Source organism: Mesorhizobium sp. BAC0120, assembly GCF_033542235.1.
In the GTDB taxonomy this organism is placed as follows: domain Bacteria; phylum Pseudomonadota; class Alphaproteobacteria; order Rhizobiales; family Rhizobiaceae; genus JAWRCU01.
Genome location: NZ_JAWRCU010000003.1, coordinates 337,090 through 563,718, shown reverse-complemented (window position 1 = coordinate 563,718; position 226,629 = coordinate 337,090). Strand labels below are relative to the sequence as shown.

Here is a 226,629-nt window from a genome sequence, read left to right as displayed (position 1 = left end):
CTCCTGCGCTTCCGTGGTCGCGGCACCGAGATGCGGGGTGCACACCACGTTTTCCATGCCGAACAGCGGATTGTCGGTCGCCGGTTCCACCTCGAACACGTCGATGCCGGCACCCGCCACCTTGCCGCTCTTCAGCGCCGCGATCAGATCGGCCTCGACGACCAGTCCGCCGCGCGCGCAATTGATGATGCGCACACCGTTCTTCATCTTGGCGATGGCGCCGGCGTCGATGATGTTCCTGGTCTTGTCCGTGAGCGGCGTGTGCAGCGTAATGAAGTCGGCGCGAGCGAACAGTTCGTCGAGGTCGAGCTTCTCGACGCCAAGCTCGGATGCGCGCTCTTCGGAGAGGAACGGGTCGTAGGCAACGACGTGCATCCTGAGCCCCACGGCGCGGGCGGCCACGATCGAGCCGATATTGCCGCAGCCGATCACGCCGAGCGTCTTGCCGGTGATCTCAACGCCCAGGAAGCGGTTCTTCTCCCACTTGCCCGCCTGGGTCGAGGTATTGGCCTCCGGTATCTGTCGGGCCAGCGCGAACATCAGCGCGATGGCATGTTCGGCTGTGGTGATCGAATTGCCGAACGGGGTGTTCATGACGATGATACCGCGCCGTGAAGCGGCCGGAATGTCGACATTGTCGACGCCGATGCCAGCGCGACCGATCACCTTCAGCCTGGTCGCTGCGTTGATCAGCTTCTCGGTGACCTTGGTCGCCGAGCGGATGGCGAGACCATCATATTCGCCGATCACTTCGAGGAGCTTGTCCTTGTTGGTGCCGAGGTCGGGCTGGTAATCGACCTCGACGCCATGATCGCGGAAGATCTGGACAGCAGTCGGGGAGAGCTTGTCGGAAACGAGAACGCGGGGCGCCATGGCGGCCTCCTCAGGGAAGAATGCGATTTGATGGGAGCGGCGGCCTCACGGCCGCCTGTGCGAAATTTCAGGCAGCCGCCTTGAGCGCAGCCTTCTGCGAGGCGAACGCCCAGTCGAGCCACGGCATCAGCGCTTCGAGGTCGGAGCGCTCGACCGTCGCGCCGGTCCAGATACGCAACCCCGGCGGCGCATCGCGATAGGCGCCGATGTCATAGGCGACGCCTTCCTTCTCCAGCGTCGCGACCAAGCCTTTGGCAAAGGCGGCCTGCGCGTCATTGTCGAGCGCGGTCACGGCCGGGTCGACGATCGAGAGGCAGACGGAAGTGTTGGAGCGGGTCGCCGGCTCGACGGCGAGGTGGCCGAGCCAATCGGATTGCTGCACGAAGCCGTCGATGACGGCGAAGTTGGCGTCGGCGCGCTTGATCAGCGCGTCGAGCCCGCCAATTGATTTGGCCCAGGTCAGCGCGTCGAGATAGTCCTCTACACAGAGCATGGAGGGCGTGTTGATGGTCTCGCCCTTGAAGATGCCTTCCGAGAGCTTGCCGCCCGAGGTGAGCCGGAAGATCTTCGGCAACGGCCAGGCGGGCTTGTAGGTCTCGAGCCGCTCGACTGCGCGCGGCGAAAGAATGAGCATGCCATGGCCGCCTTCGCCGCCCAGAACCTTCTGCCAGGAGAAGGTGACGACATCGAGCTTTGCGAAATCGAGACGCTGCGCGAAAGCCGCGGAGGTAGCGTCGCAGATTGTCAGGCCCTTCCGGTCGGCCGGGATGAAATCGGCATTGGGGACGCGCACACCCGACGTGGTGCCGTTCCAGGTAAAGACCACGTCCCGGTCGAAATCGATCTGGGCGAGATCGGGCAGGTGGCCGTAATCGGCCCTGATCACGCGCGCGTCGGCAAGCTTGAGCTGCTTGACCACATCGGTCACCCAGCCTTCGCCGAAGCTTTCCCAGGCTACCATGTCGACGCCGCGAGCGCCGAGCAGCGACCACATTGCGATCTCGACCGCGCCGGTGTCGGAAGCCGGAACGATGCCGATGCGATAGTCGGCGGGACCCTCGAGCACTTCGCGGGTGAGCTCGATGGCCTTGGCCAGCTTGTCCTTGCCGATCTTGGCGCGGTGCGAACGGCCGAGCGCGGACGTGTCTAGCGCCGCCGCCGACCATCCGGGGCGCTTGGTGCAGGGACCTGAAGAAAAATTGGGGATTGCCGGGCGCAATGCCGGCTTCGAAATAGCTGTCATCGTGGTTCTATCCTTCCAGATAGCGCGCTCCTCGGTGGGGAGGAGTGGCCCACGGACGGCGTTACGGGTTGGAAGCCGCGGCGTCAAGAAGAATGTTTTTGTCGCAGCCGAGACATTTTGTCCGGCCGCGACCACACGTAAGCCAGACAGCTACCAGAGATCGTAGCGCAAGCCGAGCCGGACCTCGTGCGAGCTGAAGCCGGGGTCGTCACCCTGTATTCCCGCCGTGGTCGGCGTCGCGGCCACGCTGAACATCGCACCGCTGTCAATGCGGCGGTAGCGGTAGCCGAGGTCGAGCTTAAGATCCTTCGAAACGTCGTAGGCGAGGCCTGCCATCACGGCCCAGGCGAAGCGCCAGCTCTTCTCGCCCTCCACCTCGGTCGATCCGGCCGGCACGACCGGGCAACCGGCTCCGGTGCAGAAGAGATTGCTGCCGAGCGAGCTCCATTCGACATAGCTGTAGCCGATGCCCGCGCCGACATAGGGCGTGAGGCCTACATAGGTGCCGAGGTCGACATAGCCGTTCAGCATGAAGTTCAGTACAGAAGCTTCCGAACTGTCTTCGGAGCGGCAACCCGTTCCGGCAAAGGCTGGGTTCACGGCCGGATTGATGCAAGGCGTGGCGCTGGATGTCGTTCCGTCGAAACCTGTGCGGTACCCGTCGAAAGTGAAGTCGGCGCGCAGCATGTCCGTGAAATGGTAGCCGAAGCCGATGCCGTAGGTGAAACCCTCGTCCAGCGAGGCTGTATCGAACGAGCTTGGGGTGGTAACGCCCGTAGCCGGATCGAAGGTCCGGAAATCGAAGCTGCCGCCTTCCTGGACCGCCACGTTGTAGCCGACGTCGCCGCGCAGGTACCAGCCGGAACCGACCTCGACGGGAACTTCCTCGATCGGCTGATCAACCACGATCGGCGGCTCGTAATCGGCCGCAAGGGCCGGCAGGGCAAGGGCGGAAAAGCTGAGTGCCGTGGCCGACATCAGGACGCGAAGGCTGGCATTCATGGATGAACTCCCGAGCGCCCGCCCAGAGCAAGGGTTAATCCTTCCAGGCGGTTTCGGCGGGATTGTTAACTATACTGGTTAAATGCCGGTTAAGCATAACGCCGGTTACGATGCGAACCTCGGCGCCAGTCCCTCGATGCGATGGATCATCGCCTGCAGATCTTCGAGGATGCGCTCGTGCAGCATCGCTGCGAGCTCCGGATATTCCTCGAGGATGCGGCGGAACAGCTTGCGCGAAAGCCTCAACAGATCGGTCTCGACCTCGGCGCGCGCCGACGTGAGCCGATTGGTCTCGGCGATCAGCGCCAGCTCGCCCAGCATGACACCGGGCTTGGCATAGCCCACAATGGCACGCTCGCCGTCGCGCTCGCGGTAGAGCACGATCCCGCCGCGCACCACTACATAGGCCGAATCGGCCTCTGCTCCTTCCTCGAAAAGCCCCTTGCCAGCCGACAGCCTGAGGCTCTCGGCGCCGAATGCCAGCAAACGGAGCTGTTCCCGCGTGAACCCCTCGAAAAGGCTCACGCCGGAGAGGATGCGGATATCGTCATCCAGCGCCATGGCGTCCCCGGTCCGCGAGCGCACCACCCAGGCAGCCGACAAACCGGCCTGGTCCGCACGCAAATCGACAATTCGAGCCCCTCGGCAATTGAAATTGAAATTGAACTTACCGACTGGCCTGGCACCCCTGGGCTATGCGGACCCACCCGCCCGCAAATCAGTCAGGGCACCAGCTTGTATCCGCCGCTTTCTGTCACAAGAATTTCGGCATTGGAAGGATCGCGCTCGATCTTCTGGCGCAACCGATAAACATGTGTCTCGAGCGTGTGTGTGGTGACCCCCGAATTGTAACCCCAGACCTCCTCCAGGAGGATGTCGCGCGTCACCACCTTCTGGTCGGCGCGATAAAGATATTTGATGATGGAAGCCTCCTTTTCGGTCAGCCTCACCTTGCCGCCCTTCGGGTCGATGAGGAGCTTTTGGCTCGGCTTGAAAGTGTAGGGGCCGACCGAGAAGGTGGCATCCTCACTCTGCTCGTGCTGGCGCAACTGGGCGCGGATGCGGGCGAGCAGCACCGCAAAGCGAAATGGCTTCGTCACGTAGTCGTTGGCACCTGCCTCCAGCCCCAGGATCGTATCCGAATCGGTGTCATGGCCGGTCAGCATGATGACCGGCGCCTTGTAGTTGCTCTTCCTCAGGATCTTGACCGCTTCGCGCCCATCCATATCGGGCAGGCCGACATCCATGATCAGGAGATCGACCAGCCCGGCGCGGGCGGCCGCGATCCCTTTCGCCGCCGTCGTCTCCTGAAGCACTTCGAACTCCTCGATGAGGGACAGCTGCTCGACCAGCGTCGAACGCAGATCATCATCGTCATCGACAATCAGAATGGTTCGCGACGTCATGGCTCAATCCGTTATTTCGAAAACAATAAGGGCTGTTGACGGCCTGTCATCTATCGGGAACGTGCCTCGCCTGATATCTAGTCACGCCGAGTTGTGTTGCCATGCGATCATACTCCAAAAAACGTTACCGTAAGCCCTCGCCGGCAAAATTCTGCAACAGCCTCAAGACGATCACCGTGCGAGCCCGGCCGGGCCTCCCGACGCAGGGGCTGATCAATGCCGGCGCCGGCGTGGTTTTTCCTTGTGCACTGGGGCGTGGCGGGATTTCGGCAATGAAGCGCGAAGGCGACGGGACGACGCCCCTTGCGCGAATGCGACTGCTGTCCGGTTACCTGCGTGAACGCAGCTTCGGCCGCCGCTCGAGCCTGCCGCTGGCGCGAATCACTGCCAGGCTCGGATGGTGCGACCTGCCGGAGGACCGCAACTACAACCGGCCGGTCACAATTCCATATGGCGCCAGCCACGAAGCCATGTTGCGACCCGACGGCCTCTATGATGCCGTGATCGTCCTCGATTGGAACATCCGGCCGCGCTGCCGCGAGCGCGGCAGTGCGATCTTCTTCCATCTTGCCCGGCCAGAATTTGCTCCGACGGCAGGATGCGTGGCCGTCAGCCGGGCCGTCATGGCGCGGCTGCTGCCGCTTCTGTCGCGGCGGACTCTGCTGGTCGTGCGTCGGTAACTGTCAGCGGCGGACTACCAACGCCGGCGGGGCCAGCCGGTGCCCAGCAGGGCGTCCCGCGCCATCTCGCGCTTCACCAACTCGGCAATGTCAGGCCGATCGACGCCGATATCCCGCAGAAAATGATCGGAAAGAGCGTTGAGCTCGGTTTCTATGCGGCTGCTCTGCAGCACCGCACGGGTGAAGCGGGGGATTTCTGCAAGCAGCGCAGGAAACCGCCAAGCGCCGCACGGAGCGGCTCCCGTCCCGACAGCCATCTCGATCTCCTAAGGAATTTTGATGCGAATGAATTGCTGAGGAGAGTATTCGTTTGATTGAAAGGCGGGAAACGAGTTATTTTCTGCCGATCAGTTAGTTTTCTTTTATGATGTTATGGCTCTCCACATTCCGGGCACGCGCGCGCTGAAGGCACTGGATGCTGCCGCTCGCCATCGCAATTTCACCCGCGCGGCGGACGAGCTCGGCCTGACGCCCGCCGCGGTCAGCCATCAGATCAAGGAAATCGAAGAGCAGCTCGGGGTAACGTTGTTCGTCCGGACCAGCCGCACGGTGCAGCTCACGGAAGCAGGCGCAATTCTCCACGAGGCCGCCGTCGAAGCGCTCGGCACCCTTGGCCGCGCAGTCGCGCGGGCACGCAAGAAGGAGCGCGGAGCCGGCGAGCTCAAGGTGAGCGCGGACGCGACGTTTGCCTCGAAATGGCTGCTGCCGAAGATCGACCTGTTCCGCAAGCTCAGCCCGGACATCGAGCTGCGCTTCGACGTGACGAGCCTTGTTCGCGACTTCGACCATGACGACATCGACGTCGCGGTCCGCTTCGGCACCGGCAAGTATCCCGGGCTTGTTGCAGAGCGCCTTTTCGACAATGTCGTCATTCCGGTCTGCAGCCCTCGTCTGCTGAAGTCGGGCGCGCCGCTCAATGAACCGCGCGACCTGCTCAATCACACGCTCGTCCATATCGAATGGTCGCGGCAGGGGGTGACCTGGCCGAACTGGCGGATGTGGATGACAGCGGCCGGCGTGGAGGATTTCGACGACAGCCGCTGCGTCGTTTTCGAGGATTCCTCCCATGCCGTTCAGGCAGCGATCGACGGCAGCGCGGTTGCGCTTGCCGATTTCGCCATGATAGCCAGGGACCTTTCCGCCGGCCGGCTCATTCGTCCCTTCGAGTTGGGCATCAAGCTGCCCGCGGATTTTGCGTATTACCTGGTCTATCCGCCCGAGGCCGGAGCCGATCCGCGTGTCTCGGCGTTTCGCGATTGGATCTTCGACCAGGCGGCGGAGACGCATGCCGAGCCGTGACATAAGGCGAATGTGCTGGCAAAAGCCAGCTGACATTGTTATTTGTTCATAGTTTGTTCCGCGAGGTCGCGATGGCCCGACGCGCCGGCAGCGCCGATCTGCCTCTGCATCATGGACGAGTGCCTGCATGGCTCGGCAAGCGCATGACAAAGCTCGGCGCCGTGATTGCCGAGGCCATCGTCCATCACTATGGGCGGGACGAATTCCTGCGCCGCCTTGCGCATCCCTTCTGGTTCCAGTCCTTCGGCGCCGTGATGGGCATGGACTGGCACTCTTCCGGGATCACGACCAGCGTCATCGGTGCGCTGAAGCGCGGGCTCGGCCCCCAGTCCGGGGAGCTCGGCCTGCATGTCTGCGGCGGGCGGGGCAGCCATTCGCGGGAGACGCCTCGGGAACTCATCGCCATCGGCGGACGTACCGGTCTCGACGGCGAGGCACTCGCCAGGGCAAGCCGGCTGGTCGCCAAGGTCGACAGCGCGGCGGTGCAGGACGGCTTCGACCTTTATCTGCACGGCTTCATCCTGGCTGACGACGGCAAATGGGTCGTCGTGCAGCAAGGCATGAATGGCGACACCAGATACGCCCGGCGCTATCATTGGCTTTCGGAGGAGCTGAAGAGCTTCGTCGATCAGCCGCACGCCGCGATCGAGGGACGGAACCAGGGAAACATCGTCAACCTGACCGACCGCCGCGCTGCCGGCTCGCGGAAGGGCCAGCTCGACCTGCTGCGCGACCTCGGCCCCGACCGAATTGTGCGCGAGGTAGCCACGCTGGAGGGCAGCGCTTCAGCAGCTGCGCCGCCGGATGCGCCTTTCCTGCCGCATCTGGTGATGCCCGCACATCACGATGTCCGCGCCAAGGACGTGATGATGCGCCGCTTGCATGGCGCGCTTTCAGCGGCGGCGGACCGGGCGCCAGAGGACTTCGCTGAGCTGCTGCTGGTGCCCGGCGTCGGTGCGCGCACGGTCGAGTCGCTTGCCATGGTTGCGGAAGTCATCCACGGCGCGCCTTGCCGCTTCGCCGATCCGGCCCGCTTCTCGCTGTCTCATGGCGGCAAGGACCGGCATCCCTATCCCGTGCCGACGCTGGTTTATGACCAGACGATATCGGTGCTGAAATCGGCAATCCAAAAGGCCAAGCTCGGCAATGACGAGCGGCTCGATGCCATCCGTCGGCTCGACGATCAGACGCGCAGGCTGGAGCGCACGGCGAGGGGCCCGTCATTCGACGAATTCGTCGCGAAGGAGCGCCAGAACTCGCACGCCTATGGCGGCCGCAGCGTCTTTGGGTGGGAGCCGGCGCCCGCCGAAGCGGGCGCGCCCGACCGAACGGCCAAACGATCTGGGATGGCGCCGGGCGAGGGCAGGTAGGGCGTTCTTGTTTGAACACAGCCTGGGAACAGAAGGCTCGAGCAGCCAACCAAGCAATCAGAACAAGAACGCCGCCGTCGCCGGGTCCGGGCCCGTGCGGCCATCGCGCGAATCCATGCCGTCGACAGCCTTGAGGTCTTCCGCATCCAGCTCGAAATCGAACACGTCGAAATTGGAGGCGATACGATCCTCATGGATTGATTTGGGAATGACGATCAGACCTTCCTGAAGGTGCCATCTGATGATCGTCTGCGCCACGGATTTTCCGTGCTTCCTGGCGATCTTCTCCAGGGTCGGGTCCTGCAGCAGCCGGCCGCTGCCGAGCGGGCTCCAGCTTTCGATCCTGATGTCGTGGCGGGCATGGAACTCGCGCTTGTCGCGCTGCTGGAACCGCGGGTGCAGCTCGATCTGGTTTCACCGCGGGAACAACTCCGGTTTCGCCGATGATCCGTTCCAGATGGTCCTGGTTGAAATTGGAGACGCCGATGGACCTGATCCGGCCGGCATCCCTGAGCTCGACCAATGTCTTCCACGCTTCGACATAATTGTTCCGGCTGGGAACGGGCCAGTGGATCAGGAACAGGTCGAGCTGCTCGATCCCGAGCTTCTTCATCGTCTCGTCGAAGGCCTTTAGCGCAAGGTCGCGCTGGTGGGCGCCGTTGCGCAGCTTGGAGGTGATGAACAGCTCGTTCCTCGGCACGCCGCCCTCCCGGATCGCCTGCCCGACGCCCTCCTCGTTGGCATAGCCTTCGGCGGTGTCGATCGACCGGTAGCCGGCCTCGATTCCCCAGCTTACCACCTTAGCGGTGATCGCAGGATCGACCTGCCACACCCCGAGGCCGAGCTGGGGGATGGTCAAGCCGTCGTTGAGCTTGATCTGTTCGGGCATCGTGCGGGTCCTTTCGTGTATCGGGAACTTCGTTCCGGCGCCTAGTATCTAGTCGCGACCTCGCGCTCGGGCTACCGGATGGCAGGCATAACGGCCGACGCTTCTGTCTTGACATCAAGAAGGTGGCGGCGGCTCGCTGCGTCAAAGCGATCGCAATCCGCGCGAAGCCGTCCTGCATTCGCAAGCAGGTCTGCACGATTTCAAACGGGTAACTTTAAGTGAACTACACGCGCTGGCGGAAGCGCGGCGTCAACCTATAAATGTCTGCGGTGGGAAGGGCGTGTCCGGCTGGGAGACATAGCCTTGCAGCATTCAAAGCGCATCCTGGTAACGGGTGGAGCTGGCTTTCTCGGATCGTTCCTATGCGAACGCCTCCTGGCTCAAGGGCATGAGGTGATCTGCGTCGACAATTTCTTCACCGGCAGCCGGTGGAATGTCGCGCATCTCCTTTCGAATGCCGGTTTCGAGGTCATCCGTCATGACGTGACCTTCCCGTTTTACGTGGAAGTCGACGAGATCTATAACCTCGCCTGCCCGGCGAGCCCGATCCATTATCAGTACGATCCCGTGCAGACGACAAAGACCAGCGTGCATGGCGCAATCAACATGCTGGGCCTGGCCAAGCGCGTCAAAGCCAAGATCCTGCAGGCCTCCACATCCGAGGTGTACGGCAATCCCAACGTTCACCCGCAGCCGGAAACCTATTGGGGCAGCGTCAATCCGATCGGACCTCGCTCCTGCTATGACGAAGGCAAGCGCTGCGCCGAGACGCTGTTCTTCGATTACTGGCGACAGCATTCGCTGCGGATCAAGGTCGCGCGGATCTTCAATACCTACGGTCCACGAATGCGACCCGACGACGGACGCGTCGTGTCCAATTTCATCGTCCAGGCGTTGCAGAACCAGCCCATCACCGTCTACGGCAGCGGGGAACAGACACGGTCGTTCTGCTACGTCGACGACCTCATAACCGGCCTCATCCGGCTCATGGGGACGTCCGACGACGTTACCGGCCCGATCAATCTCGGCAACCCGGCAGAGTTCACGATGCTGGAGCTCGCCAGGCTGGTGCTCGAGCTGACAGGCAGTCGTTCCGAGATCAAATTCCTGGCACTGCCGGTCGATGATCCCCAGCATCGGCGCCCTGACATCAGCTTGGCCAAGACGGCGCTTGACTGGACTCCACAAACGCCGCTGCGCGAGGGCCTCGGCAGTACGATCGCCTATTTCGACAGGCTGCTGGCCTCGGGCCAGAGCAGCGGGCATCTCGCCGCCGAATGAAAACAGTGCTGGTCACCGGCGGCGCCGGTTATGTAGGATCGCATTGCTGCAAGGCCTTTGCACAGGCCGGCTGGTCGGTCGTCGTCTACGACAATCTATCGCGCGGCTGGCGCGACGCCGTCAAATGGGGGCCGCTGGTCGAAGGCGACATAGCGGACGCCGCTACGCTTGGCGCTGCGCTCGACCGTTACCGTCCGGATGTCGTCGCTCATTTCGCCGCCTACGCCTATGTCGGGGAATCGGTCGAGAGGCCGGAAATCTATTACCGCAACAACAGCCTCGGCACGTTCATCCTGCTCGAGGAGATGTTGAAGGCCGGCGTCGGCCGGCTGATCTTCTCCAGCACCTGCGCAACCTACGGCATCCCCGAGCGCACGCCGATCGACGAGGAGCATCCGCAGAAACCGATCAATCCCTACGGATGGTCGAAATTCATGATCGAGCGCATGATCGAGGATTTCGCGCGCGCCCACGGTTTCGGCGCCGTCATTCTCCGGTATTTCAATGCTGCCGGCTGCGATCCCGAGGGCGAGATTGGCGAGCGTCACGAGCCGGAAACGCATGTCATCCCGCTGGCGATCGAGGCAGCGCTCAGGCAGGACAGGACGTTCGTTTTCAACGGTTCCGATTTCGACACCCGGGACGGAACCGCCGTCCGCGACTACGTCCATGTCAGCGATCTCGCGCGTGCCCATGTGCTGGCCGCGGAGAAGCTCTGCGGCGAGCACGGCGTCCATGTCTACAACCTCGGTACCGGAATTGGGACGACCGTCGCCGAACTGGTCGAAGCCGTCGGCCGGATTTCCGGGTCGAAGCTGCGGATCGCCTACGGCCCTCCCAGGCCGGGTGATCCGCCAGTGCTGGTGGCTGCCCGCACGAAGGCAGAGCGAGAGCTGCGATGGGTTCCGCAGCAGTCCGGCATCGATCGTATCGTCGAGACGGCGCTCGCCTGGCACCGGGATCGGCTGTAGCGCTATTCGAAAGCGCGGCGCTGACGATCCCTGCCCACAAGGGGGAGGGGGGCACCAGCGCCGCGCCACATGCCTTCAAGTTGCTCCAAGAAACGCATCGAGCGCCGCCCCGACGGCGCTGAGCGAGAACTTCTCCTCGACGCGGCGCCGTGCGGCGAGCCCCAGCCTATGGCGCAGTTCGGCATCGCCGCGGAGCCGCCTCAGGCGATCGGCGATTTCGTCAGGCGCCTCACGGCGCACCAGCAAGCCGCCCGACGCTTCGCCATTTGCCAGGATGTCCGGCAACCCCTGGGCCTCGCTCGCGACCACAGGCAGGCCGCAGGCCATCGCTTCCAGGGGCGCGACGGGCATGCCCTCGATGCGTGATGCGGTGACATAGGCATCGGCCGCCGAGAGCCAGCGCCGTAGCAAACTGCGGTCCGTCGTGTAATCGGAAAGCCACCGCACGTTCGGGGCCCCGCCTTTCCGAAGGAGGCCGGCAAAGGCTTCGCGGTCCTGGCCCGAGCCGATGATCACAAGCTCGGCCGCCCTGTCTTCGGCAAAGGGGGCCCATGCCTCGATGAGCACGTCGAGGCCCTTGCGGCGGATATCGATGCGGCCATGATTGATAATGAGAAACCGGTCGGCGGGGAGGCCAAGCTCTGCCCGTGCCTGCTGACGGTCCGTCGCCCGCCATTCCTCGGCATCGATCGGATTGGGGATATCGGCAATGTTCAAATCGATGCGCGGATAGGCGCGGGACAGGCGCGTGCGTTCCCCGGCGGAGGCGACGATCAGGCCGCGGCAGGCTCGCAGGGACGCCTGGCGGGCAATGGCCTCGATCCAGGACAGCGTGCGGTCGCCGCCCTGAAAGGTCGCGTAGAGGGGAATTCCCATGCGTCGCGCGAGGAAAGCCAGCGCATCGAATCGAGTGTACTCGTATTCCTGCGCAAGGATCACGTCGCATGCCGCACTCTTCAGCACGTCCCGAAAGGCGGCAAGCGGCGTCTCTCGCCACCGGCGGACGCTATAGGCCGCATCCGAACCTTCTTTTCGAGCCCGCCTGCCGGGCACGATCCATACGGCAGCGCCGGTAGCCGCATGCCGCCGGCGCTCGATCCGATCTACGCGCTCGGATGCGCAGACGATCATGGGCGTGTGCCCGAGAAGCTGCAGCGCGGCGGTATAGCCGAACAGCCAGCCGCCGGTCATGTGTTCCACGAAATCCCCTAGCCGCAACCCGATCGGGTCGAGGAATTCTTCTACGACGTCTCCCCAGGGAAAGAGCGCGACCACCTTGGAAGCGCGGCCCTCGCTCATTTGCGCCAGGCAAAGGCCGTTTCGGTGCCGCGCGTAGAGGGCCTGTGCAAGAGGTAGCCGAACGCCGTCAGCGGTGCGGCCAGCGCGTAGAGCAGCTTGCGGCGACGCCGCCCCAGCCGCGAGAACGCCACGTCATGGAAGAACGCGGTGACGGGGTTGATGAACGTCGCGCGCCGCTCAGCCTGCCGGCCGAACAGTGCGGCGAGCTCAGGGTCTCGATAGCCTCGCCGTACGTGACCCCATTCCTGCATCAGCTCGCTTTCGTGGGGGCAATAAGGCCGCATCGATTTGAAATAGGGGTAGTGCCAGCCGGCCTCGGGCGTGGAGACGAGGACGCAACCACCAGGCCGGACCACGCGCAGCGCCTCCTGTGCGGCACGATCGTCCTCTTCGATATGCTCGAGCACGTCGAACATCGTCACGACGTCGAAACTGTCATCCGCAAAGGGCAATGAACGCGCATCGCCGCAGACGAAGAAGGATCGTTCCCAGCTCGGTTGGTTCTTCGACAGGTCGAAGTCGATATCGAGCGTGACGATATCAGCTTCCGGGTAGAGCAGGCTCGCCATGCCGCTGCGGCCACCCCCGACCTCCAGCACGCGTCCGCGCCCTTCGAGCTTGGCAGGCGCGACGCGATGGATTGCGCGCATCTTCTCGCGATAGAACAGCCCGTCGGTCCAGCCATTGGGGAAGGGGTTGCTGGCGAGAAACGAGCCCAGCGGTGCCTTGCGACTCACTGCATACCTCCGTCGGAAATCAGGCGCGGCGCGCGCTGCCTGCGCCAGCCGGAGCGGACAAGGAACTGTAGCCCGGCGGCCCACCCGGCGAATTCGGCGGCCAGCGTTTCCTGCCGGCCGCGTGGGCCCTCAAGAAACCCCTTCAGGAACCTCTTGAGGAAATGGACCGGCAGCTGCCCGAATATGCGGGCAACATTGCCGCGATCGCCGAACTCGTCATATTGCGCGACGAGCGCTGCGACATGGCCCTTCATGTAGGAGCGCATCTGCCGCCTGAGTTGGTGCAGGTCCTTGCGGTGGTGGTGAAAGACCACTGCGCGAGGCTCGTAGAGGCAAGCTCCGCCCTTGGCGAGAAGCCTGTACCACAGCTCGGAATCCTCGGAGCAGCCGGCGGCTCCAGCCCCGAGGCGTTCGTCGAAGAGACCGATCCGCTCGAAGAGCCTGCGTCGGAAGGCCATGTTCGCGCCCGCGCCGATCTTCCAGACATGCGCCCCGTTCGGCCGCGTCTCGTCGAAGAAGCGGTGGTCGAACCTCAGCGGGACGAATGTCGACCCGAAGCCGCCGATGCCCAACTGGAAAATGCACTGCGCGGGCGTGTCGAGGCGCGCAGGCAGCACGAGCCCCGTCATCGCGTCGATGCTCTCATCCGCGAAGGCGCGCGCGATCTCGCCGGTCCAGCCGGGATGGAGCTCGACGTCGTCGTCAGTGAAGGCGACGATCTCCCCGCGGCTCGCATGAATTCCGGCATTACGGGCGACGCTCAGCCCCGGCCGCGGCTCGCGCAGGTGGCGGACCTCGGGAAACCGCCGGCATATGGGCTCCGCATTGCCGCTCTCGGAGTTGTCGACCACGATGATTTCGCCAGGAGCACTCCGTTGCGCGGTAACGCTTTTCAGGCATTCGGCCAGTGCCTCGCCCCGGTCGCGTGTGCAGATCACGATGGAGACGCGCTCGGCAGCAACGGCGGTCGCGGAGGCGAGCAGATCCATTTCCTCAATCAGATGATCGCCTGCTTCAAGCACCTGCGCCATGGTGAGCGCCGGCTTAGGATTGCCCTCGAAAGTCGCCCGCAGCGGCGCGCCGAAGGCCGGACTGCGCGCGGCGAGCTGTAGGGCGGCATATTCGGCCACGAACTGACGCAGCTGCGCCTCGCCGAAAGGTAATTCGTCGGGCAGTGAGGCCCGCATGCCGAGCGGCAGGTCCTTCCACCAGAAGATCGAGAAGGCAGGCGCGTTGCCGGGGTGCTTATCGGTCCGCACTGCGCTGAGGTCGATATGCCTCACCGGAAACCCCGTCATTGGTTCAGCTCCCGAATCGCTTGCACGCGGGAGCGGGAGCGGTCGTATTCGCCGGCGAGGCCACAAACACCGCCCCACAATTCGGCGATACCGAAACGGATGTCGCGGCCACGCAGTCGGCGTGCTCCCCGCACCAGCGCCTTGGCCTGGTCCATGAACCACCAGCGCACCATGGCGACGTGCCGGGAGCGCAGCTCATGGTCGCTGCGGCTGCTTTTGACGAGAAAGGCCATCATGCCGAGGCCCCAGGACCAGTATTGGCGCCTGAGCTGCGCAATCGTCTCGCGATGCTCATGGTAAACGGCAAATTGCGGCTCGTAGACCATGGCGCGACCGGACCTGAGAACCCGGTAGAAGATGTCGAGGTCGCCGCCGCCAGGGAGCGGCGCTCCGGTGTCGAGCGCCTCATCGAAGCCGCCGAGGCGGATCAAAAGCTCCCGCTCGAAGGCCATGTTGCAGCCTGCGCCCAAGACGCCGGCGCCGACCGGATGCAGGGGGTTGTCGAAGCGCGTGTTGCGGAACTCGTTGCAGCAGAAGCCTCGCCCGAAGCCGCCGCGCTGCTCGAAATAGATCTGCGCCTCGGTGTCGAGCCGGAACGGCAGCACAAGCCCGGTGAACCCGCCCGCCCCCGGATTGTCACGACAGGCTTTGGCGAGACCCTGGAGCCAGTTGCGGTCAACGACGACGTCGTCGTCGAGATAGGCAATCAGCGCGCCCGTTGCGGCATGAAGGGCTGCGTTGCGGGCAAAATCGAGCCCGGCCTTGGGCTCGAACACGTAGCGAAAACCATCGAAGCTCGCGACCGCCTCGCGCGTGGCGGAGCTGGTCGAGGCATTGTCGACGACAACGATCTCGACCGAGGGAAACGCCGAATTCTTGTGGACGGCATCCAGCGATTTGAGCAGACGCGCGAGCCGTTCAGCCCGGTCCTTGGTGCAGATCGCGATGCTGAGCGGGGGCAATGAGGTGTGCGCCGACGTGCTCGACCCCAGCTCATCCTCGATCTTTGCGACCAGCACGCGGGCGGCGAAACGTTCATCCGCCAGCGTACGGAGCTGATCGGCCGAAAGCGTCGAGCCGTCGGGAGCGGCGATCATCTCGAAGCCGATCAGCCGATCGCGCCAGCGCGCGATGAGCCCCACGCCGCTCTGATCCGGAGCGAGCGCGATTGCGTTGAGCGGTTCCGACAGCTCCACTTCGACGAGTTTATAGGCCATCTCGCTCGCTCTATCGGGCTAGGGCTACAGGCGGATGCCCGCCCTGGAGATCATAGAGTCTTGCAAAATGGCCGGGCCGCTTCAGCAGCTGGTCCGGCGCGCCGATTTCGACGACTCGTCCCTTCGACATGACGATGATCTGATCGGCCGCCCGCACGGTCGAAAGGCGATGCGCGATGACTACGACCGTGCGGTTCCTGGAAAACTGCTCGAGCGCGAGCTGGAACGCCTGTTCGTTCTCGATGTCGAGGGCGTTGGTCGCTTCGTCGAGCAAAAGAATGTCGGGATTGCGAAGGATCGCGCGGGCGAGCGCGATACGCTGCCGCTGCCCGCCTGACAGGCGCATTCCCTGGTCGCCGATGCGGGTTTCGTAGCCGTCCGGCAGCCTGCTTATGAAGTCGTCGGCCCTGGCAATTCGCGCGGCTTCCCGGATGCGCCCGAGGTCCGCGTCGAAATCGGCATAGCCGATATTGGCGGCGATCGTGTCGTTGAACAGATAGACTTCCTGCGACATGACGGACAGGCGCTCGCGCCAGCTGTTGAGGTCGAATTCGGGAAGCGCGGTGCCGTCGGCGAAGATCTCGCCCGAGCTGGGGTCCCGGAAGCGGAACAGCAGGGAAAGCACGGTCGATTTGCCGGCGCCCGACTCCCCGACAATGGCGGTTGTCTTGCCAGCTTCAATCCGGAAGGAGATGCGGTCCAGCGCCAGCGGCTCGCTCGGCGCGTAGCGGAACGACACGTCGCGGAACTCGACGCCCTGCCTGACCGGCGGCGCTGGCATATTGCCGCTCGCGAGAAAGGGCGTATCCGTGGCGTGCAGGAAATCGTCGACATCATCGATTGCCGCGCCGATGCCGTCGAGGGCGATCTTCGACTGCAGCAGTTCCCGGACCGGCCCCTGCAGACGATAAAGGAGCGACAGGAATGCCGCCAGCGCTGCAATCCCGGTGCCTGTCTTTTCCGCGACGAGGATCAGGATGCCGATCATGACGGCGATCGACATTTCGGACACCGGCCCAGGGGCCGCCCACAGCATGTCAAGCCGCAGCAAGCGCTGGCGCACCCGATCGGAGACCTGGCGCAGGCGTTTGCTTTCATAGTCCTCGCGGGCGAAGGCACGGATCAGCTGCAGGGAGTTGATGCTCTCCCACATGCGCAGCCCAAACTGCTTGTTCTCCTCGACGACCGCCTTGCCGGTCTCGTCGGCGCGGCGTGTCGCGAAACGAATAGCGGAGGCCGCCAGCAACAGGAACGCCATCGACAGCATGGTGAGGCTGACGGAGATCGCGAGCATCAGGAGAACGAAGACCGCGAAGGTGCAGGCGCAGATGATCAGCCGGTATGAAAGGCTCAGTCCCTGGCTGAGCTTCCAGGTATTGTTGGCGATGGTGGTGACGATGTCGGCGCGCTTGTTCTCCACGCGATAGTCGATGCAGGAGCTTATCGTCTGCTCGAACACGCGGCATCTGAGCTGGTGGGCCACCAGGCCGTCCACGTAGCTGGTCACCCAGGTGTTGACCAGGTTGACTGCGATTTTCAGCAGAATACTGATGCAGAGCATGGCGACGAGAACCGCCGTCAGATATCCAGGAGGAACCGGCGACAGGAGGCGGTCGAACAGCGGCTGCCAGCTTCCCCGTTGCGCCGTCGCGCCGAGGCTCTGGACAAGCGGGATGAAGAGGAACAGACCGGCGCCTTCCAGCACCGCCGCTGCGAGACCGAGCGAAATGATGGTTGGGCCGGCCCAGGAGGGGGCCTCGGCCAGGCGGAAGAGTCGTCGCATCCGGTCGAACAGAGGCTGCATTTACCAGGCCATCTCCGCATAGGGCGGCCGCGGCTCGGCCCGGCTGATGCGCCGCCAACATGCCTTGGCCCATCGCGGCACCAGCCTGGCGCGAAAATAGATGTCCAGCATGCCCGGCAACCGGGAGATCGCCATGCGCGGCTCCAGCCCAGCCAGTCGTTTCAGGAGCTCGGCGGCCGAGAGCAGGCGCCCGCCCATCAATGCCCTGACGGCGAGCCACTCCAGCATGTCGGTCAGATGAGCGTCGAGTTCGTCGCGGAGTTCAGGACATTTCTCCCGGAACTCATCGAAAACAATCTCGCAGGACCGCAGCATCTGTCTGACGTCGCTCGACATGCTGGTGCTGGTGATGCGATAGCCGACGAGATACTGAGGCACCACGCGGAACTCGAACTGCTCGGCAACGCGCATGCACATCAGCATGTCTTCGCCGCCTTGCGCGTTCCTCGCCCTGAGCGAAGGATCGAACCCACCGGCGGCCTCGAAGGCCGCTCGGCGGAGCATCATGGAGCTGCCATTGCCGACGAAATTGTTCCGGCAGAGGCGGTGCAGCACCCATCCTTCGTCCAGCGGGCGACTGTTCAGGGAATAGACGCCGCCTTCGGCATCGATCTGTGCAAACCAACAATAGGCCAGTCCCACCGAGGCTCCGCCTGTCTCGAGGGCATGCAATTGCAGGGCGATCTTTGGGGGTGCCCAGAGGTCATCGGCGTCGATGAAGGCCAGGAATTCCGCAGCGGTCGACGCAGCGCCAAGATTGCGCGCCGCGGCAACGCCGCTGTTCTCCTGCTGCACGAGGCGGATGCGCGAATCGCTCCTAGCGTAAGCAGCCACGATCGCTGCGGACGCGTCCGTCGATCCATCGTCGACGACGACTATGTCGAGCGCGGAATACGTCTGTCGGCAGACACTTTCGAGCGTTGCGCCGATCGTAGACTCGGCATTGTACATGGGGATGATGACACCGACAGGAATGCTGTCGCTGCTCATCGGGGAGCCCGCCTCGATCCGTTGGGTCGGCGGTAGAAAATATCCGGCATTAACGAACTCCTGAGCGAACGAATTCCTGCTCAAAAGCCCCCCTACCTAGATCGAACTCCTGATTGAGGCCCCGATCCGATACGCTGACTGCCCAGTGCCAGCGAATGGACCGACGCTCGAAAGACGCACTTTAGCGGTAGGTTATAGTGCAGTGCAGCAGGATGACTACATCAAAGCCCCGCCGCTCGGTCAGCTTTTCTAACAGGGCGAAACAATCGCCGCGCAAGATTAGGCTCCCGGCTGCGGACTTCGGGATTCTGTGTTTGATACGGTCCAGCACCGGCTTGGGTAATCTTGTGAATGCCGTAAAGGTGGTCGAGCCTGCGTTCGCGTGCCGAATCGAGCCTTCAATACAGATCCCGCGGCCGTTTTCAGGAGACTATCGATACCGATGCAGCCTTCCGATGTGCCCTACTTCAGCCAATGGGAAACTGCGGACATGACGTCACAAGTGCTGGCCGAAGGGCCGCTGGCCCTCCTGCGCGATCCCTTGTGGCGCAACTCAGGCGCTGAAACGATCGAGGAATACGCGCGCTGGGCGGTCAATGTGTGTGGCATGGCGTGCCTGAAGATGATCCTGGCCGCGCGCGGCGAGTGTCATCCGATCCTGTCGCTCGCCCGGGTCTGTACCGACTATGGGGGTTATGTCGTCAATCAAGCCGATGCTTCGATCAAGGGATTGATCTACGACCCCTTTGTCACCTTTGTGAGGGAGCGCTTTGGCCTGCTTGCCGAAACGCGCACGAGCGTAGCCACAACGGAAATTCCCGGCATTCTGACGGAGAGGCAGTTCTTCATTGCCTCCGTCAACAGCGGCATTCGATGGCCTCACCGTGAGCCCCCATCCAAAGGCGGCCACCTGGTCCTTGTTACCGCGGCTTCGCCGGATACTATCCGATTCCATAATCCCTCGGGCCACGACCAGTGCAGCCAAGCAAACGTGACACTCCCGCTCGATACGTTTGACCTTTTCTTTGCCAATCGCGGTATCGCCTTAAGCTGGCCGGCAGAACCGGCTTCCCCAACTCGCTCCGATCGTCGATAAGTGCCGCCTTGTCGCCTTCGGCGGCAATGAAGAAGCGCGCACACTATTCCTGAGGACGGACGATGCACGATCTTGCGATCCGCGGCGGGCGGGTGATTGATCCGGAAACGGGGCTCGACGCAATCCGCGACGTCGCGGTGGACCGCGGCCGCATCACGGCCATCGCCGATACGGTCGGCCGGGCGAGGGAGGAGATCGACGCGGCCGGGCTGATCGTCGCCCCCGGTTTCATCGACTTGCATGCGCATGGCCAGTCGCTGCCCGCCGACCGGATGCAGGCATTCGACGGGGTGACGACTGCGCTCGAGCTCGAGGTGGGCGCACTGCCTGTGGCCGGATGGTATGAGGCGCAGGCGGAGCGCAAGCGCCTGCTCAACTACGGCGCAGCGGCGGCCTGGATCTTTGCCCGCAAGGCGGAGATGATCGGCATTGAGCTCGACGGGCGGGAACCCGCGCTGACCACCATGGGCCGCGGCGCGGACGATCTGCGCTGGTCACGCGACACGGCAAGCGCCGCGCAGGTTGAAGGAATCGTCGCAAGGCTCCGGCAGGGGATCGACGAAGGTGGGCTCGGTATCGGGATTCCCTATGCCTACGCACCCGGCGCCGGGGCCAAGGAGATGAGCCTGGTCTGCGATCTGGCCGCCGAAACCAGGACGCCGACCTATACCCACATCGCGCAGATGTCGAACATCGACCCGAAAAGTTCGGTCGAAGCCTATGTGATGCTGATCGGGCTGGCCGGCGCGACCGGGGCGCACATGCACATATGCCACCTCAATTCGACCAGCCTTCAGGACGTCGAGCGCGCTGCGGCGCTGATTACGCGGGCGCAGGCGCAGGGGCTGAAGGTCACGACCGAAGCCTATCCCTACGGCACCGGATCGACCGTGGTCAGCGCCGGCTTCTTCCGGGATCCCGCATTTGCCGAACGCACGGGCACGGATTTCGGCGATATCGAGATGGTGGCGAGCCATCGCCGCCTCACAGGCGTCGCCGACCTGTCGGACGAGGCCGCGCGCAATCCCTCGGCGATGGTGCTGTGGCATTTCCTCGATGCGGAGGCGAACCGGAGCCATCGCGACCTCCTCGACATATCGGTCATGTTCCCCGGCGGGGCCATCGCCTCGGACGCGATGCCTTGGAGCCAGCAGGACGGGACACTCTACGACGGCGACGAATGGCCGCTGGGAGCGGACAAGACTTCCCATCCGCGATCCTCGGGCACCTTCACCCGCTTCCTGCGCCAGTGGGTGCGCGAAAGGCATGCGGTTCCGATGCTGGAAGCCATCGCCAAATGCACGCTGATCCCCGCCCGGATCATGGAAGGCTGCGCCCCTGCCTTCCGCCTCAAGGGGCGGATCGGGCAAGGCATGGATGCCGACATCGTAGTGTTCGATCCCGCCCGGGTGGGCGAGCGGGCAAGTTTTGCCGAGATGAACCGTCCGGCCGAGGGCATGGTCCATGTCCTCGTCAACGGGGTACCGGTGATTTCGGGCGGCACACTCTGCCGTGACGCCGCGCCCGGGCGCCCCATCCGTCGGGGCGATCAATGAGCCTGCCGGTTCTCGTAGTCTCCGGGTTCCTCGGTGCCGGCAAGACGACGCTCATCAACCGGTTGCTGATGTCTGCAGAGGGGCGGCGCATCGCCGCCGTCGTCAACGACTTCGGCGCGATCAACATCGACGCCGAGCTCATCGCCGAACGCAGCGAGACGGTGCTCGGCCTCTCGAATGGATGCATCTGCTGTTCCCTGCAGGGCGACCTTCTGCGCACGCTGAAGCTCATCACCAGCCGCGCCGACCCGCCCGATCTTGTTGTGATCGAGGCGAGCGGCATTGCCGACCCGCAAGGTATCGTCGCTGCGCTCATGGACCAGGCACTCTGGGGTTCGGTGATGCTCGACACGGTTCTGACCGTGGTCGATGCCGAGGATTGCGCCGCGACGCCCGCGCGGATGGAAGACCCGATCTGGCGCGCGCAGGTCGGCTCCGCGCATCTGCTCCTCCTGGCAAAGACCGGCACAACGGACACCGCACCGCTCATGGCGCGGCTGGCTGCAATTGGTCGGGTACCCGTGCTGCTGTCGGACGATGCGCCGCTGCGCGTGGACCTGCTGCTCGGCACCGGCGCGGGCGATCGGCCGCGCTCGGCGTTGCGCCCAGAGACCAAGGATGATCGGTTCATCTCATTGGAAGTGGAGAGCGCGGAGCCTGCCATACTCCCCGAATTTCAAGAGGCCATAGAGCAGATCGCCCCCAGTCTTCTGCGCGCAAAGGGGATCATGACCTTCCGTGAAATGCCCGGGCGGACGCTGCTCTTCCAAATGACAGGCCGTCGGGCGACCTTCGTCCCGCACGGGAAGGAGGCATCAGGCTGCAGGCTGGTGTTGATCGGCGAGCGATCGGGTTTCGATACCGGAGCCGCCGCCCGGTTGCTCGCCCATGCGTTGCCGGGGATGGTGAAGCGGGGAACGTTCTAGACTTGAAATTTGGATAAGCCTGGAAGAGCGGACCGTAGTTTGCGCTTTTTGGCGGGAGGTGTTGATGCCGTGGAAAACGTGACCTGAGCTGTCGCATCGGTACACGCCGGCGGCAGCCAGTACACCTCATCACTGCATTAATTCAGTGTCGATCGCGGCGGATACCGTCTCGAAGGTCAGGCCGCCGACATGCATCTTGGAATTGATGAAAAAGGTCGGAGTACCTCTTACGCCAAATTCGTTCACAGCTTGCCCCGTCAGTTGCTGAATCGGTTCCAACCCATTCCGGTCGCTCAGGACTCGCTCAAATTCTACACCGTTGATGCCCACAGTCTCAGCGATCTCCTCCAGCAGAGCGCGGACGTTCGAAGCGCCGGCAATATCGTTGTATCGCCTGTAGTAGGCGTCCAGAACGACATTGTATTCATCGCCCGTCCGGCTTTCGGCGAGCATAAAAATAGCCGCGTCGATCGCGTTGCGGACAAACGGCCTATAGATGAGCCTTACCTTGCCGGTTTTCACATACTCGGTGTGAACCCTCGGAGCGACGTCATTGTGATAGACGACGCAATGACCGCAAGTCGGTGATGAATATTCGATGAGCGTGACAGGAGCGTCTTCGGCACCTTGTGGTCGGTCGGAACGGCCAGCCGGGGAAAGGAGATCCTGCGCCGAAACGACGGAAACCGCCGCGAGGGAAAAGAGAAGGGCGGTTGCTATGTTCCGGGGGCCAGGCACTCGTGCCATCATGAGTCTTTCTCCTTTGAGATGGTGTTTTTGACTGCTTCGTGGACAGCGATGGCGATCGGCGACAGAGCCACCTGTCGAGCGCAGCCGTTACGGCGAAATCGAAAGCTTTATCCACCCACACAAAATTCGAGGCATCGCCTCCACGCTGATCCAGACATCGGCCATTTCCCCCGGCACGCGAATAAGGGCCATTGACCGCCCCCGCGCTACGAGATCGGGAGAAAAACCGCGGCCAGAATGGCAAGAGTCACGAGAACAGCTATCGACGAGGTTCCTGCTGCGAGGACTCTTCCGCCAGACGCGAGGACCGAACGAAGATTGACCGACAGCCCGAGCGCCGCCATCGCGACCAGCGTCAGCTCGGACGACGCGATGTGAAGCGGCTCGACGGCGACGTCAGGCAAGATCAGGAATGACCGGGCCGCCATCAAGAGGATGAACCCGACGATAAACCAAGGCACCAGAAGCGAGATCGGCAGGCGCGCATCGCCTTGCCGTCCGTGGCGAAGGCCGACGGCAAGAACCACCGGGCCGAGCATCAGCACCCTGACCAGCTTCACGATCGTGCCAATCTGCGCGCTGAGGGGGCCGACCGTGACGGTCGCCGCCAGGACCTGCGGCACCGCATAGACGCTGAGCCCGGCAACCACACCGTATTGCCACTCGGTGAGGCCGAGCAGGGTGAAGCAGAAAGGCAGCAACACGACCACGACGATACCCAGCACTGCCGTGAAGCCGATCGAGGCGGCAACATCCTCCGACCGCGCTTCGATGGCCGGCGCTGCCGCCATGATGGCAGAATTCCCGCAAATCGAGTTCCCGCATGAGACCAGTGTCGCGAGCCTGTCATCCAGGCCGAGAAGACGGCCGATCGCATAGCTGAGCACGAGAGTGACGATTACAACCGCCACAATGGTGGCGATGAGAGGCAGACCGGATGAGGCGATGGTGGTTGCGCTGATGGTCCCGCCGAGCAGTACGATGGCGACCTCGAGTATGATCTTGGCCGAAAACTTGACGCCTGCCGCGAACCGTTCGTTGAGCCCAAAGATCGTATGAAGCAGAGTGCCGACCAGGATGGCGACAACGAGACCGTCCAGATAGGCGTGACCAAGCAGCCGGATCTCGGCCCATTCGAAGCCCGCCGCCATCATTCCGATGGCTGCCGACAGCACCAACCCAGGAAAAATCTCTCTTGATCGACCCCGGTTTGGCATCCCGTTCTCCCGTCTTCGATACTGGGAGGATAGGATTTGCAATCATTTCATTCTATCGAATAATATGCCACGTTATGTTCGATTAGGACGAATGAATGACACTCGAGCAGCTCTCGATCTTCATTGCGGTAGCCGAGCGAGAACACTTGACCAACGGCGCAGCAGCGGTCGGCCTTACGCCTTCGGCAGCCAGTGCCGCCATCAAGGCGCTGGAAAATCAATACGGCGTCCGCCTGTTCGATCGTGTGGGCCGGCGTATTGAACTAACGCGCGCAGGCCGGCTGTTCCTGACCGAGGCACGCCGAACGCTCGCTTCTGTAAGGGAAGCCGAGGGGTTGCTCAGCGAGCTTGGAGGGTTGCGCACGGGTCGTCTCGACATCGAGGCAAGCCAGACGATCGCCAACTATTGGCTACCAACGAGGCTGCTGCGCTTTTGCGAACTCCATCCCGGTATCTCCGTGGGATTCCGAGATGGCAATACGGCAAGCGTCGTGCAGGCGGTGATCTCAGGCCGGGCGGAACTCGGTTTCATCGAGGGCACAATTGATGAACCGGCATTGGCTTCGCTGCCAGTACATACCGACGAACTCGCCGTAGTCATGTCTGCCCGTGCAGGGCACATCGCATCGCGGACCACGCCGGCGCGCCTTCATGAATTGAATTGGGTCATGCGGGAACCCGGCTCCGGAACCAGAGCCGAATTCGAGGCCGCCCTGGCCGCAATCGGCGTCGATTGCAGGACATTGCCAGTGGCGTTGACACTTCCAACCAATGAAGCTGTTTTGAGCGCCGTCCGTGGCAGTTCCTGCGCTGCCGCCTTGTCCCGGCTGGCGATATCGCCGTTTGTCGCCTCGGGCGAACTCGCCATGCTCGATATCGCCCTCGCGCCGCGCCAGTTCACAATCCTTCGTCACAAGGAACGGCGTCTATCGGCCGCAGCACTGGAATTCGAACGGCTCTGCAGGGAGCGGGACTGACGGCATCGCAAATGCCGCCAGGGACAGCGACACCACGGCGCGGCGGTTCATCACGGTTTTTAGAGAGGGCGCGAGTTGTTGCTTCGTCATCGGGGACGTGAACGAACCCTGACGGGCCTGAAGGCAACCGGGCGTTGGCCCTTCACTGTGGAACGAGAGCAGCCTTTTGGTGTTGACCAACCGAAAAGGGAGAGGCCACACGAAGGCGATGCTCATTCGGACCCATCGACAACCCGTTCGGCACGAGGTTGTCACCCATGTCTTAGGTACGTTCTGTTACCCATGTCTCCGGGTCGGACACTTTGAAACTGGAGCGGGCGAAGGGATTCGAACCCTCGACCCCAACCTTGGCAAGGTTGTGCTCTACCCCTGAGCTACACCCGCTCGCGCGGCCTCGGGCCGCAAGCCGCGCCTATATGGCCGAACTCAGAGGTGATTGCAACAGGGAATTCCCTGCAGCGAGCGGTCGCAGCTTTTTCGGCGGCAGCATGAGCGGAGTGTGGACTTTGAAGCCGGATGCGCGCGGCAGGAGTGCGGTCTTGCGGCCCGACATTGCCGCCGGATGAGCGACAGGCTAGATGCGTGTCTCGGCTGACGCCAGACATGCAAGGGAATGACGATATTGCCGAAATCGCCTGAAGAACTCTTCGCCTTTCTGGACGGGCTGGGCATCCGCACGACCACGAGGACGCACGAGCCGCTCTTCACCGTTGCCGATTCGCAGGCTCTGCGCGGCGAGATCCCTGGGGCCCACACCAAGAACTTGTTTCTCAAGGACAAGAAGGACAATTACTTCCTGCTGACTCTCGAGGAGGAGGCGAGCGTCGACCTGAAATCCGTGCACCAGTTGATCGGCGCGGCGAGCCGGGTTTCCTTCGGCAAGCCTGAGGCGCTTATGGAATTGCTAGGTGTTCAGCCTGGAGCCGTGACCGTGTTCGGCGCGATCAACGATGCGGCGGGCCGGGTGAAGATCGTCATCGACCAATCGCTTGCGGCAGAGCCGCTCATCAACGCGCATCCGCTCGTCAACACCGCGACAACGACGATTTCGTCGGCCGACCTCTTGGCATTCGTCGTGGCGACGGGCCATGATCCGATCGTCTTGAATCTTGCGGGCGGAACGCCACATGGTGGGCCGAAAGATTAAAGTGCCGAGCCCCGCATCGCAGCCAACTGATCAGAGGCCGAAATGAGCAACGGACAGAACCCATATGGCACAGCCGGAGGCGGCTATACGGTGCAATTCGGCGGCGAATATGCGCGGCCGGCCGCAGCCTCCCCGAACGGACCAGCCGGCGATACGGTGCTGGCATCGGCTCCCGGCGACGTGATCAAGGATACGACGACTGCCGCCTTCGCCGCTGACGTGATCCGCGAATCGCGGCAGCAGCCGGTGCTGGTCGATTTCTGGGCGCCCTGGTGCGGGCCTTGCAAGCAGTTGACACCGGCGCTCGAAAAGGCGGTCCGTGCGGCCGGCGGCAAGGTCAAGCTCGTCAAGATGAACATCGACGAGCATCCTTCGATCGCGGGCCAGCTCGGCATACAATCGATCCCGGCAGTCATCGCCTTCAAGGACGGGCAGCCGGTCGACGGCTTCATGGGCGCGATCCCCGAGAGCCAGATCACGGAGTTTCTGAAGCGCGTGATCGGCAAGGGCGCCGGTGCCGAAATCGCGGATGCGCTTGCTGCGGCAACCGAGGCGCGCGCCGCGGGCGACGTCCAGACGGCGGCGGACATCTACTCGGCGCTCCTGGAGCAGGCACCCGACAATGCGGACGCGGCAGCAGGGCTTGCCGACCTGCTGTTCGAAACGGGCGATGAGGAGACGGCTGGCGCTGTGCTCGACCGGGTGCCCGAGGACAAGCAGGACGCGCCGGCCGTCGCTGCCGTGCGCGCCAAGATGAAGCTTGCGGAAGAGGCGGCCGCGCTCGGCAATCCAGCCGAGCTCGAGGCGCGCCTGGCGCGCGACCCGAAGGACCATCAGGCGCGGTTCGACCTTGCCGCCATCCGCAATGCCCAGGGAAATCGCACCGAGGCGGCGGACCATCTGCTGGCGATCATCAAGGCCGATCGGAACTGGCGGGATGACGCCGCGCGACAGCAGCTGCTCAAGTTTTTCGATGCCTGGGGCATGACCGACGAGGCGACGCTTGCAAGCCGGCGCAAGCTGTCGTCGATCCTGTTTTCATGACGAGGTGATGGCGGCCTTGTAGCGCGGCCGGATTTACCGCAAACTGGGCGCCCCTCGAGTTCCGAGCCTGGAGGCACACTTGCAGGCAGGAAATGTGAAATACCGCGTGGCAGCGGACGTCCCGCTGATCGTTCCGGTGTTTCCGCTGGCGGGGGCGCTGCTCCTGCCCGGCGGGCGCCTGCCGCTCAACATATTCGAGCCGCGTTATCTGCAGATGGTCGACGAGGCGATCGGCGGAGACCGCCTGATCGGCATGGTGCAGCCGGCACTCGACGGCAGCTTGCGCGAGGACGGTGAGCCTGCCCTTTCAGAAGTCGGCTGCGTCGGTAGGCTCACTTCCTTCGCCGAAACATCCGACGGGCGCTATCTGATCTCGCTCACCGGCGTATGCCGGTTTCGTATCGCGGACGAGCTTACGGTGCGTACACCCTTCCGGCAGTGCCGGATCATGCCCTTCGCGGCCGACCTCAACGAAGATCAGGGAGGCGGCGATGTCGACCGCACAGCGCTTCTGAGAGCATTCCGGCAATACCTTGAAGCCAATGATCTCGAAGCCGATTGGGAAAGTGTTTCGCGCGCCGACAATGCGACACTGGTCAATGCGCTTTCGATGATGGCGCCCTACGGCCCCGCCGAGAAACAGGCCCTGCTCGAGGCACCCGATCTGAAGTCGCGCGCCGAGACATTGATTGCGATAACTGAAATGGCGCTGGCGGGGGATGGCGACGATTTCGTTTCCAGCGTGCAGTGACGGTTCGAGGAGCAGAGGATGGCTGAGACGATGGACAAGGCGACGATCGACCCAAAGCTGCTCGAGCTTCTTGCCTGCCCGCTCACCAAGGGATCGCTGAAATGGAACGCGGCGACGTCGGAGCTGATTTCCCGGGCGGCGCGGCTCGCCTATCCCGTGCGAGACGGCATTCCTATCATGCTGCCGTCCGAGGCGCGCTCGCTTTCGGCAGAGGAATAGGGTCAGGGCGCGTTGATATTCAGGTGAGGCCGGCCTGCAAATGGCGGCTTTCTGCGCTTCCGGTGCTCACGTACGAATGTACGCTGCGCGCCGGTTCTCGAAAGCCACCATTTTCGGCTCGGCCTGACCTGAATCTCAACACGCCCTGGAGCGTCATGTAGACCTGGCTTCATTGGAAATTCCGACCCTTGGGCATAGCCTCACGGTTCCGCCACGCCAGCTCGTTCCGGTCCGGCAAGACCTTTCCCGGCGTGGCGCGGGAAGCCGCGTCGGCGGTTCTTTCGCGCGGATCCGAGCCGCCATGGCGCACCCCGTCGGCAGGGATGTAAGTGTCGAGCTCGGGCGCCTGCTCGGAAAGCTCCGCCAGCCAGGGCGTGAGATCCTCCATCCTTTCGGCGACGATGTGGATCACATCCGATTCCTTCTGCAGCCTGCCGGTGACGCGGATGAATCTCGAACCCATGACGATGGGCCGGAAGCGTTCGAATCTGCGCTGCCAGACGATGACATTGGCTACCGATTTCTCGTCCTCCAGGGTCAGGAAGATGGCATTTCCCTTGCCGGGCCGCTGACGCACCAGCACGAGCCCCGCCACCGAAACGCGCTTGCCGTCCGGGACCTGAGCCAGCCGCGCATTCGGCGTTATGCCGATCCGGTCGAGCCGGGGGCGCAGGAAAGCGATGGGATGTGCCTTCAGCGAAAGGCCGAGCGATCGATAATCGTGGATGACGTGCTCGCCGAGCGGCATGATGGGGAGCTCGGTCCGGGGCTCATGATCGCGCAGACGGGATTTCGGCTGGTCGAAAAGCGGCAGACTTTCGGCGGCGTTTTTCCCGTCGAGCGCCTTCACGGCCCACAAGGCCGAGCGTCGGCTGAGACCGATGGAGCGGAAGGCATCCGCCTGGGCGAGCCGCTCGATCTCGTCGATATCGAGGCCGGAGCGCAGCCAGACGTCGCGCACCGATTCATAGCCATCGCCGCGGCGCTCGACGAATTCCTTCATCCGCTTCTCAGGAAGTCCCTTGATCTGCCGGAAGCCAAGCCGGACAGCGTGTCGCGCGCGAATGACGTCGCGCATCCCGGCATGTCTCCCGATGATCCGGCCGGAATCGAAGGAGGCTTTCTCGAGCGTGCAGTCCCAGTCGGAAAGATTGATGTCAGCCTCCCTGATCTCGACGCCGTGGTCGGCGGCGTCCCGCACCAACTGCGCAGGCTGGTAGAAACCCATGGGCTGCGAGTTCAAGATCGCGGCGCAGAAGACATCGGGATAGAAAGCCTTGAACCAGCACGACGCATAAACCAGCAGGGCAAAGGAGGCGGCATGGCTTTCCGGGAAACCATATTCGCCGAAGCCCTCGATCTGCTTGAAGCAGCGCTCGGCGAACTCCCGCTCGTAGCCGCGTGAGACCATCCCATCAACCATTCGCTGGCGATAGTTGCCGATCGTGCCGACGCGCTTGAACGTCGCCATCGCCCGCCGCAGCTGGTCCGCTTCGCCAGGCCTGAAGCCGCCGGCGTCGATGGCGATCTTCATCGCCTGTTCCTGGAAGAGCGGCACACCGAGGGTCCTCTCCAGGATCTTGCGCAATTCCTCGCTCGGATAATCGACCTTCTCCTTGCCCTGACGGCGGCGCAGGTAAGGGTGGACCATGTCGCCCTGGATCGGGCCGGGCCGGACGATCGCGACCTCGATGACAAGATCGTAGAATTTTTTCGGCCTGAGCCGCGGCAGCATGCTCATCTGGGCGCGCGATTCGATCTGAAAGACGCCGAGCGTATCGGCCCGGCAGATCATGTCGTAGACGCGGCTGTCCCCCGCAGGAAGAGTCGCCAGCCTGTAAGGCGCGCCGTAATCATCCCTGGCATCGGGGTAATGGTTTTCCAGGAGCTTGAAAGCGCGCTGCAGGCAGGTCAGCATGCCGAGCGCCAGAATATCGACCTTGAGGATCTTCAGCGCATCGAGGTCATCCTTGTCCCACTCGACCATCTTGCGCTTGGGCATGGCCGTCTTGATGATCGGCACGATCTCGTCGAGGCGGTCCCTGGTGATGACGAAGCCTCCGACATGCTGGGACAGATGTCGGGGAAAGCCCATGATCTCGTTGGCGCGTTCGATGACATGCGCGGCGACGGGATCGGTCCTGGCAAGGCCGCCGGCCGCAGCCTCCCTTTCGCCGAGCTCGGATGACGACCAGCCCCAGATCGAGCTCGTAAGCGCGGTCCTGACATCGTCGGAAAGGCCCATCGCCTTGGCGACCTCGCGCAAGGCCGAGCGGCCGCGATAACTGACCACCGAAGCGGCGAGCGCCGTGCGCTTCTCGCTGTACTTCCGGTAGATGTATTCAATGACATCGTCGCGCCGCTCATGCTCGAAATCGACATCGATGTCGGGCGGCTCGTTGCGTTCCTTGGAGATGAAGCGTTCGAAGAGCGTGTCGATGACCTCAGGCCCGACATCGGTGATCTCGAGGCAGTAGCAGATGAGCGAATTGGCGGCCGAACCCCGGCCCTGGCAAAGAATGTTCTGCGAGCGGGCATATTTGATGATGTCGTGGACCGTCAGGAAATAGCGCGCATAGTTCAGCTCGGCGACGATCGCCAGCTCGTGCTGGATGGTCATCATGACCTTGCCCGGCACGCCTGCCGGATAGCGTTTTGCGGCGCCTTCCCATGTCAGCCTTTCGAGCTCGGCCTGCGGCTCGAGTCCCGATTCGGTCGGCTCGTCGGGATAGTTGTATTGCAGCTCCCCCAGCGAGAATTGCAGCTCGCCGGCAAAGCGGATCGTCTCGGCAAGCGCTTCCGGAAAGAGCCTGAAAAGCCGGGCCATCTCCCCCGGCGGCTTCATGTGCCGCTCGGCATTGGCCCTGAGGTGGTAGCCGGCTTCCGGGACAGGCATGCCGAGCCGGATGGCCGCGACGACATCCTGAAGGGGCCGCCGTTCTGCCGCATGGTAGAGGACGTCGTTGACGGCCATCAGCGGAATGCCGGTCGCTGCGGCAAGGGCCGAGGCTTCCTGCAGCCGCCAGGGGTCATTGCTCTCATAGAGCAGGGCAACGGCCAGCCGCAGGTTGCGGCCGAAGCGGTCGCGAAGGCCGGAGAGCAGGGGCAAGAGATCCTGGCTCGCGTCACGGAAATCCGGCAGGACGGCAAGCGACATCCGCTCGCCCCATTTGAGGAGATCGTCGCGATAGAGGATAGGATCGCCCTTTTCGCTGTCGTCGCGGAAATTGGCCTCGGTCAGCATGCGGCAGAGATGCCCCCAGCCTTTGCGGTCCTGCGGATAGGCCAGCATATCCGGCGTGTCGTCGGAGAAGACCAGGCGGCAGCCAGGATGATAGGCGATCTTCGCCTCCTTCGCCTGCTGCCAGGCCCGCACGACGCCTGCCACCGTATTGCGGTCTGCGAGGCCGATCGCGGAATGGCCGAGAAGCTTGGCCGTGACGACAAGCTCCTCAGGCTTCGACGCGCCGCGCAGAAACGAAAAATTCGACTGCACGGCGAATTCGGCATAGGCCGGCGCAGTCATGCGAAGAGACCCTGGACGAACCAGCGGGGCATTGCCTCCGCGTCCCCGTAGAAGCCCTCGCGGCAAAGCCAGTAGCGGCGGCCGTCCTGATCCTCGACCCGGTAGAAGTCGCGTGTCGGAGAGGCCTGTTTCTCCCGCCACCATTCGGGGGCGATGCGTTCCGGGCCTTCGGCTTTGGTCACGCGATAGGATACCTGCCGCCAGCGGAAACGGGCCGGAGGACCTTCGGGAAGCTCCGCCGTCACCTCGATCGCCTCGGGCTGGCGGAAAAGCCGGATCGGCCTTTCCTGGGGAGCAAACCTCTCGGGCAATCTTTCTTCCGCATCAGCCGCTTTGGAGGGAGGCTCGGCGAAGGGCACCATCCGCGCTGCGTCTTCGGGAAGATGGGTTTCGCGAAGGAGGGCCTTCAGCAGCACACCCTCGCCGAGGCGGGCGCGGATGCGATCAGCAAAATGCGCGAGAGCCTCGCCGGTTTCCGCCGATGCCCCGGCGAGATCGCCCTGCGCGTCGTCGAAGCGGGCCGCGGACAAGACGGCAAGCCGCACCAGGTCGAAGCCGTAGCCGGCATCGATGCCCTCGGCCAGCGCCGTCAGGCGTTCATGGAAGAGCCTGCCGATCAGCATCGGCTCGCGTATCGGCCGCGACGTGCCGACGGCGATGCGGGTCACCGCGCCGTCGACCCTGAACAGGGCAAGCTGCAGGCGGCGAGCGCCTTCGCCGCGCTGCTCGAGATCCTGTTTGAGGCTCGCGGAGAGCATGGGCACCAACTGCTCGATGTCTTCCGTCCTGGAGATGGGCTCGGCAAAATGCCGTTCGGCGGAGAGCGACGGCACGGGCAGGCGCGGCGAGATCGCCTCCTCGATATGGCCGAGCGCCTGGTCTAGCCGAAGAATGAGTCTTTTGCCGAAGCGGCGGACAAGCGGCGCACGCGGCGAAGCCAGAATCGATCCGACGGTGCGCAGCCCGACGCTCTCCAGGCCGTCCCGTGTCTCGCTGTCGATGCGGAGCGCGGCGAGCGGCAAGGGCGCCAGTATCGCAGCCTCGTCTCCCGGCGCGACGGGCGGCAGGCCAAAACGCGCCGCGGCCCAGGCAGCGCCCGGCGTAGAGGCCAGGCCGGCACGCGCATCGAACCCTTGTCCCCTCAGTCGACCGAGAAGATCCTCTCGCATCCTCTCCTCGCCGTCGAAGAGATGCGCGCAGCCGGCAATGTCGAGGAAGAGGCCGTCGGCCCCGTCGATCGCGACCAGCGGCGTGTAACGATCGCACCAGTCGGCAAGAGCCTCCAGCAGACGGCGGTCGGCCTCCGGCTCGGCCTCGACCACGTCGATCGCAGGATATCGTGCGCGCGCATCGGCAATGCCGAGGCCGGGCTTAAGCTTGAGAGCCTCGGCCTGCTCGTCGAGGGCCGCGATGCGCTGCGTGTTCTGGTCGCGGTGGCTGATGACCAGCGGCGGCCTCTTCCCGCCACGGGAACGCCATGACCGTCCCAGGCGCTGTCGCCAGATTCTCTCCGGGCCGAGATAGGGAAACCAGACGGCGAGCATCCTGCGCCCGGCTTTCTTCGAATCGTCTTTCCCTAAGAGAGAGGTCATGGCTGTTCCACTCCACAATGAACTCGCCCGCAGGTGCGGCACGGCTCTTGCCGATCGTGACTGAGAAGGCAGGCGCGCCGATGGATCCCGGCAGCGGTCCGGCTAGGGTGCGGCGCGGCGCGGCGCGCGCGGGCCCCACGACGAGGCGGACGGGCGCGGCGGTCGGCTCGGCTGCGGCGGCCTGGCGGATCAGGAATACCGGCCGCCCAGCCTGCTCGGCGCGGCGGTTGAGACGCCGGGTTGCGGTAAGATCAAGCCTTTCGGGATTGCCGCGCAATTCGACGAACACGGCGGCAAGCCCCGCAAGCGACGCGGCCTCCTCGGCAACCCACAACAGGTCGGTGAGCTTCGACACCTCGGAAAACAGGAGATGCTGAGGGGCAATGCCGAATTGACGGACAAGGCCGGGCGCATAGGGAAAGCCCGCTTCCCGGAAAATCTCCGCCGAGCCGATCCACAGCAACGGCAGGCCCTTGCCCGCCGCCTTGAGGATCAGGCCGGCGAGCGCCAGCGAAAACCCCGCCGTCATCCCTGCATTACGGGTCTCGGAGCCATGGATCTCGGTGAGCGCTGCCTTGGGAAGGCCGCCGCCGAGCGCTCGGTCCAGCCTCTCCGCCCCGGTCGCGATGAATGCTCCCTCGCGCTCAGCCGCACCGCCATGACGCAGCACCGTTGCATCCTGCGAGCTGCCGGCCGGCGCGAGCTGCTCGGGCAGCCGGCCTTCGATCTTTGCGATTTCGCGGCGCAAGGTAAAAATAGTCTTACGCGCCACGGCGGTGGTCGCCATGTCGATCTGCTTCCCGGCTCGGTTGTTCCTGTTATGTTCCTATGGATTCCAGAGCCACGATGGAGAGTCAAGCGGATTCGCGGAGAATTTATTCCTGTCCTGACTGGGTTCTCTGTTCGTCGCAGGTTCTTATCGCTAGCCGTGGACAGTTTTGCGGAACCGGCTAACGGCCCCGCCGCACCGGCCGTTCTTCATCATTGCAAAGGCCTCGAAACCCAACCAGCAAACGTCTATATGGCGGGAGACATGGCCCGCATCTATCAAACCCGCAGATGGGATGACCAGCTCTCGCCCTCAATGGAGGAGATGGAGCTGCTTGCCCTCGAAACCTATGCGCATCTGCCGGAGGAGTTCCGCAAGCTCACCGGCGAGATCGTCATCCTGATCGCCGAATTCCCGACCGACGAGATCATGGACGATCTGTCGCTGGAGACGCCTTTCGACCTGCTTGGCCTCTTCGAGGGGCGCGGCATCGCCGAGCGCTGGAACCCGCAGACCGGCGAGGGACCGAACCGCATCACGCTCTACCGCCGTGCGATCCTCGACTACTGGGCGGAGAACGAGGAGACGCTGGGCGACATCGTCGCGCATGTCCTCATCCACGAGATCGGCCACCATTTCGGCCTCTCCGACGACGACATGGAGCGCATCGAGGCGAGCGTGGAGTAAGCGGGCCTCAATAATCCCCGAGCTTCATGTCCGGGCTGTACTCCACCCCGTCGACATCCTTCACGATCGCCTGGCCGCAGCGCATCGCCTGCTCCTTGCCATCGTAGCTGTAGGTCGGCGAGCCGTAGAGATGCCAGCCCTTGTTCAGCGCCGCCGTCAGCTTGTGGCAGAAGCTGGCGTCGTCGGGACCGGTCAGGAAACGGTAGAGCCTCATTCGTCACGTCCTTCGATCATGGCTGCCTTGGCAAGCAATGTCTCGGCCTCGGCGAGATGCAAACGTTCGATCATCCTGCCGGAAAGGGCAATGACGCCCTTGCCGGTGTTCTCCGGCCGAGCGAAGGCGGCGACGATCGCACGGGCGTCGTCGAGCATGTCCTTGCTCGGCGTGAAGGCCTCGTTGGCGGCGGCGATCTGGCCGGGATGGATCAGCGTTTTGCCGTCGAAGCCGATCGCCGCGGCCTCGGCGCATTCGCGGGCCAGGCGTTCGCCGTCCCGAAAGTCGTTCACCACGCCGTCGAGCGCCGCGAGCCCTCCTGCGCGGGCGGCAACCACGATCTGCAGCAGCAGGGGGATGAGATAGCGCCTGTCCGGCCCCGTTCTGATGCCGGTCTCCTTGGCAATGTCGTTGCTTCCGGCGACCAGGCAGGCGAGCCGCGAGGCGGCATCGCGGCCGAGTTCGGCGATGGCGCCGATATTGAGCAGCGCTCTTGGCGTCTCGATCATCGCCCAAAGTTTCACCGAATGCGGCACGGAGGCTTCGTCGAGCGCGTCGCCCACTTCGAGCATGTCGCGCGGCGTGTCGACCTTGGGGAGCAATATGGCGTCGGGTTCAAGCGCACCGGCAAGCTTCAGGTCTTCGGCGCCCCATTCGCCGGAGAGCGGGTTGATGCGGATTGCGATCTCGGTTTCGTCGTCACGTTCCGTCCGCGATTTCATGAAGGCGGCAAGCCTTTCGCGCGCAGCGGGCTTTTCCGAGGGTGCGACCGCGTCCTCCAGGTCAAGAATCACGGCGTCGCAGGAAAGCGTGGCGATCTTCGCCAGCGCCCTTTCGTTCGAAGCCGGGACGTAGAGCACGGAGCGGCGCGGGCGGCTCATGATTTGCTGCATGCGGCCTTCATGCCCTTGCCAACGAGAGCGCGCAACCCCTTGCGGCGCGCCAACGAAACTGGTTCTGTCCGCACCGATTCCTCGAACGCGGTCTTTTTCGGGAGTGCGCATGGCCCGCTACGACATCGTCATTATCGGCGGAGCCATCGTCGGCAGCGCCGTGGCCTACTACCTCAGGCGGGAGGGGTTCACGGGCTCGGTCGCGCTCATCGAGAAGGATCCGACCTTCGCCCATTCCGCGACCACGCTGTCGCTCGCCTCGATCCGCCAGCAATTCTCGATTCCCGAGAATATCAGGCTCTCCACCTTCACGCTCGGCCTGTTCCGACGCCTCAAGGAGGAGTTCGGCGAGGATGCCGACATCACCTTCCGCGAGACCGGCTACCTGATCCTTGCCGGCGAGGCGGGCTTGCCGATCCTGCGGGCCAATCACGCCGTGCAGGCAGCCGAAGGCGCCGATATCGTCATCGAGGATGCCGCGGCGCTCACGCGGCGCTTCCCGTGGTTGTCGGTCGAGGGCATTGCCGCCGGCGCCTTCGGCCGCTCCGGCGAAGGGTCGTTCGATGCGCATGCGCTGCTTGCGCTATTTCGCAAGGCGCTGCGCGGCAAGGTCGATTTCGTGACCGCAACGGTCGCCCGGATCGAGCGGGCAGGCAGTCGCGTCACCGCGGTGACGCTCGACAATGGCGAGCGGCTGGAGACGGGCACGGTGGTCAATGCCGCAGGGCCGGCCGCCGGCAAGGTGGCCGCTTTTGCCCGGCTTGAACTGCCCGTCGAGCCAAGGAAGCGCAACGTCTTCGTGTTCGAGGCGCGCGACAGGATCGACGACCTGCCGCTGCTCGTGGACCCGGGCGGCGTCTATGTGCGGCGCGAGGGGTCGGTCTACATCACCGGTGGTGCAGAAGCAGAGGAAGGCGAGGGGCCTGCCGATCCCGCGGATTTCGAGCCCGACTGGGCGCTCTTCGAGGAAGTGATCTGGCCCGCGCTCGCCACCCGCATCCCTGCCTTCGAGGCGATCAAGATGAGCCGCGCCTGGGCCGGGCATTACGACTACAACACGCTCGACCAGAACGCGGTCATCGGACCGCATCCGGAGGTTTCCAACCTGTTGTTCGCCAACGGCTTCTCGGGTCACGGGCTGCAGCAGGCGCCGGCTGTCGGCCGGGCCATCGCCGAGCTTGTCGTCCATGGCGGCTATCGCACGATCGACTGCTCGGCTTTCGGCTATGAGCGCATCGCCGAGCGGCGGCCATTCAGGGAACTGAACGTGATCTGAGGAGGGGAGGCGCCCGGGGACAGTTTACTTATTTCGGCCAGTACGTGCTCACGTGGGGCAGTGGACTGCACCCCTGTTGTGAGACAGGGAATAGGTGACAGCGTTAGCGTTTAGGCCGCACGAGGCTGCTGCGCAGCAGCCCCGTGCGGCGGCCAGTTTGCCTCGAACTCCACCGGCGGTCGATAGCCGAGCGCCGAATGCAGTCGTTGGCGGTTGTAGATCTGCTCGATGAAGGCGCCGATCTGCTGGCGCGCCTCGTCGATGTCGCGATAGTCGCGGCCGTCGACCTCCTCCTGCTTGAGTGTCTTCATGAAGCTCTCTGCCTTGGCATTGTCGTAGGGGTTGCCGACCCGGCTCATGGAGGCCTGGACGTCGTGTCCCGCGAGCACGGCACTGTATTCGGCACAGGCATACTGAACGCCGCGATCGGAGTGATGGATGAGGCTTCCAGGCGGCGGACGGCGTGCCTCCAGCGCCATGGTCAGCGCTGCCACCGCCAGGCTCGCCTCCAAATGGTCGTCCAGGGCCCAGCCGATGACACGGCGGCTGAAGGCGTCGAGCACGACGGCGAGGTAGGCGAACTCCTCGCGCAGCCGCACATAGGTGATGTCGGCCACCCACAGCTGGTCGAGACCGCTCACAACGAGGCCGCGCGCCAGGTTCGGCACCACCTGCCAACCGTGCCGGGAGGCGGTCGTGACCGGCACGAACGGCTTCTTCCTCAGGCACAACAGGTTGTCCTCCCGCATAAGCCGCAGCACCCGCTTGTGGTTCACCACGAGGCCTTCGCGCCGCAACTGCCAGGTGATGCGCCGATAGCCGTACGAGCGGTTGTTCGCCAACGCCACGCGCTGGATGGCATCGCGCACGCAGGTCTCCTCCTGGCGCGGTGCCGAGGTCTGAAAGTGCCGGTAGTAGCCGGCCCGGTTGACGCCGGCCAGCGCGCACATCCTTTCGACGCTCAATCCGCCTTGCGGCCGAGGGGTCGTCATCGCCGTGATCGAGGCGTAGACGAGCTCGCGCCAGGCCCGTCGCTCGGCTGGCGCTTCTCCCTGACTTGCCGCAAGGCTTCGCGAAAAAAATCGAGCTTCAGCTGCTGCTGGCCGACCTTGCGCTCCAGTTCGGCTATGCGGGCCTGCGCCTGCCCAAGATCGGCTGGCGTGCGGGGCGGCTCAAGCTGGGGCTCCTTACGCGGCTGGCCAGGTTCCCGCAACGCCGAAGCGCCGCCGCTCAGATACCTGGCCCGCCACTCATAGAGCATCTTGCAGGCCACCCCCAGCTCTTTCGACAGCGCTGCCACCTTCTCACCGGCCAGCATCCGCTCAACGGCTGCCAGCTTCACCTCTCGGCCAAATCGTCGTCTCTTGGGCATCAGTCCCCTCTCAGGACTGTCACTTATACCCTTGTCTCAGTTTTGGGGGGCACTCCACAGTGATCTCTTGCCGAAATAAGTAAACTGTCCCCTGAGCCCACTCGATACATGGCCCTTTGCGTCCCGCCGACGGTTCCTGTAAAGCGATGGCCTGCAAGCAACCAGAAGACGGGCTCTAGCCATGGAAAAGTTCACCAAGCTGACCGGCGTCGCCGCAGCCTTGCCGATCGTCAATGTCGATACCGACATGATCATTCCCAAGGATTATCTGAAGACGATCAAGCGCACCGGGCTCGGCAAAGGGCTTTTCGCCGAGATGCGCTACCTTGATGACGGCGCGGAGAACCCGGATTTCGTGCTCAACAAGCCGGCCTACCGCAATGCGCAGATCCTGGTCGCCGGCGACAATTTCGGCTGCGGCTCGAGCCGCGAGCATGCGCCCTGGGCGCTGCTCGATTTCGGCATTCGCTGCGTGATTTCGACCTCTTTCGCCGACATCTTCTACAACAACTGCTTCAAGAACGGCATTCTGCCGGTCACGGTCAGCCCCGAGGATCTCGAAAAGCTGATGGACGACGCCTCGCGCGGCGCCAATGCGACGATCACGGTCGATCTCGAAGCCAAGGAGATCCGTGGGCCGGACGGCGGCGTGGTCAAGTTCGACCTCGACGAGTTCCGCCGCCACTGCCTCCTGAACGGCCTCGACGATATCGGGCTCACAATGGAGAAGGCGCCGGCCATCGACGATTTCGAGAAGCGGACCGCCGAAAGCCGGCCCTGGGCCTGAGCGCTGCCGGGAGTTCCTCGCCTGCGCGGAGCAGGCGAGCATCGCCCGTGCCAGGCGAGTTTGCGATGTGGCATTTTGCAGGAGGGGCCTGAATGACGCTCGCTTCCAGATTGTCGTCTGCGCTTTTCATCTGGCTTGCGGGCGGCGGCTTTGCGCTTGCGCAGGACGCGCCGCAGCCGCCTATCCCCTTCGAAGGCGGTTCGCTTACGATCACCGAGACGGAGGATCTCGACAAGGTGCTGGCCTTCAACGGCGAGGAACTGGCACGCAACTATGTCGTCTACTTCGACAAGATCGTCGAGCTGAACGGCGTGAAGGTGGCGCTGTTCGCGGTCGGCGACGGGGGCAACCAGTGCGGGCCGGCCGAGGTCATGGTCTGGAAGCCGCAAGGCGGCGAGGTCGAGACCGCGACAGTCGGCGAAGATTGTGGCGCGCCTCCGGCCGCCGTCACCGGCAACAGCATCTATTTCGTGCCATATCTCTTGCCCGGCGAGTCCGAGGCGGTGCAGGTCTGGTCGCCGGACACAGGACTCGAGGTCGCCGGCACGATCACATACGCGCCGCAGCCCGGCACGGGCTGGCAGGATCTCGATCCCTCCAAATTCGAGAACATCATCGGTTCCTTCAAGAACGAAGCGGTGTACGAAGCCTCGAAGAAGCTGCTCGGCGACAAGCTGACCGACGTCGCCACCGGGCTTTCCGTCGGCGGCAGCCCAGAGACGACGGCCTCGGGCATCTTCTATGCGAGCGGCTGCGTTCCGCATGCCTGCGGCAGCGCGGATGCCTTCATGGCCGTCGATCCGCATGGCCAGAAGCTCTATTTCGCGCAGGAGGGCGACAATCCGGAACCGTCCGGATGGCCCGAGATCAATACCTGGCCGGCCGAGGTCAAGGAAGCGATGAAATCGTCAATGGGGCAACAGTGAGATGCGCAAGCTGATCTCGACCGGCTCGCCTTTCGAGAAGACCGCAGGCTACTCGCGCGCCGTGGTCGACGGCGACTGGTGCTTCGTCTCCGGCACGACCGGCTACGACTACGCGACCATGACCATGCCGGAGAGCGTCGAAGCGCAGACGCGCAACTGCCTCGCCACCATCGCAAGGGCCCTGGTAGAGGGCGGCTTCGCGATGGCCGACGTGGTGCGGGCGCATTATTACGTCACCGACCGGGACTATGTGGACCTGGTGTTTCCAATCCTGGGCGAAGCCTTCGGCGAGATCCGCCCGGCCGCGACGATGATCGTCTGCCAACTGAACAAGCCCGAGATGAAGATCGAGATCGAGGTGACGGCGAAGCGGCGGACGGCCTGACCACCAACTTTTAGGTCACTCGCAGACCGAGATGTTCGACCATTGGACTGAAATCGCGGTCATTATGTAGAAGCCTATAGCCGCGATCGATGCAGAATGTCCCGATCGCCAGGTCCACGGTCTTCCTGATTGTAATGCCTTTTGATCTGAGTTGCCGAAAACTCTCTGCGGTACGCACAGCCAACTCGGGATCCATCATCCGAGCAATGCGAAAGGAACGCAAGTAATATTCTAGCCGTGCAGCATCCCGATCGTCTCGTGCACCTTGAAGCACTTCCAGGAGCACAATGTCGCCGACAATTATTTCGTCGGTATCTCTGATTGCGTTGAATCTTTCGGTTGCTGCATTAGAGACGTTTCGCAATTTGGCGATCCAGACTGAGCTATCGACGACGATCATTTTATGTCGTCGAAAAACCGGCCTTCTCTCATCTTATCGAGATCGCCTTCCCAACCCATACCCTGAATGGCTTCCAAGGCTTCCTTCTGCCTGGCCAAGCGTACATATTTCCGAAGGGCTTCTTCCACCACACCCTTCTTGGTCTTCTGTCCGCTGAATTTCATCGCCTCTTGGAGAAGCGTGTCGTCAATCTCGATATTTGTTCGCATATATGTTCTCCGATGTGTCCGGCTGGAGCGCTTGATAGCCGTAGGCAACATCACTTCTCGTCTCGCAAGCCCCAGTCGACATCCGGCGTCCAGTCGCTGCGCATCTCATCGAGATCGCCTTCCCAGCCAATGCCCTGCAATTCCTCCAAGGCCTTCCGCTGACGCGAGGCCCGGACGATGCGTTTCAGAGCCTCCTCGACCGTCGCCTTCTTGGTGGTGAGTCCTGTTGCTTGCATGGCCTCTTTAAGAAGCGCGTCATCGATGTTGATGTTGGTGCGCATCCGTGTCTCATGTGTATGAATTTCTCGAAATGTACACATCAGGCCTTTACCAATCAAGCTGCCCTTCCGTTTGCCTCTGCATCACCTTGCGTCCTGCCCCCGCTCCCGCTAGCAAACCGCATCCCGAACTTCCCGTGAAAGGCATAAGCGATGGCTTCGAAGAAACTCCTCCTTCTCCCCGGCGACGGCATCGGGCCGGAGGCCATGGCCGAGGTGAAGAAGCTTATCGCCGTGATGAATGCCGAACTCGGCGCCGGCTTCGAGACCGAGGAAGGGCTGGTCGGCGGCTCGGCCTATGACGCGCATGGCAAGGCGATCTCGGAAGAGGACATGAGCAAGGCGCTCGCGGCCGATGCAGTGCTGTTCGGCGCCGTCGGCGGGCCGAAATGGGACAAGGTGCCCTATGAGGTCCGGCCCGAGGCCGGTTTGCTGCGGCTCAGGAAGGACATGCAGCTTTTCGCCAACCTTCGTCCGGCGATCTGTTACCCGGCGCTGGCCGAGTCCTCCTCGCTGAAGAAGGAGGTCGTCGAAGGCCTCGACATTTTGATCGTGCGCGAGCTCACCGGCGGCGTCTATTTCGGCGAGCCCAAGGAAATCATCGACCTCGGGAATGGCCAGAAGCGCGGCATCGACACGCAGGTCTACGACACGTTCGAGATCGAGCGCATCTCCGGCGTCGCCTTCGAGCTTGCCCGCACACGCAAGAACCACGTCACCTCGATGGAAAAGCGCAACGTCATGAAGTCCGGCGTCTTGTGGAACGAGGTGGTGACGCAGACCCATCAAGCCAAATATTCCGACGTGAAGCTCGACCACATGCTGGCGGATGCCGGCGGCATGCAGCTCGTGCGCTGGCCGAAGCAGTTCGACGTGATCGTCACCGACAATCTGTTCGGCGACATGCTGTCCGACGTCGCAGCGATGCTCACGGGCTCGCTGGGCATGCTGCCCTCCGCCTCGCTCGGCGCGCCGGATGCCCGGACCGGCAAGCGCAAGGCGCTTTACGAGCCGGTGCACGGCTCGGCGCCCGACATTGCGGGCAAAGGCATCGCCAACCCGATCGCCATGATCGCCTCATTCGCGATGTGCCTGCGCTATTCCTTCAACATGGTCGCCGAGGCGGACCGGCTCGAAGCTGCGATCGCCGCCGTGCTCGACGAGGGCTATCGCACGAAGGACATCACGTCGGCCGGCATGAAGGAAGTCGGGACCGGCGCGATGGGCGACGCCATCATCGAGAGGTTCCGGTCGTTGCCGCGGTGACCGAGACGCGCTGGGCGACAGTTTCGGACGCCGCGGACCTGGCGCTGATCCTGCGTGAGATGGCCCTACACTATCGGCAGGCGCCTCTGCCGCAGGCCATGGCCATATCAGCGGTTCGGCGCTGGCTTGCGGACGAAAGCCCGGCCTATCCCCATTTCGCGCTTGCCTGGCGGGGCGGCGAGGTCGCCGGCCTCGCCTCGGTCGCCATCGCCCATCCCGGCGTCGACCTGCAGCGCTTGCTCTTCCTCAAGGACCTGTTCGTGCGGGACGGACACCGCTCGGCCGGCATCGGCCGGGCACTCCTGAAATTCCTCGCCGGGCATTGCCTCGCCAAGGGCATCGGCCGCATTGATCTTACGACCGGGGGCAGGAACGAAGGCGCGATCCGGTTCTACGACCGGCTCGGCGCCAAGCGGCACGACCAGAAGGTCTTCCTGCGCTTCGACACCGAGGGCTTGCGAAAGCTCGCTGGGGAGGCCTTCGAGTCCTGATTCTGCAAGTCACCCGTGCCCATCCGGTGTGTTTCGAAGACGAGGGTGGTCAGCGTTTGGCAAAACGTATGCGGGATCCCTTTTACGGCAAGACTGGCGGGACAGAGGGGGGCAACGTAGCGTGTCGAGCTTTCCGTGATCTCTGCCGAGCCGCGATCTCCACGGCTGACAGTGTCATAAAACCGTCAGCAAAGTTTCATCCGGCCGCAATGGCGCTGCAACAGAAAGGTTGAAGGTTGCGTCCTCGTTCCAGCCATCGAGGAGACAGCGATGAACAGGTTTTCTTCCCTTAGCCGCCGCACTTTCGTCGTGACGGCAGGTGCTGCCGGGCTTGTCGGCGCATCGGGACTAGCGCTTCCCTACTATTCGCGCGCCAACCAACGTCCCGCCTTCACGCATGGCGTGCAGTCGGGCGACGTCGACGCGGCGAGCGGGATGGTCTGGACGCGCACCGATCGACCGGCCCGCGTCATGTTCGAAGTCGCGACGACGGAGAACTTCGCCAATGCGACCAGGCTGGCGCCGCTCGACACCACCCCGGCGAGCGACTTCACGGTGAAACGGCTCGTCGAGGAGCTGCCCGCCGATCAGGACATCTTCTACCGCATGATCGCCGCCGATCTTGCCGACATCAATGTGGTGTCCGAGCCGATCGTCGGCCGCTTCCGTACCGCGCCCTCCTCGAAGCGCAGCATCCGCTTCGCCTGGTCGGGCGACACCGCTGGTCAAGGCTGGGGCATAGACGAGACGGGGATGAAGACCTACGCGACGATCGCCAGGCACACGCCGGATTTCTTCCTGCATTCTGGCGACACGATCTATGCTGACGGTCCGATGAAGGATGAGGTCGATCTGCCGGACGGCAGCAAGTGGAAGAACATCATTCTTGTCGACGAGAAGCGCAAGGTCGCCGAGACGCTGGACGAGTATCGCGCCCAGTGGAAGTACAATCTGATGGACAAGAACGTGCAGGCGCTCGCCGCCATCTGTCCGACCTTCTACCAGTGGGACGACCACGAGGTGGTCAACAACTGGTCGGATTCGAAGGACCTCTCGAAGGACGACCGCTACACGGAGAAGTCGATCCATATCCTTTCGGCGCGCGCTTCCCGCGCCTTCCAGGAGATGACGACGATCCGCTACCAGCCTGCCGAGCCCGGCCGGGTGTACCGCAAGATCTCCCACGGCCCGCTGCTCGACGTGTTCTTCCTCGACATGCGCTCCTATCGTGGTCCTAACGGCGCGAACCTGGAGGACACGCTCACGCCGCAGTCGCGCATGATTGGTGAGCAACAGTCGAAGTGGCTGAAGCGCGAGCTGGCCAAGTCGACCGCGACCTGGAAGATTATCGCGGCCGATATGCCGCTTGGCCTTGTCGTCTGGGATGATGGCAACCTGAAGAAGGGCTCGGAAGCCGTCGCCAATGCCGACAACGGCCCGGCCAAGGGCCGTGAGCTCGAGTTCGCCGACCTGCTCCGCTTCATCAAGAATGCCGGCATCGATAATACGGTGTGGCTGACCGCGGACGTGCACTATACGGCCGCGCATTACTACAATCCGGACAAGGCGCAGTTCCAGGATTTCACGCCGTTCTGGGAATTCGTGTCCGGCCCGCTGCATGCCGGCACCTTCGGCCCGAACGATCTCGACATGACCTTCGGCCCGGAAGTGAAGTTCGTGAAGGCGCCGACCGCCGAGCAGGGCCAGAACCTGCCGCCCTCGGCCGGGCTGCAGTTCTTCGGCCTCGTCGACATCGACGGACAGACCGAGCAGCTGACGGTCCGCCTGATGGATCGCGACGACAACGAGCTCTACAAGATCACGCTCGACCCGGTGCGGGCCGCGTGAGGGTTGGCTGGCGCGTTCTGCTCTTGGGTTGGCGCCGCCCCTCACCCTCACCCTCTCCCCGTGGAAAACCGTGGAAAACGGGGAGAGGGGATTCTGAGACGTTGCCGCCCCCCTCTCCCCGTCCTTACGGGGAGAGGGTAAGGGTGAGGGGCAGCGCCAGCGTCAAGCGAGTTGCGGAACGCCGTAACAGCAGCACGTCCCGAACCGAAATCACCCCTCGATTTCCTCGCGCAGCATCTCGAGCTCCAGCCATTCTTCCTCCATGGCGGCGAGTGCGGCGCGCTCCTTCTCCAGCTCAGTTGCCGTCTTGTTGAAGGCGGCGGCATCCCTGGAGAAGAGGGCCGGATCCGTGAGCTTCTTTTCGAGGGCGGCGATGCGATCGGCTGCCTCCTCCATCTTCTTCGGCAGAGATTCCAGCGCGAATTTCTGCTTGTAGGAGAGCTTCTTCGCCGTCGCGCGCGATGGTTCCGCCGCCGCTGGCTTTACGGCAGCATCGGAGGGCTGGGCCGCCCGCGCCCGCACCTTGCGCTCGTCGAGCCGTGCACCGCCGCGCTGGGCCAGCATGTCGGAATAGCCGCCGGCATATTCGATCCAGCGCCCGCCGCCGTCGGGCGCAAGCACGCTGGTTACCGTCCGGTCGAGAAAGTCGCGGTCGTGGCTGACGAGCAGCACGGTGCCGGGAAAGCCCGCGACCAGCTCCTGCAAGAGGTCGAGCGTTTCCATGTCGAGGTCGTTGGTCGGCTCGTCGAGCACCAGAAGGTTCGCAGGCCTGGACAGCACGCGCGCCAGGATGAGCCGTGCCCGCTCGCCGCCCGACAGTTCGCGCACCGGCGTGCGCGCCTGTTCCGGCTTGAACAGGAAGTCCTTCATATAGGAGACGACGTGACGCTCCTCGCCGTTGACGACGACTGTCTCTCCACGACCGTCGGTCAGGAAATGCGCCAGCGTTTCGTCGGGATCGAAGCGGCGCTTCTGGTCGAGCGTCGCGATTTCGAGATTGGTGCCGAGCCTGATCGTGCCTTCGTCCGGCTGAAGCGCACCGGTGAGCAGCTTCAGGAGCGTCGTCTTGCCGGCGCCGTTCGGTCCGACAAGGCCAATGCGGTCGCCGCGCTGAATGCGGGTCGAGAAGTCCTCGACCACGGTGAGCTCGCCATAGGATTTCGAGACATTCTTCGCCTCGATGACGAGCTTGCCGGATTCTGGGGCTTCGCTGGCTGCCATTGCAACCACACCCTCCGTGCCGCGATGGCTATGGAAGCGCTGGCGCATCGCCTGGAGGTCGCCGAGCCGGCGCATGTTGCGCTTGCGGCGGGCCGTCACGCCGTAGCGCAGCCAATGCTCCTCGCGCACGATCTGGCGGCCGAGCTTGTGCAGCTCGCGTTCTTCCTCCTCCAGCATGGCGTCGCGCCAGGCTTCGAAATGGGCAAAACCCTTGTCGAGCCGCCGCGTCTGCCCGCGGTCGAGCCAGATGGTCGCGCGCGATACCCGTTCCAGGAAGCGTCGGTCGTGCGAGATCAGGATCAGCGCCGACGAAGAGCGATTGAGCTCGTCCTCCAGCCATTCGATGGTCGAAAGGTCAAGATGGTTGGTCGGTTCGTCGAGCAGCAAGATATCCGGCTGGGGTGCCAGCACGCGCGCAAGCGCGGCGCGCCGCGCTTCGCCCCCCGAGAGCGTTGCCGGGTTCTCATCGCCGGTCAGACCGACATGGTCGAGCAGATAGGTCGCGCGGTGCGGATCGTCGGAAGGGCCGAGGCCGGCCTCGACATAGGCGCGGACAGTCGCAAATCCTTCGAAGTCCGGCTCCTGCGGCAAGTAGCGCACGGTCACCGAGGGATGGCGGAACACCTCGCCCTCCTGCGGCTCGACGAGGCCGGCAGCGATCTTGAGCAGCGTCGATTTGCCGGAGCCGTTGCGGCCGACGAGCGCTATGCGGTCGCGAGGCTCAACCTGCAGCGATGCACCGTCAAGCAATGGCGCGCCGCCGAAGGTGAGGCCGATATTGTCGAGCTTCAGGAGCGGTGGAGCCATGATCAGAATGTGGTGCCCGGAAATGGATGCGCAATAAGCATCGCCCGGCCGCCTTGCAGCTCGATGCCGAGCTTGCCGGTGACCTCGTTCGAGATCGTGAGGGACGAGCCGAACGGCATTGCGATGCGGTCAAGCGGCCAGCGGGCACCGGCCACCGACAGGCCGGAGAGGTCCGAAAAGCCGATGATGCTGAACAGCGTTCCGGGTGAGTAGTCGAACTCCGTAGCGCCAGTGAGCAGCGGCCGTCCCTCCTGCCTGCCGTCGGTGAGAATCGTCGGGAAACCTTGCTCGGCGAGCTTCAGCGCCAGCGCCAGATGCAGATATGCATGGTCGGCGCGCGGGCCGCCGAAGGCGCCGGCAAGCACGAAGGAGGTCGCGCCCCTTGCCATGGCAGCCTCGACGGCGAGCTCGCCGTCGGTCCTGTCCTTCTCGGCCGGGAAGGTCTCGCGCGGCACCTCTGCCCAGGCCGCGGCCAGCCCGTCCGGCACCGAGTCGAAATCGCCGCTCCACAGCTCCGGCACGACGTCGAGCGCCCCGGCATGGCGCATCCCGCTATCGGCTGCGACGACGCGCGCGCCGGCAATCTGCCCATCGAGGCGCGGGGTGCGGACGAGATCTCCGCCGAGCAGGATCAGAAAGCGGCTCATAGCGGCGGCCTCTAGCACGCTGCCACAGCCAAGCGAAAGCCGGGAGCGACCTCTACTTGCCAGCCGGCTTGCTTGTTCGCCGGCTCCGATCTAAATCTACCCGCGCTCTAACGGGGTGCCGTCGCGAGATCCGCGCCGGCTGAGAGGCAGTATTGGGGGAACCCGGCCAACCCGCTGAACCTGATCCGGCTCATACCGGCGGAGGGATTAGACGCTCGCTGACAGCGCCTCAATTCCCTTGCAACCGACACAAGGAGGCGCCGATGCGCAAATTGCTTCTCTCTCTGCTCGCGATCTTTGTTGCGCCGGCTGCGGCCGCGCGTGCAGATACGCTCACCGTCTATACCTATGAGAGCTTCACCGCGGAATGGGGCCCCGGGCCGCAGGTCGAGAAGGCCTTCGAGGCAGAATGCGGCTGCGACTTCAAATTCGTGTCGGTGGCCGACGGCGTCGCGTTGCTCAATCGCGTCAAACTCGAAGGCGCATCGACCAAGGCGGATATCGTGCTCGGCCTCGACACGAACCTCACTGCCGAAGCGAAGGCGACCGGGCTGTTCGCGCCGGCCGGCGTCGACGAATCGGCGCTCACCGTGCCGGGCGGGTGGAAAGACGACACCTTCGTTCCCTTCGACTACGGCTATTTCGCGGTGATCTACGACACCGAGAAGGTGTCTACGCCGCCGAAGAGCCTCGCCGAGCTGGTCGACGGCGACCCGAACGTCAAGATCGCCATCCAGGATCCGCGCACCTCGACACCGGGTCTCGGCTTGGTGCTCTGGATGAAGGCCGTCTACGGCGACAAAGCGGCCGAGGCCTGGGGCAAGCTGAAGAAGCGCGTGCTCACCGTCACGCCGGGCTGGAGCGAGGCCTATGGCCTGTTCACCAAGGGCGAGGCGCAGATGGTGCTCTCCTACACGACCTCGCCCGCCTACCACATGATCGCCGAGAACACGGAACGCTACCAGGCGGCACCCTTTGCCGAAGGCCATTATCTGCAGATCGAAGTCGCCGCACAGACCGTGAATGGCGCAAGAAACCCGCTTGCGCAGAAGTTCCTGGCCTTCATGACCAAGCCTGCCTTCCAGGACGTGATTCCGGAGACCAACTGGATGTTCCCGGCCGCCAGGACGGACAAGCCGCTCAACCCGGCTTTCGACAAGCTCGTGAAGCCTGCAAAGACGCTGATCTTCAGCCCGGAAGAGGTCGCGGCCAATCGCAAGGCGTGGGTGGAGGAGTGGCTGAAGGCGATGGGGGAGTGACGGGCCGATAGAGGCGATCCTTGCATGGTCCGCGCCCTGTCGCGCCCCCCTCTGTCCTGCCGGACATCTCCCCCACAAGGGGGGAGATTGGACGGCCGATTTGGTTTCGCCAATCGGCGACGTTGGAGATTGGCGAAACCCTTGATGACAGCCAATCTCCCCCCTTGTGGGGGAGATGTCCGGCAGGACAGAGGGGGGCAACGTAGGGCACCAACCGGCGTAGGTTTCGCGCTCTCCACATCCTTCATCCTCTGCGGCATCCCCGATGCGCCCCGCTAATCGCCCCGAGCCCCGCATCCTCGCCGGCGTTGCGGCCCTCGCGGCAATCGCCATCCTCATCGGCGGCGCCTTGCTCGGCCTTCTCATCGAAGGTGCATCCGACCTTCCTGCCGCTTTCGACGCCCTCGATTCCTATTTCGTCCGCGTGGCGATCTTCACGCTCTGGCAGGCGGCGCTCTCCACATTGCTGTCGGTAGGTCCGGCGATCTTGATCGCGCGGGCCCTGTCGCGGCATCCCGCATTCCCCGGGCGGGGGCTGATCCTGCGGCTCTTCGCGCTGCCACTTGCCTTGCCGGCGATCGTCGCCGCGCTAGGTGTTCTGTCGCTGTTCGGGCGGGCGGGATTTTTTGCGGGCGTGCTTTCGGCGTTCTCGGGAGGCGATTGGCCGGGAATTTACGGCCTTTCCGGCATTCTCGTCGCGCATGTATTCTTCAACCTGCCGCTGGCCACGCGCTTCCTGCTGGAAGCGCTCGACGCGGTGCCGGCCGATCAATGGCGGCTGGCGAGCCAGCTCGGCATGGGCGCCGGGCCGTCTTTCCGGCTGATCGAATGGCCTGCCGTCAGGGCAGGCTTGCCGGGCGTCGCCGGGCTCGTCTTCATGCTCTGCGTCACATCCTTCACCATCGTGCTCACCCTCGGCGGCGGCCCGGCGGCGACGACCCTGGAGGTGGCAATCTATCAGGCGCTGCGCTTCGACTTCGATCCTGCACGCGCGGTGGCGCTCACGCTCGGACAGATCCTGCTCACCCTGGCGACGGTATGGCTGCTCACGCGGCTCGGCCGCGATCCGGCGCGCGAAGCCAATCCCGGTGTTTCGCCGCGCCGATACGTGTCGGTCTCGCCGGCCGAGATGCTGGCGAATGCTGTGCTGATACTGGTGGCGACAGCCTTCGTGATAGGTCCCCTTGCGGCTATCCTGGTGTCCGGCCTTGCCGCCGACCTTGCCCGGCTCGCCGGCGAAGCATCGCTCCAGCGTGCCTGCATCACCAGCCTGACATTCGCCATCCTCTCTGGCCTGATCGCTACGCTCATGTCGCTGGCGCTGGTCGGCGCTCGGCGTGCGCTTGAAGGCAGACGGCGCGGCAAGCGGCGTTCATTGCTCGAGCACGCCGTGGACGCGGGCGCCGGCTTCGTGCTGGTCGTGCCGCCGATCGTCATCGGCGCGGGTTGGTTCGTGCTCGTCCGCCATATCGGCGACGTCTTCCTTATCGCCCCCTTCATGGTGATCGCAGTGAACGCCGTAATGGCGATGCCCTTTGTCGTGCGGGCGATCCGCCCAGCCCACGACGCCGCGGCGGAACGTCACGATCGCCTTGCGGCCTCGCTCGGCATCTCTGGGTGGGATCGTTATCGGCTCGTCGATTGGCCGTCGATCCGCCGGCCGTTGCTCACCGGCTTCGCCTTCGCAATGGCGCTCTCGCTCGGCGACCTCGGCGTCATTGCGTTGTTCGGCAGCGATGCCGTAAAGACGCTGCCCTTCCTTCTCCTCGAACGGATGGGCAGCTATCGCACCGCCGATGCGGCGGGCCTGGCGCTGATCATCGCGCTGGCATGTCTTTCGCTGATGGCGGCGGCGGATCATTTCGGCAAGGAGCGGGCATGAGCGAAGGGGTAGCGGTGCGGCTCGAGGACGTCTCCTTCAGCTATGGCGAACAGGCTTTCAGCTTCGACGTGGCATTCCCTGAGACCACGATCACCGCGGTCCTGGGACCGAGCGGCTCGGGCAAATCGACGCTGCTCAACCTCGTCGCCGGATTCGAGACGCCGCGGCGCGGCCGCATTTTGATCGGCGACGACGATGTAACGATGCTGCCGCCGTCGGCGCGGGCGGTCTCAATGATTTTCCAGGAGAACAATCTCTTTGCCCATCTCGATGTTGCCGCCAATGTCGGGTTGGGCATCTCGCCGGCCCTCAGGCTCACTGTCGCGGATCGCGAGAAGATTGCGGACGCACTCGCCCGCACCGGGCTCGCCGGCAAGGAGAAGCGGCTGCCGCGCGAGCTGTCGGGCGGGGAGCGCCAGCGGGTCGCGCTCGCCCGTGCACTGGTGCGCAACCGGCCGGTGCTGCTGCTCGACGAGCCCTTTGCATCGCTCGGGCCTGCGCTCAGGGACGAAATGCTCGACCTCACCATATCGGTGCAAAAGGAGCGAGGGATGACGACCCTTCTCGTCACCCATCATCCCGAAGACGCGCGGCGTGCCGCGCAAAGAATCGTTTTTCTCGAGAATGGGGTTGTCGCGGCTCAGGACGAAGCGCATCTTTTCTTTGCCGAGAAGAGCCCGGAGGCATTCAGGCGCTATGTCGGTTCCGAACAACGGCCTGCGCAATCACGATAGTTTGCCGCCAGGCAGACATAATTTACACGCAGAAAGCGAAAGTTTGCTTCGCGTTGTTGTATCGATTGCGAGAGTGTTGCTAGAGCGGGGCTGGTTCGGCACGAGCCAATGGCGATGGGGTGCGAGTTGTCCCTGAGAAGCGAAAGGAAGCCGTTCTGCTGCCACGCGTGACGCGCCTCGACTATTTGATGCCACAGGCCCGGTGGAGCTTGCGCTTTGCCGTGGCGGTCTGCACCGCCGCGCTGCTCGCCGGCTGCCAGATACTGGGCATAGGCACCGAAGTCCGCGAGCAGGCGTTCCAACCGTCCAACAACCCGGTCACCTTCGACAATGTCAGCAAGAACGACAAGCTGGTCGAGCTCGCCAAGGGCCAGCATCCGCGCATTCTTGCAACCTATGGCGGTGAATATTCCGACCCCAAGCTCGAGCGTATGGTTGCGAAGGTCGTCGGCAACCTGACGCTGGTTTCGTCCAACCCGACGCAGACCTTCCGAATCACGATTCTCAACTCGCCCAACGTAAACGCCTTCGCCTTGCCCGGGGGCTATCTCTACGTGACGCGCGGCTTGCTCGCGCTTGCCAATGATTCGTCCGAGCTTGCCGCCGTCATTGCGCATGAAATGGGTCATGTGACGGCAAATCACGGCCTGCAGCGTCAGAAGCTGGAAGCCGAGGAAGCGCTGGCCACCAAGGTCGTCTCCGACGTGCTGGGTGAATCACCGACGGCGAAGGCCGCGCTGATCCGCGGCAAGCTCAGGCTTGCCCAATTCTCGCGCAACCAGGAGCTGGAAGCCGACGCCATCGGCATCAAGTCGGCCGGCAGCGCAGGCTACGATCCGTTCGCGGCGGCACGCTTCCTGCAATCGATGCAGGCCTATGCCGACCTGCGAAGCGTCACGGGCGCCTCGGATGCCAGCCTCGATTTCCTGGCGAGCCACCCGAATGCCCCGCAACGCATCGATTTGGCCATGCAGCACGCCCGGCAGTTTGGCGCTCCCGGCATCGGCAATCGCGATCGCGAGCCCTTCCTCGCCGGCGTCGACGGGATGCTGTTCGGCGACACGCCGGACGAGGGCTATGTGCGCGGCACGACCTTCCTGCATCCCAGACTCGGGGTCTCCTTCTCGGTTCCTCAAGGTTTCGTCATCGACAATTCTGCTGCCGCGGTCACTGCGACGGGTCCGGGCGACATCGCGGTGCGCTTCGACGGCGTGGCAATAGACAAGAACATCTCGCTCACCGATTACGTGAAAAGCGGCTGGGTGGCAGGGCTGGAGGAGACGAGTGTCCGCTCCGAGACCATCAATGGCAACGAGGCGGCGATCGCGCGCGCTGCCGCCGGTGGCTGGCGCTTCGACATCACGGTGATCCGTGCCGACGGCCAAGTCTATCGCCTGCTCACTGCCGCTCCGCAGCAGAGCCCACAGCTCGACGATGTCGCGCAATATGTCGGCTCGAGCTTCAAGGTGCTCAGCGCCGCTGAAAAGGCAGCGCTGAAACCGCTGCGCATCAAGGTCGTGACCGTGCAGGCCGGTCAGACGGTCGGCTCGGTGGCGGCCGCGATGAGCGGCGTCGACAAGAAGCTCGAGCTGTTCCGTGTCCTCAACGAGCTCGCCCCCGGCGCCAGCCTGTCGGCTGGTCAGAAGGTGAAGATCATCACCGATCAGTATTGAGCGGGCGCCAAGCAACCGATTGCGCCCTCTCAGCCTGACTGCGGTTGATGCCTGGCGATGTGATGTAGGTTTGCTTGCGGGAGAAGATGCCGGCAGGCAGATGGGGCGGCGCCGACGGTCAAAGTGTCAGGCCGCGCCAGTCCGCCAACGAATCTGCGGCTGCGTCAATCGAATTGCCGCACGGCTTGGTCAGGCCGATTGCGAGACGAAGGCAGGGTTGGCCTTCACCAGGGCCGATTTCAGCTTCTCCATGGCCCGGCTTTCGATCTGGCGCACGCGCTCCTTGGAGATGCCCATTGTCTCGCCGAGCGATTCCAGCGTGGCGCCTTCGTCCTTGAGCCGGCGCTCGCGAATGATCTGAAGCTCGCGCGGGTTGAGCACGCCGAGCGCATCGTTGAGCCATATCGAGCGGCGCTCCACATCGATCGTCTCTTCGGCGATCTCGTCCGGACGAGGCTCGTCGGAGACAAGGAAATCCATGCGGTCCGCAGCGGTGTCGTCGACCAGCGGAGCGTTGAGCGATGTGTCCGGCGCGGACAGGCGGGAATCCATCATCGCCACATCAGCGATGGGGACGCCGAGGGTGGTCGATATCTCCTCGTACAACGATGTCGAAGAACGCGTTTCCGGCCCCCGCGCAAGCCGTGCCCGCAGACGGCGCAGGTTGAAGAACAGGGCTTTCTGGGCCGAGCTGGTGCCACCGCGCACAATCGACCAGTTGCGCAGGATATAATCCTGGATCGAGGCCCTGATCCACCATGTGGCATAGGTTGAGAAGCGGACCTCTCGCTCCGGCTCGAACCGTGCGGCCGCCTCGAGCAGGCCGACATGGCCCTCCTGGATCAAATCACCGATCGGCAAGCCGAAATGACGGAACTTGGCCGCCATGGAGATCACCAGCCTCATATGGGCTGTGGCAATACGGTTCAGCGCCTGCTGGTCGCCGTCTTCCTTCCATCGCACGGCAAGGTCCCGTTCCTCCTCCCTGTCCAGGTAAGGCGCTGCCAAAGCAGCGCGGATCAAGCTTCGCTTGGCCAGGTCGTCCCTCATCGAGAACCCCCGATTTTGCGAGATGAGAATAACTAAGGCTATCGCAAGTCACATCCTTCGGCTGGACCTGGGTCCGACGCCGGAACGCAACCCTGCTGAATCCCGAACGCTTGCGGAGGGAAATCGTTCCAAGCTCCGGATAGGACTTTCGGATTAGTGCCGCTATTTTGAAGCCCTTGGAGGAGTCCGATTCCTGGGCCCTAAAAGCAGAGACCCGGCGCGGTGGCCGGGTCTCGAACGCGTAGTGCCGAAGAGAGGCCCTTGCTTACGCCGCCTCTTCCTGCTCCGTCTCTTCGTTGTCGGCCTTGGCGCCACGACGCGGGCCCTTGTTGAGATTGACCTCGATCAGGCGAACCGCCTCGGTCTCCGACATCTTGTTCACGGCAGCGATTTCGCGCGCCATGCGGTCGAGGGCAGCCTCGTAGAGCTGGCGCTCGGAGTAGGACTGCTCGGGCTGGTTGTCGGCGCGATAGAGATCACGTACGACTTCCGAGATCGAGATCAGGTCACCGGAGTTGATCTTGGCATCATATTCCTGCGCGCGGCGCGACCACATGGTGCGCTTGACGCGTGCGCGGCCCTGCACGACTTTCAACGCACGGTCGACATAATCGGTCTCGGACAGCTTGCGCATGCCGATCGAGGTCGCCTTTGCCACCGGCACCTTGAGCCGCATCTTGTCCTTCTGGAAATCGATGACGAACAACTCGAGCGAATGGCCCGCCACTACCTGCTCGTCGATGGCCACGATCTGGCCGACGCCATGCGCCGGATAAACGATGAACTCGCCGGTCTTAAAGCCATGACGCTGCGCCGACTTTTTCTGCTGAATTGCCATTACGCCCTGTACTCCTGTTCAGCCGCCGGCACTCCCAGCCGACGGAACTAATGGGCCGTCAGACGGCCCCGATCAATGCCGCAAGGCACGCGAAGAGCCTCGGAGAATCTTGAGCCGGCCAGCTACAAAAAAGACGCAACCGGCTCAGGTTGCCCTGGTCCCGAACGAGAACTTCGCTTTGCAATGAATAACGCTTCCGCGCCCTGAATCGATGCTGTGCCACTGGCAGGTTTCAGACTTCTACCACAAAAAGGTGGAAGAATCAACAATTTGCTTGTGGAAACGAAAGCAGCACGTCTCGCGGCGCGACCGACGCTTAACGCGAGTAGCAAATTCAGGTGGTAGCTGTTCTACCAGCGGTCGTGTGTCAGTCGCCTTCTCCAGGCTTCTCGGAGAAGAATTTCTCGAATTTACCTTCCACGCCGTCATATTCCTTGGCGTCGGCCGGCGGCTCCTTCTTCGATGCGATGTTCGGCCATTTCTCGGCGTATTCGGAATTGATCTGCAGCCACTTCTCAAGTCCGGGCTCGGTGTCCGGCTTGATCGCATCGGCCGGGCACTCGGGCTCACACACGCCACAATCAATGCATTCGTCCGGATGGATGACGAGCATGTTCTCGCCTTCGTAGAAACAGTCGACCGGGCAAACCTCTACGCAGTCCATGTACTTGCACTTGATGCAGTTGTCGGTGACGACGTAGGTCATGGGGAATGCTCCCAGGCAGTCCGTATCCGGTCTCGGTCGCGCGTGAGGTAGCGACTTTGCCGGTTGATGGCAAGGGCAGTGATCCTGCCCTATCAGCCAATGGAAGAACGTCTTTGCCGCGACATGATCACCTAAGAAATCGACCAGAGCGCGATGAATGGAACAGAGCCATTTATCGCGCTCCAGCTTTTGTGGGCATGATCGGATCTGCAACTTCCGGGATCATGCCGCAGGCCGATCGGCCTTGCCCGCCATCAATCGTCGGGAAGGAGCCTGTCCGTCTGGCGCCGTTCCTTCTTCGTCGGCCTGCCGGAACCGCTTTCGCGCAGCGGCGGGGTGGCATCCGGAGGGGCTGATCGATCGGCGGCCGGCGGGCTGACATCCTCATACAGCCGGCGCGCCTCCTCGGCCGGACCGCGGCGAGTTCCGCAGGCGGTGACGCGATAGACCAGGACGCGCCGGTCGAGCGTGATGGTCAGCACGTCGCCCGGCTTCACGCCGTGTGCGGCCTGCTCGACCTTGTCGCGATTGACGCGTACGCGCCCCGCCTGAACCAGCTTCGCCGCCAGAGAGCGCGATTTGACGACGCGTGCAAAAAACAGCCATTTGTCGATGCGCTGGCGTTCTTCGCCACTCATCTGGCCAGGAGCCACCTATTTCTTGAGCTGGTCGCGCAAAGCGGCGAGTTTGGCGAAAGGTGAATCGGGATCAAAGCGCGGGCTACGTTCCTCGCGCTTGTCGGTCGACCACGTCTTGCCGCGCTCGCCGGCATTGCGAGTATTCTTGTTGCGCCCAGCAAACCCTTCCTTGCCCCTGCGCTCGTCATCCCGGCGCTCGCCTTCGCGGCGGTCGCCGGTGCGCCGGCCCTCCTTGCCGAACTTGCGATCGAAGCGTTCCTTGCCGCCATCGTCCCGTTCACGTTGCGGGCGTCCGTCTCGCCGGCCCGGCTGCGTTTGACGGGCGCCATCGGCAGATGGCGCTTCGCCATGACGGCTCGTATCGCGGCCGCGCATCTCGGCCGAGCGGCCATGACCGCGGCCGCGCTTTTCCTGGCGATGGGAGGGCCGCTCGAAACGGCCGGGCCGCCAGATCAGGATCGGCTTGGGCTCTTCGACCGGTTCGGCGGGTACTGCAGCGGCGCTGCTGTTCTCTGCGGAGACAACCTCGCCCGCATCGGCCTCCAGCACATGCTGATCCACCGAAGCGGCAGGAGATGGAGCGGCTAGATCAGGGCCTGCGGCCCCGATCCCTTGCGCCGGCACGCGATCTTCCCGCGAGGGGGCCGCGAAACCGTCTGCTCCCTCGAGCGCGGCATCCTCACCCTCGGCTGCCTCGGCCTGCAGCTCTGCAGCCTCTTCAGGATGAGCGTGGCTGATGAAGCTTTCCGGTACCGTGAGCGCTTCGCCGGCATGATCATGATGCGGCGGCTCGGCCAGCTCCGGTCTGTCGAAAGGCTCCGTGTCGTGCTGCACCATTTCCTCGGTGATCGGTCCGGTTTGTGGCGCCGGGATATGTTCCCCTTCGCCGGCCAGCGCAGCATCTTCGCCCTCGGCCGCCTCGGCTTGCAGCGCGGCCGCCTGTTCCGCCTCCGCCCGGGCGGCCGCCTCGGTTTCCGCCTTGGCGGCGGCTTCCGCCGCGGCCCTTGCAGCCTCGGCGGCAGCGCGCGCCGCCTCGTCGAGGGCGGCCAGCTTCGCTTTCACCTCGGCAGCAGGCTTTGCGTCGGCGCGATAGCCGAGCCCCTTCAAGACCTCTTCCATATCGTCGGCGGTCGCGCCAAGGATTGACATCATTGGTGGCGTGACCGTGAAACTGCTGCCGTCGAAGGCGCCGTCGGGACGCTGGCCCTGTCCGGGCCTCCAGGCGAGCGTCGGCCGAATCAGATCCGCAAGGCGCTCCAATATGTCGACGCGCACGGCGCGCCGGCCAAGCACACGGAAGCCGGCGAGCTTATAAAATGTGCGGTCGAAGGTTGTGTCGACGACGACAGAGGTGCGACCGGCGGCCAGCAGGTTGACCACGTCTCCAAATCCAGGCTTGTCCTTGCCGTCGTTGCTTAGCGCCCAGAGCAGCGTGATGAGCCCGGCAGGCGCCGGCTTCAGCAGCGCGGGAATGAATATATGATAGGCGCCGAACCGCACGCCGAGGCGCCTGAGCGCGGCGCGCCCTTCCTGGTCGAGCGACCTGACCTGGTCGGCGATATCGCGGCGGTTCAGCGTGCCGAAATTCTCGACCAGCTGGAAGGCAATCCCCCGGCCGATCCCGGAAAGCGTTTCTGCGCTTTTCAGATCAACCAGAGGCTTGAGCAGCGAATTGATCTGGTATTCGACATAGCGGTCGGCCCGCGCTGCGACCTTGTCGCGCGCAGGACCGGTGAGCTGTTCGTCGGCGAGCAGCACCACGCGCGGTTTCAGCACGTCGTCGCTGGAAACCACCGTGCCTATCGGCGCACCGATCCAGCGCAGGACTCCATCCGAGCCGAGCGCGATATCGCCGTTTGCGCTAGCCGCGAACCGCTCCGCACGCGCCTCGAACTCGGCCGCCAGCGCTTTTTGCGCGGCGGCTTTGACCGCCTTGGCGTCCTCACCGCCAGCCGACTGGTCGGCCGTGAAGCGAAAGCCCTGCAATTCGCCGACGTGATGCCCTTCGACCAGCACTGCGCCGGCGGGACTGATTTCGGCTTCTGACATCGTATTCTCTCTAAGGTGCCGCATGAGCACGGAAGTCCTGCGATCTACGAACCGTTTCGTCAACCGCTCGTGCAGCGCATCCGACAACCTGTCCTCGATCTCACGCGTTTTTTCTTGCCAGTGTGCCGGATCGGCAAGCCAGCCGGGCCGGTTCGAGACGAAAGTCCACGTACGGATCTGCGCAATCCGGTGCGACAGCGTATCGATATCGCCATCGGTGGAATCGGCGCGCCTTACCTGTTCGGCCATGTAACTTTCGTCGACATGGCCGAGCCGAACAAGGTCAGTATAGATCGATGCGATGAGGTCGGCATGCTGCGCCGGCGCTATCTTGCGGTAGTCCGGCAGCGCGCAGGCTTCCCACAGAAGCGCTACCCGCTCGCGTGAGGTGGCGAGATCGCTGATCTCGGGATCGTGAGCGAGCCGTTCGAGCGCCTGCTGGTCCACAGCGGGAAGTGCCCTGGTGAGCCCGTCGATCGGGGAGGGCATCTCGATCGAGCGGCGCAGGGCTTCGAGGCTGGAGAAGTCGAAGGAGGCGGTGCGCCACTGCAGAACCTTCACCGGCTCGAAATCATGGCCTTCGATCTTGGCGACAAGGTCGTCTGGGAAAGGATCGACTTGACCGGTGACCCCGAAAGTGCCGTCGCGCACGTGCCGCCCCGCGCGGCCGGCGATCTGGCCGAGCTCGGCTGCCGAGAGATCCCGGAACTGATAGCCGTCGAATTTCCTCTTTTGGGCGAAGGCAACATGGTCCACATCGAGGTTGAGACCCATGCCGATCGCGTCGGTCGCCACGAGGTAGTCGACATCGCCGGACTGATAGAGCGCTACCTGGGCGTTGCGGGTGCGTGGCGAAAGCGCGCCGAGCACGACGGCCGCTCCGCCGCGCTGGCGGCGGATCAATTCGGCGATGCCGTAAACTTCGTCAGCCGAGAAGGCGACAATGGCGCTGCGGCGCGGCAGGCGGGTGAGCTTCTTCTCGCCGGCATAGGCAAGATGCGACAAGCGTGGACGCGTGACGACCGAGATGCCCTTGAGCAGCCGCTCGAGGATACCCCGCACGGTCGCCGCGCCAAGCAGCAGCGTCTCCTGACCACCGCGCAGATGCAGGATTCGGTCGGTGAAGATGTGACCCCGCTCAAGGTCTGCAGCGAGTTGCACCTCGTCGATTGCTACGAAGGCGGCATCAGTCTCGCGCGGCATCGCCTCGACGGTGCAGACCGAGTACCTTGCACCTGCCGGCACGATCTTCTCCTCGCCGGTGATCAGCGCCACCTTCGACGCGCCTACTTTTTCGCAAACGCGACCATAGACCTCGCGCGCGAGCAGCCGAAGCGGCAGCCCGATCACCCCGCTCTCATGCGCCACCATTCGTTCGATGGCGAGGTGGGTCTTGCCGGTGTTGGTGGGGCCGAGCACTGCCGTGACGTCGCGGCCCGAGAGGACGAGGGCTTCGGCGCTTTTTGATTGAATATTCATGAAGAAGCTTCGATGGCCTTTTCGGCTTGATCATCCGCAGATGGGGTCGGCTGGCGTTCGACGCAAGCGACTTCCGAAGGCGCGACACTTACAGGAAATTGGGCGATCAACCCAAGCGGAATTCCTCACACGCCGCGCGAGAAACGTTGCCCCGTTAACCGCCGGAACGAGTCTGGAACGAATCGGCGACGAATCACTGACTCGTTCGGATTCAGGTTTTGTTCACCGCAATATCTAGTTGGGCTGTGGATAAACCTCACCACATGCTGAATCGGCTAACAGTTGAGTCGATGCGATTTTTCGCACCGGCGTTAACCATTGCGTCGGCGGTCTCGGCCATCGCCGGTCGCCTTCATCTAAAATTATGATTTCATTGACGAAAGTTAATCATCTGTGAATAAGGCGGCCCCGGTTTCGCGGGCCTGTGTTAACGCTTCGATCAAAGGCGGAACGAATCAGCGACGAATCACTCACGGCAGCGATTTCTCTTTTCGTTCACGGCTATATCTTGTGCCGTGCACAGCTCGTCCACCGACGGTTCACAGTTTGCTCCGGCCTTGTCCACAGGAATGCGAAATCCGTCGTTAACGATTTCGTGCCGAAACGGGACTCTCGCGCAAAAGAAAACGGCGCCAGACGGCGCCGTTCGTTCTCTATGCCGCTAGCCGTTCAGACGATGTACTGCCCACCATTGGCGGTAATCGTCGAGCCGGTGATGAAGCCGGCCTCATCCGAGGCGAGGAAGACGACGCAGCGCCCCACCTCTTCCGGCTTGCCCAGCCGGCCCGTCGGGATCTGAGCGACGATCTGCTCGCGCACCTTCTCAGGCACTGCCATGACCATGTCGGTCGCGATATAGCCCGGACAGATGACGTTGACGGTAATGCCCGCGCGCGCACCTTCCTGGGCGAGCGCTTTCGTGAATCCGATGTCGCCGGCTTTCGAGGCCGAGTAGTTGGTTTGGCCCGCCTGGCCTTTCTGGCCATTGATGGAAGAGATGATGATGACACGCCCGAACTTGCGCTCGCGCATGCCGCCCCAGACGGGGTGCGTCATGTTGAAGACGCCGGAGAGGTTGGTCTCGATAACCTCTTTCCACTGCTCGCGCGTCATCTTGTGGAACATTGCGTCGCGGGTGATGCCGGCATTGTTCACGAGGATGTCGACCGGGCCCAGGTCGGCCTCCACTTGCCTGATGCCCGCCGCGCAAGCCTCGTAGTCGGCCACCGACCATTTGTAGACGGGAATGCCTGTCTCGACCTTGAACTTCGCCGCAACCTCGTCATTGCCGGCATAGTTCGCGGCTACGTTGTAGCCCGCATTCTTCAGCGCCACCGATATGGCCGCGCCGATGCCGCGTGACCCGCCAGTCACGAGAGCCACTCGCGCCATGTTGTCCTCCCGTTGCTCTACGTCATTTTATCCTGGTGAAAGCGTCCGTCATGATCTTTTCGCCGATCTTCTCGCCATATCTGGCGATGGTGTCGTCGACCGCCGGATCTGTCAGCTGTGAGGCAGGGATGTTGCAGTTGTCGATTGCAAGCTGGACGATGATGCTGCCGTAGCTCGTCGCTTCGGCTCTCAGCTTTTCGCTGTCGTCCTGAAGGGCGCTGATCATCAGTCGCTTCATCGCATCAATGTGATTTTGGGCCGTCTTGGCGACGAGGCATTCGGTAAGCGCAGCCGAGTCGACCTGCTGCGCCGCCGAAGGCATGGGCCAGACGAGAACGGAAGCGGCGGCAAGACCGCAGGCTGCCATGACGGCGCTGCCGTAAACCGATTTTCCCATGCCGCTTCCCGCCTCTGAGCTGATCGCGACGCCCGTCTCGACCTCCTTTACTGCAGAGCCTCTAGGCACATTGCAACGCCCATGCCGCCGCCGATGCAGAGCGTCGCGAGCCCCTTTTTCGCGCCGCGCCGCTTCATTTCGTAGACCAGCGTGTTGAGGATGCGGGCACCCGATGCGCCGATCGGATGGCCGATGGCGATAGCGCCGCCATTGACGTTCACGATCTCGGGGTTCCAGCCCAGTTCCTTGTTCACCGCGCAGGCCTGAGCGGCGAACGCCTCGTTTGCTTCGACCAGATCGAGGTCGCCAACCTTCCAGCCCGCTTTCTCCAGAGCCTTGCGCGAGGCCGGGATCGGGCCGGTGCCCATGATCTGCGGATCGACCCCGGCCGTCGCCCAGGAGGCGATGCGCACCAGCGGCTTCAACCCGCGGCGGACTGCCTCCTCTTCCGTCATGAGCACGACCGCCGCGGCGCCGTCGTTGATGCCGGAGGCGTTGCCGGCCGTCACCGTCCCCTCCTTGTCGAAAGCGGGCCTGAGCTTCTGCATGGCCTCGATCGTGGCGCCATGACGGATGTATTCGTCCTGGTCGACGACGACGTCGTCCTTGCGCCCCCTGACGGTCACCGGCACGATTTCATCCTTGAACTTGCCGGCCTTCTGCGCTGCCTCCGCCTTGTTCTGCGACGCGAGCGCGAATTCGTCCTGCGCTTCGCGGGTGATCTGGAACTGGCGGGCGACGTTCTCCGCCGTGATGCCCATGTGGTAGCCGTTGAAGGCGTCCCAGAGCCCGTCCTTGATCATAGTGTCGATGAGCTTCAGGTCCCCCATTTTCGTCCCGGAGCGCAGATGCTGGCAGTGCGGCGAGAGCGACATCGATTCCTGCCCGCCCGCCACGATGACCTTGGCGTCGCCAGTCGCGATCTGCTGCATGCCCAGCGCAATTGCGCGCAGGCCCGAACCGCAGACCTGGTTTATGCCCCAGGCGGTCGTTTCCTTGGGAAGGCCGGCGCCGATCGAAGCTTGTCGCGCCGGGTTCTGGCCCTGGCCGGCAGTGAGCACCTGGCCGAGGATCACCTCCTCCACCTCGGCGGCCTCAACGCCCGCGCGCGCAAGCACTTCCTTGATGACGACCGCACCGAGCTCATGCGCCGGCGTATTGGCGAAGGAGCCGCTGAAGGAGCCGACCGGCGTGCGCGCGGCACTTGCTACGACAATTGCTTTGGAAATGGACATCGTGGTCTCCAGGGATGCGGGTAAGACACCCCTATATAAGGAGTGTCTGGTAGATGTTTCTTGCCCGTTCCACGACTTGAGTCAAATCGAAGATCAGGGGCAGGAAAGCAGGATAACGGCTTTCGCGCTACACAAGAACGCGAAATAGCGTGATCTGCGCCATGGTCGGGCTTGCCGCACTGCACAATTCACTTTCAATTGCAGCGATTTTGCGCATATCCTCACGAAACGGCACTATTCGTTACCGGCCGCTTACGCAAAAGCCGAGGTCCTGGGAGGATACTGGATGCCTGCAAAAGACGAACCGGTCGTCATAAAAAAATACGCCAACCGCCGCCTCTACAATACGGGAACGAGCACGTATGTGACGCTCGAGGATCTCGCCGAGATGGTGAAGAAGGGGGAGGATTTCAGCGTACAGGACGCCAAGACCGGCGAGGATATCACCCACTCGGTGCTTACCCAGATCATCTTCGAGCTCGAGAACAAGGATGGGCAGAACATGCTGCCCATATCGTTCCTGCGCCAGCTGATCTCTTTCTATGGCGACCAGATGCAGATGATCGTGCCGAGCTTCCTCGAGCAGTCGATGATCGCCTTTTCAAAAGAACAGGAGCGATTCCGCGAACAGCTGAAGGCAAGCATCGGCAAGTCGCCGATGGAGATGATGAAGATCGCGACTCCGATGAAGGCGATCGAGGATCAGGCGCGCCGCAATATCGAGATGTTCCAGAACGCCATGCGCCTTTTCACGCCGTTCCCGAATGCGCCCCAGGGTTCAGAGCCTGAGCAGCCCAAGACCAACGAAAAATCCGACGAGCTCAAGGAACTGAAGGCGCAGATCGCTGCCATGCAGCGCAAAATCGATTCGATGGGGTGAAAAGTAAGGCAGTAGGGCAATAAGGCAGTAGGGGTTTAGAGCAAATCTCCTCAGTCGTCGGCGGCGGTAAGAAATGACTTGCAGGTACAAGCCGGCATGGACCATTTCTACTGCCCTACTGCCCTACTGCCTACCATCCCGCCGCCAATCCGTCCTTCCTCGGATCCGAGCCCCCGATCAGAAAACCGCTGTTACGGTCGATGACGATCATCTGGCTGCCACCGTGCGGACGCGCGGCATCGCGAAGCTGATGCCCTTTGTCGATCAGATCGCCGCGCACGCCTTCGGATGTGCCGGGCTCGGCCTCAAGCACGCCGTCGTCGCCCCAGAACAAGCGCGGGTGGTCGATAGCTTCCTGGGGGTCCATGCCGTGAACCACAAGGTTCGAGAAGACGTGGACGTGGCCCGCGGGCTGGAAGGCTCCGCCCATCACGCCGAAGGAAACTGCCGCGGCCCCGTCCTTCAATGCCATGGCCGGGATGATGGTGTGCATGGGGCGCTTGCCGGGACCGATCTCGTTCGGGTGGCCCTTGGCCAGCGAGAAGCAGGCGCCGCGGTTCTGCAATGCAATACCGGAGACCGGGGTGACGATCATCGAGCCGAAAGCGTCGTAGGTGGAGTTGATGAAGGACACTGCGCGCCGCTCGCGATCGACCACGGTCAGGTAGATCGTATCCGAGTTGGGGATTGCCGGCAGCGTCACGTCGGGATTGCGGCGGCGGCGATCGATCCGGCCTGCGAGTTGTTCGATGAAACGGTCAGACAGAAGTTCGGCCGGAGACACGACCATGGTCGCCGGATCGGCAACCATGTGGTCGCGCACCGCATAGGCGAGCCGTCCGGCTTCGATCTCGAGATGGTAGCGCTCGGCGCTATCCGGATCGGAAGCAGGCTCGAGCATGGACAGGAGCCGGAACATGATCAGCGCCGTGATGCCCTGGCCGTTCGGCGGGATTTCGAGCACTTCGTGACCGGCGAAGCGCGCCGACACCGGCTCGACCCAGTCGGCCGAGGCGGCGGCGAGGTCGGCCTCGGTGAGGAAGCCGCCACGCTTCTGGACGGTTGCGGCAATCTCGCGGGCGATGGCGCCTTCGTAGAAGATTTGCGAGCCGTCGCGGGCGATCGACCTCAACGTCGCCGCCATCGCTGGCTGGCGATGGCGCGAGCCGATGGCAGGCGCGCGTCCATCAACCAGATAATGCAGCCTGCCGCCCTCGTCGGCGGCAAGCGCCGCGGCATGGCGCGCCCAGTCCCAGCCGACCCGCGGATGAACCGGAAAGCCGTGCTCCGCAAACCGGATAGCATCGGCAAAGAGAGCCTCGAAGGGCATTGTGCCGAGCCGGGCAAGCAGCGTCTCCCAGGCCTTGATCGCGCCAGGCACTGTGATCGGATGCGGCCCGCTCTCTGGAATTTCCCGGAAGCCCCGGGCACGATACCAGTCCGCATCGACGGCAGCCGCGGCGCGGCCCGAGCCGTTCAGCCCGTGGATGCTCCCGTCCGGCTCCGTCACGATCGCAAAGCAGTCGCCGCCGATCCCTGTCATATGCGGCTCGACCACGCAGAGCGTCGCTGACGCTGCAATCGCCGCATCGACGGCATTGCCGCCCCGCTTCAATATGTCGATCGCCGTCATCGTGGCGAGGGGATGCGAGGTCGCCGCCATCCCGTTCTCGGCATAGACGGGCGAACGGCCTGGTTGATCGAAACGGCGCATCTTTTCCCCGCGGGTCGCTTATCCTTGCGATGTTAAAGGAAATTTCACGCCACGCCAGATGTGAGCGGGTGCGTTCGAGTTGGATCGCGACGCCGCTCACGTCTTTGTTTGGACTGTCGAAGACCACTGCGCGTTTCCGGTCCGATGCGCCCGGCCCCGAGCGCTCGCCCCGGCATGGCGCCTGCGCCGGTGGCTAGCCCTCGATGCTGACGTCGCGCTCGGCGGCGCGCAGCGAAACCGAGAAGCCCGCCAGAACGTCGACAAGGGCGATGACCATCAACGTGAAGAACACCGAGTGCGCTGCATCCTTGACCAGCAGGAACTCGACCAAAAACGCGATGAAGACGAAAGTCGAGAGCAGATGATCGAGGATCGACGCGCGGGCCGCACGGGTGGATTTTATGACCTCGACGAAGAGCAGCACCAAGGCCAGCACAATCAGCGCGTCGCCAAGCGTCATGGTGAAGACGCCGCCCGACATCATCTGGAAGGAGAAGAGTTCCTCCCTCCACGGAGTGCCGCCGACTTCGCCGATCACGCCGGTGATGCCGATATTGTATAGGATGAAAGGGATGATAAGGAGCGGAATGCTGCCGAGCATCGTGTTGATCCGGTTTGCGGCAGTTCTGGCGGGGAACGAAAAAGACCGGCACATGGCCGGCCTCATCGTATTTCCCTATCGATCGAAGGCGCGGCTCAGCGCTCCTTCGGCTCCAGCACCTGACGACCGCGGTACATTCCGGTCTTCAGGTCGATATGATGAGGGCGACGCATCTCGCCGGAATTCTTGTCCTCGACGTAGGATGGCGCCTTCAGCGCGTCGGCCGAGCGGCGCATGCCGCGCTTCGCCGGGGAAGTCTTTCGTTTTGGCACTGCCATGGGATTGCTCCACTCGAACAACGGTCAAAAGCCCGGCATGCCCTGGCTCGAAGGGCCTGTCATCCCGGACCATGGTCTGAAAGTGGGCGTGCCTATACACGCTCGCCTGGCTTTTGACCAGCGTCGCCGCCCAAATTTTTTGCGGCAGCGACGCTTCCTAGAGCGGCTGACGCCCGGATAAATCCGGGCTGCCGCTCTATCTGTTTGTTTTTGCCGCATTTGTGCAACGCCAAGTGATTCCACTTGGCTGCAAAATGCTCTAGTCCAGGCACTTCACATGGCCCTCGCCGAGAGCGGCACGCCTTTGGATGATCGAGGCCAGCCTTCGCAGGCCGGGGCCGGGATGCGCGGGGTCGCGATCGATCGGGTTTGGCAGTGTCACGGCCAGCAGCGCGGCCTGGCGGGTGGAGAGTGATTTCGCCGATTTGCCGAAATGAAATTGTGCGGCTGCTTCGATGCCGTAGACGTTCGGCCCCCACTCGGCGATGTTCAGATAGATCTCGATGATCCGCCTCTTCGAGAGCACCGCGTCGAAATAGACGGCCAGCGGCAGCTCCAGCACCTTGCGGACGGTGCCCAGCGGGCGTTGCCAGAGATACAGGTTCTTCACCGTCTGCATGGTGATGGTCGACGCTCCGCGCGTCAGCTCGCCGGCAAGCGCATCGTCGATGACCCCGTTGAGCTCGCCCCAGTCGATGCCGCGATGGTAGCAGAACTGGCCGTCCTCCGACATGACTACCGACTTCACCAGCACCGGAGCGACATCGTCGAGTGAGACCCAACGCCGATCATAGCCGGTAAACGTGACGAGATTTTTCATCATCAGCGTGGATATCGGGTGCACGAAGGAGGGCGCATAGACGAATGTAAGCACGGCGGGAATCGCGCCCAGCACGATGAGGCCGAGAAAGATGCGGCGGAACCAGAATCGAGCCCCGGCGCGGCTGATGCCCCTCTTCCTACCCGGCATGGCCGGACTTTCCACCTCTGGCTCTGCGATCGGCTCGGTCAACGCGCCATGCACCCCCTGTCACCGCTCCTCCCCGTTGGCATAGACGCGCGGAAGGCCTTGTGCAACGGAATGAATACCTCCAGTGAGCAAGTCGGTTTGATTTTGACAAGTCCTGAACGGTGGTCGCCTCGCAACTCGAACTCCTGTATGCCATGCTTGCATGCGGCAAGGAGGCTATGATGGCAGGTGATACGGCCCGAAGCGCAACCATTGTGGGTCTCAATCACGATTTGAGGAGGAAACGTTCCTTCGTGCTGCTCGAATGGGACGACGATGCGGAGAAGCATCTGTCGCTTCCGGTTCCCTTCGGATGCAGCCTCGAAAATCTTCCGGGGGAGGCAGAAAAGGCGGTGCGTGAGGTGTCCGCGGAAACTGCCGCACTGAAAATTCACGCCGCAGATTGATTGTCGGCAGATGTACGAGCTCGACAGTCCAGATTTCGAGACGGTGCTCGCCGGGTGCGCGGCGAAGGTGGGAGCGCTGCTCGATCGGCTGCTAGACGAGCGCGTCCGGGACGGCGAGATCGCGCGCCCGGCAGGCTTGCTCGCAGCAATGCGCCACGGCGTGCTCAACGGCGGCAAGAGGCTCAGGCCCTTCCTTGTGATGGAGAGCGCCGCGCTCTTCGACGTCGATCCGGCAGATGCGCTGACGATAGCTGCAGCGCTTGAATGCGTGCACTGCTATTCGCTGATCCATGACGACCTGCCGGCGATGGACGACGACGACCTGCGCCGCGGCCAGCCGACGGTCCACAAGGCTTTCGACGAGGCGACCGCCATCTTGGCGGGCGACGCACTTCTGACTTACGCCTTCGATCTCCTGGCTACCGGGGAGAGCCGAATCCCGGCTGCGGCACGGCTGGAGCTCGTCGCCGGACTTGCCAGGGCCGCAGGCATCGGCGGGATGGCGGGCGGCCAGGCGCTGGACTTGGCGGCGGAGAAATCGCAGCCGGACGAGGCTGGCATCATCACATTGCAGGCAATGAAGACCGGCGCCTTGATCCGCTACGCCTGTGAGGCGGGCGCGATCGCCGGCGGCGCCGAGATCGCCGATCGTGAGCGGCTCGCCGAATTCGGCAGCGCGATCGGGCTTGCCTTCCAGCTTGCCGACGACCTGCTGGACCTCTCGGCCGATGCCGTAACCATGGGCAAGGCGACCGGCAAGGACGCTGCGGCCGGCAAGGCGACGCTTGCCGCACTGCACGGCGCCGATTGGGCAAAACGCCAGCTTTTCGGTCTGGTCGAGCAGGCACAGGCGCTGCTCGAACCATATGGCGAGCGCGCCTTCATGCTGCGTGCGGCAGCCGCATTCGTCGCCGATCGCAGGCGATGATTGTTTGTTGACGGCAAAAGTACTCTTTGCCGCCCGGCTGAACGGAATATTAATGCAAATAACGCGTAATCCGCCCCGGTAAAAAGCGTTCGAGTGTCCGGGGTGCACGCGTGCCGAACTATGCTCTTTTCATCCGTTCCATACGGATACGATATCTTTCGGGCATTCTGATCTTTGCGCTGGCCTCGTGTGCCATCATCTTTGCGCTCAACAAGGCGAATAGCTATCGGCACAGCATCGACGCGTTCGGCGCGGAGCTTATGCAGCTCATGCGCGACTTGAAGGCAGCCGCGAGCTTTGCCGAGCAGACCACGCATATCTGGTCGCCTGAAACCAGCGCCGAGCTCGGCGCGGCGGCGCGTGGTCATGCCGAACGTCTCGATGCCGAAATATGGGAGATGGAAGCGACGCTCGGCGCGCTCAGGCCGAGGCTCTCGAAGGTCGCCATCACCGAGATCGACGCCTCGTCGGTCAATGGCGACCTGTTCTGGTCGGCACGTGACATCATCAGCAATCTAGGCGTGCTCGCGCGCGCGGCGAAGGTTGATGAGTGGAGCGTGCGCCAGATCCACAACCAGAACGATCTGTTCGCGCAGCCGATGCTGATCCGCGCCCGCACAGCGATCGAAAACGAACGCCACAAGGCCGAGGCGTATAGCGACCGGCTGCTCGCCTGGGCAAGCGGGCTCATCATCGTCGCGCTGGGCGGCGTCGCCGTCTGGGTGTTCCGGCCGATGGAGAAGGCGATCCGCCGTGCCTTCGAGGAATGTGCGGCGCTTCTGGTGAAGGCTGAGGCCGCCGACCGCGCCAAGTCCGAATTCCTCGCCAATATGAGCCACGAGATCCGCACGCCTATGAACGGCGTGCTCGGAATGGCGGAGCTGCTCGCCAAGACCGAGCTCAGCCCCCGGCAAAGGACATTCACCGAGGTCATCGTGAAGTCGGGCAACGCGCTGCTCACGATCATCAACGATATTCTGGACTTCTCGAAGATAAATGCCGGCCAGCTTACCCTCGATCCCCACCCGTTCCGTCTCGACGAGGCGGTCGAGGACGTGGCGACGCTGGTGTCAGCCCGAATTGCGGAGAAGAATCTCGAGCTCATCGTCCGCGTCGACCCGCGCCTGCCGCATCATATGGTGGGAGATGTCGGCCGCTTCCGGCAGATCATCACCAATCTGCTCGGCAATGCCGTCAAGTTCACCGAAAAAGGCCATGTGCTGGTCGACGTATCCGGGACGGTGCAGGACGACGTCGCGCATCTCAATGTCCGGGTCGAGGACACAGGCATCGGCATTCCAGCGGACAAGCTGAAGAGCGTGTTCGAAAAGTTCGCGCAGGTCGATTCCTCTTCGACCCGCCGCCATGAGGGAACCGGACTGGGGCTCGCCATCGCGGCGCGGCTCGTCGACATGATGGGCGGCAAGATCGGGGTCGAAAGCGAAGTCGGCCACGGCTCGGTCTTCTGGTTCACAGTGCCGCTTCCGGTTCACGACGCGAGCGCCGACGAGCACATCGTTCCTATCGACGTGACCGGCGCGCGAGTGCTCGTCATCGATGACAACCAGGTCAATCGCGAGATCCTGCTCGAACAGCTCAGAAGCTGGGGCTTCGACTGTGCGGCAGCTGAGAGTGGCGCGATCGGGCTTGCCTTCCTCGATCATGCCGCCAAGCTTGGCGCGCGAGTCGACTGCGTCATCCTGGACTATCAGATGCCCGGCATGAACGGCGCGGACGTCGCCAAAGCAATGTCGTCGGACAGGCACATGGCCGGCATTCCAATCGTGCTTTTGACCTCCGTCGATCAGATCGATTTCGGCCGCATGGTCATCGACTACGGCATTTCTGCGCATCTGACGAAGCCGGCGCGCTCCTCGGCTCTGCTCGGCACCGTGATCGCGGTGATCCAGAAGACGCGCTCGCAAGTGCTTCGGGCCAATGGCTCCGGCCGACCTGCACCGGAGCCGGCCAATTCGGCAGTCACCGTGCTGCGCCCGCCGCCGGCCGTTGCCGCGGCGGCTGCCGAGATGCGCGATCAGCAGCCGGCACAGCAGAGCGCTTCCCTCGATATACTGATTGCCGAGGACAATGAGGTGAACCAGCTCGTCTTCGGCCAGATCCTGAACGGGCTCGGGCTTAGCTACAAGATCGCCAGCAATGGCCGCACCGCGGTCGAGATGTATCGCTCGATGAAGCCGAAGCTCATCCTGATGGACGTTTCCATGCCGGAGATGAACGGCTACGAGGCGGCCCGTGCCATCCGCACGATCGAGGGCACCACAGGTGCGCACACGCCAATCGTAGGCGTCACAGCCCATGCGCTGAAGGGCGATCGCGAGAAGTGCATAGAGGCCGGGATGGACGACTACCTGCCGAAGCCGGTCTCGCCCGACCGCCTCGGCGCCAAGATCGGCACCTGGCTCAGCGAGAACGCGCTGGCCAAGACGGCATAAGGATCGGGTCCGGGGACAGTTTACTTTTTTCCGCAGAAGGGCTGCTGTCGTCAGGGAGTCCGCGCGAGCGGAAAAAAAGCAAACTGTCCCCAGCGCCAACCCTCCGGTAGCTACCCCTGCCGCCTCGCCATGAAAGCCAGGCGCTCGAAGAGGTGCACGTCCTGCTCGTTCTTCAAAAGCGCGCCGTGCAGCTTCGGCAGTGCGTTCTTGGGATCGCCCCGCAGGTCGGCCGGATCGACGTCGTCGACCACCAGCAGCCTGATCCAGTCGAGCACTTCGGACGTCGACGGTCTCTTTTTCAGCCCGGGCACTTCACGGATCTCGTAGAACTGCGTGAGGGCGGCGCGCACCAGCTCTCGCTTGATGCCGGGATAATGGACCTCGACGATCCTGGTCAGCGTTTCGACATCGGGAAAACGTATGTAGTGGAAGAAGGAGCGGCGCAGGAATGCGTCAGGCAGCTCCTTCTCATTGTTCGAGGTGATGATGACGATCGGCCGGTGCGCGGCACGGATCGTCTCGCCGGTCTCGTAGACGAAGAACTCCATGCGGTCGAGCTCCTGCAGGAGGTCGTTCGGGAACTCGATGTCGGCCTTGTCGATCTCGTCGATCAGGAGCACCATCTTCCTGTCGGAGGTGAAGGCGTCCCACAGCTTGCCACGCTTGATGTAGTTCTTGATGTCGTTGAAGCGCGCGTCGCCGAGCTGGCTGTCGCGCAGCCGGGACACCGCATCATATTCATAAAGGCCCTGCTGCGCCTTGGTCGTCGATTTCACATTCCATTCGATGAGGTCGAGCCCGAGTGCGAGCGCGACCTGCCGGGCAAGCTCAGTTTTGCCAGTGCCAGGCTCGCCCTTCACCAGCAGCGGCCGTTCCAGCGCGATCGCCGCGTTGACGGCCACCATCAAATCTTTGTCGGCGACATAGGCCGGCGTACCTTCGAAGCGCATGCGATTCCTAATCGGGTATAGAGCGACAGAAATCAACAATCGGACGCGGTCAAATGGATGGCGGGACGCCGCTCGGCCGACTATATTGTCATTGGCGGTCTGCGCTTCGCGACAGGAGAGACATTTCCCCGGGGCCTTATCGATCTCGAAGGGAGCTGTCCCTGGCCGGACCCGTGGGTTCGGACACACGGCGCCCACCTACTTTGTAGGTTCCCGGGATCGACTTCTCCATCGGTCGTCGTGGATCGCCGCTTTCCCACCTATTGATGAGAGAACCCATCCGTCGCAGCGAGGATTGCTTCAGCGAGCCCCGAGGCACGTGAGTCGTGCCCGGCTTCGTCGATCGCCACCAGCAGGCAGGCGGGCCATCGCCTGCAAAGCTTTCGGGCCGTGACCAGTGGACCGCTGATTTCCGGCTTCCTTGCCCGCAAGGGTCGGTTTGGGGATAACGTCTGGGCGCCGTGGCTCCGTATGAGTTTCCGGGTTCGGCTACGGTCGGCGATATCGAATCGGTTGCGGTGAGTGAGGGCGATGGAAGGGGACTCCAGGACGTTGAAGAAGGAGCTGCGTCGCGAAGCACTTGCGCGCCGCGATGCGCTCGACGAGAGGTGGCGCATCGAGGCCTCGCTCGGCATGGTAGAGGCAGCGGAGAAGATCACTGTCGAACCCGGCGAGATCGTTTCGGGCTTCTGGCCGATGCGGTCCGAGGTCGACATCCGGCCACTCATGTTTGCGCTCAATGAGAAAGGCGCGCGGCTCTGCGTGCCGGCAATCCTCGACAAGACGACGATGGTCTTTCGCGAGCTCGTCCGCGGCGCGCCGATGGTCGAGATGGGCTTCGGCACGAGGGGTCCAGGCGCGGAGGCGGAGGTGCTCGATCCCTCGCTGATGCTCGTGCCGCTGGCCGCCTTCGACCGGCGTGGCCACAGAATAGGTTATGGCGCCGGCTATTACGACCGAGCCATCGCCAGGCTGCAGGATGCCGGCCGCGCACCGCGCCTTGTCGGCATTGCCTTCGATTGCCAGGAAGTGCCGCTGGTGCCGAACGAATGGCACGATGTAATAATCCCGGAAATCCTGACCGAAAGCGGGCTGCGGAGGTTCGGGCCGCAAATCTGATGGCTGCACCGCGGATCAGCCGAGATCTGCGATCTCGCCCCACGGCAGCTCCTTCAGCGCGCAACCAGGTGAAGCGATAACGCCCAATAGCGGCCGTTCGGTCGGATGCAAGCCGGCATAGGTGAGCAGGCGACGCCGATTTTCGTCAAAGAAGGTCTTCCAAACCGGCTGGGTGGAAAACACCTTGTCGTCGAAGACGAATGCCACCTGCTCGCCAGGGCGGGCAAGACTGGCAAGCACGTCTCGGTGCCATCCGGTGGGGGATACCTGTGTTACCTTCAGGCTGCAGCCGGCTTTCATGGCAGGTAGCATGGCAGGATCGATGTCCGGCAATGGCGCGCCGACGGCAAAGCCCTGATGCTGGAGAAAGGTCACAACCGGTGCCTCCCATTGGCTTGGCACGGCCGCCGGGGTAGCCTGGGGAGCGAAGGCGATCTTGATGGCGAGCGTCAATGCCAGCGCCAAGGTGATGCCTGCCTCAGTTGGATGCAGCGACGGCATGCCGTCCCCCGCGTGTCGCACCCCAGAGACAGATCGCCAAGGTAACGGCAAAAATGAGCCAGCCCAGGATCAGGTTGCCAGCCTCTCCGTGGAGGAGCGCGTAATTGTCGTGAGATAGCCCGGTGAGCACCTGACGCATGACATTGATGACGATCACAGACACCACTGCCAGAACACAGTAGCGCGTGGCAGGATTCGGGCGCCCGAGCGCTTGCGTCACCAGTACCCAGCAGAGCAGGGCGAGCGAGACATTGGCAAGCGAGGAGCATGGCGGGGCGATGTAGAAGTAGCCCCAACCGTCGGCGAAAGCGATTGCGTTGCCGGAACGGCCGGTGCCGAGGATCAGCCCCACCAGAACCGCATCGAAGCGCAGGATGGTGTCGCTCATCAGCAGAAACAGCATTCGGCTCCAGAACATCGGCACCGTCAGCGCAAGCAGGATCCAGGCGCCGCGCCGGGAAGCCGAGCCGGGTGGCGACGTGAGGGCGATATAGATGCTCAATCCCGACAGGCCGAGCCAGGAGAGCGGCGGCGCAGGCGCCAGAAAGGTTGCGAATGCCAGGCCGGCCGCGAGCATGTCGTTAGGTGAGGCTGCCTGCTCCCGCTGGCGAACAAGCATATAGACAGATGCAAAAAGGGCGATCCACACGACCGCGCCGATGTCGAAGGCGTGGAGAAAGGAGCGACCCGGGTCCTCGCGAAGCGCCCAGATGACCCGGTGCGAGATACCGTTCGCGTAGCCGATAAGCGCCAGCCCTGCGAAGAGCCTTCCCCGCTCGATCGGCCCCACTCGGCTGGCGGCGCGTTGTTGCATTTGCGCCGCCGTGTTTGCTGCAACTGGACCTGACATGAGTGCGCAACCTTCCCTGGCGCCTCCATCCGATGGCAGAGCGCAGACGGCCGAGACGTGACTCGGTCTCAGTCGGGCTTGCGGAAGCGGCGTATGGCCGCGTAGATGGCCGCGCCTGCGACACCGATGGCGATCAGCCCGGCCCCTGCGATCGGAGCCGGCGTCGATGCCGAGCCGCCGCCGGGCGATCCTGGTATCACTCCCAACGCTGCTGCCGGCAATGTGAATCCCGCCAGGCAAATTGCGATTGCGATATGAAGTTTCAAGGAGCGCAGCTTCTTCATTTTATTGTCCCAAGCTCTGGTAAACACTGAGCTTATTTAACAATCTATGGTCGCAGGACTCAAATGAGATGAGGGTGTAGCCACCTAATCAAATAAGGGTAGATCTGGAGCTACTGTACTCAATTGAAAGTTGGAGAAATTGCACCCTCGGTCGGGACGGACTCAATGCCGGTCCGCGGCGGTTCGGTACCCGGCTGCTTGACGGCACGTCTTGGGGCTGAAAGAAGTCTCTTTCGCGACACGGATCCTGAATGAGACTTCTATTTCTTGGCGATATGGTCGGGCGCTCTGGCCGTTCGGCGGTGTGGGAAAAGCTCCCCGGCCTGATCTCGGATTTCAGGCTCGATTTCGTGATCGTCAACGGCGAGAACGCCGCGGGCGGATTCGGCATCACCGAGGAAATCTTTCGCGAGACCATTTCTGCAGGGGCCGACGTGGTGACGACGGGCAACCATGTCTGGGACCAGCGCGAGGCGCTCGAGTTTGCGCAACGCACCGACCGATTTCTCAGGCCCGCCAACTATCCGAAAGGCACGCCGGGCCGCGGCTCCGGTGTCTACCAGGCCCGGAACGGGGCGCGCGTCTTCGTATCCAACATCATGGGACGCGTTTTCATGATGCCGGAGCTCGACGACCCTTTCCAGAGCGTCGAGGCGGAGCTGGCGGCCTGCCCGCTGGGCGAGCAGGCCGATGCCGTCGTCATCGACTTTCACGCAGAGGCGACCTCCGAGAAGATGTGCTTCGCACATTTCGTCGATGGCCGCGCGAGCCTCGTCGTCGGCACGCATACGCATCAGCCTACGGCCGATCACCAGATCCTCAACGCCGGCACGGCCTATATTTCCGACGCCGGGATGTGCGGCGACTATGATTCCTCGCTCGGGATGGACAAGGAGGAGCCGCTCAACCGCTTCCTTTCGAAGGTGCCAAAGGGCCGCTTCGAAGCGGCTGGCGGGCCTGCCACGATTTGCGGGGTGGGGGTGGACATCTCCGACAGAACAGGACTCGCCGACAGGATCGCGCCGCTGCGCCTGGGGCCGCGGCTCGAAGAAACTGTGCCGGCCTTCTGGAGTTGACGTTGACGTGCGGCAGGGCGCTTCCTAACTCTGCGTCACGCTCAACTCATTGAGCAGACAGCGGGAGCGAAATGCAGATCATAGAATTCCTGGCGCCGCATTTCGCCTGGCTGAGCAATCCGACGGCGTGGGTGGCGCTGCTGACGCTGGTCGTCATGGAAGTCGTGCTCGGCATCGACAACCTGATCTTCATCTCGATCCTCACCAACAAGCTGCCGCTGCATCAGCAGAAGACGGCGCGCCGGCTCGGCATCAGCGCCGCGCTCGTGCTGCGGCTCATCCTGCTCGCCACGATCTCCTTCATCGTACAGCTCACCGAGCCGGTCTTCACCGCTTTCGGCCACGGCTTTTCGTGGCGCGACCTCATCCTGATCGCCGGCGGCCTGTTCCTGGTCTGGAAAGCGACGCGCGAGATCCATCACAACGTTGACCCCGATAGCGATGAAGCCGACCCGCTTGGTCAGGTCGTGAAGATGTCGATAGGCGCCGCGATCTTCCAGATCCTGCTGCTCGACATCGTCTTCTCGATCGATTCGATCATCACCGCTGTCGGCATGACCGAAGAGATCGCCATCATGTACATCGCCGTCATCGTTGCCGTGACGGCGATGCTTGTTGCAGCCGAACCGCTGTCGCGCTTCATTGCAAGCAACCCGTCGATCGTCATGCTGGCACTGAGCTTCCTCCTGATGATCGGCATGACGCTGATCGCCGACGGAATGGGCTATCACGTGCCGAGGGGCTACATCTACGCGGCTATGGGCTTCTCCGCACTGGTCGAGCTGCTCAACATGCTGGCGCGAAGGCGGCGGAAGGGCGGGGAGAGCGGCGAGAGCCGTTAACCCCAGGTAACTAGCTCTCCGGAAGTCCCTTGGGGTGGCGGTCGCGGACCAGGCCGAGCTCGAGGCCGTGCTCCAACCATGCTTTCGCGCCGGCCAGCACCAGCGAAAAACCGCCGGTCGAGTCGAGGGCGTCCCTCACGCGCTGGTCCGCGGTGCCGGAAAAGCCGTAATTGCGGATGTCGACGAAGGTTGCGCCTTCCGGCATGGGGATGAAGGTCCAAACGACGGTTGTCGGAGGGTCGCTCCACTCGATGACAATCTCCCTGTTCCGGACGAGCGCTTGCACGCGGACCGTTGTCGAAACCTCGTACATCCGCCATTCCCAGCGGACCTCACGGCCGGCATCCAGCCGACCGCTGCCGTGAGTGAACCAGAATCTCGACGTGATCGCCGGGTCGATGAAAGCCTCGTAGACTTCCTCGACGGGCCGGCGGATCAGCATTCCGGCTGTGGCGATGGGGGTCTCCTTCACCTCCATTTTTTCCTCTTTGCGCTCTCTATTTCAGCTCGAGTTGCCCCAGGTTGAGCTGCCACGAGACACCGAACCTGTCGTTCAGCCAGGCGAAGCGGCGGCTGAACCCGTAGTTGTCGGGAGGCATGAGAACCCCGCCTCCCTTTCCGATGGCCGCAACGATCGCCTCGAACTCCTGCTCGGACCGGCAGGTGACGAAGAGCGAGAATGAGGGTGTGAAGGTGAATGCGTGCTCTACCGGACTGTCGATGCACATCACTTCAAGACCGCCGATCGAAGTCCGCGCCATCTTCACGGAGCCTTCCTTGCCAGGTCCTTCGGTTCCGTAGCGCTGCAGCTCGATGATCCGGCTGTCCGGGATGATCTGACAGTAGAAGTTCAGCGCCTCTTCGGCCCTGCCCTGAAACATCAGAAACGGCGTGACAAGTGTCTGCATCTTGGCCCCTTAGAGGTTGTCTTCCCGGGCGGGTTCGCCTTTCAACTCGCTGCGGTAGTAACCGTCGCGAAGGTTGATGCCGTGTTCGAGATAGGCCTTCATGCAGGCGAGCATTTGCGACCATCCTTCGCAGTTCAGGTAGGATCGCTTCCGCCCGGCCTCGTCCTCGCGCCAGCCCTCTTCGGCGATGGTGACGAAGGTGGCGCCATCCTCCAGGGGCTCGAAATTCATCTCGATCCTGGTCCTGTAGGATGGCTTCGCATCGGCGCCGCCGCCGTCCCAGCGCAGCACGATGCGCCTTTGCGGCACGACCTCGTCGACCTCAACGGGGATGTCGCCCCACCAAGTCACCGTGGTCCCGGCCACAAGCGGCGCGCTGGCACCTTTGATCGTCGTGAAATAGCCGCTGAGCTTCGTCGGGTTGACGACAGCGTCGAAAACGTCGGCCACGGGCTTGGCGATGCGGCCGGAAACCTTGAAACCGAGCGACATATCAACAGCTCCTCCTTGCTTGCAGCACCATGATGTTATAAAAACATAACATGTCAAGCCGAACCGAGGACGACAGTGTTTTCAAGGCATTGGCTCACCCGCGTCGGCGCCAGATACTCGATCTTCTGAAAGACGGGCCAAAGACGACGGGGGCCCTGTGCGAGACCTTCGACGACATGGACCGGTGCACGGTGATGCTGCATCTGAAGGTCCTGGAGGAGGCCGAGCTCGTGGTGCCGCGCCGCGAGGGGCGCGAACGCTGGAATCACCTGAACGCGCTGCCGATCAAGCAAATCCACGACCGCTGGATCAGCGAGTACGCGACCCACGCGATGACAATCCTTGACAGGCTGAAAGCCGATCTCGAAAAGCCGGCGTGAAGCGAATTCGCTGCCGGCAAGTTTGCCCGGCAGTCCGTCCCTGACACGACGCAGACAGAGAACTCATCGCAGGGCGGGAAGGGGTCCATGACGAAGAGAACCGTCGTTCTCGCGGCGATGGCGGCTTTGGCCGCTGCGATCTATGTCAACAATACGTCGCTCATCTCTGGGAGGGCACCCGGCCGGCCGATGCTGCTCGCCCACCGTGGGCTTGCCCAGGATTTCAGCCGCGAAGGGCTGACGGGCGATAGCTGCACCGCCGCGCGCATGCTGCCGCCGCGGCACGCTTACCTGGAGAACACGATCGCTTCGATGGAAGCCGCCTTTTCGCTCAGCGCCGACGCCATCGAGCTCGACGTGCACCCGACCACCGACGGCCAGTTCGCGGTCTTCCACGACTGGACGCTCGACTGCCGCACCAACGGCAAGGGCGTCACGCGCGAGCACGACCTAGCCTATCTCAAGACGCTCGATATCGGCTACGGCTACACGGCCGATGACGGCGCCACCTTTCCTTTCCGAGGCAAAGGGGTCGGGCTGATGCCGAGCCTCGACGAGGTGCTGGCGCATTTCCCCGGCCGCCGCTTCCACATCAATATAAAGAGCAGCGATCCTGCCGAAGGCGAGGCACTCGCCGGGTTTCTCGACGGCCTCGAGCCGCGGGAAAGGGCGCGGCTCACCGTCTATGGCGGCGACGCGCCGATTGCGGCGGTCGAGCAGAAGCTGCCAGACATGCGCAGCTTCAGCAGCGGCTCCTTGAAGAAATGCGCCTTGGCCTACATCGCTGCCGGCTGGTCCGGTTATGTGCCGGAGGCATGTCGAAAGACGACGCTGCTCGTGCCCGTGAATATCGCGCCGTGGTTTTGGGGCTGGCCGAACAGGTTCCTCGATCGAATGGACGCGGCGGGCACACAGGTCTTTCTTCTCGGGCCCTATCACGGCGGCTTCTCGGAAGGGCTGAACGATCCCACTGAGATCGAGCAGTTGCCGGCCGGCTATTCAGGCGGCATCTCGACCGACGCGCTCGATGTCGTTGCGCCTGTGCTCCAACGGCGCGGCGTGAACTGAGTTGCTCACACTCCGTCGAGCACGACGATCGTCGGCTGGCTCGGCAATGTCCTCGCCGATATCTTGAGCGAGCGGTCCGCTCGGAAGTCGACGCTATAGCCCTTGCCCATCCGCGCAGTGAACTCGCCGATCGGCGTGGACTGGCGGTGCATAGGCAGCACCATCGAAGAATGGAGCCTGTTCGTTATCTCGCTCATTGCGTCGAGTGAGAGCGTAAGGCCGCCGTCGATAGGCACCATAGTAATGTCGAGCCGGCCGATCGCTGCGTATTGAGCGTCGGTCAGTCGAACGTGCAAGTGGCCGAGATGGCCGATGCACAGATTGGCTACCTCGAAGATGAAGATCGAGTTGCCGTCCTTCTCCATGCCTCCGCCTGGGCTGCGAATGTCGGTCGTCACGTTGCGGATGTAGACGTCATCAACGACAAGCCTGTGCCTGGCCCGCCCGCCATCGGGATTCCAGCCGCGCAGCACATATTCGATCCGCGGGTCGGGAGACGGCGTGTAGTGCGTGCGGTGCGCCTTGTTCATGGTCACGACGCGTGGCAGCGGGTCGTTGCCATATACACCGGAATAGTCGGTCGCGATCCGCACGCCAGCCGGAGTGTCGATCACATAAGTCGAGTGTCCGGCATAGGTGATGGTTACCTCGCCATCGGCGTCTGCCTCGGCCGGCGTGAACTTCGCGTAAGTGACGTTGGGCAGGGCCTTTGCGATCTCCGTGCATTTGCTGGGAACGGGATCGTCCTCGTCGGCACGCGCCACGGCCGCCGGTAGAAGGAAAAGGAGAAAGGCGGCGCAGACGGCGATTACGGCGGAAAGGCGCATGGCGGCTCCGTCGGCGGGAGGTCGGGGAGGGCGGTCGCGCGAGCAGTATGATCATCAACGCCCCGCGCCGCGTAGTCACGATTGCGCGAGGCATGCAGCTAGAGCAGGAGCAACTGGATCGAAATCGTCCATCACGCGCTAACTATTTGTTTTGCTGAATGATCTCATCCGAAAGGTATGCAACTTTCGGGATCATGCCGTGGCCGCTGCTGGACCTTTTTCGCAGGAATCTCTATAAAGCGCGCCATTTCCGACAGCTGAACAAGCATCAAAGGGGCTACATGGCCGGCCATTCACAGTTCAAGAACATCATGCACCGCAAGGGCCGCCAGGATGCGGTCAAGTCGAAGATGTTTTCGAAACTCGCGCGCGAGATCACGGTCTCGGCGAAGATGGGCGTACCCGATCCCGACATGAACCCGCGACTGAGGCTCGCCATCCAGGCCGCCAAGGCTCAGTCCATGCCCAAGGACAATATCCAGCGCGCTATCAACAAGGCGGCCGGCGCCGATACGGAGAACTATGAGGAAGTGCGTTACGAGGGCTACGGCCCCGGCGGCGTCGCGCTGATCGTCGAGGCGCTCACCGATAACCGAAACCGCTCCGCCTCGAACGTGCGCGCTGCCTTCACCAAGGCTGGCGGAGCGCTCGGCGAAACGGGCTCGGTTTCCTTCATGTGGGACCGCGTCGGCGAGATTTTCTATCCGCCGACGGCCGGCGACGCCGATAAGGTAATGGAGGCGGCGATCGAGGCCGGCGCCGACGACGTGGAGTCGGACGAGGAAGGCCATACGATCTATTGCGCTTTCGAATCCATCGGCGAGGTATCCAAGGCGCTGGAGGCCGCGCTCGGCGAGGCCGAGTCGGTCAAGATCATATGGAAGCCGAAGAATACCGTGCCGGTCGACGAAGAGCGGGCGCAATCGCTGATGAAGCTGGTCTCGACCCTTGAAGAGGATGACGACGTGCAGAACGTCTACGCCAATTTCGAGGTGGACGAGGCCACCATGGCGAAACTCAGCGCCGCCTGAGCCGCCGCATGACGGACGCCAAGCCGCGCATCGTCATCACCTACTGCACGCAGTGCAATTGGCTGTTGCGCGCCGGCTGGATGGCACAGGAGCTTCTCTCCACCTTCGGTACCGATCTCGGCGAGGTGACGCTGGTGCCAGGCTCCGGGGGCATCTTCACCATCGCCTGTGATGAACACCTCATCTGGGAGCGCAAGCGCGATAGCGGCGTCCCCGACGCTGCCAAGCTCAAGCAGTTGGTGCGGGACGTGATCGACCCCGAGCGCGATCTCGGCCACGTGGACCACAGCAGACCCGCAACAAAAAACCCCGCCTGAAGCGGGGTTTTTTTTTAGAACCCTGGATGGGCTGAATTTCTTTGCCGCATGATCTTATCCGAAAAGTCTGCAACTTATTGCTGCGCTGACCTTCGGTTCGGGATCATGCTCAGATGCCGAGACCCTCGTAGCGCTTCTTGAACTTCGACAGGCGTCCGCCACGGTCGAGAAGCTGCTGCTGGCCGCCGGTCCAAGCCGGGTGGGTGGACGGGTCGATGTCGAGGTTCAGCGTATCGCCTTCCTTGCCGTAAGTCGAACGCGTCAGATATTCGGTGCCGTCTGTCATGACGATCTTGATCGTGTGGTAGTCGGGATGGATGTCGGCTTTCATCAGTCGGTTCCTGAGATGGTCTCGGGCCGCCATGCCGGCAGCGCCGAACTGGCCTGCGGCGTTGCGCCCACTTTGAAACTCCAAAGCCGCAGCTATGACAGGCCGCAGCTTCAAAAACGGTCGGCGAGCCTATACATCAGCCGAAATTGAAGCACAAGGCCGTGAACCGGGCATTTCTCCGGTGAGAAAGGGCAGTGCGATGAGCGAAGCGAGAGCGGAAGGAGCAGCCCGCGTGGCGAGGCTGACGCCGCTGCGCAACCTCTTCCCTTATGTGCTCCGCTACCGGGGCAAGGTCGCAGCCGCGCTCTTCTTTCTCAGCCTCGCCGCGGCGACGACGCTGGCCTTGCCGGTTGCCGTGCGCCGCATGATCGATCACGGCTTCTCCAATTCCGACTCCGCCTTTATCGCCAATTATTTCTCCATGCTGGTGGCGATCGCCGGGCTGCTCGCGGTCGCCTCCGCATGCCGCTACTACTACGTCATCATGCTCGGCGAGCGTGTGGTGGCCGACATTCGGCGCGACGTCTTCACGCATGTGACGGAGCTTTCGCCGGCTTTTTTCGATACGGCGCAGTCGGGCGAGATCGTTTCCAGGCTTACGGCCGATACGACGCAGGTCAAGGTCGCCGTCGGCGCCACCGCTTCGGTTGCGCTGCGCAACCTGATCCTTGCGCTGGGCGCCGTGGTGATGATGGTCTTCACGAGTCCGAAGCTCTCCGGGCTGGTGATTGTGGCGATCCCGCTGATCGTGCTGCCGCTGGTAGCGTTCGGCCGCTCGGTCAGGCGCAAGTCCCGCATCGCGCAGGACACGCTCGCCGATGCAACCGCCTATGCCAGCGAGCAGATCGGTGCGGTGCGCACGCTCCAGGCCTTCACCAATGAAAGCCTCGTGACCAGCCGCTTCTCGCGCGCAGTCGAGGCTGCGTTCGGGGCCGCGCGGTCCTCGGCGCTGGCGCGCGCGTTTCTCACCTTCGTTGCGATTTTCATCATCTTCACCTCGATCGTGGGTGTGCTATGGTTCGGCTCGCGCGACGTGCTGTCCGGGGCGATCACGGCAGGCACGCTCAGCCAGTTCGTGATCTATGCGGTGATGGCCGCCAGCGCGCTCGGCTCGTTGTCCGAAGTCTGGGGGGACCTCAGTCAGGCGGCTGGCGCATCCGAACGCATAACCGAGCTTCTCGCGGAGCAACCGGCAATCGCCGCGCCGCCAGTCGCGAAGCCATTGCCCGAGCGCCGCATCGGCTCGGTCTCGTTCGATGATGTCAGCTTCGTCTATCCGGCGCGTCCCGACCGGTCGGCACTCGACCGCCTGAGCTTCGCCGTAAAGCCCGGCGAGACCGTCGCCATTGTCGGGCCGTCAGGCGCGGGCAAGAGCACGATCTTCTCGCTGATCCTGCGCTTCTACGACCCGCTCTCCGGCACCGTGCGTATCGACGGCGTCAATGTCAGGGAGGCCGATCCCAGGCAAGTGCGGGGGCGGGTCGCCATCGTACCCCAGGACGTGACGATCTTCGCCGCGAGCGCGCGCGACAATATCGGATTCGGACGTCCCGGCGCCACCGATGCCGAGATCGAGGCGGCGGCCAGGGCAGCCCATGCCGACGAATTCATCCGCAGGCTGCCGGACGGCTACGCCACTCAGCTCGGCGAGCGCGGCGTGACGCTGTCGGGCGGCCAGCGGCAGCGGATCGCGATTGCCCGCGCGATCCTGCGCGAGGCGCCGATCCTGCTGCTCGACGAGGCGACCTCGGCGCTCGACGCCGAAAGCGAGACGCTGGTTCAGACGGCACTTGGTGAGCTTGTGCGCGGCCGCACGACGCTGATCATCGCGCACCGGTTGGCGACAGTGCTCAAGGCCGACCGAATCCTCGTCATGGATCACGGCCGCATCGTCGAGGAAGGCACGCATCAGAGCCTCGTGCGCCAGAACGGCGTCTACGCACGGCTCGCCAAGCTGCAGTTCGAGACAGGCGCGAGTGCATTTCAAGGGGCGGCGGAGTAGGGGGGGCCGCGACGTCAGTGCGCTTGCTTTGAGGCTGTTTCACAGGGAAGCGGGCGGTCGACTCCGGAGCGCCGGCATTCTCTGCCGGAGACGCTTCCACCCTTCTGCTTTTAGGTTGACGCAGGCTTCATGTCGCAAATCCATTTGGACGGGGGGCGGAGTAACAGCGGCTTCAAGTTTGACCGTTGGCGCCGCCCCTCATCTGCCTGCCGGCACCTTCTCCCCGTAGAACGGGGAGAAGGAGGACTGCCGTTTTGATTTCGCCAATCGCCGACGTTGCAGAACGAGCGCCTTCATTGCGGCCGGCGTCCTTCTCCCCGTTTACGGGGAGAAGTGCCCGGCAGGGCGATGAGGGGCGGCGCCAACGATCAAAACCTACCATCGCCGCTATCACAGGATAAAGGTGGGAGGTCTGCGTCGACCCACCAGCAGAGCGCTTAGCGACTACCGTCTATTGGCCTCGTCGCGGTCGAACTTCCAGCAATCGGGCAGCGGCCTGCGCAGCTCGCGGACGCGATTGATCGCCTGCTTGCGATCTTTGTCCACCCCACCTTCAGATTCCGCGCTTGCCTTGTTGAGAGGCTGCTGCCGCGATGTCAGTTGCCCCTCACGCCTCGCCGCAGTCATGTTCAACTCCTGCCTAAAACAACTTGGTATGAGCGACATAGGATGAAATTGCAGTTTCAGCCATCCGCCACTCTCCTCCCCGCATTCCTCCCCGAGAATATGCATCCGCCAAGGAACGTTCCTTCGAGCGCGTTGTAGCCGTGATAGCCGCCGCCGCCAAAGCCAGCGACTTCGCCGGCCGCATAAAGGCCCGGAATTGGCGCGCCCGCAACATCGAGCACCTCGCCGTCGAGATTGGTGTGCAGGCCGCCCAGCGTCTTGCGTGTCAATATGTTGAGGCGCACCGCTATCAGAGGGCCGTTGGCCGGGTCGAGTATCTTGTGCGGCTTCGCTACCCTCACCAGCCGGTCGCCGCGATAGTTTCGAGCGCCGCGAATGGCGATGATCTGGGCATCCTTTGAGAACGGGTTGTCGATCTCGCGGTCGCGCGCTTCGATCTGCATCCTCAACCGATCGTGGTCCAGCAACGGCGCGCCGGCAAGCGCGTTCATTGCAGTGACAAGGTCGCGCAGATCGCTGCGGACAATGAAATCCTCGCCTTTCTGCTTGAATGCTTCGACCGGCGGCGGCGCTGCCCTGCCGCGGCGGCTCTTCAAGACAGCGAGCCAGCTTTTCGACGTCATGTCCGGATTCTGCTCGGAGCCAGAGAGCGCGAACTCCTTCTTTATGATCGCCTGCGTCAACACGAACCAGGAATGATCGTAGCCGGTCGAAAGGATGCGGCGCAGCGCGCCGAGCGTGTCGAAGCCCGGCAGGTACGGCGCTTCAAGCCGCTCGCCTTTCGCGTCGAACCAAAGCGAGGATGGCCCGGGCAGTATGCGGATGCCGTGGTTCGGCCAGATCGGTGCCCAGTTCGTCACGCCCTCGGTGTAATGCCACATGCGGTCGGCGTTGATCACCGAGGCGCCCGCGTCTCGCGCGATTGCAAGCATGCGGCCATCGACATGATACGGCACGCCCGAAACCATCTTCTTCGGCGGCGGCCCGAGCCGCGCCACGGGCCAGCTTTGGCGCACAAGCTCCTGGTTGCCGCCGATGCCGCCCGACGTCAGGATCACTGCGCCGGCGTGAAGCTCGAACTCGCCGACGACATTGCGTCCGGACCGCTCGCCGCGCTTCACCGTCGATGGTTCCAGCACCTCCCCGGCGACACCGGCCACGGCGCCATTGGTCCTGATGAGCCGGCTGACCTGGTGGCGGAATTTCAGCTCGATCAGGCCGCGTCCTGCGTGCTCGCGCACGCGCCGCTCGAACGGCTCCAGGACGCCGGGTCCGGTGCCCCAGGTCAGGTGGAAGCGCGGCACGGAATTGCCGTGGCCGTGCGCCATGCCGCCGCCGCGTTCGGCCCAGCCGACGACCGGGAACCAGCGCATGCCCATCGAATAGAGCCATGCCCGCATCTCGCCGGCGGCGAAATCGATGAAAGCTTCAGCCGTCTTTCGCGGCCAGAAATCCTCCAGCCGGTCGAAGCCGGCCGAGCCCAGCCAGTCCTGCAGGGCCAGCTCGCGACTGTCCTTTATTCCCATGAGGCGCTGCTCGGGACTGTCGACGAAGAACAAGCCTCCGAGCGACCAGAAGGCCTGGCCGCCCAGCGAATTCTCGCCTTCCTGCTCGAGGATGATGACGTGCTTTCCCGCGTCTGCCAGTTCGGCTGCAGCGACCAAGCCGGCAAGCCCGCCGCCTATGATGATCGCATCGGCCCGTTCAGGCATTTCCTCTCCCACGCATCCGAAACGAGCTCAGTCGCGGCTTCTCAATGGCTCTCCCTGTGTTCAGGCCGTTCCTGCTGGCTCACTGCCCTCCATACCGGCTCTTCAGATGCGCCGTGAAGTAGGCGGCGTTGAGCTTCTCGCCCGTGGCTCGCTCGAGCAGAGCCGGCGTCGAATGGAACGATGCCTGTTTCCAGATCTTTTCACTCCGCCATTCGTTGACGGCGTCGAACTTGCCGGCGGCGATGTCGTCGTTGACGCCGGGCACCTCGCGCTCCATCGCCGTCCATTGCTGGGCCGCCATCAATGCGCCGAGGGTGTAGGATGGGAAATAGCCGAAGATGGCGGCGGGCCAGTGCACGTCCTGCATGGGCCCGTCAGCCGGATTGTCGATCGTCGACAGGCCGAGATACTCGCGCATCTTGGCGTCCCACGCTTCGGGCAGGTCGGACGCTTCCAGCCGGCCGGCAACCAGCTCCTGCTCCAGCTCGTAGCGCAGGATCACATGCAGCGGGTAGGTCACCTCGTCGGCATCGACGCGGATCAGGCCACGCTCGACCTTGTGGATCAGCGGCAGGATGTCGTCATAGCCGAACGTCTCGCCGAGGTGCTTCTCGACGACCGGCAGCGCCCAGCGCCAGAAGGCCGGGTTGCGGCCGATCTGCTTTTCCACGAACAGGCTCTGGCTCTCGTGCATGGCCATGCCGCGCGCCCGGCCGACCGGCCAATGCGCCCATTCGGCGGGCAGGTTCTGCTCGTATAACGCGTGCCCGGTCTCATGTAGCACGCCCATCAGCGCCGACAGGAAATCGGAAGTGTTGTAGCGCGTGGTAATGCGCACGTCGGTCGGCACGCCGCCGCAGAAGGGATGGTGCGAGACCGAAAGGCTGCCATGGGTGAAGTCGAAGCCGACCGCGGCCATCATGGCAAGGCCGAGCTCGCGCTGGCGCTCGATCGGGTAGGTGCCGGCAAGCGGCTTGACCGAAGGCTTCTTCTCCTGCGCTGCAAGCGCCTCCGGGATGAAGTCGCGCAGGAATGCCTTCAGCTCGGCGAAGACAGGCGTGATGTCGATGGCGCGGTTGCCGGGATCATATTGCTCCATCAGCGCATCGTAAGGTTCGAGCTGAAGCACCGAAGCGCGGAGCTGCGCCTCCTCACGGACCAGGGCGATCACGCCTTCCAGCGCCGGCAGGAAGCCCGCCCAGTCGTTCTTGGGCCTCAGGTCGCGCCAGAGCTGCTCGGAGCGCAGGCGAGCCTTCGTTTGGCGCTCGACGAATTCGGCCGGAAGGGATGTCAGGTTGGCATATTGCCGTTTGAGTTCGCGGAGCGCCGCGCGCTGGGCCTCGTTCAGCGTCTCGCCTTCCGCCGCGGCGATCCAGTCTGCGATTTCGGGCGCCGTCGCCTGGCGATGATGCATGCCGGCGAGCGCGGCCATCGCCTCGGCGCGGGCTGCGCCGCCGCCGACAGCCATGTGGGTCGCCTCGTCGGCGCCCAGGATCGCCAGCGCGTGATCAAGTGCCTGCAGTTTGTGGCCGAGCTCGTCGAGTTTTGCAAAAGACATCAGGCGCTCCGATTCGTGAGGTCGGTTGAGAGGACAGCAACTGAAGCCCGGCTGCAAGAGCTGCAGGGCGGTGCCGAGACGGTTTGGGCAATTGCACCGGGGCGCGTCCGAAACCGCGACGAGCAATTCCGGTTCGCAAAAAACGGCCGCCGCGCCGAGCGCAGCGGCCGTCATTTCGAGCTTTGTGAGCCGTCAGTGCTGCGACGTCTCCATCTCGATCGTCTGGTTCAGTGCAGCCAGTCGACCGAGCAACGCATTGTAGCTCGCATCCGGGATGCTGCCTCGGTTCTGTGCGATGCTGTCGAGGGCAGAGTTATGGATCAGCCGGCCCTCTTCGCGTGCATCCTGCGCTTCGCTGGCGGTGATGTAGCCTTGACGCCGATCGGCACTGATCGTGCGCTCGGCTTGACTGAGCTGCGAGTCGATCTGCGCCAGGCGCGGGTTGGCGCTTGTGAACGGGCTGCTCGGCTGGAACGGCTGGGCGAGGTTCTGCGCGTAAGCGTCCGCCGGGGCAGCGGTGCGCCTGAGCGGCGCAGCGTCAGCGGTAGCGAGCGAGGTTGCGAGGGCTGAGGCGGCTATTGCCGCAATCGACAGGAGTGAGCGCATGTTTGCGTCTCCATCGGGGAAACGGCTTGCAAGCCGTGATTCCCAAATCGGGCCGTCCGGTTCCGTCGCGTCGCGCTGCCAGTGGGAGGATTGGCCTCGCCGGCGGTTCCCGGCCCGGGACATGGATCTAAGTCTATTCCGGACGTGAGCCCAATCAACAGGCAATCAAAAGGGCGTTGTCAGCGCTCGGTGAGCTTCAATTCGATGCGCCGGTTCTTCCTGCGGGCCTCGTCATTGTCGGCGGCGTCGAGCGGCTGGAATTCGCCGAACCCGGCGGCGACAAGGCGATTGGCCGGCACCCCGTTGGCGATGAAGAACTTGACGACCGAGGTCGCGCGCGCGGAGGATAGCTCCCAATTGTCGCGGTAGCGGCCGGTGCCCGACAGCGGCTTGTTGTCGGTGTGGCCGTCGACGCGCAGCACCCAGTTGATCTCCGGCGGTATCTCCTTCTGGAGCTGGATGATCGCATCGGCGACCTTTTTCATCTCCACCTGGCCTTCCGCGTTAATCGCGTCCGAGCCGGTCGGGAACAGGACTTCCGACTGGAAGACGAAGCGGTCGCCGACGATGCGGATGTTCTCACGGTCGGCAAGGATCTCGCGCAGCCGGCCGAAGAAATCCGAGCGGTAGCGGTTCAGCTCCTGAACACGCTGCGCCAAAGCGACGTTGAGGCGGCGACCCAGATCGGCGATCTTGGTGTTGGACTCGCGGTCGCGTGCCTCCGAGGCATTGAGGGCGTCCTCCAGCGCGGCGATCTGCTTTCTGAGCGCCGCGATCTGCTGGTTGAGCAGTTCGACCTGAGACAGGGCGCGCTGATTTGCCGCGCGCTCGTTCTCAAGGTCGTTGCTCAGCGTGCCGATGCGGGCATTGGCTGCCGCGTCCGAGCCGGCTCCTCGATCAAGCAAGGTTTGCAGCCGCGACTTCTCCTGCTCGGCTGCATTGAGCGAAGCCTGCAGGTTGGCGAGCTGGTCCTGCGCATCCTGCGTGTTCGACTTTTCGAGGGCAAGCAGCTGTGTCAGCTCGTTGATCTGCGAGTTGAGGCGGTTGAGCACTTCGTCCTTGCCGGATATTTCGCGGCTGAGCAGGAATTGCGCCAGCACAAACACCGACAAAAGGAACATGAAGGTCAGGAGGAGCGTCGACAGCGCGTCGACGAAACCCGGCCAATAATCGATGGCACGCTGGCTGCGGCGCCCACGCGCGAGAGGCATCAATGCATCTCCCGCTGTCTCAGCGCTTCAGCGATCTTGTCGAGAGTATTGCGCATCGCCTTCTGCTCTTCGGACTGCGCCTCGACCCAATCACGCATGATCTGCTGCTCGTTGCGCATGTTCTTGACGAGGCCGGAAATGCCGTCGGCAAGATTGGCCATTGCGGTCGCGACGCGCTGGTTGGAGCCACCGGTTTCCTGCAACGTCCTGAGGCGCTCGGTGACTGCGCGAAACTCGTCGGGAGGCGCGGCCCTGCCCGGATCGACGGCAATGTCGGAGGAAAGATCGGCCACGGTCGAGAGCCAATTCTCCAGTTCGGTATAGAAGCGCGTCTGCGCGCGGCCGGCCTGCAAATCGAGGAAGCCGACGATCAGCGAGCCAGACAGGCCGAACAGGGAGGCTGAGAAGGCGGTGCCCATACCGGCCAATGGCGCAGCGAGGCCCGTCTTGAGCGCTTCCAGCATGTCGCCGGCGTCGCCGGTGCCGGGATCGAGCGCCTGAATGGTCTGGCCGATCGAGCCGATCGTTGAAAGCAGGCCCCAGAAGGTGCCGAGCAGGCCGAGGAAAACGAGCAGCCCGGCTAGGTAGCGCGTGATGTCGCGCGTTTCGTCCAGCCGGTTGGCGATCGAGTCGAGCATGGTGCGCATGGAGCTGGTCGACAGCGCCATGGTCGAGGAGCGCGACAACAGCGCCCGCATCGGCGCGAGCAGCACCGGATCCGTAGCCTCTGAACCGGCGCGGAACGAGTTCACCCAACGCACCTCGCGGAACAGTCGGATGACATGCATGAAGGCGAGCAATATGCCGACAATGAGCACCCCGACGATCAAGCCGTTGAGGCCGGGATTGGTGACAAAGGCACGCGAAATCTGGCGATAGAGGATTGCCGCGATAAAGGCGACGATCGCCAGGAATATGAGCATCGACAGAAGGAAGACCTGCGGGCTCGACAGCTTGTGGGGGTCGTAGCCGGATTCCCCAAGTGCGACATCGCTGCCGAAAGCTTTGAAAAATGCCATCCGCGCCTCAAATCCTTGTCAGGACTATCTGGAGCGGCGTGCGATCAAGCCGGATCGCTGCGCCGCTCTAGCTCTTTGTTCACACGCCGGATTTGTCCGAAAACAGCTACGCACTTTTCGGTCCGATGCGCTAGCCCGCGACTCTAAGCGGATTTAGCAGGAAAATGAAAGACGCGAAGCGGTCGCGCCCAACCCTGTCAGATACGGTCAATGACGAGGCAGTCCATCACGGCGGCCAGATGCAGGCCGGCTCCCACAACCACAAAGCCGTGCCAGAGAGCACTCTGGAAGCGCAGGCTCTGCCAGGCGAAGAACACCACGCCCACCGAATAGAAGATGCCGCCCGTGGCGATCAGCCAGAGCGTCGCCGGCGAAAGCACCTCGAGCACCGAGCGGCCGAAGACGAGGCCACCCCATCCGATTGCCAGGTAGAAGACGATCGAGAGCCGATCGAATCGGCCGGGCAGCATCAGCTTGATCGCGATGCCCGTCCCCGCGGCGCACCAGATAAGGGCGATCATCACCCCGGCGGTGGCGCGGTCGTTAAGCTGGGCGAGAAAGGGCGTGTAGGTGCCGGCGATCAGGAGATAGATGGCGGCGTGGTCGAAGCGGCGCAGCACCCATTTCGCCTTCGAAACAGGCCACAGATTATAGGCCAGCGAGATCGACAGCACGGTGAGCAGCGAGACGACATAGAACACCGCCGCCACATATTCCCAAAGGCCGGCATGGAAAACCGAGAAGGCGAGCAGGATCGATCCAGCCGAGATCGCGAACACGATCCCAACGGCATGCACGACGCCGTCGGCAATCAGTTCGGCCTTCGAATATTGAAACCGTCCGGAAAACGGAATCTCGATGCTCAAAACGCGACCGTCACCTGCTCGCTTCACCCCTCTCCGGGTGTCAGTCGGGATGTAGGCAGGCAAACTTAACTATTTTATGGCCGGCAGGTTTCAGGGCAGTAAGGCAGTAGGGCAATAAGGCAATAGGGCCGGTCGGGATGTGCCGTCGCGAGAAATGGCGATGGCAAAAAGCGCTTGCAGACTGGAATGGGTGGATAAGCAGTTCCTACTGCCCTACTGCCCTACTGCCCTACTGCCCTACTGCCCTGGTGCTTATCTGGCAGACAGCGGTTTGCGGACCGTCTTGAGCAGCGCCCGGTGGATCGCCTCGTTGCCGGCGACGAGGGACTTGCTCTCGAAAATGTCCTGGCCCCCCGCGCGGTCGGAGACGAAGCCACCGGCCTCGCGGATGAGCAGGATCCCAGCCGCGATGTCCCACGGCGACAGTGCCTCCTCCCAGAAGCCGTCAAAGCGTCCGGCCGCGACATAGGCGAGGTCGAGCGAGGCCGCGCCGAGCCGCCGGATTCCGGAGACTTCGCCCATGACATTGCGCAGCTCGATCAGGAAATTGCCATGATGACCGCGGCCGAGATGCGGAATGCCGGTGCCTATCACCGCGTCCGGCAACTGTGTGCGGGCTGAAACCCTGAGGCGGCGGTCGTTGAGGAAGGCACCGCCGCCGCGCTCGGCCGTATAGAGCTCATCCATCGCAGGATTGTAGACCACCGCCGCGACGAGCTGACCTTGCCGCTCAAGCGCGATCGAAATGGCGAAGATCGGGATGCCGTGAAGGAAATTGGTCGTGCCGTCGAGCGGGTCGACGATCCAGCGGTGCTGGCCGTCATCGCCCGAAACCTCGCCGCGCTCTTCCATCAGGAAGCTGTAGCCCGGTCGTGCGCGCGACAGCTCAGCGAAGATGATTTCCTCCGATTTGCGGTCGGCCTGGCTGACATAGTCGCCCGGCCCCTTGAGCGAGACCTGCAGGTTCTGCACCTCGCCGAAATCGCGCGCCAGCGAGCGCCCGGCCTTTGTGGCGGCCTGCACCATGACATTGATGATCGCAGAACGGGCCATTAGAAGACAATCCTGATTTTCAGCACGCGCGTTAAGATCATTCCGCGCGCCGCAGATAGGTGAGCTCGTTGGTATCGACGACCACCCGCTCGCCGGCAGCGATGAAGGGCGGCACCAGGATGCGGATGCCGTTCTCGAGCACTGCGGGCTTATAGGAAGAGGCGGCTGTCTGACCCTTGACGACAGGGTCGGCCTCGGAGACTTCGAGCGTCACCTGGTCGGGCAGCGAGATACCGATCGGCTTTTCCTCATAGAGCTGAACGGTGACCTTCATGCCGTCCTGCAGGAAGGCGGCGCGGTCGCCGACGAAATCCTTCTGCAGCTCGAGCTGCTCGTAGGTCTCGGTGTCCATGAAGATCAGCGCATCCCCCTGCTCGTAGAGAAAGGAGAAATCCTTCAGCTCCAGCTGCACCCTCTCGACGGTTTCAGCCGAGCGGAACCGCTCGTTGAGCTTGGTACCATCGATCAGGTTCTTCAGCTCGACCTGATTATAGGCGCCGCCTTTGCCGGGCTTCACCGAGTTCGTTTTCACCGCAACCCACAGGCCGCCATTATGCTCAATGACGTTGCCGGGACGGATTTCGTTTCCGCTGATCTTCATTGATCATTCCGAAGGGATTGATGCCGGCCGTTTTGCAAGAGCGGCAATTTTGGGCCTCCAGACCACAAATCACCGGCAAGGGCAAGGCTTCACCGCAGGCGGTTGGCCTTCTCGATCGCCTGCTTGGTTTCTTCGGGCGTCAGGCCGTTCAGGAAGTCGTCCATGACGGGATCGGAGAGCCCGGCGCGGTGAGCAGCGATGTACCATGCGGCTGCCATGATATTGTCCGGGTCGGTCCCGAGCCCCTGCATGTATAGCTTGGCGAGCCTGTTCTGCGCGGCCACATTGCCGATGAGCGCTGCACGGCGCAGCCAGTTGAATCCGGCCTTGCGATCCTGCGGGCCCCCGCGCCCTTCGACCAGCCAGGTGCCCAGGTCGAGCGCGGCCGTGTCGTAGCCCTGCTCGGCAGCGAGCTGCAGCCAGCGGCGCGCCTCCACCTCGTCGCGCTTCTTGCCGCCGGCGCCGTTCGCATAGATCTGCGACATCGCGTATTGCGCGTCGGCAAGCCCCGCCTTTGCGGCCTGCTCATAGTAGGGAACCGCCTTGGCCATTCCCGCGTCGCCGGGTTCGCGACGCACGATGAGCTGCGCGAGATTGAACTGGGCGAGCACGTTGCCGGCCTGCGACGCAGCCTCGAGCAGCGCATAGGCCTCGTTGAGGTCCTTCTTCACATAGTCCCCGTCAAGGAGCATCAGCGCGTATTGAAACTGCGCTTCCGGAACGCCCTGCTCGGCGGCGAGCGAGTACCACTTCGCCGCTTCGACCGGATTGCGCGGCAAGCCCAGCCCGCGCGACAGAATCTCGGCGACCAGCGTCTGCGCAGCCGCGTCGCCGTCCTTGGCACGCCGCAGGGCGAAGTTGTAGGCGGTGACATAGAGGCCGCGCTGGTATGCGCCATATGCCGCGTCCGGCTGCTTCTCGCCGAACCGATCCGGGTTGACGACTCCAGGGTTCCCGGTCGTGGTCCCCGGCTGCATGTCCTTGCCGGCTCTTGACTGCTTCTCGCCGAGCGCCTGGCCGGGCGCGCTTTGCGTCGCCGCCGGTTGTGCCATCATTTTGGTCGCTGCCAATTTCTCCGCGCCGGCAGCCAGCGCAGTCGCTGGCAGCGCGGCAACGAGGAAGAGCGACGCGAGGCCGATTACGCGGGTTATGGTCGGAGCCGGCGCCCCCTCCACCGCCTTCGGCGGTCCCCCTCCCCCGTTTACGGGGGAGGGGGACCACGCGAAGCGTGGTGGAGGGGGCCTTTGCGACAGCCCCCTCGTCACGGCTCATCCTCGAAGCGCGGCGCGCTTTCGTCGAGCAGTCGATTGACACGCGCTATCGCCTCGGCCGCGTCGACGCCATCGGCAAAGATCGCAGTCGACAGTCCGGCGAACTCGGCGCCCGTGGCGGCGACCGTCGCTGCAGATTCGACGCTTGATCCCGCCAGTACAATGCAGGGGATTTCGATCATCTCCGCCCACCAGCGGCCAAGCGCCAGGTTGCGGTGGTGCGGCTCGGGCTGCGTGTCGTAACCAAAACGGCCGAAGAACATGTAGTCCGGGCGCTCCTCGCCGAGCGCCAGCGCATCGTCACGCGTCTTGGCGCCGCCGACGCCGACCATCATCTTGTCCTGCATGCGGTCGATGACGTCTGCGAGAGCTCCTTTGCCGCCTTCGACATGGATGCCGTCGGCCCGCAATCGGGCCGCGATCCGTGAATCGCCGCCGACAACCGCTGCGACATCGCTCTCCTGGGCAAGCGGCACGATACGCTCGGCAAAAGCCTGGAAGGCCACGTCATCGAGCTTATAAGGCGGCAGGATGAGCGAGGCTACATCGCCACCCGAGATCGCGTCGGAAAGCTTCCGGCCAAAGTCGCCGGCATTGGCACCGGGTGGGGCGATCAGCACAATGCGGCAGCGGTTCGGCGGGGTTTTCGCAATCATGGCGCTCGGTTGGTGAGGCCTCGCTATGGAGGCTGATCTTGGTTGGATTGCGGCATAGTCGATCACGGTCGGGCTGAACAGCCTACACCCTAAGCAGGCTTTCGTGGGTTGTCCCACAAAAGCCTGCTTAGATTCGTTTCCCTGTCGCAGTTTCTTATCGCAAAACGACGGGACACTTTTGCGGAACCTGCTTAGGCAAGCTTGCCGCTTCATTAACAGGCGAAAAAGGTTTATTGCGACGCCGAAAGGCTTCCCCTCCGTGACCGAACTCTTCGCCGATCCGTGGTTCTATGCCGCAGCCGTGCCTGCCGTCATCCTTGTCGGCCTCTCCAAAGGGGGGCTCGGTGGTGGTGTAGGCGTTGTCGGCGTGCCGATGATGGCGCTTGCCATCTCGCCGGTGCGAGCTGCGGCGATCCTGCTGCCGATCCTCGTCCTGATGGACATGGTCTCGCTGTGGAGCTGGCGGGGCATCTATGACAGGAAGATACTCAGGACGACCATGCCCGGCGCTATGGCAGGCATCGGCATCGGCTGGCTGATGGCGGCATTCGTCACCGAGAACCTGATCCGCTTCGTGGTCGGCGCAGTCTCGATCGTGTTCGTCGGGCGCTGGCTCTATCAGCAGTATCGGGATCGCGGCGCAATCGAAAAGGCGTCGCCAAACTGGGTCGCAGCCGGCTTCTGGGGCACTGTCGCCGGCTTCACCAGCTTCGTCGCGCATGCGGGCGGGCCGCCTTACCAGGTCTACACCCTGCCGCTGGGGCTCGATCCGAAGGTCTTCACCGGTACCAGCGTCATCTTCTTCGCGATCACGAATGCGGTGAAGCTCGTCCCCTATTTCGCGCTGGGGCAATTTGACACGGAGAACCTCGCCGCTTCCGCCGTGATGATGCCGCTCGCGCTCATCTCGACGCTCTTTGGCGCCTATCTGGTGAAGCGCATGAGGCCCGCGCTCTTCTACCCGTTCTCCTACATCACCGTGGCTCTGGTGGCCGTCAAGCTGCTCTGGGACGGCGCGGCTGGCCTGCTTTAGCCTTGGCCGAAGCGACGCCGCTCGACGTTCAAAACGGTTCAGAAAAACGGTTGGTCCAGCGCCACTGTGTATCAACATGTGAACAATCGTGAGGTATCATCGCCTTTTTTTTGAACCGAGGCTGACCCTATTTCGTTTGTGAGCGGGTTGCATCGTCTGACGCCGATTCGCGCCAAATCAATGAAACAACGTCGGGACCCATCTAACATGACCGCTCAAGCCTTGCCCGCGCGGGACACTCGCATCGATGTTTTTCGAGCATTGGCGCTGCTCACGATCTTCGTGAACCACGTTCCCGGCACCGTCTACGAGCATTTTACGAGCAAGAACTTCGGCTTTTCGGACGCAGCAGAATCCTTCGTTCTGATCTCCGGCATCGCCGTCGGCCTCGCCTACGGCGTGAAATTCGTGCCGGGGAGCCGAGTCCTGATCACCGTCAAGGCCCTTCGCCGAGCGGGCGTCCTTTACATCGCCCATATCATGACCACGGTCGCGACGCTGGCGATCTTTTCGGCCGCCGCGCTGCATTTCGCACGGCCGGACCTCTTGAAGCTCATCAATATCGAGCTGATCATCGAGGATACGCCGGAGGCGCTGGTCGGCGTCGCCACGCTCGGCCACCAGATCGGCTACAACAACATATTGTCAATGTATGCCTCGGTTCTCGTCATGCTGCCGCTCTTCCTGCTCATCGGCAGCATCAGCCTATCGCTGATGGTCGGCGTTTCCGGCATGATCTGGCTCATCGCGGGCATCTACCAGCTCGCCCCGAAAGATTTTCCGGGCGAGGGGCTGTGGTTCCTGAACCCGCTTTCCTGGCAATTCCTGTTCGTGATCGGCCTGGCCGCCATGCTGCATGTCAAGCGTGGCGGCAGGATTGCCTTCAACCCGTGGCTGGCAAGCGCAGCTCTGGGCTATGTCGTGCTGTCGCTGCTGTGGGTCCGCATTCCGCTATGGGGCATCGATACCTCGCTCGGTCTGCCGGCTGTACTGACCGGCTTCGACAAGACGTTCCTGTCGCTTCCGCGCCTGCTGCACATCCTGTCACTCGCCTATCTGATCGCCGCCATGCCGGCGATATCCGGGCTGGCGCGCACACGGCCGGACAATCCGCTCGCCATTCTCGGCAAGCACTCGCTGCCGGTGTTCCTGGCGGGAACGATCCTCGCCATGGTGGCACAGGTCTATAAGGCCATCGATCCAGGCGGGCTGCTCGACGACACCGTGCTGATCGCCACGGGCATCCTGTTGCAGTTCGGCTTCGCCTATTTCCTCGAATGGCTCAAGAAACTCGAAAAGGAAAACCGGAGCAAGCTGCAGTCCGGGAACGCTACGCGTCCGATGCTGAGCGGACAGGGGGCGCGGGTTGGCGCGCTGGCGAAGGCGCCGAGCTAAGGCAGTAGGAGGATAAGCGGGCAGGGGGTATAGGGCAGTCGCGCTGTAGGGCGTACTGAGCACCGGTTTCCCTTATTCCTTGTCTCACAAGAGGGGTGCAGTCCGCGCCTCCATTTGCCCTACCCCCATCTTCCCTATTCCCCTCCATAGTTAGCGATTGCGCTAAGTGTCCGGCCCTGATACTTAGCCATATGGAAAACTATCAGGGCCAGCTCGACGGCATATTTCAGGCGCTCGCCGATCCCACCCGGCGCGCGGTGCTCAGCAGATTGGGTGCAGGCCCGGCGAGCATCAGCGAACTGGCAAAGCCGTTCGCGATGGCTTTGCCTTCCTTCATGAAGCACATCCACCTCCTCGAGGGGAGCGGGCTGATACTGACGCGCAAGCAGGGCCGCGTGCGGACCTGCGCCATCGAGAAGAACCAGTTTGCCCTGGTCGAGAAATGGCTCTCCGCGCAACACGCGATCTGGGAAGGCCGCACCGACAGGCTGGAGCAATTCGTCACTGCTCAACAAAGGGAAGATCAGAAATGACCAGATCCTTCGACCCGTCTCGCGACTTGACCATTTCACGTATCATCAAGGCTCCGCGGGCAGCCGTGTGGGACGCGTGGGCAGATCGCGCGCGCTTCGAGCAATGGTGGGTTCCGGCGCCGGCAAGATGCAGGGTCGTGGAGATGGAGCTGCGCCCGGGCGGTTCGTTCGTCACCCGCATCAGCGAGGACGGCGGCGATTTCATGCCGCATATGAATGCCTGCTTCCTGGCCGTGGACGATCTCGAACGGATCGTCTTCACCGATGCGCTCACCGGCGGATGGAGGCCGGCCGAACAGCCCTTCATGGCGGCGGTCATCACCTTCAAGGACCATCCGGAGGGTACCGACTACGCGGCCCACGTGATGCACAAGAGCGATGCCGACAGGAACATGCATCAGGAATTGGGCTTCTACGACGGCTGGGACACCGTGATGGAACAGCTCGCAAAACTCGTCGAACCAGGCGTGTAGGGGTGAGACGAATGCGCAAGATCGTGCTGCAGATGATGACCACGCTCAACGGCCGGCTGGACGATCCGCTGGCCTGGTTGCACGGCGTCAGCGATGACCAGTATCGCGAGATCGACCGTCTCTACGCAAGCTATGACACGATCCTGGTCGGGCGGACGACCTATGAGGAGATGGCGGCCTATTGGCCAGGCGCCGTAAATGAGGGGACCGAGGCCAATCGCAGCATGGCGCGTCGCATGAACGCCTACAAGAAAGTGGTCTTCTCGCGATCGGGACGCGAGGGCCTGACCGAGTGGGTGAATGTCGAGCAGGTCGTGGTCCGCAGCGATGCCGATCTGGCGAGATATCTCACCGAATTGAAGGCACGGCCGGGCGGCGACATCCATCTATCGGGTGGCGCCAGCCTGGCGCAGTCCGTCATCGGCCTCGGCCTCGTCGACGAGTTCCGGTTCTTCGTCTACCCGGTAGTGTCGCAGGGCGAATCCTGGTTCGCCAAGCTGACCGACAAGCACGACCTGGAGCTCTTGAGTACCGGCTCTTATGAGAATGGCGTGGTCGCGCTGCATTATGTGCCACGTCAGCTCGCGGCCACGGTCCAGCCGAGCAGCTTTACCGATTTGTTGACGTGATGTGCCGGCGAAGCCGAGCGCGGCCGTCGATCTGCTCCAGATAGTTCCTCGGCTCCCGCTCCCCCGTTCTAGCTGTCTGTTTTGCAGCATGATCTATCCGAAAGCTCTGCAACTTTTCCCTATGCTGACTTTCGGTTCGGGATCATGCTCTGGATTGGCGACATCCGATCGGGAGGAGAACCGTGGCAGGCATCTATGACAGTGGGCTCGACAAGAACGCGGCGAACTACCAGCCGCTGACGCCCATCACATTCCTCGAACGTGCGGCGAAAGTCTTTCCAGACCATCTCGCGATCGTCCACGGCAGCAACCGCGTCTCCTATCGCGAGTTTTGGCAGCGTTCGCTGAGGCTCGGTTCGGCGCTGGCGCAAAAGGGCATCGGCAAGGGCGATACGGTGACCGTGATGCTGTCCAATACGCCTGCCATGCTGGAAGCCCATTTCGGCGTGCCGATGGTGAAGGCAGTGCTGCACAGCCTCAACACCCGGCTCGATGCGGCTGTGATCGCGTTCCAGCTCGACCATGCCGAGAGCAAGATCCTCATCGTCGACCGCGAGTTCTCTGCGGTGGTGAAGGAGGCGCTGGCGATCGCCAAGGTGCAGCCCTTCGTCATCGATTATGACGACCCGGACTACGGAACTGAGGCGCCCTACCCGAAGGGCGAGCGCGTCGGCTCCATGGATTATGAAGAATTCGTCGGCTCGGGCGATCCCGGCTTTCGCTGGTCAATGCCGGATGACGAATGGGACGCGATCTCGCTCAACTACACCTCGGGCACGACAGGCAATCCGAAGGGCGTGGTCTATCATCATCGCGGCGCGGCCCTGATGGCCTATTCCAACACGATTCACGCCGGGATGGGCAGGCACCCCGTCTATCTCTGGACACTGCCGATGTTCCACTGCAACGGCTGGTGTTTCCCCTGGACGCTGGCCGTGCAGGCCGGCACACATGTCTGTCTGCGCTGGGTGAGGGCGAAAGCAATGTATGACGCGATCGCCGACCATGGCGTGACGCATCTCTGCGGCGCGCCGATCGTGATGGCCACGCTTATCAACGCAGCACCCGAGGACAAACGCAGCTTCCCGCAGACGGTGACCTTCAACACGGCGGCGGCTCCGCCTCCGGAAGCCGTGCTCGCCGGGATGGCCGAGGCGGGGTTCATCGTGAACCACCTCTATGGTCTCACGGAGACTTACGGTCCGGCGGTCGTCAACGAATGGCACAATGAGTGGGACGCGTTCGACGGCTCGGGACGCGCGACGAAGAAGGCGCGACAGGGCGTGCGCTATGCCGCGCTCGAAGCGCTGACCGTGATGGACCCGGCGACGATGCGGCAGACGCCCGCCGACGGCGAGACACTTGGCGAGGTGATGTTCCGCGGCAACATCGTCATGAAGGGCTATCTCAAGAACAAGAAAGCCACTGACGAGGCCCTGGCCGACGGCTGGTTCCATTCCGGCGATCTCGGGGTCATGCATCCGGACGGCTATATCCAGCTCAAGGACCGCTCCAAGGACATCATTATCTCCGGCGGCGAAAACATCTCCTCGATCGAGGTCGAGGACGCGCTCTACAAGCACCCGGCCGTCGCCTCATGCGGCGTCGTCGCGCGGCCGGATGAGAAATGGGGCGAGACGCCAGTCGCCTATGTCGAGCTCAAGCCCGGCAGGACGGCAAGCGAGGAAGAAATCCTCGGGCATTGCCGCAAGCTCCTTGCCCGCTTCAAATGTCCGAAGACCGTCGTCTTTGCCGAAATCCCCAAGACCTCGACCGGTAAGATCCAGAAGTTCAGGCTGCGCGAGCTCGCCCGCGAGCTCAGGTAATGCCGATCAACCGAGTCGATATCGGTACTCGTTTCCCATGTTCGGGGTCCGGCGACATACGCCGGATACATTGGGAGCCCCACACATCCGGCGTCGAAACGATGGGCTCTCTGCGGATGTCATGCTTCGCGTGACCAGAAGAGCCACAGCATTTGGGGACTGAAATGCAGGGCGTCGCACGCAACTTCTTCACACTCGCCGTCATCTATGCACTTTGCGGGATGGCGCTCGGGCTCTTCATGTCGATCACGCAGGACCACAGCCAGATGCCGGTCCACGCGCACACGATGGTGGCCGGCTGGCTGATGTCGTCGGTGTTCGCCTTCTTTTATCACCTCTTCCCGGCGGCCGGCGAAAGCCGCCTCGCGCAGATCCACTTCTGGCTGACAGCCGTGAGCGGCATCGGCCTGCTCGTAGGCCTTTTCTTCCTGCTCGGCGGCAACACTGCCATCGAGCCGGTGGTCGGGATCTCCTCGATCGGCTTCTATCTCGGGACGTTCCTGTTCGCTTTCATCGCGCTGCCGGCCATCTACAAGCCTCGCGTGACAAGGCCCTGAGCAGGTTCCGCAAAAGTTTAGCTAAAAAAGTTCGGAGGCGTTAAGGCTTCGTTAAGCTTTACGGGCGTTTACTCTACGGTATCCAGTGATCTGGATTCTTACCGGGTGGTTGGAGCCACTCTGTTTGACGCCTCCCTGTTAACTTCTGAGAGCCGCCCTTCCGCGGCTCTTTTTTTGCTGCCGGGAGCAGGGTGAACGGCTCCGGGGGCCCGGCTACAACCCTTTGACTTTCCAGCATGTCATCATCTGGAACGTCCACCCCTCTATGCGGGCCTCCAGTTCGGGATCATGCTCCAGAAAAGACGCTGGGCATCTGCGCCGCACGCCGTTAACCCTCTGTTAAACATACGCTTGCGTTAGCGTGCGCACAGGCGCATTTTTCAAGTTCCCGGTCGTGCAGGCTCGTGACACTTGCGTAAGAACCTCTGACCGGCAAAACAGCGGCAGTTTCAGGGGCGCATCGATGAGCGGGGTTTCGATGGAAAGCGGCAAAATGGTCAGGCTCGCGGAGCGCCGCATTTTCTCGCAATCCTTCAAGCCGCTCTACAATGAGGGCATGGGGCTGGTCGAACAGGCCGCGGAATATCTCGACGGCAAAGGTCGCGCCGAAGCGAAGCGCCTATCGCGGCTCGCCGCCACCCTCTATGCGGCCGAATCGATGCGACTGACGACCCGGCTGATGCAGGTCGCTTCCTGGCTGTTGCTGCAGCGCGCCGCCAATTCCGGCGAGATGAGCCGCGATCAGGTTGCTTCGGAAAAATCCAAGGTGCGGCTCGACACGGCTTCCGCACATGACGACGCACCTGGCTGGGACGAGTTGCCTGCCGACTTCCGCGACCTCGTCAACCGCTCGCTCAGCCTGCAGGCGCGCGTGCGCCGCCTCGACGAGGAAATCTACGGCAACGCCCGGCTCGCGCCGCCCGAGACAGGCCGCAAGGGCAACCCGGTCTCCGATCAGATCACACTTTTGAAGACGGTGTTCGCAGGCGGCTGACTCTCTTATTCCGCGTCAGCTTTGACGAAGGCGGCCAAACCGGCGAAGAGCCCGTCAAACAACGGAAGCGCGAGAAAGGCCGAGAGCAGGATCAGCCCGAAAGTCACCAGCCGGTAGGTGTTCTCGCTGGCGTGGTGGAAGAGTTTTCCGCCGATGGTGAGGCCGACGAAGTAGAACGGCGCCGAGATCAGCCCGACAATCACGAGCGGCCATTGCAGCAGGCCCGCGGTCCACAGCACGACCGCGGAAATCAGCGCCTCGAGCGCGAAGAAACTCATCAGATTGGCCCGCACGATGGCCGCCGTGTAGTCCGATGCCATCCAGTAGGCTATGACCGGTGGCCCGGGAATGGCGGCGATGCCGGAAAGCACGCCGGCAACGCTGCCGGCGCCGAACGAAGTGGCGAGATTGCGAGGGCCGCGGTAGCGATAGTTGAATGCGAGCACTGCGACGGAGGCGAAGATGGTCAGGGCAATGATCCATCGCAATGTCTTCACGTCGCCATGCACCAGAATGAAGACGCCAAGCGGGTAGAGCAGGAAGAGGCCGACGAAAGCTGGAAACACCTCGTTCCAGCGCGCAATGCGAATGGCCGGAATGGTGATCGGCAGCGCCGGCAGCGAGTCGAGAATTAACATGATGACCAGTGCTGCGGTCGGGCCATAAACCGCGCCGGCGACCGGCGCCACGATCATTCCGGAGCCGAAGCCCGCCAAGCCTCTCGCCACGCCGGCGACCAAGACAACGGCGACAAGAACGGCTAACGCCAGATCGAGCGTCGGGAACATCATTCGATACTCGATGGATCGCCCCTTTCCCCTGGGAAATCCCCTTTCCCCTGGGAAATCCTACTCCGCTTTGCTGATAGCTTATTGAGCAAGACGACGGGCGCGGATGTGCCAGCTAGCGAAGGTGGAAAGTTTCTGTTTTGTTCGTAATTCTCAGCGATAGAGTGCGCGCATGGCTGCGATTCGCATCATCGGCATAGACCCCGGCCTCAGGCGCACCGGCTGGGGCGTCGTCGACACGTCAGGCAATGAATTGCGCTTCGTCGGAGCCGGCACGATCAAATCCGACGACAAGGAAGCGCTCGCCACCCGGCTTTGTCAGCTGCATGACGGATTGTCGGCCATTATCCGCCAAACCGCGCCGGTCGAAGCAGCGGTCGAGGCGACCTTCGTCAACAAGGATGCCTCGGCGACGCTGAAGCTCGGTCAGGCGCGCGGCATAGCCATGCTGGTCCCGGCCCTCGCCGGGCTTGCGGTCGCGGAGTATGCCCCGAATGCCGTCAAGAAAGCGGTGATCGGCGTCGGCCACGGTGAGAAGCGCCAGATCCATATGATGGTTCGCGTGCTGATGCCGAAGGCTCGCTTCGACAGCGATGATGCAGCCGACGCGCTGGCGATCGCCATCTGCCATGCCCATCACCGGCAGAGCGCCGTCGGTCGGTTGGCGGCACTGGCATAGAGTGGCGCGTGTGTTCTTGACTTGTTCTCGTTCGCCCTATACGTAATACCCAAGAGGTATTACCATGCGCGTTACCGTAAAAGGTCAGGTCACCATTCCGAAACCGGTTCGTCGCAGTCTGGGCATCAAGCCAGGCTCGCAGGTCGAGTTTATCTTGCGTGAGGGCGAGGCGGTCCTGCGTCCGGTCGATTCGGAAGCCAGCGTTCGCGAAAAGGAGGTGGCCGAATTCATGTCGCACCTCAGGAGTTTTCGTGGAGCGATGGACCTCGGTGGCCTGACAACCGACGAATTCATGGCGCTTCTGCGGGATTAGCATCCAAACGATGCCGACAATCGTCGACACGAATGTCCTGGTCGATTTCTTCAGCGCAGAGTCGCCTTGGCGTTCTTGGTGCGATACGCAAATCGAGCAATCACGCCGCCTCGGGGCAATCGTCATCAACCCGATCATATTCGCGGAACTTGCAGCGGGCTTCCCGACGATGGAACTCTTGGATGCGGCGCTGGATCCGACGAAATTCCAACGCGAGGATTTGCCCTGGGAGGCGGCCTTCATGGCCGGCAAGGCCTATCTCGGTTATCGCCGCTCGGGCGGTGACCGCCGCTCACCCCTGCCGGACTTCTATATAGGTGCGCATGCGGCCGTGAGAGCTTACCGTCTCCTTACGCGCGATCTCGGACGGTACCGCACCTACTTCCCCTCGCTCGAAATCATCGCTCCAGACACCCATCCATGAACGGGCAACACCCATGATCGGCAAGCTCACCGGCATTCTCGACGAGGTCGGCGAGGATTATTGCGTCGTCGACGTGCACGGCGTCGGCTATGTCGCCTATTGCTCGGCGCGCACGCTCTCCGTCCTGCCGGCCTCCGGCGCGGCGGTCACGCTCTTCATCGAGACCTATGTGCGCGAAGACATGATCCGCCTCTACGGCTTCGAGACGGCACTTGAGCGCGAATGGTTCCGGCTCCTGCAGAACAACGTTCAAGGCGTCGGCGCCAAGGTGGCGCTGGCGGTGCTGTCGACGCTGTCGCCCTCGGATCTCGCCAATGCGATTGCGCTGCGTGATATCGCCATGGTCGCAAGGGCGCCGGGCGTCGGCAAGAAGGTCGCCGAGCGCATCGTGACCGAGCTCAAGAACAAGGCGCCGGCCTTTGCCGGCGCGGCTTCCGGCACGATCGGGCTGAAACAGGAGCTCGGTGACGGCGTCGCGCCGGTACCTGTCGCCGACGCGGTCTCGGCTCTCACCAATCTCGGCTACTCGCGCGACATCGCCGCCAATGCGGTGGCGGCGGCGATGAAGGTGGCGGGTGATGGTGCGGATTCGGCCAAGCTCATCCGGCTTGGGCTGAAGGAGCTGGCGCGGTGATTGTCGAATCCATCCTTTCTTACTACTTTTAAAAAGTAAGGAGCTCGCGCCTGAGTCGGAAAAATGGGCACGTTTGCGACAATGACCTCGAAGGGACAACTGACGATCCCAAAGGAAGTGCGCGACGAGTTGAACCTCACGTCCGGCACCCGATTCTATGTGACGGTCCGGAATGGAGAGGTCGTAGCGCGACCCAAGAACAAGCGACTCGCTGATCTAGCCGGAATTCTCGGAAAACCCCCGACGGGCGAGACTTTGACGATTGAACAGATGAACGAAGCGATAGCGGACGCGGTTGCCGAGGATGACGAGCGTATCAAGCGCGAGTGGCATGAGGGCATCGAGTGATCGGCCTGGATACCAACATACTGGTGCGCTTCCTGGTGGATGACGATCCGGTACAGAACGAAAAAGCCAGAGTGTTCCTGTCCTCGCGCAGTTTCGACGATCCCGTTTTCGTCAGCGCAGTCACGATTGCCGAAACCGTGTGGGTGCTGAACCGCCGACTGAAGTTCCCGATTGCCTCCGTGATCGCGATCCTTCGTGACCTGCTGGCAAGCGACGGAATGATCGTGGAGCGCGCAGACGAACTTGGACAACTCATTGCGGCCGACGCTATTCCGGGTACCGACATTGCCGACTATCTAATCGCATGGGCAGGCACCTCGGCGGGCTGCTCCCATACCATAACCTTCGACCGACGTGCCGCCGGATCCGTCCCCTCCATGGAGCTCCTCGCGTGAGTTCCGCGCCCCGCCTCATCTCGTCTGAAAAGCGGAGCGAAGACGCGGATGCGCCGCTGCGTCCACAGTCGCTCGACGAGTTCATCGGCCAGAAGGCAGCGCGCGAGAATCTGAAGGTCTTCGTCGAGGCGGCGAAGACGCGCGGCGAGGCGCTGGACCATGTACTGTTCGTAGGCCCGCCCGGCTTGGGCAAGACGACGCTTGCGCAAATCATGGCGCGCGAGCTCGGCGTCAATTTCCGCTCGACCTCCGGCCCGGTGATCGCAAAGGCCGGCGACCTCGCAGCGCTTCTCACCAATCTGGAGGACCGCGACGTCCTCTTCATCGACGAGATCCACCGGCTGAGCCCGGCGGTGGAAGAGATACTCTATCCGGCGATGGAGGATTTCCAGCTCGACCTCATCATCGGCGAAGGCCCCGCCGCGCGCTCGGTCAAGATCGACCTCGCCCGCTTCACGCTGGTTGCGGCCACTACCCGCCTCGGCCTCATCACCAACCCGCTGCGCGACCGTTTCGGCATCCCCGTCCGACTCAATTTCTATACGGTCGAGGAGCTGGAACTGATCGTCAGGCGCGGCGCGCGCATCCTCGGCCTGCCGCTCGGCGATGACGGCGCGGTGGAGATCGCAAGACGCGCGCGCGGCACGCCGCGCATCGCCGGCCGACTGCTTCGTCGCGTGCGCGACTTCGCGAGCGTGGCCGGCGCCACGCTCGTTTCACGGGCCGTAGCGGATGCGGCGCTTACCCGGCTGGAGGTCGACGCGCTCGGACTCGATCAGCTCGACCGGCGCTATCTCACCATGATCGCGCAGAATTTCGGCGGCGGCCCGGTTGGCATCGAGACGATCGCGGCGGGCCTTTCGGAGCCGCGCGACGCGATCGAGGACATCATAGAACCCTATCTCATTCAGCAAGGCTTCATCCAGCGCACGCCGCGCGGACGCGTGCTCACCGCCAATGCCTGGAAGCATCTCGGCCTCAATGCGCCCACGGATCTGGCGCAGCAGCAGGTCAGCCTGTTTCAGGAAGAGGATCGAGGCGTCTGATCACCACCGCGGTTGCCTGCGGCTACCCGACGGTTCCTCCTTCTCGGCTGTGGCGTTCGGCGCCTATGCGGTCGGCTTCGAGCCGATGATGCTCACGCACCTCATGTGCTAGAAAGAATAACGGCCGATTTCGTCGAACCTCGATTGGGAATCCGTCCCGGCGGACTGCTCGCGCCCTTTGAGGATTTCGCCCGCTTTTTCACGCAGCGCCGCATCCAGCTTTCTGTCGCTATCGCCACCGGGGTCTTTCATTGCGTCGAGCACCTCGCGCAATGATACGCCAAGCTCGTCGAGACCGAGCTTCTTCTCAATCGCCATGATCTCCCCGTGCGTCATCTTCGCAACAAGCTTGTCGATCTCACGCGCCATGTCCCCGGCATCGGCAAAGTCGTCCAGATCGAACCCGAACGCTTTTCCAACGCGTTCCATCAGATTGATCTTGAGCTTGTGCGCGTCGACGTAGTTCACGCTGAAGATAGAATCGAACGCGAACGAACTGACCTGCGCGGGCGCGCCGAAACCTGAAGATGCCGAGTCCTGGAGATTGCCGCTGAGCGTCGACAGCGGCGCCTGTCGCCCCGAGCGGACAGCGATAGTTGCCGCCGTGCTGCGGGTTACGTCGGCCATGAGCAGGTTGGCCGTACGTAGCGAGTCGAGTGCGTGCATCTAGTCAGCCTGGCTTTCGGACGATCGCAAGCTAAGGTTGTAGCGCTTAACAAAATGCTACCTTGCAGGGGGCAAGCTCCGCATCATATCCATGACTTCGGGCTCGGCCTTGCGTTCGCCGAACTCCTCGACGATTCCGAAGGAACCGCCATACTCCCAGATCGACCAGGGAAAGCCGTGGCGCTCTGCCTGCCCGATCATGTCCTTGATATAGGCCGCTCGTTCGGCGGCCGGCATGACAAAGGGATTGCCGTATTCCTGGCGGATCATGCCGAATTCGCCGAGATAGACGTTCTGTGGCTTGATACCGTTCTCCCGTGCCCATTTAGCAGCGATCTCGAAGGGCCGCGCGATCACCGCGTCGAGCTTCTCCTTGGTGTCAATCGTGGCGATCTGCTCGTCGAGATATTCCAGCATGCCTTGCCTGCGCGACCATGGCGCCTCGTTGCGGATGCGCTGCCTGATCTTGTCGAGCGCCGCATCGAGTTCGCTACGCGGCACGGCATAAGGCGGGTAGGAGAGCCCGGTCACGTAGCGGATGAAATCGGCGGCCCAGGTCGCGCCCTGGTGGGTGAGCAGGAATGGGTCGTAGGAATGGAAGACCCAAATTACATTGTCGTCGGGGATGGCCTTGGGGTCGATGCGGGCGAGCATTTCGGCGCTCGAATAGCAGGCGCCGGTCAGCATCAGTGTCAGCCGGGTCGCCGAAGCGCGCGCTGCTGCATAGAGCCGCTGCAGCCGCTCGGGCCAGTGGTCGGTACCGTCGCGCTCGCAGTCGATGACCGGCTCGTTCATGGGCTCGAAGGCGACCAGCGTCGGGTCTTCCCCCGAGAGTGCGCGCGCCATGGTCCGCACCAGCTCGACATAGCGGTCGAACATGCGTGGATCGCTCATCACCTCGGCCATTCCCGGCCCGCGCTTGCCGCCGGCAGGAATCAGGTGCATGTCGACCACCACCTTGAGCCCGACCTTGTTGATGAGGCGCGCGGACTCGACGACGGACGCCACGAGCCGGTCGCGGAAACCTTCCGTTTCCTCCGCCAGAAATGGCGAAGGATCGACCGGCATCCTGAGGAAATCGAATCCGGCCTCTTTCAGCGCGGCGAGGTCGCTCTCCTTCAGGCTCTTGCGCCATTCGGGATAGGGGAGCAGCACGTCGGGATCGGCCCAGCGATACTTGTCGGGCCAGGTCTGCCAGATGTCGAGGTTCAGGCCGCGTTTCATCGAGAAGGTGGCGGCGTGTGTTTGTGTCGCCGCAGTGGCAAGGAGCAGCGTAAGGACGAGCGCGACAAGGCTGCGAAGGTAGTTGGTCGGCCAAATCGCCAGCGATCGTGCTCTACGTTGCCCCCCTCTGTCCTGCCGGACATCTCCCCCGCAGGGGGGGAGATTGGACGTCACTAAAGGTTTCGCCAATCTCGAACGCTGGTGATTGGCGAAATCAATGCGGAAGTCCGATCTCCCCCCTTGCGGGGGAGATGTCCGGCAGGACAGAGGGGGGCGCGACAGAATGCCGGCCGACCCGGTTGGCGGCATGCCGTAGTCTCGCGCCAGCACCCACCAGCTCTTGATCAATCGCAGCATTGGTGACATCGACCCAGGAAAACGCGACAGATACCTGTCAGTTAGGTCGGCAAAAGGGAAGAGCGATGGGCGAAGATGGTGAACAGGACGGACTGACCGCCGGGCTCTCCGGTGCGCTCACGCCGTTCGGCCACCGCCTTGTGGCGCGCGTCTATTTCGCCGACACCGATTTTTCCGGCGTCGTCTACCATGCCCGCTACCTCGAATTCCTGGAGCGCGGACGCTCCGACTTTCTGCGTCTCTCCGGCATTCACCACACCGAGCTCCACGACGGCAAGCATGGTGAGCGGATCGTCTGGGTATTGCGGCGCATGGAGATCGATTTCCGCGCGCCCGCGAGGATCGACGATGTCCTCACCATCGACACCCGCACCGAGAAGATTTCGGGCGCACGCATCTTCATGGCGCAGCAGATCAGGCGCGGTGACGAAGTTCTGATAGACGCCAAGGTGGAAGCCGCGATCATCGGCGAAATCGGCCGGCCGAAGCGTTTCCCGAAGGAGTGGGTCGAGCGCTTCCTGCCGAGAGACTGACGGCGTCGTCTCTGCGCTGTTGTTCTTGCCGCGTGCCTAACTTTTAACCGCTGCAGTTTTGCGTTGCTGATCTTCGGTTGGAGGGCATGCTCCAACTAACGCATCCTTAACCATAACGGTTCATGAACGAACAAGCGGAAGTCGAACGGAAGTCTGTGCGCCTTCCTTTAACCAAATTTGGCCCCGAAAAGGCCGTCGAGGCGCACTTTTGGGGACAATCCGACTGCATCCGCGGCGGGCGTTACAGGAAGGTGCGCGGGGCCGGGCGACGAGCCGCGACCCGTTTCTTAGGGACCAATTGAAATGGAAAACATAGCACTCGCCGATACGGGCGCGCAGCTTTCGATTTGGGCCTTGTTCTGGCAGGCGGGATGGGTTGTCAAGCTTGTCATGCTCGGCTTGCTCGGCGCGTCGATCTGGACCTGGGCGATCATCTTCGACAAGGTCGTTTCCTATAACCGCATGCGCGCCGCGCTGAACCGATTCGAGCAGACTTTCTGGTCGGGGCAATCGCTGGAAGAGCTCTATCGTACACTTGCCGATCGCAAGACGACCGGCATGGGCGCGATATTCGTCGCCGCCATGCGCGAGTGGAAGAAGAGCTTCGAGAAGGGCGCGCGTTCGCCGCATGGCCTGCAGACCCGTATCGACAGGGCGATGGACCTGGCGCTGACGCGCGAGATGGAGAGGATGGAGAGCCGCCTCGGCTTCCTCGCCACGATCGGCTCGGCGGCGCCCTTCATCGGCCTGTTCGGAACCGTGGTCGGCATCATGACGTCGTTCCAGGCGATCGCCGGCTCGAAGTCCACCAATCTCGCGGTTGTCGCTCCCGGCATCGCCGAGGCGCTGCTCGCCACTGCCATCGGCCTGCTTGCGGCCATTCCCGCCGTCATTGCCTACAACAAGCTGTCGTCCGACGCCGGCAAGATCGCGGGCAGGATGGAAGGCTTTGCCGACGAGTTCTCCGCGATTCTTTCGCGGCAGATCGACGAAAAATCGATGGCCAAGGCCGCCTGAGGAGCAGCACATGGGAATGTCCGTGGGGACTGAGGGACGCGGCGGGCGCGGCCACAGACGGCGCGGCCGGCACAATCGCCTGATGTCGGAAATAAACGTCACGCCCATGGTGGACGTGATGCTCGTGCTGCTCATCATCTTCATGGTCGCGGCGCCGATGTTGACCGTCGGCGTGCCGATCGACCTGCCGGAGACACAGGCCAAGGCACTGAACGCGGAAACGCAGCCAATAACGGTATCAATCGACCAGCAGGGCCAGATCCATCTGCAGGAAACCGAGATCCCCATCGACGAGGTCGTGCCGAAGCTGCAGGCGATCGCGCAGACGGGCTACAAGGAACGCATCTTTGTACGTGGTGACAAGGCGGCCGACTACGGCACGGTGATGAAGGTCATGGCTCGCATCGCGGCGGCTGGCTACAACAATCTCGGCCTCGTCACGGCGCAGGAACAGGACAAGTGAAGGCTGATGAAGGCCGGCCTCACCTCATCGCTCGTCATGCATGCTGCGCTGATCGGCTTCGGCCTGTTCACGCTGTCGGCGCCGCGTGAGTTCCAGGTGGCGGATGTCGAGGCGGTTTCCGTCGATGTCGTCCCCGTCGAATCCATCACCCAGACGCAGCAGGGCGACAAGAAGGCGCCGATGAAGGAGAAGCCGGCGCCGATGCCGACCAAGAAGCCGACCATCGTGCCCGACGCGACCAAGGTCGGCGAGGCGGATGTCGACAACGACAAGAAGCCGACGCCGGAGCCGACACCGCGGCCGGTCGAGGCCAAAGACGCGCCGGCGCCTTCGCCCAATCCGACACCAAAGCCGGACACGAATGTCACCAAGGAGCCGGTGAAGGAAGCCGAGAAGAAGCCAGCCTCAACGCCGGCCACCGAGGTGGCTCCGGCTCCCCAGCCGAAGCAGGACGTGAAACCGGACCCGGTCGCCGAGACGATCGTCGCCGAAACGCCCAACGCCGAAAGCGTCAACCTGCCCAATTCCGCGCCATCACCTGATGCGCGGCCGAAGCCGCCGCAGGCCGAGACGGCCAAGACTCCTGATCGCAAGGAGGCTGAGAAGCCGGAGGTCAAGCAGGCGAGCAAGCCGAAGTCGGAAGAAAAGCAATTCAACGCGGACGAGGTCGCAGCGCTGCTGAGTAAAGAGAAGCCGTCTGGCGGCGGCGCCAAGCGCTCGAGCCAAGAGGCGTCGCTGGGCGGTGACAAAACGACAAGCGGCCAGACGCTATCGCAGAGCGAGATGGACGCGTTGCGCGGCCAGATCGAGCGCTGCTGGAACGTCCCTGCGGGGGCAATGGACGCCCAGAACTTGAAGGTTTCCGTTCAATTCAAGCTCAACCCGTCCGGCGAACTGGAAGGTAGTCCTCAAGTCATCTCCGGCGGCGGCGCTGACGGCATCCAGCGCGCCGCAGCGGAATCGGCTCGTCGTGCCGTGATGAAATGTGCCCCGTACAACCTGCCAGCCGAGAAATACGAGGCATGGGCAGACGTGGTTGTGAATTTCGACCCGAGCGACATGTTCTGATTGCCGGTAGCGACTATCCAAGAGGTACAGTTGATGCAGAAATTCCTGAAGACGGTTCTGGTCGCGGCAGCACTCGCCGGCGCCTTCGCGGTCGCTGCGACGTTGCCTGCTCGCGCGCGGATCGAGCTCGATATAAACAAGGGCAACATCGAGCCGCTGCCGATCGCGATCACCGACTTCGTGTCGCAGGGCGGCATCGGCGCGGAAATTTCCTCGATCGTGGCGGCCGATCTGAAGCGTTCCGGACTGTTCGCGCCGATCGACAAGGGCGCCTTCATCGAGAAGATCAGCAATCCGGACGCTCAACCCCGCTTCGACGACTGGAAGGTGATCAACGCCCAGGCGCTAGTCACCGGCCGCGTCACCCAGGAAGCCGACGGCCGGCTTCGCGCCGAGTTCCGCCTCTGGGACACTTTCGCCGGCCAGCAGTTAGAGGGCCAGCAATATTTCGCCAACAAGGCGAATTCCCGCCGTGTGGCCCACATCATCGCCGATGCGATCTACAAGCGGCTGACCGGCGAGTCAGGCTATTTCGATACACGCGTCGTGTTCGTTTCCGAATCCGGGCCGAAGAACAAAAGGCAGAAGCGGCTCGCCATCATGGACCAGGACGGCGCCAATGTCCGTTACCTGTCCGACGGCCGCTCGATCGCGCTCACGCCGCGCTTCTCGCCGACGCGCCAGGAAATCACCTACATGTCCTATGAAAGCGGTCAGCCGCAGGTCTATCTGCTGCAGATCGAGACCGGACAGCGCGAGCTCGTCGGCAACTTCCCCGGCATGACCTTTGCGCCGCGCTTTTCACCCGACGGGCAGAAGGTGATCATGAGCCTGCTGCGCGACGATGGCAATTCGAATATCTTCGCCATGGATTTGAGGAGCCGCGCCACGACGCGGCTCACCAACTCCAACGCGATCGATACCTCGCCCTCCTATTCGCCCGACGGCAGCCAGATCGTGTTCACCTCCGATCGCGGCGGCCGTGCGCAGATCTATGTGATGAACGCGGACGGCTCCGGCCAGAAACGCATCTCCTTTGGGGATGGGGTCTATTCGACGCCGGTCTGGTCGCCGCGCGGCGACCTGATCGCCTTCACCAAGCAGGCGGGCAGCGAGTTTCAGATCGGCGTCATGAAGACCGATGGCTCCGGCGAGCGCATTTTGTCGAGCGGCTTCCAGCAGGAGGGGCCGACCTGGGCGCCGAATGGCCGTGTGCTGATGTTCTTCCGCGAGGCTGCGGGTTCCGGCGGGCCAAAGCTCTATTCGATCGATCTCACCGGCCGCAACGAGCAGGCCATCCCGACTGCCAGCTTCGGCTCGGACCCGGCCTGGTCGCCTCTTCTCGAATAGTCCGAAATCCGGCTGAGCTCTTTGCGGCATGATCCTATCCGAAACCTCTGCAAGTTTTCGGGATCATGCTCGCGTCTTTGGTTCCAGCATGATCTTGCCCGAAAACTCTGCAGCTTTTCGGGATCATGCTCGAAAGGCCTAATTTCCATGCCGGCGCCGCGTTTTGGCCGTATTTCCGACCATGGTGCGCGCTGATTGTGGGCATGGGACAACCGCGCATGGGGATGCGCGGCAACGGTTGATTAACGGTGTTTGTTGAGCGTCGGTTAACCTAAACGTGGTTACTGGATGTTCAAACAATTCACGCGAATTCTAAGGAGAGAGGCGGGAATGCGCTTCATCGCAGCTTTAGTCAGGAGTCCGGTCGCAATCGCGCTGGTGGTTTCGCTTGCCGTCGCCGGTTGTGCGTCGAAAAAGTCAATGAATTCGGCGTCCGATCTCGGCCTCGGCGGCGCAGGCGCGGCGACCCCGGGTTCGGCGCAAGACTTCACCGTCAATGTGGGCGACCGCATCTTCTTCGACACGGACTCCTCGTCGATCCGCGCCGACGCGCAGCAGACGCTGAGCAAGCAGGCGGTGTGGCTCAATCAGTACAGGAACTACGGCATCACGATCGAAGGCCATGCCGACGAGCGCGGCACGCGCGAATACAACCTCGCGCTCGGCGCCCGCCGCGCCGCCGCGACGCGTGACTTCCTGATCTCGAAAGGCGTCGCCGCGAACCGCATGAAGACCATTTCCTACGGCAAGGAGCGTCCGGTCGCGGTCTGCGACGACATCTCCTGCTGGAGCCAGAACCGCCGTGCGGTGACGGTGCTGAACGGCGCCGGCAGCTGATCGAACTGCGCAGAGCGGCGTGCGTTCATGTCGGATCGCTACGCCGCTCTATCTCTTTAGGGTTGGCCGTCGGATTTGTCCGAAATCCGCTGCGCAGCTTTTGCTGATGCAGGGCTCGCGTTCAGTCAGATGCGCCGGATGATGCAAAGCGGTGGCCGCCTTCAGGCGGCCGTTTGCAATTGGCGTCTCTGTTCAGCCGGAATGCCGCATGGTAGTAGATAAAGCCATATGAGCACCGGGGACCCCGACAGCGTCATTCTTCGACTGCTGCGCGATATGCGCGCAGAGATTGGCGATATCCGCGCCGAGATGGCGACGAAGAAGGACATCGCTGACGTTCGGTCCGAGATGATATCCGAGATCAATTCGCTGCGGGCCGACGCCGCATCCGATATGGCAGTGCTTCGCAAAGATGTTGGCGAGCAAATCGCCGGCTTGCGTCGTGCGGTGGTGGAGTATCACACCTCCGTCGTCGGTCATGGCATCCTGATCAGCGAGCTCGAAGCTCGCGTCCGCCGCGTCGAGCAGCACCTCAACTTGCCGGCCGTCGATACGAACTAGCGGTTAGCCGCACTGGGGACGATCGCCGCTACGGTGAACCTCAAACCGGTTCGCCCCGCCACTGTGTCCTGAAAGCAACTGTCGTTGCCAAACGGGCACATGGTGCCCTCGTGAAACAAAATTTGGCCGAACTCTGGCGTCCTGATAAGACGCATGTGGGTGCCGTTCGGGCACCTTATCCATATTTGGGCGAGAGAGAATGTATTTCCGTAAGATCACAAGCGGCGCGCTGGCCCTGCTTTTGCTGCCGGGAACGGCGGCGATGGCGCGTGACGCGCATATTGGGGCGCTCGGCCATCCGGGCGCGGCACATGAAGCTCAGCCGGTCGGCCTGCAGCGTGCCGGTCTGTTCGGCCTTTTTCATAAGAGCGACAACGAGGCTAGGAGCGACAACGAGGCGCCGCCAGTCACGCTGGCCCAGGCCGTGGACCCGCGGGTCAACCAACTCGAGGAGGAGATCCGGAAGCTTTCCGGCACCGTCGAGGAGCTCAATTTCCAGATCCTGCAGATGCAGGAGCAGTTGAGAAAGATGCAGGAAGACAACGAGTTCCGGTTCCAGGAGCTGGAGAAGGGCAGCACCGCAGGGGCCGGCTCCAACAAGAAGAGTGAGGCATCACCGGCCAGGACCAAAGCTGCCTCTGATACGGGCGCCACCGGCACAGGCGATGCGACCGCGACTGTGCTGCCACAGGACAACGGCTCGCCTCAGAGCGGCAGGGGCGCCCCGCCGGCTGACCTTGGCACCATCACCGTGGACAAGGACGGCAATGTCGAGAACAGCTCGGTCGGCCGGCCCGTCGACCTGTTGCACGGCTCGGGGAATTCATCAGACAACGCGCAGGTCGCCGCTCTGCCTTCAACCGACGACCCTGACGAGCTCTACCGCAACGCTTACGAATTCATATTGTCGGGCGATTACACGACCGCAGAGGCTGGCTTCCGCCAGCATATCAGCCGCTTCCCGGCGGATCCCAAGGCGGCCGACGCGCATTACTGGTTGGGCGAGTCGCTGCTCGGACAGCAGAAATATCGGGATGCGGCCGAGGTTTTTTTGGGTGCCAGCAAGGAATATCCTGATGCGACCAAGGCGCCGGACATGCTCCTCAAGCTCGGCGTATCGTTGAAGGCGCTCAAACAGCACGACGTCGCATGCGCGACTTTCAAGGAAGTCAACAAACGTTATCCGCGTGCATCGGACGCGCTGAAGCAGCGCGTGAAGCAGGAACAGGCGCTCGCTGCGTGCTGAGCGCTGCTCCAGGCATTGATCCCAACCGCATCTTTTCAGATTTCCGGCTCGCCGACCGCGACGCCGTGATTGCCGCCGTCTCGGGCGGCAGCGATTCACTCGCTCTACTGTTTCTCCTGAAGGCATTCCTTGACGCCCAAGCTTTGACGCCGCGACTTATCGCCGTCACGGTCGATCATGGCCTGAGGACCGAGTCCGCGCGGGAGGCCGAAACCGTCGCCGCGATCTGCGGGAAGGCAGGCATCGAGCACCGTATTGCGCGCTGGACCGGCGCCAAGCCTGCAAGTGGCGTGTCGGCAGCCGCGCGCGAGGCACGTTATCGGCTGCTCGCGGACGCGGCCATGCTCGAGGGAACCGACATTATCCTGACAGGCCACACGCTGGATGATCAGATCGAGACGGTGGCGATGCGCGCCGAGCGCGGCGACGGGCGCGGGCTCGCCGGCATGGCCCGCGCGACGCTTTACGGTGGCCGCGTCTGGATCCTGCGAGCCCTGCTTGGTGCGCGGCGCGCCGAGTTGCGACAATGGCTCGGCGCCCGCGCCGTCGTCTGGATCGACGATCCGACCAACATCGATGAGAAATACGAGAGGGCTCGCCTGCGCGGTGCAAGGGAGCGGCCACCCGAGACGTCGCAGCCAGCCTCTTCTCGTGCTTCAGCGGGCGGGAGCGAGGGGCAGTCTGGCGTTCAGGACGCCGAGCAGGTTCAGTCCGAAATCGTTCGAGCCGCGGCCAGGCGCATCGCGCTCGGGGAAAGGGCAGCCGACCTCATCCGCGCCCATGCCAGGGTGGCCGTGCCCGGCCTCGTCTCGTTGGACCGGGCATTTGCGCAAGCGAGCGACAAGAGAGCGGCGTCATATGCATTGCGCATGCTGCTTGCAGTGCTCGGAGGCAAAGAGCAGCTTCCCGATCTCGCACGCAGTGCTGCCCTGTTCGATCATCTCGGCCAAACCCGGCACCGCGCTACATTGTCGCGGACGGTCGTGGATGTTCGCCGGGCCGGCGTCTTTCTCTATCGCGAGCGGCGCGGCCTTCCCCAGCCTATGCTGCTCGGCGGTGAACTGAACTGGGACGGACGCTACCGAATCGAAGCGCCCGAGCAGGCCGGGCAAATGCTGCTTGCGCCGTTCGGCGACGATAGTGCCCGGCGGGCAGAGCTGCCCGCGGCGGATGCGCCTGAGAGCCTGGTTCGGCTGGCGCTGGCCTGCCAGCCTGCAGTTCACCCGGTCGAAAGAGCTGCTTCTCAGCGCATGCCGGCCCTTCTTCCCATCACGACCCGGAGAAGGGAGGGGGCCGCAACGTTCGCGACTCGCTCCCATGCTTCGCCGGGAGAGCGTGAGGGCGAGTGGGCGGCAGCCGTGGCAATTCCCATCCTCGCTCCATGGGCGCGCTTCCTGCCGAGCTTTGACCTGGCAGCGGCCGGAGCCGTCGCGATGCTGCTTGGCACGGAACAACCGCCGGAACCGCCTTTTGCAGGCCACAATGCGCGCGGAGGTTAACTCAAGGCGGGCGTTTCGCTTGGCAATAGGGGCTGCTGTCCCTATGTTAACCTGAAGCTTTCACAATGATCGGTATCGAATGCTACGATACCACCGGGACACCCAATGAATCCGAACTACCGCAATCTTGCGCTTTGGGCGATCATCGCAGTCCTCTTGATCGCACTGTTCAATCTGTTTCAAACGCCGCAGCAGCGCGGCGCCTCGCGCGAGATCGCGTATTCGGAGTTTCTGACCGATCTCTCCTCCGGCCGCGTCAAGACCGTGACGATCGCGGGCGATCGCATCTCCGGCACCTATATCGACAATGCCAGCGGCTTCCAGACCTACTCGCCGGGCGACCCGTCGCTCGTCTCACGGCTTGAGGAGAAGGGTGTCACGATCACCGCCCGTCCCGAGACCGACGGCTCCAACTCGATCTTCGGTTATCTGATCTCCTGGCTGCCGATGGTGCTGATCCTTGGCGTCTGGATATTTTTCATGCGGCAAATGCAATCGGGCTCCGGACGCGCCATGGGTTTCGGCAAATCCAAGGCCAAGTTGCTCACCGAGGCGCATGGCCGCGTGACCTTCCAGGACGTCGCCGGCGTCGATGAAGCAAAGGAAGATCTCGAGGAGATCGTCGAGTTTTTGCGCGACCCGCAGAAGTTCCAGCGGCTCGGCGGCAAGATCCCGCGCGGCGTGCTTCTGGTCGGCCCGCCCGGCACCGGCAAGACGCTGCTCGCCCGCGCCATTGCCGGCGAGGCCAACGTGCCCTTCTTCACCATTTCCGGCTCAGACTTCGTCGAAATGTTCGTCGGCGTCGGCGCCAGCCGTGTCCGCGACATGTTTGATCAGGCCAAGAAGAACGCGCCCTGCATCATCTTCATCGACGAAATCGACGCGGTCGGCCGGCATCGCGGCGCCGGCCTCGGCGGCGGCAATGACGAGCGTGAGCAGACCTTGAACCAGCTGCTGGTCGAGATGGACGGCTTCGAGGCCAATGAGGGCATCATCCTGATCGCGGCGACCAACCGGCCCGACGTGCTCGACCCGGCGCTGCTGCGCCCCGGCCGCTTCGACCGCCAGGTGGTCGTGCCGAACCCGGACATCAACGGCCGCGAGAAGATCCTCAAGGTGCATGTCCGCAATGTGCCGCTGGCGCCGAATGTCGACCTCAAAGTCGTTGCACGCGGCACGCCGGGCTTTTCTGGCGCCGACCTGATGAACCTCGTCAACGAGGCCGCCTTGATGGCTGCTCGCCGCAACAAGCGGCTTGTCACCATGCAGGAGTTCGAGGACGCCAAGGACAAGGTGATGATGGGCGCCGAGCGCCGCTCGACCGCCATGACCCAGGCTGAAAAGGAGCTCACCGCCTTCCACGAGGCCGGCCATGCGATCCTGGCGCTCAAAGTGCCCTCGGCCGATCCGCTGCACAAGGCGACCATCATCCCGCGCGGCCGCGCGCTTGGCATGGTCATGCAGCTGCCCGAAGGCGACCGCTATTCGATGAGCTACAAATACATGATCTCGCGGTTGGCGATCATGATGGGCGGCCGCGTCGCCGAGGAAATCAAGTTCGGCAAGGAGAACATCACCTCCGGTGCCGCGTCCGACATCGATCAGGCGACCAAGCTCGCACGCGCCATGGTCACCCGCTGGGGCTTCTCCGACAAGCTCGGCCAGGTCGCCTACGGCGAGAACCAGGAAGAAGTGTTCCTCGGTCACTCGGTGGCACGCCAGCAGAACGTCTCGGAAGAGACGGCGCAGATCATCGATGCGGAGGTGCGCCGGCTGATCGACGAGGCCTATGCGACCGCCAGGCAGATACTGACCAAGCACAAGAAGGAATGGATCGCGCTCGCCGAAGGCCTGCTTGAATACGAGACGCTGAGCGGCGAGGAGATCAAGCAGCTGATCTCCGGCCACAGACCGGCGCGCGACCTAGGCGACGACACGCCGCCCTCGCGCGGCTCGGCCGTGCCGAAGGCAGGCGCCTCCGGCGCCCGCCGCAAGAAGGGCGGCGAGCCCGAAGGCGGCCTGGAGCCTCAGCCGCAGGGCTAGTTGAGCGCAGAATTCGATGTCGAAACGCCGCGGAAGGTACTTCGCGGCGTTTTGCGTTTGTGGAACGTTCTGATTGTCAGGTCAGCGCCGCCCCTCACCCTCACCCTCTCCCCGTGAAAAACGGGGAGAGGGTAAGGGTGAGGGGCAGCGCCAGCGTCAAACGATTCAATGCCTGAAATGGCGCACGCCTGTGAACACCATGGCAAGGCCATGCTCGTCGGCAGCGGCGATCACGTCCTTGTCGTTCACGGAGCCGCCCGGCTGGATCACCGCCGTGGCGCCGGCCTCGACTGCCGCGAGCAACCCATCGGCGAAGGGGAAGAAGGCGTCGGAGGCGACCACAGAGCCTTTCGCCAACGATTCGGCGAGGCCGGCGGCCTCGGCGGCATCCGCGGCCTTGCGGGCGGCGATACGTGAGGAATCGACCCGGCTCATCTGCCCGGCGCCGATGCCGACGGTAGCGCCATCCTTGGCATAGACGATCGCGTTCGACTTCACGTGTTTCGCGACCCGAAAGGCGATGCGCAGGTCGGCCATCTCGGCCGGCGTCGGCTTGCGCCTGGTCACGACCGTCAGCTCGAAATCGTCGACCAGCGCATTGTCCCTGCCTTGCACCAGAAGTCCGCCTGCGACCGATTTCACCGTCGTGCTTGCGGCGCGCGGGTCAGGCATGCCGCCCGCGACCAGCAGGCGCAGGTTCTTCTTCGCGGCGATGATCGCCTCTGCCTCCGGCGACACGTCCGGGGCGATGATCACCTCCGTGAAGATCTTCACGATCTCCTCGGCGGCTTCGGCGTCCAGCTTGCGGTTGACTGCGACGATGCCGCCGAAGGCCGAAACGGGATCGCAACGCAGCGCCTTCTCGTAAGCTTCCTTCAGTGTCCCACCGGTCGCCACGCCGCAGGGATTGGCGTGCTTGATGATGGCGACGGCGGCGCTCTCCTGCGGGTCGAACTCGGCCACCAGCTCGAAGGCAGCATCGGTGTCGTTGATGTTGTTGTAGGAAAGCTGCTTGCCTTGAAGCTGCCTGGCGGTCGCCACGCCGGGCCGTGCTTCGCCGGTAAGGTAGAAGCCTGCCGACTGATGTGGATTCTCGCCATAGCGCATGACGCTCGCCAGCTTGCCGCCGAACGCGCGCCACACGGGATGCTCGACCTGAAGTGCCTCGGCGAACCATTGCGAGATCGCCGCGTCATAGGCCGCAGTGCGAGTGAAGGCTTTGGCTGCAAGCTTCTTTCTGAACTCCAGCGACAGGCTGCCGAGATTCATCTCCAGCGCGCTGAGCACGGGTGCATAGTCGTCCGGGTCGGTGACGACGGCCACATAGGCATGGTTTTTCGCGGCGGCGCGCAGCATCGCCGGCCCGCCTATGTCGATATTCTCGACTGACGTCGCATAATCGGCGCCGGAAAAGCGCACTTGCTCGAATGGGTAGAGATTGACCACAACGAGGTCGATCGGATGGATTGCATGGTCCTGCATGGCGCGCGCGTGCTCCGGGTCGTCGCGTACACCGAGCAGGGCGCCATGAATGGCGGGATGCAGTGTCTTCACACGGCCGTCCATGATCTCGGGAAAGCCGGTCACCTCCGACACATCGCTGACCGAGATGCCGGCAGAGGCGATCGCCTTGGCCGTGCCGCCCGTCGAGATCAGCTCGACGCCGGCCTTGGCGAGGCCTGCAGCGAAATCGATAAGCCCCGTCTTGTCAGAAACCGAGAGGAGCGCGCGACGAACCGGGACGAGGTCGGGCGCAGCGATGTTCTTCGAGGCAACAGCCATGGCGATTGAACCCTTAGAGCACGATCCCGAACCGAAAGTCAGCGACAGCAAGAAAAGCTGCAGACCCTGGGAAAGGATCATGCGGCAAAACGAAGTCAGAGCAGTGCGACTGCTCCAGGCCGCTTGCCGCGGGCCCTATCACAGATGGTTCGGGATTCAAGCGCTTTCGCGGTCCGGAACCCTGATCCGTGTGAACTGCCAACGCACCTCAGGGACCTCGGAAGCCTTGAAGGACAGTACGATCTGCCGCGTCTTGCGCGGACCGCTCAGCCCGGCGAAGAAAATCGATTCCTCGATCACCGGCGCAACGCCTGTTGTCGTGAACGCCCAGCTTTCGGTTCCCTGTCCGAAGATCACCAGCCGATCGTCCTCGGCGGCGAGCTCACGCTCCGGATGAATATGGAAGCGTATCGAGACGAAGTCGCGGCCGTTGTTCTTTGCGCGCTTGCCGCCCGAAAGGAAGAAGCGATCGAGGCCCTTCAGCACGTCGCCCCCGAGCGAGAGGGACAGCCCTCGCTCGTGATAGAGGCCGAAGCGTGAGACATAGCCGTCATGCACCGCAATGAAGGCTTGCGTATCCTGGCTGTCGCGCCGTTCGCACGAGACGCGTTTCGGACCGCCGACCAGCGGCGCACCGAGAAGGGAGTTGACGCCGGTCGAGAGGTTGAAGCGCGCCGAGGAGGTGTCGTTGAGAGTCGCCGTCGAATGGGCGGCCGTGGCGCGCATGAGGGGCCGGAAGTCGGTGGCGCCGAAAGTGTCGACGCCTGAATTGACGATGAAACCGTGGCGGCCGGACGACATCTCGAAGGAAAGGCAGCCGGCATGAGCATGCGCCGAGACGCCTGTCGGCGGCGACGTGCCGGTGTCGGCGATGACGGTCGTTCCGCCCATGGAGAGCCGCTCATAGCCGGAATGCGGTGCATGCAGGAGCGGCGCGCCGCCGGTGTCGTCATGGCGCAGGATCGCCACGATGCGATCCTGGATGGTGGCGCCCATGCCGTTGAAGCGGGCGAGGCTGCCGTCCTGATGCCGGAAAAAACGCAACGCCGGCAACATACGTTCGACAGCAGCGATGAGCGCGGTCGGCGGCTCCTCGGCCTGGTTGGCGTAAGTCTGGCGGAGCGGCAAGAGATCGGCGAGCAGCTCGAGCACCATCATCGGGTTGCGAGAAATATGCCCGCCGTCCGGCAGGATCTGGCGCTCGATTTCGGCCGTCAGGTTGCGGGTGGCGTTACGTAGCGCCGTCTGTGGCACCGGTAGCGAGAGCGCGGCAAAGGCAAGCGCGATCCTGGCGCGCAGCGCGTCCTTGCCATCGGGCATTTCCTTCGCCATCGAGCGCAGGAAGCGTATCTGCATCGCAAGCGATTTCAGGAAGGCGCGGTAGAAAGGGAATTCAGCGCCCTGCAGCACCACCGATGAGTGCTGCAGCCAGGCAATGATACGCTTGGCCGTCACTGCAGGATCCCAGGCAACGCCGGAGATGCGGGTGCCGTGCGCGGCGATCCAGTCGGAGACCAGAGCACGAGCATTGGCTGCGGCAAGCTCCGTGCCAGCGGCGCGCATGTGGCGGAGCCAGCGGAAGCCGTGCAGCGACCTGAGCCACTGCGGGTTCGCCCCCTCGAGCTGGAAAGGCGAGCGGCCGCCGGTTTCGACGAGCTGGCCGGCCAGCGGGAACCGACCGGAATAGATTTCGAGGGCGATCTGCCTGTCGGCATGCCTGAGGTCCGGCGGCGCGATCAGCACGCGCTCGGGCGTGCGGCCAGTGTAGCGCCAATGATAGATCGGACCGGCGCGCAGCTTACGGCGACCTCGTCGCCATAGCTCACGCGCCATCAGCGTCCACAGACGCGAGCTGTTGTCGGCAACGCTCGCCAAAAAAGCCCCTCCTGATGTTCCCGGTGCAGCTCGACAATGTAATTGATTAGAATTTAAGCGCGAGCCGAAAGATTGAGGTACCGAAAATTGGCTAGAGCGGCGTGATCGCTCCGCCACTCTATCTTTTTCTTGGCGCATCGGGTTTGTCCGAAAACCGCTTCGCACATTTCGCTGGCGCGGTCCTTCGGTTCGGCCGATGCCCTAATGGAGCCGTAGCAGCCTCACGGCAAAGAAGCCGTCCAGACCGGAAATCTCCGGCCTGCCGAGATCGAGGTCGGCCGGCGTGGTTCTGATCGCGCCGCGCGGAGTGATGAAGCAATCCGCACCGGCGATCTCGCCCGGCCGAACCGATTCGACCACCATATGGGGATTTTCCGCCAGGAACTCGGCAAGCAGAAGCTCGCCTTCGACCGGATCCAACGAGCAGTTTGAAAAGACGATGCGACCGCCCGGCCTCACCAGCCTGGTGGCAGCCTGCAGGAGCCGAGCCTGCAGGGCCGCGAGCCTGGCCACGTCTTCCGACGACTTCGTCCAGGGAATGTCGGGATGGCGGCGCACCGTGCCGGTCGACGAACAAGGCGCGTCGAGAAGCACGGCATCGAAAGCCTCTCCCGCCTCATATTTCGACACGTCGGCCTCGATCACCTTCGCCTGCAGGCGCAGCCTGGCGAGATTTTCGTTCAGGCGCTTCAGGCGGTTGGCCGAAGTGTCGATCGCAGTCACTTCCGCCCCGGCCAGGACGAGCTGTGCGGTCTTGCCGCCGGGCGCGGCGCATAGGTCGGCGACCTTCCTGCCGGCGAGGCTGCCGAGCATGCGGGCAGGCAGGGCAGCCGCAGCGTCCTGCACCCACCACTCGCCCTCCTCGAAGCCGGGCAGCTCTGCTACCGGTGCGGCCAGGCGCTCGACGCGTACCGAGCCTGTCGGAAGCACCATGCCGCCGAGAGCCGTCGCCCACTTCTGAGGGTCGGACTTAACGGTGAAATCGACCGGGGCCTCGATCCGGTGCGCTGCAAGGATCGCGCCCGCCTTTGCCGGACCATAGGCAGCTGCAAGGCGGTCGCGAAACCATTCCGGCGCCTCGTGGCCCTCGGCCAGCCTGGCTGGAAGGGCACTCGTCTTGTCGCGCGACAGGCCACGCAGCACGGCATTGACGAGCCCGGCGAAGCGTTTCGTGCGTGGATCGGAATTGGCATGGGTGACGGCAAGGTCCACCGCCGCGCTGTCGGGCACGTCGAGAAACAGGATCTGGGCCGCAGCGACATGGAGGACATGTGAAAGCGCATGCGCGTTGGGCGGCAGAGGCTTCTCGAGGCGCGATGATATCAACCGATCGATCGTGCCGCGATAGCGCAAAGCCGTGGCGAGGATTGCCCGCACCAGCGCGCGGTCGCGCTGATCGAGCGCGAGGAATACGGGATGGCCATGCTCATGATCCGTCAGGCCGTCGAGCGGCGTCTTCGCGTCGACCACAGCACCCAGCAGCTTGGCGGCGGCCTTGCGCACGGCAAGCCCTGGAATGCTGCGCTCAGCCGGCTTCGTCTCGCGGCGTTCCGGCCTGCGCCCAGGCACTACGACCATGGACCGCGTGGTCCGGTCGGATGATTGCGACCCCACGGACCGCCCGATTGTGATTGGCTACGACCCCAGGGAGCGGTCGACTGATTCTGGCTGCGTCCCCACGGGCCCGTGCCAGCTTCCGGATCCGGCGTCGCGGCAGGGCCCGATCGCCCACCTGATTCCTTCGCCATCGCCTGGAGTGCGGCGATGCGGTTCTCCGTGGCCGGATGCGTCGAGAAGAGATTGTCCATGCGCTCGCCGGAGAGCGGATTGATGATGAAGAGGTGGGCGGTGGCCGGGTTGCGCTCGGCGTCCATGTTGGGAATGCGTTCCGCAGCGCGGGCGATCTTGTCGAGTGCCGAGGCCAGCCACAGCGGCTGTCCGCAGATTTCGGCACCGCGCCGGTCGGCCTCGTATTCGCGGGTGCGGCTGATCGCCATCTGCACCAGCATGGCTGCGAGCGGCGCAACGATCATGGCGACCAGCACGCCGATGAAGCCGAGCGGGTTGTTGTTGTCGCGGTTGCCGCCGAAGAAGAAGGCGAAATTGCCCAGCATCGAGATAGCGCCGGCAATCGTCGCGGTGATGGTCATGGTGAGCGTGTCGCGGTGCTGAACATGCGCCAGCTCATGCGCCATCACGGCCGCAACCTCCTCGTGGCTGAGCCGCTCCAGCAGGCCGGTCGTCGCCGCAACCGCTGCGTTCTGAGGATTGCGGCCGGTGGCAAAGGCGTTGGGCTGCGGGTTGTCGATCAGATAGGTCTTCGGCATCGGCAGGCCGGCGCGATCGGCGAGGTCCTTGACGATGGCGTGGAATTCGGGGGCATTGCTCGCATCCACCTCGACGGCATGGTTCATCGCCAGCACCATCTTGTCGGCGTTCCAGTAGCTGAACAGGTTCATGCCAGCGGCCATCAGGAAGGCGATGACCATGCCGCCGCCACCGCCGATTAGGTAGCCGACAGCCATGAACAGCGCCGTCAGGAAGGCGAGCAGCATCGCAGTGCGGATCGTGTTCATTGCGAGTTCCTCGTCGAATTCGCTGTAGGGCTCGATTCGGGGTGACTGTGGGCTATATGATGGTTACAGCGAACTCCAGTTTCAATGTGACCCGATCGAACGTGACAGACGACAAGACCCCAAAGGCAGAGGCGGAAACAGCCGTTACCGGGGCCAACCGGAAAGCCTTGTCGGAAGCGGCTCAGCGAGCGCTCGAGGAAGCCGCCGCCCGGCGCGAGGAATATCGCAAGCGCGAGGCTGCACTGCCGAAGGAATATGGCGGCCGGGGCGGCAAGGAGCCGGGCCGCTACGGTGACTGGGAGGTCAAGGGCCTCGCCAGCGATTTCTGAAGGCCGGCCCCATGTGGATCAGCTACTCTTGCGGCCGGGCCAGCCCATCAATAGCTTCGCGTCCTTCTCCGCCGCGCGCGCCTTCTCGGCATCCCTGAAGATTCGGGTCACGCATTGCGGCTTGCTGCGGTCGATGACGTCATAGACCAGGTGATAGCCGGTCTTGTCCATGATCGGGCCGATCCAGCCCGCGCAGTGGTCGCAATAGCGGCCCATCGGCTCGGCATCGTTGTCCATCACCTTGCTGAGGCTCGGGCAAAGGTTCATCCTCAGTTCCAGCCGATCCTCGTTCACATCGAGGTCCATGTCGCAGTTCTCCTCGTCGCGGATATGCGACCAGTACTCGTACATGCCCTCCAGCCCTCTGCTCTCAATAAGGGCCAGTATGTGCTTCTCCTGGTTCTTCGAGATCTCGAGGAAGTAGTCCTGCAAGGCTTGCTCGCCCTGCGCTTCGAGGAATTTGAAGACCTCGTTGTAGAAGCGGGTGAAATGATCGCTGGGGATCACGCGCGCCTCCTGATGACCTGACGGCAGGAGCCCTCGCCGGTGATCTCCGTGTCGATAGAGAAGGGGGATCCTTGCGCCATCGCCTCGTTCGTGCGGATGGTCTGGTCACAGAAATGCGGCGACACCGAGCCGACGAGCTTCTTCACATGGTGCCAGGCCGTGCATCTGCGCACCGTGAGCACGATCTCGTCCTCGCCGACCGCGATGTCGTAGTCGGCGCCTTCCCGGTCGAAGAAATGCTGCCAATGGCGAAGCAGTTGCGCGGTATCGCCGGCGAGCAGATCGCGGCGGATGCTGGCATAGACGTCACGACCCACCTTGGCGAAGATCTGGTCCATGGTCGCCACGCCATATCTGGCGATGATGAAATCTATGGTCGTATTGGTGGCGCCGTGGAAATCGAGGTGGACATTGCCGCCTTCCTCGTAACGAAGAGCTTTTGCTGGTTCACTCATGGCGCCCCCACAAGCATTTGCCGCCGACATAAGTTGCCCTGATTTCGAGCGTCGCGGCATCGAGCAAGGCGAAATCGGCCATCCTGCCCCTGGCAATGCTGCCGATCTCGTTCTCCATGCCGAGCACACGCGCCGGCACCAGGCTGGTCGCATGCGCCACCTGCACGAGGTCCCGTCCCGAAAACCGGAGGTAGTTGCGCATGGCCTCATCCGGTGCGAGCGATGACCCGCACAGCCCGCCCTGCCTGTCGCGCACCGCCTTGCCGGGTGCGCTGGTCACCCAATAACCGGGGTAGAACTCGAATTCGGCGCCGGGCGTGCCGGCATATTTCATCGCATCCGTCTCCAGGAACACGCGATCCGGTGAAAGCTGTGCGAGCAAGCGGACCATTTGCGGCTCCACATGGATGCCGTCTGCGACAAGGCCCAGCGCCAGGCCCGGTTCCGCAAGCAGGGCGTCGGTCAGCGACATGACGTGCATGCCCATGCCGCGCGGCGGATAGGTGGGCATCACATTGTACATATGCGTGACCGCATCGATGCCCCAGGAAACGTAGCGGGGAATGTGCTCGGGGCGCGCCAGGCTATGGCCGAGATGGATGGAAACGCCTGCCGCCTTGAGCACGTCGATGAACTCTTCCGCGCCCTCCCGCTCCGGCGCGAGGGTCACGGCCTTCAGCCTTCCCCCGGTCGCTGCGAGCATCCGCTTTGCCAATTCGAGGCTCGGCGGGACGATGTTCTCGGGATTATGCGCGCCCGGCGAGCCGAAGCACGGCCCTTCGCTGTGGACGCCGAGCGCGCGGGCGCCACCGGCGCTCTCACACTGTGCCGCAAGGCGCGACAGCACGCCTTCCATCGAGGCAGGCGGCAGGCAGCTGATCGACGGCAGGAAGCCGGTCACGCCGTGCCTCAGCAGCCGCCGGGAATTCTCGTCCACTGCTCCGGGCTCGGTATCGTTGTAGAGGTGGTTGCCGAAGCCGTGCTGCAAAACGTCGATGATGCCGGGGAAGAGGATGCCGCCGGCGCCGTCGATCCGCTGCCAGTTGTCACCGATTTCCGCGCCAGCCGGCACGAAACCCGCAAACCGGTCGCCTGCGATCAACAGGTCGCTGGCGATTTGTCCGGTTGGTGTCACCACGGTGATGTTCGACCATCTCTGCTTCACGGGCATTGTGTGTCCTAGAGGATTTCGGGTTCATCCGGCGGCAGGCCAGGTCATCTGGTTGGCGAGCACGCCGCCGTCGACGTAGAGCATCTGTCCCGTCACGTAGCGTGCGCCTTCGGAGGCGAGGAACACGGCCGCCGTGCCGATGTCGTTCGCCTCGCCAATGCGGCCGAGCGGGATCTGCTTGGCCAAGCCCGGCCGAACCCCTGCTCTATCGAGGCCAGCGCGGGTGAGGGGCGTGTCGATGATGCCCGGCCCGAGGCCATTCACCCTGACCCCGCGCGGTGCCAGCGTCACAGCCATCGAGCGGATCAGCATCAGTACGGCGCCTTTCGAGGCGTCATAGACGACGCTGTTTTTCTCCGCCGCCAGCGAGTTGGTCGAGCCCACGCAGATGATGCTGGCGTTCTCCTGGCCTGGCGAAAGGTGCCGCACGAAAGCCTGCGCAGCGAAGAGGTAACCACGGACGTTGAGATTGAAGGTGCGGTCGAAGATGGTTTCGCTCAGCTCCTCAAAATCCGCATCGCAAAACGTGCCTGCGTTGTTGACGAGCGTGTCCAGTCTGCCGAGCCGCTTATGCGCCTCGGCAACGAAGCCGCGCGCGCCCTCGACCGTGGAGAGATCGGCCTGAACGAAATGGCACTCGGTCAGCCCGGAGAGCTGTTCCCGCGCGGTGCGATCCGGCACATGCGAATTGATGACCAGGCGCGCGCCCGTGCGCGCAAAGGCTTCCGCAATGGCGAAGCCGATCCCCTGGGTGGATCCGGAAATACAGACGCAAGGCTTCGTCATCGGATCGTTCCTAATCCAGCGCGGTTCCGGCGAGCCCGCCTTCGACGCTGAGCACGGCGCCGACGAGATTCCTGGTCGCCTCGGCCTGCGGCTTGGTGAAGAGGTCCAGCGGCCGCCCGACCTCGACGATCTTGCCAGACGACATCACGAACACCCGGCTGGTCGCATAGGCGACGACCGAAAGGTCGTGGGCGATGAAGACCAGGCTGAGGCCGAGATTCCTGACGAGGTCCTTGAGCAGGTTGAGCACCTGCGCCTGAATGGAGACGTCGAGCGCCGAAACCGGCTCGTCCGCGATAAGCACCTTGGGCCCCGGCATCAAGGCCCGGGCAATGGCGATCCGCTGCAGCTGCCCCCCGGAGAACTCATGCGGATATCGCTCGATCGCGTTGCGGCCCAGGCCGACCTGGTCGAGGACCTCGATCACGCGCGCGGCGTGGTCGCAGTCGATCTGCAGGCTGCGTAGCGGCTCGAGCAGCGACGTGCCCACGCGCATGCGCGGGTCGAGTGATGAGCGGGGGTTCTGGAGCACGATCTGGACGGAGCGACGGAAATGCCGCCGTTTTTCGCGATCTGCCGACCAGACGTCGAATCCGTCGAACAAGACATTGCCGGATTGCGGACGCTCGGACCCGGTCAGGATGCGAGTGAGCGTGGTCTTGCCCGAGCCGGATTCACCCACCAGCCCAACCGCTTCCCCGGGGCGGACGTCGAGATCGACGTGATCCAGCACCTTCAGCGACGGGCGGGCCCCAAAAAGCGACTGGCGCCGCAAGGCATATGTCTGCGTCACCTGCCGCATCTCCAGGAGCGGCGCCGATAGGACGGACAAACTGGCGGAGGCGTTCATGGCGCGGACAACTCGGCCAGCGCCGCAACCGGGTTCCAGCAGGCGGCGTTGTCGCCGACGAGCTCGGGCATGCGCATCCGGCATGTGTCGGTGGCGGCGTTGCAACGGGGATGGAACGCGCATCCGGCAGGCAGGTCGTGCAAAGGCGGCACCATGCCGGGAATCGAGGCGAGCCGCGAAGAGCCGTCCAGGGCGATGTTGTCCATGGTCGGCTGCGAGTCGAGCAGGCCGCGTGTGTAGTGATGGCGAGGCGAACGGAACACCTCTGCGACCGGCCCCATTTCGACGATACGGCCGGCATACATGACCGCCACCGTGTCGCACATGGCTGCGATGACAGGCAGGTCGTGCGTGATCATCAGCAGCGCGCAGCCTCGCTCCTTCACCGCGCCGTTGAGCAGGCGCAAGACCTGCTTCTGCACGGTCACATCGAGCGCCGTTGTTGGCTCGTCCGCGATGATCAGCTGCGGATAGCAGGCGAGCGCCATGGCGATCATGATGCGCTGCCGCTGCCCGCCGGAAAGCTCATGCGGATAGGCGCGCAGGATCTGCTCGCCGCGCGGCAGCTTCATCTGGTTGATGAGTTCCAGCGCGCGCCGCTCGGCCTCGCGCCTGTCGGCGTCCGTATGCCGCCGGATCACCGAGGTGATCTGATGGCCGACGCGCCGCACCGGATCGAGCGCCGAGAGCGGGTCCTGGAACACCATCGACAGCGTACGGCCGCGCCGTGCCGACATCGCCCGGTCGGATTGCTGGACAAGGTCGACGCCGTCATGCAGCACGCTGCCGGCCGCGTTCCAGCCCATCGGCAGAAGTCCCATCAGCGCGAGCGCCGTCATCGACTTGCCTGAGCCGGATTCGCCAACCAGTCCCATGCGTCCGCCAGCCGGAACGGTGAAGGAGACACCGCGGACCGCGGTGAGCGTTCCGTTGCCGACGACAAGATCGCGAACGTCGAGGGCGGGACGCGCCATCATGCCGCCCTCGGCTTGAGCTTCGGATCGAGCACGTCCCGCAGGCCGTCGCCGAGCAGGTTCAGCCCCAGCACGACGAAGACGATGGCGAGACCCGGCCATATGGCAAGCGGCGAGGAGATGCCGACCGACTGCTGGGCCTCATTGAGCATCAGCCCCCAGGAAATCGAAGGCCTCGTCACCCCGACGCCGAGATAGGACAGTCCGGCCTCGGTCAGGATGCCGGCCGCGAAATAGAGTGTGAACTGGACGATCATGACCCCGGCAATATTGGGCAGGACGTGGCGGGCGAGGATGAAGACCCTGCCGCGTCCGTAAAGCTTCGCCGCGGTGATGAAGTCCTCCTGCAGCACGCTCATCGCGGCCGAGCGGATGACGCGCGTGAAGGACGGCGTGAAGAATGCGGTGAGCGCGAAGATCGTGGTGAGAGCGCCCGGCCCCATCGTCGCAGCCAGCACAAGTGCGGTGACCATGCCTGGGATCGATAGCATGATGTCGGCGCTGCGGCTGATCGCCTCGTCGGCGATTTTGCCGTAAGCCGCCGCGATCAGTCCGGTGATGGTTCCGAGCAGCAGGCTGATCGTGGCGCCGCCCGCGCCGACGAGGATAGACGTGCGCGCGCCCACCATGAGCTGAGAGACGATGTCGCGGCCGAGAACGTCAGTTCCCAGAAGATGGCCTGGCGATCCCGCCGGCAGCAGCCTGAAGCGGATGTTGGGGATATTCGGGTTCGACGGAAGATAGAAGAACGAGACGATGGCGATGACGAGGAACCCAACCGTCAGCCCGATGCCGATGACCAGTGACATGTTCCAGGTGCCGCGCCTCGGCGCCTTGGCGGGCGTCGAAGCGGAGGGCGCGGAATGCTGCAGTCCGATGTTGCTCATGCGCTTGCCCTGACGCGCGGATCGAGGAAGCCGTAGAGCAGGTCCACGATCAGATTGACGGTGATCACGAAGACGATGATCAGCATGACGGTGGACTGCACCACGATGACCTCCCGGGCAGCGACGTTGGCGAGGATCATGCGGCTGAGCCCGGGCAGGGAAAACACGGTCTCGATGATCACCGTGCCGCCGATCAGCTCGGCGATCTGCAGACCGATCACGGTAATGATGGGCAGCAGCGCGTTGCGCAGCCCCACCCGCAGCAGCGCCTGCGTACGTGTCATGCCGACGGCGCGCGCCGTGCGCACATAGTCCTGGTTCATCACGTCGAGCACGGCGGAACGGACATAGCGGATCATCACGGCAGCCATGATGATGCCAAGCGACAGGACAGGCAAAACGAGTGAGCGGACCGCGCCGGTAAAGCTGGTCGACCACGGCGTCCAGCCTCCTGTCGGCAGCCAGCCGAGATGCACGCCGAACAGCAGCGACAGCAGGATGCCGGCCCAGAACGCCGGCACCGCCACCCCGACCTGGCTGATCAGCGCCAGCACCGTCCCGGACGGCCGGCCGACATTGCGGGCCGCGTAGGTGCCGAGCGGAACGGCGATGACCAGGCCGAGCAGCAGCCCGGAAAGGGCGAGCGGAATCGAGACCGACAGCCTTGTGGTCACCAAATCCGCGACGCTCTCATTGGTTCGGAAAGATCGGCCGAGATCGCCACTCAGCATGCCGGTGATCCAGTCGAGATATTGGATGGCGATAGGGCGATCGAGGCCGTACTGATGCGCGAGCGCATTTATGGCTTCCGCGCTGGCGTCCTTGCCCAGCACGACCGCTGCGACATTGCCGCCGGCGGCGCGGATCAGCAGGAAAATGGCTAGCGAGGCAACGATGAGCGCGCCGATGAAGAAGGCCAGTTTGCGGAACGCATAGATCGCCATCTTTTGCCTCGGTCGGGTGGCGGCCGCCGGCGCTCCTGCGGCCGCCACATTGTCAACTTACCAGTGCAGGGGCGCGAGTTCGATCGCAACCGCTACGCGCGGCTCTCGGAAGCCCTTCAGGTCGGGATCGAACAGGCCGACGCCGTTCTTGGCGATGAGCGGAATGATCACTGCGTCCTTGCGCAGGATCGCGGCCGCCTCCTTCATCTTCGCCACATAGTCCTCTTGCGTCAGTGCCTGGTCCGCATCGGCGATCGCCTTGGTATACTCCGCGCTGCAATAAGTGCTCCAGCCGGCCTTGCTCTCGTCCGGGCAGACGAACTGGTCGGGGCCGGCGTCGCCGGACATGACCGTCACGTCGAACTGCGGCGGGCGACCCTGGAAGATGGTCTGGGCATAGCGGGCCAGATCCATGGCATTGCGCGTGATGTTGAAGCCGGCCGCCTGCAAGGTCGGCACCATGATGTCGGCCGGCAGCAGCAGGTCGGGCACATCGCTCAGGGATGCGTATTCGAGCGGCTTGGAGCCGTAGCCCTTTTCGGCGACGGTCGCCATCGCTCCTTCCATGTCGAAGGGATAGGGGCAGGTTTCCTCATTGGCGGGCGAGTACCAGGGCTGGTTCGGCAATGCGAAGGTGCAGGTGTTCTGTGCACCCCACGAAGCTCCGAACGCGTCATTATACTGCTGCCGGTCGAGTGTGCGGGCGATGGTCTGACGCAGCTCCGGATCGAGCTTCTGGTTGACCACGGCATAGGTCGGCTCGCCGATCTGCGGGTAGGTGACGAGCGAGAACTTCTTGTCGAGACCGCGGCGCATCAGCTGTTCCCACAGATCGATGGTGATCACGGGAAGCGAATCGACTTCGCCCGCTTCCATCGCGTTCAGGCCCGCCGTGCCGTCGGTTATGATGCGCACGCTCACATTCTTCACCGCCGGCGCCTCGCCCCAATAGTTCTCGTTGGCCGTGAACTCGAGCGAGCTGTTGGTGGTGTAGCTGACCAGCTTATACGGCCCGGTGCCGATCGGATTGGTGGCGATGCCGCCGGCCGCGGCCTTGGGCTGGATGAGGCCGGAAACACTGCCCATGCCCGCCCAGAAACCTTGGCTTGGGCGCGACAGGGTGACACGTACCTTGCGGTCATCGAGTTTCTCGATCGAGGTCACGGCGGCATAGGCTGCCGCGTTCTGCACCACGGGGCTCTTGCTCATCGTCTCCAAAGAATAGACGACGTCGTCGGTCGTCACCGGCGAACCGTCGGAGAACTTTGCCTGTCGGATGGTGAAGGTGTAGACGCGCTTGTCCTCGCTGATCTCCCAGGATTCGGCCACGCCCGGCGACACGCTCCCATCCTTGTTGAAGTAGATCAGCGGCTCGACCACATTGGCCGGGATCCAGAGGCGAAGCGCAGTCAGGTTGCTTTTCACGTAGTCGAGCGTGCCGGGATCCTGCCGGGCTACCAGCACCATCTTGTTCTCGGCTGCGCGCGGCGATGTCGCCTGCGCAAGGTCCTGCGTTGCGCCGACCGCCAGCGTGGCCATGGCTGCCATCAGACCGAAACGTCGGCCCAGATTTCCTATTCTCATCGACAAGACTTTCTCCCCTTGATCCCGGCGCCGCAGCGCCATACTCATCGCCAGACCAGCTGGCACTCACCTGTCGTTCCCCTCACGCGTCGGACGGCCGTTGACGCTGCGGCCCCCCCCCCCGGGATGCCATGCAAACGGCTGCGCCGGGCTCGCTAGAGCACGCCGTCGGCCCTGATCTGTCGGGTGGCCCCCTCGACCGCCTCCAGCGTCTTCTCGATCACGTCATCAGTGTGCTCGATCGACATGAACCAGGCGCCCCGCTCCAGCGCCCGCACGCCGCGGCGCAGCAACGCCGTGGTGAAAGCCACGTAGGCCTGCCGGTTCATGCGGGCGAGATCGCGGTAGTTCCTGGCCGGCTCATCCAGGCCGAACGCGATGTGGAAGACCTGCGGGAAGCCTTCCACGCTTGCCTTCACGCCGGCCCGGGCGAAGATCTCGCGCATGCCGCTCATCAGGCGCGTGCCCGTCTTTTCGATCGCGGCGTAAAGCGAAGGTTGAAGCGATTTGAGCGTAGCGACAGTGGCGGCCATTGCGATCGGTTGCGCATTGTAAGTGCCGCCATGCACCACGCCGCCCGTCGAGAACAGGTCGAGCAGGTCCGCGCGGCCAGCGATCGCCGCCACCGGGAAGCCGTTGGCGATCGCCTTGCCGAAAGTCGAGATGTCGGGGGTGACGCCGAAGCGCTCCTGGGCACCGCCAGGCGCCAGCCGGAAACCGGTAATGACCTCGTCGAAGATCAGGATCGTGCCGTAGCGCGTGCAGGCTTCGCGCACGCCCTCGAGATAGCCTGGGGCAGGATGCACGGCGCCCGCATTGCACATGGCCGCCTCCATGATGACGGCCGCGATGTCACCGGCGGCGAGACGCTTCGTCAGCAGCTCCAGGTCGTTCCAGGGAAGCACGACCGGCGCATCGCCGATCTGCCCCTTGCTGCCGGCGACGGCATTCGGAGCCTCATACGGCCCTGCGGCGTCCAGCGACGGCGCCGTCGACCACAGCACATTGTCAAACCAGCCGTGATAGTGGCCCTCGAACTTGATCACCTTCTGGCGACCGGTCGCCGCGCGCGCCACGCGCAAAGCCGCCTGGTCGACCTCCGATCCCGAGCTGCCAAACCGCATGCGCTCGGCCGAAGGCACCATCTCGCAGACGAGCCGCGCCGCTTCGGCCTCCACCGCCGTCTGGCCAGCGAAAAGGATGCCGTGCTCGATCTGGGCCTTGACCGCGTCGGCCAGCGGCTTGGGGTTGTGCCCGAGGATCATCGGCCCCATGCCGAGGTAGTAGTCGATCAGCTTGTTGCCATCGACGTCGTAGAGATACGGGCCTTCGCCGCGTTCGAAGACGAGCGGGGTCGGAGAAATGTTCAGGCGGAAATTGCTGTTGACGCCACCGGACATCCAGCGCGAATTGTACTTGATGGTCTCCGCTGACTTGTCGAAGGACAGAAAGGTCCTCGGTTCTGTCAACGAATTTTCGGCGGTTGATGAAACGGACAATGCCTTACTCCTGCTCGTAGTTACGACAGCAGGCACCAGCCCTGTCCGCTTGTAAATGGCAGCGAGTTTCGCCAGACGGAAAACTGATCGGCATCGTAGGCTCGCTCGTTCTCAGCCGACGCTGTCCTTGACCACGGCGATGCAGTCGATCTCATAGAGCAGTCCTCCGAGGCAGCGCGTCAGCGTGGTCCGCGCCGGATAGGGAGGCTTGAAATATTCGGGATAGATGCGGTTGAACTCGGCGAGGTCGCTGTCGTCGCGGACATAGTTGCGCGTCTGCACGACATGGGCGAGGTCGCTGCCTGCCGATTCCAGCACCTTGCGGAGGTTCTCGATCGAGCGGCGCACCTCGCCTTCGAAGCTGTCCGAGACGATCTTGCCGGTGGCATCCACGGAGGCCTGGCCGGAAACGAAGATAAGGTTGCCGACGCGCGTGGCCGGACTGAACGGCAGATGGGACCGCGGCGTCTCGGGCGCGCTTGGATATTCGATCTTCATTGCTTCCTCTCGTGGCTGATTGGGAATACCGGCTGGCGCAGCCGGCGATAGGGGAGGGTAACGAGCTCGCTTGTGCAGGGTCCCGGCGTGCTCACCGTGTAGCTTCCCGCCGCGATCGGATCATAGGCGCGCCGATGCGCGACGGCGGCCTTGACGCCGATGGCGAACAGCTTCTCCGGGACTATTCCTTGCGAGCGAAACTGCCCGAGATCGTTCGGCGGGGTCTTCAGGCTGGTGAGCAGGATGGTGACCCCCTCCAGCCGCACGACGGCCGAGGGTCCCATCTCGATATGGATTCCCCGAGAGGCAACCATGTGGCTGTTGCGGTCTTCCAGCGTGAAGGCGCCGTCGCTGCGGCTGACGAACTCGACCTCGGCCTCGAGCGGACCCACGCCGAGGCGGCTGCCTTTTCCGCCGATGCTGAGCCTGCGCTTGTCGCCCGGCCGGGCGTCCGCCAGCGCCGCCACGGCTGCGCTGTCGGCGATGATCACGGCGCTGTTGGTGAAGCCATGCCTGAGGAAGCCCCGCAGCACCGCGGTGTCGTCGCCTGGCGCTCCCCCGCCGATATTGTCGGCGGGCTCGACTACGATGTAGGGGCCGCCGCGCTTCTTGCCGATCTCCGAAAGGGCATCGTCGAGATCCCATTCCTGGGGCCGGCCGAATTCGCGCAGCTCGATCGCAAGCCGTTCGAGCTCGTCGAGGGCGCGGCCGGCATCCCGCTCGCTGCCGGTGGTGGTGACGCAGAAGGCTACCCCGGCCTGAGGGACGTCGGAAAAGGAGTAGCCGGCGATGACGCTGGCCTCCCAGATCTCCGGGTTCTGCGCCTCTATCCGGCGCGCCAGCTGTTCCAGATCGCGCATCGGCCGGTCGGCCGTTCCCGTCCCGGGTGGCGCCCATATGATGGGCGCGTTGCGGGCGAGCACCCGCGGTCTTGCGCCCTCTTTCAGCGCACGTGCCAGCATCTGCGCCGACCGCACCGCCGAATCCCTGGAATCGATGTGCGGGTTTTCGCGATAGCCCACCAGGCCGTTTGCGTGGCTGGCCATCTTGTCTGTGAAATTGGCGTGGAGGTCGAAGACCGCAAAGAGCGGCAGCGTCTCGGCGCCGGGAACCCCACGGATCGCCGCAAGCAGATCGCCTTCCGGATCGACGGATCGGGTGGTGACCATGGCTCCGTGAAGGGAAAGCCAGATGCCTTCGAGGCCGCCATCCGCCAGCGCCTCGCGCAGGCTCGTGTCCAGCTCGTTGCTGAACTGCTCGAAGACGGCATGGTCGACAGTTCCCGATGGCATGGCCGCATAGTCGGCGACCGGGACGACTTCCCAGCCCTCCGCCTCGGCGACTTCGAGGAAGCCGGAAATGGTGGACCCGTCACCCGTTCGCTCCAGGATCTCGGCGCCGCGCTTGATGGTGAAGTCGTTGAAGGAGGTGAGCTCCTCCACGAAGGAGTGCGTCTCGTGAAATATCCCGGCAAGGAGGATGCGATGTTTCTTCATTGCTTCGCCTATCGTGCTCCCGGGATGGCACCAGCAGCCAGTTTGAGGTCTTTGGTGACGAGGGCGAGGTTCGCGACGAGCAGCTTGCCCAGCCTCGCCATGGCTTCGGGATCGAACCGTGCAGACGGCCCCGCTATGCTCACCGAGGCGACCGCTTCACCGTTGAGGCCGAAGATCGGCGCGGCGACGCAGGCACCGCCGATCTCATTCTCTTCGTATTCGGTCGTCCACCCGATCTCGCGGCACTGTTGCAGCACCATCTCGAGCGATTGCGGATCCGTCACCGTGCGATGCGTCGCAGGCAGCAGCGGCCCAAGGCTGTAGATGGCGTTGCGGAATTCGATCGGCTGATGGGCGAGCAGCGCCCGTCCGCAGGCGGTCGAATGATAGGATGCGCGCGTGCCGGAATAGGAGGTGACGCGAAGCGACTGGCTGCCCTCCAGGCTCTCCACGATCACCGCATCGGTGGGGCCGGGTATGGCGAGATTGACGGTCTCGGAGGTCGTCACGCAAAGGCGCATGAGATGCAGCCTGGCAATCGCCGCGACGTCGAGGCGCCGCTCCACGGCCTTGCCGTAGACGATGTGCTGCAGGCTCAGCCGATAGTTCCCGGCCGCGCCGTCATGCTCGGCGAGGCCGACATCTACCAGCGCGCTGACCAGGTTGAAGGCCGTGGTCTTGGCCAGACCCGTCTGCGTCGCAAGCACGCGCAGCGATACCCACCCGCCATGCGCCATCGTGTCCAGCAGCGCCTTCGCACGGCCGATCGATTGGATGCGGGCCTCCGGAACCGGGTCGGGTTTTCGTTGTCCGTGAGCCGCTGCGGGTCTCTTCATTCTCGGGTGTGTTCTATAATATGGAACAATGGGAAGTTGTGTTTCTGATGCGACACTGAAATCTGATAACGCGCAAAATGCAAGAGATTTCGCCCAAATTTTATCTGGTTCGCGTGATCTGCGATTGACAAAGTTGCGATCATGCTCGTTAATTTCCGGGCATTGGTAGGGTGCCATCCTACAATATGGATTACGCCCGACAGCCTGCGAAACAATCGGGGAGGGGACCCCAACTCATGACTTTGATTCCACGCCTCGATATGGCGGCCCTCGACGCTGAGCGGCTCGATTCGCTGACCAAGGGCTTGCCGTTCGGAGTTTCTTCGATGCGGATCGGCGATGTCGGCAAGCAGGGGTGGAGCCTGCTCGACGGCGATATTCCGATGCCGGCTGCCGTCATCCGCGAGCAGGTGCTACTGGCCAACAGCGCGTGGATGCGCGACTTCACCGCCGCCAACGGGCTCTTGATCGCGCCGCATGGCAAGACCACCATGTCGCCGCGGCTGTTCGACCTGCAGATCGCCGATGGCGCTTGGGCCATCACGGTTGCAACGGTCCAGCAGATGCAGGTCTGCCGGCGATACGGCGTGAAGCGTGTGCTGTTCGCCAATCAGCCGGTCGGGCGGCTTGCCGTCGATGCCTGCATGCGCGCGCTGCGTGAGGACGAGGCATTCGAGCTCTACTGTCTTGCCGACAGCGAAGCGGGTTTGGCCTTCCTTGCGGAAGCCGCCCGGCGCAACCCGCCGCCGTCCGCCAATCCGCTGCGCATTCTGGTCGAGATCGGCTTCGAGGGCGGCCGCACAGGGACCCGCAGCCGGGCCGGCGCGCTGGCGCTCGCCGAGCGTGTCGCCGAAACGCCGGGCCTGAGGCTGGCAGGGTTCGAATGCTTCGAAGGCGTGTTGCCGACGCCGCAGGCGGCCGACGGCCTTATCGACGATGTTGCCGAGCTTGCCCGCATCGCGATCGAGGAGGGCCTCTTCCCTGCAGGTTCGCCGGTGGTCATCAGCGCCGGCGGTTCGGCCTTCTTCGATCGTGTCGGCGAACGCTTCGATCGGGTGTCCTTCTCAGGACCGGTGCTGCGAGTGCTGCGCTCGGGTTGTTACCTGACACATGATTCCATTGGGTACGCCAAGGCCTTCGAGCGCATCCAGGCAGAGACGACGCTCAACTTGCCCGCCGGCGGATTGAAGCCCGCCCTCGAAGTCTGGGCCTCGGTTCAATCGCGGCCGGAGCGCGGGCGGGCGATGCTGACCATGGGCAAGCGCGATGTCGGCTTCGATGCCGGGCTGCCGGTGCCACTTGGCTGGTACAGGCCGGGATCAGGGATGGAAAAGCCGCAGCCCATGCCGGCGGGACACGAGGTCGTGGCGCTCAACGACCAGCACTGTCACATGGTGCTGCCGCCCGACAGCCCGCTCGAATTCGGCGATCTCGTCGGCTTTGGCATCGGCCATCCCTGCACGACCTTCGACAGGTGGTCGCTGCTGTTTCTGGTCGATGAGGCGTATCGCGTAACGGGAGCCTTGAAAACGTATTTCTAGGCGGCTGCGACAGTGAGGGGGAAGTGAATCGGGGAATCGCGCGGCCGCATCGGCGGCGGGCGCGATCGTGACAAGGAAAGGCATGCCGATGCGAAAGGTTGGCGACGACTATCTTGTTCAGCCCGTGGTGAAGGCCTTGCAGGTCCTCGAATATGTGACACGGCAGGGGCGGGATGTGACGCTCACCGAGACCGTGCAGGAATTGAAGCTGCCGAAGACCACGGTCTTCCGCTACCTGCAGACCCTTTCTGCTGCGTCGTTCCTCTATCATGATGTGCAGCGCGACCGCTACAGCGCCGGGCCTCGCTTCCGTGACCTGGCGCGGGTAGATCGAAGCCTGCAGGGCTTGCGCGACGTTGCCCGGCCCGAGATGCAGAAGCTGGCCGAGACCTTTCACGAGACCGTCAATCTCGCCGTCCTTTCCGAGAGTGAGGTCGTCTATATCGATATCCTCGGTACTGGCCGGCCAGTGCGCATGCAGGCAAAGGTTGGGCATCGCCACCCCGTGCATTCGACATCGCTGGGCAAGGCGATGGCGGCCTATCTCCCTAAGGAGGCGGTGGACCCGATCTGCGAGAGCGAGCTGCCGGCCATGACCCTCAAGACCTTGACCGATGGCCGCAGCTTTCGCCGGCAGGTCGACGATATCCGTCGGCGCGGTTATGCCATCGAGATCGGCGAGAACGAGGACGGCCTGATGTGCATCGGCGTGCCGATCCTGGACGGCACGGGCTACCCGGTCGCGGCGATGAGCCTGTCGGCCCCGGAAAACCGCATGCGGCCATCAATGACCACCGAGGCGGCAGAAGCGCTGAAAGACGCCGCATCGCGCATTTCATTCTGCATTCAAAGAGCGCCGCCGGCGTCCGCTCATATGAATGCTTGAGCTGCCCGCGCGTTGTTTCTTCAGATGGAACTTCGTCTTCTTGACACGCGGTTGAGGGCTCAATAGCGTCCTGGAATATTGCGGAGTATTATGATAGTAAATTCGCCAATGCAAATAAATATAGATATAAATATTTCATTATAACAATTCGCCCGAAGAATAAGGATAAACCGGAGAACTACGTGCGTATCGCCCTTATACATATCGCGCAAGAGACCAACGATTTCAATCCGGTGCCGACCACGCTGAATGACTACCGCTCATTCGGCATTTTCGAAGGCGCCGAGATCTTTGAAAAGCTGCGCAACTATGGACAGATCGGCGGTCACCTCCAGGCGGTATCGGATAGCGGGCTTGAGGTGGAGTCCGTACCGATCATCCGCGCCTTCGCGGTGGCTGGCGGGCGCATAACGCGCGAAGCTTTCGACTTTTTCCAGCAGAAGATCAGGGATGGGTTGGCTGCAGCGGGCAGGATCGATGGCCTTGCGCTGCAGCTTCACGGCGCGTGCTCGGCCGAGGGCATCGACGATGTCGAGGGCGAGCAGGTGGCGCTCTGCCGTTCCCTGCTCGGCAGGGACATCCCGATCGTGCTCGGGCTCGACCATCACGCCAACGTCACCCGTAAGATGGTGGAGAATTGCGACGCGATCGTCGGGCATCGCACGCAACCGCACGATACCTTCGACACCGGCGTGATCGGCACGGAGCTTCTGCTGCGCATCATCAGCGAGAAGCTCAGGCCGGTCATGGCCTGGCGCAAGATCCCGCTCGTCTCGCATCAGGAGCAGTTCCTGACCTCGCACGGGCCGATGAAACGCTGGTTCGACCGGGCGCGCGAAATGGAGAAGGACCCGCGCGTTCTGCAGGCGTCAAACTATCCGATGCAGCCGTGGCTGGATGTCGCCGAGGGCGGCTGGTCGACGGTCGTGGTCACCGATGGCGATCAGGTCCTCGCCGAGACGCTTGCCGACGAGCTCGCCGATCTATGCTGGTCGCTGCGTGACGAGTTCCAGCTTCGCGAGGCCGTTTCCGTCGACGAGGCCGTACGTCGCGCCGACGCGGCGCAGCGCGGTGTGGTTGTCATCAGCGACACAGGCGACACCGTGTTCGGCGGCGCTGCCGGCGACAGCAATGTCATTCTCGAGGCGATGCTGCGGCTTGGGATCAAGGGCAAGGCCCTTGTGCCGATGATCTCTCCAACGACAGCCAAGGCGCTTGCCGAGGCGGGCGAGGGTGCCGTGGTCACCCTGCCGCTGGGCGGCGATGCGGCGACGGCCTTCTTCCAGCCTCTCGTGGTCACGGGCACGGTGAAGAAGGTCGGGGGCGGTGTCGTCAAGCTCGACTACAATCATCAGAGCGAAGTGGATTTCGGACGGGCCGTCATCTTCGAGGTCGGGCCCGTGACGATGCTCATCACGGAATTCCGCGGCGTAGCCGGCAATTTGCCGAGCGCCTATGAGGCGATGGGAGTAGACCCGACCGGCTACAAGATGGCCGTGCTCAAGACCGCGTCCAACTTCCAGTTCTTTGCGCCCATCACCTCCGAAATCATCCGCGCCGATACGCGCGGGCCCGGCCAGTCGGACGTCTTCACGCTGCCATGGCGGCGGCTGCCGAGGCCGATCTACCCGCTGGAGAGGTTCGAGGACTGGCGGCCACATTCGTCCCAGCCGGGAGGGAATGCATAGAGGGGGGCGCGGCCGCGGCGCCGCTTGGAAGCGCGGCGGAGGTTTGGAGCGTTCTGCTCTTGAACTGACGCAAGCGTCATGCCGCAAGGCCGCTGGACCTTTGGGAAAGAAATTGCCTGCCGCTTAAGGTTTGGCCGTTGGCGCTGCCCCTCATCTGCCTGCCGGCATCTTCTCCCCGTGAACGGGGAGAAGGAGGACTGCCGCTTTGATTTCGCCAATCGCCGACGATGCAGAACGGGCGCCTTCAAAAAACGGCCGGCGTCCTTCTCCCCGTTTACGGGGAGAAGTGCCCGGCAGGGCGATGAGGGGTAGCGCCGACGGTAAAAAAACTATCATCGTCGGTATCAACCGCAATGCTAGCCATCTGCCTCCCCGTTTCAGAGGGCAACGGTGAAAGGCCGCATCGACCCAAAAGCAGAACCGTCTAGCCCGCCTCGGCCAGCAGCATCGGCTCGAACCCGATCCAGCTGTCCTCCCGGGCGATTGCCCGGACCTCTTCATAGCTTGCGATCGCGGCGTGCGGCGTTTCGAGCGGATGCTGATGCGTGGCGGTGATGACGACCACTTCCGCGCCCGAGGCGCTCGCCGCCGCGATGCCTGCCGGAGCATCCTCGAAAGCCAGGCAATCGCTCGCATCGACGCCGAGCCGCTCAGCGGCAAGCAGGAAGCAATCCGGGGCGGGCTTGCCCCGTGTCACGTCTTCCCCGGTGACGAGGATGTGGGGCATCGGAATGCCGGCGACCGCCATGCGCTTCAGGGCGAGCTCGCGTGGCGAGGAAGTGACGATCGCCCAGCGTTTGGCCGGCAGCGACGCCAGGAAATCCGTCACGCCGGCGATCGGGACCACGCCCTCGACATCCGCAATTTCGGCCGCAGCAAGTTCCTTAGCTTCGCGGATTGGATCGACGCCCGGCAACGCCAGGCGGGTGATCGTCTCGATCGCCCGCATGCCGTGTATCGTCGGCAGGAAACTCGCCACGTCGAGGCCGTGCCGCATGGCCCAGGCGGCCCAGACCCGTTCCGCCGCGGCTATCGAGTTGAGCAAGGTTCCGTCCATGTCGAACAGGAAGGCTGCGAATTTTCTGCCTGGGAACATGAGGCTACCTTGATGGATGCGATGAGGAAGGAATGGAATAGGCGGGCAGAACCTAGATGTTCAATGCCGGCCTGGGAAGGGCGACGCGACAATCCACCGCCTTTGTCTCGAGCCGGTCGGGCAGCAAAGGCCTGAAAGCAAAGGCCGCTGCTCTCTCGAGCAGCGGCCCGTGTTTCGTCCGTGGGCGCGCCCGCCGCCATGACCCTTGGGTCAGGGACTGCGCGTCATGCGATCAGAAGAGAGGCTGCTCCCCACTGAGGCAATCCGCCGGGACCACGCTACGGAAAACGAAATCACTCGACATTGGATCACCTCCTTTCGATTTGTTGAACACGTTCGGAACTTGGGGTGCCTCGGCCGTTTCTGCAAGTGCAGAAAAGTCACAAAGGCTGTTCAACTAGCTTGCGTGTGCCCTTTCGGCGGCTATTGTGGGTTGTGGCCGCACAACGCGAGGGGTGCCTATGGACGCCGCGGAACGGGCAGCAAGGATCGTCCGCGCTCTCGTCGAGACGGTGAAGCCCGGCTTCGCGGTCGGCCTCTGGAATGGCGAGCGCATCGGTCCGCCGGACGGGCCGCTGCTCAGGATCAACGACAGCGACGCGCTGCGACGGCTGCTGCGGCGACCGAAATTCACGACGATCGCCGATCTCTGGGTTTCACGGGCAATCGACGTCGAGGACGGATCGCTGTTCGACATCGTGGCGCTGCGTCCCGAAGGCAAGCTGAAGTCCAAGCTGCGGGCATTGCCCAAACTGCAGCTGGCGCGAGATCTGCCGGCACTTGTCTTTGCGCGAAGGGCCAGCGCTGTGGACGAGCTTGCGGGAGACAATCCCTTCGTCAGCGGCTCGAGCAAAGTGGCAATCGAGCACCATTACGACATCTCGAACGATTTCTACCGGCTCTTCCTCGACGAGCGCATGGTCTACAGCTGCGGCTATTTCACCGATTTCGCCAACGGCATCGACCAGGCGCAGGCCGACAAGCTCGAGCATATCTGCCGCAAGCTGAGGCTGAAGCCCGGCGAGACCCTTCTCGACATAGGCTGCGGCTGGGGCGCAATGCTGATCTACGCGGCCAGGAACTACGGCATCATCGGCCATGGCGTGTCGCTCTCGGAAGAGCAGACGAAGCTTGCGCGCGAGCGCATTCGCGCCGAGGGGCTCGATGGCCGCATCACGATCGACATCAAATCCTACACGGAGCTCGACGGCAGCTTCGACAAGATCTCGTCGATCGGCATGTTCGAGCATATCGGCATTGCCAATCACGACGCCTATTTCGGCGCGGTCAAACGTCTGCTGAAGCCTGACGGAATCTATCTCCATCATGCGATCACGCGGCGCACGAAGCGCAGCAGGCGGCAGACCTTGCGCAAGGGCCCGGAATATCAGGCGCTTGTCAAATACATCTTCCCCGGCGGCGAGGTCGACACGATCGCCATGACGGTCGGCAATCTCGAGACGCATGGCTTCTATGTGCACGACGTCGAGAACCTGCGCGAGCACTATGCCCGAACCTGCCTGATATGGGCCGAACGGCTGAAGGCGCGCTTCCCCGAGGCGATCGCGGAGGTCGGCGAGCCGAAAGCACGGCTGTGGCTGCTCTATCTGACGGCCTGCTCGATCGGTTTCGAGCGCGGCTCGGCACAGATATTCCAGACCGTCGCGACGAAGCGGAAACGCGGCCCGAGTCCGCTGCCGCCGAGTCGGGCCGATCTCTATAGCTCGGCAAGTTGAACCTCTGCATGAAGGTTTTGATGGGTGAACGATGGGCTGCTTTCGGCCCGGAAGCGACTTATTTCTTGCGCATGGCGAATGGCCGCTTCGCGCCTCCATGTCGGTCGTTCGCCGTTCGCGTTTCAATCCTAAAAGCAGTTGCTCGCGGCAAGCGGGTTGAAAAATCAAAAGAAGGTGGGGCGACTTAAGCCTTGATGGTCTACACCTTCTCATGTTGCTCGGGTGCTTATCCAATCAGCCTCTGAGAGGCCAGTCAGACGGAATGAGCTTTACTCCCGACGCTTTCGTCCATCGGCCCTTCACGGCTGCGACGTATTCCGGATCTTCCTCGATGTAGGCGTGTTCGATGAGGATGACCTGAAGCCCCGCTTGGCGTGCAGTCTCGTCGAACAAAAACCGGACGATCTGTTGCATCGCCGCTTGATCGTCATCCCTCTCCATCTCTTGCAGCCGCTTCTCGTCGCCGCCCTTAGGATAGTAGGGGCGGCTGATCTGGTCGATGACCAGAAGGCCGGGGACGGGCGCCTTGATACTCTCGAAAAGCTTCTGAAGCGAAAAGGCGAGGGCAAGATGGATCGCCAAGTAGTTCTGGTCAGAACCGATTTCGGCCATCGCGAGGACCGCTCGACGAGATGGCTCCACCAGCGAAAGGTTCGGGGTGGACGAGAACACGACGCGTGAACCCGTCGCCGGCACCTCAGTGGGAAGGTCAACAAGCATTTCGGTCGCGAAGGCGCTGACCATGTTTTCCGCGTCGCGAAGCCGCTCCCTGCGCGCCTCCGGATCGACCTGATCCCTGAGGTCCTCGATCCTGGATACAAGCGACGCGGTACCCGGCGAAGCCGTCTGGAAGTCTTTCGCCGTTGTCTCAAGGAACTGATCGATGCGACCTACGACCCGAGCCCTCTCCTGAAGGAGCGAGCCGGTCTCTACCGCCTCTTCCTCCACCCGGACGAGCCCGCTGAGCTGCGCCTCGACCTCCCTCAGGCGGCTGTATTTGGAAACAATCAAATTCTCGATATGTTCGGAATGGTCGTCGAGACGAGGGCGCATCCCGTCGACCGCAAGGACCTCGTTTGCAACGATGCTCAAGGAATTGCGGATCTGCTCGGCCATCGCCTGGCCCGCGCTGTTCTGTGCATCGCACACGGGACACCGTCCGTCGTCGAGCTTGAGGTGCTCGATCAGCCTCAACTTGTGAGATTGCATGGACACCGCCGTTTCGTAGCCCGTCGCCTCGCGAATGGTCTGCCTGAGCATCTGCCGCTTCCCTCTCAGCGTCTGCAATTCGGAAACAAGCCCTCGCCGCTCTTCCTCCAGAACCGCGCGAGCCTCGGAATCTCTCGTGTCGGTCGAGGCGACACCGCTATCCGCGACTCTGGCGAGCTGATCGAGGAGGAATTCGTCAGATGCATCGGGTGAGGGCAGTTCGGCGACTAGGCCGACACCTTTCGCCTGGGTCAACAGCGCCATCGAGCGCTGCGTCAAAAGACTCTGACTCCGCTCCTGCGCTCTGGCCTCCCGTTCAATCTTCGCCAGCGCGGCTTCGAGCTGCCGGAGCGTCCGGGCGGCGAGAACGCTCGCCTGATCGACAGCGCCGAGGAAATAGGGGATGGTCGCCCTGATGTCCCGTGCCTTTTCTGGACGGTTCAGATCGTGCAGCAGGGTCTCCCTGCTAATGATGACGTCTCCCGACAGGAAAAGGTAGGGCGGTATGTCACGGATTGTTGCGCGGCCCTTCTCAGCCTTGGCGGCCACGGCCGGGTCGTCCGTGTCTTGAATGCCGAACGACTTTTCGATCAACGCACGCGCGGTGTCGCGGTTGGTCGGACCCTCGAGTCCTTCGGACGCATCCGGAAGCTTCAGGTTTCGGCCTGTCCGTACATACATCTGATTGGTGCCGCTTCCCGCCTTCGGAATCTTTCTGCCGACGATGAGGTCGCGGTCCCCCTGCGTCCAGTGAACGGCTACCGCTTCGGCGTGGTTACGCACGAAGAAGGGTAACTTGCAGTCCTTCGAACCAAGGCAGTAGTCGATGGCGTCGATGATCGCGGACTTGCCTGTCCCTGACGCCCCCGTGATCACGTTGACCTTGTCGACGTCGAATTCGAGCGTCCTGCGCCTTCCTCCGGTGCCGTAAAATGCAATCTCACGAACGTTCCAACGGTTCACGGCGTTACTCCGAACGCTGAAAAAATTGTTCCTGCTGATCCCGCCTTGCCCATCCAGGTGCCAAGGCGCTCTGCCCGCTTGACCGCACGCTTCGGGTTCTCGGGTAAATCGGCAAGCGGTGCTGCCGACGGTCGCCGGGCGCCGAGCCTGATCGTCCCGTCCGTTCCAAGCGATAGCACCCTTGTGCCAAGGCCAAACCGCACCGCGGCGGAGACGATGTCCTTCGAGGCGTCAAGTCGGGCGCCCAGATCCAGACGAACATCGGGATAGCGGTTAAGCCATGACAGGAGGCCGGTGGTGGCGGCAGTCTCCTGGAAAGACGTTTCCAGATCGTCGGAGAGTGCGAGGGGCAAGGCAAGGTACACCAGGGCGAGCTCGGGCGACCTTCCCGAAGCTGCCTCGTATTTTCGGCAAAAGCCGACGAGACCGAACGTGCCAAAGGCAGGGTTAGTCTCCGCGAAGAGATCATAGGCAACGTTCATTTCTTGAAACCTAAAAGCGCGAAATAATCAGGATGCCAACCCACTCGACCGTCAATCGAAAGGACATGATATGTGCCCCTGACATAACTTGGCGCCGTGACGCTCGACGTGAGGGATTCGATCGTATCTGGCGCCTCGTAGAAGCTCCACTTTAGTAGTTCGCGGCCTTTAGTCTTTTTTACTTCGTCGGATTGTCCGTCGCACTCTTCGCACATGTCAGAATGCCTGTAGGACCATTCCTCGGCCAGGCGGTCGTCGTACTTGGAGATTCTCTCCCGCCAGGTCGGGTTTTCGGTGGACCACCGCGACCGCGATTCACGAGCACGCCATTCGTTAGTGACGGCCCTCTGAAGCCACGTCTTGGTGCCTTCCACTAGGCCAATTTGATTCTCGACCATGGGATGTGAGCGATAGGTCTCTGGTGGAAGTTCCGCGGCAAAATAGTCCACGAGATTGTCGTGTTCGATATCCGCGACAATCTCCATATGTCGCTTCACAAGTTCGAAGCGATGGATGGCCTTGTCGCGCTTCCCGCAGTGCGCATGAATGATCTGACGATTCCACCATTCCACCATAAGCGCCGCCACATGGGGCTGATCCTTTGCGAGGACGGAGGTCAGACTCTTAGCGAGCTCGTCCTCGATGTGCCGGATGCTCTGTTGGCCGGGCATCAATCGAACCCTGGAAAGGATTTCGGCCTGCTGATCACTGGAGAGGTTGAGAAATGCTTCGCAACCCGGAGCCCGCTTCGCATGGGGAAGCGGCTTGATCCCATTCGCTTCCGCGTCCGCCCTTTCTTGTACGACGCGTTGCGCTTCTTCTTGCAGGGCGATCAGAAGCTTCCCCCGGTCTTCAGTCTCGTCGAGAAGGACTTTGAGTGGAGAGGTGGGCGATATATCTGCCACGGTGACGAGGTGTAGCGACGTCTTGGACAGGTCCAGGTCCGGGAGCACGTCAATCCAAGCCCTCAATGTCTTCCAAAGGTTGACGCTCGCCACGGTGATAGCATCCGGCTTCGTCGAAAGCGAATGCTTGAGCTGCTCGAGGATCGTTTGGCCGTTAGCCTCCAGAACGACGTCGTCGAGCGTCTCGAGATAGATCACCGCATCGAGGCTTGTCTCGTTCCACAGCCTCAGGAGAGCGTACTGGGCTTGATAGAGAAACCCCAGGGCTGAGGCGTCGGCGCTGTGAGCATTCATGTTGGTCAATTTTGATCTCGGGGAGGCAAAGCGTTTGCCTGTGATTCAAATGGATTGCGGTCCCGAATCAAGCCACCAGTATCTACAAGTTGTGGAAATTTTCTCCGTTAAACTCTCCCGAGTGAGTATAACGGACTAGTCGGTCGTTTTTCCAAGCAACACCAATCGGTGTTCAATATCTACAGGGAGATTCATTGCTTGGAGAGGATCTGGATGGAGTGTGCTATTGACGGCCGGGTGCCAACTAGCCGGCCAGTTTCGTGTGAAGGGCGGTCCGTCTGATCTCTGCATTTGTCCGCTTCGGTCATTCAATGACGGTAACCTGACAGTCCGCTGTCGGCTCCGCACTATCTCTCCATTGGCCATGTTGGCCAAAGGGAGAAATGTCATGCGTATCTCAGTATGACCCAGCCGCTAAAGGTCGGCCGGCCTGGAATGCAGGCAAGCAGGTCGGCGCCAAACGAGCCCTCAAAGTGAAGCAAATCTGGACCTAATGGACTATCAACCAAACATCCGGGACCGAGACTATAAAAGGCCCGCCTAAGCGCGAAGGGGCGCTTTTGCAGTGGCCCTATTGTCCTGGCCCGCAGTTTCCGGACGAGATGCCGCTATCTCCCTCACTCACGCTTCAAGCGCTTCCATTCGGTGATCAGTGCTTTGTATTTGTCACGAAACAATGTACCCTCATCGCCTTGCAATGGCGTGATTTGTGGAGAAAAGAAGGTCCGGCGAAGTGGGTCTATAATGCGCATGTCATTTGCATCGAGTTCTATCAGCGCTTGTTGCATGACCCACAAGCCCAATCGCCCGCCCTCTTCAGAGAGCGCAGGCTCCTCGCTAAAGTAGGGATACACAACCCGAGTGTACTCGCCCCTGACGCGCGCGTGGAGCGCATCCCTTACTCGGATTGTGCCACCTAGAGCCTCAATTCGCAGGTTGCCATGCACGCTTTGGGGAATGATCTCGACTGGTTCGTTTGACCAACGCAACTTTGCACTGAGCAATTCGAGAATGCCGTCTTTCAACTGCGGGTATAGTCGCTTGTAGCTCTTATTTGAATTCATGCGGTCATCGGTCAGCCGTGCTAGATCAGCGTCGCCCGAGATGTGCTTCTTCACATCTGCCCAGAAGGGCACATAGAAATCCCCGCCTTGGCTCCGAGTACCGCCGGCCTCCTTTTTGCGGTCAAGACGAATATCCTCTTTCAAAATTGACCGCTGTAAAGGCGGTGGCGCATAGAATAATTGCAGCACTTTTCGGAGAGGAATATCCAGAACAGACATGCGCGCCCACTGCCTACATTGAAGCAGGAGCGTCACCTCAACATTTAGATCTGCACAAGAGGGTAGCTCATTTATTCACACCATAATCGGGCCAAAAACGCAGAAATACCTTTCCAAGGGTCTGTGCCTTCAGCAATTTGACCGTCCAACTAGCGACTAAGGCGATGAGCGAGTGAAGATATCCGAGATCAGACTATGGGGTTTCCAGTGTTTCGGCATGGCGGACGGCAGCGCAATGGACCCTGCCAATCCGAAGCCGGTAACAATGGAGCTCGACCGGGAGATCAGTGCTCTGATCGGACGAAACGGAGCGGGAAAATCCGCGCTTCTTGCCGCGCTCGTTCGCATGTTCGGCGAGACGCGTGAAGAGCGGACGTTTCAACCTGCGGATTTCTTCGTTCACCCTGGCGAGACGCTGGAGAGTGTTGCCAGTCGAAACCTCTACCTTGAGGTCACGATAGAGTTTCCAGAACTTGCAGCGGGCGCAAAGGGAGCGGACGAGACGGTACCCCCCAACTTCAAGCACATGTGTGTCGACGGCCCGAACAAAACCCCGATTGCGCGAGTGCGATTGGAGGCAACGTGGCAGGCAACCGGAACGCTCGACGGTTCCATCGACGACAGCATCTATTGGCTGATTACGACCGAGGAAGTTCCCTTCGGCGACGCGGTCGATCCGGCGGTCAAGCGTAAGATGTCGGCCGGCGAACGCGCGAACATTGCCGTTCGGTACATCCCCGCATCGCGCGATGTTACTGCACTGACCAAGCTCACCGTCCGGAGCCTCGGCCGCAACCTAATGTCGTCGGTACAATGGTCCAACGAGAAAGCAATTCGCGACTTAATTACCGAGGCCGGAAAGAAGCTGGACGCGGAAGATGCGCTTGCGAAGGTGAATGAGGCGATCAATCGGTGTTGGTCCGACCTCAACGCTGCCGACACGGAAACGAGTGCCAAGCTCTCGGTTCTGCCCCCGGACTTCCAACAGATCGTTCGCGCTGCATCCATCGTCCTGAGCCCTTCCTCTTCGGGTCGAGAGCTAGGCATCGACCATCTTAGCGACGGACAACGTTCGCTTTTCCACTTCGCGCTCGTGAAGGCCCTACTCGACCTCAAGCTTGGCCTGGAGCGCGATGTCCGCGACGGCAAAACGCCGCCCTTCTCCGCCTCGTTCATGCGCGCTCCCGCGCTGACGGTGTTCTGCTTCGAAGAGCCCGAGAACCATCTCGCTCCCTATTTCCTTTCGCGGCTTCTCACTCAGCTTAAGAGCCTCGCCGATACGCAGCGCGTCCAGGCACTGGTCACAAGTCATTCACCCTCAATTGTCGGGCGACTTAAGGCGGAGGCGATCAGGCACCTTCGGCGCGATCCGAAGACTGGCGTATCTCTCGCGTCCAAATTGCTCTTGCCCGACGACAAGGAAGAGGCCGGCAAGTTCATTCGCGAAGCTGTCCACGCTCACCCCGAAATCTACTTCGCGCGTCATGCGATCTTCGGCGAGGGCGCGTCCGAACAGATTGTGTTGCCGCGACTGGCGGAAGCACTCGGGACGCCTATTGATCGCTCGTTCGTGGCGATCGTCCCAATCGAAGGGCGGTACATTCAGCACTTTTGGCGACTCGTTACGCAGCTTGGCATTCCGTCCACAACGCTGATGGATCTCGATCTGGGACGAAGCAGCGGCGATCTCGCGCAGTTCAGGGCGGCTGCTGAGGCGATCCTGGCCCATACGCCTCCGGCCGGCGCTACACTGGTCAAGAACCTCGAAACGGCCACCACGCAAAATCGCGCCGCAGGTTGGAATGCGACTGGATGGGACGCTGCGAAGATTGAGAGCTGGGCTTTGTTCTTCGAACAGTTCGGCGTTTTCTTTTCGACGCCGCTCGATCTCGACCTTGCGATGCTCGAAGCGTTTCCAGGTGCCTACAAAAAGCTGCCCGCGGGCGCGACCGGTCCTCAAAATCCGAATGACACGGCGCGCCAAGCCGACGCCGCGAAGCAGGTACTCGGGGATGGGGGCTTTGGCGCCGTCGCTTACGGCCCCGCCTGTATGTCGCTGTTCCCGTGGTACACTTACTTGTTCCTCGGCCGCCGCGGAAAGCCGGCGGTCCATTTAAGCGCGCTGGCCAATCTCACTGACGCCGATCTCATCGCAAAATGCCCTGCAGTCATTCGCAGGTTGGTGGAGCGTGTTTCGGCGAGTCTTGGCAACATGGCATGAAGGGGCGGCTCCTCAAACCCAACGAATGGACTCCGGTCGGGGTCGAAGAGTTGGAAGACAATGCGATGAAGGCGGTAAAGGCATCAGGCAACACGCTGGTTACGGCCGGCCCCGGTGCCGGAAAGACCGAGCTGTTGGGTCAGCGCGGCGTCTACCTTCTCGAGACCGGAACCTGTCCGTTCCCACGGAGAATCTTGGCGATCAGTTTCAAGCGGGACGCGGCGCGGAACTTGCGTCAAAGGTTTGAACAGCGATGCTCGAAGGATCAAGTAGGCCGGTTGGACTCCCTAACATTCGACGCCTTCGCCAAGCAAGTTCTCGATCGCTTCTGGCGAGCTTTGCCCGATCCTTGGGGTCTTCGCGTTCCCTACAAGATCATCTTCTCGATCTCACCGAACGAGTATGCTGCGTTTCAGCGCGAAGTCGCCGACAACCTGGACAACAATGCTCACCCTGCCGGATGGGCGACGCAACTTCTCGGCAAGAAACCCTCTGCTGCTCAAGTCTATTCTGTCAACAAGCAGCAGTTCGATGCGGGCATCAACGATCTTGAGTTGCAACCCCTGGGCGTTCCCTCGGTAGCGGCGTTTTTGCAGCTCGTGAGGCTGCGCTGGGCCTTTGAGCAGAACACCGTTCTCCTCAGTTTCCCTCAGATCGGCCGCCTGGCTCAGCTGATCGTCGAAGCCAACCCTTCTATCAGGGAAGCCATGCGGGCGACATACAGCCATCTCTTTGTGGACGAGTTTCAGGACACAACAGGCGTGCAGTATGGGCTCGCGCGTTCGATCTTTCGAGATTCGGCGACCGTCGTCACGGCCGTTGGCGACGATAAGCAAAGGATCATGGGCTGGGCAGGAGCTCTCGACGATAGCTTCGGACTCTTCGAGAAGGACTTTCTCCCGGGCGGCGTCAACAAGGGGCAAGAGCGATTGTCGCTCGTAACCAACCGACGGAGCAATGCCCGCATCGTCGAGATACTTAATGTGTTGAAAGAACGACTTGCCCCGGGAGAGCCGGATTTCAAAGCCAAGCGCGCCGTGCCTGCCCTGCCGCCAGAACAAATCTGTTCCGTTGTCGTCTCTAAGACCGAGCGAGATGAGGCCGAGGCTCTGGGTGAGTACGTCGCGAAGCGGTTGAAAGAGGGAAAGCGACCGCGCGACATCGCTCTTCTCGTCCGACAGAAGCCCGCTGAATGGGAAGATCAATGCGCAGGCGTGCTCCTGAAACATGGCGTTCCCGTTCGGAATGAAGATCGACAAGTCGGAGGAGCGTCGATCCAAGACTTGGTGGCCGATCCCTATCCGCGGGCCGTACTGGACATGTTGGAATTCTTGACCAAGGCGCGTGGCGGTGCGGTTTGGGGCCGGCTGTTTGAGCTTCTGTGCGACCTGAACGCCGTGGAAGATGGCGACGAGGAGGCGAACGAACTCGCAGACGCTCTCGATCGCTTTGCGGAGGGCAATCGCGTGGATGGCTCTGGGCAGCCGATCGACTGGGCGCAAGCCGCTGCTCTGGTCGATAAGATCGAGGCGTTCATCGGCCTCGGAAATCTACAAGCCACCGCGCCGCACTACTTGGACCGTCCATACTTCGACCTGATCCGCGGTGCAACGAGGGCGTTCCTAAAGGAATGCATCGGCGCAGGCCGGCCTTTGGTCGAGGCGATTGCAGCCTTCCGCGGCGACACCAGCGTTCCTCTCATGACAATTACGAAGAGCAAGGGCCTGGAGTACGACATCGTCATCCTGCTTGGGCTCGATGATGTTCAGTGGTGGAGCTTCAACAAGAATGCGGAAGAAGCCCATTCCAACTTCTTCGTCGCGGCATCGCGCGCGAAGGAGCAGCTATTTCTCACCTATAATGGGAAGGGAACATCCAAAATTGGCGAGGTGTTGACGCTGCTCAATAAGGCGGGAGTTGATACGCTCGATAGCAAGGCATGGGCTAGCGCGTATTGGACTACCGATAGTCTCTGATTGCGCGGTCGTCGAGTTCGCTCGCTGGAACAACTTTGTCTTGCGGGGCGAGCCGGCAGGTCGCTGTGATGGAGGCGAAGCGGTAGAGAGCGAACCGAGCTCTGCGCAGGTTTAGCTCCGGCCCGTGTTTCTCGTCCTTACGGATCGCATCGTCCGCAGACTTCGCTTCGGCGATCGCGTGGCCACCTCTCGCGACCTCTCCCTACGATGGTGTGAAAGGGTTCTTAGGAATGGTGCAGCAAGGCCTCGACAGTCTCTAAAAGCAATGAGAGCTGGAGCAGGATGAATTGATCCTGCTCCAGCTCTTTATTTTTTGCAGCATGATCTTGTCCGAAAGTCAGCAACTGTCTGCTGCGCCGGCCTTCGTTCGAGATCATGCCCCACTCCTCACGCCGCCGCCGCCTTCTTGTTCTGCCGGTTCGTGACCAGATCGTCCACGACGGCCGGGTCGGCGAGCGTCGATGTGTCGCCGAGTGCTGCGAAATCATCCTCGGCGATCTTTCTCAGGATGCGGCGCATGATCTTGCCGGAGCGCGTCTTCGGCAGGCCGGGGGCAAACTGCAGCTTGTCGGGGCTGGCGATGGCGCCGATCTCCTTGCGCACATGGGCGACGAGCTCCTTGCGCAGATCCTCCGAACCTTGCTCGCCGGCCATCAGCGTCACATAGCAGTAGATGCCCTGGCCCTTGATGTCGTGGGGATAGCCGACGACCGCCGCTTCCGAGACCTTGGGGTGGCTGACCAGTGCCGATTCCACCTCCGCTGTGCCGAGGCGGTGGCCGGAGACGTTGATCACGTCGTCGACGCGGCCGGTGATCCAGTAATAGCCGTCCTCGTCGCGGCGGCAGCCGTCGCCGGTGAAGTACTTGCCCTTGTAGGTGGAGAAATAGGTCTGCACGAAGCGGTCGTGGTCGCCATAGACGGTGCGCATCTGCCCCGGCCAGGAATCGGCGATGCAGAGATTGCCGGCTGCCGCACCTTCCAGCACCTTGCCGTCGGCATCGACGATCTGAGGCTGCACGCCGAAGAAGGGCCGCGTCGCCGAGCCTCCCTTGAGATCGGTGGCGCCCGGCAGCGGCGTGATCAGGATGCCGCCCGTTTCGGTCTGCCACCAGGTGTCGACAACCGGGCAGCGCTTCTCGCCGACCACGTTGAAGTACCATTCCCAGGCTTCCGGGTTGATCGGCTCGCCGACCGTGCCCAGCACGCGCAGAGACTTGCGCGAAGCCTTCTTCACATGGCTGTCGCCGGCGCCCATCAGGGCGCGGATGGCGGTCGGCGCCGTGTAGAAGATGTTGACCTGGTGCTTGTCGACAACTTCCCAGAAGCGCGACGGCGAGGGGTAGTTCGGCACGCCTTCGAACATCAGCGTCGTCGCACCGTTCGCGAGCGGCCCGTAGAGGATATAGCTGTGGCCGGTCACCCAGCCGACATCGGCCGTGCACCAGTAGATGTCGCCGTCATGGTAGTCGAAGACATACTGGTGGGTCATCGACACGAAGACGAGATAGCCGCCGGTCGTGTGCAGCACGCCCTTCGGCTTGCCGGTCGAGCCGGAGGTGTAGAGGATGAAGAGCGGGTCCTCCGCCTTCATCTTCTCCGGCTTGCACTCCGGCTTAACCGTGGCGATCTCCTCGTGATACCAGAGATCGCGGCCGGCCACCCAATTGACCTTGCCGCCGGTGCGGCGCACGACCAGCACCTTCTCGACCGTGGCGCCGGCTCGCGCCGCAATCACGATCGCCTTGTCGGTATTCTCCTTGAGCGGGATGGTCCTGCCGCCGCGCAATCCCTCGTCGGCTGTGATCACGAAGGTCGACTTGCAGTCTTCTATGCGGCCGGCGAGCGAATCAGGCGAGAAGCCGCCGAACACAACCGAATGGATCGCACCGATGCGCGCGCAGGCGAGCATGGCATAGGCGGTCTCCGGGATCATCGGCATGTAGATCGTGACCCGGTCGCCTTTCTTGACGCCGTGCTTCTTCAGCACATTGGCGAAGCGGCAGACATGGGCATAAAGCTCGTTATAGGTGATCCTGCGATCGTCATACGGGTTGTCGCCCTCCCAGATGATCGCCGTCTGGTTGCCGCGCTTCTTCAGGTGCCGGTCGATGCAATTCGCCGAGACGTTGAGCTGGCCGTCCTCGAACCATTTGATCGACACCTTTCCGTCGAAGGAGGTGTTCTTGACCTTGGTGTAGGGCTTGATCCAGTCAAGCCGCTTGCCGTGCTTGCCCCAGAACCGATCGGGGTTCTTGATGCTCTCGGCATACCATTTGAGATAAGTGTCGTTGTCGATCAGTGCGTGCTTCTTCCACGCCGGCTGGACGCGATGAAGCTGGACATCGGACATTCTGAAGCCTCCCAGGATTGGTCTTTCGTCGGCATTGGGGCGTGCGCGGAACCCGCGATTGCGGCGCGCATTATTATCATTCCGAACCGAGGGGCAACATAGATGTTCGCAGCCGTGAAGCTTGTGCCAGCGATCGAGGAACCGTTTGTCAGCAGCCTTGTCGAGGTGCTGCTAAGCTTTTGATTTTGCAAATGAAGTCCGTCCTGTCATCAGAAAATTTCAATAGACGGTTAACGGCAGCGTCGCACAATTTCCTGTGTGGAGGAGCAAAGCGAGTCGCGAAAGGCAACCCATGCGCAAAACATCCGAACTAGAGTTGATGCTGCAAGGCTATGGCCTGACCACGGCCAGGTTCCTCTACCACATGCCGGACCACCCGCATTTGTTGCAGACCTTCATCTGGCAACACTACGATCTCGCTCCGCAATTCCCGGCGCTCTACCGCTTCATCGATTTCTGGCAGGAAAAGCTCGACGGCCCGCTGCATTCGGTAAGCTATACGCACAAGCGCCTCATCGCGCCGAACGAATGGCGCAACGTTGAGGGCGAGCTCGTCCTGCACTGACGCCAGGGCCGGATGGATTTCTAAGTGGGATCCTTCGTCCGGCCTCCTTCGACGTTGCAAAGGGAGAGCCAAGCCGGTCCGCTTCAAACGAGGTGGGGCGCCGCTGCGGAGCCTTTTTGGATTGATGTCCGTAAGCCCGGAAAGCGCCGAACCGAACGTCCAGGCCTCCAGACGACGCCAGGCCTGCCGGCGCAGGGTTTGCGCGGGCGCCGAGCGCCCGCGCAAGGGCCTCGCAATGTTACGCCCGCTTGACCAATCTCACGATCGCCAGAACGATGATCGCACCGATCAACGCTGCGATAATGGCTCCGATGATGCCGCCGCCCAGCGAGATGCCGATCGCCGGCAACAGCCAGCCCGCGACGATCGCGCCGATGATGCCGAGCACGATATCGCCCACAAGCCCGAAGCCGCCGCCCTTGACGACCTGTCCGGCCAGCCAGCCGGCAATTCCGCCGACGATGATCCAGATGATGATTTGATAAAGTACGCTCGTGCCTTCGGCCGCTGCGCCTTCCATAGTCTCCTCCTCCGTTTCAACCGGCCGACGCGGCACCGCCGCGCCGGCTGACGTTTCGGAAGCTACTGTGTCCGCTGGCCGTTATCCAGCATCCGATGCAACCCAGGACTGCAATACGAACTGCTTTTTTTCGCTAGAGCATTTTGCAGCCAAGTGGAATCACTTGGCGTTGCACAAATGCGGCAAAAACAAACGGATAGAGCGGCAGCCCGGATTTGTCCGGGCGTAAGCCGCTCTAGCGCATCGGACCGAAAGTGCGCGGCGGTTTTCGGACAAATCCGGTGCGTAGACAAAGGGTTAGAGCGGCGTGCGCTCCTGCCGAACGCGCGCCGCTCTGGCGAAACGGTCAAACGACAGGAGGATTGAGCCGCGCGAAGCCCTCCTGACGTCGATAGGGAGAGTAGGGGTAAGGCGCTGTCACCGTGCTTTCCTTGTCCAGCCGGGCGATCTGGTCCGGGGTCAGCGACCAGCCGACGGCACCGAGGTTCTGACGCAGCTGCGCCTCGTTGCGGGCGCCGATGATGACGGAAGATACCGTCGGGCGCGCGAGCAGCCAGTTGATGGCGATCTCGGGGATCGCCTTGCCCGTCTCTTCGGCGATCTCGTCGAGCACATCGACAATGCGGTAGAGCAGCTCCTCATCGACCGGCGGACCGTAATCGGCGGTATCGTGCAGGCGACTCTGCGCCGGCAAAGCCTGACCGCGGCGCAGCTTGCCGGTCAGCCGGCCCCAGCCGAGCGGGCTCCACACCAGCGCGCCGACACCCTGGTCTAGCCCGAGCGGCATCAGCTCCCACTCATAGTCGCGGCCGACCAGCGAATAATAGACCTGATGGGCCACATAGCGCGGCCAGCCGTGCTTCTCGGCGATAGCCAGCGACTTCATCAGCTGCCAGCCGGAGAAGTTGGAGACGCCGACATAACGAAGCTTGCCGGCGCGAATGAGAGCGTCGAGCGTCGAAAGCACCTCCTCGATCGGCGTGCCGGCGTCGAAAGCATGCAGCTGCAGGAGATCGATATAGTCCGTCCCGAGCCTTCTCAGCGCATCCTCGACCGCCTTGATGAGGCGGGACCGCGAAGAGCCGGAATCGTTCGGCCCTTCGCCCATCGGCAGCGATGTCTTGGTCGAGATCAGCGCCTTGTCACGGCGGCCCTTGAGAGCCTCGCCGAGAACCTCCTCCGAGGCGCCGTTCGAGTAGACGTCGGCCGTGTCGAACAGGTTGACGCCCGCTTCAAGGCAGATGTCGACGAGCCGCCTTGCCTCCTTCGCATCGGCATGGCCCCAGGCGCCGAACAGCGGGCCGGTTCCGCCGAAAGTTCCTGTGCCGAAGCTGAGCGCCGGCACCTTGAGGCCGGATGCGCCAAGACGTCGATATTCCATGGTCATTCTCCGTTGCGATTCGAGATCGAAGTTGAGGGCTTGAGGATCGGCGGCACGGCCGTGCCGGCCTTCAGCATCCAGTTGCCTGCGCTGCGACCGGACCCGTCTTTCGGCCGGCGTCCAGCCGCAAACCGGTGAGGGCGACGGCCACTCCGGCAGACGTTACCAGCGCTGCGATCCACGGAATGGCACCAAGGCCAGGCCCGTGGTCGATGACGACGCCGCCAAGCCAGGCGCCACCCGCGTTGCCAAGGTTGAAGGCGGCGATGTTGAGGCTGGAGGCAAGGCTCTGGCCGGCGCCTTTCGCCTTCTCCAGCACCCACATCTGCAGCGGCGGCACGGTGGCAAATGCAGCCGCACCGAGCATGCCCACAAAGGCGATTGCGCCAATCTTGCTATGAAGGGCGAAGGTCATGGCAAAGCTCACAATTGCGAGCGCCAGCAGGCTGCCGATCAAGGTCGGCGCGAGCCAGCGATCCGCAAGCTTGCCGCCGACGAGATTTCCGAGGAGCAGGCCGACGCCGAACACGACCAGCGCCGGCGAAACGACGGCTTCGGGGAAACCGGTGATCTCGGTCAGCATCGGCGCGATATAGGTGAATATAGCGAAGACGCCTGCATAGCCGATGATCGTGGTGACGAAGCCGACCAGCACGGAGCTGCGGCTGAGCACCCCAAGATCGCGCCTGAGGTCGCTCTCTTCCTTCGGCGCGGCGCTCCTGGGAACAAGCAGCGCGATCACTGCGAAAGCGACGGCGCCAATCACGGTCACTGCCCAGAAGGTGGCGCGCCAGCCGAGCCACTGGCCAAGCCATGTGCCGAACGGCACGCCGAGGATCGTGGCAACCGTCAGGCCCGTGAACATGATGGCGATCGCGGACGCCTTCCTGTTTTCCGGGACGAGGCTGGTCGCGACGACCGAACCAACGCCGAAGAAACTCCCATGCGCAAAGGAGGTGAGCACCCGAGCAGCCATCAGCGTCGCGTAGTCGGGCGCCAGCGCGCTGATGAGATTGCCCGCGGTGAAGACAGCCATCAGGACAAGCAACACTGTCTTGCGTGGCCAGCGACTGGTCAGGATGGTGAGCAACGGAGCGCCCGCGACGACCCCGAGCGCATAGCCGGAAATCAAAAAGCCGGCGGCCGAGATAGTGACCCCGAGGCTGGTGCTGACCTCGAGCAGCAGTCCCATGATGACGAATTCGGTGACACCGATGCCGAAGGCACCGGCAGTGAGGGCGTAGAGAGCTAGAGGCATGGCAAGTCTCGGCGTTGGCGTAGGAGCCCGCGACAGGCGGGGCGCACGTCAAGATCGGCGCGCCGCCATTCACGAAACAGCCTTGCTCCAGTCACTTCATTTGTGAGATCAAGTCACAAATGGCGCGTTTCGACATAAACCGCTCCGGCGAGATCGAAGTCTTTGTGCGCGTGGTTGAACGCGGCACGTTGACGGCCGCGGCGAGCACGCTGGGCATGACCCCTTCGGCGGTCAGCAAGCTGATCGGCCGTCTCGAGGACAGGCTGGGCGCTCGTCTCATCAACCGCACCACGCGCAAGCTGCAGCTCACGCCCGAGGGCGCAGCCTTTTACGAGAGCGGGGTGCGGATCCTGAGCGAGATCGAGACGGCGGAACGCGAGGCGGCGGCCGGCGCCGTTCCGCGAGGTCGGTTGCGGGTGAATTGCAACGTGCCGTTCGGGCAGCACTATTTGATGCCGCTCATCCCGAAATTTCTCGGGCTTCATCCCGGGGTCGTGATCGATATGTCCCTCACCGACAAGGTGGTCGACCTCCTGGAAGAGCGCGCCGACGTCGCCATACGCGCCGGGCCGCTGCGCGATTCGCGCCTGGTGGCGCGCAAGCTCTGGCAGAGCAGAATGGTGGTCGTCGCATCGCCTGCCTATCTCGACAAGCACGGTTCGCCGCGCTCGCCCCACGAACTTGCCGGCCATAACTGCCTGGATTTCTGCTTCACGCGGCTCGTCGAGGGTTGGCCGTTTCGCGATCAAGGCGGACACGACCTGACCTTCCAGCCGCAGGGAAACGCGCAGGTGAGCGACGGAGAGGCGATGCGGCTATTGGCGCTTGCCGGGGCAGGGCTCGGGCGCCTGTCCCGCTACCACGTGCAGCCGGACATCGATGCCGGCACGCTGGTCCCAGTGCTCGAGGAATTCAATCCCGGCGACGAAGAGCTGCTTCACGCCATCTATGTCGGTCAAGGCGGGCATCTGCCGGCCCGCGTGCGAGCATTCCTCGATTTCCTTGCGGCGAATGTGCGGCCAGCGAGGTGACTGGCACCCACGTCTGCTACGACAAGGTAGTAATCCGACGTCGCCGCCCTACGTTGCTCCCCTCTGTCCTCCCGGACATCTCCCCCCCAAGGGGCAGGGCAATCGCATATGGCGGCGCAGACCCCCACTCCGCCTCGCTTCGCTCGGCACCTCTCCCCCTCAAAAGGGGAGGGGAAAGGCGCCTGTCATCGCGGCCGGCGCTTCCTCTCCCCCGTCGACCGGGGGAGAGGTGGTTCGCGAAGCGAACCGGAGTGGGGGTCGACCTCATACGCGATTGCCCTGTCCACAAGGGGGGAGATCGGACGGCCGCTTTGGTTTCGCCAGTCGCCAACGTCGCAGGTTGGCGAAATCCTCGATGACGGCCAATCTCCCCCCTGGTGGGGGAGATGTCCGGCAGGACAGAGGGGGGCGCGAAGCGCTCCGGCGCCGTCATCAGTCTGCCCTTCAAATCTCTGGACTACCGCGCGCCGAAGATGGCCGAGCCCACCCTGACGCTGGTCGCGCCGAATGCTATGGCCGTCTCGTAATCGGCGGACATGCCCATCGACAGTTTCGACAGGCCGGCCTGGTGCGCCAGCTTTTCGAGCAGCGCGAAATGCGGGCCGGGATTTTCTTCCAGCGGCGGAATGCACATCAACCCCTCGATCGCGAGGCCGTGAACATCGCGGCATCGCGCCACGAAGGCGACAGCCTCCGTCGGCTCGATGCCTGCCTTCTGTGGCTCCGACCCCGTGTTCACCTGCACGTAGAGCCTCGGCGCCTTGCCCTGTTTGGCGATTTCCCTGGCGATCTCGGCGGCGATCCTGTCGCGGTCGACCGTCTCGAGCACGTCGAACAGCGCGACCGCCTGCTTTGCCTTGTTGGACTGGAGCGGGCCGATCAGGTGCAGTTCGATATCCGTGAATTCTGCTTTCAGCGCCGGCCACTTGCCTTCCGCCTCCTGCACACGGTTCTCGCCGAAGATGCGATGGCCGACCTCCAGAACGGGGCGGATCGCCTCCGCATCGAACGTCTTCGACACCGCAACCAGCGTCACCGAGCCCGGCTCGCGCTCGGCGGCCCGTTCGGCCGCAGCGATCTTGGCCTTAACCTCAGCCAGTTGTGCGATGGCGTCGGGCATGATCATTCCATTGAAGCGCAGGGCGTTTAAATCCACATTCGGTTGACCCGCCACGGAAACCGTGGTGAAGGTCCGCCGACCAGTAGACCCGTCTTATTCAGTGAAAATCCGTTAATGGCAACCGAACGATATAATCCTCGCGCGTCCGAAGCCCGCTGGCAGAAGGCCTGGGACGAGGCGAAGCTCTTCGAGACGAAGAACGACGACCCTCGTCCGAAATATTACGTGCTCGAGATGTTCCCCTATCCGTCGGGCCGCATCCATATGGGCCACGTGCGGAACTACACGATGGGCGACGTGGTGGCGCGCTGGCGCCGCGCCATGGGATATAACGTGCTTCATCCCATGGGCTGGGATGCCTTCGGCCTGCCGGCGGAGAACGCCGCGCGCGACAACAAGGTCAACCCGCGCGACTGGACCTATGCCAACATCGCCACGATGAAGGGCCAGCTGAAGACCATGGGCCTCTCGCTGGACTGGAGCCGCGAACTCGCGACCTGCGACCCGAGCTACTACAAGCACCAGCAAAAGATGTTCCTGGATTTCTGGAGGGCCGGGCTGGTCGAGCGCAAGTCGGCCAAGGTCAACTGGGATCCGGTCGACATGACGGTGCTCGCCAACGAGCAGGTGATCGACGGGCGCGGCTGGCGCTCCGGCGCGGTCGTCGAGCAGCGCGACCTCACGCAATGGTTCTTCAAGATCACCTCGATGGCGCAGGAACTGCTCGACGGTCTCGATACTCTCGATCGCTGGCCGGAAAAGGTCCGCTTAATGCAGCAGAACTGGATCGGCCGGTCCGAAGGCCTGCTGATCCGCTGGCCGCTCGACAAGGCGACCACGCCTTCCGGCGAGACGGAGCTGGAAATCTATACGACGCGACCCGACACCATCTTCGGCGCTTCCTTCGCCGCGGTCGCACCGGACCATCCGCTGGCGAAAAAGGCGGCGGAGAAGAATCCGGCGCTCGCCGCCTTCATAGACGAGGCGCGCCACATGGGCACTTCGCTTGCGGTGCTCGAGACTGCCGAAAAGAAGGGGTTCGACACCGGCATTCGCGCCGTGCATCCCTTCGACCCAAGCTGGACGCTGCCGGTCTATGTCGCCAATTTCGTGCTGATGGACTACGGCACGGGCGCGATCTTCGGTTGTCCGTCCGGCGACCAGCGCGACCTCGATTTCGCCAACAAATACGGCTTGCCGGTGATCCCGGTCGTGATGCCGGAAGGCCAGGACGCCGCGACATTCCAGATTGTCGACGAAGCCTATGACGGCGACGGCGTCATGATCAATTCGCGCTTCCTCGATGGCATGAAGCCGGCGCAGGCGTTCGACGAGATCGCGACCCGGCTGTCGGGCGTGACGATCGGCAATCGGCCGATGGCCGAGCGCAAGGTGCAGTTCCGGCTGCGCGACTGGCTGATCTCGCGCCAGCGCCCATGGGGCTGCCCGATCCCGGTGATCCATTGCGAGGCCTGCGGCGCGGTACCCGTGCCGGACAACGAGCTGCCGGTCGTCCTGCCTGCCGAGCTGACATTCGACAAGCCGGGCAATCCGCTGGACCACAATCCGACGTGGAAGCATGTCGCATGCCCGCAATGCGGCAAGCCGGCGCGCCGCGACACGGACACGATGGACACTTTCGTCGATTCGTCCTGGTACTTCGCCCGCTTCACAGACCCCTGGAACGAGACGCAGCCCACGACGCTGGCCTATGTCGACGGCAAAGGCGGCTGGCTGCCGGTCAACCAATATATCGGCGGTGTCGAGCATGCGATCCTGCACCTGCTCTATTCGCGCTTTTTCACCCGCGCCATGAAGGTGACAGGACACATCAACGAGGTCGAAGAACCGTTCGAGGGCATGTTCACGCAGGGCATGGTGGTGCACGAGACCTACAGGCTCGGCAACGGCGCCAATGGTGCCTATGTGACCCCGGCCGAAGTGAAGATCGAGGATGTCGAGGGCGTGCGCCGCGCCAAGCTGATCGCTACCGACCAGCCGGTCGAGATCGGCCCGATCGAGAAAATGTCGAAGTCGAAGAAGAACGTTGTCGACCCCGACGACATCATCGCGAGCTACGGGGCGGATACGGCGCGCTGGTTCATGCTTTCCGATTCGCCGCCCGACCGCGACGTGATCTGGACCGAAGCCGGCGTGGAAGGCGCGTACCGTTTCGTGCAGCGTTTGTGGCGGCTCGTCTCCGAGGCCGCACCTCATCTCGCCGGCCTGCCTGCGAAAGCGGCTGTCGAGAACGAAGCCGGGACCGTTTCCAAGGCCGCGCATAAGGCCCTGAAGCTGGTCGGCGAGGACATCGAGAAGCTCGCCTTCAACAAGGCCGTCGCCCGCATCTACGAATTGGCAAACGTGCTTCAAGGCCCGATCGGAGCGCTGTCGTCGGGCAAGGTTGCGCCCGAAGTGAAGTCGGCAGTCAGGCAAGCGCTCGACTTCCTGGTCGTCATGATCGCGCCAATGATGCCGCATCTGGCCGAGGAATGCTGGGCAACCCTCGGCGGCAAAGGGTTCGCCGCCGACCAGCCCTGGCCGAAATTCGATCCCGCGCTTACGGTCGACAGCGAGGTCATCTACCCCGTGCAGATCAACGGCAAGAAGCGCGGCGAATTGACAATCGCCCGCGACGCGGATGAAGGTGCCGTCAGGCAAGCTGCTCTGGCACTCGATTTCGTGCTGAAGGCGCTCGAGGGGAAACCGCCGCGAAAGGTGATCGTCGTGCCGGGGAGGATCGTCAATGTCGTCGCCTGAGCAAGGAAAGCACTTCGCGGCGAGCCGGCCAATTCTGGCGGCGGTTGCTCTGGCGATAGCCGGGCTGGCATCCGTCTCGGCCTGCACCGTTCGGCCGCTCTATTCGGATGCCGGCTATTCCGTAGGTGCTCCGGGCGCGGCCGGATCGATCGGATCTGAGCTTTCGACGATAGCGATCAAGCCGGCGAACACCCGCATCGGGCAGCAGGTCCGCAACAACCTCATCTTTCTGTTTGGCGGCGGCAAGGGCGAGCCGGCAAATCCGAGCTACACGCTGGATCTTGTTACCAGCGCGATCACCGAGGCGACGACGAATATCCAGATCAACAAGGAAAACGAGCCGACGTCCGCGATCCTGACGGCCAGCGCGACCTACACGCTGACCGATTCCAGCGGAAAATTGGTCAGCACTGGCAAGAGGCAGTTCACGGCGTCCTACGACGTGCCGCGCCAGGAATTTGCCGCGTACCGAGCGCTGCGCGATGCCGAGAACCGCGCAACCCGTGAGCTTGCGGAGCTTATCCGGATGGCAGTGGCGCAGGACTTGGCCAAGCGCCCGGCCAGCTCGAGCTAATGGAGATGGCGCGGCGCCCGTGACTCCCTCCCCCTTGTGGGGAGGGATTCAGGGTGGGGGTGCCTCGCGATTAGCTTGCAAGGTTAGCTGAAGCAGACAGCACCTCCGGCTTGGCTTGGCGCGCCGCGGACCCCCACCCTGAATCCCTCCCCACAAGGGGGAGGGGGCACCAGCGTCGCGCCTTTGATAGCCCGTCAACGTCACCACGGGGCCTTGTGTCCCAGCTCAGGAAATCCGAGCCAGAAGCGCATGCGGCAGACCCTGTCGGAGCGCCTGCCGCTATTCGTCTCTCGCTCAGCCGATCTTCTGGCCGGTCTTGGCCCAGTCAGCGAGGAACGCCGCCAGGCCCTTGTCGGTGAGGGGATGGCTCACCAGCGCCCTCAGCGTGGCAGGTGGAGCGGTCACGACGTCGGCGCCGATCAAGGCTGCCTGCTTCACATGGTTCACGGTGCGGACCGACGCCACCAGAATCTCGGTGTCGAAATCGTAGTTGTCGTAGATCTGCTTGATCTCGGCAATCACATCCATGCCGTCGGAGCTGATGTCGTCGAGTCGGCCGACAAAGGGAGAGATGAAGCTCGCGCCCGCCTTGGCGGCGAGCAGAGCCTGGTTGGGGGAGAAGCAGAGCGTGACGTTGACCATGCGGTTCATCTCGGTGCGGATCGTCTTGCAGGCCTTCAGGCCATCCAGCGTCAGCGGCACCTTGATGCAGATGTTGTCGGCGATCTTGGCGAGGTATTCCGCCTCGGCCATCATCTGCTTGAACTCGGTAGCCACGACTTCGGCCGACACCGGGCCGGCAACGATGTCGCAAATCTCCTTCGTCACCTCGACGATGCTGCCGCCGGATTTCAGGATCAGCGACGGATTGGTGGTGACGCCGTCGAGCAGGCCGAGCTCGTTCAGCTCGCGGATTTCCTTCACGTCGGCGGTATCGACAAAGAATTTCATGGGTCATCTCCTTCGAATTCCTGCTCGGGCCGTCCGCCCTCTGGCTCGGCTTCCCCTTAGACCAAAGAGCGGGCAAGGTCACGAGCGATGAAAGCAGATTCGTTTGCGGTTCGGACGGTGCCGGTGCTGGTGCCGATGCCGGCCGAAAGACCCTACTCATATAGTGTTCCCGCAGGCATGACGGTCGAGCCTGGTTCGATCGTTCGCGTGCCGCTCGGGCCGCGCGAGGTGGCGGGTATCGTCTGGGACGGACCTTCGGACGAAGTCGACGCCAGGAAGCTCAGGCCGATCTCCGAGGTTTTCGATTGCCCGCCGATCGACGAGGCGGCGCGCCGCTTCGTCGATTGGCTGGCGGCCTATACGCTCTCGCCGCCCGGCATGGTCGCGCGCATGCTCTTACGCGCGCCGGCCGCCTTCGACCCCGAGCCGTTCATCGACGGCCTGACGCTTACGGCGAACCGGCCCGACCGCATGACTGCGGCACGAGCGCGCGCACTGGAACTCGCGGCCGACGGTCTCGCCTGGACGCGGTCAGGGCTTGCGCATGCGGCCGGCGTCTCCCTCACCGTGATTGACGGCCTTTCGGCGCAAGGCGTCTTCGAGCCCGTCCGCATACCGCCGCGGCCGGTCGTCGCAGCTCCCGACCCCGACTTCGCGCAGCCGGAGCTCACGGCGGAGCAGGCCGCTGCGGCTGACGTTTTGCGCGATGCCGCTGCCGGGTCCTATTCCGTCGCGCTGCTCGACGGCGTCACGGGATCGGGCAAGACCGAGGTCTATTTCGAAGCCGTCGCGGCAGCCCTGCGGAAAGGCAGGCAGGTGCTCATTCTGCTGCCGGAGATCGCGCTTACCCAGGCGTTTCTCGATCGCTTCCAGAACCGCTTCGGCGCCAAGCCGGCCGAATGGCATTCCGACGTGCCGCCGAGAATGCGCGAAAAGGTCTGGCGCCAGGTCGCCGAGGGCCGTGTGCGGGTCGTCGCGGGCGCCCGCTCGGCGCTGTTCCTGCCGTTCAAGGAACTCGGCCTCGTCGTCGTCGACGAAGAGCACGATCCCGCCTACAAGCAGGAGGATCGCGTCTTTTACAATGCGCGCGACATGGCAGTGGTGCGTGCGAGGATAGGCGGCTTCCCGGTCGTGCTGTCATCCGCAACGCCGTCCATCGAAAGCCGCGTCAATTCCGAGCAGGGGCGCTATACGCGCGTCGCGCTTACCGCGCGCTTCGCCGATGCCGAGCTGCCGAAGCTCGGCGCGATCGACATGCGCCGCGCGCCGCCGGCGCGGGGAGGCTTTCTGTCGCCAGTGCTGCTTGGCCACATGCGCGAGAATCTGGGGCGCGGCGAGCAGTCGCTGCTCTTCCTCAACCGCCGCGGCTATGCGCCGCTGACGCTTTGCCGATCCTGCGGCCACCGCTTCCAGTGCGACGACTGCTCGAGCTGGCTGGTGGAGCACCGCTTCCGGAGCCAGCTCGTCTGTCATCACTGCGGTCATGCCGAGCGGCGGCCGGAAGCCTGCCCGGAATGCGGCACGTTCGACCATCTCGTCGCTTGCGGGCCGGGCGTCGAGCGTATTGCCGAAGAGGTCGTCAACCACTTCCCGGATGCGCGCACGATCGTGCTGTCCTCGGATATTCTCGGCGGGGTGCGGCGCTTGCGACTCGAACTCGAAGCGATCGCCAAAGGCGAAGCCGACATCGTGATCGGCACGCAGCTGGTCGCCAAGGGGCACAATTTTCCGAACATGACGCTGGTCGGCGTGGTGGATGCCGACCTTGGCCTCGCCAATGGCGATCCGCGCGCTGCCGAGCGGACATTCCAATTGCTGAGCCAGGTCACCGGCCGGGCCGGGCGCACAGGCAAGAAGAGCATCGGCCTGTTGCAGACCTACCAGCCGGACCACCCGGTTATGCGGGCGATCGTCTCCGGTGATTCGGAAAGCTTCTACGAGAAGGAGATCGCCGAGCGCGAGATGGCTCGCCTGCCGCCTTTCGGCCGGCTCGCCGGCATCATCGTCAGCGCGCAGACCAGGGCCGAGGCGGAAGCCCACGCCCGCGGCCTGCGCCGCGCAGCACCCGAGGCCCGCGACATCCATGTGCTCGGCCCGGCCGAGGCGCCGCTTGCGCTGATTGCCGGCCGCCATCGCTTCCGCCTGCTCGTCCAGGGCGAGCGGCGCTCGGACATACAGTCCTATGTCCGCGCAATGCTGGCCAACGGACCGAAGCTGCGGGGGTCTGTGCGGGTGCAGGCAGACATCGACCCGCAAAGCTTTCTGTAGAGCATCGGACCGAAAAGTGAGTAGCGGTTTTCGGACGAATCCGATGCAGAACAAAGAGATAGAGCGGCGAGGCGGTTCAATTTGAACGCATGCCGCTCTAGCAGCCTACGACATGAGGATGCCCGCTATGAAAACCCTTGGCCTGCTCGGCGGCATGAGCTGGGAATCGACGGCGATCTATTATCGGCTCATCAACGAAATCGTGCGCGAGCGCGCAGGCGGGCTCCATTCCGCCAGGCTGCTCCTGTGGTCCTTCGACTTCGACGAGATCGCGGCGCGTCAGCATGCCGGCGACTGGGCGGGCGCCTCAGCCATGTTATGCGAGGCGGCGCGCAAGCTGGAGGCAGCGGGGGCGGAAGGGCTGGTGATCTGCACCAACACCATGCACAAGCTGGCTGGCGAAGTGCAGGCCGTGGTTGGCGTGCCGCTCATCCACATCGCGGATGCTACAGCGGCGGCGATGAAGAACGCAGGAGTATCCAGGCCCATCCTCCTGGCGACGCGCTTCACGATGGAGCAGGACTTCTATACCGGCCGGCTGAAGGACCGCCACGCGATCGAAGCAGTCGTCCCGGATCCGGCCGGGCGCGAAGTGATCCACCGTATCATCTACGAGGAGCTGGTGCGCGGCATCGTCAGCAAATCGTCCAAGGCGGCCCTTCTGGAAGAGGTCGAGCGACTGCGCAGCAGCAGCGCGGTCGACGGGCTGATCATGGGCTGCACCGAAATCACGATGCTGATCGGTGCTGCCGACTTCGATATCCCCGTTTTCGATACGACCGGTATCCACGCAGAAGCGGCCGCTGAGTTCGCGCTGCAATAGCCGCTGCTGCAGACCGTTTACCTGACCGATCCTTCACCCGGCCCATATTGCCGTAGCCGACATGAAGCAGTTGGCCATTTGCAGCTGACACGTTGCCGTCAAGACTCCTTTCCGGAGGGATGGCCGTTGACGACGAGGTCCGCGATAGTAGTGCCCCAACCGTTCTCTTCGGTCGCGAAGAAATCGCCGATCACATAGTTCGCGGCAAACACCTGCACCGGACCGAGCGGCGCGAGCGGGTCGGTTGGAAGGGTGCCGAGCGAGACCTGGGCTGAGCCCCAGCGACAGGAGGTTTGTCGGAAATCCGGCGAGGTGTCGCGGGCGATCACGCGCTTGTTGAGGATCGTGCCGTCTGGAGCGGGCTGGATATGGATGTTGAGATGCGGCGTTGTTTTCAGCGGTTCTCTCTCCACCTCGTCGAATCGGCAGTCGATGGAAATCAGCGGGACGCCATTGCGGACGACGCTTGCGGTAGCGCCACCCTCACGCTCGGTCAGTTCGATCGTGCCGAACTTCTTCGGGTATCCCCAAAGGTCGCGGCCGGCGGCGATCGCTGCCTCGTTGTCCTCGTACTCAAACAGAAAATAGCCGCCCTCGCACTCGCCGAAGCGCACCGGAATGACGATGCCGGCGTCCATGAAAGGCGTTTTGTTGCAATTGGTGAAATCGGACACGTAGACCAGGAAGCGATCACCGGTGAGTGTGAAGGGCGTGTTCTCCAGATACTGGCCGAGAATCGTCGCGTCGCCCTGGCAGATGGCGTTAAGGCTACGATTGGCGGGGCAGTCATAAGGCACAAAGGGATCGGGTATCAGCGGCGCCTGCAACGGCATGTTGTTGGCATTGTGGAGTCGGATGCGGGTCATTTGGGTCCTTGCGAGACTCGTAAGTGACATGAAAAATCGTGGGTTGTATTTCACCAAGGTGAACGTGATAGCCCCTCAGTGGTGGGCGTCAAGCCATATCTCTCACGCGCTTTTCAGCAATGCCTGAGGCGGTTGGCTGCTGGCCGCTGGTTGTGGGCATTCTCTCCGGCGACAGCGACAACTTTCTGTTCAAAAGCACGGCCGGCTCGTGCCGGCAGGCTGGCTTGCCGTGTCCCCGGAGAGCGGGCTACATGATGAGGTTCCGCAACGCTGCCCTCGGGCGCTCGATGTGACTACCGAGGTGACCAACTTGTCTTCTGACGACACGAGGAATCTCGACGATACCGATCCGCTGATGGTGCGGTCAGTGGAAAAGGCCTTTCGGGTTCTCGAAGCCTTCGACGGTGCGAATCGCAGCCTCAGCTTGGCGCAGATTTGCGTCAATGTCGGGCTCGACAAGAGCGCGGCGCAACGTTTTACCCACACGCTGAACAAGCTCGGCTATCTGCAGAAGGATCCGGTTACAAAGCGCTTCGAGCTCAGCTTGCGCAGCCTGGAAATGGCGCGCCATTTCATTACCGCCAATCCGTTGGTCAACCAGGCCATGCCCTATCTCCTCCATCTCAGCCGCGAGACGGAAGAGACGGTGAACCTGACGCTGCCGCACGGCACGGACATCGTCTTTGCAGCCCGCTTCATGAGCCGGCATATGCTGAACACCGATGTCGTGATCGGCACTCGCCTGCCGGCCTTCTGCACGGCGCCGGGCAGGGCCATTCTCTCCCGCCTGCCGGCCGACGAAGCCGTGACGCTGCTCGAGCGTTCGCCCTTGCAGGCCTTCACGCCACAGACGGTCCATACGGTGGATGCGCTGGTTGCGCGTCTCCATGCCGCCCGCGATGCGGGCTATGCCACGACTTGGGGTGAGTTTTTCCCCGGCGATCTTTCCGTCGCCGCTGCTATCCTTGATCAGGCGGCGCGGCCGGTCGCAGCCGTCAATATCGGCGTTTCCAGCGCGCGTTACACGCCCGAAAAGGCCGAGGAACTCTTTGCGCCGTTGGTTGTCGCGGCCGCACGCTCGATTTCGCAGGCCTCGTCCACCTTCTAGAGCGGCGTGCGTTCAAATTGAACCACTACGCCGCTCTATCTCTTTGTTTGCGCATCGGATTCGTCCGAAAACCGCTTCGCACTTTTCGGCCGATGCGCTGGCAACTCCTCCCCTGTCGCCCATCAGGGCTGTCGCGACTGCTCTGAGCGGTCGGTTTTCCACGTCGCGGAAAAGCTCGTTGACAATTCATCGTATCGAAATACGATACGCTGAATTGTAATACGATACGGTAAAGTAAATCACATGACGAATTTCATCCTCACCGAGCAGCGCGGCGCCTGCCGCGTGATCACGCTCAACCGCCCTGAAGTGCTCAATGCCTGGCATGCCCAGATGCGTTCCGACCTCGTGGATGCGCTGGAGGCGGCCGAGCAGGATCCTGCCGTCGGCGCGATCATCATGACGGGGGCGGGGGACCGCGCCTTTGGCGCCGGTCAGGACCTCAACGAAACCAAGACCTTCGACCCGGACCGGGCGGAACTCTGGATCGGCGAATGGGAACGTCTCTACGATCGCATCCGCAGCCTTTCCAAGCCGCTGATCATGGCGCTCAACGGTCTTGCGGCGGGATCGGCCTTCCAGGTGACGCTGCTCGGAGATTTTCGCATCGCCCATGACGGCGTGAAGATGGGCCAGCCGGAAATCAACTCCGGCATTGCCAGCACGACCGGGCCCTGGATCATGATGGAGATGATCGGCCTCGCGCGCACCACCGATCTTACGCTGAGCGGCCGCATGATGCCGGCCTCCGAATGCGTGGCGATCGGTCTCATCAATCGGATCGTACCGCGTGAAGAAGTGCTCGAGGCATCGCTCGCGCTGGGCGAGGAGCTTGCCGCCAAGCCGCGCCTTGCCATGAAGCTCAACAAGCAACGGTTCCGCGAGGTCACCGAAGCCCGCTTCCGCGACGCGCTCGCGTCCGGCGTGCGTAACCAGCGGATCGCTTATGCGGATGGCGAGCCCAACCGCATGATGGAGCAGTTCCTTGCGGCGCGGTCGGCCAGGAAATCCGGCTGAGTCTGCCGGCGGCTCCTCAATATCGATGATTTTTCAGGACTACAGCGTGGAAGACAAAGGTTTCATCTCCTGCCTGCAGGCTCGGGCGGCCGCCTCGCCCGATGCAATTTACGCTACCTTTGATGGGGAGCCGATCAGCTTTGCGGACCTGCACCGCAAATCCGACAGCGTGGCGGTGGAACTCCGCCGCCTGGGGGTCGCCAAAGGCGATCGCGTGGCGCTGATGCTCCGAAACAGTCCGGACAGCCTCGCGGTACTTTTCGCCATTGCCAAGTGCGGGGCTGTCTGGGTGCCGGTGAATGTGCAGCTGCGCGGCGACGGCCTCAAATACATTCTTGAACATAGCGAGCCGCGTGTCGTGTTCGCCAATCGCGATCTCTTCCCGAACGTTCTGGAGTGCGGCGCGGACACGACGGCCTTCCGTCTCGTCGCGGAAACGGGAGCGCCGGATTCGCTCGATCGGCTCGTCGCCGGCGGCCATGTCTTCTCGGAGTCCTTGCCCGGCGCGGACGATCTGTTTGCGCTGAACTACACCTCGGGCACGACCGGCCGCCCGAAGGGCGTCTGTGTCACCCACCGCATGCTGCGCTATGCGTCGGAAGGGGCGATGCTCTGCTCCGATGCACGAGACGGCGACGTCTTCTTCGTCTGGGAGCCGCTCTATCACATCGGCGGAGCCCAGCTCATTCCCATCCCGCTCCTGCGCGATGTCAGGCTATCGATGGTGCAGCGCTTCAGCGCCAGCCGCTTCTGGGATGATGTGCGGGAGTGCGGCGCGACCCAAATCCACTACCTCGGCGGCGTGTTGCAGATCCTTCTCAAGCAGCCCGAAAGCGCGCGCGACCGGGACCACAAGGTGCGCGTCGCCTGGGGCGGCGGATGCCCGCGCGATATCTGGCGTGCCTTTGAGGAGCGCTTCGGCATCCCGCTTCGCGAGTGTTACGGGATGACGGAATCCTCCAGCATCACCACCTTCAACGCGACCGGTGTGCTGGGCTCGGTCGGCATGCCTGTGCCCTGGCTTTCGGTCGAAATCCTCGACGACCAAGGCAAGCCCGTGGCGGCAGGCGCCTCCGGCGAGATCGTCGTCCATCCGCGTCAGGAGGGCGCGGTCTTCGCCGCCTATTTCCGCAATGAAGAGGCGACAGCCAAGGCGCTGCGGCCCAACGGCTTCCACACCGGTGACCTCGGCATGCTCGACGCGAGCGACAATCTCTACTTCCTCGGTCGACTGACGGACAGCGTGCGCGTCAAGGGCGAGAATGTCTCGGCCTTTGAGGTAGAGCATGTCGCCGGAGGTCATCCACTCGTCGAGGATTGCGCGCTAATCGGCGTCAAGGCGGAGGTCGGCGAGCAGGAGATCAAACTCTTCATCAAGCCGAAGGCGGGCGCGGATATCGATTACCTGTCCTTCTCCGACTGGCTCGCCCAGAGGCTGGCGCCGTTCCAGAACCCGCGCTACCTCGCCGTCATCGACGATTTCGAACGCACGCCGAGCCAACGCATCATGAAGCATCGGCTTCCGACGTCAGTCGAAGGCAGCTGGGACAGGCTGCAGGAGACCGGCCGATGAGCCAGGCGAAGCAAGCGAACGCATATCCCATGGGAAGAAAACCGCAATGAAGGCCGCCGTTCTCTATAACTACGATGAAGACCTCGTGATCGAGGAGGTGCCGATCGGCGAACCGGGCGATCGTGAGGTTCTCGTCCGCATCATCGCGACGGGGGTTTGCCACAGCGATCTCAGCGCAGCGAAGGGTAAGTCGCGTCCTCCGCTGCCGATCATCCTGGGCCACGAGGCAGCAGGCATTGTCGAGCGCACTGGCTCGGCCGTCAGCAAGGTGCGCAAGGGCGATCACGTGATCCTCTCCTGGGCGCCTAACTGCGGAGAGTGCTTCTACTGTCACAAGCGACTGCCGACCATGTGCGACACCTATGGCGCGGCCGCCGGCGGAGGCACGCTGTGGAATGGTGCGCGCCGGCTCGGCAGCGCGGCGAAGCCGATCAATCACTTCACCTGCCTTTCCAGCTTCGCGGAACTGGCGGTCGTTCCGGAATCCAGCTGCTCGAAGATCGAGAAGGACATTCCGTTCGAGGTTGCGGCCTTGGTGGGCTGCGCGGTGACCACCGGTTTCGGCGCTGTCGTCAACGATGCGCGCGTCGAACCCGGCGAAGTTGTCGGGGTGATCGGCGTCGGCGGGGTAGGTATCAACGCCATCCATGCGGCGTCGATTGCCGGTGCTGAGGCCATCGTCGCGATCGACATCAATCCGGAAAAGGAGGGCGTCGCTCGTTCCTTCGGTGCAACCCATTTCCTGAATTCCGCTACACAGGATGTTGCCGCCGAACTCAAGGCGCTGAGCCGTGGCCGGGGCGCAGACAGCGTCATCGACTGCACCGGACGGCCTGATGCGATCGCGCTTGCCTATGACAGTGCTCGGCCAGGCGGTTCGGTGATTTCCGTCGGAATCGCCGCCAAGGGGGAGATGGTTTGCCTACCAGCTTCGACCCTGCCCAATACCCAGAAGCGCGTCATTGGCAGCAACTATGGCGGCGGCGTTCCGGAGCGAGATTTCGAGCGCATTCTCGCCCTCTATTGCGCCGGTCGCCTCGACCTCGACCGGCAAGTCGGCAAGCGCGTGCCGCTCGATGAGATCAACGACGCTTTCCGGTGGCTGGAACAGGGCGTTCTCGCCCGCACCATCGTGTGCTTCGATCATTGACATCAGGTTCGTTTCGCAAACGAATCTGCAGAATCATCTGCGTGAAATCTTGACATAACTTCTTCACTGGTGTGAACGTCGAGCCAGACGCGAACGTCAAGGAAAGACCGCATTCACATGTCCCAGCAGGCCTACACCCTCCCGCAGCGCGCGCCGCTCTATGAGGCGCCGCCGTTCAACTACGAAGCCTTCAGCAAGGTCAGTGTGTTCTGCCGCGTCGACGAGGCGGCGATCCGTGCGGCGCTGCCCCTGCAGTTCGACGTCCGGGGCGACGTGATCGAGTTCTTCATCATGGACGTGCCCGCCGGCGGCTCGCTCGGCTCCTATGCCGAAGGCGGTATCGTCGTTCCCATGAGCTATCAGGGGCGCCCCGGCGGTCATGTGCTCTATGAGATCGTCACGAATGACGACTCCATGGCGGTCGGTCGCGAGGTCTGGGGCTATCCGAAGAAAATGGGTGAGGTCGAGTGGACGGCGACCGACAGCGCGGTTTCGGCCAAGCTGTCGCGCCGCGGCACGTCACTGATCGAGATCGATTTCAAGGCCGATGGCCCGTCCTTCGAGAAGCCGTTGCTCCACCCGCGGTTCCAGACGCGCATCATTCCCTCGCCGGAAAGCGCGGCTGCAGAAACGCAAGTCATCGAGAACGCGCTCGGCGCGTCGACGACGATCCGCCAAGCCTTCGGCACGGCAAACATCAAGGTCGGCGGCAATGCCAGCGATCCGTTCTCCGATTTCCAGATCCGCGAGATCGTCGGCGCGGAGATGGTCGTCGCCAACTTCGTGCTCGCCTTCGGCAAGATAGTCGGCTGACGACGGGATAGGCCGGTGACCGTACACATGATGTGTGCAAAAGCACCCGAAACGATGTTCAGACTCGATGGAAAACGGGTCTTCATCACCGGTGGCGGCGGCGGAATCGGCCGCGCTGCGGCGCTGATGTTCGCCGCCTTCGGGGCGCATGTCGTGGTTCTCGACCTGGATTCGGCGGCGGCGGAAGGCGTGCGCTGCGAGGTGGCGGAGCTCGGCGGTGCGGCGTCGGCCTTCGCCCTCGACGTCAGTGACGAAGCGAGTGTTCTCTCCGTCTTTTCGCAAGCGGAACGGGAGGCCGGTGGCCTCGATGTCCTCGTCAACAATGCGGGTATTTCGATCTGCCGGCCTTCGACCGAGCTTTCGCTGGAGGATTGGAACCGCGTGGTCTCGGTCAACCTGACGGGTATGTTTCTGTGCTCGAGAACGGCCGCTCGTTCCTGGATCGGCCGCGGCGTGCCGGGTGCCGTGATCAATACCGCGTCGATCATGAGTTACTCGGGCGGAGGGCTTCATCCGAACATTTCCTATCAATCGACGAAGGCGGGTGTAGTGAACCTCACCCGCACGCTGGCGGTCGAATGGGCTGACAACGATATCCGCGTAAATGCGGTGGCCCCGACCTGGGTCAGGACGCCCCTGATCGACCATCTGATGGCCGACGAGGGCCAGATGGAAAAAATCCGTAACTTGACGCCCCTCAAGCGGCTTGCGGAGCCCGAGGAAGTCGCCGCCGCCATGATCTTTCTCGCCGGTAGGGCATCGGCGATGACAACCGGCCATGTGCTGGCGGTGGACGGCGGCTATCTCGCGAGATGAGGAGGGCAAGCGGAAACTTCAGATAAATCGCATGCCTGATCATAGGCATGAAAAAATTAGAGAAAAATTTCACGAAAATGTTGCTCGGATGGGAGTTCCGTGCAACCACTCTCGACAACGAAAGGGGAATTTTTATGAACAGAACGCGTGTACTTCTTTCAGCCGTGGCGCTCCTGTTGGCAACTGGCGCTATGCCGGCCGCGGCCGACGACATCGTTCTCGGTGGCAGCGCGCCCATGTCTGGCGCGCAGGCGGAGTTCGGTCAGTCGCAGATTGATGGTGCCCAGCTCTATTTCGACCAGCTCAACGAAAAGGGCGGCATCAAGGGCAACAAGGTCGTCTTCCGCGCGCTCGATGACCGCGCCGACCCGCGCCAGGGCACGCTCGTCGCCCAGCAGTTCTGCGACGATAACGCCGTCATCGGCGTGATCGGCCACATGAATAGCGGCGTCACTATGCCCGCGCTCGACATCTATTCCGAATGCGGCATGCCGCAGGTCGTGCCCGCGACCAATCCGGAATTGATGCGCATGGGCTTCAAGACCGTCGTGCGCCCGGTGGCGAACGACTTCGTGCAGGGTGCGCTGCCGGCCAAATACGTCACCGAGAAGCTTGGCCTGAAAAAGGCGGTTCTCGTGCATGACAAGACCGTCTTCGGCCAAGGTATCGCTGGTGTGTTCAAGGACAATTTCGAGGCTGGTGGCGGCACAGTTGCCGGTACATTCGGCGCGAACCCTGAAGACGTCGACTTCTCGGCTCTGATCGCGTCGATCAAACTCCAAAATCCGGACGTCGTCTACATGGGCGCAGGCATGCCGCAGCTTGCCCTGTTCCTCAAGCAGATGCGCGAACAGGGACTGAAGGCCCAGTTCATCGGCCCCGACATCGGTTTCACCGTCGATTTCATCACCCAGGTGGGGGCGGCTTCGGCAGAAGGTGCGCTCATGACCTTCCAGCTTCCGCCATACGACTCCTCGCCGGAGTTGAAGGATTTCGCCGAACGGCACCAGGCCCGCTTCGGCCGGGCGCCCGGACCCTACGCTTCGCTCGGCTTCGCGAATGCTCAGGTTATGGCCGCCGCCGTCGAAAAGGCAGAAACCTTGGATCGCGAAGGCGTGCTTGCACAGCTTCATGGCGTAACGGTCGATACGCTGCTGGGGCCGGTCGCCTTCGATGACAACGGCGAGAACACGACGGCGCCGATGTACCTTTATGTCGTCAAGGACGGCAAGTTCGAGCTGGTCAAGGAATAACCGGCCGGACGCATCTTTAAATAGGGCCGGCACACTCGGTTTGCCGGCCCTTCGTCACAGAGGCGATCCCCTTGCTCGACTACTTGCTCCAACAGCTGATCTTCGCGTTGGCGATCGGTGCGATCTATGGATTGATCGCCCTTGGCTACACGATGGTCTATGGCGTCATGCGGCTGATCAACTTCGCGCACGGCGAGTTCTTCATGCTCGGCCCGTATGTCTACACCTTCATCTTCAGCGGGTTTATCGGTCTCGGTGGCCTGGCGCCCGCCCTCGATTCCGTCATCGCGATCGTTGCCAGCTTTGTCATCGTCGGATTGCTTGGCGTGGCGATCGAGCGCTTTGCCTATCGTCCGTTGCGCGCCTACGGCCGTCTCGCGCCGATGCTCAGTGCGCTTGGCATGTCCATCGTGCTGCAGAGCGCAGTCCGCGTGACCATCGGCCCGCAGCCGGAGCACTTCCCGGCCATTGTGCCGAGCCAGCCGATCGCCGCGCTTGGCGGCATGGTGACGACGGTGCAACTCGGCATCCTCGCCGCCGCGATCCTGCTCATGGTGGGAATGGCGCTTTTCGTCAACGGCACGCGTCTCGGCATCTGGATCCGGGCGGCGTCCGAAAGCTGGACGACGTCGAGCCTGCTTGGCATCCGTGTCAATCGCGCCGTCAGCCTCGTCTTCTTCATCGGCCCCGGCCTCGGCGCCATGGCTGGCATCATGTATGCTTCCTACTACGGCATCATGCAACCGACCATGGGCTCGGTCATCGGCCTGAAGGCCTTCACAGCGGCGATCCTCGGCGGTATCGGCTCCATTCCGGGTGCCATGCTCGGCGGCTTCCTGCTCGGCGCTATCGAAACCCTTGGAACGGCCTTCCTGCCGCTCATCTCCGGCGGCCTCATCGGCACGGAGTACCGCGACGTTTTCGCTTTTGCCGTTCTCATCCTCATTCTTCTGTTCAAGCCCGCCGGCCTGCTCGGCGAGACCGTCTCGGAAGAAACGACCGTCGCAAAGAAGGATTACTGACCGATGGGGAACGCGGTAATCACACGGCGGCTTGGCCTTCTGGTCGTGCTCGCGCTTTGCGTGGTTCTGCTGGCTCTTGTGCCGAAGTTTCCGCCCTATTACGTCCGCGTCGCCGACAGCATCCTCATCTACATCATCCTTGCTGTCGGCCTCAATCTCGTGGTCGGCTATGCAGGCCTGCTCGACCTCGGCTTCATAGCCTTTTACGCGGTGGGCGCTTATGCCTATGCCTTTCTGGCCAGCGGGCAGTTCGACATCCACCTGCCATTCATCGTGATCCTCTTCATCGGCGCGGCAGTCGGTGCGCTGGCCGGCGTGCTGCTCGGCTTTCCCGTCCTGAAACTTCGGGGCGACTATCTCGCCATCGTCACGCTGAGTTTCGGTGAAATCATCCGCATCGCTATCAACAATGCCGACGACCTGACCAACGGGCCGCAGGGTATTGCCGGCCTCGACCGGGCAAGCCTGTTCGGCCTGCCGCTCACCAGTCCAGTCCACTTCTACTGGCTGCTGCTGGCCCTCGCGATCATGCTCTGCGCCGGCGTCTATTACATGGAGCGCTCGATCGTAGGCAAAGCATGGCGCGCGCTGCGCGAAGACCAGGACGTGGTGCGTGGCCTTGGCATCAACACGACGACGCTGAAGTTGCTCGCCTTCGCCCTCAGTGCGGCCATCGGCGGTGCCGGCGGCGTGATCTTCGGCTCATTCCAGCGCTTCGTCAGTCCGGAAAGCTTCACCTTCCAGGAATCTCTGCTGGTCGTGCTTATCATCATTATCGGCGGTGTCGGCAATATCGTCGGCGTGATCGCCGGCGCCATCGTGCTCGTGGTTCTGCCGGAAGTCCTGCATTTCGCCGCGCAGTACCGCCTGCTGATTTACGGCGTCGTCCTGGTGACGGTCATCGTGCTTCGCCCGGGCGGCCTCGTCTCGCCGCGTTTCAACCTCGGCTTCATCATTCGAAAGGTCCGGACCCTATGGCTCTCGCCGTCGAAAACGTAAGCAAGCAATTCGGATCGCTGGTCGCGATCAAGAACCTGTCGCTTTCCTTCGACGTCGGCTCGATCTACTCGATCATCGGGCCGAACGGGGCGGGTAAATCCACCATCGTCAACATGATCGCCGGTTCTTATACCGTGACGTCCGGCACGATCCGGCTCGGCTCGACGGAGCTCAGCAAACTGCCGAAACACCGCATCGCCCGGCTCGGGGTGGCGCGCACCTACCAGAACCTACGCCTCTTCGACGGCATGACGGTTCTGGAGAACCTGGAAGTCTGCTTCTTCCCGCAATCCTGGGTGACCCTCCTTGGCGGTGCAAAACGCCTGCGCAAGGCCGAGCGGCTCGACATCTGCCACGCCTGCCTCGCGCGGTTTCATCTGTCCGACGTCGCGGACGTGCTTGCCGGTGATCTGCCATACGGTCGCCAGAAGATGCTGGAATTGGCACGAGCCTTCGTCACCGAGGCGCCGATCGTGCTGCTCGACGAGCCCGCGGCCGGGCTCAACCACACCGAAACAAAGGACATGGCGGCCATGATCGCCGGCCTGAAACGCCAAGACCGCGCGATCATCCTCGTCGAGCACGACATGGACCTAGTGATGTCCATCTCGGACCGAATCGACGTCTTGAACTACGGCGAGCTGCTTTGCTCCGGCACGCCGGACATGGTGCGCACGAACGAAAGAGTCCTGGAGGCCTACCTTGGAACCACGGAAGAACTCGACGACATCCGGAAGCTTGCTCAAAGTCGCCGGGCTCAAGGCGGGTTACGGTCGCACGCAGGTATTGTTCGGCATTGATCTTGAGGTGCATGCCGGCGAGATCGTCACGATCATCGGCGCGAACGGTGCCGGCAAGACGTCGACATTGCGGTCCATTTCCGGCCTGACGCAGATCTATTCCGGTGAGATCGAGTTCAAGGGCCGGCAGATCCGAGGCCTGCCGCCGGAAGAAGTCGCCTGGCTTGGCCTCGCCCACTGCCCGGAGGGTCGGCAGATCCTGCAGCGGCTGACTGTCGAGGAGAACCTGCTCGCCGGCTATATATCCGGTCGTGGCCGCAGTTTCGATGAGATCCGTACGCAGGTCTACGACATGTTCCCGATCCTGAAGGAACGGCGCCATTCCCTGGCGAGCCGCATGAGCGGAGGACAGCAGCAGATGCTGGCGATCGGCCGCTCACTGATGGCAACACCCGAGCTGCTTATGCTCGACGAGCCCTCGCTGGGTCTCGCACCGAAGATCATCAACCAAATCTTTGAGATCATCATCACGCTCTCGAAATCGGGCATCAGTCTCATTGTCGTCGAGCAGAATGCGACAGTGGCGCTGGAGATCGCCGACTATGCCTATGTGATCGATGCGGGGCGCTGTTCGGTCGAGGGCGGGGCGCACAACGTGCTCAACGATCCGGACCTCAAGGCGGCCTATCTCGGCGCATGAGAAAGAGCGCACGGAGGGACCCATGGCGACATTCGAGAGATCCATTCTGGTCTCCGGCGCTGCTTCCGGGATCGGACAGGCAACCGTGCTGGCGCTCGCGAACAAAAGCGTAGCGCTCACCTTGTTCGACCTCAATGCACCGGCGCTGGCGGAAGTCGCGGATATGTGCCGAGGCAAGGGGGCCGCCACGCTCGAAGTAGTGGGAGATGCTTCGTCGGATGCCGATGTTGCCTCTGCGGTCACGCGCGCGATTGAGCGATACGGCTTTCTGTCCGGCGTCGTTGCCGCTGCCGGCGTTGCCCGAAAGGGTGATGTGACGACGCTGACGGATGAAACCTGGCAAACGACCCTAGCCGTCAACCTGACAGGACCCTTCCTGCTGGCGCGGCATGCCGTTCCGCGCCTGCTGGAAAATACGGCCTCGGCATTCGTGGCAGTCAGTTCCGATTCCGGTGTTCGTGGATCGCGCGGTTACGCAGCCTATTGCGCCTCAAAGCATGGTGTTGTCGGTTTGATCCGTTGCATGGCGCTCGATCACGGCCCGCAAGGATTGCGCAGCAATGTCGTGTGTCCTTCCTTTGTCGACACGCCGATGGCGGCTGATCTGCTGAAGGAGAATGGCGGTATCTACGATCGCGCTTTTTACGAGCGCCGCGTTCCCCTCGGCCGTTTTGCCCGTCCGGACGAAGTTGCCGATGCCATCGGCCATTTGCTGTCGCCGCAGGCAAGCTATGCCAATGGCATGGTGTATGTTCTGGATGGGGGGACGACCGCGGGCACGTTCGGGTAAAAACCTTGTGGGGACAACCGCTCTGGAAACCCGCCAATCCGCGGTGGGCGTTGACTTGATGAAGCGTGTGATCGAATTCATCATGGAAGTGAATTTGTTAGGTTATGTTCAATGTTTAATACTGATGCCGAGGCCTGGGCGCCGGATCACGTAGGCAAAACGCTCCGTGAATTGCGCCGATCTCGCCGCATTACCATTCAGCAGCTTGCCGATGGGCTGAACCGGTCAACCGGCTATGTCAGCCAGCTCGAGCGCGGTCTGTCGCAGCCGACGCTGAAGGATCTTTATGCCGCGTGCACCATCTTCGGCGTGCCGATGAGCTGGTTCGTGGAGCTGGAGAAGAAACAGCCCGAGGCCGAGCGGGAGAAAGAGATCATCGTGCGCGGCAATCAGCGTCGCTTCATGTTGCATCAAGGCGCGCGCACCGAGCTTCTGACGCCGCAGCTCGATCCCGACGTCGAATTCATGATGTCGACTTTCGAACCCGGCCTGGAGACCGAACCTAAGAACGTGCCGACCGCCGGCGCCGAATACGGCTACATCCTGAAAGGGCGGCTGGAACTCTGGGTGGACGACGAGAAGTACGAACTCTTCGAGGGCGACAGCTATCGCTTCAACCGGTCGTCCACCTATCGTTCCCGCAATCCATCGAAAACTGAACCGACCATCATCATCTGGGTGGGTGTCTACAAATAGGCAGGCCTTTCGGGACGCCGTCGCGGCAGGGTCGGTGAAGCCATGACATTTCCTCTCCTCCATCCCGACGCCTTCGCCGGCAAGGTCGCGTTTGTCTCGGGGGCTGCCTCGGGCATCGGGGCATCGACTGCCCGCATGCTTGCCGATTTAGGCGTAAGACTCATTCTGGCAGATCGTGACGGGGAACGGCTGGCGGCCTTTGCTGCAACGCTATCACGACATGATGCGCTTGCTCTTGAGGTCGATGTCGCTTCGAACGCAAGCGTCGAAACAGCGATCGCCCGCGGGGTGGGACATTTCGGACGGCTCGATTTTGCGGTCAATTCCGCCGGGATCGACCTGCCGCGTTGTGAGACAGCGCAATATCCGGCCGAGCAATGGGACAGGATCATCGCCGTGAACTTGACCGGCGTGTTCCATGCGGTCCGTTACCAGATCCCGAAAATGCTCGCATGCGGTGGCGGCTCGATCGTCAACATCGCTTCCATCATGGGTCTTCGCGCTTTCCCCGGGCAGCCCGCCTATACGGCGGCCAAGCACGGCGTGATCGGCCTTACAAAGGCAGCGGCGCTGGATCATGCGGCGCATGGGATACGCATCAATGCCGTCGCGCCAGGTTTCGTCGAAACGCCGTTACTTGGTCATCTCAGCAACGAAAAAAAGAAGGCCGCGGCGTCGCTTCATCCAATGGGCCGTGTCGGGCGGGCTGATGAAATTACGAGCGTCATCCTCTTCCTGCTTTCGGACGCCGCCTCTTTCGTCACTGGTGCGTGCTACGAGGCCGACGGCGGCTATTTGACGAAATGAGGGCTCGGTCGCGAACCAAACTGAAATGCCGGTTGACGGACGTTTTTGCTCTCAAGCCGCTCAGCCCTGACGCGCCACCGGTAAATTGGGCCATTCGGAGTTGGAACTTTCTGCTTATGATCCCGTGATCGGAGCAAGGAGACATTCCATGAAGGCATCGGAGTTCACTCAGGCGCAGATCGCGTTCGTGCTGAAGGACGACACACCGCTGGGGAGGTCTGCCGGAACGCCGGGATCAGCGACGCGACGCTCTACAACTGGCGCAAGAAGTATTCCAGCGTGCTGCCGCCGGAGATGAAGCGCCTGCGGCATTTGGAGCAGGAGAATGCCCGGCTGAAGGGCATCGCGGCGGACCTGTCGCTCGACAAGGCCCTTGCCGGCACAGTCGGGCGTTATTCTGAGTTCGCACCGTCGGCTCGCCTGCAGCCGCATTTCCGTTGTGTATGGACGCATGCGGTTCCCGCCGACCACACCGGTGCGATCGCCGTCGTTCCCGACGGTTGCGTCGACCTGCTCTGGCGCGACGGCAGGCTCATGGTCGCAGGGCCGGACCTCACAGCGGCCTTGCCGGATCTGAGGCCCGGGTCGACAATCCTCGGCATGCGGTTCCAACCGGGGGCGGCGACGCGATGGCTCGGTCTGCCCATGACGGAAATCGTCGGCCGCGAGGTCGAGCTGACGGAGTTCTGGGGCAACAGGGCGCACGAGCTTACAGGGCGGTTGAGCGAGAAGACCACGACCAGCGAGCAGGCTCAGCTGCTGCAGCAACTCCTTCTCGGCGTGACCGCCGACATCGAGCCCGTCGCGCAGGATGCGGCGGCAATTTTCAGCGTGGCCGGTCGAGCCTCACGCGAAGGCAACCGCGCGATGTCTTTGCTGCTCGACCGGCTCGATGTCAGCGAGCGGACCCTGAGACGGCGAAGTCACGATTATTTTGGATATGGGCCGAAGACATTGAGCCGCATTCTTCGCTTTCAGAGATTCCTGTCGCTGGCGCGCTCTGATCGCAGTGCTCGATTGTCCGCGCTCGCATTCGACGCAGGTTATGCCGATCAGCCGCATCTGAGCCGCGAGATCCAGTCGCTGTGCGGCATGACCGCCCTGACATTTCTGCGCCAGCTCAGGCCCTGATTGGCCGTTTCATTCAAGATTTTCAGTCGCGTCTCGGCGAATTTGGCAAGCTCAACTATCGGAGTTTGGCAATGGGCACGGCAAGCAACGACCGGCAGATCGACTATGTCGAGTTCAATGTCCGAGACATCGCGCGCTCGAAGCATTTCTACGGCAGCGCCTTCGGCTGGACCTTCACCGATTACGGGCCCGAATACTGCGAATTCGCCGATGGCCGGTTGAAGGGAGGCTTTACTACGATCGGCGCGGTCACACCGTCGGGCGGACCTTTGGTCATCCTCTATGCGGACGATCTCAAGGAAACGCTCGAGCAAATGAAAGCGGCCGGAGGCATGATCGCCAAACCGCCGTACGATTTTCCCGGCGGCAGCCGCTTCCACTTCACCGACCCGGACGGTTACGAACTCGCTGTCTGGTCGGCCCGCTGAACGTCGTCATGTTCGATCTCCTGCATGATTTGGGCTACGTGCTGCTCGGCGGCGTGTTCGTCTGGGCGGGCACCGAGCATTCTCTGAACTTCAGGACGGTCAGCGCCCAACTGAAAGAGCGCGGCTTCCCGGCGCCGGTGCCGTTACTGCTGGGCGCCGGCTCCTTCATGGAGATCGCGGCGGGGCTTTGCGTCGTGATCAACCTCGCGAGAGCCTATGCCGCCTTTGCACTTGTCGGATTCACGGCAGCGGCAAGCCTGCTTGCACTCGATTTCTGGCGCTATTCCGGAGCTGAGCGGCAAATGCTGCGCTCCGGCTTCATCATCAATGTGGCGGTTGCTGGCGGACTTTTGCTCGCCGCGACGTGTTGAGTGTTTGGCGATTTGATCGCTGACATTCGACTCGGGTGCGGCATCAACCGATCGGTCTGGCGACGATCCCCAGCAAAGGGGATGCCCCGATATCGTCCTCGAAGATCGCATCGACAGAAAACCCGTGCCGCTCGAGATTCGCGTAGCAGAGTTCCCTGGCCTTGCTCCGCTGTGCGATCGAAGGCGGCTCGTAAAACAGCAGCAGTTGTCCGCCGGGCCCGAGCACGTCACAAACAACCGGCAGCTCGCGGCGAGGATCGATCCAGAAAAGGTTGACGTTGATCGCGAATGCTTTGTCGAAAGGTCCGGCGTTGCGGTCCAGTTCGGCGAGCGCTGTTTCGACGAAGCTCACCTTGCCCGCCATCCCATGCTCGGCATTGCGCTCACGAGCCGTCTCGATGGCGGCCATAGAGCGATCGACGGCGGTCAGATGCCCGGTTTTCAGCTTTGCGCAAATCAGCGATGCCGCCACGCCCCGGCCACAGCCGATTTCCAGCAACCGGTCGGCTGGCTCGACCCCGAGCCGCTCGACCGACCAGACAATTCGTGTGGGAATCGCCCCGCTCTCTTTCGTCAATCACCCCTCCGACTAGCGTCCGGCCGCGCTAAGGATAATATGCTCCGATGCCGATTCTGGAGGGGCAGTCATGGAGTTCTCTTTTCCCTGGCCGACGACGCAGGGCGAATGGTTTGGCTGGTCCTCGGCGGCAGTCACCGTGCTGTTCGGCCTCATCATGCTCTTCCTCCCCAATATCGGGTTGAGGATACTGCGCGTGCAGGCAGCGCCTGACCACCCCGGGACGGTGGCGGCGACGCGCGCTACGATCGCTGGCTTCCATCTCGGCGTCGGTATCACATCCATTCTGCTCGCTCAGCCGCTTCTCTATCTGGCGCTTGGTTTCTCCTGGCTCTTCACGGCTTTCGGCAGGCTGATCTCGATCCTCTCCGACCGCGGCAACACGATCTACAACTGGATTTGGTTCGTGGTCGAGCTCGCGCTTGCCGGCCTGCCGCTAGCCTTTGCGCTGGGCTTCATTTCCTGAATCGACGGCCATTTCGGCGCGACGCCGCAAGGCTGCGACAAAACTCGCCGAAAACCACGCGGGAGACCGTGTTGCGGTCGGCAAATGCCTGTGCTAGACGGCAATCGACTTTTGGCTGGAGGTCTCGCCCCGCGCGCTGTTCCGGCCTTAGAAAAATCAATAAGGTCAGAGATTTAGCCAGAGTCCAGTGCTCGCGCCACAAATCTTGCGGCCTGTCAGGGAAAGAAGCGACGGTCCGTGGCCAAATCTGGTTCTTCCATCTCAGCAGTCGCCGAACGCTATGCCGGCTCCCTCTATGAGCTTGCTGCCGAAGCCAAGGCCGTAGCGGTGGTCGAAAAGACTCTGGGCGATTTTCAGGCGATGCTGAATTCGAGCGCCGATCTCGCGCGCCTGATCAAGAGCCCGGTCTTCTCGGCAGAAGAGCAGTCGAAGGCGATCGCCGCGGTGCTCGACAAGGCGGGCATCACGGGCCTTACCGGCAACTTCCTGCGCGTGGTCGCGAAGAACCGCCGCCTGTTTGCGCTCCCTGCCATCATAACTGCCTTCCGGCGCATTGCCTCCGAGGCGCGCGGCGAGGCTGCCGCCGAGGTCACCTCGGCGCATGCGCTGACGCCCGAGCAGGAAGTCGAGCTCAAGGCGACGCTCAAGGGTGTTGCCGGCAAGGATGTGTCGATCGCCGTCAAGGTCGATCCCTCCCTTCTCGGCGGCCTCATCGTCAGGATGGGCTCGCGCCAGATCGACACGTCGCTCAAAACCAAACTCTCTTCGCTCAAGCTTGCACTGAAAGAGGTCGGCTGATGGACATCCGCGCCGCGGAAATCTCCGCAATTCTCAAGGATCAGATCAAGAATTTCGGCCAGGAGGCCGAGGTCTCCGAGGTCGGTCAGGTTCTCTCCATCGGCGACGGCATCGCCCGCGTCTACGGTCTCGACAATATCCAGGCCGGCGAGATGGTCGAGTTCCCCGGCGGTATCCGCGGCATGGCGCTCAACCTCGAGGCCGACAATGTCGGCGTCGTGATCTTCGGTAACGACCGCGACATCAAGGAAGGCGACACCGTCAAGCGCACCGGCGCGATCGTGGAGGTGCCCGTCGGCAAGGGGCTGCTCGGCCGCGTCGTCGACGCACTCGGCAACCCGATCGACGGCAAGGGGCCCATTCAGGCGACTGAACGCCTTCGCGTCGACGTGAAGGCGCCGGGCATCATTCCTCGCCGCTCGGTGCATGAGCCGATGTCGACCGGCCTCAAGGCAATCGATGCGCTTATCCCGATCGGTCGCGGCCAGCGCGAGCTGATCATCGGCGATCGGCAGACCGGCAAGACCGCCATCATTCTCGACACCATCCTCAATCAGAAGCCGCTCAACGAGGGCGACGACGAGAGCCAGAAGCTGTACTGCGTCTACGTCGCGGTCGGACAGAAGCGCTCCACCGTGGCGCAGTTCGTGAAGGTGCTCGAAGAGCGCGGCGCGCTCGAATATTCCATCGTCGTCGCCGCCACCGCCTCCGATCCGGCGCCGATGCAGTACCTCGCCCCGTTCGCAGGTTGCACCATGGGCGAGTATTTCCGTGACAATGGCATGCATGCCGTGATCGCCTATGACGATCTCTCCAAGCAGGCCGTCGCCTACCGCCAGATGTCGCTGCTGCTGCGCCGCCCGCCGGGCCGCGAGGCCTATCCGGGCGACGTCTTCTATCTGCACTCGCGCCTGCTCGAGCGTGCTGCGAAGATGAACGACGACAACGGCGCCGGCTCGTTGACCGCGCTGCCGGTCATCGAGACGCAGGCCAACGACGTGTCGGCCTATATCCCGACCAACGTGATCTCGATCACGGATGGCCAGATCTTCCTGGAAACCAACCTGTTCTTCCAGGGCATCCGCCCGGCGGTGAACGTTGGCCTGTCCGTGTCGCGCGTCGGTTCGGCCGCGCAGATCAAGGCGATGAAGCAGGTCGCCGGCTCGATCAAGGGCGAGCTCGCGCAGTATCGCGAGATGGCGGCGTTCGCACAGTTCGGTTCCGATCTGGATGCGGCGACGCAGCGTCTCCTGAACCGTGGCGCGCGTCTGACCGAACTCCTGAAGCAGCCGCAGTTCTCGCCGCTGAAAACCGAAGAGCAGGTCGTGGTGATTTTCGCCGGCGTCAACGGCTATCTGGACAAGCTCAGTGTTGCGCAGGTCGGCAAGTTCGAGCAAGGCCTGCTCGGCCACATGCGCTCGGCCGGCAAGGCGATCCTCGACGCGATCCGCAAGGACAAGCAGATCACCGACGACACACGCGCCAAGCTCAAGGCCGAGGTGGACAGCTTCGCCAAGACCTTCGCCTGAGCTGACGGGACGCTGAACGGATGGCCTCGCTCAAAGATCTCCGCAACCGCATCGCCTCGGTGAAGGCGACGCAGAAGATCACCAAGGCGATGCAGATGGTCGCCGCGGCGAAGCTGCGTCGTGCGCAGGAGGCCGCCGAGGCCGCGCGCCCCTATTCCCAGCGCATGGCTTCGGTGCTGGCCAACATTGCCCAGGCAGTCGGCGGGGGCAGCGACGCCCCGGCGCTGATGACGGGGCACGGCCGGGACGATGTCCAGCTGCTCGTGGTCTGCACTGCCGAGCGCGGGCTCTGCGGCGGCTTCAACAGCCAGATCGCGCGCTTTGCGCGCGAGCGTATCCGCAGCCTGCTGGCTGACGGCAAGACGGTGAAGATCATCACCGTCGGAAGGAAGGGCTACGACAACCTCAAGCGCGACTACGGCAGGCTCATCATCGACCGCATCGAGCTGCGTGAGGTGAAGCAGATCGGCTTCGCCAACGCCGATGCGATCGCCAAGAAGGTGATCGCCCTCTTCAACGACGGCCAGTTCGACGTCTGCACAATCTTCTATTCCGAGTTCAAGTCGGTGATCAGCCAGGTGCCGACGGCGCTGCAGGTGATCCCCGCCGCGCCGCCCGAGGCCGAAAAGGCAGAGAACGGCGCGACGGCAATCTACGAATATGAGCCGGAACCGGGCGAGATCCTGTCCGACCTTATCCCGCGCAACATCGCCGTGCAGATATTCCGGGCGCTGCTCGAGAATGCGGCCGGCGAGATGGGCGCCAAGATGACGGCCATGGACAATGCTACGCGCAACGCCGGCGACATGATCAACAGGCTGACGATCAACTACAACCGGACGCGTCAGGCCATGATCACCAAGGAACTGATCGAAATCATCTCGGGCGCCGAAGCGCTCTAGCGTTGCCAAGAATCGGCGGCGCGACCAGATACGGACGAGAAGGGTAACAAGGATGGCGAAAGCAGCGACCACGAAGAAGACCACGGCCGCCGCCGATGCGGAAGCTCCGGCCAAGGCACCCGCCAGGAAACCGGCAGCCGCCAGGACCACGAAGGCGGCCGCGATGGCGGCCACCACAATCAAGGCCAGCGGCCCGGCAGGCAAAGTCCGGCAGGTCATCGGCGCCGTTGTCGACGTTGCGTTCGACGAGTTCGTGCCGCCGATCCTGAACGCGCTGGAGACCGACAATCGCGGCAGCCGCCTCGTGCTCGAAGTCGCGCAGCACCTCGGCGAGGACACCGTGCGCTGCATCGCCATGGACTCGACCGACGGCCTGGTGCGCGGCCAGACCGTCTATGACACCGGGGCTCCGATCTCGGTGCCGGTCGGCCCGCAGCTTCTCGGCCGCATCATCAACGTGATCGGCGAGCCGGTTGACGAGGCAGGCCCGGTCAACGGCGTCGAGGACCGCGCCATCCACCAGCCGGCCCCCGCCTATGTCGAGCAGTCGACCGAGGCGCAGATCCTGGTCACGGGCATCAAGGTGCTCGACTTGCTGGCGCCTTATGCACGCGGCGGCAAGATCGGCCTGTTCGGCGGTGCCGGCGTCGGCAAGACGGTGCTCATCCAGGAGCTCATCAACAACATCGCCAAGGCGCATGGCGGCTACTCGGTGTTCGCCGGTGTCGGCGAGCGCACCCGCGAAGGGAACGACCTCTATCACGAGTTCATCGAGTCCGGCGTCAACAAGAAGGGCGGCGGCGAGGGCTCCAAGGCCGCGCTCGTCTACGGCCAGATGAACGAGCCGCCGGGCGCGCGTGCCCGCGTCGGCCTTACCGGCCTGACAGTGGCGGAGTATTTCCGCGACCAGGGTCAGGACGTGCTGTTCTTCGTTGACAACATCTTCCGCTTCACCCAGGCGGGCTCGGAAGTCTCGGCGCTGCTCGGCCGCATTCCCTCGGCGGTGGGCTACCAGCCGACGCTCGCCACCGACATGGGCGCGCTGCAGGAGCGTATCACCACGACCACCAAGGGCTCGATCACCTCGGTGCAGGCGATCTACGTCCCCGCCGACGACCTCACCGACCCGGCGCCGGCCACCTCCTTCGCCCACCTCGACGCGACGACCGTGCTGTCGCGCGGCATCGCGGAGAAGGGCATCTATCCGGCGGTCGACCCGCTCGACTCCACGTCGCGCATGCTCGACCCGCAGATCGTCGGCGAGGAGCATTACCAGGTGGCGCGCCAGGTGCAGTCGATCCTGCAGCGCTACAAGTCGCTTCAGGACATCATCGCGATCCTGGGCATGGACGAGCTGTCGGAAGAGGATAAGCTCACCGTCGCCCGCGCCCGCAAGATCGAGCGCTTCCTGTCGCAGCCCTTCTTCGTGGCAGAAGTGTTCACCGGCTCGCCGGGCAAGCTGGTCGACCTTCAGGATACGATCAAGGGCTTCAAGGGGCTCTGCGACGGCTCATACGATCACCTGCCGGAAGCGGCCTTCTACATGGTCGGCACCATCGAGGAAGCCGTCGAGAAGGCACAGCGCCTGGCGGCTGAAGCGGCGTAAAATCAGGGCAGTAGGGCAATAAGGCAATAGGGCAATAAGGAGAGCGGAAGAGGGAACGGCGGCCAGGCATAGGAAGACTTCCCCTATTGCCCTACTGCCCTACTGCCCTACTCCCCCACGGATATGGCTGAAGCATTCCAGTTCGAACTCGTCTCGCCGGAGCGCCTTCTCGTCTCGCAGAAGGTGGAGTGGGCGGTGATTCCGGGCGTCGAAGGCGAAATGACGGTGCTCGTCAATCACGCGCCGGTCATGACGATCGTCAAGCCTGGCGTAGTGACCCTGAAGCCGGAAGGCGGCGCGGAAGAACGCTATGTCGTGTTCGGCGGCTTCGCCGACATATTGCCGTTAGGCTGCACCCTGCTCGCGGAGTCGGCGACCTCGGTGAAGGAGATCGACCGGGCGGATCTCGCCCGCCGCATCCAGGACGCCAGGGAAGACGTCGCCGACGCGTCCGACGATCTCTCCCGCACCAAGGCCGAGCAACTGCTCGCCCAGCTCACCACGCTTGAAGGGGCAATCCTCCCGGCGTGAGTGCGTAGCGGGTATATGAAGTCATGGAAGCCGGGCAATGCCCGGCTTTTTTATTTTTTGAGTGCGGTTCGAACGGTGTGGTCGCGCCTTCCAATTCCAAGTTGGCGCTGCCCCTCACTCTTACCCTCTCCCCGTGAATGACGGGGAGAGGGGGACGTCAGCGTCGCGGATAATCGCTATCCCGGTCAGCTATTGTACGGACAGCAGGAGGCGGCAACGTCGCCGACCCCCTCTCCCCGTTTTTCACGGGGAGAGGGTGAGGGTCAGTGCTGAGGCCAAGCCAGTTGCAAAAAGCCCTTACGCCTCAACCCGCACTCCGCTGTTTCGCGGCACCCTGTCCGGCCCACTTCTCGACCTTCTCAAGCAGCGCCTTGGGACTGATCGGTTTCGGCAGGTAATCGTCCATTCCGGCTTCGAGGCAACGCTCGCGATCGCCTTTCAGCGCGTGCGCAGTGACACCGACAATCGGCACGTGGGATGACGTTGCCGCCTCGATGCGGCGGATCGCGGCGGTCGCCTCGATACCATTCATCTCCGGCATCGAGACGTCCATCAGGATCATGCGCGGGTTCATCTGCCCGAAGGCCTCGACAGCCAGGCGCCCATTGCCGACGATCTCGAAGGTGAAGGGCGAATCCGCAAGGATCTGCGTGAAGACGAGCTGGTTCACTTCGTTGTCTTCAGCAACGAGAATGTCGACACGGTGGCCTGTGGCAGGCGAAGGCTCCTGCCCACCGGTCCGTGCGACATCTGGAGCCTTTGCAGCTGTATCGTGCACCAGCTCCGGCCGGCTGTCTGTTGAGGCCCATGGCGAGGCAAGGGGCGCCGCTCTCCCATTGGCGAAACGGTGCTTCTGGATCGTGCCGACGAGTGTTTCGAGCAGCGCCGAGGAACGTGCCGGCTTGATGAGCTGCGCCTCGATGCCGAGCTCCCTCGAGCTAGCAGTCGATAGCGTCTGGTCGACCGAGGTGAGCATCACGATCGGCGTGTCCGCAATGGCAGGAGTCGATCGGATCACCCGTGCCGCGTCGAGCCCGGTCATCCCGGGCATCTGGTAATCGAGGACGACGCAGTCGACGGCAACGCCATATGCCGCGGCCGCCTTGAGAACGCGAATGCCTTCCGGCCCGTTCTCGGCTGCGCAGGAATCGAAGGTCCACGACGCCATCTGTTCGCTGAGAATGGCGCGGTTCACGGCATTGTCGTCGACGACGAGGATGCGCGCGCCGGTAACGTCGAGTGGAGGCGGACGCATGCCCTCCGGCTTTCCCGCATTGGCCAGGGTGACGGTAAACCAGAAGGTAGAGCCCTTCCCCTCGACGCTCTCGACGCCGAGCTCACCGCCCATCAGCTCGACGAGGCGGGAGGTGATCGCCAACCCGAGACCCGTACCCTCATGGCGCCGCGTAGACGAAGAATCGACCTGGCTGAACTTGTCGAAGACGAGCTTCAGCTTGTCCTGCGGGATGCCGATGCCCGTGTCGGTGACGCTCACTTTCAGCTTCGTCTCGCTGACCAGCTTCTCGCCCGCCACTTCCACCAGCACATGCCCGGAATCGGTGAACTTGACGGCATTGCCGAGCAGGTTCGTGATGATCTGACGAATGCGTCCGACGTCGCCGACATACATCTCCTGGCATTGCGGATCGACCCGGACGATCATCTCCAAGTCCTTTTCCTTGGCGCGCGCCGACACCAGTGTCGCGACGTCCTCAATCGCCTCGGCCAGGTTGAAGGGCGCGAGATCGAGCACGAGCTGGCCGGCATCGATCTTCGAGAAGTCGAGAATGTCGTTGATGATGGTGAGCAGCGCGTTGCCCGATTTCACGATGATGTCGGTGAACATCTTCTGTTTCGGGTTGAGGTCCGACTTCGCCAGCAGTTCGGCCATGCCGAGCACGCCGTTCATCGGCGTGCGGATTTCATGGCTCATATTGGCAAGGAATTCGGACTTGGCGCGATCGGCCAGCACTGCCTTGCGCTTAGCCTCCTCCAGCTCCTTCTCGCGCTGCTTGAGCTCGGTGATGTCGGTCGTCGAACCGATCAGATAATGAGAGCCGTCGGTCGCCTTGATCACGTTCTTGCGGGCAATCTGGTATCGCAGCGACCCGTCTGGATGGGTGACGATTTCGGGGATCTCGTGGGTGCTCATTGTCCTGAGCACGGTTCGGTCGCCCTCCATGAGTGCCTCGCCGTCCGCTCCGAATATCTCCGCATCCGTCCGGCCGATCGCGTCTTCCTTGGTGAAGCCGGTGAGGTCGCACCAGCCCTTGTTGACGTAAAACAGCCTCAAATCCGGCCGCTTGGCGTAGATCGCCACCGGCACGTTGTCGATCATGGAGCGGAATACTTCGTTCTCGCGCAGACTTTCGGCGAGCTGCTTTTCGCGCTCCTTCAGCTCGGTGATATCGGTGGCCGAACCGACCAGGTGCCTGGTCCCGTCCGCAGCCAACAGCCGGCTCTTGTGGGTTATCATCTGGCGAACCGTGCCATCGCGATGCGTGAGCGGCTCCTCGGCCTCGATCTTCGTGCCGGTCTGAAGCACCTGGATGTCGTCGCGATTGAAATTGCCGGCCTCGGAAAGGTTGAATATTTCGCTGTCCGTGCGGCCGACGCATTCCTCAGGGGAAAGGCCGGTCAGGGTCGTCCAGGCCCTATTGACGTATTCGATCCTCAGGTCCTTGCCCTTAATGAACGCCATCACCGGCAACTCGTCGAGGGTTCGCCGCAGCAGGTCGACCTGGTTCATCGAATCGCGAAGCGCCTGCTCGCGCTCCTTGACGTCCGTGATATCTGTGTTCGAACAGAGAAGGTGCACGCTGCCGTCCGCCGCCACGAGCCGGCTCTTGCGCGTCATCAGCTCGCGAACCGTGCCGTCACGGCGGACCACCGGCTCCTCGATCTCGAGAGACCGCCCGGTCTGGATCACATTGGCGTCGCACTTCGTATAGTCGTCGGCTTCGGAAACGTTGAAGAGTTCCAGGTCCGTGCGGCCGATGGCATTGTCCTTGGCGATGCCCGTTATGGTCGACCAGGCATTGTTGACGTATTCGATGCGCAGGTCCTCGGACTTGATGGAGGCGGCAACCGGCAGCTCGTCTAGCGTGTGTCGGAGCAGCTCGTTCTGACCCATCGAGTCGCGTAGCGCCGTCTCGCGATCCTTCAATTCGGTAATGTCGACGCGCACCCCGATGAAGGTGCCGTCGTCGGCCCGCATGTTATAGACCTTCTGCCAGCGGCCGTCGGGGTTGCGGCGCTCATACTCCGCGTGACGGAGCCCATACTCGGCGACTATGCCCGCAAGCCACCTGTCCTTGTCGACATCATAGAGCGCATCGACCTCCGGGTTCCCGCTGGTACGAAAATGACCGACGGTATGGCCGAACTCGAACGCCTCTCGGAGAGTCCTCCCGGGCTTCCAGATCGGTTCCAGATCGGGCATGCCCTCATGCAGCTTGCGGTTGGCGAATACGAAATTGTCGTCGCGATCGTAGATCAGCACCGCTGCCGGCATCGAATCCAGAACGCTCTCGAACTGATGGCGCGCCTTGGCAAACTCGACCTCGCGCGTCTTCATCTCCGTAACGTCGACATAGGACGCGATCACCTTGCCGCCGGGAAGCGGCGTGGCCGTGCAGATGATCGTGCGGCCGTTTGTGAGGACCAATTCTCTCGTCCCGGCCTGACCGGAGCAGAGCTCGGCCTCACGCTGCGCGATATGTGCCGTCCAGACCGCATCGTCACCGCCATGGACATCGATGTCACGGCTCGCTTCCATGACGTCGTGCAGCGTCGAGCCCTCGGATATCCTGCCCGGCGCAATGTCCCAGATGTCGTAGAAGGCCTGGTTTATCACCTCGGTCCTCAGCTGCCGGTCGAAGACCAGAATGCCGATCGACATCGAATCGAAGATATCGCGCAGATTGGCGAAAAGCTCCGCGGCTGCGTCCTTCTCAGCCGGAAGCTCCTGCTTCGCAAACTCGCGACGCGGCCCGGCGAGCTCTGCCAGCGACGCTGCCGCCGGCGTCACGTTCCGGGCGATGCCGCGGTAGCCGAGGAAGGTCCCGTCTGGAGCGAAGCGGGGATTCCCGGTGATCGAGATCCAGCGGCAGTCCGCCTTGCCTCCCTTCAGTTCGTAGACGAAGTCGCGGAACGGGCGCCGAGCTTCGAGGTCGGCGAGATGGGCAGACGCACTGGCGCTGCCCTTCGAGACCTCCTTCAGGAAGTCGAAACGGAAGCGGCCGAGCACCTCTTCCGGGGCAATTCCGGTGACGCGTTCATAGTTGCTGGACAGCCAGGAAAAGCGAAGCTCGCCGTCGGTTTCCCATATCCAGTCCGATCCTGCATCGACGAGCGCCAGAAGATCGGCCAATGGAAGATCCCGCGGCCCGCACAGCCCTGCGCCCGCTATGCTCGCAATCCGACGATCAGAACCCTCAACTCTCCCTGGCTCCTCTCCCCAGGCGGCATCGCCGCCAGCGCCGAGCCCACCCCGCAGTGACACCGGTCAGCCCCCCTCGAGCGGTTAATCCGACGCATGTTGCGCGAGAAGCATTAATGTTCGGCTAACCTTAACGATCGACTCACCGGGGTTACTCCGGGCAAGCGCGCGAGGCGAGTTGTCGCTGGGGCGCCTACATCGGCGGGGCCACCCCGTGATTGCCGACCACGACCCGATTGGACGTCAGCTTGCCATCCGTGCCGCGTTCGGCCGTGACCACGACGGCGGCTCCAGGAGAGAGGTCTGCAGGGGTGGCGGTGGCCAATGTCACGATGGGGGTGCCGCCGGGGATCGAAATCTTCTTTTCCTGGCCGTTCTGGTAGCTCAGCGTGAGGGTCGGGCCGTTCACCCCTGTGACCTGGCTGGCCACCGTTCCATTGGTCATTCTGCTGTTGGGCTTGAGATCCCAGGGACGGTCGCCCTCGCCGGTGCCCTTCATCGCAGCAGGAAAGATCACGACCTCGAGCGCGCCGGCCCCTCCGTTGGCCGTTGGCGCGGAAGCGATACCAACGAAATCTCCGACTTTGATGTCGTTGACCGACGCTTTGGAAACACCAGACAGCTTCCAGCCGGGTGCCAGATTCACGGTATCGGTTTTCCCTTCACGCGTCTTCACGGTGAGCGTCGATCCATCGAGTTTGGCGACAGTGCCTCGCACACGCACAGTGTCCGCGGCTGTGGCTCCGACGAGGCTCGCTCCGAGAACGCCCGTCACGGCAGCAAGCATCATTGCGACGGTTTTCAACTTCATGATCCAATCCTTCCGAGACCCCCGCATCACAGAACAGAAGAACTAACGTCCGGGACGTTGGAATCTTCGCGCTGTTTGCGGGAAGGCTGTTCAAAAGAACTTGAAGGGTATCTGCCGCCAATGCTTTCAAGGCCATGCGGCTCGTGGCGGGGCAGGAATGGCCGGCGGCCTCAGTCGCTCCGGCTGGTCTGGATTATTTGTGCGCCCAGCCCGGCACGCGGGTTCGTGGCGGGAGTGACAGACTTTCGAGGCGCGTCGCCTCAGACATCGCGTGCGCCGGCTGGAGTTGCCAGACCCGAAGGTCGCTTCGCAGTTCTGCTTGTAGCGCCGGCCTAGCCGGGCGCTATCGCAGCAAGCGCCATCGGCTGATTAGGCGGCGCGCCTCTGAGGAATGAAGGTTGAGCCGCTTCGACGGGGTTCCACCGTGGTCGCGATGCGGTGGTGATGGGCGCAATAAACCGCGTCCGGCGATGTGGCCTGGGCGCAGAAAAGATGACCGCCCGGCACCGAAGGATCTTCGCACACCGGGAAGCGACACTGACCGCGGCCAAGAGCCATCAGCGGAATCTTGTCTTTCACCTGCCCGTTGGAGGGCAGCGGAGTTGTCAATACCGGTACTGATGAGGCCTCGAGTTGTACCATTGTGGCCGAGTTAGATGTCATTCCTGATGATCCCTGATTTCAAGAAGTCAGATAGAAACTACTGATTGCAAACGCCATAGCTTCGGCGCCGGTGCGGCGCTTCGTCTCGGCTGGTCGCATTTTCTCAACGCCCTCATGGCGGAAGGGTTCATCTCCGTTTCCTTCGCCGGGCCTGGGGTTCGTTCAGTCTTGCGTTGCGGATGCCGCCTCGCCTGCACAAGCAAGGCTCTCGATCCAGCGTGCTATCGATTCCGGGACGGGCTCCCTGCCCTGGGCCCAGCGCCAGACCTGCCGGTCATCGCAGTACAGCATTTGCGCCAGGCCACACTGCGACCAGTGCAGTAAAGCGAGGCATTCACGAAAGCGATCAGGCGTCATCTCTGCGCTCGTTGGGGTTTCCCGCGGCCGGCTGGGGCTCGGCCAACGTTGCCGGCGATGTAATGACGGGGGAGGATGGAAAGTTGTTCCAGGCCGCCAATTGCTTGCGCTTGGCTGCCGGCGGTGCTCTGCGCAATGGCAATCCTTCATCGAGGAACAGGAGGCCAGCGATGCGGTTAGGGAAGGCCGCGACTGGTGCGGCTTTGCCCCTGGAGTAAGCTCATGAAAAATCGTCTCTTCGCCGTTTCCATACTGGCCCTCGCCCTCGCTAGCCCGGCGTTGGCCCAAACCACCGGCAGCACCGGTGGGGGAATGCCGGGCACCTGGCGGAGCGGCATTGGCGATGCCTTCTTCTCTGACAAATCGGGCACGACCGTGCGTTCGCAAGATGAGATGAGGACGCGATGGGGCAGGCTTTCTGGCGAGCAGCAGCGACAGGCGCACTTGGACTGTCAGAAGATGTACCCTTCGAAGGGTGAAACCGCGCTGCATCCAAAGACAGGCGCGCAGGCAGTCTCGCACAGCGGTGGCATGGTCACCGTTTGCAACTGGATCAGCGGCCAGAAATAGCCGGTCGAGGTCAAGGGGCAGGGGATGGCGACGATGCCAAGGGCCATTCCCGGCGGGGCACCTGGCGACCAGTGTGTCGAACCATAAGGAGCGAGCAGATGCGAGTCGGAAGACTGATTTTGGGTTTGCTGGGCATTCTTGCCTATGTGAACCGCGACAGGATCGGTGCGTTTCTCGGTAACATGGGCCCGACTGACCGACGGGGGACGAGACAAAATGACTCGAGTGGGGAAGAAACGCCGGACGGCTTGCCGATAAATCACAGTCTGGAGCTTCGGTCGAAGGCGAGAGAAGGAGCAGGCAATCCCGTCGGCGGACGCGAACCTTCCCGACCCGATCCCTTGCTGGAGAGCATCTCGGGCCGTGAGGACAACAAAGGCGCAGAACCCGGCTTCATAGGGTCTGACGACGTCAACCAACCCGTCGGGGCAGTTCCCAGAAGCACGATTACGGGCCGTCATGACGAGGGGATGGACGCGAATGAAACGATCGATGGTCTCGCTGAGACCGAAGAGTTGACGCGCCATCTGGCAGAAGACACGCCGTCTGGGGGCAGTGACCGGGAGGAAGACGAAAAGATCCCCGTTTTTGAAAGGGGACGGGAGCGGTCGCGCATTTGATGAAGATGGACCGTAATCTGTCTTTATCCTGCTGCAGATCCTTATTGTGCAGAATGAGATCCCGCTGATGTACGGAGGGTCCGCTGGCAGGTCGGCGCTTGCGGGATTTGCCACCGTCGCGGGCGAAGCCTGTCGACCTCGCCCCGATGCAATCGGCGACTGCTATGCTACTGTTAGTCAGCGGCCCTCGGTGACGGCCGGAGCGCACCATGTATGTGCGAGAACAGCTGCATCCAGCGGTCTTCTACGATTTAGCGAGTTGTTGTAGCGCGCTTGCCAGAGTGGACGTGGGGTTACTCTTGCAATAGTCGGCCACTTTCTCCGCGTTGGCTTGCGCTTTTTCGCCGTCGATCTTGGGGTTGCCCGCTTTGCCATGGGCATAACCACTCATCCACATGGCAACACCAATGACCTTGGCAGGCGACATATCAGCCAGCTGTTTGCAGGTGAGTTTAGACATATCTACTTCCGCAGCCGTTGCTTGGCCGGCCAAGCCGACAATCGCAGCCGCGAAAATGATCGGAAGATGGCGTTTCATGGTCGAAGGTCCTCCCGAAAAAGGCCCCCCACCCTCGATACGGTAGAATTCGCCTGTGTTAAAATTGTGATTGTTGCGTCAGGTGACTGAGTTATGTTGCCAAGATGAAGGCGGATTAGAGGGGTATATACTATAAAATGCTGGTTCACTGACGGCGTGGAACAGCCGAAACCGACCGCTAAATAGGCATTGCAATTGCGCCGGCAAGCAAGCACCCAGATCATGACGGTCGACTATATCGGCAGGCGCGCGGCCATGCAGAACGAAAGCAACTTGCTGGCAGCTCCGCCAACGACAGCGGGCCTCGCTGCTCGGCTGGCCGTGGCTCAACTCGAACGCCGAAGCATAGATCCGGCGCCATTGCTGGCGCAATCCGGGCTGTCCCCATCCGCGCTTGCCGAGCGGAAGCGGATCAGCGCCAATTCCCAGATCCGGTTCCTGGAGCTGGTTTCGGAGGCGACCAAAGACGAGTGGATCGGGCTCACACTGTCGGAAGGCTTCGACCTTCGCGAACTGGGCATGCTCTACTACGTCGCTGCATCTTCCCAGCGACTTGGCGACGCGTTGAGGCGGCTTGCTCGCTACGCCCGCGTCGCCAACGAGGCTCTGCTCGTAACGCTCCACAAGGGCAGCGCCTGCCGCGTTGATCTTGCCTATGCCGGGGTGCCGCGGCACCTCGACCGGCACCAGATCGAGCTCCTTGCGGCGATCTTTCTGCGTCTGTGCCGCCATCTTGTCGGGCAACGGCTGGTGCCGCTGTCGGTCCAGTTCGTTCATCACAGGTCGCGCGGTCTGAACCGAATTCGAGGCGTGTTGGGTTGCGAGGTCGAGTTTGACGCGCATGCGGACGAGATCAGCTTTACGGCCACCATAACGGAACTGCCGCTGGTCGGAGACGACCCTTTTCTCAACGAACTCATGGAGAAGGACTGCGAGGCCGCAATGGCGGAGCGACCTGCCAATGTCAGTCCCTTCCGTACGATCGTGGAGAACATCATCGCGCCGCTGTTGCCGCATGCCGAAGCGCAGGCCAGTACGGTCGCCAAACGCCTTGGGCTCAGCGAGCGGACATTTGCTCGCCGGCTTGCGGCCGAGGCCTTGAGCTTTGGGGAGATACTCGATGAGCTGCGCCGTGATCTGGCGGCGCTCCATCTCCAAAGATCGGATCTGCAAATCGCCCAGATTGCATGGCGGCTCGGCTTTCACCAGCCAAGCTCCTTCAGCCATGCTTGTCGCCGCTGGTTTGGAAAGAGCCCGCTGGCGTATCGGCGTTCTCTGCTGGGGTAACGCTTGTGAGAGCTTCGCAACGCTCGGTGAGCTAGGCGGCAAGGCACGGCGGCGCGGGCTGCCCTAGACAGCATTATTCTCGCGCCGCCGGCCTCAAGCGGCGGACGTCCTCACGCCGCGAGCTTGTCCCGAAGAACGGGCAAGTCAAAGAGCAGCGAGGTGCCGCACGAATTCGAGTGCCGACGACCTCGCCCGGCTGGCTCGACGGGGAGGCAGTTGGCGCGCCTGAGGTCTCTTCGTGAGCGGCCTACGAACTGACCCGTGCACCCCGCTCGCTCTCTTGCCTTGACGCCGGGTCAAAGCAGGCGGGTCTCTACTTCAGAAAGGCAGACGGAGGTTTGCTTCCAGCTGCCAATAAAATGCGGGCAGATGCCAGAAAAGCACTATTGGCTGACTTTGAAGGCTGCGTTGATCAAGCGCTTGGAATCCACGGGAGGCTCGGCACCCGCCGGCTTGTCGCTGGCAACATCGGCAGATTCCGACAGGACGCCGATAACATACTGGCCGCCCTCCTTTCGGGATACGACGACATATTGGAGGAGCGCCTGGCCTCCAGAGTTCCGACAGACAGTAAATGCATTGATCAGCTTGGCACTCTGGACGGTCTCTTTGGTCGAGCCGGTGCTGAACTTGCCTTCACAGTTTTCGGACAGTGCCCCTGAAATCTGAGCGGCCACTGCGTCCGCGGTGAACTCCGCAGTTGGGACTACAACCGAAAAACCGATCATTCCTCCAGCAACTGCGACGGCATGTGCAAAGGACAGTTCCTTTGGGAAATCAGAGTCACCCAGAAGCTCCGCTCCCGGAAGTTCTGCGGCAAGGAGGAAGTTCGAGAGAATTCGTGTACCTTCCAGCTTGAGCGTGGTTACGTCAGGGGCCGGCGCATCAGTGTGATCGGCTGTCCGACCCGGAGGCAGGGCCGGATTGGAGGTGGAATTTGATGAAACGCCCTGCTCAGAGCTTATCGATGTTTGGACGCATTGGACCAAACTCACGAGAAGTTGGGACGTGCCGTTCAAATTGAAAAAGTATGACTGGTTCCCGTCATGCACTTCCATGGTGCGGCCACGCCGAAAACGCTCGGCGACAGGTCCATTTGACGGCATCGGTATTCGAACCAGATTCTCTCCCATCACCTCCGCCGTGGCCCCTGTCCAGGCGGAACGGTCGAAGCGATATCGGAGAGGAATTCGATCACCAGGATGCAGTTTCCAATTTAGCGCGGAAAATCCTAAATCCCATTGGTAGTCCCGCGATACAAATACGAAGAACGTAATGCCGCTGTTGTAGGAGACTGATGCCAGGCAGTTGCCAAAATGGCCTGTCGAGTCGTTGGTGTAGGCACCAACTGACCAATTACCAACCGTGTAACTATTGATCTGCGCCGCTTGAGCCGAGGCGGATGCCACAGCAATTCCAAGCGCAACCAAAGCAGCCCGCAGCACTGTGGTCCCCCCGACAACATGCAAAATTAGATATCAAGCCAGCTGGGTAGTCAAATGGTTTGATGGCAGGTCTTGGATACTTGGCGCAGCTTCAGCGCCTCCATAGATCCCATGCTGCGACCGGCAGTCGGCCCGCGATGCCCAAACGCGAGTCGACTGAAAACGACGTACTCATCTATCGACCAAATGACTGCAGTCGCGATTTTCGTCTTCGCGCCCCAAGATCCCTCTTATCGGCCGTTGAGTTCAGCGGAGAGGACACATTTGCTGACTGGGCACGATACACGGTCAGACGTCGGTACGCTCGCACGAATGGCAGTCTCGCGGCTTCCGCAATAGCGGCGATTGCTCACATAGCGATTGTACAGCGTGGCGCCAGTGCTGGGTGATCGATAACGCAGGATCGCGGCACCTTCGGACTGGATGGTCGCATGTACCTTGCTGCAACTCATGTTGCCGATGTCATAGCGCGAGATTGCAGAGGCTTGAGCCGCTGTGAGCGCAAGTGAGAGAGCAATCGCGATCCTTTTCATGGTTCCTCGCCTCTCTCCGCGTGTCCATATGTGCTGCCACCGGAATACCACGAAAGGCGATGCCGTTGCGAACAGGCTGTAAGCTCAGCGTGAGTCGGGCCGTGGCATGTCCTTCGTCAGACATAGATTCTCAGCCGCTTCCACGGAGAAAGAGTCTTCCTATGGTTGCCCAACATTTCGGGAGAACTGCTAAGGTCTTGATCTGCTGGTACGCCCAAGGGGAATCGAACCCCTGTTTGCGCCGTGAGAGGGCGCCGTCCTGACCGCTAGACGATGGGCGCATCCGAATGCCTTCGCGATATAGAATGGCGGACGGCAAAAAGCAACTACCGTTGAGGAGATGGACAGCCTGGCAGTATCCGGGCGAGCCGGCCTGGAAAAGCCGCCGCCGAATCAATGGTTTGCCTGACTCCTCGGAATTGGGGCGGGATGCCCGTGCTGAGCGGGTTTGGACCAGGCAGGGACACAATCGTCGTAATTTCGGCGAGCGGGTCGTGCCTTCGCCCGACTATCGCTTCGGCTGGAGCAGATCCCAGAGATTGGCATAGAGATCGGTGAAAACGGCGACCGTGCCATAGGCTTCGTGGCGGGGTGCTTCCTTGAATTCGACGCCGCGGGAAAGCATCGCCGAATGGTCGCGGGCGAAGTCGTCGGTTTCGAGGAACAGGAAGACGCGGCCGCCGGTCTGGTTGCCGATGTGGGCACGTTCCTCCGCGTTCTTTGCTTGGGCGAGAAGCAGGCGGACTTCGCCCTCGGCGGGCCCGACGGTCACCCAGCGCTTGCCGCCGCCGAGATCGGCGTCCTCGAAAAGCCGGAAGCCGAGCTTTTCCACATACCAGGCAATCGCCTCGTCATAGCCGGCCACGATCAGCGTAACGGTAGCAATGCGCCGCAGTGGCTCTCCGCTCATTTTGCGATGACCGTGTAGCGGCCCACCATCTTCTGCGCCGCGACATCGTAGAGGAAGATCGCGCGACTGCCGTCGGCAAGCTCGGCATCGATCGAAATCCGTCCGTCGGCGAAGCCGTGGCCGAGCATTTTCGCGCCGGCAGGCAAGGCGATCTCGGCCTCGCTGAATGCGCCGCTGGGGGGCGCAGGCGTACGCAAGCTCTTGTAGACAAGCGCACCGACCACGACGATAAGGGCGAGGAAAAGAATGCCGAGATTGACGACCGCGAAGCGCACGAGCTTGCGGCGCACCCGCTCCAAGGCCGGATCGAGCGGCTTCTCGTCATCATTGTCAAGGGCGGACTGCGCCAAGCTGGGATTTCCGTTAGAGTTGAACCGTCATAATGAAAGCGTCTGGCGGCCCTGATAGCGAAGAGAATGGCGAATTGATAGAGGTGCTGGTGCCGGGGGAAGCCGCCGGCCAGCGCCTCGACCAATGGCTTGCCGGCGCCCTGGAAGGCTTTTCGCGCAGCCGGGTGCAGGCCTTGATCAAGGCAGGCGCGGTGACGCTCGCCGATGCCGCTATTCGCGAGCCGAGCCACAGGATAGCAGCCGGCGCGCGCTTCGCCATAACGATGCCCGAACCCGAGGATCCGGAGCCAAAGGGCGAGGCGATCCCGCTCGACGTGCTGTACGAGGATGCGGAAATCATCGTCGTCAACAAGCCGGCGGGCCTGGTCGTGCACCCTGGCGCGGGCAACTGGACCGGAACACTGGTCAATGCGCTGATCCAGCATTGCGGCGAGAGCCTGTCCGGCATAGGCGGGGTGCGCCGGCCGGGCATCGTGCACAGGCTGGACAAGGACACCAGCGGCGTAATGGTTGTCGCCAAGACCGACCAGGCGCACCGCGCGCTCTCGGAGGCATTTGCCGATCACGGCCGAACGGGCGATCTCAAACGCGCCTATGAGGCGCTTGTCTGGGGTGCTCCTCAGCGCAATTCGGGCACCGTCGACGCGCCGCTCGGCCGGGCCCGCGACCGCGTGCTGCGGGCCGTCGTGACCCAGGAGCGCGAGGACGCCCGCCATGCCGTAACCCACTTCGCCGTGCTGGAGCGCTTCCCGGCGGGCGGCGAGGCGCTCGCTTCACTGCTCGAATGCCGGCTGGAGACCGGCCGTACCCATCAGATCCGCGTACATATGGCGCATATCGGGCATCCGGTGATCGGCGACCCGGATTACGGGAAAGCGTTCCGCACCAAGGCGAACCGGCTGCCGGAACCGTTCCGCTCGGCCGTTGCGGCTTTTCCACGGCAAGCGTTGCATGCCCGGCTTCTTGAATTCCGCCATCCGAGTACCCATATGCGAATGCGATTTGAGGCGCCTATGCCCCCCGACATGGCGGAAATAGCCAGACAGTTCCGGGCGCTTGAGGATTAGGGAACACGCTCCGTTCACTATGGCGTGACACTCTGTTCTGTCTTGAACAAATAGGTGTCTTTCTCGTTTTGTTCCTATATAACGGTGTTGGGCGTCGGAATGGCTACGTGCGTCCGTGCCTTATGCCTGCCTCGTTGAGGAGGCAAATCTCTAAGAGAGGGAGGGTGCTTTATGGCCCAGTCACTACCCAGTATCGTTTCCGGCGAGGGCGGCCTTGCCCGCTACCTGGAAGAAATCCGCCGCTTCCCGATGCTCCAGCCTGACGAGGAATACATGCTCGCCAAGCGCTACCAGGAGCACGGTGACACCAATGCGGCACACCGGCTGGTCACCAGCCATTTGAGGCTCGTGGCGAAGATCGCCATGGGCTATCGCGGCTATGGCCTGCCGATCGGAGAGGTCGTCTCCGAAGGCAATGTCGGCCTCATGCAGGCCGTCAAGAAATTCGAGCCCGAGCGCGGCTTCCGGCTTGCCACCTATGCCATGTGGTGGATCAAGGCCGCGATCCAGGAATACATCCTGCGCTCGTGGAGCCTCGTGAAGATGGGAACGACAGCCAACCAGAAGCGGCTGTTCTTCAATCTGCGCAAGGTGAAGGGCAAGATCCAGGCGCTCGACGAAGGCGATCTCAGGCCCGAGCAGGTCAAGGAGATCGCCACGCGGCTGAACGTCAGTGAGGACGAGGTCGTGTCGATGAACCGCCGGCTGTCAGGCGATGCCTCGCTCAACTCCCCGATCCGCGCGACCGAGGGAGAATCCGGCGAATGGCAGGACTGGCTTGTCGACGAGCATGACAGCCAGGAAGAGACGCTCATCGAGCAGGATGAGCTCGAAAGCCGGCGCTCCATGCTTTCGGATGCGATGTCGGTGCTCAATGATCGCGAGCGCCGCATCTTCGAGGCACGCCGCCTTGCCGAGGACCCGATGACCCTGGAAGAGCTTTCGGCCGAGTTCGACATCAGTCGTGAGCGTGTGCGCCAGATCGAGGTTCGTGCCTTCGAGAAGGTCCAGGACGCCGTCAAGGCCGCCGCCAAGCGGCAGGCTCAGTCGCTGAGGACCATCGAGGCCCACGCGCACTGAGCACGCGCTGCCGATTGAGAAATCAAGACGCCGCCTGAGAAGGCGGCGTTTTTTGATTCTCGGGGAAGTGCTGCCCCTTGTGGTTAAATCATGTATCCCGGCTTCCCGTGGAGCTTGCCAGCTTCTCTCCGCTCAGTGGTCGATCCGGGCCTGATGCTGCGGCGAATAGCGTTCTCCCTGTACCGCGATCGCCGAGACCGCGCTTTCGATGTTCCCGAGATCCTCGGTCGTCAGCTCGACTGCGGCCGCGGCGATGTGCTCCTCGAGGCGGTGCAGCGGGTACCCGTTTCGATGAGACCGAGGCGGAGCGCGCCTGCAACTTCGCGGGATCATGCTCTATCGCGCTGGTGGCCAGGCCTTGTTCAGTCGATCGCAATGCAGCAAGGCTTCTTGATGGGACAGGCCAACCAGGTCCAGACCTGCATATTCGGCGGGGAGATCCGCGGCCGTGTCCCACACGAGCCATTGCTCCATCGGCTCCATCATGATCTCGAAGCGCTGGGTCGCGCCCAGTGTTCGACCCGTGGGCGGGGCCAGCTCGCAGCCCTCGCGCCGCCGGAGGAGGCCATAGACGATGTTGCGATTCGCGCCGAAGAACACGCTCGCCTCCACCGTGTTCCTGTCGACGCTGCCGTTGATGATGCTCCACATGTCCGCCTCCGAGCGCTGCAGCAACGCCCAGTTCATGAATGTCTCCATGAACCCGTCGTCGCTCATTTCCGGCGAGAAGTTGGCGAACAGCAGCACGCCGTCCGGCTTCAACAACCGCAGGCATCTCTGGGTCAGCTTCACCGCCACCTTGTAAGAGAGATAGTCATAGAGGCCTGCCGCATAGACGAAGTCGAACCGGCCGAGGCTGTAAGCATTGGTCAAAAGGCCCCGCACCGATCCTTCAACCGCCTCTACACACGTGCCGCCGAAGTCACGCGCGATCGATGCCACGCTTAAGGGATCCTGGTCGAGAGCAACCCACCTTTTGATTCGGCCCTCCCTGAAGGCCGACGACCGATCGGCTTCGCGCAGGTGTCCGGCGGCAATCGCCAGGATCTCCGTTTTGTCGCCGCGCGTGGCCGCAATCTCGTCGACATGTTGCGCGAGCAGGTCGCGCCGCTCCCGCACGGCATTGGAGGACAGCGAATCCTTCGTGCTGTCGTATAGCGCTTGCCCGAGCGCCGAGGCATCGGAGATGGCCTCGACTGCGCCCGGGTGGCCATAGATGAAATCAAGCAGATGTGCGTCGCCGGAATAGCCTCTCGGCTTCTCGAAAGACCAGCGCGTGAATGGATCTTGAAGGAAGAACTCCGAAACAGGGTGATTCTGCGCGATCGGGATCAGCCTTTGCCACAGGGCAGGATGCAATTTGCTGCGCAGCTTGTGCAGATCGGCGTTGGCGCGCCTGATGATGGCAGCCGAATCCCTTTGCTGCTCGAATTGCTGCCGAGCGACGCTCAGGATCAGGGCGAGCTCCGCCCTGCCGGTCTCGAATTCCTCGCGCCGCTCATCCAGCTCCGAGGGAGCGAAGACGCCGGCGATCGCGTCAGGGGTGATAAGGCTTTCACCATCGAAACCAGGTCGGCTCACGCGGCCCTCCAAGCGTTAACGACGCGTTAACTCTATTCGGAGGATTTAGAGATTCGCTAGTCGGAACGGCTGATTTTTTTCACGCAGATAGAAATTATGGCGGATCGTGCTTAGCTACGCGGCCGCCGCCGCTTCGCCTTCGACCAATTTAACGAAAACTTTCTGGGGAATAGCGTAGCATTCCGTAAGAGTCCCTCGCTATTCTCCTAGAGAAATATCTTGTGTGACAGCCGGCGGTAGGTGTTGACCCGCGGACTTCAGCGGAAAAAGCGACATTAAAGGCTTGTTTAAACAGGGTGCAACTCTCTGGATCAGTGCCCGACTCATATGTTGGCTCAGCTTGCCGAGATAAACCTGCAGCAGCAACGCGAGCTGCCGGCGGAAGAGCTGCGCACTCTGTATCGCCAGGATCGCGACGCGCGTCGCGCGAGACCTACGAGGCAGGGCATCTGGGCATCCTTCCTCGTCTATATGCTGTTTTCGACCACCGACATCCTGCTGGTTCCCGACGTCGCAGCCTATACTGTCACGGCGCGCTTCATCTTCGGGGTGGTCATGCTCGCCACGTTCGAAGGGCTATTCCGCAGGCAAGCAAGCTCGGATTGGCTGGACAGGATTTGCGCTGCCGCAGTCTTCCTCGGCTATATGAGTTGGCTGGTGCCGTCGATCATGACGACGCACACCGAAAGCATGTCTTATTACATGGTTTTCGGGGCCATCTTCATGATGGGGGCCAACCTCTTCTTCAGCTTCCAGTTCAGCCTGTCGCTGATAACGTCGGGCCTGGTGCTCGCTGCCTTCTTTATCACGATGATGATCTTCTATCCGAACGGCACATCCTACCATGTTGCGTTCGGCACCTTCTATCTCACCTGCTTCATCTTCACCTCCTATGTGAACTGGAACCTGAACAAGGAACGCTACAATGTCTTCCTGAATGCCCTGGAAGCCAGGAACCAGCACAGGGAAGCGACCGAACGCGGCAAAGCCCTCGAGCGGCTGTCGAGAACCGACCCTCTGACGGGACTGGATAACCGTCGGGCGGTCGATGAAAAGCTCAGGGAGTACTGGAGCGACTGGCAGCGCTACGGGCGTAGCTTTGGAGCAATCCTGATCGACGTCGATTTCTTCAAGAGATTCAACGACTGCTACGGCCATCAGGAAGGCGACCGCTGCCTGGTTCTGGTCGCCAATACGCTGCGCGCGAGGATCAAGCAGTATGATGCCTCGATCGGACGCTATGGCGGCGAGGAATTCATCGTGCTCGCCCGCATGGACAGGTGCGAGGATGTCGCGGAGCTCGCCGAAGCAATCCGCCGCACGGTGGAAGAGATGGCGCTCATGCACGGGCAACGGCGCGACGGGATCTCGATCGTGACGGTGAGCGTCGGCGCGGCGTTCACCCGGACCCAGGCTGGCGCGAAGCTGGAGAAGATCATCAACGAGGCAGATCGCGCGCTCTATCTGGCAAAGGCCAGCGGCCGGAACTGCGCCAAGCTGTTCGACCCTAACGATCCGCAGAGCAGCGACGAGAGCGAGAATATCGCAGCCCTCTTGAAGATCGCGGTTGCCCAGGACCTCGTCTCGCTCGTCTACCAGCCCATCCAGAGCGTCGCTTCCGGCCGCGTCGAGGCACTCGAAGCTCTTATGCGGCTGACAATGCTGGACGGCACGTCGGTCCCACCGAGCCTGTTCATCCCTGTCGCAGAGCGGACCGGCGCCATAATGGAGCTCGGGCGCTGGGCGCTACGCACCGTGTGCCATGAGCTGCTCGCCGACAATCATGTCCAGGTGGTGAGCGTCAATGTCTCTCCGATCCAGCTCAAGGCGCCCGGCTTTGCGACCTCCGTCGCGGCGATCCTGAGCGAGACCGGCGTCGCCGGCAGCAGGCTCGCCCTCGAGATCACCGAAGGCCTCGAGATGGAGATGCATTCCGACATCCTCCGCTGCATCAACGACCTGAAGCTGCTCGGGATCAGGGTGTGGCTCGACGATTTCGGTACCGGCTTCGCCGGACTCTCATGGCTCCGGATGATCGATTTCGATACGGTGAAGATCGATCGCTCGTTCCTTCATGACGCGGGGACCGACAGAGGGAAGGTGATGCTCAAGGACATCATCGGCCTGGTCCGCAACCGCGGCCACAAAATCCTCGTCGAAGGTGTCGAGTCAGAGAAGCAGATGGCGCTCATGCGCGAGTTCGGCATCGACCTGGTTCAGGGCTACCATGTCGGGCGTCCGGCTCCTGCTTCGAGTTTCCGGACGACCCCTGCAACCCCCAAGCGTCCGGTACTCGTCCGGAAAAGTGCCTGACGGAAATCAGCCGGCGCTGGCAGCGGCGCTCTCCCAGGCCTTGATCACCTCATCAAAGACCTTGTCGCCGGGTATGCCCTTTTCCATGGTGAACAGCGCTCGTCGGCCGGACTTGTAGACCAGCGGCACGTCGATCCACTGCTGGCGCTTCAGGAGGTTGAGGTTGGTGGCGATCTCGGCTTTCGTGTCGTTGAGGGCAATCAGGAAGAAGCCGTCGGCGATCTTGGCGGGAATGCCGAGCAGCGGGCTTCCTGCAGCCTCTTCGGTATCCTTCATCGCAAAGCGCAGGATGTTCTCGATGCCGCCGCCGTCGAAATTCTCAGGCGTCAGGAAGATCAGCTCGATGATGTGGCTCGCCGGCAGCGTTTTGTCGGCGTTGCGGCGGATCGTTACGCGCAGCTGCAGATCCTTGCCTGGAATTGTTGCTTCGCCGCGGATTGCCGGCTCGGCCGGCTGGTCGTCGCCGGGCGATTCCTGCACCAGCGACCAGACCACCGAGCCGGGCTCGGCCGAGCCCGCGGTGACGTTGGTGCGCTCTTCGTAGAAGATAGCCTTCTGGCCGACGGCGACCTGACCCTCGGCGCCCGCGGGCTGGCCGGTCGCAGGTTGCGTTGCCGGCGCCGTCGGTGCGGCTGCCATCCCTGGATTGATCGACGGGGCTGGGCCGCCAGGGCCGGCCTGGGGAGCGGCGGCGGCCGGATGCGCATCACCCGGGGCGGGAGCGCCCGGCTGAGCGGCGGCAGGAGGTACAGCCGGCGCGGGAGCGGGGGGCTGCGTGACTGCGGCTACTGACGTGCCCTCGCCGATCGAGGCCGCACCGCCGGCCGGACCTTCATCGGTCTCCGTGCCGTCGCTCTTCAAGCGCTGCGTGAACTTCTGGACGTCCTCGGCGGCCGGCGGCTTGGCGGCCGCTGCCCGCGGCGGCTGAGGCTTGGCATTGTCCGTCGAAGGCGCGGCTGCGACCGTCGCCTTGCCGCCTTCGATGCCGAGCATGGCCATGAAATCGTTCTTGTTCAGCCACACGGCGTAGCCGCCGCCGGCGAGCAGGGCCAGCACTATTACGGCGGCGATCAACGGCGCAAAACTGCGCCGGCGCCTCGGCTCCTCGAAGGCAGGCCTCCGCTCAGGAACCTCCTCGCCGCCGTCATCGGCATCGAACGAGATTACGTGGCGCTCGTCATGCGCATCCACCGTTTCATCTTCGGCTTCTGCCGGCTGGAACCACGCATTGTGGTCGGCCTCGCTTTCAGGCGGAGCGGGCTCTTCGGAAGGCGCCTCGAGAAGAACTGGAGGCCTGGGCTCAGGCGCCAACGGCGCTCTGGCCTGGAACGGCGGGGGAGCCTTCTCCAGCACGGGTGGCGGGGCTTTCGGCTGGATCGGTGGCGGAGCCTTGGCCTGGACCGGCGGCGGAGCCTTCTCAAGGACGGGCGGCGGGGCTTTTGCCTGGATCGGCGGTCGTACCTCGGCCTGGACCGGCGGTGGCGGCTGCGGCTGGACGGCCGGTGGCGCTTTGGCCTCGGCAGGCTGTTTGCGGGTGAGATCGGCGAAGACGTTCTCGAGCTCGTCGAACGGGTCTTCGCCGCTGCCCGAATAACCGACCTCGACCTGACTGATCGCATCCTCCAAAGCCCGCTTCTGCCGCTCTGCGACGGCAGAAGGCGGCGGCGGGTTGATGGCAGCAAGCTTGGCAGCGACCGTCGCGCGGGCCTTTTCATAGACCTTCGCGCGTATCGCCGGCGTGTTGTCGGCGAGACCGTCGATCGTCTTTCTTAGTACTGCAACAAAATCTGCCATGCGGAGATTGACCTGAGATTGTTCCTTTGCCGCCTATGGGAGCGAAATCCGGCAAAAATAACGCAACGAAACGCCAGGCGCGCGCAAATGGCCAAGTTCTTGCTCTAATCCTGAAACGGATCGGTCACAAGTATGGTGTCGTCCCGCTCGGGGCTTGTCGACAGCAAGGCAACAGGCGCACCGATCAGTTCCTCGATGTGACGCACATATTTGACGGCCTGGGCGGGGAGGTCGGCCCAGCTGCGCGCGCCTCTCGTGGTCGCCTTCCACCCTTCCAGCGTCTCATAGACCGGCTCGACGCGCGCCTGCGCGCCCTGGCTCGCCGGCAGATAGTCGATCAGCTCGCCGTCGAGACGGTAACCGGTGCAAACCTTGATCTCGTCGAGCCCGTCGAGCACGTCGAGCTTGGTGAGCGCGATGCCCTTGATGCCATTGACGGCGACTGCCTGGCGGACCAGCACCGCATCGAACCAGCCGCACCGGCGCTTGCGCCCGGTAACCACGCCAAACTCGTGACCGCGGGTGCCGAGGAACTCGCCGATCTCGTTGACCTGCTCGGTCGGGAAGGGGCCTTCGCCGACACGCGTCGTGTAAGCCTTGGTGATGCCGAGCACGAAGCCGATGGCGCCGGGGCCGACGCCGGCGCCAGTCGCCGCCTGCCCGGCCACCGTGTTCGACGAGGTGACGAAGGGATAGGTGCCGTGGTCGATATCGAGCAGGGTGCCCTGCGCACCTTCGAAGAGGATGCGTTCGCCGGCCCGGCGGGCGTCGTCGAGCAGCTTCCAGACCCGGTCCATGTAGGGCAGCACATCAGCGGCGACCGAGGTGAGTTCCTGATGGATCGCATCGAACGAGACTTCGGGATGGCCGAGGCCGCGGCGCAGCGGGTTGTGGTGCGACAGCAGCCGGTCGATCTTGGTGGGCAGCGTCTCCGGGTCGGCGAGATCCATGACCCGAATGGCGCGGCGGCCGACCTTGTCCTCATAGGCCGGGCCGATGCCGCGGCGGGTCGTGCCGATCTTGGTGCCGGAGTTCGAGGCGGCGTCCTCGCGAAAGCCGTCGAGCTCGCGGTGCAGCGAGAGAATGAGCGCGGCGTTCTCGGCGATCTTCAGGCGCTCGGGCGTCACGTCGACATCCTGGGCTTTCAGCTTCGCCACCTCGGCGACGAAGGCATGCGGGTCGAATACCACGCCATTGCCGATGATCGACAATTTGCCTTCCCGCACGACGCCGGAGGGCAGGAGCGACAGCTTGTAGACCTTGCCGTCGACGACCAGCGTGTGGCCGGCATTGTGGCCGCCCTGGAAGCGCACCACGACGGAAGCGCGCTCCGACAGCCAGTCCACGATCTTTCCCTTGCCCTCATCGCCCCATTGCGAGCCGACGACTACGACATTGGCCATTGGCATTCCTTTGACTGCGGCCGGACGAAGCCGGCGAGTATTGAAAGGCCTCTATAGCGTCAAGGGCTCGCGAGCGCGACCTTTCTTTGAGGACATCCGGCCCGGTCAATCGGCGGATAGCGCTGTCGTGCCTGCAATGCAAAACCGCCCGGCTGCGGGCCGGGCGGTTGCGATCTCGCGAGCTTGCGGGATTATTTGTACACCGGCTCCGGTGCCGGTGGCTCATAGGCCACAGGTACGGGCGGCGGGACGCAACCGGAATTGCCGAACGAATAGCGCAGGCCGGCGCGCGCCTCGTGCACGTTGAACCCATTGTCGTAGCCGGGGCCGGCGCCGCCGGGTCCATCCGGCGCAAGGCCGAACATTTCGCCGCCATTGATGCGGGTGTAGCGGTAACCGACGTCGAGCTTGAGGTTGCCGGTCAGGCAGTAGGCCGTGCCGGCCATCAGCGCCCATGCGAAGCGCCAGTTGCTGGCCCCCTCATGCACCGTCGTCACATCGCCGATCGTATTGTGGAGGTCATCCCACTTCACGTAAGCGCCGCCGATGCCGGCGCCTACATAGGGCGTGAAGCCGTAATAGGTGCCGAGATCGGCATAGGCGTTGGCGAGCAGCAGCCAGGCGCTGTACGAGGATGTGTCTGTCGAAACCGAAACGTCATCCGCCGTCGACCCATCGAAGTCCGAGCTGAACCAGTAGTCGGCCGTCAGGTCGGTGCGCAGATATGGGGTGATCTGGTAGCCGACGCCGCCGCCAAGCGAGAAGGCGCCACCGAGGTCGCCTGAAGAGAAGCTGTTTGAGCCGGGCACTGCAACCGCCCCGCAAGGATCGACGCAGACGCCGTAGGTGATGTAGTCGGCGCCGCGGAAATCCGACCAGTGGTAATCGAGATCGCCGCGAATATACCATCCGCCGAACTCCATGGGAGGCGGCGGTGACTCGACCACGGGCGGCTCGGCAAGGTCCGCGGCGTGGGCGGACAATAATCCCGCAAACGCGATAAGCCCGGCCGCAAGAAACTGCTTGGCCATTCTGAGCATTGCTGTCACCCCTGCAATCTGCGGGGGACCCTTTCCCGCCCCGCATCCGGGATGGATAATGGTTGGCAAAGGTTAAGGGCGGTTTAACCCTGTTGATTAACCACGTTCGGGCCGAACAGCGGAACCGATTGCACTGCCTGTCAAGTCGACGGCATTTCCAAAATTATTGAGCTCGGCCGCTCGAAAGAGTGGATGAGAATACCCCTCCCCCCTATATTGGCGTCAAGGAGGATGCATGTCTCATCTCGTTACGCAAAAGCCGAAGCTGCTCGCCCGCGTGCGCCGCCTGCGCGGGCAGTTGGATGCCGTCGAGCGTGCGCTCGAAGCCGATATCGGTTGCGCGGATGTGCTGATGCTCGTCGCTTCCATGAGAGGTGCGATCAACGGGCTGACAGCGGAACTGATGGAGGAACATCTGCGCGAGCATGTGCTGAGCGCGCCTGACGATGCCGCTCGGGCGACGGGTGTTGCCGAACTCGGTGAAGTCATAAGGACGTATCTGAAATGAACACAAGCTACAGTCCAAGCCTGCCGCCGGGCTCCCACGAGCATGTCTTCCTCGGCGAGCATCACGAGCGCAACGAGCGTCGCACCTGGTTCGTGATCGCGCTGACCGCCACCATGATGGTCGTGGAAATCACGGCGGGCACGATCTACGGCTCGATGGCGCTGGTGGCGGACGGCTGGCACATGTCCACCCATGCCGCCGCCATGCTGATCGCGGCCCTGGCTTATCTCTATGCCCGCAGGAACGCCCGCAATCCTCGGTTCACCTTCGGCACGGGCAAGATCGGCGACCTGGCGGGCTTCGCCAGTGCCGTCGTGCTGGCGCTGATCGCGCTCTTGATCGGTTGGGAGAGCCTTGTGCGTTTGCGCACGCCGGTGCCCATCGAATTCGGTCAGGCGATCCTGGTCGCCCTGATCGGACTTGGGGTCAATCTGGCGAGCGCCTGGCTGCTCTCCGGCGGGCATCACCACCACGGACATGGCTCGCCTGACGGGCATCACCATCATCATGGGCATGACCATCATCACGATCCGCACCGGGATCAACGGCGCCGAGGCGACAACAACTTGCGCGCAGCCTATTTCCACGTGCTGGCCGACGCGCTGACTTCCGTGCTGGCGGTCGTCGCGCTTCTGGCAGGCAGCCTCTATGGATGGATTTGGCTCGATCCGGCCATGGGTCTTGTCGGAGCGATCGTCATACTCAACTGGTCATGGACCTTGGTCCGCGATGCAAGCGCTGTCCTCCTGGACTACGTGCCGGCGGGCGAAAACCTGCCGCATGAGATCAGGGAGGCCGTAGAAACCGACGGCGACCTCATCACGGACCTGCATGTATGGCAGCTCGGGCCGGGGCACCACGGCGCGATCCTGTCCCTGGTGTCCGACAAGCCGATGGCGCCTTCGCACTACCGTAGCAAGCTCGCCCACATCCACGAGCTTTCGCACGTGACGATCGAGGTCGAGGCAAAGGCAGCCTGAAGGGATCCGGACCGAACCGTCGACAAAGGCGCGAGGCGCCCATCGGAACGCAGCGCGCCGGGGAAAGCGACGTCGTGCAGCGTCCCGCTGACCTTGAGCAATGATCTCCCCAGAAGGTCTACAGTCGTTGCTGCGACCTTGGGTTCGGGATCATGCTGCCCGCTGGGGCCCCACGACCTCCACGACTTCGATGTCGAATACGAGGTCCTGGCCGGCGAGCGGATGGTTGGCGTCGACGGTTGCCCGCTCCTCGTCGAGATCGACGACGGTCAGCGGAATCTTGCGGCCGTCCGGCGTGTTCGCCTGCAGCCTGGAGCCGACCTCCGTATCCTCAGGCACTGCGGAGCGCGGTACGGTTTGCACCTGGGCCTCGTCGCGCAGGCCATAGCCTTCCTCGGCGGGAACCGTCACCGTGCTTTTCTCGCCGACGGTCATGCCATCCATCCTGCGGTCAAGCCCCGAGATGACCTGACCGGCGCCAACCCGGAATTCGAGCGGCTCCCGCCCTGCGGAAGAATCGAACTCGGTGCCGTCGGTCAGTTTTGCCGTATAGTGAACGCGTACGACATCGCCGTTTTTCACTTCGGTCATGTCTCGCCTCTCGTTCTTGCTTGAGTCAATTGCGGTCGCCGGCGTTGCACGCCGTGCGCCGGGTACATGCCGGTCGGTGCGGCACTAGTTTGGAACTTAGGATGCCGACACCGAATGTAAACCTCAGGAGGGAGGTCGCAGTCGGCCGGATCGATGCCGTCGCGCAACAGCAAAACTTCGCGAGCTGCCGGATTCAGCGGGCCCGGTTGGCGAAGAAGGGCACTGCATCGGGGCGCGCTGTCAGGCGCCCAACGGGCTCAGGACCGACTGCCAGAGGGGCGCAGGTTCAAGCAGGAGCACTACGCCGCTGTCTGAGCATCGGATCTGTCCCGAAACCGCTGCGCTGTTTTCGCTGACGCGGTCCTCCGGTTAGGTCCGATGCGCTAGAGCGGCTGACGCCCGGATAAATCCGGGCTGCCGCTCTATCTGATTGTTTTGCCGCATTTGTGCAACGCCAAGTGATTCCACTTGGCTGCAAAATGCTCTAGGCGGCGGTCCGCAGGTCGGAAATTACGTCGACGATGTCGTTGACCACCTTCTCGACGAGTTTCGGGTCGTCGGCCTCAGCCATGACGCGGATGAGCGGTTCGGTGCCGGAGGGCCGGATGACCAGCCGGCCGGTATTGCCGAGACGGCTGCGAGCGTCTTCGATCGCAGCTTTCACCGGCGCGGTCTCCAGCGGCTTGCCGCCAGAGAACCGCACGTTCTTCAGGACTTGCGGCACAGGCTCGAACTTGCGGCTGAGCTCGCTCATCGGCTTGTCCGACCGTTTCATGCAGGCCAGCACCTGCAGCGCCGAGACGAGACCGTCACCGGTCGTGGCAAAATCGGAAAGCACGATATGGCCCGACTGCTCGCCGCCGACATTGAGGCCATGGGCACGCATATATTCGACGACATAGCGGTCGCCGACCTTGGTACGGTGTAGCGACAGCCCCAGGCCGGAAAGGAAGCGCTCCAGGCCGAGATTGGACATCACCGTCGCCACCACGCCGCCTCCTGCCAGGCGCTCGGCCTGATGCCAGGATTCGGCGATCAGGGCGATGATCTGGTCGCCATCGACCAGCGCGCCGGTCTCGTCGACGATGATCATGCGATCGGCGTCGCCATCGAGCGCTATGCCGATGTCGGCGCGCACTTCATGGACTTTCTTTGCCAGGCCGGCCGGGTGTGTCGAGCCGCATTCCTTGTTGATGTTGAAGCCGTTCGGCTCGTTGTTGATGGTGATGACTTCGGCGCCGAGTTCCCACAGAGCCTCGGGCGCTACCTTGTAGGCCGCGCCGTTGGCCACGTCGATCACCACCCTCAGCCCGGCGAGCGACATTGAGCGCGGCATGGTGCGCTTGGCGAATTCGATGTAGCGATCATGCACGCCGTCGATGCGCTTGGCGCGGCCGAGCGAATCCTGGTCGGCGAGCGCGATCTCGATCTCCTTGTCCAGCAACGATTCGATGCGCAGCTCGAGGTCATCCGAAAGCTTGTAGCCGTCGGGGCCGAACAGCTTGATGCCGTTGTCGTAATAGGGGTTGTGCGAAGCCGAGATCATGACGCCGAGGTCGGCGCGCAGCGAGCGTACGAGCATCGCGACGGCCGGCGTCGGTATCGGGCCGAGCAGGAACACGTCCATGCCGGCGGCGCAAAAGCCGGATACCATCGCGTTTTCCAGCATGTAGCCGGAAAGACGCGTATCCTTGCCAATCACCACCCTGTGGCGATGGTTTCCGCGCTGGAAGGACAATCCGGCAGCCATGCCCACCTTCATGGCGACTTCCGGCGTCATGGGGAACTTGTTGGCCTGCCCCCGAATCCCGTCCGTTCCGAAGTATTTTCGCGACATGGTGCCGATATCCCCACGCGGTTCCGACCCTCGACATTTTATTGACATAATATGTCCGGCGTCGGGCATCACTTTGTGTGATTTCCTGTTACGAAGGTCTTGCGCTCAGCAAGTTTGAACCGCCTTACCTAATAAGCAGCTAATAGAGCACGGCTGTCCATAGGCCAGACGGCATAAGCCAAAAAGCTGATGGATATGGGCAGGGAAGCCTGAAGCCGGCATCCGCCATCCCGACTTGAGCGATGCCGGTCAGCCCGGATTGTCCGCGGGGTAGGGGGCCGGCAGCAGGATGATCAGTCCGGCGAGCAGGAAAAGGATGATGACGGCCATTCCGGCCGGCGCGGAACCGGTCAGCGCCGTCACCGTCGCCACCAGGAAGGGGGCACTGAAGCTCGTGGCGCGACCGGCTAGCGCATAAATGCCGAAATACCGGCCTGCCTCCTCGGCCGAGACGCTGCGCGCCAGATAGGAGCGCGACGAGGCCTGCACCGGGCCGAAGGCGAGGCCGACGAGGATGCCGTAAATAATGTAGGCCTTCTCCGCGGCCGTCCCGAACAGGCCGCCGGAATCGGCGGTCGGGAGCGAAATCAGCCCGAACAGGGTGAAGCCCGGCCCCGTCGAAATGATGCCGGTCGTCGCGATCATGAGCATTACCAGCGAAGCCAGCACAACCCATTTCGAGCCGAGCGCGGTATCGAGGCGGCTGGCAACCAGGCAGCCGACGATCGCGACGACGTTGAGGATGATACCATAGAGGCCGATCTCCGTGATCGACCAGGAGAACATGACGGCGGCGAAAGTGCCGCCGAGCGCGAGCAGCGCGTTGACGCCGTCCTGGTAAATCATGCGGGCGATCAGGAAACGCAGAATGCCTGATCGCTTCCGCGCCTCGTATACCGTCTCCTTCAGCTCGGCGAGCCCTTCGCGCACCGCGGCTCCGATCGGCTTGCCCTTGCCGGCGTCGGGTGTGAACAGGAACATCGGCAACACGAAGACGAAATACCAGAGAGCCGCGAACGGGCCGGTGAAGCGGGCATCCTCGCCGCTCAACGGGTCGAGCCCGAACAGTGGGTCGAGACCGAACATGGTCTTGCCCGTCTCCGGCGAACCGGCGATGAAACCGACGACGAAGATCAACGCTACCATGCCGCCGAGATAGCCGAGCCCCCATGCGATATTGGAAATGCGGCCGATCTCGTCCTTGGTGACGAGGCGCGGCATCATGGAATCGTTGAAGACGATCGAAAACTCAGCGGCAATCGAGGCGAGGCTGAAGAAGACCAGCGGCCAGATCAGCGGCGAGCCGGGCGCCGCGAACCAGAGCAGTGAAAGCGCCGCGATCTGGATCACGGCGAAGAAGCCGATCCACGGCTTGCGCGGGCCGGTCTGGTCGGCGACCGAGCCGAGAACGGGCGAGAGGATCGCGATCACGAGACCGGCAGCCGCGATAGCCCATCCCCAGGCCGCCTGGCCCGCGGCGTGGTCGCTCGCCATGCGCGAAACGAAATAGGGCCCAAAAATGAATGTGGTGACGACGGTGAAGAAAGGCTGGGCCGCCCAGTCAAACAACATCCAGCCCAACACCCCGCGCCGCGGCGCAGGGGTCAAAACTTTCGTCATCGATCTCTCCCCCTCGCCGGCCGGGGCCACAGCAGAATCTAACTCGTTGTTTGGTCGCATGATCTCGTCCGAAAAGTCTGCAACTTCTTGATGCCGCTGACCTTCGGATCGGGACCATGCGCTTTCGGTAGCGCCCGCTGCAAATCACAGTCACCCAGCTCGGCCCGTCGGGCCGAAGTAGCGCTGCCGTCGATCTGATACGCAGCAGCCGTTGATTTGCATAGACGCCTGCGCAAGTACCTCCCACGTTTGTGGGGATGCGATGCTCTATCGCGCGGTCAGGTCGCTCATCAGCCCCGACGCCACCGACAGCCGGGATACAGTGAGCTCGCCGCCTTCGGTCAGCGCGATCAGCTGCTCGCGCGTTTGAGCGATGCGCTCGCCGCCGGCAGCGAGCCAGTTCGCAACGGGATCGCCGTCCGCGCCATTGGCCGTAAGCGCCGACACAGCTATGCCGCGCCGCGCGCTGCCGATCACGTCGGCGGCTCGCGACAGCGCAAGGCCGTCGTAATAGTCGGTAACGGAGATCGAGCGGACCGCCTCCTCGATACGGCTGATGCGGAAGGATTCGGTGACCGCGAAGAACGCCTTGGCAGCATTTGTCAGGTCCGTATTGCCGCGGCGCGCGACCAGGGCGATATCGGGAATGAGCTCCTCCACCTCGAGCAGGGCCAAACGGTGGGCGAGCTTCGCCGGCGCGCCGGCCTCGAGGAAGCCATGTGTCCTGTCCTCGAGCTTGCCGCGCAGGAAATCAGGCAGCAGCGTTGGCAGCTTCGGCTCCAGTGCATCCCGGGCCTGCCGCAACGCGGCGATGCGCTCACCGATCGGGGTGTCTTCGATGTTCTTCAGGAACCAGACGGTGGAGGCATTGATCAGGCGGCCGACGGCGGCATAGAGGTCGAGCTGCACTTGGCCGTCGATGCGACCGTCCAGCGCGTCGATCTCGGAATAGAGTTCGGTGAGGCGGTAGCCGTCCCTGGCGATGGTGAAGGCGCGCACGACATCCGCCGCGGTTCGTCCCGTCAGGTCCTGCAGCCGGCTCACGAAAGCAGGACCGCCGCGATTGACGAGGTCGTTGGCGACCACGCGCGCGATGATCTCGCGCCGCAGCCTGTGACGGCCGATCTCGGCGGCGTATTTCTTGCGCATCTTCGCCGGGAAATATTCAATCAGGTCGCTCTCGAAATGCGGCTCGTCGGGCACGCCGCTGGCGACGATCTCGGAGAAGAGCACGATCTTCGCATAGGCGAGAAGCACGCCCAGTTCGGCGCGGGTCAGCGGCTCGCCGCGTTTCTCACGCTCGGCAAGCGCCTGGGCGCTGGGTAGGGTTTCAACCGCACGGTCGAGCTGGCCACGCTGCTCGAGCGCCGCCATGAAGCGCGCCTGGTAGGGAAGCTCAGCAAGGCCACGCTTGCGGACCAACGACAGCGCCAAGGTCTGCTGATAATTGTTGGCGAGCACGAGATGCGCCACCTCGTCGGTCATCTCGGCGAGCAGCTTGTTGCGCGTCGGCCTGGCGAGCACGCCGCTGCGCAGCGCGGGCGAGAGGGCGATCTTGATATTGACCTCGACGTCGGAGGAATTGACGCCGCCGGAATTGTCGATCGCGTCCGAATTGCAGGCGCCGCCGAGGAGGCCGAACTCGATGCGGGCGCGCTGGGTGACGCCGAGATTGGCGCCTTCGCCGACCACCTTCACCCTGAGCTCGCTCGCAGTGACGCGGATAGCATCGTTGGTGCGGTCGCCGACCTCGGCATCGCTTTCAGTTGAGGCGCGCACATAGGTACCGATGCCGCCGAACCAAAGCAGGTCGACCGGAGCCTTGAGGATCGCCTTCATGATCTCGGCCGGGGAGGCGGCGGTACCCTCGAAGCCGATCGCCTGAGCCGCTTCCGGCGGCAGCGCCACCGACTTCTGGCTGCGTGAGACGATGACGCCGCCTTTCGACAGCTTGGACCTGTCGTAATCCTGCCAGCTCGAGCGCGGCAGCGCGAAGAGGCGTTTGCGCTCTTCGAACGAGACGGCCGCATCGGGGTCTGGATCGATGAAGATGTCGCGGTGGTCGAAGGCGGCGATGAGCCGGGTCTTTTGCGAAAGCAGCATGCCGTTGCCGAACACGTCTCCTGACATGTCGCCGACGCCCACGACGGTGAAGGGCGTCGTCTGGATGTCGCGGTTCATCTCGCGGAAATGCCGCTTCACCGCCTCCCAGGCGCCGCGCGCGGTGATGCCCATCTTCTTGTGGTCGTAGCCGGCGGAACCGCCCGACGCGAAGGCATCGTCGAGCCAGAAGTCGAACTTCTGGCTGATGGCATTGGCCGTATCGGAGAAGGTAGCGGTACCCTTGTCGGCGGCGACGACGAAATAGGGGTCGTCGCCGTCATAGCGCACTACGTCCTTCGGCGGCACGACCTCGGTGCCCTCTATGTTGTCGGTGATCGAGAGCAGGCTGGAGACGAAGTTGACGTAAGCCTTGGTGCCGGCCTCGAAGATCGCGTCGCGGCCAGCGCCCATAGGCAGCTTCTTCGGGTAAAAGCCACCCTTGGCGCCGACCGGCACGATGACGGCGTTCTTCACCTGCTGCGCCTTAACCAGTCCCAGCACCTCGGTGCGGTAATCCTGGGCACGGTCCGACCAGCGCAGTCCGCCGCGCGCGACCGGGCCGAAGCGCAGATGCACGCCCTCGACCTCCGAGCCGTACACGAAGATCTCGCGCCAGGGGCGTGGCTCCGGCAGCCCGTCAAGGTGCTTGGAATCGAGCTTGATGGCCAGCGAAATGTCGCCGGAATAGGTGCCTGCCGCGAAGTGGTTGGTGCGAACCGAGGATTCGATGAGGTTCAGATAGCGGCGTATTATGGTGTCGTCGTCGATATTCGGCACCTCGTCCAGCGCATCCCTGATCTTGGCCTTGAGATGTTTGGACGTCACCTCCGCGTCCGACTGCCGGGCGGGATCGAAGCGCGCGGCAAACAGCGAGAACAGCGCACGCGCGATCTCGGGATATCGGTTGAGGGCGGCGGCGATGAAGCCCTGGCTTTGCGGGATGCCGGCCTGCTGCAGATAATGGCCGTAGGCGCGCAGGATGCCGATCTCGCGCGACCAAAGGCCCGCAGTCTGGGAGAGCGCATTATAGCCGTCATTGCCGGCGGTTCCGTGCCAGACCGAGAGGAATACGTCCTCGAAAAGCTTGCCGCTCCGGCCGAGGTCGACCGAGTGGCCGAAGGCGTTTTCCAGCTCCATGTCGTGGATGAAGCAGCTGTCGCCCAATGAGTCGGCCACCTCGAAGGTGCGCTCGCTGATGACACGGAAACCCATGTTCTCGAGCACCGGCACGCGGCGGGACAGCGCTACCGGCGTTGCGAAATGATAGATTTTCAGTGCTGCCTGCGACGGACCCTGGTCGACGTGTCGATAATATTCGATGGCGATCGCGTTTTCGGGGTCGAGCTTCGCCACATGGGCCGCGTCGGCGAGCGCTTCGGCCGCCGTGAAGCTGCCGCGGTAACTTTCCGGGAAGCGCGAGGCGATGCCGGTGAGCTTCGCATCGATGTTGCCGCTCGAGGCGGCCTCGGCAAGCGCATCTTCCCAAGTACGCACGATATCGCGGACGGCAGCCTCGATCTCGGCCTGCTCGATCTTCGGCGTCTTGCCGCCGGAGCGCCCGATGATGAAGTGGACGCGGGCCAGGCTGCCTTCAGGAAAGGCCGGATAGAAGGCCGAAACGCGGCCGTTGAAGACCTTCTTCAGATAATCTCCGATCTTTTCGCGCACCTGACTGTCGTACCGGTCGCGCGGCACGAAGACGAGCACCGAGACGAAGCGGTCGAACTGATCGATCCTGTAGAGCGCGCGCACACGCGGCCGCTCGGTGAGCGCCAGGATCGCCTCGGCATGCTTGCGCAGCACCGGCACTGTGACCTGGAAAAGCTCGTCGCGTGGGTAGGATTCCAGCACGTTGGTCAGCGCCTTGCCGGAGTGGTCGCTTGGGCTGAAGCCCGATTTGGCGATCACTTCCTGAACCTTTGAGCGCAGGTACGGAATTTTCATCACCGAGCGGGTATAGGCGGTCGAGGTGAACAGGCCCACGATGCGCAGCTCGCCGGCGAGCCGACCCTTCTTGTCGTAGGTCTTGACGCCGATGTAGTCGAGATAGATGCGCCTGTGCACGATCGACTTGGCATTGGCCTTGGTGACGATCAGCGGCTCGGGCCCATGCAGGAACGCGCGGATCTCCGGGGTCGTCGACACCGCTTCGCTACCCCGCCTCAGGACCAGAACGTCAGGATCGGCAAGTATGCCGAGCCCGGGCTCGTCAGTGCGCTCCAGGAAGCCGTCCGCCTGA

212 protein-coding genes, 2 tRNA genes, 1 other RNA gene, 2 pseudogenes and 1 riboswitch (2 of these 218 cut by a window edge) are annotated in these 226,629 nt (G+C 63.0%); of the genes and pseudogenes, 107 read left to right on the top strand and 110 right to left on the bottom strand.

What is annotated here, in order from left to right; genetic code table 11:
• From serA to SAZ10_RS09570, 5 genes are all read right to left on the bottom strand, one after another.
• Window positions 1–873 carry the 5' portion of a phosphoglycerate dehydrogenase gene (gene serA, locus SAZ10_RS09590; RefSeq protein WP_318608975.1) on the bottom strand. Its footprint begins 729 nt before the window's first position, so only the first 873 of its 1,602 coding nucleotides appear in the window; it begins with the start codon at window positions 871–873; its stop codon lies off the left edge, out of view.
• Window positions 874–940: 67 nt separating this feature from the next.
• Window positions 941–2,116, bottom strand: a complete 1,176-nt coding sequence (locus tag SAZ10_RS09585; RefSeq protein WP_318608974.1) for a phosphoserine transaminase — start codon at window positions 2,114–2,116, stop codon at window positions 941–943.
• A gap of 150 nt (window positions 2,117–2,266) precedes the next feature.
• Entirely contained in the window at window positions 2,267–3,118 is an 852-nt protein-coding gene (locus SAZ10_RS09580; protein ID WP_318608973.1) for an outer membrane protein, read from the bottom strand.
• Window positions 3,119–3,223: 105 nt separating this feature from the next.
• A complete protein-coding gene (locus tag SAZ10_RS09575; protein ID WP_318609128.1) occupies window positions 3,224–3,679 on the bottom strand; it encodes a cyclic nucleotide-binding domain-containing protein in 456 nt (151 codons plus the stop codon).
• 161 nt (window positions 3,680–3,840) lie between these two features.
• Window positions 3,841–4,524: a response regulator transcription factor gene (locus SAZ10_RS09570; RefSeq protein WP_318608972.1), complete on the bottom strand. Its 684-nt coding sequence runs from the start codon at window positions 4,522–4,524 to the stop codon at window positions 3,841–3,843.
• A 101-nt stretch (window positions 4,525–4,625) separates the two neighbouring features.
• Between SAZ10_RS09570 and SAZ10_RS09565 the strand changes: the two genes are divergently transcribed.
• Entirely contained in the window at window positions 4,626–5,204 is a 579-nt protein-coding gene (locus tag SAZ10_RS09565) for a L,D-transpeptidase family protein (protein WP_318608971.1), read from the top strand.
• Window positions 5,205–5,218: 14 nt separating this feature from the next.
• Here SAZ10_RS09565 and SAZ10_RS09560 read toward each other — a convergent pair whose 3' ends face one another.
• Window positions 5,219–5,461: a hypothetical protein gene (locus SAZ10_RS09560; protein ID WP_318608970.1), complete on the bottom strand. Its 243-nt coding sequence runs from the start codon at window positions 5,459–5,461 to the stop codon at window positions 5,219–5,221.
• Between the two features lie 115 nt (window positions 5,462–5,576).
• Here SAZ10_RS09560 and gcvA point away from each other — a divergent pair, with 115 nt between their 5' ends.
• The gene (gcvA, locus tag SAZ10_RS09555; RefSeq protein WP_318608969.1) at window positions 5,577–6,503 is read left to right on the top strand and encodes a transcriptional regulator GcvA; all 927 of its coding nucleotides are present in this window, start codon (window positions 5,577–5,579) and stop codon (window positions 6,501–6,503) included.
• A gap of 71 nt (window positions 6,504–6,574) precedes the next feature.
• Window positions 6,575–7,873, top strand: a complete 1,299-nt coding sequence (locus SAZ10_RS09550) for a DUF763 domain-containing protein (RefSeq protein ID WP_318608968.1) — start codon at window positions 6,575–6,577, stop codon at window positions 7,871–7,873.
• Between the two features lie 57 nt (window positions 7,874–7,930).
• Here SAZ10_RS09550 and SAZ10_RS09545 read toward each other — a convergent pair.
• A pseudogene (locus SAZ10_RS09545) lies at window positions 7,931–8,762 on the bottom strand (aldo/keto reductase).
• A gap of 303 nt (window positions 8,763–9,065) precedes the next feature.
• Between SAZ10_RS09545 and SAZ10_RS09540 the strand changes: the two are divergent.
• Both SAZ10_RS09540 and galE read left to right on the top strand, forming a co-directional pair.
• On the top strand, window positions 9,066–10,043 hold the full coding sequence (locus SAZ10_RS09540; protein WP_318608967.1) for a UDP-glucuronic acid decarboxylase family protein: 978 nt from the start codon (window positions 9,066–9,068) through the stop codon (window positions 10,041–10,043).
• Window positions 10,040–11,014, top strand: a complete 975-nt coding sequence (galE, locus tag SAZ10_RS09535) for a UDP-glucose 4-epimerase GalE (protein ID WP_318608966.1) — start codon at window positions 10,040–10,042, stop codon at window positions 11,012–11,014. Before SAZ10_RS09540 ends, galE begins: the two co-directional genes overlap by 4 nt.
• Window positions 11,015–11,089: 75 nt before the next feature.
• Here the strand turns inward: galE and SAZ10_RS09530 are convergent, their stop codons facing one another.
• The 6 genes from SAZ10_RS09530 to SAZ10_RS09505 are packed head-to-tail and all read right to left on the bottom strand — an operon-like array spanning window position 11,090 to window position 18,359.
• On the bottom strand, window positions 11,090–12,313 hold the full coding sequence (locus SAZ10_RS09530; RefSeq protein WP_318608964.1) for a glycosyltransferase family 4 protein: 1,224 nt from the start codon (window positions 12,311–12,313) through the stop codon (window positions 11,090–11,092).
• Window positions 12,310–13,050 (bottom strand): methyltransferase domain-containing protein, encoded by a 741-nt coding sequence (locus SAZ10_RS09525; RefSeq protein WP_318608963.1) that lies wholly within the window; start codon window positions 13,048–13,050, stop codon window positions 12,310–12,312. Before SAZ10_RS09525 ends, SAZ10_RS09530 begins: the two co-directional genes overlap by 4 nt.
• Window positions 13,047–14,348 carry a glycosyltransferase family 2 protein gene (locus SAZ10_RS09520; RefSeq protein ID WP_318608962.1) on the bottom strand — a complete coding sequence of 434 codons (1,302 nt, stop codon included), beginning with the start codon at window positions 14,346–14,348 and terminating at the stop codon, window positions 13,047–13,049. Before SAZ10_RS09520 ends, SAZ10_RS09525 begins: the two co-directional genes overlap by 4 nt.
• Complete coding sequence (locus SAZ10_RS09515) at window positions 14,345–15,565, bottom strand: glycosyltransferase family 2 protein (protein WP_318608961.1); 1,221 nt, start codon at window positions 15,563–15,565, stop codon at window positions 14,345–14,347. Before SAZ10_RS09515 ends, SAZ10_RS09520 begins: the two co-directional genes overlap by 4 nt.
• A gap of 10 nt (window positions 15,566–15,575) precedes the next feature.
• Complete coding sequence (locus SAZ10_RS09510) at window positions 15,576–17,369, bottom strand: ABC transporter ATP-binding protein (protein WP_318608960.1); 1,794 nt, start codon at window positions 17,367–17,369, stop codon at window positions 15,576–15,578.
• Complete coding sequence (locus SAZ10_RS09505) at window positions 17,370–18,359, bottom strand: glycosyltransferase family A protein (RefSeq protein ID WP_318608959.1); 990 nt, start codon at window positions 18,357–18,359, stop codon at window positions 17,370–17,372.
• Window positions 18,360–18,801: 442 nt separating this feature from the next.
• On the opposite strand from SAZ10_RS09505, the gene SAZ10_RS09500 reads away from it, so the two are divergent.
• From SAZ10_RS09500 to SAZ10_RS09490, 3 genes are all read left to right on the top strand, one after another.
• Entirely contained in the window at window positions 18,802–19,455 is a 654-nt protein-coding gene (locus SAZ10_RS09500; RefSeq protein ID WP_318608958.1) for a C39 family peptidase, read from the top strand.
• A 62-nt stretch (window positions 19,456–19,517) separates the two neighbouring features.
• Window positions 19,518–21,011 carry an amidohydrolase family protein gene (locus SAZ10_RS09495; RefSeq protein ID WP_318608957.1) on the top strand — a complete coding sequence of 498 codons (1,494 nt, stop codon included), beginning with the start codon at window positions 19,518–19,520 and terminating at the stop codon, window positions 21,009–21,011.
• Complete coding sequence (locus SAZ10_RS09490) at window positions 21,008–21,937, top strand: GTP-binding protein (protein ID WP_318608956.1); 930 nt, start codon at window positions 21,008–21,010, stop codon at window positions 21,935–21,937. The genes SAZ10_RS09495 and SAZ10_RS09490 overlap by 4 nt, the downstream gene beginning before the upstream one ends.
• Window positions 21,938–22,066: 129 nt before the next feature.
• Here SAZ10_RS09490 and SAZ10_RS09485 read toward each other — a convergent pair whose 3' ends face one another.
• Window positions 22,067–22,687 carry a DsbA family protein gene (locus tag SAZ10_RS09485; RefSeq protein WP_318608955.1) on the bottom strand — a complete coding sequence of 207 codons (621 nt, stop codon included), beginning with the start codon at window positions 22,685–22,687 and terminating at the stop codon, window positions 22,067–22,069.
• A 206-nt stretch (window positions 22,688–22,893) separates the two neighbouring features.
• Window positions 22,894–23,904, bottom strand: a complete 1,011-nt coding sequence (locus SAZ10_RS09480) for a YeiH family protein (protein WP_318608954.1) — start codon at window positions 23,902–23,904, stop codon at window positions 22,894–22,896.
• 95 nt (window positions 23,905–23,999) lie between these two features.
• Here SAZ10_RS09480 and SAZ10_RS09475 point away from each other — a divergent pair, with 95 nt between their 5' ends.
• Complete coding sequence (locus SAZ10_RS09475; protein ID WP_318608953.1) at window positions 24,000–24,881, top strand: LysR family transcriptional regulator; 882 nt, start codon at window positions 24,000–24,002, stop codon at window positions 24,879–24,881.
• Between the two features lie 309 nt (window positions 24,882–25,190).
• Here the strand turns inward: SAZ10_RS09475 and SAZ10_RS09470 are convergent.
• Window positions 25,191–25,265: transfer RNA gene (locus SAZ10_RS09470), tRNA-Gly, on the bottom strand.
• A gap of 238 nt (window positions 25,266–25,503) precedes the next feature.
• Here SAZ10_RS09470 and SAZ10_RS09465 point away from each other — a divergent pair.
• The 4 genes from SAZ10_RS09465 (at window position 25,504) to SAZ10_RS09450 (ending at window position 28,042) form a co-directional block, all read left to right on the top strand.
• Window positions 25,504–26,028, top strand: a complete 525-nt coding sequence (locus SAZ10_RS09465; RefSeq protein WP_318608952.1) for a prolyl-tRNA synthetase associated domain-containing protein — start codon at window positions 25,504–25,506, stop codon at window positions 26,026–26,028.
• 42 nt (window positions 26,029–26,070) lie between these two features.
• Window positions 26,071–27,072 (top strand): thioredoxin, encoded by a 1,002-nt coding sequence (gene trxA / locus SAZ10_RS09460; protein WP_318608951.1) that lies wholly within the window; start codon window positions 26,071–26,073, stop codon window positions 27,070–27,072.
• 79 nt (window positions 27,073–27,151) lie between these two features.
• A complete protein-coding gene (locus tag SAZ10_RS09455) occupies window positions 27,152–27,823 on the top strand; it encodes an LON peptidase substrate-binding domain-containing protein (protein WP_318608950.1) in 672 nt (223 codons plus the stop codon).
• Window positions 27,824–27,841: 18 nt separating this feature from the next.
• Window positions 27,842–28,042 (top strand): Trm112 family protein, encoded by a 201-nt coding sequence (locus SAZ10_RS09450; protein ID WP_318608949.1) that lies wholly within the window; start codon window positions 27,842–27,844, stop codon window positions 28,040–28,042.
• Window positions 28,043–28,211: 169 nt separating this feature from the next.
• Here the strand turns inward: SAZ10_RS09450 and SAZ10_RS09445 are convergent, their stop codons facing one another.
• Genes SAZ10_RS09445 through SAZ10_RS09435 form a run of 3 tightly spaced genes read right to left on the bottom strand, consistent with a single transcriptional unit; the run spans window position 28,212 to window position 33,947 of the window.
• Window positions 28,212–31,568, bottom strand: a complete 3,357-nt coding sequence (locus SAZ10_RS09445; RefSeq protein ID WP_318608948.1) for an error-prone DNA polymerase — start codon at window positions 31,566–31,568, stop codon at window positions 28,212–28,214.
• The gene (locus SAZ10_RS09440; RefSeq protein ID WP_318609127.1) at window positions 31,565–32,980 is read right to left on the bottom strand and encodes a DNA polymerase Y family protein; all 1,416 of its coding nucleotides are present in this window, start codon (window positions 32,978–32,980) and stop codon (window positions 31,565–31,567) included. Before SAZ10_RS09440 ends, SAZ10_RS09445 begins: the two co-directional genes overlap by 4 nt.
• Window positions 32,940–33,947: a hypothetical protein gene (locus SAZ10_RS09435; RefSeq protein ID WP_318608947.1), complete on the bottom strand. Its 1,008-nt coding sequence runs from the start codon at window positions 33,945–33,947 to the stop codon at window positions 32,940–32,942. The genes SAZ10_RS09440 and SAZ10_RS09435 overlap by 41 nt, the downstream gene beginning before the upstream one ends.
• A 246-nt stretch (window positions 33,948–34,193) precedes the next feature.
• On the opposite strand from SAZ10_RS09435, the gene SAZ10_RS09430 reads away from it, so the two are divergent.
• On the top strand, window positions 34,194–34,616 hold the full coding sequence (locus SAZ10_RS09430; protein WP_318608946.1) for a metallopeptidase family protein: 423 nt from the start codon (window positions 34,194–34,196) through the stop codon (window positions 34,614–34,616).
• Between the two features lie 7 nt (window positions 34,617–34,623).
• Here SAZ10_RS09430 and SAZ10_RS09425 read toward each other — a convergent pair whose 3' ends face one another.
• Together SAZ10_RS09425 and SAZ10_RS09420 are read right to left on the bottom strand one after the other, a co-directional pair.
• On the bottom strand, window positions 34,624–34,830 hold the full coding sequence (locus SAZ10_RS09425; protein WP_318608945.1) for a DUF1737 domain-containing protein: 207 nt from the start codon (window positions 34,828–34,830) through the stop codon (window positions 34,624–34,626).
• Window positions 34,827–35,711 carry a CoA ester lyase gene (locus SAZ10_RS09420; RefSeq protein WP_318608944.1) on the bottom strand — a complete coding sequence of 295 codons (885 nt, stop codon included), beginning with the start codon at window positions 35,709–35,711 and terminating at the stop codon, window positions 34,827–34,829. The genes SAZ10_RS09425 and SAZ10_RS09420 overlap by 4 nt, the downstream gene beginning before the upstream one ends.
• A gap of 121 nt (window positions 35,712–35,832) precedes the next feature.
• Here SAZ10_RS09420 and SAZ10_RS09415 point away from each other — a divergent pair, with 121 nt between their 5' ends.
• On the top strand, window positions 35,833–36,999 hold the full coding sequence (locus SAZ10_RS09415) for an FAD-binding oxidoreductase (protein ID WP_318608942.1): 1,167 nt from the start codon (window positions 35,833–35,835) through the stop codon (window positions 36,997–36,999).
• Window positions 37,000–37,109: 110 nt separating this feature from the next.
• On the opposite strand, the gene SAZ10_RS09410 is transcribed toward SAZ10_RS09415, so the two are convergent.
• Window positions 37,110–37,964: an IS3 family transposase gene (locus SAZ10_RS09410; protein WP_318608941.1), complete on the bottom strand. Its 855-nt coding sequence runs from the start codon at window positions 37,962–37,964 to the stop codon at window positions 37,110–37,112.
• Window positions 37,965–37,987: 23 nt separating this feature from the next.
• Entirely contained in the window at window positions 37,988–38,371 is a 384-nt protein-coding gene (locus tag SAZ10_RS09405) for a transposase (RefSeq protein ID WP_318608940.1), read from the bottom strand.
• Window positions 38,372–38,552: 181 nt separating this feature from the next.
• Between SAZ10_RS09405 and leuD the strand changes: the two genes are divergently transcribed.
• The 3 genes from leuD (at window position 38,553) to SAZ10_RS09390 (ending at window position 40,469) form a co-directional block, all read left to right on the top strand.
• Entirely contained in the window at window positions 38,553–39,158 is a 606-nt protein-coding gene (gene leuD, locus SAZ10_RS09400; RefSeq protein ID WP_318608939.1) for a 3-isopropylmalate dehydratase small subunit, read from the top strand.
• Between the two features lie 92 nt (window positions 39,159–39,250).
• Window positions 39,251–40,084, top strand: a complete 834-nt coding sequence (locus SAZ10_RS09395; protein WP_318608938.1) for a hypothetical protein — start codon at window positions 39,251–39,253, stop codon at window positions 40,082–40,084.
• 1 nt (window position 40,085) lies between these two features.
• Window positions 40,086–40,469, top strand: a complete 384-nt coding sequence (locus SAZ10_RS09390) for a RidA family protein (protein ID WP_318608937.1) — start codon at window positions 40,086–40,088, stop codon at window positions 40,467–40,469.
• A 10-nt stretch (window positions 40,470–40,479) separates the two neighbouring features.
• On the opposite strand, the gene SAZ10_RS09385 is transcribed toward SAZ10_RS09390, so the two are convergent.
• Genes SAZ10_RS09385 through SAZ10_RS09375 form a run of 3 tightly spaced genes read right to left on the bottom strand, consistent with a single transcriptional unit; the run spans window position 40,480 to window position 41,359 of the window.
• Window positions 40,480–40,869 (bottom strand): PIN domain nuclease, encoded by a 390-nt coding sequence (locus tag SAZ10_RS09385; RefSeq protein WP_318608936.1) that lies wholly within the window; start codon window positions 40,867–40,869, stop codon window positions 40,480–40,482.
• The gene (locus SAZ10_RS09380) at window positions 40,866–41,078 is read right to left on the bottom strand and encodes a type II toxin-antitoxin system VapB family antitoxin (RefSeq protein WP_318608935.1); all 213 of its coding nucleotides are present in this window, start codon (window positions 41,076–41,078) and stop codon (window positions 40,866–40,868) included. The genes SAZ10_RS09385 and SAZ10_RS09380 overlap by 4 nt, the downstream gene beginning before the upstream one ends.
• Before the next feature lie 50 nt (window positions 41,079–41,128).
• Entirely contained in the window at window positions 41,129–41,359 is a 231-nt protein-coding gene (locus tag SAZ10_RS09375) for a type II toxin-antitoxin system VapB family antitoxin (RefSeq protein WP_318608934.1), read from the bottom strand.
• Window positions 41,360–41,509: 150 nt separating this feature from the next.
• Between SAZ10_RS09375 and leuB the strand changes: the two genes are divergently transcribed.
• The 3 genes from leuB to SAZ10_RS09360 all read left to right on the top strand — a co-directional run bounded on the left by leuB (window position 41,510) and on the right by SAZ10_RS09360 (window position 44,961).
• Entirely contained in the window at window positions 41,510–42,622 is a 1,113-nt protein-coding gene (gene leuB / locus SAZ10_RS09370) for a 3-isopropylmalate dehydrogenase (RefSeq protein WP_318608933.1), read from the top strand.
• Window positions 42,619–43,113: a GNAT family N-acetyltransferase gene (locus SAZ10_RS09365; protein WP_318608932.1), complete on the top strand. Its 495-nt coding sequence runs from the start codon at window positions 42,619–42,621 to the stop codon at window positions 43,111–43,113. The genes leuB and SAZ10_RS09365 overlap by 4 nt, the downstream gene beginning before the upstream one ends.
• Window positions 43,114–43,383: 270 nt before the next feature.
• Window positions 43,384–44,961: an alkaline phosphatase gene (locus tag SAZ10_RS09360; RefSeq protein WP_318608931.1), complete on the top strand. Its 1,578-nt coding sequence runs from the start codon at window positions 43,384–43,386 to the stop codon at window positions 44,959–44,961.
• 210 nt (window positions 44,962–45,171) lie between these two features.
• Here SAZ10_RS09360 and SAZ10_RS09355 read toward each other — a convergent pair whose 3' ends face one another.
• Complete coding sequence (locus tag SAZ10_RS09355) at window positions 45,172–46,989, bottom strand: ABC-F family ATP-binding cassette domain-containing protein (RefSeq protein ID WP_318608930.1); 1,818 nt, start codon at window positions 46,987–46,989, stop codon at window positions 45,172–45,174.
• 2 nt (window positions 46,990–46,991) lie between these two features.
• Window positions 46,992–47,636, bottom strand: a complete 645-nt coding sequence (locus tag SAZ10_RS09350; protein ID WP_318608929.1) for a thiamine diphosphokinase — start codon at window positions 47,634–47,636, stop codon at window positions 46,992–46,994.
• Between the two features lie 101 nt (window positions 47,637–47,737).
• Window positions 47,738–47,860: riboswitch (TPP riboswitch) on the top strand.
• A gap of 39 nt (window positions 47,861–47,899) precedes the next feature.
• On the opposite strand from SAZ10_RS09350, the gene thiB reads away from it, so the two are divergent.
• The 4 genes from thiB to SAZ10_RS09330 all read left to right on the top strand — a co-directional run bounded on the left by thiB (window position 47,900) and on the right by SAZ10_RS09330 (window position 53,184).
• Window positions 47,900–48,895 (top strand): thiamine ABC transporter substrate binding subunit, encoded by a 996-nt coding sequence (gene thiB, locus SAZ10_RS09345; protein ID WP_318608928.1) that lies wholly within the window; start codon window positions 47,900–47,902, stop codon window positions 48,893–48,895.
• 265 nt (window positions 48,896–49,160) lie between these two features.
• Window positions 49,161–50,777 carry a thiamine/thiamine pyrophosphate ABC transporter permease gene (thiP, locus tag SAZ10_RS09340; protein WP_318608927.1) on the top strand — a complete coding sequence of 539 codons (1,617 nt, stop codon included), beginning with the start codon at window positions 49,161–49,163 and terminating at the stop codon, window positions 50,775–50,777.
• Window positions 50,774–51,511 carry a thiamine ABC transporter ATP-binding protein gene (thiQ, locus tag SAZ10_RS09335; protein WP_318608926.1) on the top strand — a complete coding sequence of 246 codons (738 nt, stop codon included), beginning with the start codon at window positions 50,774–50,776 and terminating at the stop codon, window positions 51,509–51,511. The genes thiP and thiQ overlap by 4 nt, the downstream gene beginning before the upstream one ends.
• 188 nt (window positions 51,512–51,699) lie before the next feature.
• Entirely contained in the window at window positions 51,700–53,184 is a 1,485-nt protein-coding gene (locus SAZ10_RS09330; RefSeq protein ID WP_318609126.1) for a M48 family metalloprotease, read from the top strand.
• A gap of 189 nt (window positions 53,185–53,373) precedes the next feature.
• On the opposite strand, the gene SAZ10_RS09325 is transcribed toward SAZ10_RS09330, so the two are convergent.
• The 8 genes from SAZ10_RS09325 to SAZ10_RS09290 form a co-directional block, all read right to left on the bottom strand.
• On the bottom strand, window positions 53,374–54,234 hold the full coding sequence (locus SAZ10_RS09325; RefSeq protein WP_318608925.1) for an RNA polymerase factor sigma-32: 861 nt from the start codon (window positions 54,232–54,234) through the stop codon (window positions 53,374–53,376).
• Window positions 54,235–54,499: 265 nt separating this feature from the next.
• Entirely contained in the window at window positions 54,500–55,072 is a 573-nt protein-coding gene (locus SAZ10_RS09320) for a CarD family transcriptional regulator (protein ID WP_318608924.1), read from the bottom strand.
• Window positions 55,073–55,439: 367 nt separating this feature from the next.
• On the bottom strand, window positions 55,440–55,778 hold the full coding sequence (fdxA, locus tag SAZ10_RS09315; protein ID WP_318608923.1) for a ferredoxin FdxA: 339 nt from the start codon (window positions 55,776–55,778) through the stop codon (window positions 55,440–55,442).
• A 254-nt stretch (window positions 55,779–56,032) separates the two neighbouring features.
• The gene (locus SAZ10_RS09310) at window positions 56,033–56,416 is read right to left on the bottom strand and encodes an RNA-binding S4 domain-containing protein (RefSeq protein WP_318608922.1); all 384 of its coding nucleotides are present in this window, start codon (window positions 56,414–56,416) and stop codon (window positions 56,033–56,035) included.
• Between the two features lie 15 nt (window positions 56,417–56,431).
• Window positions 56,432–59,944 (bottom strand): helicase-related protein, encoded by a 3,513-nt coding sequence (locus SAZ10_RS09305; protein WP_318608921.1) that lies wholly within the window; start codon window positions 59,942–59,944, stop codon window positions 56,432–56,434.
• Window positions 59,945–60,613: 669 nt separating this feature from the next.
• On the bottom strand, window positions 60,614–61,336 hold the full coding sequence (locus SAZ10_RS09300; RefSeq protein WP_318608920.1) for a beta-ketoacyl-ACP reductase: 723 nt from the start codon (window positions 61,334–61,336) through the stop codon (window positions 60,614–60,616).
• Between the two features lie 22 nt (window positions 61,337–61,358).
• Window positions 61,359–61,733 carry a hypothetical protein gene (locus SAZ10_RS09295; RefSeq protein ID WP_318608919.1) on the bottom strand — a complete coding sequence of 125 codons (375 nt, stop codon included), beginning with the start codon at window positions 61,731–61,733 and terminating at the stop codon, window positions 61,359–61,361.
• Between the two features lie 47 nt (window positions 61,734–61,780).
• On the bottom strand, window positions 61,781–62,968 hold the full coding sequence (locus SAZ10_RS09290) for an acetyl-CoA C-acetyltransferase (protein WP_318608918.1): 1,188 nt from the start codon (window positions 62,966–62,968) through the stop codon (window positions 61,781–61,783).
• 286 nt (window positions 62,969–63,254) lie between these two features.
• On the opposite strand from SAZ10_RS09290, the gene phaR reads away from it, so the two are divergent.
• Window positions 63,255–63,848, top strand: coding sequence for a polyhydroxyalkanoate synthesis repressor PhaR (phaR, locus tag SAZ10_RS09285; protein ID WP_318608917.1), 594 nt, complete (start codon window positions 63,255–63,257; stop codon window positions 63,846–63,848).
• A 130-nt stretch (window positions 63,849–63,978) separates the two neighbouring features.
• Here phaR and SAZ10_RS09280 read toward each other — a convergent pair whose 3' ends face one another.
• The 4 genes from SAZ10_RS09280 to SAZ10_RS09265 form a co-directional block, all read right to left on the bottom strand.
• Window positions 63,979–65,562, bottom strand: a complete 1,584-nt coding sequence (locus SAZ10_RS09280; protein ID WP_318608916.1) for a gamma-glutamyltransferase family protein — start codon at window positions 65,560–65,562, stop codon at window positions 63,979–63,981.
• A 193-nt stretch (window positions 65,563–65,755) separates the two neighbouring features.
• Entirely contained in the window at window positions 65,756–66,163 is a 408-nt protein-coding gene (locus SAZ10_RS09275) for a hypothetical protein (RefSeq protein WP_318608915.1), read from the bottom strand.
• Between the two features lie 95 nt (window positions 66,164–66,258).
• On the bottom strand, window positions 66,259–66,441 hold the full coding sequence (gene rpmF / locus SAZ10_RS09270; RefSeq protein ID WP_318608914.1) for a 50S ribosomal protein L32: 183 nt from the start codon (window positions 66,439–66,441) through the stop codon (window positions 66,259–66,261).
• Window positions 66,442–66,700: 259 nt separating this feature from the next.
• Complete coding sequence (locus SAZ10_RS09265; RefSeq protein ID WP_318608913.1) at window positions 66,701–67,411, bottom strand: transglycosylase domain-containing protein; 711 nt, start codon at window positions 67,409–67,411, stop codon at window positions 66,701–66,703.
• 161 nt (window positions 67,412–67,572) lie between these two features.
• On the opposite strand from SAZ10_RS09265, the gene SAZ10_RS09260 reads away from it, so the two are divergent.
• The 3 genes from SAZ10_RS09260 (at window position 67,573) to SAZ10_RS09250 (ending at window position 71,238) form a co-directional block, all read left to right on the top strand.
• Window positions 67,573–67,857, top strand: a complete 285-nt coding sequence (locus tag SAZ10_RS09260) for a hypothetical protein (RefSeq protein WP_318608912.1) — start codon at window positions 67,573–67,575, stop codon at window positions 67,855–67,857.
• Window positions 67,858–67,867: 10 nt separating this feature from the next.
• Window positions 67,868–68,785: a farnesyl diphosphate synthase gene (locus SAZ10_RS09255; RefSeq protein WP_318608911.1), complete on the top strand. Its 918-nt coding sequence runs from the start codon at window positions 67,868–67,870 to the stop codon at window positions 68,783–68,785.
• A gap of 110 nt (window positions 68,786–68,895) precedes the next feature.
• The gene (locus SAZ10_RS09250; RefSeq protein WP_318608910.1) at window positions 68,896–71,238 is read left to right on the top strand and encodes a response regulator; all 2,343 of its coding nucleotides are present in this window, start codon (window positions 68,896–68,898) and stop codon (window positions 71,236–71,238) included.
• 110 nt (window positions 71,239–71,348) lie between these two features.
• Here the strand turns inward: SAZ10_RS09250 and SAZ10_RS09245 are convergent, their stop codons facing one another.
• Window positions 71,349–72,188 carry a MoxR family ATPase gene (locus SAZ10_RS09245; RefSeq protein ID WP_318608909.1) on the bottom strand — a complete coding sequence of 280 codons (840 nt, stop codon included), beginning with the start codon at window positions 72,186–72,188 and terminating at the stop codon, window positions 71,349–71,351.
• Between the two features lie 93 nt (window positions 72,189–72,281).
• On the opposite strand from SAZ10_RS09245, the gene ssrS reads away from it, so the two are divergent.
• Window positions 72,282–72,439: non-coding RNA, 6S RNA (ssrS, locus tag SAZ10_RS09240), on the top strand.
• Between the two features lie 280 nt (window positions 72,440–72,719).
• Complete coding sequence (locus SAZ10_RS09235; RefSeq protein WP_318608908.1) at window positions 72,720–73,307, top strand: 5-formyltetrahydrofolate cyclo-ligase; 588 nt, start codon at window positions 72,720–72,722, stop codon at window positions 73,305–73,307.
• Window positions 73,308–73,322: 15 nt separating this feature from the next.
• Here SAZ10_RS09235 and SAZ10_RS09230 read toward each other — a convergent pair whose 3' ends face one another.
• From SAZ10_RS09230 to SAZ10_RS09220, 3 genes are all read right to left on the bottom strand, one after another.
• Entirely contained in the window at window positions 73,323–73,808 is a 486-nt protein-coding gene (locus tag SAZ10_RS09230; protein ID WP_318608907.1) for a hypothetical protein, read from the bottom strand.
• Window positions 73,786–74,622, bottom strand: a complete 837-nt coding sequence (locus tag SAZ10_RS09225; protein WP_318608906.1) for a hypothetical protein — start codon at window positions 74,620–74,622, stop codon at window positions 73,786–73,788. The genes SAZ10_RS09230 and SAZ10_RS09225 overlap by 23 nt, the downstream gene beginning before the upstream one ends.
• Before the next feature lie 104 nt (window positions 74,623–74,726).
• Window positions 74,727–74,942: a hypothetical protein gene (locus SAZ10_RS09220; protein ID WP_318608905.1), complete on the bottom strand. Its 216-nt coding sequence runs from the start codon at window positions 74,940–74,942 to the stop codon at window positions 74,727–74,729.
• Between the two features lie 251 nt (window positions 74,943–75,193).
• On the opposite strand from SAZ10_RS09220, the gene SAZ10_RS09215 reads away from it, so the two are divergent.
• Window positions 75,194–76,018: a TIGR00282 family metallophosphoesterase gene (locus SAZ10_RS09215; protein WP_318608904.1), complete on the top strand. Its 825-nt coding sequence runs from the start codon at window positions 75,194–75,196 to the stop codon at window positions 76,016–76,018.
• Window positions 76,019–76,089: 71 nt separating this feature from the next.
• A complete protein-coding gene (locus SAZ10_RS09210) occupies window positions 76,090–76,860 on the top strand; it encodes a TerC family protein (protein ID WP_318608903.1) in 771 nt (256 codons plus the stop codon).
• A gap of 10 nt (window positions 76,861–76,870) precedes the next feature.
• Here the strand turns inward: SAZ10_RS09210 and SAZ10_RS09205 are convergent, their stop codons facing one another.
• From SAZ10_RS09205 to SAZ10_RS09195, 3 genes are read right to left on the bottom strand one after another with little or no spacing between them, the layout of a single operon-like run.
• Window positions 76,871–77,338 (bottom strand): SRPBCC family protein, encoded by a 468-nt coding sequence (locus SAZ10_RS09205; RefSeq protein ID WP_318608902.1) that lies wholly within the window; start codon window positions 77,336–77,338, stop codon window positions 76,871–76,873.
• A 19-nt stretch (window positions 77,339–77,357) separates the two neighbouring features.
• Entirely contained in the window at window positions 77,358–77,768 is a 411-nt protein-coding gene (locus SAZ10_RS09200) for a VOC family protein (RefSeq protein WP_318608901.1), read from the bottom strand.
• A 9-nt stretch (window positions 77,769–77,777) separates the two neighbouring features.
• On the bottom strand, window positions 77,778–78,260 hold the full coding sequence (locus SAZ10_RS09195; RefSeq protein WP_318608900.1) for an SRPBCC domain-containing protein: 483 nt from the start codon (window positions 78,258–78,260) through the stop codon (window positions 77,778–77,780).
• 50 nt (window positions 78,261–78,310) lie between these two features.
• Between SAZ10_RS09195 and SAZ10_RS09190 the strand changes: the two genes are divergently transcribed.
• Window positions 78,311–78,640, top strand: a complete 330-nt coding sequence (locus SAZ10_RS09190; RefSeq protein ID WP_318608899.1) for a metalloregulator ArsR/SmtB family transcription factor — start codon at window positions 78,311–78,313, stop codon at window positions 78,638–78,640.
• An 87-nt stretch (window positions 78,641–78,727) separates the two neighbouring features.
• A complete protein-coding gene (locus tag SAZ10_RS09185; protein WP_318608898.1) occupies window positions 78,728–79,708 on the top strand; it encodes a glycerophosphodiester phosphodiesterase family protein in 981 nt (326 codons plus the stop codon).
• A gap of 5 nt (window positions 79,709–79,713) precedes the next feature.
• On the opposite strand, the gene SAZ10_RS09180 is transcribed toward SAZ10_RS09185, so the two are convergent.
• Window positions 79,714–80,535, bottom strand: a complete 822-nt coding sequence (locus tag SAZ10_RS09180) for an MBL fold metallo-hydrolase (protein WP_318608897.1) — start codon at window positions 80,533–80,535, stop codon at window positions 79,714–79,716.
• Between the two features lie 281 nt (window positions 80,536–80,816).
• Here SAZ10_RS09180 and SAZ10_RS09175 point away from each other — a divergent pair, with 281 nt between their 5' ends.
• Together SAZ10_RS09175 and SAZ10_RS09170 are read left to right on the top strand one after the other, a co-directional pair.
• On the top strand, window positions 80,817–81,566 hold the full coding sequence (locus SAZ10_RS09175) for a YebC/PmpR family DNA-binding transcriptional regulator (protein ID WP_318608896.1): 750 nt from the start codon (window positions 80,817–80,819) through the stop codon (window positions 81,564–81,566).
• A gap of 8 nt (window positions 81,567–81,574) precedes the next feature.
• The gene (locus tag SAZ10_RS09170; RefSeq protein ID WP_318608895.1) at window positions 81,575–81,883 is read left to right on the top strand and encodes a SelT/SelW/SelH family protein; all 309 of its coding nucleotides are present in this window, start codon (window positions 81,575–81,577) and stop codon (window positions 81,881–81,883) included.
• A gap of 109 nt (window positions 81,884–81,992) precedes the next feature.
• On the opposite strand, the gene rpmE is transcribed toward SAZ10_RS09170, so the two are convergent.
• Entirely contained in the window at window positions 81,993–82,214 is a 222-nt protein-coding gene (gene rpmE, locus SAZ10_RS09165; RefSeq protein WP_318608894.1) for a 50S ribosomal protein L31, read from the bottom strand.
• A 199-nt stretch (window positions 82,215–82,413) separates the two neighbouring features.
• Here rpmE and SAZ10_RS09160 point away from each other — a divergent pair, with 199 nt between their 5' ends.
• Window positions 82,414–84,216 carry an ABC transporter transmembrane domain-containing protein gene (locus SAZ10_RS09160; RefSeq protein WP_318608893.1) on the top strand — a complete coding sequence of 601 codons (1,803 nt, stop codon included), beginning with the start codon at window positions 82,414–82,416 and terminating at the stop codon, window positions 84,214–84,216.
• Between the two features lie 444 nt (window positions 84,217–84,660).
• Here SAZ10_RS09160 and SAZ10_RS09155 read toward each other — a convergent pair whose 3' ends face one another.
• The 11 genes from SAZ10_RS09155 to SAZ10_RS09105 form a co-directional block, all read right to left on the bottom strand.
• Complete coding sequence (locus tag SAZ10_RS09155) at window positions 84,661–84,843, bottom strand: hypothetical protein (protein ID WP_318608892.1); 183 nt, start codon at window positions 84,841–84,843, stop codon at window positions 84,661–84,663.
• Between the two features lie 56 nt (window positions 84,844–84,899).
• Window positions 84,900–86,555, bottom strand: a complete 1,656-nt coding sequence (locus tag SAZ10_RS09150; RefSeq protein ID WP_318608891.1) for an FAD-binding dehydrogenase — start codon at window positions 86,553–86,555, stop codon at window positions 84,900–84,902.
• A 79-nt stretch (window positions 86,556–86,634) separates the two neighbouring features.
• Window positions 86,635–88,113, bottom strand: a complete 1,479-nt coding sequence (locus SAZ10_RS09145) for a carboxypeptidase M32 (protein ID WP_318608890.1) — start codon at window positions 88,111–88,113, stop codon at window positions 86,635–86,637.
• A gap of 192 nt (window positions 88,114–88,305) precedes the next feature.
• The gene (locus tag SAZ10_RS09140) at window positions 88,306–88,719 is read right to left on the bottom strand and encodes a hypothetical protein (RefSeq protein WP_318608889.1); all 414 of its coding nucleotides are present in this window, start codon (window positions 88,717–88,719) and stop codon (window positions 88,306–88,308) included.
• Between the two features lie 179 nt (window positions 88,720–88,898).
• Window positions 88,899–89,930 (bottom strand): peptidoglycan -binding protein, encoded by a 1,032-nt coding sequence (locus SAZ10_RS09135; protein ID WP_318608888.1) that lies wholly within the window; start codon window positions 89,928–89,930, stop codon window positions 88,899–88,901.
• Complete coding sequence (locus SAZ10_RS09130; RefSeq protein ID WP_318608887.1) at window positions 89,930–90,949, bottom strand: MotA/TolQ/ExbB proton channel family protein; 1,020 nt, start codon at window positions 90,947–90,949, stop codon at window positions 89,930–89,932. Before SAZ10_RS09130 ends, SAZ10_RS09135 begins: the two co-directional genes overlap by 1 nt.
• A 197-nt stretch (window positions 90,950–91,146) precedes the next feature.
• A complete protein-coding gene (gene trhA, locus SAZ10_RS09125) occupies window positions 91,147–91,815 on the bottom strand; it encodes a PAQR family membrane homeostasis protein TrhA (protein ID WP_318608886.1) in 669 nt (222 codons plus the stop codon).
• A 252-nt stretch (window positions 91,816–92,067) separates the two neighbouring features.
• Window positions 92,068–92,868, bottom strand: a complete 801-nt coding sequence (locus SAZ10_RS09120) for an inositol monophosphatase family protein (RefSeq protein WP_318608885.1) — start codon at window positions 92,866–92,868, stop codon at window positions 92,068–92,070.
• Between the two features lie 37 nt (window positions 92,869–92,905).
• Window positions 92,906–93,469, bottom strand: a complete 564-nt coding sequence (efp, locus tag SAZ10_RS09115) for an elongation factor P (protein WP_318608884.1) — start codon at window positions 93,467–93,469, stop codon at window positions 92,906–92,908.
• Between the two features lie 89 nt (window positions 93,470–93,558).
• Window positions 93,559–94,524: a tetratricopeptide repeat protein gene (locus SAZ10_RS09110; protein ID WP_318608883.1), complete on the bottom strand. Its 966-nt coding sequence runs from the start codon at window positions 94,522–94,524 to the stop codon at window positions 93,559–93,561.
• A 206-nt stretch (window positions 94,525–94,730) separates the two neighbouring features.
• Window positions 94,731–95,396: a thiamine phosphate synthase gene (locus SAZ10_RS09105; protein WP_318608882.1), complete on the bottom strand. Its 666-nt coding sequence runs from the start codon at window positions 95,394–95,396 to the stop codon at window positions 94,731–94,733.
• 259 nt (window positions 95,397–95,655) lie between these two features.
• On the opposite strand from SAZ10_RS09105, the gene SAZ10_RS09100 reads away from it, so the two are divergent.
• The 8 genes from SAZ10_RS09100 (at window position 95,656) to SAZ10_RS09065 (ending at window position 102,836) form a co-directional block, all read left to right on the top strand.
• On the top strand, window positions 95,656–96,429 hold the full coding sequence (locus SAZ10_RS09100) for a sulfite exporter TauE/SafE family protein (protein WP_318608881.1): 774 nt from the start codon (window positions 95,656–95,658) through the stop codon (window positions 96,427–96,429).
• A gap of 207 nt (window positions 96,430–96,636) precedes the next feature.
• Window positions 96,637–97,824, top strand: a complete 1,188-nt coding sequence (locus tag SAZ10_RS09095) for an OpgC family protein (RefSeq protein WP_318608880.1) — start codon at window positions 96,637–96,639, stop codon at window positions 97,822–97,824.
• A 191-nt stretch (window positions 97,825–98,015) separates the two neighbouring features.
• Window positions 98,016–98,357 (top strand): metalloregulator ArsR/SmtB family transcription factor, encoded by a 342-nt coding sequence (locus SAZ10_RS09090; RefSeq protein WP_318608879.1) that lies wholly within the window; start codon window positions 98,016–98,018, stop codon window positions 98,355–98,357.
• Window positions 98,354–98,830: an SRPBCC family protein gene (locus tag SAZ10_RS09085; RefSeq protein WP_318608878.1), complete on the top strand. Its 477-nt coding sequence runs from the start codon at window positions 98,354–98,356 to the stop codon at window positions 98,828–98,830. The genes SAZ10_RS09090 and SAZ10_RS09085 overlap by 4 nt, the downstream gene beginning before the upstream one ends.
• 11 nt (window positions 98,831–98,841) lie before the next feature.
• A complete protein-coding gene (locus SAZ10_RS09080) occupies window positions 98,842–99,459 on the top strand; it encodes a dihydrofolate reductase family protein (protein WP_318608877.1) in 618 nt (205 codons plus the stop codon).
• A gap of 182 nt (window positions 99,460–99,641) precedes the next feature.
• Entirely contained in the window at window positions 99,642–101,285 is a 1,644-nt protein-coding gene (locus SAZ10_RS09075) for an acyl-CoA synthetase (RefSeq protein ID WP_318608876.1), read from the top strand.
• A 164-nt stretch (window positions 101,286–101,449) separates the two neighbouring features.
• Window positions 101,450–101,842: a hypothetical protein gene (locus tag SAZ10_RS09070; protein WP_318608875.1), complete on the top strand. Its 393-nt coding sequence runs from the start codon at window positions 101,450–101,452 to the stop codon at window positions 101,840–101,842.
• 463 nt (window positions 101,843–102,305) lie between these two features.
• Window positions 102,306–102,836 (top strand): DUF1465 family protein, encoded by a 531-nt coding sequence (locus tag SAZ10_RS09065; RefSeq protein WP_318608874.1) that lies wholly within the window; start codon window positions 102,306–102,308, stop codon window positions 102,834–102,836.
• 5 nt (window positions 102,837–102,841) lie between these two features.
• Here the strand turns inward: SAZ10_RS09065 and SAZ10_RS09060 are convergent, their stop codons facing one another.
• A complete protein-coding gene (locus SAZ10_RS09060; RefSeq protein WP_318608873.1) occupies window positions 102,842–103,627 on the bottom strand; it encodes a sulfite exporter TauE/SafE family protein in 786 nt (261 codons plus the stop codon).
• Window positions 103,628–103,796: 169 nt separating this feature from the next.
• Between SAZ10_RS09060 and ruvC the strand changes: the two genes are divergently transcribed.
• The 7 genes from ruvC (at window position 103,797) to ruvB (ending at window position 107,463) form a co-directional block, all read left to right on the top strand.
• On the top strand, window positions 103,797–104,303 hold the full coding sequence (gene ruvC / locus SAZ10_RS09055) for a crossover junction endodeoxyribonuclease RuvC (RefSeq protein WP_318608872.1): 507 nt from the start codon (window positions 103,797–103,799) through the stop codon (window positions 104,301–104,303).
• Between the two features lie 64 nt (window positions 104,304–104,367).
• Complete coding sequence (locus SAZ10_RS09050) at window positions 104,368–104,616, top strand: AbrB/MazE/SpoVT family DNA-binding domain-containing protein (protein WP_318608871.1); 249 nt, start codon at window positions 104,368–104,370, stop codon at window positions 104,614–104,616.
• Between the two features lie 10 nt (window positions 104,617–104,626).
• On the top strand, window positions 104,627–105,040 hold the full coding sequence (locus SAZ10_RS09045; RefSeq protein ID WP_318608870.1) for a type II toxin-antitoxin system VapC family toxin: 414 nt from the start codon (window positions 104,627–104,629) through the stop codon (window positions 105,038–105,040).
• A gap of 13 nt (window positions 105,041–105,053) precedes the next feature.
• Window positions 105,054–105,674 carry a Holliday junction branch migration protein RuvA gene (gene ruvA, locus SAZ10_RS09040; protein ID WP_318608869.1) on the top strand — a complete coding sequence of 207 codons (621 nt, stop codon included), beginning with the start codon at window positions 105,054–105,056 and terminating at the stop codon, window positions 105,672–105,674.
• 63 nt (window positions 105,675–105,737) lie between these two features.
• On the top strand, window positions 105,738–106,022 hold the full coding sequence (locus SAZ10_RS09035) for an AbrB/MazE/SpoVT family DNA-binding domain-containing protein (RefSeq protein WP_318608868.1): 285 nt from the start codon (window positions 105,738–105,740) through the stop codon (window positions 106,020–106,022).
• On the top strand, window positions 106,019–106,417 hold the full coding sequence (locus SAZ10_RS09030; protein WP_318608867.1) for a type II toxin-antitoxin system VapC family toxin: 399 nt from the start codon (window positions 106,019–106,021) through the stop codon (window positions 106,415–106,417). The genes SAZ10_RS09035 and SAZ10_RS09030 overlap by 4 nt, the downstream gene beginning before the upstream one ends.
• Window positions 106,414–107,463 (top strand): Holliday junction branch migration DNA helicase RuvB, encoded by a 1,050-nt coding sequence (gene ruvB / locus SAZ10_RS09025; RefSeq protein WP_318608866.1) that lies wholly within the window; start codon window positions 106,414–106,416, stop codon window positions 107,461–107,463. Before SAZ10_RS09030 ends, ruvB begins: the two co-directional genes overlap by 4 nt.
• A 108-nt stretch (window positions 107,464–107,571) precedes the next feature.
• On the opposite strand, the gene SAZ10_RS09020 is transcribed toward ruvB, so the two are convergent.
• Together SAZ10_RS09020 and SAZ10_RS09015 are read right to left on the bottom strand one after the other, a co-directional pair.
• Window positions 107,572–108,129 carry a hypothetical protein gene (locus SAZ10_RS09020; protein WP_318608865.1) on the bottom strand — a complete coding sequence of 186 codons (558 nt, stop codon included), beginning with the start codon at window positions 108,127–108,129 and terminating at the stop codon, window positions 107,572–107,574.
• A gap of 57 nt (window positions 108,130–108,186) precedes the next feature.
• Window positions 108,187–109,401: a glycoside hydrolase family 5 protein gene (locus SAZ10_RS09015; protein WP_318609125.1), complete on the bottom strand. Its 1,215-nt coding sequence runs from the start codon at window positions 109,399–109,401 to the stop codon at window positions 108,187–108,189.
• Window positions 109,402–109,775: 374 nt separating this feature from the next.
• On the opposite strand from SAZ10_RS09015, the gene ybgC reads away from it, so the two are divergent.
• The 10 genes from ybgC (at window position 109,776) to ftsH (ending at window position 120,327) form a co-directional block, all read left to right on the top strand.
• Window positions 109,776–110,243, top strand: a complete 468-nt coding sequence (gene ybgC, locus SAZ10_RS09010) for a tol-pal system-associated acyl-CoA thioesterase (RefSeq protein WP_318608864.1) — start codon at window positions 109,776–109,778, stop codon at window positions 110,241–110,243.
• A 303-nt stretch (window positions 110,244–110,546) separates the two neighbouring features.
• The gene (gene tolQ, locus SAZ10_RS09005; protein WP_318608863.1) at window positions 110,547–111,260 is read left to right on the top strand and encodes a protein TolQ; all 714 of its coding nucleotides are present in this window, start codon (window positions 110,547–110,549) and stop codon (window positions 111,258–111,260) included.
• A gap of 10 nt (window positions 111,261–111,270) precedes the next feature.
• The gene (gene tolR / locus SAZ10_RS09000; protein WP_318608862.1) at window positions 111,271–111,723 is read left to right on the top strand and encodes a protein TolR; all 453 of its coding nucleotides are present in this window, start codon (window positions 111,271–111,273) and stop codon (window positions 111,721–111,723) included.
• A 6-nt stretch (window positions 111,724–111,729) separates the two neighbouring features.
• Window positions 111,730–112,791 (top strand): hypothetical protein, encoded by a 1,062-nt coding sequence (locus SAZ10_RS08995; RefSeq protein WP_318608861.1) that lies wholly within the window; start codon window positions 111,730–111,732, stop codon window positions 112,789–112,791.
• A 33-nt stretch (window positions 112,792–112,824) separates the two neighbouring features.
• A complete protein-coding gene (gene tolB / locus SAZ10_RS08990) occupies window positions 112,825–114,141 on the top strand; it encodes a Tol-Pal system beta propeller repeat protein TolB (RefSeq protein ID WP_318608860.1) in 1,317 nt (438 codons plus the stop codon).
• 330 nt (window positions 114,142–114,471) lie between these two features.
• Window positions 114,472–114,978 (top strand): peptidoglycan-associated lipoprotein Pal, encoded by a 507-nt coding sequence (gene pal, locus SAZ10_RS08985; protein WP_318608859.1) that lies wholly within the window; start codon window positions 114,472–114,474, stop codon window positions 114,976–114,978.
• Between the two features lie 228 nt (window positions 114,979–115,206).
• The gene (locus tag SAZ10_RS08980; RefSeq protein ID WP_318608858.1) at window positions 115,207–115,539 is read left to right on the top strand and encodes a hypothetical protein; all 333 of its coding nucleotides are present in this window, start codon (window positions 115,207–115,209) and stop codon (window positions 115,537–115,539) included.
• Between the two features lie 199 nt (window positions 115,540–115,738).
• Complete coding sequence (gene ybgF, locus SAZ10_RS08975; protein WP_318608857.1) at window positions 115,739–116,785, top strand: tol-pal system protein YbgF; 1,047 nt, start codon at window positions 115,739–115,741, stop codon at window positions 116,783–116,785.
• Window positions 116,779–118,284: a tRNA lysidine(34) synthetase TilS gene (gene tilS, locus SAZ10_RS08970; RefSeq protein ID WP_318608856.1), complete on the top strand. Its 1,506-nt coding sequence runs from the start codon at window positions 116,779–116,781 to the stop codon at window positions 118,282–118,284. The genes ybgF and tilS overlap by 7 nt, the downstream gene beginning before the upstream one ends.
• A gap of 105 nt (window positions 118,285–118,389) precedes the next feature.
• Window positions 118,390–120,327 carry an ATP-dependent zinc metalloprotease FtsH gene (ftsH, locus tag SAZ10_RS08965; protein WP_318608855.1) on the top strand — a complete coding sequence of 646 codons (1,938 nt, stop codon included), beginning with the start codon at window positions 118,390–118,392 and terminating at the stop codon, window positions 120,325–120,327.
• A gap of 165 nt (window positions 120,328–120,492) precedes the next feature.
• Here ftsH and purH read toward each other — a convergent pair whose 3' ends face one another.
• The 4 genes from purH to htpX all read right to left on the bottom strand — a co-directional run bounded on the left by purH (window position 120,493) and on the right by htpX (window position 126,560).
• Window positions 120,493–122,109 carry a bifunctional phosphoribosylaminoimidazolecarboxamide formyltransferase/IMP cyclohydrolase gene (purH, locus tag SAZ10_RS08960; protein ID WP_318608854.1) on the bottom strand — a complete coding sequence of 539 codons (1,617 nt, stop codon included), beginning with the start codon at window positions 122,107–122,109 and terminating at the stop codon, window positions 120,493–120,495.
• A gap of 156 nt (window positions 122,110–122,265) precedes the next feature.
• On the bottom strand, window positions 122,266–123,942 hold the full coding sequence (locus SAZ10_RS08955; RefSeq protein WP_318609124.1) for a heparinase II/III family protein: 1,677 nt from the start codon (window positions 123,940–123,942) through the stop codon (window positions 122,266–122,268).
• A 243-nt stretch (window positions 123,943–124,185) separates the two neighbouring features.
• On the bottom strand, window positions 124,186–125,562 hold the full coding sequence (locus SAZ10_RS08950) for an RsmB/NOP family class I SAM-dependent RNA methyltransferase (RefSeq protein WP_318608853.1): 1,377 nt from the start codon (window positions 125,560–125,562) through the stop codon (window positions 124,186–124,188).
• Complete coding sequence (gene htpX / locus SAZ10_RS08945) at window positions 125,553–126,560, bottom strand: zinc metalloprotease HtpX (RefSeq protein ID WP_318608852.1); 1,008 nt, start codon at window positions 126,558–126,560, stop codon at window positions 125,553–125,555. The genes SAZ10_RS08950 and htpX overlap by 10 nt, the downstream gene beginning before the upstream one ends.
• Before the next feature lie 59 nt (window positions 126,561–126,619).
• Here htpX and SAZ10_RS08940 point away from each other — a divergent pair, with 59 nt between their 5' ends.
• Window positions 126,620–126,889: a DUF1674 domain-containing protein gene (locus SAZ10_RS08940; protein WP_412535194.1), complete on the top strand. Its 270-nt coding sequence runs from the start codon at window positions 126,620–126,622 to the stop codon at window positions 126,887–126,889.
• An 18-nt stretch (window positions 126,890–126,907) separates the two neighbouring features.
• Here SAZ10_RS08940 and SAZ10_RS08935 read toward each other — a convergent pair whose 3' ends face one another.
• From SAZ10_RS08935 to SAZ10_RS08875, 13 genes are all read right to left on the bottom strand, one after another.
• Complete coding sequence (locus SAZ10_RS08935) at window positions 126,908–127,396, bottom strand: hypothetical protein (RefSeq protein WP_318608850.1); 489 nt, start codon at window positions 127,394–127,396, stop codon at window positions 126,908–126,910.
• Window positions 127,393–127,851, bottom strand: a complete 459-nt coding sequence (locus SAZ10_RS08930; RefSeq protein WP_318608849.1) for a hypothetical protein — start codon at window positions 127,849–127,851, stop codon at window positions 127,393–127,395. The genes SAZ10_RS08935 and SAZ10_RS08930 overlap by 4 nt, the downstream gene beginning before the upstream one ends.
• Window positions 127,844–129,022, bottom strand: coding sequence for an N-acetylglucosamine-6-phosphate deacetylase (locus SAZ10_RS08925; protein ID WP_318608848.1), 1,179 nt, complete (start codon window positions 129,020–129,022; stop codon window positions 127,844–127,846). Before SAZ10_RS08925 ends, SAZ10_RS08930 begins: the two co-directional genes overlap by 8 nt.
• A gap of 24 nt (window positions 129,023–129,046) precedes the next feature.
• The gene (locus tag SAZ10_RS08920) at window positions 129,047–129,808 is read right to left on the bottom strand and encodes an SDR family oxidoreductase (protein ID WP_318608847.1); all 762 of its coding nucleotides are present in this window, start codon (window positions 129,806–129,808) and stop codon (window positions 129,047–129,049) included.
• A gap of 10 nt (window positions 129,809–129,818) precedes the next feature.
• Window positions 129,819–130,610 (bottom strand): dipeptide/oligopeptide/nickel ABC transporter ATP-binding protein, encoded by a 792-nt coding sequence (locus SAZ10_RS08915; protein ID WP_318609123.1) that lies wholly within the window; start codon window positions 130,608–130,610, stop codon window positions 129,819–129,821.
• 44 nt (window positions 130,611–130,654) lie between these two features.
• Window positions 130,655–131,635 (bottom strand): ABC transporter ATP-binding protein, encoded by a 981-nt coding sequence (locus SAZ10_RS08910; RefSeq protein ID WP_318608846.1) that lies wholly within the window; start codon window positions 131,633–131,635, stop codon window positions 130,655–130,657.
• Entirely contained in the window at window positions 131,632–132,519 is an 888-nt protein-coding gene (locus SAZ10_RS08905) for an ABC transporter permease (RefSeq protein ID WP_318608845.1), read from the bottom strand. The genes SAZ10_RS08910 and SAZ10_RS08905 overlap by 4 nt, the downstream gene beginning before the upstream one ends.
• The gene (locus SAZ10_RS08900; protein ID WP_318608844.1) at window positions 132,516–133,463 is read right to left on the bottom strand and encodes an ABC transporter permease; all 948 of its coding nucleotides are present in this window, start codon (window positions 133,461–133,463) and stop codon (window positions 132,516–132,518) included. Before SAZ10_RS08900 ends, SAZ10_RS08905 begins: the two co-directional genes overlap by 4 nt.
• A 57-nt stretch (window positions 133,464–133,520) precedes the next feature.
• A complete protein-coding gene (locus tag SAZ10_RS08895) occupies window positions 133,521–135,047 on the bottom strand; it encodes an ABC transporter substrate-binding protein (RefSeq protein WP_318608843.1) in 1,527 nt (508 codons plus the stop codon).
• Window positions 135,048–135,202: 155 nt separating this feature from the next.
• Window positions 135,203–136,516 (bottom strand): aspartate aminotransferase family protein, encoded by a 1,314-nt coding sequence (locus tag SAZ10_RS08890; RefSeq protein ID WP_318608842.1) that lies wholly within the window; start codon window positions 136,514–136,516, stop codon window positions 135,203–135,205.
• Window positions 136,517–136,657: 141 nt separating this feature from the next.
• Window positions 136,658–137,044 (bottom strand): RidA family protein, encoded by a 387-nt coding sequence (locus tag SAZ10_RS08885; RefSeq protein ID WP_318608841.1) that lies wholly within the window; start codon window positions 137,042–137,044, stop codon window positions 136,658–136,660.
• Window positions 137,041–138,540 (bottom strand): M81 family metallopeptidase, encoded by a 1,500-nt coding sequence (locus SAZ10_RS08880; RefSeq protein ID WP_318608840.1) that lies wholly within the window; start codon window positions 138,538–138,540, stop codon window positions 137,041–137,043. Before SAZ10_RS08880 ends, SAZ10_RS08885 begins: the two co-directional genes overlap by 4 nt.
• An 8-nt stretch (window positions 138,541–138,548) precedes the next feature.
• Window positions 138,549–139,376 carry an IclR family transcriptional regulator gene (locus SAZ10_RS08875; protein ID WP_318608839.1) on the bottom strand — a complete coding sequence of 276 codons (828 nt, stop codon included), beginning with the start codon at window positions 139,374–139,376 and terminating at the stop codon, window positions 138,549–138,551.
• A 236-nt stretch (window positions 139,377–139,612) separates the two neighbouring features.
• On the opposite strand from SAZ10_RS08875, the gene SAZ10_RS08870 reads away from it, so the two are divergent.
• From SAZ10_RS08870 to SAZ10_RS08860, 3 genes are all read left to right on the top strand, one after another.
• Window positions 139,613–140,917, top strand: a complete 1,305-nt coding sequence (locus SAZ10_RS08870; protein ID WP_318608838.1) for an amino acid deaminase — start codon at window positions 139,613–139,615, stop codon at window positions 140,915–140,917.
• An 88-nt stretch (window positions 140,918–141,005) separates the two neighbouring features.
• On the top strand, window positions 141,006–141,803 hold the full coding sequence (locus tag SAZ10_RS08865; protein WP_318608837.1) for an IclR family transcriptional regulator: 798 nt from the start codon (window positions 141,006–141,008) through the stop codon (window positions 141,801–141,803).
• A gap of 182 nt (window positions 141,804–141,985) precedes the next feature.
• Window positions 141,986–143,491 (top strand): M81 family metallopeptidase, encoded by a 1,506-nt coding sequence (locus SAZ10_RS08860; RefSeq protein ID WP_318608836.1) that lies wholly within the window; start codon window positions 141,986–141,988, stop codon window positions 143,489–143,491.
• A gap of 424 nt (window positions 143,492–143,915) precedes the next feature.
• Here the strand turns inward: SAZ10_RS08860 and SAZ10_RS08855 are convergent, their stop codons facing one another.
• Window positions 143,916–144,587 (bottom strand): HAD-IA family hydrolase, encoded by a 672-nt coding sequence (locus SAZ10_RS08855; protein WP_318608835.1) that lies wholly within the window; start codon window positions 144,585–144,587, stop codon window positions 143,916–143,918.
• Window positions 144,588–145,048: 461 nt separating this feature from the next.
• Here SAZ10_RS08855 and SAZ10_RS08850 point away from each other — a divergent pair, with 461 nt between their 5' ends.
• Window positions 145,049–146,323 (top strand): cyclopropane-fatty-acyl-phospholipid synthase family protein, encoded by a 1,275-nt coding sequence (locus SAZ10_RS08850; RefSeq protein ID WP_318608834.1) that lies wholly within the window; start codon window positions 145,049–145,051, stop codon window positions 146,321–146,323.
• Between the two features lie 234 nt (window positions 146,324–146,557).
• On the opposite strand, the gene SAZ10_RS08845 is transcribed toward SAZ10_RS08850, so the two are convergent.
• From SAZ10_RS08845 to SAZ10_RS08830, 4 genes are all read right to left on the bottom strand, one after another.
• The gene (locus SAZ10_RS08845) at window positions 146,558–148,495 is read right to left on the bottom strand and encodes a DUF3732 domain-containing protein (RefSeq protein ID WP_318608833.1); all 1,938 of its coding nucleotides are present in this window, start codon (window positions 148,493–148,495) and stop codon (window positions 146,558–146,560) included.
• Complete coding sequence (locus SAZ10_RS08840) at window positions 148,492–148,977, bottom strand: three component ABC system middle component (protein ID WP_318608832.1); 486 nt, start codon at window positions 148,975–148,977, stop codon at window positions 148,492–148,494. The genes SAZ10_RS08845 and SAZ10_RS08840 overlap by 4 nt, the downstream gene beginning before the upstream one ends.
• On the bottom strand, window positions 148,974–150,176 hold the full coding sequence (locus SAZ10_RS08835) for an ABC-three component system protein (RefSeq protein WP_318609122.1): 1,203 nt from the start codon (window positions 150,174–150,176) through the stop codon (window positions 148,974–148,976). The genes SAZ10_RS08840 and SAZ10_RS08835 overlap by 4 nt, the downstream gene beginning before the upstream one ends.
• Before the next feature lie 617 nt (window positions 150,177–150,793).
• Entirely contained in the window at window positions 150,794–151,459 is a 666-nt protein-coding gene (locus SAZ10_RS08830; protein ID WP_318608831.1) for a hypothetical protein, read from the bottom strand.
• Between the two features lie 172 nt (window positions 151,460–151,631).
• Between SAZ10_RS08830 and SAZ10_RS08825 the strand changes: the two genes are divergently transcribed.
• Window positions 151,632–153,680, top strand: coding sequence for an ATP-dependent nuclease (locus tag SAZ10_RS08825; RefSeq protein WP_318608830.1), 2,049 nt, complete (start codon window positions 151,632–151,634; stop codon window positions 153,678–153,680).
• The gene (locus SAZ10_RS08820) at window positions 153,677–155,656 is read left to right on the top strand and encodes an ATP-dependent helicase (RefSeq protein WP_318608829.1); all 1,980 of its coding nucleotides are present in this window, start codon (window positions 153,677–153,679) and stop codon (window positions 155,654–155,656) included. The genes SAZ10_RS08825 and SAZ10_RS08820 overlap by 4 nt, the downstream gene beginning before the upstream one ends.
• Window positions 155,657–155,880: 224 nt before the next feature.
• Here SAZ10_RS08820 and SAZ10_RS08815 read toward each other — a convergent pair whose 3' ends face one another.
• Window positions 155,881–156,033: a hypothetical protein gene (locus SAZ10_RS08815; RefSeq protein ID WP_318608828.1), complete on the bottom strand. Its 153-nt coding sequence runs from the start codon at window positions 156,031–156,033 to the stop codon at window positions 155,881–155,883.
• Between the two features lie 10 nt (window positions 156,034–156,043).
• Window positions 156,044–158,008, bottom strand: a complete 1,965-nt coding sequence (gene acs, locus SAZ10_RS08810) for an acetate--CoA ligase (protein ID WP_318608827.1) — start codon at window positions 158,006–158,008, stop codon at window positions 156,044–156,046.
• A 292-nt stretch (window positions 158,009–158,300) separates the two neighbouring features.
• Between acs and SAZ10_RS08805 the strand changes: the two genes are divergently transcribed.
• Complete coding sequence (locus SAZ10_RS08805) at window positions 158,301–158,573, top strand: aspartate-semialdehyde dehydrogenase (RefSeq protein ID WP_318608826.1); 273 nt, start codon at window positions 158,301–158,303, stop codon at window positions 158,571–158,573.
• A gap of 238 nt (window positions 158,574–158,811) precedes the next feature.
• On the opposite strand, the gene SAZ10_RS08800 is transcribed toward SAZ10_RS08805, so the two are convergent.
• The 3 genes from SAZ10_RS08800 to SAZ10_RS08790 form a co-directional block, all read right to left on the bottom strand.
• Complete coding sequence (locus tag SAZ10_RS08800) at window positions 158,812–159,093, bottom strand: GlsB/YeaQ/YmgE family stress response membrane protein (protein WP_318608825.1); 282 nt, start codon at window positions 159,091–159,093, stop codon at window positions 158,812–158,814.
• A 346-nt stretch (window positions 159,094–159,439) separates the two neighbouring features.
• Complete coding sequence (locus tag SAZ10_RS08795) at window positions 159,440–160,474, bottom strand: aldo/keto reductase (RefSeq protein ID WP_318608824.1); 1,035 nt, start codon at window positions 160,472–160,474, stop codon at window positions 159,440–159,442.
• A 70-nt stretch (window positions 160,475–160,544) separates the two neighbouring features.
• Window positions 160,545–161,732 (bottom strand): MFS transporter, encoded by a 1,188-nt coding sequence (locus tag SAZ10_RS08790; protein ID WP_318608823.1) that lies wholly within the window; start codon window positions 161,730–161,732, stop codon window positions 160,545–160,547.
• 119 nt (window positions 161,733–161,851) lie between these two features.
• On the opposite strand from SAZ10_RS08790, the gene SAZ10_RS08785 reads away from it, so the two are divergent.
• Window positions 161,852–162,763, top strand: coding sequence for a LysR family transcriptional regulator (locus SAZ10_RS08785; protein WP_318608822.1), 912 nt, complete (start codon window positions 161,852–161,854; stop codon window positions 162,761–162,763).
• 457 nt (window positions 162,764–163,220) lie between these two features.
• Here SAZ10_RS08785 and SAZ10_RS08780 read toward each other — a convergent pair whose 3' ends face one another.
• On the bottom strand, window positions 163,221–163,883 hold the full coding sequence (locus SAZ10_RS08780; protein ID WP_318608821.1) for a YggS family pyridoxal phosphate-dependent enzyme: 663 nt from the start codon (window positions 163,881–163,883) through the stop codon (window positions 163,221–163,223).
• Window positions 163,884–163,997: 114 nt separating this feature from the next.
• On the opposite strand from SAZ10_RS08780, the gene leuS reads away from it, so the two are divergent.
• Both leuS and lptE read left to right on the top strand, forming a co-directional pair.
• On the top strand, window positions 163,998–166,643 hold the full coding sequence (gene leuS, locus SAZ10_RS08775) for a leucine--tRNA ligase (RefSeq protein WP_318608820.1): 2,646 nt from the start codon (window positions 163,998–164,000) through the stop codon (window positions 166,641–166,643).
• Window positions 166,630–167,217, top strand: coding sequence for an LPS assembly lipoprotein LptE (lptE, locus tag SAZ10_RS08770; RefSeq protein WP_318608819.1), 588 nt, complete (start codon window positions 166,630–166,632; stop codon window positions 167,215–167,217). Before leuS ends, lptE begins: the two co-directional genes overlap by 14 nt.
• Window positions 167,218–167,511: 294 nt before the next feature.
• On the opposite strand, the gene fsa is transcribed toward lptE, so the two are convergent.
• On the bottom strand, window positions 167,512–168,168 hold the full coding sequence (gene fsa, locus SAZ10_RS08765) for a fructose-6-phosphate aldolase (protein WP_318608818.1): 657 nt from the start codon (window positions 168,166–168,168) through the stop codon (window positions 167,512–167,514).
• Window positions 168,169–168,255: 87 nt separating this feature from the next.
• Here fsa and SAZ10_RS08760 point away from each other — a divergent pair, with 87 nt between their 5' ends.
• Together SAZ10_RS08760 and SAZ10_RS08755 are read left to right on the top strand one after the other, a co-directional pair.
• Window positions 168,256–170,436, top strand: a complete 2,181-nt coding sequence (locus tag SAZ10_RS08760) for a primosomal protein N' (RefSeq protein ID WP_318608817.1) — start codon at window positions 168,256–168,258, stop codon at window positions 170,434–170,436.
• A 127-nt stretch (window positions 170,437–170,563) separates the two neighbouring features.
• Window positions 170,564–171,259, top strand: a complete 696-nt coding sequence (locus SAZ10_RS08755) for an aspartate/glutamate racemase family protein (protein ID WP_318608816.1) — start codon at window positions 170,564–170,566, stop codon at window positions 171,257–171,259.
• A gap of 98 nt (window positions 171,260–171,357) precedes the next feature.
• Here SAZ10_RS08755 and SAZ10_RS08750 read toward each other — a convergent pair whose 3' ends face one another.
• Window positions 171,358–172,125 carry an acetoacetate decarboxylase family protein gene (locus SAZ10_RS08750; protein WP_318608815.1) on the bottom strand — a complete coding sequence of 256 codons (768 nt, stop codon included), beginning with the start codon at window positions 172,123–172,125 and terminating at the stop codon, window positions 171,358–171,360.
• 310 nt (window positions 172,126–172,435) lie between these two features.
• Here SAZ10_RS08750 and SAZ10_RS08745 point away from each other — a divergent pair, with 310 nt between their 5' ends.
• The 17 genes from SAZ10_RS08745 (at window position 172,436) to SAZ10_RS08660 (ending at window position 187,539) form a co-directional block, all read left to right on the top strand.
• Entirely contained in the window at window positions 172,436–173,233 is a 798-nt protein-coding gene (locus SAZ10_RS08745; protein ID WP_318608814.1) for an IclR family transcriptional regulator, read from the top strand.
• Between the two features lie 243 nt (window positions 173,234–173,476).
• Window positions 173,477–174,250, top strand: a complete 774-nt coding sequence (locus tag SAZ10_RS08740; RefSeq protein ID WP_318608813.1) for an enoyl-CoA hydratase/isomerase family protein — start codon at window positions 173,477–173,479, stop codon at window positions 174,248–174,250.
• A gap of 46 nt (window positions 174,251–174,296) precedes the next feature.
• A complete protein-coding gene (locus SAZ10_RS08735; protein ID WP_318608812.1) occupies window positions 174,297–175,823 on the top strand; it encodes an AMP-binding protein in 1,527 nt (508 codons plus the stop codon).
• A 46-nt stretch (window positions 175,824–175,869) separates the two neighbouring features.
• On the top strand, window positions 175,870–176,973 hold the full coding sequence (locus SAZ10_RS08730; RefSeq protein WP_318608811.1) for a Zn-dependent alcohol dehydrogenase: 1,104 nt from the start codon (window positions 175,870–175,872) through the stop codon (window positions 176,971–176,973).
• A 117-nt stretch (window positions 176,974–177,090) separates the two neighbouring features.
• Window positions 177,091–177,786 carry an acetoacetate decarboxylase family protein gene (locus SAZ10_RS08725; protein ID WP_318608810.1) on the top strand — a complete coding sequence of 232 codons (696 nt, stop codon included), beginning with the start codon at window positions 177,091–177,093 and terminating at the stop codon, window positions 177,784–177,786.
• Between the two features lie 54 nt (window positions 177,787–177,840).
• The gene (locus tag SAZ10_RS08720) at window positions 177,841–178,602 is read left to right on the top strand and encodes an SDR family NAD(P)-dependent oxidoreductase (protein ID WP_318608809.1); all 762 of its coding nucleotides are present in this window, start codon (window positions 177,841–177,843) and stop codon (window positions 178,600–178,602) included.
• A 134-nt stretch (window positions 178,603–178,736) separates the two neighbouring features.
• The gene (locus SAZ10_RS08715) at window positions 178,737–179,855 is read left to right on the top strand and encodes a branched-chain amino acid ABC transporter substrate-binding protein (protein ID WP_318608808.1); all 1,119 of its coding nucleotides are present in this window, start codon (window positions 178,737–178,739) and stop codon (window positions 179,853–179,855) included.
• A 71-nt stretch (window positions 179,856–179,926) separates the two neighbouring features.
• Window positions 179,927–180,877 (top strand): branched-chain amino acid ABC transporter permease, encoded by a 951-nt coding sequence (locus SAZ10_RS08710; RefSeq protein WP_318608807.1) that lies wholly within the window; start codon window positions 179,927–179,929, stop codon window positions 180,875–180,877.
• 3 nt (window positions 180,878–180,880) lie between these two features.
• Window positions 180,881–181,876: an ABC transporter permease subunit gene (locus SAZ10_RS08705; RefSeq protein ID WP_318608806.1), complete on the top strand. Its 996-nt coding sequence runs from the start codon at window positions 180,881–180,883 to the stop codon at window positions 181,874–181,876.
• A complete protein-coding gene (locus SAZ10_RS08700; RefSeq protein ID WP_318608805.1) occupies window positions 181,852–182,676 on the top strand; it encodes an ABC transporter ATP-binding protein in 825 nt (274 codons plus the stop codon). The genes SAZ10_RS08705 and SAZ10_RS08700 overlap by 25 nt, the downstream gene beginning before the upstream one ends.
• Complete coding sequence (locus tag SAZ10_RS08695) at window positions 182,615–183,316, top strand: ABC transporter ATP-binding protein (protein ID WP_318608804.1); 702 nt, start codon at window positions 182,615–182,617, stop codon at window positions 183,314–183,316. The genes SAZ10_RS08700 and SAZ10_RS08695 overlap by 62 nt, the downstream gene beginning before the upstream one ends.
• A 22-nt stretch (window positions 183,317–183,338) precedes the next feature.
• Complete coding sequence (locus SAZ10_RS08690; RefSeq protein WP_318608803.1) at window positions 183,339–184,106, top strand: SDR family oxidoreductase; 768 nt, start codon at window positions 183,339–183,341, stop codon at window positions 184,104–184,106.
• A 111-nt stretch (window positions 184,107–184,217) separates the two neighbouring features.
• Window positions 184,218–184,802: an XRE family transcriptional regulator gene (locus SAZ10_RS08685; RefSeq protein WP_318608802.1), complete on the top strand. Its 585-nt coding sequence runs from the start codon at window positions 184,218–184,220 to the stop codon at window positions 184,800–184,802.
• Window positions 184,803–184,844: 42 nt separating this feature from the next.
• Window positions 184,845–185,609, top strand: coding sequence for an SDR family NAD(P)-dependent oxidoreductase (locus tag SAZ10_RS08680; RefSeq protein ID WP_318608801.1), 765 nt, complete (start codon window positions 184,845–184,847; stop codon window positions 185,607–185,609).
• 156 nt (window positions 185,610–185,765) lie between these two features.
• Window positions 185,766–186,740: a DUF6597 domain-containing transcriptional factor gene (locus SAZ10_RS08670; RefSeq protein WP_412535193.1), complete on the top strand. Its 975-nt coding sequence runs from the start codon at window positions 185,766–185,768 to the stop codon at window positions 186,738–186,740.
• 71 nt (window positions 186,741–186,811) lie between these two features.
• The gene (locus SAZ10_RS08665; protein ID WP_318608800.1) at window positions 186,812–187,168 is read left to right on the top strand and encodes a VOC family protein; all 357 of its coding nucleotides are present in this window, start codon (window positions 186,812–186,814) and stop codon (window positions 187,166–187,168) included.
• A gap of 8 nt (window positions 187,169–187,176) precedes the next feature.
• The gene (locus SAZ10_RS08660; protein ID WP_318608799.1) at window positions 187,177–187,539 is read left to right on the top strand and encodes a DoxX family protein; all 363 of its coding nucleotides are present in this window, start codon (window positions 187,177–187,179) and stop codon (window positions 187,537–187,539) included.
• A gap of 43 nt (window positions 187,540–187,582) precedes the next feature.
• On the opposite strand, the gene SAZ10_RS08655 is transcribed toward SAZ10_RS08660, so the two are convergent.
• Window positions 187,583–188,116 (bottom strand): class I SAM-dependent methyltransferase, encoded by a 534-nt coding sequence (locus tag SAZ10_RS08655; RefSeq protein WP_318608798.1) that lies wholly within the window; start codon window positions 188,114–188,116, stop codon window positions 187,583–187,585.
• Window positions 188,117–188,186: 70 nt separating this feature from the next.
• Here SAZ10_RS08655 and SAZ10_RS08650 point away from each other — a divergent pair, with 70 nt between their 5' ends.
• The 6 genes from SAZ10_RS08650 to SAZ10_RS08625 all read left to right on the top strand — a co-directional run bounded on the left by SAZ10_RS08650 (window position 188,187) and on the right by SAZ10_RS08625 (window position 193,948).
• Window positions 188,187–188,582: a DUF4345 family protein gene (locus SAZ10_RS08650; RefSeq protein ID WP_318608797.1), complete on the top strand. Its 396-nt coding sequence runs from the start codon at window positions 188,187–188,189 to the stop codon at window positions 188,580–188,582.
• A gap of 237 nt (window positions 188,583–188,819) precedes the next feature.
• Window positions 188,820–189,380 (top strand): F0F1 ATP synthase subunit delta, encoded by a 561-nt coding sequence (locus SAZ10_RS08645; RefSeq protein ID WP_318608796.1) that lies wholly within the window; start codon window positions 188,820–188,822, stop codon window positions 189,378–189,380.
• On the top strand, window positions 189,380–190,909 hold the full coding sequence (gene atpA, locus SAZ10_RS08640; RefSeq protein WP_318608795.1) for a F0F1 ATP synthase subunit alpha: 1,530 nt from the start codon (window positions 189,380–189,382) through the stop codon (window positions 190,907–190,909). The genes SAZ10_RS08645 and atpA overlap by 1 nt, the downstream gene beginning before the upstream one ends.
• A 20-nt stretch (window positions 190,910–190,929) precedes the next feature.
• Window positions 190,930–191,811: a F0F1 ATP synthase subunit gamma gene (locus SAZ10_RS08635; protein WP_318608794.1), complete on the top strand. Its 882-nt coding sequence runs from the start codon at window positions 190,930–190,932 to the stop codon at window positions 191,809–191,811.
• Between the two features lie 52 nt (window positions 191,812–191,863).
• A complete protein-coding gene (atpD, locus tag SAZ10_RS08630) occupies window positions 191,864–193,417 on the top strand; it encodes a F0F1 ATP synthase subunit beta (RefSeq protein ID WP_318608793.1) in 1,554 nt (517 codons plus the stop codon).
• Between the two features lie 123 nt (window positions 193,418–193,540).
• Window positions 193,541–193,948, top strand: a complete 408-nt coding sequence (locus SAZ10_RS08625; RefSeq protein WP_318608792.1) for a F0F1 ATP synthase subunit epsilon — start codon at window positions 193,541–193,543, stop codon at window positions 193,946–193,948.
• 304 nt (window positions 193,949–194,252) lie between these two features.
• Here the strand turns inward: SAZ10_RS08625 and SAZ10_RS08620 are convergent, their stop codons facing one another.
• The 3 genes from SAZ10_RS08620 to SAZ10_RS33580 form a co-directional block, all read right to left on the bottom strand.
• Window positions 194,253–198,320, bottom strand: a complete 4,068-nt coding sequence (locus SAZ10_RS08620; protein WP_318608791.1) for a PAS domain-containing protein — start codon at window positions 198,318–198,320, stop codon at window positions 194,253–194,255.
• Between the two features lie 262 nt (window positions 198,321–198,582).
• Window positions 198,583–199,200 carry a hypothetical protein gene (locus SAZ10_RS08615; RefSeq protein ID WP_318608790.1) on the bottom strand — a complete coding sequence of 206 codons (618 nt, stop codon included), beginning with the start codon at window positions 199,198–199,200 and terminating at the stop codon, window positions 198,583–198,585.
• Window positions 199,201–199,569: 369 nt separating this feature from the next.
• Window positions 199,570–199,842 (bottom strand): GcrA family cell cycle regulator, encoded by a 273-nt coding sequence (locus SAZ10_RS33580; protein WP_412535192.1) that lies wholly within the window; start codon window positions 199,840–199,842, stop codon window positions 199,570–199,572.
• A 600-nt stretch (window positions 199,843–200,442) separates the two neighbouring features.
• On the opposite strand from SAZ10_RS33580, the gene SAZ10_RS08610 reads away from it, so the two are divergent.
• Together SAZ10_RS08610 and SAZ10_RS08605 are read left to right on the top strand one after the other, a co-directional pair.
• Entirely contained in the window at window positions 200,443–200,790 is a 348-nt protein-coding gene (locus SAZ10_RS08610) for a hypothetical protein (RefSeq protein WP_318608789.1), read from the top strand.
• Window positions 200,791–200,888: 98 nt separating this feature from the next.
• Window positions 200,889–201,410, top strand: coding sequence for a hypothetical protein (locus SAZ10_RS08605; protein WP_318608788.1), 522 nt, complete (start codon window positions 200,889–200,891; stop codon window positions 201,408–201,410).
• 244 nt (window positions 201,411–201,654) lie between these two features.
• Here the strand turns inward: SAZ10_RS08605 and SAZ10_RS08600 are convergent, their stop codons facing one another.
• Entirely contained in the window at window positions 201,655–201,948 is a 294-nt protein-coding gene (locus SAZ10_RS08600; RefSeq protein WP_318608787.1) for an HdeA/HdeB family chaperone, read from the bottom strand.
• Between the two features lie 222 nt (window positions 201,949–202,170).
• Between SAZ10_RS08600 and SAZ10_RS08595 the strand changes: the two genes are divergently transcribed.
• Entirely contained in the window at window positions 202,171–203,235 is a 1,065-nt protein-coding gene (locus tag SAZ10_RS08595) for an AraC family transcriptional regulator (RefSeq protein WP_318608786.1), read from the top strand.
• A 383-nt stretch (window positions 203,236–203,618) separates the two neighbouring features.
• On the opposite strand, the gene SAZ10_RS08590 is transcribed toward SAZ10_RS08595, so the two are convergent.
• The 4 genes from SAZ10_RS08590 to SAZ10_RS08575 all read right to left on the bottom strand — a co-directional run bounded on the left by SAZ10_RS08590 (window position 203,619) and on the right by SAZ10_RS08575 (window position 206,473).
• Window positions 203,619–204,680, bottom strand: coding sequence for a hypothetical protein (locus tag SAZ10_RS08590; protein ID WP_318608785.1), 1,062 nt, complete (start codon window positions 204,678–204,680; stop codon window positions 203,619–203,621).
• Between the two features lie 739 nt (window positions 204,681–205,419).
• A tRNA-Glu gene (locus SAZ10_RS08585) sits at window positions 205,420–205,494 on the bottom strand.
• A gap of 227 nt (window positions 205,495–205,721) precedes the next feature.
• Window positions 205,722–206,123 carry a VOC family protein gene (locus tag SAZ10_RS08580; RefSeq protein ID WP_318608784.1) on the bottom strand — a complete coding sequence of 134 codons (402 nt, stop codon included), beginning with the start codon at window positions 206,121–206,123 and terminating at the stop codon, window positions 205,722–205,724.
• Entirely contained in the window at window positions 206,120–206,473 is a 354-nt protein-coding gene (locus SAZ10_RS08575) for a fimbrial protein (RefSeq protein ID WP_318608783.1), read from the bottom strand. Before SAZ10_RS08575 ends, SAZ10_RS08580 begins: the two co-directional genes overlap by 4 nt.
• A 32-nt stretch (window positions 206,474–206,505) precedes the next feature.
• Here SAZ10_RS08575 and SAZ10_RS08570 point away from each other — a divergent pair, with 32 nt between their 5' ends.
• Together SAZ10_RS08570 and rpoH are read left to right on the top strand one after the other, a co-directional pair.
• A complete protein-coding gene (locus SAZ10_RS08570; RefSeq protein WP_318608782.1) occupies window positions 206,506–207,540 on the top strand; it encodes an RluA family pseudouridine synthase in 1,035 nt (344 codons plus the stop codon).
• Between the two features lie 171 nt (window positions 207,541–207,711).
• On the top strand, window positions 207,712–208,620 hold the full coding sequence (gene rpoH, locus SAZ10_RS08565; RefSeq protein WP_318608781.1) for an RNA polymerase sigma factor RpoH: 909 nt from the start codon (window positions 207,712–207,714) through the stop codon (window positions 208,618–208,620).
• 549 nt (window positions 208,621–209,169) lie between these two features.
• On the opposite strand, the pseudogene SAZ10_RS08555 reads toward rpoH, so the two are convergent.
• A pseudogene (locus SAZ10_RS08555) lies at window positions 209,170–210,201 on the bottom strand (class I SAM-dependent methyltransferase); the annotation flags it as partial.
• A 327-nt stretch (window positions 210,202–210,528) separates the two neighbouring features.
• On the opposite strand from SAZ10_RS08555, the gene SAZ10_RS08550 reads away from it, so the two are divergent.
• On the top strand, window positions 210,529–212,514 hold the full coding sequence (locus tag SAZ10_RS08550; protein ID WP_318608780.1) for a GGDEF and EAL domain-containing protein: 1,986 nt from the start codon (window positions 210,529–210,531) through the stop codon (window positions 212,512–212,514).
• 6 nt (window positions 212,515–212,520) lie between these two features.
• Here SAZ10_RS08550 and SAZ10_RS08545 read toward each other — a convergent pair whose 3' ends face one another.
• From SAZ10_RS08545 to SAZ10_RS08535, 3 genes are all read right to left on the bottom strand, one after another.
• The gene (locus SAZ10_RS08545; protein WP_318608779.1) at window positions 212,521–214,308 is read right to left on the bottom strand and encodes a hypothetical protein; all 1,788 of its coding nucleotides are present in this window, start codon (window positions 214,306–214,308) and stop codon (window positions 212,521–212,523) included.
• A 104-nt stretch (window positions 214,309–214,412) separates the two neighbouring features.
• Complete coding sequence (locus SAZ10_RS08540) at window positions 214,413–215,711, bottom strand: adenylosuccinate synthase (RefSeq protein WP_318608778.1); 1,299 nt, start codon at window positions 215,709–215,711, stop codon at window positions 214,413–214,415.
• A 191-nt stretch (window positions 215,712–215,902) separates the two neighbouring features.
• Window positions 215,903–216,751, bottom strand: coding sequence for an outer membrane protein (locus tag SAZ10_RS08535; RefSeq protein ID WP_318608777.1), 849 nt, complete (start codon window positions 216,749–216,751; stop codon window positions 215,903–215,905).
• 235 nt (window positions 216,752–216,986) lie between these two features.
• Between SAZ10_RS08535 and SAZ10_RS08530 the strand changes: the two genes are divergently transcribed.
• Both SAZ10_RS08530 and dmeF read left to right on the top strand, forming a co-directional pair.
• A complete protein-coding gene (locus SAZ10_RS08530) occupies window positions 216,987–217,259 on the top strand; it encodes a metal/formaldehyde-sensitive transcriptional repressor (RefSeq protein ID WP_318608776.1) in 273 nt (90 codons plus the stop codon).
• Window positions 217,256–218,239 (top strand): CDF family Co(II)/Ni(II) efflux transporter DmeF, encoded by a 984-nt coding sequence (dmeF, locus tag SAZ10_RS08525; RefSeq protein WP_318608775.1) that lies wholly within the window; start codon window positions 217,256–217,258, stop codon window positions 218,237–218,239. The genes SAZ10_RS08530 and dmeF overlap by 4 nt, the downstream gene beginning before the upstream one ends.
• Window positions 218,240–218,389: 150 nt before the next feature.
• Here dmeF and SAZ10_RS08520 read toward each other — a convergent pair whose 3' ends face one another.
• The 4 genes from SAZ10_RS08520 to SAZ10_RS08505 form a co-directional block, all read right to left on the bottom strand.
• Window positions 218,390–218,830, bottom strand: coding sequence for a peptidylprolyl isomerase (locus tag SAZ10_RS08520; protein ID WP_318608774.1), 441 nt, complete (start codon window positions 218,828–218,830; stop codon window positions 218,390–218,392).
• Between the two features lie 484 nt (window positions 218,831–219,314).
• Window positions 219,315–220,667: a phosphoglucosamine mutase gene (gene glmM / locus SAZ10_RS08515; protein ID WP_318608773.1), complete on the bottom strand. Its 1,353-nt coding sequence runs from the start codon at window positions 220,665–220,667 to the stop codon at window positions 219,315–219,317.
• Between the two features lie 249 nt (window positions 220,668–220,916).
• The gene (locus tag SAZ10_RS08510; protein WP_318608772.1) at window positions 220,917–222,287 is read right to left on the bottom strand and encodes an MFS transporter; all 1,371 of its coding nucleotides are present in this window, start codon (window positions 222,285–222,287) and stop codon (window positions 220,917–220,919) included.
• Window positions 222,288–222,554: 267 nt separating this feature from the next.
• Window positions 222,555–226,629 carry the 3' portion of an NAD-glutamate dehydrogenase gene (locus tag SAZ10_RS08505; RefSeq protein WP_412535181.1) on the bottom strand. 695 nt of this gene lie beyond the right edge of the window, so the window shows 4,075 of its 4,770 coding nt (coding positions 696–4,770); its start codon lies beyond the right edge, outside the window — the gene reads right to left on this strand; its stop codon occupies window positions 222,555–222,557.

Bases quoted from the DNA above. Each gene is read 5' to 3' on its own strand.
- SAZ10_RS09585 (WP_318608974.1), bottom strand. From the start codon at position 2,116: ATGACAGCTATTTCGAAGCCGGCATTGCGCCCGGCAATCCCCAATTTT.
- SAZ10_RS09580 (WP_318608973.1), bottom strand. From the start codon at position 3,118: ATGAATGCCAGCCTTCGCGTCCTGATGTCGGCCACGGCACTCAGCTTT.
- SAZ10_RS09575 (WP_318609128.1), bottom strand. From the start codon at position 3,679: ATGGCGCTGGATGACGATATCCGCATCCTCTCCGGCGTGAGCCTTTTC.
- SAZ10_RS09570 (WP_318608972.1), bottom strand. From the start codon at position 4,524: ATGACGTCGCGAACCATTCTGATTGTCGATGACGATGATGATCTGCGT.
- SAZ10_RS09565 (WP_318608971.1), top strand. From the start codon at position 4,626: ATGCGATCATACTCCAAAAAACGTTACCGTAAGCCCTCGCCGGCAAAA.
- SAZ10_RS09560 (WP_318608970.1), bottom strand. From the start codon at position 5,461: ATGGCTGTCGGGACGGGAGCCGCTCCGTGCGGCGCTTGGCGGTTTCCT.
- gcvA (WP_318608969.1), top strand. From the start codon at position 5,577: ATGGCTCTCCACATTCCGGGCACGCGCGCGCTGAAGGCACTGGATGCT.
- SAZ10_RS09550 (WP_318608968.1), top strand. From the start codon at position 6,575: ATGGCCCGACGCGCCGGCAGCGCCGATCTGCCTCTGCATCATGGACGA.
- galE (WP_318608966.1), top strand. From the start codon at position 10,040: ATGAAAACAGTGCTGGTCACCGGCGGCGCCGGTTATGTAGGATCGCAT.
- SAZ10_RS09530 (WP_318608964.1), bottom strand. From the start codon at position 12,313: ATGAGCGAGGGCCGCGCTTCCAAGGTGGTCGCGCTCTTTCCCTGGGGA.
- SAZ10_RS09520 (WP_318608962.1), bottom strand. From the start codon at position 14,348: ATGACGGGGTTTCCGGTGAGGCATATCGACCTCAGCGCAGTGCGGACC.
- SAZ10_RS09515 (WP_318608961.1), bottom strand. From the start codon at position 15,565: ATGGCCTATAAACTCGTCGAAGTGGAGCTGTCGGAACCGCTCAACGCA.
- SAZ10_RS09510 (WP_318608960.1), bottom strand. From the start codon at position 17,369: ATGCAGCCTCTGTTCGACCGGATGCGACGACTCTTCCGCCTGGCCGAG.
- SAZ10_RS09505 (WP_318608959.1), bottom strand. From the start codon at position 18,359: ATGAGCAGCGACAGCATTCCTGTCGGTGTCATCATCCCCATGTACAAT.
- SAZ10_RS09500 (WP_318608958.1), top strand. From the start codon at position 18,802: ATGCAGCCTTCCGATGTGCCCTACTTCAGCCAATGGGAAACTGCGGAC.
- SAZ10_RS09495 (WP_318608957.1), top strand. From the start codon at position 19,518: ATGCACGATCTTGCGATCCGCGGCGGGCGGGTGATTGATCCGGAAACG.
- SAZ10_RS09490 (WP_318608956.1), top strand. From the start codon at position 21,008: ATGAGCCTGCCGGTTCTCGTAGTCTCCGGGTTCCTCGGTGCCGGCAAG.
- SAZ10_RS09485 (WP_318608955.1), bottom strand. From the start codon at position 22,687: ATGATGGCACGAGTGCCTGGCCCCCGGAACATAGCAACCGCCCTTCTC.
- SAZ10_RS09480 (WP_318608954.1), bottom strand. From the start codon at position 23,904: ATGCCAAACCGGGGTCGATCAAGAGAGATTTTTCCTGGGTTGGTGCTG.
- SAZ10_RS09475 (WP_318608953.1), top strand. From the start codon at position 24,000: ATGACACTCGAGCAGCTCTCGATCTTCATTGCGGTAGCCGAGCGAGAA.
- trxA (WP_318608951.1), top strand. From the start codon at position 26,071: ATGAGCAACGGACAGAACCCATATGGCACAGCCGGAGGCGGCTATACG.
- SAZ10_RS09450 (WP_318608949.1), top strand. From the start codon at position 27,842: ATGGCTGAGACGATGGACAAGGCGACGATCGACCCAAAGCTGCTCGAG.
- SAZ10_RS09445 (WP_318608948.1), bottom strand. From the start codon at position 31,568: ATGACTGCGCCGGCCTATGCCGAATTCGCCGTGCAGTCGAATTTTTCG.
- SAZ10_RS09435 (WP_318608947.1), bottom strand. From the start codon at position 33,947: ATGGCGACCACCGCCGTGGCGCGTAAGACTATTTTTACCTTGCGCCGC.
- SAZ10_RS09430 (WP_318608946.1), top strand. From the start codon at position 34,194: ATGGCCCGCATCTATCAAACCCGCAGATGGGATGACCAGCTCTCGCCC.
- SAZ10_RS09425 (WP_318608945.1), bottom strand. From the start codon at position 34,830: ATGAGGCTCTACCGTTTCCTGACCGGTCCCGACGACGCCAGCTTCTGC.
- SAZ10_RS09420 (WP_318608944.1), bottom strand. From the start codon at position 35,711: ATGAGCCGCCCGCGCCGCTCCGTGCTCTACGTCCCGGCTTCGAACGAA.
- SAZ10_RS09415 (WP_318608942.1), top strand. From the start codon at position 35,833: ATGGCCCGCTACGACATCGTCATTATCGGCGGAGCCATCGTCGGCAGC.
- SAZ10_RS09405 (WP_318608940.1), bottom strand. From the start codon at position 38,371: ATGCCCAAGAGACGACGATTTGGCCGAGAGGTGAAGCTGGCAGCCGTT.
- leuD (WP_318608939.1), top strand. From the start codon at position 38,553: ATGGAAAAGTTCACCAAGCTGACCGGCGTCGCCGCAGCCTTGCCGATC.
- SAZ10_RS09395 (WP_318608938.1), top strand. From the start codon at position 39,251: ATGACGCTCGCTTCCAGATTGTCGTCTGCGCTTTTCATCTGGCTTGCG.
- SAZ10_RS09390 (WP_318608937.1), top strand. From the start codon at position 40,086: ATGCGCAAGCTGATCTCGACCGGCTCGCCTTTCGAGAAGACCGCAGGC.
- SAZ10_RS09385 (WP_318608936.1), bottom strand. From the start codon at position 40,869: ATGATCGTCGTCGATAGCTCAGTCTGGATCGCCAAATTGCGAAACGTC.
- SAZ10_RS09380 (WP_318608935.1), bottom strand. From the start codon at position 41,078: ATGCGAACAAATATCGAGATTGACGACACGCTTCTCCAAGAGGCGATG.
- SAZ10_RS09375 (WP_318608934.1), bottom strand. From the start codon at position 41,359: ATGCGCACCAACATCAACATCGATGACGCGCTTCTTAAAGAGGCCATG.
- leuB (WP_318608933.1), top strand. From the start codon at position 41,510: ATGGCTTCGAAGAAACTCCTCCTTCTCCCCGGCGACGGCATCGGGCCG.
- SAZ10_RS09360 (WP_318608931.1), top strand. From the start codon at position 43,384: ATGAACAGGTTTTCTTCCCTTAGCCGCCGCACTTTCGTCGTGACGGCA.
- SAZ10_RS09355 (WP_318608930.1), bottom strand. From the start codon at position 46,989: ATGGCTCCACCGCTCCTGAAGCTCGACAATATCGGCCTCACCTTCGGC.
- SAZ10_RS09350 (WP_318608929.1), bottom strand. From the start codon at position 47,636: ATGAGCCGCTTTCTGATCCTGCTCGGCGGAGATCTCGTCCGCACCCCG.
- thiB (WP_318608928.1), top strand. From the start codon at position 47,900: ATGCGCAAATTGCTTCTCTCTCTGCTCGCGATCTTTGTTGCGCCGGCT.
- thiP (WP_318608927.1), top strand. From the start codon at position 49,161: ATGCGCCCCGCTAATCGCCCCGAGCCCCGCATCCTCGCCGGCGTTGCG.
- thiQ (WP_318608926.1), top strand. From the start codon at position 50,774: ATGAGCGAAGGGGTAGCGGTGCGGCTCGAGGACGTCTCCTTCAGCTAT.
- SAZ10_RS09330 (WP_318609126.1), top strand. From the start codon at position 51,700: ATGCCACAGGCCCGGTGGAGCTTGCGCTTTGCCGTGGCGGTCTGCACC.
- SAZ10_RS09325 (WP_318608925.1), bottom strand. From the start codon at position 54,234: ATGAGGGACGACCTGGCCAAGCGAAGCTTGATCCGCGCTGCTTTGGCA.
- SAZ10_RS09320 (WP_318608924.1), bottom strand. From the start codon at position 55,072: ATGGCAATTCAGCAGAAAAAGTCGGCGCAGCGTCATGGCTTTAAGACC.
- fdxA (WP_318608923.1), bottom strand. From the start codon at position 55,778: ATGACCTACGTCGTCACCGACAACTGCATCAAGTGCAAGTACATGGAC.
- SAZ10_RS09310 (WP_318608922.1), bottom strand. From the start codon at position 56,416: ATGAGTGGCGAAGAACGCCAGCGCATCGACAAATGGCTGTTTTTTGCA.
- SAZ10_RS09305 (WP_318608921.1), bottom strand. From the start codon at position 59,944: ATGAATATTCAATCAAAAAGCGCCGAAGCCCTCGTCCTCTCGGGCCGC.
- SAZ10_RS09300 (WP_318608920.1), bottom strand. From the start codon at position 61,336: ATGGCGCGAGTGGCTCTCGTGACTGGCGGGTCACGCGGCATCGGCGCG.
- SAZ10_RS09295 (WP_318608919.1), bottom strand. From the start codon at position 61,733: ATGGGAAAATCGGTTTACGGCAGCGCCGTCATGGCAGCCTGCGGTCTT.
- SAZ10_RS09290 (WP_318608918.1), bottom strand. From the start codon at position 62,968: ATGTCCATTTCCAAAGCAATTGTCGTAGCAAGTGCCGCGCGCACGCCG.
- phaR (WP_318608917.1), top strand. From the start codon at position 63,255: ATGCCTGCAAAAGACGAACCGGTCGTCATAAAAAAATACGCCAACCGC.
- SAZ10_RS09280 (WP_318608916.1), bottom strand. From the start codon at position 65,562: ATGCGCCGTTTCGATCAACCAGGCCGTTCGCCCGTCTATGCCGAGAAC.
- SAZ10_RS09275 (WP_318608915.1), bottom strand. From the start codon at position 66,163: ATGCTCGGCAGCATTCCGCTCCTTATCATCCCTTTCATCCTATACAAT.
- rpmF (WP_318608914.1), bottom strand. From the start codon at position 66,441: ATGGCAGTGCCAAAACGAAAGACTTCCCCGGCGAAGCGCGGCATGCGC.
- SAZ10_RS09265 (WP_318608913.1), bottom strand. From the start codon at position 67,411: ATGCCGGGTAGGAAGAGGGGCATCAGCCGCGCCGGGGCTCGATTCTGG.
- SAZ10_RS09255 (WP_318608911.1), top strand. From the start codon at position 67,868: ATGTACGAGCTCGACAGTCCAGATTTCGAGACGGTGCTCGCCGGGTGC.
- SAZ10_RS09245 (WP_318608909.1), bottom strand. From the start codon at position 72,188: ATGCGCTTCGAAGGTACGCCGGCCTATGTCGCCGACAAAGATTTGATG.
- SAZ10_RS09235 (WP_318608908.1), top strand. From the start codon at position 72,720: ATGGAAGGGGACTCCAGGACGTTGAAGAAGGAGCTGCGTCGCGAAGCA.
- SAZ10_RS09230 (WP_318608907.1), bottom strand. From the start codon at position 73,808: ATGCCGTCGCTGCATCCAACTGAGGCAGGCATCACCTTGGCGCTGGCA.
- SAZ10_RS09225 (WP_318608906.1), bottom strand. From the start codon at position 74,622: ATGCAACAACGCGCCGCCAGCCGAGTGGGGCCGATCGAGCGGGGAAGG.
- SAZ10_RS09220 (WP_318608905.1), bottom strand. From the start codon at position 74,942: ATGAAGAAGCTGCGCTCCTTGAAACTTCATATCGCAATCGCAATTTGC.
- SAZ10_RS09215 (WP_318608904.1), top strand. From the start codon at position 75,194: ATGAGACTTCTATTTCTTGGCGATATGGTCGGGCGCTCTGGCCGTTCG.
- SAZ10_RS09210 (WP_318608903.1), top strand. From the start codon at position 76,090: ATGCAGATCATAGAATTCCTGGCGCCGCATTTCGCCTGGCTGAGCAAT.
- SAZ10_RS09205 (WP_318608902.1), bottom strand. From the start codon at position 77,338: ATGGAGGTGAAGGAGACCCCCATCGCCACAGCCGGAATGCTGATCCGC.
- SAZ10_RS09200 (WP_318608901.1), bottom strand. From the start codon at position 77,768: ATGCAGACACTTGTCACGCCGTTTCTGATGTTTCAGGGCAGGGCCGAA.
- SAZ10_RS09195 (WP_318608900.1), bottom strand. From the start codon at position 78,260: ATGTCGCTCGGTTTCAAGGTTTCCGGCCGCATCGCCAAGCCCGTGGCC.
- SAZ10_RS09190 (WP_318608899.1), top strand. From the start codon at position 78,311: ATGTCAAGCCGAACCGAGGACGACAGTGTTTTCAAGGCATTGGCTCAC.
- SAZ10_RS09185 (WP_318608898.1), top strand. From the start codon at position 78,728: ATGACGAAGAGAACCGTCGTTCTCGCGGCGATGGCGGCTTTGGCCGCT.
- SAZ10_RS09180 (WP_318608897.1), bottom strand. From the start codon at position 80,535: ATGCGCCTTTCCGCCGTAATCGCCGTCTGCGCCGCCTTTCTCCTTTTC.
- SAZ10_RS09175 (WP_318608896.1), top strand. From the start codon at position 80,817: ATGGCCGGCCATTCACAGTTCAAGAACATCATGCACCGCAAGGGCCGC.
- SAZ10_RS09170 (WP_318608895.1), top strand. From the start codon at position 81,575: ATGACGGACGCCAAGCCGCGCATCGTCATCACCTACTGCACGCAGTGC.
- rpmE (WP_318608894.1), bottom strand. From the start codon at position 82,214: ATGAAAGCCGACATCCATCCCGACTACCACACGATCAAGATCGTCATG.
- SAZ10_RS09160 (WP_318608893.1), top strand. From the start codon at position 82,414: ATGAGCGAAGCGAGAGCGGAAGGAGCAGCCCGCGTGGCGAGGCTGACG.
- SAZ10_RS09155 (WP_318608892.1), bottom strand. From the start codon at position 84,843: ATGACTGCGGCGAGGCGTGAGGGGCAACTGACATCGCGGCAGCAGCCT.
- SAZ10_RS09150 (WP_318608891.1), bottom strand. From the start codon at position 86,555: ATGCCTGAACGGGCCGATGCGATCATCATAGGCGGCGGGCTTGCCGGC.
- SAZ10_RS09145 (WP_318608890.1), bottom strand. From the start codon at position 88,113: ATGTCTTTTGCAAAACTCGACGAGCTCGGCCACAAACTGCAGGCACTT.
- SAZ10_RS09140 (WP_318608889.1), bottom strand. From the start codon at position 88,719: ATGCGCTCACTCCTGTCGATTGCGGCAATAGCCGCCTCAGCCCTCGCA.
- SAZ10_RS09135 (WP_318608888.1), bottom strand. From the start codon at position 89,930: ATGCCTCTCGCGCGTGGGCGCCGCAGCCAGCGTGCCATCGATTATTGG.
- SAZ10_RS09130 (WP_318608887.1), bottom strand. From the start codon at position 90,949: ATGGCATTTTTCAAAGCTTTCGGCAGCGATGTCGCACTTGGGGAATCC.
- SAZ10_RS09120 (WP_318608885.1), bottom strand. From the start codon at position 92,868: ATGGCCCGTTCTGCGATCATCAATGTCATGGTGCAGGCCGCCACAAAG.
- efp (WP_318608884.1), bottom strand. From the start codon at position 93,469: ATGAAGATCAGCGGAAACGAAATCCGTCCCGGCAACGTCATTGAGCAT.
- SAZ10_RS09110 (WP_318608883.1), bottom strand. From the start codon at position 94,524: ATGATGGCACAACCGGCGGCGACGCAAAGCGCGCCCGGCCAGGCGCTC.
- SAZ10_RS09105 (WP_318608882.1), bottom strand. From the start codon at position 95,396: ATGATTGCGAAAACCCCGCCGAACCGCTGCCGCATTGTGCTGATCGCC.
- SAZ10_RS09095 (WP_318608880.1), top strand. From the start codon at position 96,637: ATGACCGCTCAAGCCTTGCCCGCGCGGGACACTCGCATCGATGTTTTT.
- SAZ10_RS09090 (WP_318608879.1), top strand. From the start codon at position 98,016: ATGGAAAACTATCAGGGCCAGCTCGACGGCATATTTCAGGCGCTCGCC.
- SAZ10_RS09085 (WP_318608878.1), top strand. From the start codon at position 98,354: ATGACCAGATCCTTCGACCCGTCTCGCGACTTGACCATTTCACGTATC.
- SAZ10_RS09080 (WP_318608877.1), top strand. From the start codon at position 98,842: ATGCGCAAGATCGTGCTGCAGATGATGACCACGCTCAACGGCCGGCTG.
- SAZ10_RS09070 (WP_318608875.1), top strand. From the start codon at position 101,450: ATGCAGGGCGTCGCACGCAACTTCTTCACACTCGCCGTCATCTATGCA.
- SAZ10_RS09065 (WP_318608874.1), top strand. From the start codon at position 102,306: ATGAGCGGGGTTTCGATGGAAAGCGGCAAAATGGTCAGGCTCGCGGAG.
- SAZ10_RS09060 (WP_318608873.1), bottom strand. From the start codon at position 103,627: ATGATGTTCCCGACGCTCGATCTGGCGTTAGCCGTTCTTGTCGCCGTT.
- ruvC (WP_318608872.1), top strand. From the start codon at position 103,797: ATGGCTGCGATTCGCATCATCGGCATAGACCCCGGCCTCAGGCGCACC.
- SAZ10_RS09050 (WP_318608871.1), top strand. From the start codon at position 104,368: ATGCGCGTTACCGTAAAAGGTCAGGTCACCATTCCGAAACCGGTTCGT.
- SAZ10_RS09045 (WP_318608870.1), top strand. From the start codon at position 104,627: ATGCCGACAATCGTCGACACGAATGTCCTGGTCGATTTCTTCAGCGCA.
- ruvA (WP_318608869.1), top strand. From the start codon at position 105,054: ATGATCGGCAAGCTCACCGGCATTCTCGACGAGGTCGGCGAGGATTAT.
- SAZ10_RS09035 (WP_318608868.1), top strand. From the start codon at position 105,738: ATGGGCACGTTTGCGACAATGACCTCGAAGGGACAACTGACGATCCCA.
- SAZ10_RS09020 (WP_318608865.1), bottom strand. From the start codon at position 108,129: ATGCACGCACTCGACTCGCTACGTACGGCCAACCTGCTCATGGCCGAC.
- ybgC (WP_318608864.1), top strand. From the start codon at position 109,776: ATGGGCGAAGATGGTGAACAGGACGGACTGACCGCCGGGCTCTCCGGT.
- tolQ (WP_318608863.1), top strand. From the start codon at position 110,547: ATGGAAAACATAGCACTCGCCGATACGGGCGCGCAGCTTTCGATTTGG.
- tolR (WP_318608862.1), top strand. From the start codon at position 111,271: ATGGGAATGTCCGTGGGGACTGAGGGACGCGGCGGGCGCGGCCACAGA.
- SAZ10_RS08995 (WP_318608861.1), top strand. From the start codon at position 111,730: ATGAAGGCCGGCCTCACCTCATCGCTCGTCATGCATGCTGCGCTGATC.
- tolB (WP_318608860.1), top strand. From the start codon at position 112,825: ATGCAGAAATTCCTGAAGACGGTTCTGGTCGCGGCAGCACTCGCCGGC.
- pal (WP_318608859.1), top strand. From the start codon at position 114,472: ATGCGCTTCATCGCAGCTTTAGTCAGGAGTCCGGTCGCAATCGCGCTG.
- SAZ10_RS08980 (WP_318608858.1), top strand. From the start codon at position 115,207: ATGAGCACCGGGGACCCCGACAGCGTCATTCTTCGACTGCTGCGCGAT.
- ybgF (WP_318608857.1), top strand. From the start codon at position 115,739: ATGTATTTCCGTAAGATCACAAGCGGCGCGCTGGCCCTGCTTTTGCTG.
- ftsH (WP_318608855.1), top strand. From the start codon at position 118,390: ATGAATCCGAACTACCGCAATCTTGCGCTTTGGGCGATCATCGCAGTC.
- purH (WP_318608854.1), bottom strand. From the start codon at position 122,109: ATGGCTGTTGCCTCGAAGAACATCGCTGCGCCCGACCTCGTCCCGGTT.
- SAZ10_RS08955 (WP_318609124.1), bottom strand. From the start codon at position 123,942: ATGGCGCGTGAGCTATGGCGACGAGGTCGCCGTAAGCTGCGCGCCGGT.
- SAZ10_RS08950 (WP_318608853.1), bottom strand. From the start codon at position 125,562: ATGGTCGTAGTGCCTGGGCGCAGGCCGGAACGCCGCGAGACGAAGCCG.
- htpX (WP_318608852.1), bottom strand. From the start codon at position 126,560: ATGAACACGATCCGCACTGCGATGCTGCTCGCCTTCCTGACGGCGCTG.
- SAZ10_RS08940 (WP_412535194.1), top strand. From the start codon at position 126,620: ATGGTTACAGCGAACTCCAGTTTCAATGTGACCCGATCGAACGTGACA.
- SAZ10_RS08930 (WP_318608849.1), bottom strand. From the start codon at position 127,851: ATGAGTGAACCAGCAAAAGCTCTTCGTTACGAGGAAGGCGGCAATGTC.
- SAZ10_RS08925 (WP_318608848.1), bottom strand. From the start codon at position 129,022: ATGCCCGTGAAGCAGAGATGGTCGAACATCACCGTGGTGACACCAACC.
- SAZ10_RS08920 (WP_318608847.1), bottom strand. From the start codon at position 129,808: ATGACGAAGCCTTGCGTCTGTATTTCCGGATCCACCCAGGGGATCGGC.
- SAZ10_RS08915 (WP_318609123.1), bottom strand. From the start codon at position 130,610: ATGCGGCAGGTGACGCAGACATATGCCTTGCGGCGCCAGTCGCTTTTT.
- SAZ10_RS08910 (WP_318608846.1), bottom strand. From the start codon at position 131,635: ATGATGGCGCGTCCCGCCCTCGACGTTCGCGATCTTGTCGTCGGCAAC.
- SAZ10_RS08905 (WP_318608845.1), bottom strand. From the start codon at position 132,519: ATGAGCAACATCGGACTGCAGCATTCCGCGCCCTCCGCTTCGACGCCC.
- SAZ10_RS08900 (WP_318608844.1), bottom strand. From the start codon at position 133,463: ATGGCGATCTATGCGTTCCGCAAACTGGCCTTCTTCATCGGCGCGCTC.
- SAZ10_RS08895 (WP_318608843.1), bottom strand. From the start codon at position 135,047: ATGAGAATAGGAAATCTGGGCCGACGTTTCGGTCTGATGGCAGCCATG.
- SAZ10_RS08885 (WP_318608841.1), bottom strand. From the start codon at position 137,044: ATGAAGATCGAATATCCAAGCGCGCCCGAGACGCCGCGGTCCCATCTG.
- SAZ10_RS08880 (WP_318608840.1), bottom strand. From the start codon at position 138,540: ATGAAGAAACATCGCATCCTCCTTGCCGGGATATTTCACGAGACGCAC.
- SAZ10_RS08875 (WP_318608839.1), bottom strand. From the start codon at position 139,376: ATGAAGAGACCCGCAGCGGCTCACGGACAACGAAAACCCGACCCGGTT.
- SAZ10_RS08870 (WP_318608838.1), top strand. From the start codon at position 139,613: ATGACTTTGATTCCACGCCTCGATATGGCGGCCCTCGACGCTGAGCGG.
- SAZ10_RS08865 (WP_318608837.1), top strand. From the start codon at position 141,006: ATGCGAAAGGTTGGCGACGACTATCTTGTTCAGCCCGTGGTGAAGGCC.
- SAZ10_RS08855 (WP_318608835.1), bottom strand. From the start codon at position 144,587: ATGTTCCCAGGCAGAAAATTCGCAGCCTTCCTGTTCGACATGGACGGA.
- SAZ10_RS08850 (WP_318608834.1), top strand. From the start codon at position 145,049: ATGGACGCCGCGGAACGGGCAGCAAGGATCGTCCGCGCTCTCGTCGAG.
- SAZ10_RS08840 (WP_318608832.1), bottom strand. From the start codon at position 148,977: ATGAACGTTGCCTATGATCTCTTCGCGGAGACTAACCCTGCCTTTGGC.
- SAZ10_RS08835 (WP_318609122.1), bottom strand. From the start codon at position 150,176: ATGAATGCTCACAGCGCCGACGCCTCAGCCCTGGGGTTTCTCTATCAA.
- SAZ10_RS08830 (WP_318608831.1), bottom strand. From the start codon at position 151,459: ATGTCTGTTCTGGATATTCCTCTCCGAAAAGTGCTGCAATTATTCTAT.
- SAZ10_RS08820 (WP_318608829.1), top strand. From the start codon at position 153,677: ATGAAGGGGCGGCTCCTCAAACCCAACGAATGGACTCCGGTCGGGGTC.
- SAZ10_RS08815 (WP_318608828.1), bottom strand. From the start codon at position 156,033: ATGATCTCGAACGAAGGCCGGCGCAGCAGACAGTTGCTGACTTTCGGA.
- acs (WP_318608827.1), bottom strand. From the start codon at position 158,008: ATGTCCGATGTCCAGCTTCATCGCGTCCAGCCGGCGTGGAAGAAGCAC.
- SAZ10_RS08805 (WP_318608826.1), top strand. From the start codon at position 158,301: ATGCGCAAAACATCCGAACTAGAGTTGATGCTGCAAGGCTATGGCCTG.
- SAZ10_RS08800 (WP_318608825.1), bottom strand. From the start codon at position 159,093: ATGGAAGGCGCAGCGGCCGAAGGCACGAGCGTACTTTATCAAATCATC.
- SAZ10_RS08795 (WP_318608824.1), bottom strand. From the start codon at position 160,474: ATGGAATATCGACGTCTTGGCGCATCCGGCCTCAAGGTGCCGGCGCTC.
- SAZ10_RS08790 (WP_318608823.1), bottom strand. From the start codon at position 161,732: ATGCCTCTAGCTCTCTACGCCCTCACTGCCGGTGCCTTCGGCATCGGT.
- SAZ10_RS08785 (WP_318608822.1), top strand. From the start codon at position 161,852: ATGGCGCGTTTCGACATAAACCGCTCCGGCGAGATCGAAGTCTTTGTG.
- SAZ10_RS08780 (WP_318608821.1), bottom strand. From the start codon at position 163,883: ATGCCCGACGCCATCGCACAACTGGCTGAGGTTAAGGCCAAGATCGCT.
- leuS (WP_318608820.1), top strand. From the start codon at position 163,998: ATGGCAACCGAACGATATAATCCTCGCGCGTCCGAAGCCCGCTGGCAG.
- lptE (WP_318608819.1), top strand. From the start codon at position 166,630: ATGTCGTCGCCTGAGCAAGGAAAGCACTTCGCGGCGAGCCGGCCAATT.
- fsa (WP_318608818.1), bottom strand. From the start codon at position 168,168: ATGAAATTCTTTGTCGATACCGCCGACGTGAAGGAAATCCGCGAGCTG.
- SAZ10_RS08760 (WP_318608817.1), top strand. From the start codon at position 168,256: ATGAAAGCAGATTCGTTTGCGGTTCGGACGGTGCCGGTGCTGGTGCCG.
- SAZ10_RS08755 (WP_318608816.1), top strand. From the start codon at position 170,564: ATGAAAACCCTTGGCCTGCTCGGCGGCATGAGCTGGGAATCGACGGCG.
- SAZ10_RS08750 (WP_318608815.1), bottom strand. From the start codon at position 172,125: ATGACCCGCATCCGACTCCACAATGCCAACAACATGCCGTTGCAGGCG.
- SAZ10_RS08740 (WP_318608813.1), top strand. From the start codon at position 173,477: ATGACGAATTTCATCCTCACCGAGCAGCGCGGCGCCTGCCGCGTGATC.
- SAZ10_RS08730 (WP_318608811.1), top strand. From the start codon at position 175,870: ATGAAGGCCGCCGTTCTCTATAACTACGATGAAGACCTCGTGATCGAG.
- SAZ10_RS08725 (WP_318608810.1), top strand. From the start codon at position 177,091: ATGTCCCAGCAGGCCTACACCCTCCCGCAGCGCGCGCCGCTCTATGAG.
- SAZ10_RS08720 (WP_318608809.1), top strand. From the start codon at position 177,841: ATGTTCAGACTCGATGGAAAACGGGTCTTCATCACCGGTGGCGGCGGC.
- SAZ10_RS08715 (WP_318608808.1), top strand. From the start codon at position 178,737: ATGAACAGAACGCGTGTACTTCTTTCAGCCGTGGCGCTCCTGTTGGCA.
- SAZ10_RS08705 (WP_318608806.1), top strand. From the start codon at position 180,881: ATGGGGAACGCGGTAATCACACGGCGGCTTGGCCTTCTGGTCGTGCTC.
- SAZ10_RS08700 (WP_318608805.1), top strand. From the start codon at position 181,852: ATGGCTCTCGCCGTCGAAAACGTAAGCAAGCAATTCGGATCGCTGGTC.
- SAZ10_RS08690 (WP_318608803.1), top strand. From the start codon at position 183,339: ATGGCGACATTCGAGAGATCCATTCTGGTCTCCGGCGCTGCTTCCGGG.
- SAZ10_RS08685 (WP_318608802.1), top strand. From the start codon at position 184,218: ATGTTTAATACTGATGCCGAGGCCTGGGCGCCGGATCACGTAGGCAAA.
- SAZ10_RS08680 (WP_318608801.1), top strand. From the start codon at position 184,845: ATGACATTTCCTCTCCTCCATCCCGACGCCTTCGCCGGCAAGGTCGCG.
- SAZ10_RS08665 (WP_318608800.1), top strand. From the start codon at position 186,812: ATGGGCACGGCAAGCAACGACCGGCAGATCGACTATGTCGAGTTCAAT.
- SAZ10_RS08660 (WP_318608799.1), top strand. From the start codon at position 187,177: ATGTTCGATCTCCTGCATGATTTGGGCTACGTGCTGCTCGGCGGCGTG.
- SAZ10_RS08650 (WP_318608797.1), top strand. From the start codon at position 188,187: ATGGAGTTCTCTTTTCCCTGGCCGACGACGCAGGGCGAATGGTTTGGC.
- atpA (WP_318608795.1), top strand. From the start codon at position 189,380: ATGGACATCCGCGCCGCGGAAATCTCCGCAATTCTCAAGGATCAGATC.
- SAZ10_RS08635 (WP_318608794.1), top strand. From the start codon at position 190,930: ATGGCCTCGCTCAAAGATCTCCGCAACCGCATCGCCTCGGTGAAGGCG.
- atpD (WP_318608793.1), top strand. From the start codon at position 191,864: ATGGCGAAAGCAGCGACCACGAAGAAGACCACGGCCGCCGCCGATGCG.
- SAZ10_RS08625 (WP_318608792.1), top strand. From the start codon at position 193,541: ATGGCTGAAGCATTCCAGTTCGAACTCGTCTCGCCGGAGCGCCTTCTC.
- SAZ10_RS08615 (WP_318608790.1), bottom strand. From the start codon at position 199,200: ATGAAGTTGAAAACCGTCGCAATGATGCTTGCTGCCGTGACGGGCGTT.
- SAZ10_RS33580 (WP_412535192.1), bottom strand. From the start codon at position 199,842: ATGGTACAACTCGAGGCCTCATCAGTACCGGTATTGACAACTCCGCTG.
- SAZ10_RS08610 (WP_318608789.1), top strand. From the start codon at position 200,443: ATGAAAAATCGTCTCTTCGCCGTTTCCATACTGGCCCTCGCCCTCGCT.
- SAZ10_RS08605 (WP_318608788.1), top strand. From the start codon at position 200,889: ATGCGAGTCGGAAGACTGATTTTGGGTTTGCTGGGCATTCTTGCCTAT.
- SAZ10_RS08600 (WP_318608787.1), bottom strand. From the start codon at position 201,948: ATGAAACGCCATCTTCCGATCATTTTCGCGGCTGCGATTGTCGGCTTG.
- SAZ10_RS08595 (WP_318608786.1), top strand. From the start codon at position 202,171: ATGACGGTCGACTATATCGGCAGGCGCGCGGCCATGCAGAACGAAAGC.
- SAZ10_RS08580 (WP_318608784.1), bottom strand. From the start codon at position 206,123: ATGAGCGGAGAGCCACTGCGGCGCATTGCTACCGTTACGCTGATCGTG.
- SAZ10_RS08570 (WP_318608782.1), top strand. From the start codon at position 206,506: ATGAAAGCGTCTGGCGGCCCTGATAGCGAAGAGAATGGCGAATTGATA.
- rpoH (WP_318608781.1), top strand. From the start codon at position 207,712: ATGGCCCAGTCACTACCCAGTATCGTTTCCGGCGAGGGCGGCCTTGCC.
- SAZ10_RS08550 (WP_318608780.1), top strand. From the start codon at position 210,529: ATGTTGGCTCAGCTTGCCGAGATAAACCTGCAGCAGCAACGCGAGCTG.
- SAZ10_RS08545 (WP_318608779.1), bottom strand. From the start codon at position 214,308: ATGGCAGATTTTGTTGCAGTACTAAGAAAGACGATCGACGGTCTCGCC.
- SAZ10_RS08540 (WP_318608778.1), bottom strand. From the start codon at position 215,711: ATGGCCAATGTCGTAGTCGTCGGCTCGCAATGGGGCGATGAGGGCAAG.
- SAZ10_RS08535 (WP_318608777.1), bottom strand. From the start codon at position 216,751: ATGCTCAGAATGGCCAAGCAGTTTCTTGCGGCCGGGCTTATCGCGTTT.
- SAZ10_RS08530 (WP_318608776.1), top strand. From the start codon at position 216,987: ATGTCTCATCTCGTTACGCAAAAGCCGAAGCTGCTCGCCCGCGTGCGC.
- dmeF (WP_318608775.1), top strand. From the start codon at position 217,256: ATGAACACAAGCTACAGTCCAAGCCTGCCGCCGGGCTCCCACGAGCAT.
- SAZ10_RS08520 (WP_318608774.1), bottom strand. From the start codon at position 218,830: ATGACCGAAGTGAAAAACGGCGATGTCGTACGCGTTCACTATACGGCA.
- glmM (WP_318608773.1), bottom strand. From the start codon at position 220,667: ATGTCGCGAAAATACTTCGGAACGGACGGGATTCGGGGGCAGGCCAAC.
- SAZ10_RS08510 (WP_318608772.1), bottom strand. From the start codon at position 222,287: ATGACGAAAGTTTTGACCCCTGCGCCGCGGCGCGGGGTGTTGGGCTGG.